The sequence below is a fragment of the Paenarthrobacter sp. NPDC089307 genome (assembly GCF_040685055.1).
Lineage (GTDB): Bacteria > Actinomycetota > Actinomycetes > Actinomycetales > Micrococcaceae > Arthrobacter.
In genome coordinates this window covers 1-230686 of the sequence record NZ_JBFBHE010000002.1, presented here as the reverse complement: position 1 = coordinate 230686, position 230686 = coordinate 1, and the positions used below count along the sequence as shown (strand labels likewise).

At 63.8% G+C, this 230686-nt stretch carries 210 protein-coding genes, 3 tRNA genes, 1 pseudogene and 1 riboswitch (1 of these 215 cut by a window edge); of the genes and pseudogenes, 153 read left to right on the top strand and 61 right to left on the bottom strand.

Features of this window, described 5'->3' with window-relative positions:
- The 10 genes and pseudogenes from AB0N72_RS05030 to AB0N72_RS04985 form a co-directional block, all read left to right on the top strand.
- On the top strand, positions 1–1621 hold the 3' portion of the coding sequence (locus AB0N72_RS05030; protein WP_363929868.1) for a transglutaminase-like domain-containing protein. Its footprint begins 890 nt before the window's first position; the window shows 1621 of its 2511 coding nt (coding positions 891–2511); its start codon lies off the left edge, out of view; the stop codon is at positions 1619–1621.
- Positions 1611–3218 (top strand): RDD family protein, encoded by a 1608-nt coding sequence (locus AB0N72_RS05025; protein ID WP_363929867.1) that lies wholly within the window; start codon positions 1611–1613, stop codon positions 3216–3218. The genes AB0N72_RS05030 and AB0N72_RS05025 overlap by 11 nt, the downstream gene beginning before the upstream one ends.
- Positions 3215–4123 (top strand): protein phosphatase 2C domain-containing protein, encoded by a 909-nt coding sequence (locus AB0N72_RS05020; RefSeq protein WP_363929866.1) that lies wholly within the window; start codon positions 3215–3217, stop codon positions 4121–4123. Before AB0N72_RS05025 ends, AB0N72_RS05020 begins: the two co-directional genes overlap by 4 nt.
- Complete coding sequence (locus AB0N72_RS05015; RefSeq protein WP_363929865.1) at positions 4110–6056, top strand: hypothetical protein; 1947 nt, start codon at positions 4110–4112, stop codon at positions 6054–6056. Before AB0N72_RS05020 ends, AB0N72_RS05015 begins: the two co-directional genes overlap by 14 nt.
- Positions 6053–7759 (top strand): serine/threonine-protein kinase, encoded by a 1707-nt coding sequence (locus AB0N72_RS05010; RefSeq protein WP_363929864.1) that lies wholly within the window; start codon positions 6053–6055, stop codon positions 7757–7759. Before AB0N72_RS05015 ends, AB0N72_RS05010 begins: the two co-directional genes overlap by 4 nt.
- Before the next feature lie 45 nt (positions 7760–7804).
- Positions 7805–8509: a hypothetical protein gene (locus AB0N72_RS05005; RefSeq protein ID WP_363929863.1), complete on the top strand. Its 705-nt coding sequence runs from the start codon at positions 7805–7807 to the stop codon at positions 8507–8509.
- Positions 8506–12954 carry an FtsK/SpoIIIE domain-containing protein gene (locus AB0N72_RS05000; RefSeq protein ID WP_363929862.1) on the top strand — a complete coding sequence of 1483 codons (4449 nt, stop codon included), beginning with the start codon at positions 8506–8508 and terminating at the stop codon, positions 12952–12954. Before AB0N72_RS05005 ends, AB0N72_RS05000 begins: the two co-directional genes overlap by 4 nt.
- A 46-nt stretch (positions 12955–13000) precedes the next feature.
- Positions 13001–15223, top strand: a pseudogene (ligA, locus tag AB0N72_RS04995) (NAD-dependent DNA ligase LigA); the annotation flags it as partial.
- A gap of 68 nt (positions 15224–15291) precedes the next feature.
- Entirely contained in the window at positions 15292–16116 is an 825-nt protein-coding gene (locus AB0N72_RS04990; RefSeq protein ID WP_363929861.1) for an inositol monophosphatase family protein, read from the top strand.
- Between the two features lie 10 nt (positions 16117–16126).
- Entirely contained in the window at positions 16127–17335 is a 1209-nt protein-coding gene (locus tag AB0N72_RS04985; protein ID WP_363929860.1) for an AAA family ATPase, read from the top strand.
- Positions 17336–17368: 33 nt separating this feature from the next.
- On the opposite strand, the gene AB0N72_RS04980 is transcribed toward AB0N72_RS04985, so the two are convergent.
- Positions 17369–18736 (bottom strand): LLM class flavin-dependent oxidoreductase, encoded by a 1368-nt coding sequence (locus tag AB0N72_RS04980; RefSeq protein ID WP_363929859.1) that lies wholly within the window; start codon positions 18734–18736, stop codon positions 17369–17371.
- Between the two features lie 299 nt (positions 18737–19035).
- Between AB0N72_RS04980 and AB0N72_RS04975 the strand changes: the two genes are divergently transcribed.
- Together AB0N72_RS04975 and AB0N72_RS04970 are read left to right on the top strand one after the other, a co-directional pair.
- Positions 19036–19548 carry a GNAT family N-acetyltransferase gene (locus AB0N72_RS04975; protein WP_363929858.1) on the top strand — a complete coding sequence of 171 codons (513 nt, stop codon included), beginning with the start codon at positions 19036–19038 and terminating at the stop codon, positions 19546–19548.
- Between the two features lie 55 nt (positions 19549–19603).
- Positions 19604–19996, top strand: a complete 393-nt coding sequence (locus AB0N72_RS04970; RefSeq protein WP_363929857.1) for a RidA family protein — start codon at positions 19604–19606, stop codon at positions 19994–19996.
- 73 nt (positions 19997–20069) lie between these two features.
- Here the strand turns inward: AB0N72_RS04970 and AB0N72_RS04965 are convergent, their stop codons facing one another.
- Together AB0N72_RS04965 and AB0N72_RS04960 are read right to left on the bottom strand one after the other, a co-directional pair.
- Positions 20070–20729 (bottom strand): response regulator, encoded by a 660-nt coding sequence (locus AB0N72_RS04965; RefSeq protein WP_363929856.1) that lies wholly within the window; start codon positions 20727–20729, stop codon positions 20070–20072.
- Entirely contained in the window at positions 20726–22438 is a 1713-nt protein-coding gene (locus AB0N72_RS04960; RefSeq protein ID WP_363929855.1) for an ATP-binding protein, read from the bottom strand. The genes AB0N72_RS04965 and AB0N72_RS04960 overlap by 4 nt, the downstream gene beginning before the upstream one ends.
- Before the next feature lie 156 nt (positions 22439–22594).
- Here AB0N72_RS04960 and AB0N72_RS04955 point away from each other — a divergent pair, with 156 nt between their 5' ends.
- Positions 22595–24097, top strand: coding sequence for an SLC13 family permease (locus tag AB0N72_RS04955; RefSeq protein WP_363929854.1), 1503 nt, complete (start codon positions 22595–22597; stop codon positions 24095–24097).
- A gap of 51 nt (positions 24098–24148) precedes the next feature.
- On the opposite strand, the gene AB0N72_RS04950 is transcribed toward AB0N72_RS04955, so the two are convergent.
- Positions 24149–25663 (bottom strand): LCP family protein, encoded by a 1515-nt coding sequence (locus AB0N72_RS04950; protein WP_363929853.1) that lies wholly within the window; start codon positions 25661–25663, stop codon positions 24149–24151.
- A gap of 104 nt (positions 25664–25767) precedes the next feature.
- On the opposite strand from AB0N72_RS04950, the gene AB0N72_RS04945 reads away from it, so the two are divergent.
- From AB0N72_RS04945 to AB0N72_RS04900, 10 genes are all read left to right on the top strand, one after another.
- Positions 25768–26646: a cytochrome c oxidase assembly protein gene (locus tag AB0N72_RS04945; RefSeq protein WP_363929851.1), complete on the top strand. Its 879-nt coding sequence runs from the start codon at positions 25768–25770 to the stop codon at positions 26644–26646.
- Between the two features lie 61 nt (positions 26647–26707).
- A complete protein-coding gene (gatC, locus tag AB0N72_RS04940) occupies positions 26708–27004 on the top strand; it encodes an Asp-tRNA(Asn)/Glu-tRNA(Gln) amidotransferase subunit GatC (RefSeq protein WP_144662020.1) in 297 nt (98 codons plus the stop codon).
- A gap of 5 nt (positions 27005–27009) precedes the next feature.
- A complete protein-coding gene (gatA, locus tag AB0N72_RS04935; protein ID WP_363929850.1) occupies positions 27010–28563 on the top strand; it encodes an Asp-tRNA(Asn)/Glu-tRNA(Gln) amidotransferase subunit GatA in 1554 nt (517 codons plus the stop codon).
- The gene (gene gatB / locus AB0N72_RS04930; RefSeq protein ID WP_363929849.1) at positions 28563–30071 is read left to right on the top strand and encodes an Asp-tRNA(Asn)/Glu-tRNA(Gln) amidotransferase subunit GatB; all 1509 of its coding nucleotides are present in this window, start codon (positions 28563–28565) and stop codon (positions 30069–30071) included. Before gatA ends, gatB begins: the two co-directional genes overlap by 1 nt.
- A 76-nt stretch (positions 30072–30147) precedes the next feature.
- Positions 30148–30714 (top strand): DUF5666 domain-containing protein, encoded by a 567-nt coding sequence (locus tag AB0N72_RS04925; RefSeq protein ID WP_363929848.1) that lies wholly within the window; start codon positions 30148–30150, stop codon positions 30712–30714.
- A 230-nt stretch (positions 30715–30944) separates the two neighbouring features.
- Positions 30945–31973 carry an ABC transporter permease subunit gene (locus AB0N72_RS04920; protein WP_363929847.1) on the top strand — a complete coding sequence of 343 codons (1029 nt, stop codon included), beginning with the start codon at positions 30945–30947 and terminating at the stop codon, positions 31971–31973.
- 46 nt (positions 31974–32019) lie between these two features.
- Positions 32020–32943, top strand: a complete 924-nt coding sequence (locus tag AB0N72_RS04915) for a carbohydrate ABC transporter permease (RefSeq protein WP_363929846.1) — start codon at positions 32020–32022, stop codon at positions 32941–32943.
- A 50-nt stretch (positions 32944–32993) separates the two neighbouring features.
- The gene (locus AB0N72_RS04910; protein WP_363929845.1) at positions 32994–34652 is read left to right on the top strand and encodes a sugar ABC transporter substrate-binding protein; all 1659 of its coding nucleotides are present in this window, start codon (positions 32994–32996) and stop codon (positions 34650–34652) included.
- Positions 34653–34712: 60 nt separating this feature from the next.
- Complete coding sequence (locus AB0N72_RS04905) at positions 34713–35747, top strand: LacI family DNA-binding transcriptional regulator (protein WP_363929844.1); 1035 nt, start codon at positions 34713–34715, stop codon at positions 35745–35747.
- A gap of 27 nt (positions 35748–35774) precedes the next feature.
- Complete coding sequence (locus tag AB0N72_RS04900; RefSeq protein WP_363929843.1) at positions 35775–36959, top strand: Gfo/Idh/MocA family oxidoreductase; 1185 nt, start codon at positions 35775–35777, stop codon at positions 36957–36959.
- Here the strand turns inward: AB0N72_RS04900 and AB0N72_RS04895 are convergent.
- Complete coding sequence (locus AB0N72_RS04895) at positions 36956–37894, bottom strand: LysR family transcriptional regulator (protein ID WP_363929842.1); 939 nt, start codon at positions 37892–37894, stop codon at positions 36956–36958. The genes AB0N72_RS04900 and AB0N72_RS04895 overlap by 4 nt on opposite strands.
- 109 nt (positions 37895–38003) lie before the next feature.
- Between AB0N72_RS04895 and tdh the strand changes: the two genes are divergently transcribed.
- From tdh to AB0N72_RS04850, 9 genes are all read left to right on the top strand, one after another.
- Positions 38004–39050: an L-threonine 3-dehydrogenase gene (gene tdh / locus AB0N72_RS04890; RefSeq protein ID WP_363929841.1), complete on the top strand. Its 1047-nt coding sequence runs from the start codon at positions 38004–38006 to the stop codon at positions 39048–39050.
- A gap of 46 nt (positions 39051–39096) precedes the next feature.
- Positions 39097–40290: a glycine C-acetyltransferase gene (locus AB0N72_RS04885; protein WP_363929840.1), complete on the top strand. Its 1194-nt coding sequence runs from the start codon at positions 39097–39099 to the stop codon at positions 40288–40290.
- Positions 40291–40521: 231 nt separating this feature from the next.
- Positions 40522–41619: an FAD-dependent oxidoreductase gene (locus AB0N72_RS04880; RefSeq protein WP_363929839.1), complete on the top strand. Its 1098-nt coding sequence runs from the start codon at positions 40522–40524 to the stop codon at positions 41617–41619.
- Positions 41620–41630: 11 nt separating this feature from the next.
- Positions 41631–42860, top strand: a complete 1230-nt coding sequence (hutI, locus tag AB0N72_RS04875; protein ID WP_363929838.1) for an imidazolonepropionase — start codon at positions 41631–41633, stop codon at positions 42858–42860.
- Positions 42861–43062: 202 nt separating this feature from the next.
- The gene (locus AB0N72_RS04870) at positions 43063–43971 is read left to right on the top strand and encodes an SIS domain-containing protein (RefSeq protein WP_363929837.1); all 909 of its coding nucleotides are present in this window, start codon (positions 43063–43065) and stop codon (positions 43969–43971) included.
- Positions 43972–43980: 9 nt separating this feature from the next.
- A complete protein-coding gene (locus AB0N72_RS04865) occupies positions 43981–44916 on the top strand; it encodes an ROK family protein (protein ID WP_363929836.1) in 936 nt (311 codons plus the stop codon).
- Positions 44913–45881, top strand: coding sequence for a hexose kinase (locus tag AB0N72_RS04860; RefSeq protein WP_363929835.1), 969 nt, complete (start codon positions 44913–44915; stop codon positions 45879–45881). Before AB0N72_RS04865 ends, AB0N72_RS04860 begins: the two co-directional genes overlap by 4 nt.
- The gene (locus AB0N72_RS04855; RefSeq protein WP_363929834.1) at positions 45863–46717 is read left to right on the top strand and encodes a class II fructose-bisphosphate aldolase; all 855 of its coding nucleotides are present in this window, start codon (positions 45863–45865) and stop codon (positions 46715–46717) included. The genes AB0N72_RS04860 and AB0N72_RS04855 overlap by 19 nt, the downstream gene beginning before the upstream one ends.
- 24 nt (positions 46718–46741) lie before the next feature.
- Complete coding sequence (locus tag AB0N72_RS04850) at positions 46742–47533, top strand: DeoR/GlpR family DNA-binding transcription regulator (protein WP_363929833.1); 792 nt, start codon at positions 46742–46744, stop codon at positions 47531–47533.
- Positions 47534–47545: 12 nt separating this feature from the next.
- On the opposite strand, the gene AB0N72_RS04845 is transcribed toward AB0N72_RS04850, so the two are convergent.
- Entirely contained in the window at positions 47546–48202 is a 657-nt protein-coding gene (locus tag AB0N72_RS04845) for a histidine phosphatase family protein (protein ID WP_363929832.1), read from the bottom strand.
- 86 nt (positions 48203–48288) lie between these two features.
- On the opposite strand from AB0N72_RS04845, the gene AB0N72_RS04840 reads away from it, so the two are divergent.
- Positions 48289–49062, top strand: coding sequence for a CPBP family intramembrane glutamic endopeptidase (locus AB0N72_RS04840; RefSeq protein ID WP_363929831.1), 774 nt, complete (start codon positions 48289–48291; stop codon positions 49060–49062).
- Between the two features lie 159 nt (positions 49063–49221).
- Here the strand turns inward: AB0N72_RS04840 and AB0N72_RS04835 are convergent, their stop codons facing one another.
- On the bottom strand, positions 49222–49860 hold the full coding sequence (locus AB0N72_RS04835) for a VOC family protein (RefSeq protein ID WP_363929830.1): 639 nt from the start codon (positions 49858–49860) through the stop codon (positions 49222–49224).
- Positions 49861–50051: 191 nt separating this feature from the next.
- Here AB0N72_RS04835 and AB0N72_RS04830 point away from each other — a divergent pair, with 191 nt between their 5' ends.
- A complete protein-coding gene (locus tag AB0N72_RS04830; RefSeq protein WP_363929829.1) occupies positions 50052–51392 on the top strand; it encodes a bifunctional o-acetylhomoserine/o-acetylserine sulfhydrylase in 1341 nt (446 codons plus the stop codon).
- A gap of 172 nt (positions 51393–51564) precedes the next feature.
- Positions 51565–51682, top strand: a riboswitch (SAM riboswitch).
- A 14-nt stretch (positions 51683–51696) separates the two neighbouring features.
- Positions 51697–52818: a homoserine O-acetyltransferase gene (locus AB0N72_RS04825; protein ID WP_363929828.1), complete on the top strand. Its 1122-nt coding sequence runs from the start codon at positions 51697–51699 to the stop codon at positions 52816–52818.
- Between the two features lie 27 nt (positions 52819–52845).
- On the opposite strand, the gene AB0N72_RS04820 is transcribed toward AB0N72_RS04825, so the two are convergent.
- Genes AB0N72_RS04820 through AB0N72_RS04810 form a run of 3 tightly spaced genes read right to left on the bottom strand, consistent with a single transcriptional unit; the run spans position 52846 to position 55399 of the window.
- Positions 52846–53331: a hypothetical protein gene (locus AB0N72_RS04820; protein WP_363929827.1), complete on the bottom strand. Its 486-nt coding sequence runs from the start codon at positions 53329–53331 to the stop codon at positions 52846–52848.
- 43 nt (positions 53332–53374) lie between these two features.
- The gene (locus AB0N72_RS04815) at positions 53375–54526 is read right to left on the bottom strand and encodes a winged helix DNA-binding domain-containing protein (protein ID WP_363929826.1); all 1152 of its coding nucleotides are present in this window, start codon (positions 54524–54526) and stop codon (positions 53375–53377) included.
- Between the two features lie 30 nt (positions 54527–54556).
- Positions 54557–55399, bottom strand: coding sequence for an SGNH/GDSL hydrolase family protein (locus AB0N72_RS04810; protein WP_363929825.1), 843 nt, complete (start codon positions 55397–55399; stop codon positions 54557–54559).
- Positions 55400–55469: 70 nt separating this feature from the next.
- On the opposite strand from AB0N72_RS04810, the gene AB0N72_RS04805 reads away from it, so the two are divergent.
- Complete coding sequence (locus AB0N72_RS04805) at positions 55470–56120, top strand: phospholipase (protein WP_363929824.1); 651 nt, start codon at positions 55470–55472, stop codon at positions 56118–56120.
- Positions 56121–56143: 23 nt separating this feature from the next.
- Here the strand turns inward: AB0N72_RS04805 and AB0N72_RS04800 are convergent, their stop codons facing one another.
- The gene (locus AB0N72_RS04800) at positions 56144–56371 is read right to left on the bottom strand and encodes an RNA-binding S4 domain-containing protein (RefSeq protein WP_363929823.1); all 228 of its coding nucleotides are present in this window, start codon (positions 56369–56371) and stop codon (positions 56144–56146) included.
- 23 nt (positions 56372–56394) lie between these two features.
- Here AB0N72_RS04800 and AB0N72_RS04795 point away from each other — a divergent pair, with 23 nt between their 5' ends.
- The 14 genes from AB0N72_RS04795 to AB0N72_RS04730 all read left to right on the top strand — a co-directional run bounded on the left by AB0N72_RS04795 (position 56395) and on the right by AB0N72_RS04730 (position 71348).
- The gene (locus AB0N72_RS04795) at positions 56395–57399 is read left to right on the top strand and encodes a DMT family transporter (protein WP_363929822.1); all 1005 of its coding nucleotides are present in this window, start codon (positions 56395–56397) and stop codon (positions 57397–57399) included.
- A gap of 112 nt (positions 57400–57511) precedes the next feature.
- Complete coding sequence (locus AB0N72_RS04790; protein WP_363929821.1) at positions 57512–58897, top strand: glycine--tRNA ligase; 1386 nt, start codon at positions 57512–57514, stop codon at positions 58895–58897.
- Between the two features lie 2 nt (positions 58898–58899).
- On the top strand, positions 58900–59862 hold the full coding sequence (locus AB0N72_RS04785) for a GNAT family N-acetyltransferase (RefSeq protein WP_363929820.1): 963 nt from the start codon (positions 58900–58902) through the stop codon (positions 59860–59862).
- 210 nt (positions 59863–60072) lie between these two features.
- The gene (locus tag AB0N72_RS04780; RefSeq protein ID WP_363929818.1) at positions 60073–61446 is read left to right on the top strand and encodes an FAD-binding oxidoreductase; all 1374 of its coding nucleotides are present in this window, start codon (positions 60073–60075) and stop codon (positions 61444–61446) included.
- Positions 61447–61499: 53 nt separating this feature from the next.
- Complete coding sequence (locus AB0N72_RS04775) at positions 61500–62954, top strand: YibE/F family protein (protein ID WP_363929817.1); 1455 nt, start codon at positions 61500–61502, stop codon at positions 62952–62954.
- 100 nt (positions 62955–63054) lie between these two features.
- A complete protein-coding gene (locus tag AB0N72_RS04770) occupies positions 63055–64008 on the top strand; it encodes an ABC transporter ATP-binding protein (RefSeq protein WP_363929816.1) in 954 nt (317 codons plus the stop codon).
- Positions 64005–64781, top strand: a complete 777-nt coding sequence (locus tag AB0N72_RS04765) for an ABC transporter permease (RefSeq protein ID WP_363929815.1) — start codon at positions 64005–64007, stop codon at positions 64779–64781. The genes AB0N72_RS04770 and AB0N72_RS04765 overlap by 4 nt, the downstream gene beginning before the upstream one ends.
- Before the next feature lie 30 nt (positions 64782–64811).
- Positions 64812–65921 (top strand): histidine kinase, encoded by a 1110-nt coding sequence (locus AB0N72_RS04760; protein ID WP_363929814.1) that lies wholly within the window; start codon positions 64812–64814, stop codon positions 65919–65921.
- A complete protein-coding gene (locus AB0N72_RS04755) occupies positions 65918–66529 on the top strand; it encodes a response regulator transcription factor (RefSeq protein ID WP_363929812.1) in 612 nt (203 codons plus the stop codon). Before AB0N72_RS04760 ends, AB0N72_RS04755 begins: the two co-directional genes overlap by 4 nt.
- A 43-nt stretch (positions 66530–66572) precedes the next feature.
- Entirely contained in the window at positions 66573–67754 is a 1182-nt protein-coding gene (gene dusB / locus AB0N72_RS04750; RefSeq protein ID WP_363929811.1) for a tRNA dihydrouridine synthase DusB, read from the top strand.
- A 62-nt stretch (positions 67755–67816) separates the two neighbouring features.
- Positions 67817–69133 carry a deoxyguanosinetriphosphate triphosphohydrolase gene (locus AB0N72_RS04745; protein WP_363929810.1) on the top strand — a complete coding sequence of 439 codons (1317 nt, stop codon included), beginning with the start codon at positions 67817–67819 and terminating at the stop codon, positions 69131–69133.
- A gap of 17 nt (positions 69134–69150) precedes the next feature.
- The gene (gene dnaG, locus AB0N72_RS04740; RefSeq protein WP_363929809.1) at positions 69151–71034 is read left to right on the top strand and encodes a DNA primase; all 1884 of its coding nucleotides are present in this window, start codon (positions 69151–69153) and stop codon (positions 71032–71034) included.
- Positions 71035–71087: 53 nt separating this feature from the next.
- A tRNA-Asn gene (locus tag AB0N72_RS04735) sits at positions 71088–71160 on the top strand.
- Positions 71161–71275: 115 nt separating this feature from the next.
- A tRNA-Asn gene (locus tag AB0N72_RS04730) sits at positions 71276–71348 on the top strand.
- A gap of 46 nt (positions 71349–71394) precedes the next feature.
- Here the strand turns inward: AB0N72_RS04730 and AB0N72_RS04725 are convergent.
- From AB0N72_RS04725 to AB0N72_RS04705, 5 genes are all read right to left on the bottom strand, one after another.
- Complete coding sequence (locus tag AB0N72_RS04725; protein WP_363929808.1) at positions 71395–71802, bottom strand: hypothetical protein; 408 nt, start codon at positions 71800–71802, stop codon at positions 71395–71397.
- Positions 71803–71846: 44 nt separating this feature from the next.
- Entirely contained in the window at positions 71847–73130 is a 1284-nt protein-coding gene (locus AB0N72_RS04720) for an alpha/beta hydrolase-fold protein (protein WP_363929807.1), read from the bottom strand.
- 22 nt (positions 73131–73152) lie between these two features.
- Positions 73153–75651 (bottom strand): DUF2156 domain-containing protein, encoded by a 2499-nt coding sequence (locus tag AB0N72_RS04715; RefSeq protein ID WP_363929806.1) that lies wholly within the window; start codon positions 75649–75651, stop codon positions 73153–73155.
- A 121-nt stretch (positions 75652–75772) separates the two neighbouring features.
- Entirely contained in the window at positions 75773–75952 is a 180-nt protein-coding gene (locus AB0N72_RS04710) for a glycine zipper domain-containing protein (RefSeq protein WP_363929805.1), read from the bottom strand.
- Positions 75953–75991: 39 nt separating this feature from the next.
- Positions 75992–77221, bottom strand: coding sequence for a multidrug effflux MFS transporter (locus AB0N72_RS04705; protein WP_363929804.1), 1230 nt, complete (start codon positions 77219–77221; stop codon positions 75992–75994).
- Between the two features lie 172 nt (positions 77222–77393).
- On the opposite strand from AB0N72_RS04705, the gene AB0N72_RS04700 reads away from it, so the two are divergent.
- The 6 genes from AB0N72_RS04700 (at position 77394) to AB0N72_RS04675 (ending at position 82713) form a co-directional block, all read left to right on the top strand.
- A complete protein-coding gene (locus tag AB0N72_RS04700; RefSeq protein WP_363929803.1) occupies positions 77394–78242 on the top strand; it encodes a phage holin family protein in 849 nt (282 codons plus the stop codon).
- A gap of 45 nt (positions 78243–78287) precedes the next feature.
- Positions 78288–78911 carry a CDP-alcohol phosphatidyltransferase family protein gene (locus AB0N72_RS04695; protein WP_363929802.1) on the top strand — a complete coding sequence of 208 codons (624 nt, stop codon included), beginning with the start codon at positions 78288–78290 and terminating at the stop codon, positions 78909–78911.
- A complete protein-coding gene (locus AB0N72_RS04690) occupies positions 78911–79816 on the top strand; it encodes a DMT family transporter (RefSeq protein ID WP_363929801.1) in 906 nt (301 codons plus the stop codon). The genes AB0N72_RS04695 and AB0N72_RS04690 overlap by 1 nt, the downstream gene beginning before the upstream one ends.
- Before the next feature lie 108 nt (positions 79817–79924).
- The gene (locus AB0N72_RS04685; RefSeq protein WP_363929800.1) at positions 79925–81121 is read left to right on the top strand and encodes a glycosyltransferase; all 1197 of its coding nucleotides are present in this window, start codon (positions 79925–79927) and stop codon (positions 81119–81121) included.
- Positions 81122–81204: 83 nt separating this feature from the next.
- A tRNA-Ile gene (locus AB0N72_RS04680) sits at positions 81205–81278 on the top strand.
- Between the two features lie 244 nt (positions 81279–81522).
- Positions 81523–82713 carry an acyl-CoA dehydrogenase family protein gene (locus AB0N72_RS04675; protein ID WP_363929799.1) on the top strand — a complete coding sequence of 397 codons (1191 nt, stop codon included), beginning with the start codon at positions 81523–81525 and terminating at the stop codon, positions 82711–82713.
- On the opposite strand, the gene AB0N72_RS04670 is transcribed toward AB0N72_RS04675, so the two are convergent.
- On the bottom strand, positions 82710–83210 hold the full coding sequence (locus tag AB0N72_RS04670) for a M23 family metallopeptidase (RefSeq protein ID WP_363929798.1): 501 nt from the start codon (positions 83208–83210) through the stop codon (positions 82710–82712). The two genes, AB0N72_RS04675 and AB0N72_RS04670, sit on opposite strands and share 4 nt — an antisense overlap.
- Before the next feature lie 408 nt (positions 83211–83618).
- On the opposite strand from AB0N72_RS04670, the gene rpsB reads away from it, so the two are divergent.
- The 6 genes from rpsB (at position 83619) to AB0N72_RS04640 (ending at position 88501) form a co-directional block, all read left to right on the top strand.
- Positions 83619–84485: a 30S ribosomal protein S2 gene (gene rpsB / locus AB0N72_RS04665; protein ID WP_363929797.1), complete on the top strand. Its 867-nt coding sequence runs from the start codon at positions 83619–83621 to the stop codon at positions 84483–84485.
- 121 nt (positions 84486–84606) lie between these two features.
- On the top strand, positions 84607–85443 hold the full coding sequence (gene tsf, locus AB0N72_RS04660; protein WP_363929796.1) for a translation elongation factor Ts: 837 nt from the start codon (positions 84607–84609) through the stop codon (positions 85441–85443).
- A gap of 121 nt (positions 85444–85564) precedes the next feature.
- Positions 85565–86302, top strand: coding sequence for a UMP kinase (gene pyrH / locus AB0N72_RS04655; RefSeq protein WP_363929795.1), 738 nt, complete (start codon positions 85565–85567; stop codon positions 86300–86302).
- Positions 86303–86403: 101 nt separating this feature from the next.
- Complete coding sequence (frr, locus tag AB0N72_RS04650) at positions 86404–86961, top strand: ribosome recycling factor (RefSeq protein WP_018777486.1); 558 nt, start codon at positions 86404–86406, stop codon at positions 86959–86961.
- Positions 86961–87896, top strand: a complete 936-nt coding sequence (locus tag AB0N72_RS04645) for a phosphatidate cytidylyltransferase (protein WP_363929794.1) — start codon at positions 86961–86963, stop codon at positions 87894–87896. Before frr ends, AB0N72_RS04645 begins: the two co-directional genes overlap by 1 nt.
- A gap of 20 nt (positions 87897–87916) precedes the next feature.
- Entirely contained in the window at positions 87917–88501 is a 585-nt protein-coding gene (locus AB0N72_RS04640; RefSeq protein WP_363929793.1) for a DivIVA domain-containing protein, read from the top strand.
- Positions 88502–88513: 12 nt separating this feature from the next.
- On the opposite strand, the gene AB0N72_RS04635 is transcribed toward AB0N72_RS04640, so the two are convergent.
- From AB0N72_RS04635 to AB0N72_RS04615, 5 genes are read right to left on the bottom strand one after another with little or no spacing between them, the layout of a single operon-like run.
- A complete protein-coding gene (locus tag AB0N72_RS04635) occupies positions 88514–89206 on the bottom strand; it encodes a hypothetical protein (protein ID WP_363929792.1) in 693 nt (230 codons plus the stop codon).
- A 42-nt stretch (positions 89207–89248) separates the two neighbouring features.
- Positions 89249–90715, bottom strand: coding sequence for a cation acetate symporter (locus AB0N72_RS04630; protein ID WP_363929791.1), 1467 nt, complete (start codon positions 90713–90715; stop codon positions 89249–89251).
- On the bottom strand, positions 90712–91074 hold the full coding sequence (locus tag AB0N72_RS04625; RefSeq protein ID WP_363929790.1) for a hypothetical protein: 363 nt from the start codon (positions 91072–91074) through the stop codon (positions 90712–90714). Before AB0N72_RS04625 ends, AB0N72_RS04630 begins: the two co-directional genes overlap by 4 nt.
- The gene (locus AB0N72_RS04620) at positions 91071–91790 is read right to left on the bottom strand and encodes a LytTR family DNA-binding domain-containing protein (protein ID WP_363929789.1); all 720 of its coding nucleotides are present in this window, start codon (positions 91788–91790) and stop codon (positions 91071–91073) included. Before AB0N72_RS04620 ends, AB0N72_RS04625 begins: the two co-directional genes overlap by 4 nt.
- 21 nt (positions 91791–91811) lie before the next feature.
- On the bottom strand, positions 91812–93002 hold the full coding sequence (locus tag AB0N72_RS04615; RefSeq protein ID WP_363929788.1) for a histidine kinase: 1191 nt from the start codon (positions 93000–93002) through the stop codon (positions 91812–91814).
- 206 nt (positions 93003–93208) lie between these two features.
- Between AB0N72_RS04615 and AB0N72_RS04610 the strand changes: the two genes are divergently transcribed.
- Together AB0N72_RS04610 and AB0N72_RS04605 are read left to right on the top strand one after the other, a co-directional pair.
- Positions 93209–93589, top strand: coding sequence for a DUF485 domain-containing protein (locus AB0N72_RS04610; protein WP_363929787.1), 381 nt, complete (start codon positions 93209–93211; stop codon positions 93587–93589).
- Positions 93586–95205, top strand: a complete 1620-nt coding sequence (locus AB0N72_RS04605; protein ID WP_363929786.1) for a sodium/solute symporter — start codon at positions 93586–93588, stop codon at positions 95203–95205. The genes AB0N72_RS04610 and AB0N72_RS04605 overlap by 4 nt, the downstream gene beginning before the upstream one ends.
- Before the next feature lie 61 nt (positions 95206–95266).
- Here the strand turns inward: AB0N72_RS04605 and AB0N72_RS04600 are convergent, their stop codons facing one another.
- The 5 genes from AB0N72_RS04600 to AB0N72_RS04580 all read right to left on the bottom strand — a co-directional run bounded on the left by AB0N72_RS04600 (position 95267) and on the right by AB0N72_RS04580 (position 98937).
- Entirely contained in the window at positions 95267–96286 is a 1020-nt protein-coding gene (locus tag AB0N72_RS04600; protein ID WP_363929785.1) for a PHP domain-containing protein, read from the bottom strand.
- 95 nt (positions 96287–96381) lie between these two features.
- A complete protein-coding gene (locus AB0N72_RS04595) occupies positions 96382–96987 on the bottom strand; it encodes a hypothetical protein (protein WP_363929784.1) in 606 nt (201 codons plus the stop codon).
- Positions 96988–97022: 35 nt separating this feature from the next.
- Positions 97023–97430: a DUF4383 domain-containing protein gene (locus tag AB0N72_RS04590; RefSeq protein ID WP_363929783.1), complete on the bottom strand. Its 408-nt coding sequence runs from the start codon at positions 97428–97430 to the stop codon at positions 97023–97025.
- 128 nt (positions 97431–97558) lie between these two features.
- Positions 97559–98320 carry a hypothetical protein gene (locus AB0N72_RS04585; protein WP_363929782.1) on the bottom strand — a complete coding sequence of 254 codons (762 nt, stop codon included), beginning with the start codon at positions 98318–98320 and terminating at the stop codon, positions 97559–97561.
- Between the two features lie 146 nt (positions 98321–98466).
- Entirely contained in the window at positions 98467–98937 is a 471-nt protein-coding gene (locus AB0N72_RS04580; RefSeq protein WP_363930328.1) for an Lrp/AsnC family transcriptional regulator, read from the bottom strand.
- A 195-nt stretch (positions 98938–99132) separates the two neighbouring features.
- Here AB0N72_RS04580 and pdhA point away from each other — a divergent pair, with 195 nt between their 5' ends.
- The 3 genes from pdhA to AB0N72_RS04565 are packed head-to-tail and all read left to right on the top strand — an operon-like array spanning position 99133 to position 102667.
- Positions 99133–100302 (top strand): pyruvate dehydrogenase (acetyl-transferring) E1 component subunit alpha, encoded by a 1170-nt coding sequence (pdhA, locus tag AB0N72_RS04575; RefSeq protein WP_363929781.1) that lies wholly within the window; start codon positions 99133–99135, stop codon positions 100300–100302.
- Positions 100302–101312 carry an alpha-ketoacid dehydrogenase subunit beta gene (locus tag AB0N72_RS04570; protein WP_363929780.1) on the top strand — a complete coding sequence of 337 codons (1011 nt, stop codon included), beginning with the start codon at positions 100302–100304 and terminating at the stop codon, positions 101310–101312. Before pdhA ends, AB0N72_RS04570 begins: the two co-directional genes overlap by 1 nt.
- Positions 101309–102667, top strand: coding sequence for a dihydrolipoamide acetyltransferase family protein (locus tag AB0N72_RS04565; protein ID WP_363929779.1), 1359 nt, complete (start codon positions 101309–101311; stop codon positions 102665–102667). The genes AB0N72_RS04570 and AB0N72_RS04565 overlap by 4 nt, the downstream gene beginning before the upstream one ends.
- A gap of 105 nt (positions 102668–102772) precedes the next feature.
- Here AB0N72_RS04565 and AB0N72_RS04560 read toward each other — a convergent pair whose 3' ends face one another.
- From AB0N72_RS04560 to AB0N72_RS04550, 3 genes are all read right to left on the bottom strand, one after another.
- The gene (locus tag AB0N72_RS04560; RefSeq protein WP_363929777.1) at positions 102773–103645 is read right to left on the bottom strand and encodes an NAD(P)-dependent oxidoreductase; all 873 of its coding nucleotides are present in this window, start codon (positions 103643–103645) and stop codon (positions 102773–102775) included.
- A gap of 219 nt (positions 103646–103864) precedes the next feature.
- Positions 103865–105592, bottom strand: coding sequence for a DUF222 domain-containing protein (locus AB0N72_RS04555; protein WP_364081195.1), 1728 nt, complete (start codon positions 105590–105592; stop codon positions 103865–103867).
- A 361-nt stretch (positions 105593–105953) separates the two neighbouring features.
- Complete coding sequence (locus AB0N72_RS04550) at positions 105954–106586, bottom strand: TetR/AcrR family transcriptional regulator (RefSeq protein ID WP_363934635.1); 633 nt, start codon at positions 106584–106586, stop codon at positions 105954–105956.
- Between the two features lie 139 nt (positions 106587–106725).
- Here AB0N72_RS04550 and AB0N72_RS04545 point away from each other — a divergent pair, with 139 nt between their 5' ends.
- Genes AB0N72_RS04545 through AB0N72_RS04515 form a run of 7 tightly spaced genes read left to right on the top strand, consistent with a single transcriptional unit; the run spans position 106726 to position 114652 of the window.
- Complete coding sequence (locus AB0N72_RS04545) at positions 106726–108336, top strand: carboxyl transferase domain-containing protein (RefSeq protein WP_363934456.1); 1611 nt, start codon at positions 106726–106728, stop codon at positions 108334–108336.
- Positions 108337–108338: 2 nt separating this feature from the next.
- A complete protein-coding gene (locus AB0N72_RS04540) occupies positions 108339–110507 on the top strand; it encodes a biotin carboxylase N-terminal domain-containing protein (RefSeq protein ID WP_363934458.1) in 2169 nt (722 codons plus the stop codon).
- Positions 110504–111667 carry an acyl-CoA dehydrogenase family protein gene (locus tag AB0N72_RS04535; protein ID WP_363934459.1) on the top strand — a complete coding sequence of 388 codons (1164 nt, stop codon included), beginning with the start codon at positions 110504–110506 and terminating at the stop codon, positions 111665–111667. Before AB0N72_RS04540 ends, AB0N72_RS04535 begins: the two co-directional genes overlap by 4 nt.
- 38 nt (positions 111668–111705) lie before the next feature.
- Positions 111706–112494 (top strand): CoA transferase subunit A, encoded by a 789-nt coding sequence (locus AB0N72_RS04530; RefSeq protein WP_363934460.1) that lies wholly within the window; start codon positions 111706–111708, stop codon positions 112492–112494.
- Between the two features lie 2 nt (positions 112495–112496).
- Positions 112497–113249: a CoA transferase subunit B gene (locus AB0N72_RS04525; RefSeq protein WP_363934462.1), complete on the top strand. Its 753-nt coding sequence runs from the start codon at positions 112497–112499 to the stop codon at positions 113247–113249.
- Positions 113246–113740, top strand: a complete 495-nt coding sequence (locus AB0N72_RS04520) for a MaoC family dehydratase (RefSeq protein WP_363934464.1) — start codon at positions 113246–113248, stop codon at positions 113738–113740. The genes AB0N72_RS04525 and AB0N72_RS04520 overlap by 4 nt, the downstream gene beginning before the upstream one ends.
- 57 nt (positions 113741–113797) lie before the next feature.
- Positions 113798–114652, top strand: coding sequence for a CoA ester lyase (locus AB0N72_RS04515; RefSeq protein WP_363934466.1), 855 nt, complete (start codon positions 113798–113800; stop codon positions 114650–114652).
- 85 nt (positions 114653–114737) lie between these two features.
- Here the strand turns inward: AB0N72_RS04515 and AB0N72_RS04510 are convergent, their stop codons facing one another.
- From AB0N72_RS04510 to AB0N72_RS04480, 7 genes are read right to left on the bottom strand one after another with little or no spacing between them, the layout of a single operon-like run.
- Positions 114738–115859 carry a Gfo/Idh/MocA family oxidoreductase gene (locus AB0N72_RS04510; RefSeq protein ID WP_363934468.1) on the bottom strand — a complete coding sequence of 374 codons (1122 nt, stop codon included), beginning with the start codon at positions 115857–115859 and terminating at the stop codon, positions 114738–114740.
- Positions 115844–116545, bottom strand: coding sequence for a ThuA domain-containing protein (locus tag AB0N72_RS04505; protein ID WP_363934469.1), 702 nt, complete (start codon positions 116543–116545; stop codon positions 115844–115846). The genes AB0N72_RS04510 and AB0N72_RS04505 overlap by 16 nt, the downstream gene beginning before the upstream one ends.
- Positions 116546–116584: 39 nt before the next feature.
- Positions 116585–117598 (bottom strand): sugar phosphate isomerase/epimerase family protein, encoded by a 1014-nt coding sequence (locus tag AB0N72_RS04500; RefSeq protein ID WP_363934471.1) that lies wholly within the window; start codon positions 117596–117598, stop codon positions 116585–116587.
- Between the two features lie 11 nt (positions 117599–117609).
- Complete coding sequence (locus AB0N72_RS04495) at positions 117610–118839, bottom strand: Gfo/Idh/MocA family oxidoreductase (protein ID WP_363934473.1); 1230 nt, start codon at positions 118837–118839, stop codon at positions 117610–117612.
- Between the two features lie 29 nt (positions 118840–118868).
- A complete protein-coding gene (locus AB0N72_RS04490) occupies positions 118869–119774 on the bottom strand; it encodes a carbohydrate ABC transporter permease (protein ID WP_363934474.1) in 906 nt (301 codons plus the stop codon).
- Position 119775: 1 nt separating this feature from the next.
- Entirely contained in the window at positions 119776–120705 is a 930-nt protein-coding gene (locus AB0N72_RS04485; protein ID WP_363934475.1) for a sugar ABC transporter permease, read from the bottom strand.
- Positions 120702–122027, bottom strand: coding sequence for an extracellular solute-binding protein (locus AB0N72_RS04480; RefSeq protein WP_363934477.1), 1326 nt, complete (start codon positions 122025–122027; stop codon positions 120702–120704). Before AB0N72_RS04480 ends, AB0N72_RS04485 begins: the two co-directional genes overlap by 4 nt.
- A gap of 236 nt (positions 122028–122263) precedes the next feature.
- Between AB0N72_RS04480 and AB0N72_RS04475 the strand changes: the two genes are divergently transcribed.
- The gene (locus tag AB0N72_RS04475) at positions 122264–123322 is read left to right on the top strand and encodes a substrate-binding domain-containing protein (RefSeq protein WP_363934479.1); all 1059 of its coding nucleotides are present in this window, start codon (positions 122264–122266) and stop codon (positions 123320–123322) included.
- Here AB0N72_RS04475 and AB0N72_RS04470 read toward each other — a convergent pair.
- The gene (locus AB0N72_RS04470; RefSeq protein ID WP_363934481.1) at positions 123319–124779 is read right to left on the bottom strand and encodes a lipase maturation factor family protein; all 1461 of its coding nucleotides are present in this window, start codon (positions 124777–124779) and stop codon (positions 123319–123321) included. The genes AB0N72_RS04475 and AB0N72_RS04470 overlap by 4 nt on opposite strands.
- A 76-nt stretch (positions 124780–124855) precedes the next feature.
- Between AB0N72_RS04470 and dxr the strand changes: the two genes are divergently transcribed.
- From dxr to AB0N72_RS04445, 5 genes are all read left to right on the top strand, one after another.
- Positions 124856–126049: a 1-deoxy-D-xylulose-5-phosphate reductoisomerase gene (gene dxr / locus AB0N72_RS04465; protein ID WP_363934482.1), complete on the top strand. Its 1194-nt coding sequence runs from the start codon at positions 124856–124858 to the stop codon at positions 126047–126049.
- A 45-nt stretch (positions 126050–126094) separates the two neighbouring features.
- The gene (locus AB0N72_RS04460) at positions 126095–127426 is read left to right on the top strand and encodes a site-2 protease family protein (protein WP_363934484.1); all 1332 of its coding nucleotides are present in this window, start codon (positions 126095–126097) and stop codon (positions 127424–127426) included.
- Positions 127427–127509: 83 nt separating this feature from the next.
- Positions 127510–127803 (top strand): YciI family protein, encoded by a 294-nt coding sequence (locus AB0N72_RS04455; RefSeq protein ID WP_363934486.1) that lies wholly within the window; start codon positions 127510–127512, stop codon positions 127801–127803.
- Positions 127804–127850: 47 nt separating this feature from the next.
- Complete coding sequence (gene ispG, locus AB0N72_RS04450) at positions 127851–129017, top strand: flavodoxin-dependent (E)-4-hydroxy-3-methylbut-2-enyl-diphosphate synthase (RefSeq protein WP_363934487.1); 1167 nt, start codon at positions 127851–127853, stop codon at positions 129015–129017.
- Positions 128980–129858, top strand: a complete 879-nt coding sequence (locus AB0N72_RS04445) for a GNAT family N-acetyltransferase (protein ID WP_363934636.1) — start codon at positions 128980–128982, stop codon at positions 129856–129858. The genes ispG and AB0N72_RS04445 overlap by 38 nt, the downstream gene beginning before the upstream one ends.
- A 65-nt stretch (positions 129859–129923) precedes the next feature.
- On the opposite strand, the gene AB0N72_RS04440 is transcribed toward AB0N72_RS04445, so the two are convergent.
- Genes AB0N72_RS04440 through AB0N72_RS04430 form a run of 3 tightly spaced genes read right to left on the bottom strand, consistent with a single transcriptional unit; the run spans position 129924 to position 132054 of the window.
- Complete coding sequence (locus AB0N72_RS04440; protein ID WP_363934489.1) at positions 129924–130532, bottom strand: TetR family transcriptional regulator; 609 nt, start codon at positions 130530–130532, stop codon at positions 129924–129926.
- Positions 130529–131272: an ABC transporter permease gene (locus AB0N72_RS04435; RefSeq protein WP_363934637.1), complete on the bottom strand. Its 744-nt coding sequence runs from the start codon at positions 131270–131272 to the stop codon at positions 130529–130531. The genes AB0N72_RS04440 and AB0N72_RS04435 overlap by 4 nt, the downstream gene beginning before the upstream one ends.
- Positions 131273–131280: 8 nt before the next feature.
- Positions 131281–132054 carry an ABC transporter ATP-binding protein gene (locus AB0N72_RS04430; protein WP_363934491.1) on the bottom strand — a complete coding sequence of 258 codons (774 nt, stop codon included), beginning with the start codon at positions 132052–132054 and terminating at the stop codon, positions 131281–131283.
- A 182-nt stretch (positions 132055–132236) separates the two neighbouring features.
- Between AB0N72_RS04430 and AB0N72_RS04425 the strand changes: the two genes are divergently transcribed.
- The 3 genes from AB0N72_RS04425 (at position 132237) to AB0N72_RS04415 (ending at position 135284) form a co-directional block, all read left to right on the top strand.
- Positions 132237–132467, top strand: coding sequence for a hypothetical protein (locus AB0N72_RS04425; protein ID WP_200888235.1), 231 nt, complete (start codon positions 132237–132239; stop codon positions 132465–132467).
- 214 nt (positions 132468–132681) lie between these two features.
- The gene (locus AB0N72_RS04420; protein ID WP_363934492.1) at positions 132682–134493 is read left to right on the top strand and encodes a proline--tRNA ligase; all 1812 of its coding nucleotides are present in this window, start codon (positions 132682–132684) and stop codon (positions 134491–134493) included.
- Positions 134490–135284, top strand: a complete 795-nt coding sequence (locus AB0N72_RS04415) for a TSUP family transporter (RefSeq protein WP_363934494.1) — start codon at positions 134490–134492, stop codon at positions 135282–135284. The genes AB0N72_RS04420 and AB0N72_RS04415 overlap by 4 nt, the downstream gene beginning before the upstream one ends.
- Here the strand turns inward: AB0N72_RS04415 and AB0N72_RS04410 are convergent.
- Genes AB0N72_RS04410 through AB0N72_RS04400 form a run of 3 tightly spaced genes read right to left on the bottom strand, consistent with a single transcriptional unit; the run spans position 135281 to position 138284 of the window.
- Positions 135281–136315, bottom strand: a complete 1035-nt coding sequence (locus AB0N72_RS04410) for an aminoglycoside phosphotransferase family protein (RefSeq protein WP_363934496.1) — start codon at positions 136313–136315, stop codon at positions 135281–135283. The two genes, AB0N72_RS04415 and AB0N72_RS04410, sit on opposite strands and share 4 nt — an antisense overlap.
- Positions 136316–136349: 34 nt before the next feature.
- Positions 136350–137078 (bottom strand): VIT family protein, encoded by a 729-nt coding sequence (locus AB0N72_RS04405; RefSeq protein ID WP_363934497.1) that lies wholly within the window; start codon positions 137076–137078, stop codon positions 136350–136352.
- A gap of 51 nt (positions 137079–137129) precedes the next feature.
- Positions 137130–138284, bottom strand: a complete 1155-nt coding sequence (locus AB0N72_RS04400) for a DUF4439 domain-containing protein (protein ID WP_363934499.1) — start codon at positions 138282–138284, stop codon at positions 137130–137132.
- 105 nt (positions 138285–138389) lie between these two features.
- Between AB0N72_RS04400 and rimP the strand changes: the two genes are divergently transcribed.
- From rimP to AB0N72_RS04370, 6 genes are all read left to right on the top strand, one after another.
- The gene (gene rimP / locus AB0N72_RS04395; protein ID WP_363934501.1) at positions 138390–139001 is read left to right on the top strand and encodes a ribosome maturation factor RimP; all 612 of its coding nucleotides are present in this window, start codon (positions 138390–138392) and stop codon (positions 138999–139001) included.
- Positions 139001–139981: a transcription termination factor NusA gene (nusA, locus tag AB0N72_RS04390; RefSeq protein WP_363934502.1), complete on the top strand. Its 981-nt coding sequence runs from the start codon at positions 139001–139003 to the stop codon at positions 139979–139981. The genes rimP and nusA overlap by 1 nt, the downstream gene beginning before the upstream one ends.
- A gap of 195 nt (positions 139982–140176) precedes the next feature.
- On the top strand, positions 140177–140518 hold the full coding sequence (locus tag AB0N72_RS04385) for a YlxR family protein (RefSeq protein ID WP_363934503.1): 342 nt from the start codon (positions 140177–140179) through the stop codon (positions 140516–140518).
- Positions 140519–140670: 152 nt separating this feature from the next.
- The gene (infB, locus tag AB0N72_RS04380; protein ID WP_363934505.1) at positions 140671–143532 is read left to right on the top strand and encodes a translation initiation factor IF-2; all 2862 of its coding nucleotides are present in this window, start codon (positions 140671–140673) and stop codon (positions 143530–143532) included.
- Positions 143533–143609: 77 nt separating this feature from the next.
- Positions 143610–144113 carry a 30S ribosome-binding factor RbfA gene (gene rbfA / locus AB0N72_RS04375; protein ID WP_363934507.1) on the top strand — a complete coding sequence of 168 codons (504 nt, stop codon included), beginning with the start codon at positions 143610–143612 and terminating at the stop codon, positions 144111–144113.
- 83 nt (positions 144114–144196) lie between these two features.
- Positions 144197–144679, top strand: a complete 483-nt coding sequence (locus AB0N72_RS04370) for a nucleoside deaminase (protein WP_363934509.1) — start codon at positions 144197–144199, stop codon at positions 144677–144679.
- Positions 144680–144708: 29 nt separating this feature from the next.
- Here AB0N72_RS04370 and AB0N72_RS04365 read toward each other — a convergent pair whose 3' ends face one another.
- The gene (locus AB0N72_RS04365) at positions 144709–145863 is read right to left on the bottom strand and encodes a pyridoxal phosphate-dependent aminotransferase (RefSeq protein ID WP_363934510.1); all 1155 of its coding nucleotides are present in this window, start codon (positions 145861–145863) and stop codon (positions 144709–144711) included.
- A 34-nt stretch (positions 145864–145897) separates the two neighbouring features.
- Between AB0N72_RS04365 and truB the strand changes: the two genes are divergently transcribed.
- The 8 genes from truB to AB0N72_RS04325 all read left to right on the top strand — a co-directional run bounded on the left by truB (position 145898) and on the right by AB0N72_RS04325 (position 153657).
- On the top strand, positions 145898–146845 hold the full coding sequence (gene truB, locus AB0N72_RS04360; RefSeq protein ID WP_363934512.1) for a tRNA pseudouridine(55) synthase TruB: 948 nt from the start codon (positions 145898–145900) through the stop codon (positions 146843–146845).
- Between the two features lie 2 nt (positions 146846–146847).
- Positions 146848–147201: a hypothetical protein gene (locus AB0N72_RS04355; protein ID WP_363934513.1), complete on the top strand. Its 354-nt coding sequence runs from the start codon at positions 146848–146850 to the stop codon at positions 147199–147201.
- Positions 147202–147221: 20 nt separating this feature from the next.
- Entirely contained in the window at positions 147222–147656 is a 435-nt protein-coding gene (locus AB0N72_RS04350) for a hypothetical protein (protein WP_363934515.1), read from the top strand.
- An 88-nt stretch (positions 147657–147744) separates the two neighbouring features.
- Positions 147745–148728, top strand: coding sequence for a bifunctional riboflavin kinase/FAD synthetase (locus tag AB0N72_RS04345; protein WP_363934517.1), 984 nt, complete (start codon positions 147745–147747; stop codon positions 148726–148728).
- 160 nt (positions 148729–148888) lie between these two features.
- Positions 148889–149158, top strand: coding sequence for a 30S ribosomal protein S15 (gene rpsO / locus AB0N72_RS04340; RefSeq protein WP_144652206.1), 270 nt, complete (start codon positions 148889–148891; stop codon positions 149156–149158).
- Positions 149159–149399: 241 nt separating this feature from the next.
- A complete protein-coding gene (locus AB0N72_RS04335) occupies positions 149400–151652 on the top strand; it encodes a polyribonucleotide nucleotidyltransferase (protein ID WP_363934518.1) in 2253 nt (750 codons plus the stop codon).
- 81 nt (positions 151653–151733) lie between these two features.
- Positions 151734–153077 carry a pitrilysin family protein gene (locus AB0N72_RS04330; protein WP_363934520.1) on the top strand — a complete coding sequence of 448 codons (1344 nt, stop codon included), beginning with the start codon at positions 151734–151736 and terminating at the stop codon, positions 153075–153077.
- Positions 153078–153177: 100 nt separating this feature from the next.
- Positions 153178–153657, top strand: a complete 480-nt coding sequence (locus AB0N72_RS04325; RefSeq protein WP_363934522.1) for a DUF1579 family protein — start codon at positions 153178–153180, stop codon at positions 153655–153657.
- Here AB0N72_RS04325 and AB0N72_RS04320 read toward each other — a convergent pair.
- The gene (locus AB0N72_RS04320; protein WP_363934524.1) at positions 153654–153920 is read right to left on the bottom strand and encodes a MoaD/ThiS family protein; all 267 of its coding nucleotides are present in this window, start codon (positions 153918–153920) and stop codon (positions 153654–153656) included. The two genes, AB0N72_RS04325 and AB0N72_RS04320, sit on opposite strands and share 4 nt — an antisense overlap.
- 6 nt (positions 153921–153926) lie before the next feature.
- A complete protein-coding gene (moaA, locus tag AB0N72_RS04315; protein WP_363934526.1) occupies positions 153927–155066 on the bottom strand; it encodes a GTP 3',8-cyclase MoaA in 1140 nt (379 codons plus the stop codon).
- Positions 155067–155200: 134 nt separating this feature from the next.
- Between moaA and AB0N72_RS04310 the strand changes: the two genes are divergently transcribed.
- From AB0N72_RS04310 to AB0N72_RS04270, 9 genes are read left to right on the top strand one after another with little or no spacing between them, the layout of a single operon-like run.
- Complete coding sequence (locus AB0N72_RS04310) at positions 155201–155947, top strand: response regulator transcription factor (protein ID WP_363934528.1); 747 nt, start codon at positions 155201–155203, stop codon at positions 155945–155947.
- Entirely contained in the window at positions 155937–157166 is a 1230-nt protein-coding gene (locus AB0N72_RS04305) for a HAMP domain-containing sensor histidine kinase (RefSeq protein ID WP_363934530.1), read from the top strand. Before AB0N72_RS04310 ends, AB0N72_RS04305 begins: the two co-directional genes overlap by 11 nt.
- A complete protein-coding gene (locus AB0N72_RS04300) occupies positions 157163–158752 on the top strand; it encodes a molybdopterin-dependent oxidoreductase (RefSeq protein WP_363934532.1) in 1590 nt (529 codons plus the stop codon). The genes AB0N72_RS04305 and AB0N72_RS04300 overlap by 4 nt, the downstream gene beginning before the upstream one ends.
- Positions 158753–158808: 56 nt before the next feature.
- The gene (gene glp, locus AB0N72_RS04295; RefSeq protein ID WP_363934533.1) at positions 158809–160038 is read left to right on the top strand and encodes a gephyrin-like molybdotransferase Glp; all 1230 of its coding nucleotides are present in this window, start codon (positions 158809–158811) and stop codon (positions 160036–160038) included.
- Positions 160026–160565 (top strand): cyclic pyranopterin monophosphate synthase MoaC, encoded by a 540-nt coding sequence (moaC, locus tag AB0N72_RS04290; protein ID WP_363934534.1) that lies wholly within the window; start codon positions 160026–160028, stop codon positions 160563–160565. The genes glp and moaC overlap by 13 nt, the downstream gene beginning before the upstream one ends.
- A complete protein-coding gene (locus tag AB0N72_RS04285; protein WP_363934535.1) occupies positions 160562–161065 on the top strand; it encodes a MogA/MoaB family molybdenum cofactor biosynthesis protein in 504 nt (167 codons plus the stop codon). The genes moaC and AB0N72_RS04285 overlap by 4 nt, the downstream gene beginning before the upstream one ends.
- Positions 161055–161510 (top strand): molybdenum cofactor biosynthesis protein MoaE, encoded by a 456-nt coding sequence (locus AB0N72_RS04280; RefSeq protein WP_363934537.1) that lies wholly within the window; start codon positions 161055–161057, stop codon positions 161508–161510. Before AB0N72_RS04285 ends, AB0N72_RS04280 begins: the two co-directional genes overlap by 11 nt.
- Before the next feature lie 51 nt (positions 161511–161561).
- A complete protein-coding gene (dapB, locus tag AB0N72_RS04275) occupies positions 161562–162320 on the top strand; it encodes a 4-hydroxy-tetrahydrodipicolinate reductase (protein WP_363934538.1) in 759 nt (252 codons plus the stop codon).
- Between the two features lie 3 nt (positions 162321–162323).
- On the top strand, positions 162324–162812 hold the full coding sequence (locus AB0N72_RS04270; protein WP_363934540.1) for a hypothetical protein: 489 nt from the start codon (positions 162324–162326) through the stop codon (positions 162810–162812).
- Here AB0N72_RS04270 and AB0N72_RS04265 read toward each other — a convergent pair.
- Positions 162788–164023, bottom strand: coding sequence for a heparan-alpha-glucosaminide N-acetyltransferase domain-containing protein (locus tag AB0N72_RS04265; protein WP_363934542.1), 1236 nt, complete (start codon positions 164021–164023; stop codon positions 162788–162790). The genes AB0N72_RS04270 and AB0N72_RS04265 overlap by 25 nt on opposite strands.
- Before the next feature lie 106 nt (positions 164024–164129).
- On the opposite strand from AB0N72_RS04265, the gene AB0N72_RS04260 reads away from it, so the two are divergent.
- From AB0N72_RS04260 to AB0N72_RS04230, 7 genes are all read left to right on the top strand, one after another.
- Entirely contained in the window at positions 164130–164465 is a 336-nt protein-coding gene (locus tag AB0N72_RS04260; RefSeq protein WP_363934544.1) for a hypothetical protein, read from the top strand.
- A 51-nt stretch (positions 164466–164516) separates the two neighbouring features.
- Positions 164517–165449 (top strand): 4-hydroxy-tetrahydrodipicolinate synthase, encoded by a 933-nt coding sequence (gene dapA / locus AB0N72_RS04255; RefSeq protein WP_363934545.1) that lies wholly within the window; start codon positions 164517–164519, stop codon positions 165447–165449.
- 6 nt (positions 165450–165455) lie between these two features.
- Positions 165456–167147, top strand: a complete 1692-nt coding sequence (locus AB0N72_RS04250; RefSeq protein WP_363934547.1) for a ribonuclease J — start codon at positions 165456–165458, stop codon at positions 167145–167147.
- Between the two features lie 75 nt (positions 167148–167222).
- Entirely contained in the window at positions 167223–170087 is a 2865-nt protein-coding gene (locus AB0N72_RS04245) for a DNA translocase FtsK (protein WP_363934549.1), read from the top strand.
- Between the two features lie 54 nt (positions 170088–170141).
- Positions 170142–170744, top strand: a complete 603-nt coding sequence (gene pgsA / locus AB0N72_RS04240) for a CDP-diacylglycerol--glycerol-3-phosphate 3-phosphatidyltransferase (RefSeq protein WP_363934551.1) — start codon at positions 170142–170144, stop codon at positions 170742–170744.
- Positions 170744–171244, top strand: a complete 501-nt coding sequence (locus AB0N72_RS04235) for a nicotinamide-nucleotide amidohydrolase family protein (RefSeq protein WP_363934553.1) — start codon at positions 170744–170746, stop codon at positions 171242–171244. Before pgsA ends, AB0N72_RS04235 begins: the two co-directional genes overlap by 1 nt.
- A 137-nt stretch (positions 171245–171381) precedes the next feature.
- Positions 171382–171816, top strand: a complete 435-nt coding sequence (locus tag AB0N72_RS04230) for a helix-turn-helix transcriptional regulator (protein ID WP_024820363.1) — start codon at positions 171382–171384, stop codon at positions 171814–171816.
- A gap of 85 nt (positions 171817–171901) precedes the next feature.
- Here AB0N72_RS04230 and AB0N72_RS04225 read toward each other — a convergent pair whose 3' ends face one another.
- The gene (locus tag AB0N72_RS04225; protein WP_363934638.1) at positions 171902–172459 is read right to left on the bottom strand and encodes a MarR family transcriptional regulator; all 558 of its coding nucleotides are present in this window, start codon (positions 172457–172459) and stop codon (positions 171902–171904) included.
- 59 nt (positions 172460–172518) lie between these two features.
- Here AB0N72_RS04225 and AB0N72_RS04220 point away from each other — a divergent pair, with 59 nt between their 5' ends.
- From AB0N72_RS04220 to dapF, 6 genes are all read left to right on the top strand, one after another.
- A complete protein-coding gene (locus tag AB0N72_RS04220; RefSeq protein WP_363934639.1) occupies positions 172519–172716 on the top strand; it encodes a DUF3046 domain-containing protein in 198 nt (65 codons plus the stop codon).
- A gap of 258 nt (positions 172717–172974) precedes the next feature.
- Complete coding sequence (gene recA / locus AB0N72_RS04215; RefSeq protein ID WP_018779075.1) at positions 172975–174015, top strand: recombinase RecA; 1041 nt, start codon at positions 172975–172977, stop codon at positions 174013–174015.
- Positions 174005–174547, top strand: coding sequence for a regulatory protein RecX (locus AB0N72_RS04210; RefSeq protein WP_363934555.1), 543 nt, complete (start codon positions 174005–174007; stop codon positions 174545–174547). Before recA ends, AB0N72_RS04210 begins: the two co-directional genes overlap by 11 nt.
- A complete protein-coding gene (miaB, locus tag AB0N72_RS04205) occupies positions 174547–176076 on the top strand; it encodes a tRNA (N6-isopentenyl adenosine(37)-C2)-methylthiotransferase MiaB (protein ID WP_363934557.1) in 1530 nt (509 codons plus the stop codon). Before AB0N72_RS04210 ends, miaB begins: the two co-directional genes overlap by 1 nt.
- A 16-nt stretch (positions 176077–176092) precedes the next feature.
- Entirely contained in the window at positions 176093–177046 is a 954-nt protein-coding gene (gene miaA / locus AB0N72_RS04200; RefSeq protein WP_363934559.1) for a tRNA (adenosine(37)-N6)-dimethylallyltransferase MiaA, read from the top strand.
- Between the two features lie 10 nt (positions 177047–177056).
- The gene (gene dapF / locus AB0N72_RS04195) at positions 177057–178025 is read left to right on the top strand and encodes a diaminopimelate epimerase (RefSeq protein ID WP_363934561.1); all 969 of its coding nucleotides are present in this window, start codon (positions 177057–177059) and stop codon (positions 178023–178025) included.
- Here dapF and AB0N72_RS04190 read toward each other — a convergent pair.
- Positions 178006–178620, bottom strand: coding sequence for a methyltransferase (locus AB0N72_RS04190; RefSeq protein ID WP_363934563.1), 615 nt, complete (start codon positions 178618–178620; stop codon positions 178006–178008). The genes dapF and AB0N72_RS04190 overlap by 20 nt on opposite strands.
- Positions 178621–179136: 516 nt before the next feature.
- Between AB0N72_RS04190 and hflX the strand changes: the two genes are divergently transcribed.
- Both hflX and AB0N72_RS04180 read left to right on the top strand, forming a co-directional pair.
- Complete coding sequence (gene hflX, locus AB0N72_RS04185) at positions 179137–180699, top strand: GTPase HflX (RefSeq protein WP_363934565.1); 1563 nt, start codon at positions 179137–179139, stop codon at positions 180697–180699.
- Positions 180692–182752 (top strand): ATP-dependent DNA helicase, encoded by a 2061-nt coding sequence (locus AB0N72_RS04180; protein ID WP_363934567.1) that lies wholly within the window; start codon positions 180692–180694, stop codon positions 182750–182752. The genes hflX and AB0N72_RS04180 overlap by 8 nt, the downstream gene beginning before the upstream one ends.
- A 52-nt stretch (positions 182753–182804) precedes the next feature.
- Here the strand turns inward: AB0N72_RS04180 and lexA are convergent, their stop codons facing one another.
- Positions 182805–183548 (bottom strand): transcriptional repressor LexA, encoded by a 744-nt coding sequence (gene lexA / locus AB0N72_RS04175; protein ID WP_363934569.1) that lies wholly within the window; start codon positions 183546–183548, stop codon positions 182805–182807.
- 342 nt (positions 183549–183890) lie between these two features.
- Between lexA and AB0N72_RS04170 the strand changes: the two genes are divergently transcribed.
- The 8 genes from AB0N72_RS04170 to AB0N72_RS04135 all read left to right on the top strand — a co-directional run bounded on the left by AB0N72_RS04170 (position 183891) and on the right by AB0N72_RS04135 (position 190075).
- On the top strand, positions 183891–184250 hold the full coding sequence (locus AB0N72_RS04170; RefSeq protein ID WP_363934570.1) for a LysM peptidoglycan-binding domain-containing protein: 360 nt from the start codon (positions 183891–183893) through the stop codon (positions 184248–184250).
- A gap of 92 nt (positions 184251–184342) precedes the next feature.
- Positions 184343–185461: a histidinol-phosphate transaminase gene (locus AB0N72_RS04165; RefSeq protein ID WP_363934571.1), complete on the top strand. Its 1119-nt coding sequence runs from the start codon at positions 184343–184345 to the stop codon at positions 185459–185461.
- A 47-nt stretch (positions 185462–185508) separates the two neighbouring features.
- Positions 185509–186135 carry an imidazoleglycerol-phosphate dehydratase HisB gene (hisB, locus tag AB0N72_RS04160; protein WP_363934572.1) on the top strand — a complete coding sequence of 209 codons (627 nt, stop codon included), beginning with the start codon at positions 185509–185511 and terminating at the stop codon, positions 186133–186135.
- Positions 186132–186875, top strand: a complete 744-nt coding sequence (hisH, locus tag AB0N72_RS04155) for an imidazole glycerol phosphate synthase subunit HisH (protein ID WP_363934574.1) — start codon at positions 186132–186134, stop codon at positions 186873–186875. Before hisB ends, hisH begins: the two co-directional genes overlap by 4 nt.
- Complete coding sequence (locus AB0N72_RS04150) at positions 186876–187034, top strand: hypothetical protein (protein WP_363934576.1); 159 nt, start codon at positions 186876–186878, stop codon at positions 187032–187034. It begins immediately after the preceding gene.
- A gap of 47 nt (positions 187035–187081) precedes the next feature.
- Positions 187082–187825, top strand: a complete 744-nt coding sequence (gene priA, locus AB0N72_RS04145; protein ID WP_363934578.1) for a bifunctional 1-(5-phosphoribosyl)-5-((5-phosphoribosylamino)methylideneamino)imidazole-4-carboxamide isomerase/phosphoribosylanthranilate isomerase PriA — start codon at positions 187082–187084, stop codon at positions 187823–187825.
- Positions 187825–188721 carry an SseB family protein gene (locus tag AB0N72_RS04140; RefSeq protein ID WP_363934580.1) on the top strand — a complete coding sequence of 299 codons (897 nt, stop codon included), beginning with the start codon at positions 187825–187827 and terminating at the stop codon, positions 188719–188721. The genes priA and AB0N72_RS04140 overlap by 1 nt, the downstream gene beginning before the upstream one ends.
- Before the next feature lie 49 nt (positions 188722–188770).
- Positions 188771–190075: an MFS transporter gene (locus tag AB0N72_RS04135; RefSeq protein ID WP_363934581.1), complete on the top strand. Its 1305-nt coding sequence runs from the start codon at positions 188771–188773 to the stop codon at positions 190073–190075.
- An 83-nt stretch (positions 190076–190158) separates the two neighbouring features.
- Here AB0N72_RS04135 and AB0N72_RS04130 read toward each other — a convergent pair whose 3' ends face one another.
- Positions 190159–190551 (bottom strand): DUF1844 domain-containing protein, encoded by a 393-nt coding sequence (locus AB0N72_RS04130; protein WP_363934582.1) that lies wholly within the window; start codon positions 190549–190551, stop codon positions 190159–190161.
- Positions 190552–190924: 373 nt separating this feature from the next.
- Here AB0N72_RS04130 and infC point away from each other — a divergent pair, with 373 nt between their 5' ends.
- From infC to AB0N72_RS04105, 5 genes are all read left to right on the top strand, one after another.
- On the top strand, positions 190925–191953 hold the full coding sequence (gene infC / locus AB0N72_RS04125) for a translation initiation factor IF-3 (protein ID WP_364081221.1): 1029 nt from the start codon (positions 190925–190927) through the stop codon (positions 191951–191953).
- A 118-nt stretch (positions 191954–192071) separates the two neighbouring features.
- A complete protein-coding gene (gene rpmI, locus AB0N72_RS04120) occupies positions 192072–192266 on the top strand; it encodes a 50S ribosomal protein L35 (RefSeq protein ID WP_363934584.1) in 195 nt (64 codons plus the stop codon).
- Positions 192267–192385: 119 nt separating this feature from the next.
- A complete protein-coding gene (gene rplT / locus AB0N72_RS04115; RefSeq protein WP_018779094.1) occupies positions 192386–193051 on the top strand; it encodes a 50S ribosomal protein L20 in 666 nt (221 codons plus the stop codon).
- 26 nt (positions 193052–193077) lie between these two features.
- Positions 193078–193989 (top strand): RNA methyltransferase, encoded by a 912-nt coding sequence (locus AB0N72_RS04110; protein WP_363934586.1) that lies wholly within the window; start codon positions 193078–193080, stop codon positions 193987–193989.
- Between the two features lie 101 nt (positions 193990–194090).
- A complete protein-coding gene (locus AB0N72_RS04105) occupies positions 194091–195014 on the top strand; it encodes a cation diffusion facilitator family transporter (protein WP_363934587.1) in 924 nt (307 codons plus the stop codon).
- 133 nt (positions 195015–195147) lie between these two features.
- Here AB0N72_RS04105 and AB0N72_RS04100 read toward each other — a convergent pair whose 3' ends face one another.
- Positions 195148–196356: an MFS transporter gene (locus AB0N72_RS04100; protein WP_363934589.1), complete on the bottom strand. Its 1209-nt coding sequence runs from the start codon at positions 196354–196356 to the stop codon at positions 195148–195150.
- Between the two features lie 132 nt (positions 196357–196488).
- Between AB0N72_RS04100 and AB0N72_RS04095 the strand changes: the two genes are divergently transcribed.
- Positions 196489–196923: a (deoxy)nucleoside triphosphate pyrophosphohydrolase gene (locus tag AB0N72_RS04095; RefSeq protein WP_363934591.1), complete on the top strand. Its 435-nt coding sequence runs from the start codon at positions 196489–196491 to the stop codon at positions 196921–196923.
- 81 nt (positions 196924–197004) lie between these two features.
- Here the strand turns inward: AB0N72_RS04095 and AB0N72_RS04090 are convergent, their stop codons facing one another.
- Positions 197005–198099, bottom strand: coding sequence for an Rv2578c family radical SAM protein (locus tag AB0N72_RS04090; protein ID WP_363934593.1), 1095 nt, complete (start codon positions 198097–198099; stop codon positions 197005–197007).
- A 90-nt stretch (positions 198100–198189) separates the two neighbouring features.
- Between AB0N72_RS04090 and pcp the strand changes: the two genes are divergently transcribed.
- On the top strand, positions 198190–198831 hold the full coding sequence (pcp, locus tag AB0N72_RS04085) for a pyroglutamyl-peptidase I (protein ID WP_363934595.1): 642 nt from the start codon (positions 198190–198192) through the stop codon (positions 198829–198831).
- Here pcp and AB0N72_RS04080 read toward each other — a convergent pair.
- Positions 198828–199457: an SIMPL domain-containing protein gene (locus AB0N72_RS04080; RefSeq protein WP_363934597.1), complete on the bottom strand. Its 630-nt coding sequence runs from the start codon at positions 199455–199457 to the stop codon at positions 198828–198830. The two genes, pcp and AB0N72_RS04080, sit on opposite strands and share 4 nt — an antisense overlap.
- A gap of 2 nt (positions 199458–199459) precedes the next feature.
- Complete coding sequence (locus tag AB0N72_RS04075; protein WP_363934599.1) at positions 199460–199906, bottom strand: hypothetical protein; 447 nt, start codon at positions 199904–199906, stop codon at positions 199460–199462.
- A 95-nt stretch (positions 199907–200001) separates the two neighbouring features.
- Between AB0N72_RS04075 and AB0N72_RS04070 the strand changes: the two genes are divergently transcribed.
- From AB0N72_RS04070 to AB0N72_RS04050, 5 genes are all read left to right on the top strand, one after another.
- Positions 200002–200976 carry a hypothetical protein gene (locus AB0N72_RS04070; RefSeq protein ID WP_363934601.1) on the top strand — a complete coding sequence of 325 codons (975 nt, stop codon included), beginning with the start codon at positions 200002–200004 and terminating at the stop codon, positions 200974–200976.
- 225 nt (positions 200977–201201) lie between these two features.
- Positions 201202–202263 (top strand): phenylalanine--tRNA ligase subunit alpha, encoded by a 1062-nt coding sequence (pheS, locus tag AB0N72_RS04065; RefSeq protein ID WP_363934602.1) that lies wholly within the window; start codon positions 201202–201204, stop codon positions 202261–202263.
- Between the two features lie 2 nt (positions 202264–202265).
- A complete protein-coding gene (gene pheT, locus AB0N72_RS04060) occupies positions 202266–204809 on the top strand; it encodes a phenylalanine--tRNA ligase subunit beta (RefSeq protein ID WP_363934604.1) in 2544 nt (847 codons plus the stop codon).
- Between the two features lie 180 nt (positions 204810–204989).
- Positions 204990–205856 (top strand): serine protease, encoded by an 867-nt coding sequence (locus tag AB0N72_RS04055; RefSeq protein WP_363934606.1) that lies wholly within the window; start codon positions 204990–204992, stop codon positions 205854–205856.
- 133 nt (positions 205857–205989) lie between these two features.
- Positions 205990–206637: a 4'-phosphopantetheinyl transferase superfamily protein gene (locus AB0N72_RS04050; protein WP_363934607.1), complete on the top strand. Its 648-nt coding sequence runs from the start codon at positions 205990–205992 to the stop codon at positions 206635–206637.
- Here AB0N72_RS04050 and AB0N72_RS04045 read toward each other — a convergent pair.
- The 4 genes from AB0N72_RS04045 to AB0N72_RS04030 form a co-directional block, all read right to left on the bottom strand.
- The gene (locus AB0N72_RS04045; protein WP_363934609.1) at positions 206634–207977 is read right to left on the bottom strand and encodes a M1 family metallopeptidase; all 1344 of its coding nucleotides are present in this window, start codon (positions 207975–207977) and stop codon (positions 206634–206636) included. The genes AB0N72_RS04050 and AB0N72_RS04045 overlap by 4 nt on opposite strands.
- A 12-nt stretch (positions 207978–207989) precedes the next feature.
- Positions 207990–211913: a Pls/PosA family non-ribosomal peptide synthetase gene (locus AB0N72_RS04040; protein WP_363934643.1), complete on the bottom strand. Its 3924-nt coding sequence runs from the start codon at positions 211911–211913 to the stop codon at positions 207990–207992.
- A gap of 152 nt (positions 211914–212065) precedes the next feature.
- Entirely contained in the window at positions 212066–213031 is a 966-nt protein-coding gene (locus AB0N72_RS04035) for a quinone oxidoreductase (RefSeq protein ID WP_363934611.1), read from the bottom strand.
- Between the two features lie 85 nt (positions 213032–213116).
- On the bottom strand, positions 213117–214205 hold the full coding sequence (locus AB0N72_RS04030; protein ID WP_363934612.1) for an acyl-CoA desaturase: 1089 nt from the start codon (positions 214203–214205) through the stop codon (positions 213117–213119).
- 168 nt (positions 214206–214373) lie between these two features.
- Between AB0N72_RS04030 and argC the strand changes: the two genes are divergently transcribed.
- The 9 genes from argC (at position 214374) to AB0N72_RS03985 (ending at position 223854) form a co-directional block, all read left to right on the top strand.
- The gene (argC, locus tag AB0N72_RS04025; protein WP_363934614.1) at positions 214374–215405 is read left to right on the top strand and encodes an N-acetyl-gamma-glutamyl-phosphate reductase; all 1032 of its coding nucleotides are present in this window, start codon (positions 214374–214376) and stop codon (positions 215403–215405) included.
- Positions 215402–216568 (top strand): bifunctional glutamate N-acetyltransferase/amino-acid acetyltransferase ArgJ, encoded by a 1167-nt coding sequence (gene argJ / locus AB0N72_RS04020; protein WP_363934615.1) that lies wholly within the window; start codon positions 215402–215404, stop codon positions 216566–216568. The genes argC and argJ overlap by 4 nt, the downstream gene beginning before the upstream one ends.
- 11 nt (positions 216569–216579) lie before the next feature.
- Complete coding sequence (gene argB / locus AB0N72_RS04015) at positions 216580–217542, top strand: acetylglutamate kinase (RefSeq protein WP_363934617.1); 963 nt, start codon at positions 216580–216582, stop codon at positions 217540–217542.
- On the top strand, positions 217539–218807 hold the full coding sequence (locus tag AB0N72_RS04010) for an acetylornithine transaminase (RefSeq protein WP_363934619.1): 1269 nt from the start codon (positions 217539–217541) through the stop codon (positions 218805–218807). The genes argB and AB0N72_RS04010 overlap by 4 nt, the downstream gene beginning before the upstream one ends.
- The gene (gene argF / locus AB0N72_RS04005; protein ID WP_363934621.1) at positions 218804–219805 is read left to right on the top strand and encodes an ornithine carbamoyltransferase; all 1002 of its coding nucleotides are present in this window, start codon (positions 218804–218806) and stop codon (positions 219803–219805) included. The genes AB0N72_RS04010 and argF overlap by 4 nt, the downstream gene beginning before the upstream one ends.
- Positions 219805–220341: an arginine repressor gene (locus AB0N72_RS04000; RefSeq protein WP_363934623.1), complete on the top strand. Its 537-nt coding sequence runs from the start codon at positions 219805–219807 to the stop codon at positions 220339–220341. Before argF ends, AB0N72_RS04000 begins: the two co-directional genes overlap by 1 nt.
- A 72-nt stretch (positions 220342–220413) precedes the next feature.
- Positions 220414–221619, top strand: coding sequence for an argininosuccinate synthase (locus tag AB0N72_RS03995; protein ID WP_363934625.1), 1206 nt, complete (start codon positions 220414–220416; stop codon positions 221617–221619).
- Positions 221616–223031 carry an argininosuccinate lyase gene (gene argH, locus AB0N72_RS03990; protein WP_363934627.1) on the top strand — a complete coding sequence of 472 codons (1416 nt, stop codon included), beginning with the start codon at positions 221616–221618 and terminating at the stop codon, positions 223029–223031. The genes AB0N72_RS03995 and argH overlap by 4 nt, the downstream gene beginning before the upstream one ends.
- Before the next feature lie 76 nt (positions 223032–223107).
- Positions 223108–223854 (top strand): maleylpyruvate isomerase family mycothiol-dependent enzyme, encoded by a 747-nt coding sequence (locus AB0N72_RS03985; RefSeq protein WP_363934629.1) that lies wholly within the window; start codon positions 223108–223110, stop codon positions 223852–223854.
- Between the two features lie 110 nt (positions 223855–223964).
- Here AB0N72_RS03985 and AB0N72_RS03980 read toward each other — a convergent pair whose 3' ends face one another.
- Positions 223965–225539 (bottom strand): AlkA N-terminal domain-containing protein, encoded by a 1575-nt coding sequence (locus AB0N72_RS03980; RefSeq protein ID WP_363934630.1) that lies wholly within the window; start codon positions 225537–225539, stop codon positions 223965–223967.
- Between the two features lie 82 nt (positions 225540–225621).
- On the opposite strand from AB0N72_RS03980, the gene AB0N72_RS03975 reads away from it, so the two are divergent.
- The 3 genes from AB0N72_RS03975 to tyrS all read left to right on the top strand — a co-directional run bounded on the left by AB0N72_RS03975 (position 225622) and on the right by tyrS (position 229987).
- Positions 225622–226290, top strand: a complete 669-nt coding sequence (locus AB0N72_RS03975) for a DNA-3-methyladenine glycosylase (protein WP_363934631.1) — start codon at positions 225622–225624, stop codon at positions 226288–226290.
- Positions 226291–226410: 120 nt separating this feature from the next.
- A complete protein-coding gene (locus AB0N72_RS03970; protein WP_363934633.1) occupies positions 226411–228639 on the top strand; it encodes an ATP-binding domain-containing protein in 2229 nt (742 codons plus the stop codon).
- Between the two features lie 37 nt (positions 228640–228676).
- Entirely contained in the window at positions 228677–229987 is a 1311-nt protein-coding gene (gene tyrS / locus AB0N72_RS03965) for a tyrosine--tRNA ligase (protein ID WP_363934634.1), read from the top strand.
- The last annotated feature ends 699 nt before the right edge of the window (positions 229988–230686 follow it).

Here is a 230686-nt window from a genome sequence, read left to right as displayed (position 1 = left end):
CCGCGATTACATCACCCCGCTGGCGAGCTTCCGCAATTTCGTCAAGGACGAGAAAGACGCCACGCTGTTCACGGTGAAGGGCCTGCCAAAGGACGCCCGTGTCCGGCTCGCGGCGCTGGATGCGTTCAATGGCCTGAACTACACCATGGATCCGAACAGCTCCGGCAACTTCAGCAAGGTGGGCGACGCCAAGTCGCTCAATACCCTGGCTGATTCCGGAAGCCCTGTGGAGGGCACCAACTACACGCTGGACATCACCGTGGAGGACTACCAGGGGTACTTCGTTCCCGGCGGCCGCCACACCACTGGGATGAGCTTCGCGGATACTTCCGGCGCGGCGTCCGGCCTCTACTTCAATGCCGGTACCGACACTGCAGTGACCACGAAGGGACTGGGCAAGGGCGAGAACTACACGGTCCAGGTCTCCGATCCTGGCACTTTGGAGCACGGTCAGCTCACCCAGTACGACTTCGCCAAACTCACGCTGCCCGACGCCGAGGAAGTGCCGCCGATCGTGGCCTCGCAGGCCAACGAGTTGTCCGCCGACGCCCCCACCGCGATCGACCGTGTCCGGCAGATCGAGGCCCACTTCCAAAAGAGCGGCGCCTTCAGCAACGGCCTGGTGGCGGACGGGCAGCTTCCCAGCCTCCCTGGCCACAGCGCAGCCCGTATCCGCAACATGCTCTCGGCCAAGCAGATGCTGGGCGATGATGAGCAGTACGCCGTGGCCATGTCGCTCATGCTCCGCCATCTGGGCATTCCCTCGCGCGTGGTCATGGGGTTCTACCCGGACCCCAAGAGCCCGGAAAACGGGGCAGGCGACGTCAAGATCACGGGCAAGGACGTCCACGCCTGGGTAGAGGTGGCATTTGACCGCGTGGGTTGGGTCTCCTTCGACCCCACCCCGCCCAAGGACAACATCCCCATTCCGCCGGACCCGCAGAACAAGTCCAAGCCCAAGCCGCAGGTCCTTCAACCGCCGCCCCCGCCGCAGGAGCCCGCGGATCTCCCGCCGGACTCCACACCGGACGCGCTGGATGCGGACGAGAAAAAGAACAACCCGTGGCTTTTCTGGGGACCGCTGCTGGCCGCCATCGGTGTCGCCTTGATTCCCTTGGGGATCCTCGCCGTGCCGTTGCTATTGATCCTCCTGTTGAAGTCACGACGCCGGAAGGCCCGTTTCCGTGATGGCCACCCGGCCCAGCGGGTCGGAGCAGGGTGGAGCGAGGTCTTGAGCCTTGTCACCGATATGGGGGCGTCGATCGACACCAGGTCCACGCGGCGGGAATCCGCTTCGGTGATCGCCGATGCCTTCCCCACCGCGGGGAACACCACCACCATGCTGGCCCACCGTGCCGACGCTGCCGTGTTCGGCGCGGGGCAGCCAAGTGAGTCGGAGGTCAAGGAATACTGGGAAATCGTGGACTCGTCGCTTACCGACATCACCGGAAGCGTTGGTTTCTGGAAGCGGCAGCAGGCACGGTTCTCCCCGCGTTCGTTGTTGTCGGACGGCAGGGCAGCGCTCCGCCGTCGGAAACAAGGCCCCACCGCACCGGGCGCGCGGCGCTTGGCGCTGCCCTTCACCAAGAACACCACGAAGGACACCACGGATGAACAGTGACGCGGAACTTTGCCCGGCATGCCGGCACGCCGTCCGTCCCGGGGCGGCGTTCTGCAACCAATGTGGATCGCCGTTGAACAACCGCGGTGCCCGCAAGGAAGGCAACATCAACCACGCCCAAAGGGCTGCGCTGGAGTTCGCCAACCGGCAGGGCCTGCCCGATCCCGGTAGTATCTCCGTAGTATCGGCGCCAGCAGCGCCGATGCATCCGGGAACAAGTACCGTTCCGGACAGCATGCCGGGGCCAGGGGGAGGGACCAACATGACCACCAAGCTCGAACTGGTGCCCGCCTCCGCGGGCAAGCGTCTTGGCGCTGCCGTCCTGGACTGGTTGGGGCCAGTGGCTGTCCTGGCAACGACATTCGCCATCGGCATCGCGGGCATCACGCAGACGCGCCGCAACGGTTTCATCGTCTATGACACCGGTTTGCTGGTCCTCCTTGGCAGCATCGGCCTGGGCGTCACGGTGGTCTACACCTTTGTCCTCCTCGGGCTCGAAGCCAAGTCCGGAAATACCATTGGAAACCAGCTCATGGGCATCCGCAGTGCCGATGCCGACGGCTACGCTCCCGGCGCGGGTGCGGTCTTCGTCCGGGGGATCCTCACCGGGGGCTTCCTTATTGTGGGCTCCCTGGCCGCCGTCATCCTCTCGGCGCTGGGTTTGTTGGGCCTTGTTGTGTGGATCGCCTTGCCGCTCATGGTGCTGGGCGTTGTGTGGGCCGTCCTGGTGGTCATTTCCAATGCCTGGGACAAGGATGGCAAACTGCGGGGCTGGCACGACAAAGCGGCCAAGTCCTTGGTGTTCGATGTCAACGCAGGCCGCAACCCTGTAACTTCCGGAGGCATCCAGGGTCCATACAGCTTTGCACCCATGGACCTGCCGCCTGTCCAACCGGTCGCCTCTCCAGTGCCGACCAGTCGCCCGGCTGCCGCCGCACAATCCGCCTCTGCGCACGCAGCGCCAACCCATACAGCGCCAGCAGCACCCACACAGCTTGCCTCGGCAGGGTCTGTTGCACCGGCGTCGCCGGTTGCGTCGCCCCTTGCTTCGCCGGTGCAGCCGTCGCATGATCCCAACCAGTGGCGTCCTCCGACGCCGCCGCGCCAGGTTTCGCCAACACCTGGCGTGCAGCCTGCACCCCAGCATTCTGTGCCGCCCCAGGCCGCGGCCGGGTTTCAGCCCCCGGCAGTGCCGCAGCCGGCTGCAGCCCATCCGGACGACGACGTCGAACGCACCCAGATGCGTCCCGGAACCGCCCGTGCGCAGGCAGTGCTGCGGATTCGGATTGACGACGGCCAGGATGTCCAGCTTGGGGGGAGCGTCCTGCTTGGCCGCAACCCTGCTCCGCAGCCGGGGGAGACTGTGGAGCAGCTCTTGCCTGTATCGGATCCCGGCCGGTCCATTTCCAAAACCCACCTTCATCTCCGGGTTGATGGCGATGGCGTGTGGGTGACGGACCGCAATTCCACCAATGGCAGTGCTGTTACCGCTTCCGACGGCATACAGACCAGGCTCCAACCGGGCGAAGCAGTCTTCGTCCGGCCCGGTTCCACAGTTCACTTCGGGGACCGTTCCTTCCACCTAGGACAAGCATGAATTTCCAGCCGGCCACCCCCGCCAATGCCGACGCCGGCCCGTCCGCAGGCGGGACCGCCTTTCGCCTGAGTTATGGCTACGGAACCGACCGCGGCCTTCGTCGCGAGCTGAATGAGGATTCGTTCATCGCGGCCGACCCGGTTTTCGCCGTGGCCGACGGCATGGGCGGACATGAGGCAGGCGAGATCGCCAGCGGCATGTGCGTCCGCACCCTGGGCAGCGCCCCTGAGTTGGCGTCCGGTGTGCGAACGGCTTCTGCGGCGGACCTCCAGGCGTGCCTCCTGAAGGCCGACGCCGCCATCCGCGAAGCAACGGGGGCCCGCGCCGGAACCACGCTGTCCGGCGTGGTGGTGGTGGAACAGATGGGCTTGCCGTACTGGCTGGTCATGAACATCGGAGATTCGCGCACCTACAGGCTCAGCCAGGGTGAATTCGCCCAGATCAGTGTTGACCACTCGGAGGTCCAGGAACTCGTGGACTCGGGCGACATCACCTCCGAACAGGCCGCGGTCCATCCGCGCCGGCACGTTGTCACCCGCGCACTGGGCACCGGGGACGAGACCGAAGCGGACTTCTGGTTGCTGCCTATCCAGGAAGGCGACCGGATCATGGTCTGCTCCGACGGCCTCAATGGCGAACTCGGTGATGACCACATGTTCCGGATCCTGAGCACAGTTGCCCATCCGCAGGACGCCGTGGACGCGCTCATCCAGGCCGCGCTGCGGAGCGGCGGACGGGACAACGTAACCGTCATTGTGGTTGACGCCAAAAACGTACTGAACGACGCCGGTATCGCCATTACGGCCCCCCGCCCGGAAGTCGGGTCCGACGTTGAGGAGGACACCCTCCCCAAGGCCTGGGTGAACGGAACCGACCAGGAGGAAGGCAGTGATGGCGAGCAGTAATCTCCTGGCCCTTACCCGTTACCGGCAGGGGGAGTGGTTTGGCGTTGTCCGTAACGGCACCATGGTGCTTCTTGGCCCTGAGACACCGCACGCCTTGATCGATACCGTCTGGGAGTTACTGGACTCCGCTCCGGAGGCCCACGAAGTCCTGCACGAGGTCACCGAAGCCTTCGGTGTTTCCCTCAGCCGGATCCCGCCCTTTGGGATCATAGATTCGAAGGACGCGCTCCGGGTGTTCCTCCGGGGCGACCTTGAACTGTTGGTGCAGTTGGGCGGCGGTCGCGAACACCTCACGGGCCGGGACGTCACCACCTGGACCGAACGCCGCATCGTTGGAGCCACCTCGTTCAGCCTTCATATCGGTGCGTCGCCGAGCGACGGCACGGACGGGCCACTCCTGGATACCCTTCCGTTGAAGGACGGTGTGGTGTTGTTGGCTTCGTTGGAGGCTGCCGGCCAGGATGCAGTGGCTGGTGCGCCAGCCAGGGCGGGGGAGAAGCCACAGGCTGGGGACGAGCCCGCTACGGCGAATGCGCTATCAACGCCCACACAGCCCCCGGCGCCACCCAAGCCTGAGGCCGTATCCGATGTAGCCGTATCCGATGAAACGATGATCGGCTACACCGATGCCGATCTCGGGCTGACCATCGCACCAGGACAGGCACACGCTTCCGCAGAGTCCACTTCTGTCGAGTCCACTTCTGTCGATCCCACTTCCGCGGAGCCCACTTCCGCGGAGCCTTCTGCAGGGCCGGATTCCAGTGCGGACGCTCCCTTTGAGGAGCCTGCCGCGGTCGGGCACGTTGCCGTGGTTGAAGCGGAGGGGGAGGATCCGGTTTCCCAGGCAGAGCCCGAGGCGGCGGAGGGAACCGGGACGGACGTCGAAACGGCGTCACCGGATCCTGCGCCCGATGAAGAAGCCGACGCTCCTGGCGATCAAGATGCTGTGGATGTCCCGGTCCACACCAGTACGACGGATCCCGTAAGCCCGTCGCTTGAAAACACCACCAATTACGACCATTTGTGGGACAAGACTGTGATGCGCACGATCGAAGACGCCGCAGTCCGCCTGCACAGCGACTCCGACGACCACGACGCTCCCGTCAGCCAGTCGCCCGGCCCGCAACCGCCGTCGGCTCCTGAAACACCATCCGGGACGGAGCAGACTGCTGCTGAACCGCTGAACGTACCACTGAACGTTCCACCCGCGCCCACGTCGGCACCTGCAGCCGGGCAAAGCGATTCGCCCGGCGGCGGACTGATTGATTCGGTGCCGTGGCTGCGCGGTGGGCCGTCCTCGCCCCCGCCGGCTGATCCGGCACCCCAGGTACCTGCAGCGTGGACGCCTGCCCCCGCCGGCGTCCCCATGGACGAAGACTCGGACCACGACGGCCAGACCATCATGAAAAGCAGCCTGGCCCGGGTTGATGACGCCGGGCTTGGCGGGACGGCCGGGGATGCTGCGTCTCTCAATGGTCCCAGCGTGTTGGCCAGGGTCTGTTCGAAAGGCCATGCCAACCCGCCCACGTACCCTCTGTGTTCGGTGTGCGGAGTGCCCATCAGCGGGGATGCAGTTCACGTCCCGCGCCCCCGCCTGGGCCGCATGCGGCTTTCCACAGGGGAGCTGATTGATCTTGACCAGTCCCTCATCATCGGACGCCAACCGTCGGTTTCCCGGGTCCAAGGTGGAACCATGCCCCGGCTGGTCCAGGTGGAGAGCCCCGGCGGGGACATCTCCCGTTCCCACGTGGAGGTCCGGCTTGAAGGGTGGCACGTCATGCTGTGCGACCTGAAGGCGACCAACGGCACCGTACTGATCCGCGAGGGCCAAGCACCCCGCAGGCTTGCCCAAAACGAGATGGCCATATTGCTGGACGGCGATATCGCTGAGCTCGGCGACGACATTTCATTGCGTTTCGAGGAGATTCTTTGAGTTCCAAGAGGCCCCCGGCCCCGCCTCCACCCATCCCGGGATTCAAGTACATCAGCCTGCTTGGCTCCGGCGGCTTCTCCGATGTGTACCTTTACGAGCAAGACCGGCCGCGCCGGAAAGTAGCGGTCAAGGTGCTGCTGTCCGACCTCAAGACCGAAGGGGCCCGCCGCCGCTTCGAGTCCGAGGCCAACCTCATGGCGCAGTTGTCCTCGCACCCCTACATCGTCACGATCTTCGAAGCCGAAATTACCGAAAGCGGACACTCCTACCTGGCCATGGAGTACTGCTCGCGGCCCAGCCTTGACGTCCGTTACAGGCGCCAGCGCTTCAGCGTGGACGAAGTCCTGGCCGTCGGCATCCAGGTGGCGTCCGCCGTCGAGACCGCGCACCGGGCCGGAATCGTGCACCGGGACATCAAGCCCGCCAACATCCTGGTGACCGACTACAACCGTCCGGCGCTGACGGACTTCGGCATCTCGGGCACCATTGGCGCCGACACCGAAGACGACGCCGGCATGTCCATCCCGTGGTCGCCGCCCGAACAGTTCCGTGGTGGCGCCGTGGAGGGTGTTCCCGTGGACATCTGGGCCTTGGGAGCGACCCTCTACACCCTGCTGGCTGGGCGTTCGCCTTTTGTCCTCCCGGGACAGGACAATTCGCAGCGCGAATTGATCTCCCGCATCACCAACGCGCCCCTGCCAAGGCTCGGCCGCGCGGACGTTCCGGAGTCCCTGGAACTCGTCCTCGCAACGGCCATGGCGAAGTCTCCAGGGTCGCGCTACTCGTCCGCCCACGCCTTCGCATTGGCGCTGCAGCGCATCCAGACCGAGCTGAACCTGTCCGTCACGCCGTTCGAGGTGCTGGAGGAACCGGGCCACGCGGAGGAACAGCACCCGGATGACAACGTCGAGGAAACCCGCGTCCGCAGCATCGCCTCGATTGATCCTGACGCTTCCGGAACGGCTACCACCGGTTCTGCGCCTACCTTCCCGGCGCGGACATTCCCGTCCACCGTTCCAGGCAGCGCTCCGCAAGTACCTAAAGCGCTGACAACCCGGCCAAACCCGCCACAGCAAGTACCAACCCAACAGCCCGTCCCGCACTTCCAAGCGCCGCAGCCTGCCGTGCACGAACACGATTCCGCGGAGTCCACCGTGCTTCGCGGCTGGCAGCCATCGGGCAGGCAGGACCACGTTGACGACACCGTCAGCCGCTCGGCGTCGCAGGCGGCCCCGGACATCGAGGAAGAGGCGCCGGCTGTTGACCACAGCAAGCGCAACCTGTGGCTGGCGGCCACCGGCGCCGCGGTCCTGGTTGTGGCCATTGTGGTGGGAGTTGTGCTGGGGGGCCAGGCCCAGCCGAAGGTTGCACCCACGGAGTCGGTGAGCAAGAAGCCCGCGGATGCGGTCAGTGATGGCGGCGTACCGGAAGTAACGGACATAACCTACGAAGTCCAGGGTGGGGGTACAGGCGTGCCCTTGGTTGTCTTTCGTTGGAACAGCCCGGACTGGAAGGTCACCGATACCTTCAAGTGGCGCCTGAAATCAGCAAAATCCGAGGGCGAGTACGAGTCGACATCCGATCTTTACGCCATCGTCACCGGACATACCGAACGGCCACTTTGTATCCAGGTCATCATGGTTCGCGCCGATGGCGCGGCCTCACCTGGCGGCCCTGACTCCATTGCCTGTGTGGAGAAATAGCGGGCCCATGAACCAAACACGTTGTCCAGCAAGGAGGCACAGATCATGGGGGATCTAGCAATAGATTTCTGTGGCGAATGGTACGAACCGTCCGACGAAGACGTCTTTGACATCGGCCGCGAAGGCGACCTGGAAGTTGACGACAATCCGTACCTGCACCGCCGCTTCCTGCAGATTGCCCGTTACGACGGCATCTGGTGGCTGAGCAACGTCGGCAGCATGCTGTCCGCCACCATCGCGGACGGTTCCGGTGGCATGCAGGCCTGGCTGGCACCCGGCGCCAGGATCCCGCTGGTGTTCAGCCACACGAACGTCATCTTTACCGCCGGTCCCACCACCTACGAATTTGCCGTGCACCTGAAGACTCCGTCCTTCAGGCATGAGGCGCGTGACGACGACCAGGCCGGTGACACCACCATTGGCCCGGTGGTCTTCACCGATTCGCAAAAGGCCCTCATCGTGGCCTTGGCGGAGCCCATGTTGCGGCGGGAGGGAACAGGCTTCAGCGCCATCCCATCCTCTGCCGAGGCCGCAAAACGCCTTGGCTGGGCCTTGACCCGGTTCAACCGCAAGCTGGATAACGTGTGCGACAAACTGGACCGCGTAGGCGTCGTGGGCCTGCGCGGCGGAGTTGGAAAACTCGCCACCAACCGCCGGGCACGCCTGGTGGAGCATGCCGTGACGTCCCACCTTGTGACGCCGGCAGACCTGCATCTTCTTGAAAAAATGAGTGGAGTCGACGAAGGATGAAGTTCCGCCTGACATTGCGGCGTGACCCGGCGGAAGCAAAGGACCTCGCCGTAACGGTCGATGGCCGTGCCACCGTGGCCGATATTGCCACCGAGCTTTGGGCAGCCGACCCCGCACGCAAGGGGACCGAACCGCCGTCGAACCTGTCCATCAGCGTGGACGAAGCGTTTGTTGGCGGTGGCTTGTCCGGGCACATCCTCAGGCCCACGGACAACCTGCTGGAGTCCGGGCTCCGCCCCGGTTCCAAGGTCTCTCTGGCCCAGGTCAGTGAGCAGTTCGCGTCTACGGGCCACGGAACCAACCGGGGACCAGCGGCGGCGACCTTGCGCGTGATGTCAGGGCCCGACGTCGGCCGCGAATTTTCGCTGCCGTTCGGCACCAGCTACATCGGCCGGGACCGGGACGCTGATATCCGTCTCTCCGACCCCCTGACCTCCAAGGGGCACGCCCGCATCACGGTGGGGGAGACGGTGGAGATCGTGGACACGAACTCCGCCAACGGCCTGCTCATGGACGGCTTGCCGGTCACCAGGGCCACGCTTGCATCATCGGACACAGTGACGCTCGGCGATACGACGGTGGGCGTGGTTTCCCTTTCCAGGAACCATGGTGGCGGCCCTTCCTCGCCGCTGGTTGACTTCAACCGGTCCCCGCGCGTGCTTCCGCGCTTTGAATCGCCCAAGCGTGTTCCGCCCGCGGGTCCGAAGCGGCCTGAGCACCAACCGTTCCCCTACATCATGCTGGTTGCTCCGCTGCTGATGGGTGGCGTGCTTTTCGCGGTCACCCAGAACCTGCTCTCGGTGCTCTTCATGGCCATGATGCCGCTGTTCATCGTGGGCCACTACGTCGATCACAAGATGCAGGGCAAACGGCAGGCAAAAGAGGGCCACAAGCAATTCAAGGCCGCCATGCTGGCGTTCCGCGAGGACATTGACAGGCAGCAGAACATAGAGCGTGCCGTCCGCCTCCAGGAAGCACCGTCCGTGAGCGATACCGTGGACGCGATCTACAAGCTCGGTCCTTTGCTCTGGACCAACCGTCCCGAGCACCAGCACTTCCTGGGCGTCCGTTTTGGTTTGGGTTCGGCTCCGTCGCGGATCCCCTTCGATGAACCTGCCGCCAATGAGACAGAGCCGCAGTACATGCGCGAAATCCAGGAGTGCCTGCAACAGGTCCGTGTGATCGAGGGCGTGCCGATCGTGTCGCAGCTGCGCACTTCGGGTTCCTTTGGTGTCGCGGGCGACCGCAGCGTGGTGGATGACGTGGCCCGTGGCATGGTGCTCCAGCTGGTGGCGCTCCATTCGCCGGCAGAGGTGGTCCTGACCGCGCTGACCTCGCCGCGTTCACGTGAACGTTGGGACTGGTTGCAGTGGCTTCCGCATGTGGGTTCGGGCCACAGCCCCCTGTCCGGCGACCACCTTGCTGCCGGCCCGGGTGCGGGTGCTGCCTTGTTGTCACGACTGGAAAACCTCGTGGAAGAACGCGAGTCGCTGTCCAAGGAACCCGGTCCGCAGCCGCGTCCGGGCCTTAAAGACGAGCATGAAGAGCTTCCGTCGCCGGTGGTTCCGGCTGTGTTGGTGATCGTGGAGGATGACGCTCCCGTGGACCGCGGCCGCCTCACCCGCCTGGTGGAGCGTGGTCCCGATTATGGGATTCACGTCATGTGGGTGGCCGCCAACGTGCAGTCGCTTCCGGCCGCGTGCCGTGATTTCCTGTCCGTCGACGGCGACCACGGCACCACTACCGGCCAGGTCCGGTTGGGCCGCCACACCTACCCGGTGAGCTGCGAAAGCCTCGACGCCGAACTCGCCACGCAGCTGGCACGCATGATGTCGCCGCTGGTGGATGTCGGGAACCCGCTCGACGACGACTCCGACCTCCCGCGGGCCGTCTCCTACGCCACGTTGATCGGCAAGGAGCTGATGGACAACCCGCAGGCTGTGGCCGAACGCTGGCAGGAGAACAACTCCGTGCACGCCACGGCGGTTCCCAACCGCAAGGACAACGGGAGCCTCCGTGCCCTGGTTGGATCCAAGGGCGTGGAGCCGTTCTACCTGGACCTGAAGAACGAGGGACCCCACGCGCTGGTCGGTGGAACCACCGGTGCCGGCAAGTCCGAGTTCCTTCAGTCCTGGGTGATGGGAATGGCCGCCGCCTACAGCCCGGACCGCGTCAGCTTCCTCTTCGTGGACTACAAGGGCGGCGCAGCCTTCGCGGACTGCCTGCACCTGCCCCACACGGTGGGCCTGGTCACGGACTTGTCCCAGCACTTGGTCCGCCGGGCACTGACGTCCTTGCGCGCCGAACTGCACTACCGCGAGCGGTTGCTGAACCGCAAGAAAGCCAAGGACCTCCTGGCCTTGCAGCGCGAAGCAGATCCCGAGGCTCCGCCGTACCTGATCATCATCGTGGACGAGTTCGCGGCCCTCGCCACGGAAGTTCCCGAATTTGTTGACGGCGTTGTCGACGTGGCGGCCCGTGGACGTTCCCTGGGCCTGCACCTTATTCTTGCTACCCAGCGGCCGGCCGGCGTTATCAAGGACAACCTGCGGGCCAACACCAACCTCCGCGTCGCCCTGCGCATGGCTGACGAAGTGGACGCCGTGGACATTCTTGGCGTCCCCACGGCAGCGTATTTCGATCCTTCCATTCCCGGTCGCGGTGCCGCCAAGACCGGACCGGGGCGCATCCAGGGATTCCAGACCGGATATGCCGGTGGCTGGACCACCGAGAAGCCGCAGCGCCCCCGGATCGACATTGTGGAGATGGCCTTCGGCTCCGGCCCTGTGTGGGAACCCCCGCTGGTGACCCAGGCGGAGGAAGAACCTGCCGGACCGAACGACATCGCACGCATGACAAACAACATCATCCGCGCAGCCGATGTCCTGTCCATTGCGCCGCCGCGGAAACCGTGGCTCAACGAGCTCGCCACTACCTATGATTTCTCCAAGCTCCCCAACCCGCGTACCGACGAACGGCTGCTGCTGGGCGTGGCTGACGATCCCGCGCACCAGGACCAGCCGACGGTGTTCTACGAACCGGACAAGGACGGCAACATGGCCGTCTACGGCACGGGTGGGTCCGGCAAGTCGGCAGCGTTGCGGGGCATCGCCATCGCCGCGGCCGTGACTCCGCGGGGTGGCCCTGTGCACGTCTACGGTATCGACTGCGGCTCGTCCGGCCTGAAGATGCTGGACGGCCTTCCGCACGTTGGCGAGATCATCAACGGTGACGACGTTGAGCGTGTGGGCCGTCTCCTGCGCTGGCTCAAGGAAGTGGCCGATGACCGGGCCTCGCGTTTTGCCGAAGTGCGGGCCTCGACCATTGTCGAGTACCGGCAACTGGCCAACCGGCCGGACGAGAAACGCATCTTCATCCTGGTGGACGGCATGTCTGCATTCCGGGAAGGCTACGAGTACAGCAATCTGTCAGCCCTGTGGGACATCTTCCTGACCCTGGCCACGGACGGCCGTCCCCTCGGCATCCACCTCGTTGTGAGCGGTGACCGCACCAACTCCGTTCCGGCGTCGCTCCTTGCCTCCATCCAGAAGCGGCTGGTGCTGCGGCTCAGTTCCGAGGACGACTACATGACACTGGACGTCCCCAAGGATGTCCTCAACGCTGCTTCGCCTCCGGGCAGGGGACTGCTGGACGGCCTGGAAGTCCAGCTCGCGGTGCTTGGCGGCAACTCGAACCTGGCGCTGCAGGCCCGTGAAGTGGCCAAGCTGAGCCAGGCGATGGTTCGCCAGGGACTGGAGCAGGCGCCGCAGATCCAGCGCCTCCCGGAATTGGTGGACCTGGATATCCTGCCCACCGGCGGCCCGGACAACCCGGTCATTGGTGTCGACGACGAGACGCTGGGTTCGGCGGCCATCACCGCCAAGGGTTCGCTCCTGTTGGCTGGTCCTCCGGGCTCGGGCCGCACGGTTGCGCTGGTCACGCTCGCGTACGCGCTGCGGCGTTCGAACCCAAGAACGGACCTCATCTACATTGGGTCCCGCCGCTCGGCGGTGGCGTCGCTGAACATTTGGAGCAGGTCCTTGGTGGGACCGGACGAAGTCTCCGATGTCATTGACGACCTCATCGACAAAGCCTCGGACAACCCGGGAAGCATGGCCATCTTCATCGAAGGCCTCACCGAGTTCACGGACACCCTGGCGGAATCGGGAGTGGGCCGTTTGGTCACCGCGGCCATCAAGGCGGACCAATGGGTTGTGGGCGAGTCCGAAACGTCCACCTGGTCCCAGGCCTGGTCCCTGGCCCAGCCGTTCAAGTCCGGGCGCCGTGGCCTCCTGCTCAACCCTGGAGACGTGGAAGGCGACACCCTGCTCAATACTTCGCTGGGCCGGATCAGCAAGGACTTCATCCCGGGCCGCGGCTACATCGTGGGCCGCGGCAAGGTCCGCAAGCTGCAGATCGCCATGCCGCCGGAAAACCGCAGCTAGGAGGCTGTTGGGCCGGAATGTCGGTGCCTTGCGGCAAGATAGAACTGTGAGCACACCAGAAACTGCGAATCCGGTAGAAACCACAGGTGAGAACTCCGCGGCTGTCGTCGTGGAGGGGGAGGGAACGCCGCCCGCGGAATCCTTGCGGGACGAGTATGAGCGCTTGGCTGACCTCGTCCGCAAGTACCGGTATGCCTATTACCAGGAAGACTCGCCCACGGTCTCGGATGCCGAATTCGACGAACTGTACCGGCGGCTCGAGGAACTGGAGGCCCTCCACCCGGAGCTCGTTTCCAATGATTCCCCCACCCAGGAAGTAGGCGGGGAGGTCTCCTCGGCTTTCGCCGCGGTGGAACACCTGCAGCGGATGTACAGCCTGGACGACGTCTTCTCGTTGGAGGAGCTCGAGGCCTGGGTCCGGAAGGCTGAGGCTTCCGTGGCCAAACTGGGGGACTCCGTTCCGCCGATCGCGTGGCTGACCGAATTGAAGATCGATGGCCTGGCCGTCAACCTCCTGTACCGGGATGGCAAGCTGGTCCGCGCCGCAACCCGTGGAGATGGCACCACGGGCGAGGACATCACGCACAACGTGCTCACCATCAAGGAGATCCCGCGTGAGCTCAGTGGCTCGGGATACCCCTCGGAGGTGGAAATCCGTGGGGAGGTGTTCATTCCTTCCAAGGCCTTCCTCGAGTTCAATGAGACACTCGTGGCCGCCGGCAAGGCCCCCCTTGCCAATCCACGGAACGCTGCTGCCGGCTCACTGCGCCAAAAGGACCCGGCCGAGACAGCCAAACGGCCCTTGAGCATGTATGTGCATGGCATCGGAGCGCGTGAAGGACTCGAAGCGAAAAGCCAGTCCGAAACCTACAAGCTGCTGGAACAATGGGGGCTTCCGGTCAGCCCGTACCTCAAGGTGCTGGGCTCCTTCGAGGAGGTCCTTGATTTCATTGCCTACTACGGTAAACACCGGCATGGGCTGCAGCATGAAATCGACGGCATCGTGGTCAAGATCGATGACTTTGCCACCCAACGCGCGCTCGGATACACCTCCCGCGTGCCCCGATGGGCGGCCGCGTACAAGTACCCGCCGGAAGAGGTCCACACCAAGCTCCTGGACATTGCGGTCAACGTTGGTCGCACGGGAAGGGTAACTCCCTTCGGACTGATGGAACCGGTGAAGGTGGCGGGCTCCACAGTGGGCATGGCCACCCTGCACAACCAGGATGTGGTCAAGGCCAAGGGAGTGATGATTGGCGACATCGTGATCCTCCGCAAGGCCGGGGATGTCATTCCGGAAATCGTTGGGCCGGTGCTGGCCCTGCGCGACAAGCAGGATCCTCCCGTGCGCGAATTCGTGATGCCCACCGAATGCCCGTCATGTGGAACTCCGCTGGCACCGGCCAAGGAAAGCGACGTGGATATCCGTTGCCCCAACGCCAAGTCCTGCCCTTCCCAGCTCCGGGAGCGCGTCTTCCACCTGGCCGGCCGTGGTGCCTTCGATATTGAAGCCTTGGGCTGGGAAGCTGCTATTGCCTTGACCCAGCCCGCCGAGCCGGAGACTCCGCCCCTCACCAGCGAAGCCGGGCTGTTCAGCCTGACCCGCGAAGTCCTGGCGGACGTCAAGATCCGCCGGGAGAAGCGGTCCAAGGGCGTAGCTACCGGCGAATACGAGCTCGTTCCGTACTTCTACACCAAGGGAACTGCCAAGTCGCCGTCCAAGCCCACGGCCACCACGGAGAAGCTCTTCGTTGAGCTGGAGAAGGCCAAAAAGCAGCCCCTGTGGCGTGTGCTGGTGGCCCTGTCCATCCGCCACGTTGGACCCACGGCGTCGCGGGCACTTGCCACCGCCTTCGGCAGCATGGACGCGATCCGCAGCGCCAGTGAAGAGCAGATCGCCCACGTTGACGGCGTGGGACCCACCATCGCCGCAGCGCTGAAGGAATGGTTCGCCGTGGACTGGCACAACGAGATCGTCGACAGCTGGGCTGCGGCGGGCGTGCGCATGGAGGACGAACGCGACACCTCCGTTCCGCGGACCCTTGAAGGCCTCACGGTGGTCGTCACCGGAACGCTCCCCAACTTCAGCCGGGACGAAGCGAAGGAAGCCATCATCATCCGTGGCGGCAAGGCCTCGGGATCCGTTTCCAAGAACACCAGCTACCTGGTGGCCGGCGAGAGCGCAGGAACCAAACTGGACAAAGCCGAGCAACTCGGTGTTCCGGTGCTGGACGAGGACGGCTTCCGCGAGCTCCTCGCCAACGGGCCGGTGCAGCAGGGCGCGGACGGCGAATCGGAAGAGCCGCAGCTTGAGGCAGCGGCGGAAGCGGAAGCCGAATGACTGACGCCACCGAGCTGCTGGCCGTTGCCAGGCGTGCTGCAGCTGCCGGAGCTGCCGTGCTGGCCCAACGCTCCGTCAGCGGCACTGCCGGCGACGGCCTGGACACCACGAACAAAGGCGAGGCCGGAGATTGGGTAACCGCTTTCGACGTCGCTGCGGAGAACGCGGTCCGTGAAGCGATCCTGTCCGAACGGCCTGGCGACACCATCACCGGTGAGGAGCACGGGACCACGCGTCCGGCCAACCCTTCCGGCTACCGCTGGTCCATCGACCCCCTGGACGGGACCACCAATTTCATCCGGAACATCGTCTACTACGCCACCTCTGTTGCTGTGGCGGATTCCGACGGCGTATGGCTGGCGGGCGTCGTTCACGCCCCTGCCCTTGGGCGTGTGTACTCGGCAGCCCGGGGCCAGGGAGCCCAGCTGGAAACGGCCGGGGAAACCACCGCATTGGCTGGTCCGGTTCCCGGGCGGACGGGGCTGATCCTGGCTACCGGCTTCAGCTACGATCCCCTCACCAGGGCCGATCAGTCGGCGGGACTGGCTGAGCTCATGGAGGGGTTCGCCGACGTCCGCCGGCTGGGTTCGGCAGCATTGGACCTGTGCCTGGTGGCGGACGGCACCTTTGACGCTTACGGTGAACGTGGCCTGAACGAACACGACTTCGCCGCCGGCGCGTTGATCGCCGAGGAAGCCGGCTGCTGGGTGCGGAGGCCACGGCTGACCAGCCCGCTCGACGGCGGGCCGAGTACTGAGGATCGCCTCGCGGCGTGGATGTGTGCAGGCGCCCTGGAACTGTCCGGCAAATTCCCGTTGTGACCTCCCGCCCGTGATCAAGACGCTGGCCATCGCCAATTACCGCTCCATCCGGGATCTCGCCATCGAACTGCACGGCCTGGACGTCGTCACCGGGGCCAACGGCAGCGGAAAGTCCTCGCTGTACCGCGCCCTGCGCCTCCTTGCTGAATGCGCCGGCGGGGATTCCGGAAATGTGGTGGGCGCCCTGGCCCGGGACGGTGGTTTGTCATCCACCCTCTGGGCAGGACCCGAGACCATCAGCGACGCCATGCGAAGGGGAGAAGTCCCGGTCCAGGGCACAGTACGCAAGGAGTCCGTGAACCTGAAACTCGGCTACTCCGGGGACGATTTCGGCTACTTGGTGGACCTTGGCATGCCCGTGCCAGGGGGAGTGGGGTTTGACCAGGAGACCGGCCGCCCCCGCCCCTCCGCATTTGGGCTCGACCCGGAAATCAAGCGGGAACAAATCTTCTCGGGGCCCGTAGCCAGGCCAGGTTCTTTGTTGGTGGACAGGAAAGGCGGCCTGGCGCGACTCCGTGGTGCCGGCGGCGAGTGGACCGAGCTGTCACGTCGCCTGGATACTTTCCAAAGCATGCTCACAGAGGTCTCGGACCAGGACCGGGCACCTGAAGTCCTGCGGGTGCGGGACTCCGTGCGTTCCTGGCGTTTCTATGACCATTTCCGCACCGATCCTGATGCTCCCGCGCGCCAGGCACAGATCGGGACCCGTACTCCTGTGCTGCACCACAGCGGAAGGGACCTCGCGGCCGCCCTCCAGACACTGCGGGAGGTGGGGTTCGAGCAGAAGCTGGATGCCGCCGTCGGCCATGCCTTTCCCGGAAGCCGGCTGGAGATTGCCGTCAACGACGGCAGGTTCAGCGTGGAGCTGAAACAGCCCGGCATGCTCCGGCCCATGAAGGCCGCCGAACTTTCCGACGGGACCCTGCGTTTCCTCCTGCTGACAGCTGCCTTGTTGACGCCGAGGCCGCCCGAACTCATGGTTCTCAACGAACCGGAGACCAGCCTCCACATTGACCTGATGCCGGCGCTGGCCGGACTGATCGTCCAGGCCAGCGCCTACAGCCAGCTGATCGTGGTGACACATTCCGAAGCCCTGCTGGCGGCGCTTCGGGAGACAGGAGCCGCACACGAGCACGAGCTCTACAAGGAACTGGGTGAAACCAGGATCAAGGGCCTGGGAGCGTTCGAGGGCCCGTTGTGGAGCTGGCCCAAGCGGTAATCAACGCACCAGCTGGGCTGAACACACCTGGTCCTAGAAAGCAGAACCAATCGACGTCAGTTCCTGGGCAGCACTTCCGGCGTAGCGGTTGGCGGGCCGTTCCAGCCCGTAGTGTCCGCGCAGCGTGGTGGCCGTGTACTCGGTGCGGAAGAGGCCACGCTGCTGCAGGATCGGCACCACCTGGTCAACGAAGGTTTCCAGTCCGGAGGGAAGAACCGGCGGCATGATGTTGAAACCGTCCGCTGCTCCGGCGAGGAACCACTCCTGGATCGCATCGGCCACCTGTTCCGGTGTGCCGGAGAAGGTGCGGTGTCCGCGTCCGCCGCCCAGCCGCCCAATCAACTGCCTGACAGTCAGTTGCTCGCGGCGGGCAAGCTCCACAATCAGCGTGTACCGGCTCTTGGCTCCCTCGATGTCGTCCTCGGAAGGCAGGTCCGCGGGCAGTTGCCGGTCCAAGGGAAGGTCCTCGGGTGCCAACCGCAGGGTCCTGGCAAGCTGTTCACGGGCGTACTCGGGCTTGATCAATTCATCAAGTTCCCGTTCGAGCTTGAGGGCTTCGGCTTCGGTGGAGCCGATCACCGGTACGATGCCGGGGAGGATCTTGATACCTTCGGGGTCCCTTCCCGCAGCCGCCGTGCGTGATTTCAAATCAGAGTAGAAATCCTGAGCATCTGCCAGTGTCTGGTGGGCGGTGAAGACGGCTTCGGCGTACTGGGCGGCCAGGTTCTTTCCGTTTTTCGAGGAACCTGCCTGGACGATCAACGGGTGGCCTTGCGGCGAGCGGGGAACGTTGAGGGGACCTCGGACACGGAAGTGCTTTCCTTCGTGGTCGATGACGCGGATCTTCGTGTCGTCGCCCCAGACGCCGTCGGCCTTGTCCGCAAGGATGGCGTCATCATCCCAGCTGTCCCATAGCTTTTGGGCGACCTCGATGAACTCAGCTGCGCGCTCGTAGCGGACAGCGTGTGCCGGCTGGTCGTCCACGCCGAAGTTCCGGGCGGCGTCGGGGCCGGCCGTGGTCACCACGTTCCACCCCGCGCGTCCACCACTGACCCAGTCCACGGAGGCGAAGCGCCGTGCGAGGTTGAAGGGATCGTTGTAGGTGGTGGAGGCGGTGGCGATCAGGCCGATCCTTTGCGTGGCCGTGGCGATGGCCGTCAGCAACACTGTTGGTTCCAGCTTTCCGGCGGGCCGGCGCCCCACCTCGCCAAAGAGTACGGGCGAGTCGGCGAAGAAGATGGAGTCCAGCTTTCCCCGTTCCGCTGTGCGGGCCAGGTGCTGGTAGTGCTCGATTTTCGTGGAGGCGAAGGGATCGCTTTCCGGGAGGCGCCACGAGGCCTCGTGGTGTCCGGTGCTCATCAGGAAGGCGTTCAGGTGCAGTTGGCGCTTTGGCGGGGTCATGGTTTCTCCTCGGGGTCAAGACGGTTGGGGGCGGCTGTGTGGCAACATAAGCACGAGCTTGAAGACCACCGCCAGCACCCCGACATGTCCCCGCAACAGCGCGAAACCGGGCTTCACCGAGCGCAACGGAACGGCATTCAACGCCACAAGAGGCAACAGAAAAGCAGCCTGCCGGAGCCTCCCGAGGCACCATCCGTCGTCGGGCCAGTCCTGTGGCCCGCCCCGGCAGAGGTGATAGTTCCATCACGGAAGGGGGCATTTGGCGCCGCGGGCGCGCCAGGCGCGACTACCATTGGTAGGTGCTTTCCCCGATTACCGTCCGTCCCGCCCTGCCTGAAGACTACGACGCCGTTGCCCGCATCACGCAGGACTCCTACGTCACTGCGGGGTACTACGGCGACGCCGACCACCCGTACCTGCAGAAGCTGCAAGACGTGGCAGGCCGCGCGGAACACGCAGATATTCTGGTGGCAGAACGCAATGGCGAAGTGATCGGATCCGTCACCGCAGCCCCGGCAGGCGGCGGCTTCTCGGACATCGGCCTTGAGGACGAATTGGAACTGCGCACACTCGTGGTGGATCCGGCAGTCCAGCGCTCAGGCGCGGGCCGTGCCCTGGTGCAGGCCGTCGTCGACCAGGCGAAGGCCATGGACGGCATCAACGCGGTTTCTTTGACCACCGGGGCCACCTGGGAGAGGGCGAACGCGCTGTACGCCCGGACAGGGTTCGACCGCGCCCCGCACCGTGATTGGTTCGTTCCCGGTACCGACATAAAACTGTTCGTTTACAGGCTCGAGCTCGGGCAGTCATAAAGTTTCCTTCGAAGCGCCGGCCACCGGGCCGGGCGCAACGACAGGAAGGCGCGGCATGCGCAAGACATTCGGCACGGGTTCGGTCTGGGAGCAGACCCTTGGCTACTCCCGCGCAGTCCAGGTGGACAACACCCTTTTCATCTCTGCCACGGCCGCTTCCGGCGTTGTCGATGGTAAAGACGGAATTATCGGCGATGACTTCTACTCGCAGACCAAGTACATCCTCGAAAAGCTCGGCACCGTACTTGAGGACGCCGGTTTCTCCTACGAGGACGTGGTGCAGTCCAAGCTGTACCTGACGGACATCAGCAAGTGGGAAGACGCCGGGCGGGCACACGGCGAGGTCTTCGGCGAGATCCGGCCTACGCTCTCCCTGGTGCACGTCCTGCCGTTCCTGGATCCGCAGATGCTCGTGGAAATCGAGCTCGTGGCGCAGAAGTCCGCGTAGCAGCGCACCCACCTGGGTCGCAGATCAGGTCGTTCCCAGCGCTGGGAACGACCTGATCTGCGACCTACTTGGGTCAGCCCGGGACGCCGTAGCGGTGTTCCGGGCGGCCCGTGCTTCCGTAACGCAGTTGGATCTCGACGGCGCCGTCATCGGCGAGCGAGGACAGGTACCTTTGCGCCGTGGCCCGGGAGACGCCGACCCGCTCAGCCACTTCGGCCGCGGAATACTGTTCACCGGGGACCAGCGACTCCAGGACCGCGGCTTCGGTGGCGGACCGTGGCTTCGCCGCGGGGGCAACATCGCCCGGAATCAGGGAGCGCTTGGCCCGCTCAATGGTGGTCTGGTCGACGGCGGCCTGCTGTCCCAGGATCCGGCGGTAGCGCGCATATGACCGCAGCTGTTGGGACAAGGATTCGGCAGTAAAGGGCTTGAGCAGGTACCCCAAGGCACCCCTGCGCAATGCCACCTTGATGGACTGGGCATCGGAGGCGGCCGTGAGCATTACTGCATCCACGTCCAGCTGGCCCAGGAGGTCCAGCCCGGATCCGTCCGGCAGGTAGACGTCCAGCAGCACAAGGTCGGGGCGCAGGCTGTGGATCGCCTGCAGCGCCTGGGACACGGATCCTGCGGGGGCAAGCGCCATGAAACCCGCCACGGAGTCCACATACGCTGCATGGAGTCGTGCCACGTGGAAGTCGTCATCGACGATCAGCACCCTCAAATCCTCAGTCACTGTTGTCCTCCCTCATCGCCGTGGTCGTCCTGCCCACCGTCGTCCTGCCCACCGTCGTCCTGCCCGCTGTCCATCACTCCGGGGATGGTGGCCATGAACACCGCGCCCGGCCCGCCGACTGTGCCCGGTTCCAGGACGCGCACATCGCCGCCGCGTCGCCGCGCCAGTTGCCGCACCAGCGCCAACCCCAGGCCCTGTCCCGCCCCCGGACGAACCGGCTGGTCCGACGTCGTAAATCCTTCAGCGAAAACCTCTTCGGGATCCAGACTCCCGAGCCCGTCACCTGAGTCCGCCACCACGATGTGGAGGGCGCCGCCGTCGCGGCTTTGCTCGTCCAGCAGTTCGATGTCCACCCAGCGTTCCGGGGCAGAACCGGCGACGGCGGCACTGACCGCGTTGTCGATCAGGTTGCCCAGGACTGTGGTGACGTCTTGGGGATCCGCCACGTGTCCACGCACTAGCGTTTCCGGACCGATGCGCAGGGCCACACCCCGCTCCGATGCTTCCACGCCCTTGGCGCCGACGAATGCCTGGAGGTAGGGATCCTGCAGGAGTTCGGCTTGTTCAACGGGGAATTTCAGGGGCCCAGTGGCGGAGATCCTGGCCAGGTATTCCTTGGCGGAGTCGTGTTGGCCGATGCTCATGAACCCGGCAATGGTGTGCAACTGGTTGGCGAATTCGTGACGCTGTGCACGGAGCGCCGTGGACATGGTGCCCACGGCGTCCAGTTGCCTGGTCAGTTGTTGCAATTCGGTGCGGTCGCGCAGCATGACAACCCAGCCAAGGTCTTCCTTCCGGTGCCAGGCCTTGCGCGCACTTGCCACCAGGACCCGTCCACCGGCCACCACTTCGACGGCTTCGGCGTCCTGTTCCGCTGGCTGCGTGAGCCGCTTGAGTTGTTCGGGAACGTTGGCCGATCTCCAGTCCTGTCCTGTGGCATCGGGCATGTCCAGGAGTCTTGCGGCAGCGGCGTTGAACACGGAGATGCGTCCGTCGGCGGCGATGCCGATCACTCCCTCGTCCACGCCTTGGAGCACCGCTACCTGGTCGTGGACCAGGGTGCTGATCTCCTCGGGTTCCAATCCGAGCGTGAGCCGCTGGAGTCGTCGGCGCAGCAGGAACGAGGCAAGGATGCCGGCCAGCAGCGCACCGCCGGCGGTGAGGGCAATGGGTGCGATGTCCCGCCCGAGGCTCTTGGTCAGCGATTCCACGGAGTAGCCCACGCTGACTTCGCCGACGATCACGCCGGCGGCGTCAGGAGAGTAGACGGGTACCTTGGCACCGGCAGAAGGCCCCAGCGTGCCCGTGTTCCGTGTGGTGATTTCCTCCCCGGAAAGGGCCACCGAGGGATCCGTGCTGACCCGCTCGCCGAGCCGTGCGAGGTCAGGGTGGGCCAGCCGGAGGCCTGTTTCGTCCGTGATGACGACGAACAGTGCCCCGGTCCGCACCCGGGCTGCCTCGGCCGCCGCCTGAAGGGGCCCGGCGGCGAGAACGTCCGGCGGGGGTGTGCCTTCCTCTTTGCTGATGGCCTGGACATCCGTACGGACGTCGGGATCTGCGGCCACCGTCCGTGCCAGGGTCAGGGCCTGGTTTTCGGCTTCGTCACCGATCCGTTCGTAGACCAGCCATGCGTGGACTGCGCCGCTCAACAGCACCACCAGCAGTACCACTCCGAGTTGGAGAAGGAGGGTCTGGGTGGAAAAGCGCATGCTCCATTGAAGCACTGAGCACAATGCGCAAAACGTTCGCAACGAGCAGTATTCCCAACAATTCCCGGAAACCCCTCCCAGTGACGGAGGCCACCATATTGTCTGTAGTGCGCATCACACCGACGTGGCGCCATTCACAGTAGTAAGGAGCCGGCCGTGCTGGTTTTGCTTGGATTCGCAATGATTGCGGTATTCATGGTCCTGATCATGACCAAAAAGTTGACGCCCGTCCTGGCGCTGATCATCGTCCCCACCATCTTCGGCCTCTTCGCCGGAGCAGGCCTCGGAATCGGGCCCATGGTCATGGATTCCATGAAGTCCATGACATCCACGGCGGCGCTCCTGATGTTCGCCATCATCTACTTTGGCCTCATGATCGACGTCGGACTCTTCGATCCGCTGGTCAAGTTCATCCTCCGCAAGCTGGGCAACGACCCCGCCAAGGTCGTCCTTGGCACCGCGATCCTGGCCGCCGCAGTGTCCCTCGATGGGGACGGCTCAACCACCTTCATCCTCACCACCGCCGCAATGCTCCCGGTGTACCTTCGCCTGAAGATGAGCCCAGTTGTCCTCACCTGCGTTGCGGGCCTGGCCAACGGCACCATGAACATCCTCCCGTGGGGCGGTCCCACGGCCCGCGCAGCAACTGCACTGAAGCTCGACGTCAACGACGTTTTCGTCCCGATGGTTCCGTCCCTCATCGTTGGCCTGATCGTCGTTCTGGTCTTCTCCTGGCTCCTGGGCCTGCAGGAACGCAACCGCCTCCGCACCGTAGCCCCCGAAATCTGGGGCGACGTCGCAGATCCTTCTGACGCGTTCGACGGCGGCACTGGCCGCGGTGGTTCGGTCGCCGCCGGTTCGGGCTCAGGTTCGGGCTCGGGCAGGGGCCGCTTCGGTTTCGGCCGCACCAGCTCAACCGCTGGAAAGCCGGGCACCGGCGGAGGCTCCGGCGTCGTGGTCCTGGAACGTCCCGAAACCCTGGTGGACGACAACGACACCGCCATGGCGGACACCGCCTTGGACCCCAACCGCACCACGCTGCGTCCCAAGCTGTTCTGGTTCAACCTGGGCCTTACAGTTGCCGTCATGGTGACGCTGGTGGCCAACATCGTTCCGCTGCCGTTCGTCTTCATGGTCGGCTCCGCTATCGCATTGCTGGTCAACTTCCCCAAGGTCAAGGACCAGGGCGCCCAGCTGATCGCCCACGCACCGTCGATCGTCGCCGTCGTCAGCATGGTCATGGCCGCTGCAGTGCTCACCGGTGTCCTCAACGGCACGGGCATGGTCAAGGCAATGTCTGAATGGCTGGTCCAGATCATTCCTGCGGACATGGGCCCGTTCATGGCGGTCATCACCGGCGTGCTGAGCATCCCGATGACGTTCTTCATGAGCAACGACGCCTTCTACTTCGGAGTCCTGCCGGTCCTGAGCGAAACGGCGGCCCACTACGGCGTCGGAGCGGCGGACATGGCCCGCGCATCGATCACCGGCCAGCCGTTCCACCTGCAGAGCCCCTTGGTGCCTGCCATCCTCCTGCTGGTCTCCCTGGCCAAGGTGGACCTGGGCGACCACCACAAGAAGGTCCTCTGGCGAACCGCTGTCATCTCGATCGTGATGCTGGGCGTCGGCGTCCTGACCGGAGCAATCGGCATCGGCTGACCCCTGAACCACGGGGTGAAACAGGGTGGCCCCAGCCGCACACAGTAATGATCAGCCTGCCGGGTTTGTTGCCTGGCAGGTCTGGTCATTTGCTGTTTGGCTGGGAATGCTTCCCTGGGCCGGAGCCTGGACCGGCTTGTCGCCGGACGCGAAATCCTCGCCGGCGTACAACTGTACGCCCTCGATGCCCGTAACTTCCTGGATGCTGCCGGCGGGGAGCCCGAACATGGCTGCGATATCTGCAGCGACATCGTCGAAACCGGCTTGGTAGTACACCATGGTCTGTGGTCGGGGCTGTGCCTGCAGGCGTGTTGTCTTGGTGTAGCCGGCGGCCGCCAGCGTCGCTGCGATCGCGTTGCTTCGACCTGTCACGGACGTGCCATTGGCAACGGATACCGGCTGGAGTGCTTTGTCGAACGAGGGCTTGGCCGGTGGAGTCGTTGCATCAGCCGGGGGAGTTGTGCCCTGGCTCAGGTCCGCGCTCTGCTGGAGGGCGGAGAAGAGTTGGGAGGCTGCCGGTTCCGCCAGGGTCAACCTGTTGGGGTCGGAGGGCGCGGGAACCGTCGGCACCGTGACGAAGTTGACCTTCGCGGGGTCGATGTTTTTCAGGCGGTCAGCGATGGTCAGCAGCGCAGGAACCGAAGACAGGCCGGTGTCCACGGTGAGGTTGCTGGTCATGGTGTCGGCAATGTCCAGTACCTTCTGCGGGTTTGTCAGGGTGCCTTCGGATTTCAGCTTTCGGACCAGGGAGCCAAGGAACGCCTGCTGGGCCTGGATCCGGCCCAGGTCCCCGCCATCGGCGAAAGCGTGGCGCGTGCGCAGGAACGCCAGCGCCTGGTTGCCTTCCACTTGGGATGTTCCCTGCGGAAGCTTGAGCCCGGAGTCGGGATCGTAGACGGCGGAGTTCACGCACACGTCCACTCCTCCCACTTTGGTGGAGAGTTCTTTGACGGCATTGAAATCGGCCATCATGAAGTGGTCGATTTCCAGGCCGGTGAGCTTATTTACGGTATCCACTGCACAGCCAATGCCGGCTTCGGCCATCGCGCTGTTGATCATCGCGTCCGCACGGGCAGCATGCTGCTGGTTGGTGGCCTGGTCCTTGCATTCAGGGACGTCCACCATGAGGTCCCTCGGAAAGCTGATGACATTGACGTTGTTGTTGTCCGCGGAGATGTCCACCAACATCATGACGTCTGACTGCCCGTAGCCCGAGGACTGGTCTGCCGTACCGTACTGGCTGTTCTTGCCGCTGCGGGTGTCACTTCCCAGGACCAGGATCTGGAGCCGGTCCTTCCTGTCATCCACGGGACCCTCCGTGCGGGCCCCACCGGCTCCCAGCGCACTCGTGGAGATATTCGACTGCAACCGCCACAGCCAATACCCGCCGAAGCACAGCACTCCAAGCAAAACCGCGGCCAGCGCAATGACGCCGAGCCGTAACCAGCGGCGACGCCTGGGAGGCGGCGAAACGGCGCTTTCGTCAACCAGTTTCCCCTGCCCGGGGTAGGCAGCAGGAGGTGCATCGGAGCGGTGGGGGTCGGGACTTTCGTGACGACCTTGCACAGGGCCGGCCTTTCCTAGGGGTCAGAAGCGGCCCATGTTACTGAGCGATTCTGGGAACTTCCCCTATCTGCAGGCGGGTCGGTTCGCGGGCCTATCATGGGCTGGTGCCACCTCTTGAAATACTCGGCAGTGCCTGGCGGATCGACTGGGCAGCCCTTGCAATGGTCAGCGCATTTGGCGTGCTCTACGGCCTGGGGATCAGGGCCGCCACCAGGAAGGGACACAGATGGCCCGTGTGGCGGGCAGTTGCTTTCTACCTCCTTGGACTTGGCTCCATGGCCGCTCTTACGTGTGGATTCACGGGGGTCTACAGCGCTGATCTTCGGTGGGCTTTCACCCTGAAGGTCTCCTTGTTGCTGTTTGTTGTCCCCCTCCTGATGGGCCTGGGCCGGCCCATCACGCTGGCCCGTGCAGCCCTGTCAGCGGGTGGTATTGATGTGCTCAATGCAGTGCTGGCCCACCGGATCGTGCGGTTCTTCAGCAACTCGCTGGTCGCCCCGCTGCTGGGATTGGCCCTCTTCTCCACCTTCCTCACACCGGCGTTCTACACGCTGCGCGCCGATCCGTTGGCTGAAACGCTGTTGACCCTCGGCATACCCCTGCTTGGCCTCCTGATGGCCCTGCCCATCATTGAAGAAGCGGACTTCCAACGCTCCAGTGCCTACATCACCTTGGAGTTCGTGTTTGTCTTCATCGAACTCCTGGTCGATGCCGTGCCGGGGATCCTGCTGCGGCTCAATGGCCAGGTCCTGGACCATGTCCTGACCACCCAGGCCATGGCGGGCTGGTTCCCGGACCCTCTTCGTGACCAGCAGCTGGCAGGGGATGCGCTGTGGTTCATCTGCGAAATCGTCGACTTGCCGCTCATTATCCTTATGTTCATCCGGTTTTCCCGGAGCGATAAACGTGAGGCGCGCGGATTCGATGAGCTGACTGATGCGCAACTGGACGAACTGAACGCACAGCACCTGCACCGGCGCTGAAGCCGGTGCCCGGCCAAGTAGACTGGTCCGGAAAACCAATTGAACTTTGCAGGGGAGATCCATGGCTGCGATCAACCGTGACGACGTCGCGCATCTTGCGCGTCTGGCTCACATTGAAATGAGTGCCGAAGAACTGGACAGGATGGCTGTTGAGCTTGCTGTCATCGTGGATTCGGTGAAAAGCGTGTCCGAGGCTGCCGGGGACGATGTCCCGGCCACATCGCACCCGATTCCGTTGACCAACGTGTTCCGTGAGGACGTCGTGGGACACACTTTCACGGCCGAGCAGGCATTGTCCGGCGCCCCGGATGCCTACGAGAACCGCTTCAAGGTCCCGGCAATCCTGGATGAGGACTAATCACCATGACTGAGCTGAAGAACGAACTCATCCGCCACTCCGCTGCCGACCTCGCAGCCAAGCTGGCCGCCCGCGAAGTGTCCGCCGTCGAGGTAACGCAGGCGCACCTCGACCGCATCGCCGACGTAGATGGCCAGGTTAACGCCTTCCTCCACGTCAACAGCGAAGAGGCCTTGGCAGTTGCTGCCGACGTTGACGCTGCCCGCGCCGCCGGCGGTGCCGCTGCAGAGGAACTGCATGCCCTTGCCGGTGTGCCGATCGCGGTGAAGGACCTTATTGTCACCATCGGCCAGCCCACCACCGCTGGTTCGAAGATCCTCGAGGGCTGGCACAGCCCCTACGACGCCACAGTCGTGAAGAAGCTGCGCGCTGCCAAGATGCCCATCCTGGGCAAGACAAACCTTGACGAGTTCGCCATGGGCTCTTCCACGGAACACTCGGCGTTCGGACCAACGCGCAACCCCTGGGACCTGGACCGGATCCCTGGCGGTTCCGGCGGTGGCTCCGCTGCCGCCGTCGCCGCTTTCGAAGCGCCGCTGGCGCTCGGCACCGACACCGGTGGCTCGATCCGCCAGCCTGGTGCCGTCACCGGAACGGTGGGCGTGAAGCCGACGTACGGTGCTGTTTCCCGTTATGGTGCCATTGCCATGGCGTCGTCATTGGACCAGATCGGCCCGGTTTCCCGCACGGTGCTGGACTCGGCACTGCTCCAGGAAGTCATCGGCGGCCACGATCCCTTCGACTCCACGTCACTGACCGACCCGTTCAACGATCTCGTTGCGGCCGCCCGCGTTGGCAACGTTGCCGGAATGAAGATCGGCATCGTCAAGGAACTTCACGGCGAGGGCTACCAGGCCGGCGTCGAGAACCGTTTCAACGAGTCCCTTCAGTTGCTGAAGGACGCCGGTGCTGAGATCGTCGAGGTTTCCTGCCCCAACCTGAAGTACGCCCTGGGTGCCTACTACCTGATCATGCCGTCCGAGGCTTCCAGCAACCTCGCCAAGTTCGACGGCGTCCGCTTCGGCTTGCGTGAGCTGCCCAAGGACGGTCCCATGACCATCGAGCGTGTCATGGGTGCTACCCGTGCCGCCGGGTTCGGTGACGAAGTCAAGCGTCGCATCATCCTCGGCACCTACGCCTTGAGCGCCGGCTACTACGACGCCTACTACGGCTCGGCACAGAAGGTCCGTACGCTGATCCAGCGTGACTTTGATGCCGCTTTCGCGAAGGCCGACGTCCTGGTTTCGCCCACCGCCCCCACCACGGCATTCAAGCTGGGGGAGAAGCTCGAGGATCCGCTGGCGATGTATCTGAACGACGTCGCGACAATCCCGGCCAACCTTGCCGGTATCCCGGGCCTGTCCCTGCCCGGTGGCCTCGCGGACGAAGACGGCCTTCCGGTGGGTATCCAGCTGCTGGCTCCCGCCCGCCAGGATGCACGCCTGTACCGTGTTGGCGCCGTCCTCGAATCCGCACTCGAAGAGAAGTGGGGCGGCCCGATCCTTGCGAAGGCGCCTGTCCTTGGTTCTGCCGCAACAACCGCCGGAGGTTCCAACTAATGTCCGTCGACGCAACCCTGAGCTTCGAAGAGGCCATGGAGAAGTACGATCCCGTCCTGGGGTTCGAGGTCCACGTGGAACTCAACACCAAGACCAAGATGTTCTCCTCGGCGCCCAACGTCTTCGGTGACGAGCCGAACACCAACGTCAACGAAGTCGACCTGGGCATGCCCGGCGTCCTGCCGGTGGTGAACAAGGCCGCCGTGGAGTCTTCCATCAAGATCGGCCTTGCGCTGAACTGCAAGATCGCGGAATCCTGCCGCTTCGCCCGGAAGAACTACTTCTACCCGGACACCCCCAAGAACTTCCAGACCTCGCAGTACGACGAGCCGATCGCCTATGACGGCTACCTCGATATCGAGCTCGAAGACGGCACGGTTTTCCGTGTGGAAATCGAACGCGCCCACATGGAAGAGGACGCCGGCAAGCTGACCCACATGGGTGGCGCCGCAGGCCGCATCCAGGGCGCGGACTACTCGCTGGTGGACTACAACCGCTCCGGTGTCCCGTTGGTGGAAATTGTCACCAAGCCGATCGAGGGTGCCGGAAGCCGTGCGCCTGAGCTGGCCAAGGCTTACGTCGCGGCAGTGCGCGAAATCGTGAAGAACCTCGGTGTTTCCGACGCCAGGATGGAACGCGGCAACGTTCGTTGCGATGCCAACGTTTCGCTGCGCCCGCACGGCCGTGAACGTTTTGGCATCCGTTCGGAGACCAAGAACGTGAACTCGCTGCGCGCCGTGGAGCACGCTGTCCGTTACGAAATCCAGCGGCACGCCGCCGTCCTGGAGTCCGGCGAACCGGTCATCCAGGAGACGCGCCACTGGCACGAGGACACGCGTTCGACGACGTCGGGCCGGCCCAAGTCCGACGCTGACGATTACCGCTACTTCCCCGAGCCGGACCTGGTTCCCGTCGTGGCCTCACGCGAGTGGGTGGAGGAACTTCGCGCCACTCTTCCCGAGCCGCCCGCCGAGCGCCGCAAGCGCCTCAAGGAGGCCTGGGGATACTCGGACCTGGAGTTCCGCGACGTCGTGAATGCCGGCGTCATGGACTCGATCGAGGAAACCATCGCAGCCGGCGCTTCCGCCGATGTTGCCCGCAAGTGGTGGATGGGTGAGATCGTGGGCCGCGCCAAGGTGGCCGACGTCGATCCTTCCGAACTCGGTGTCACCCCGCAGGTCATTGTCGAGCTCAACAAGTTGGTTGAAGGCGGCAAGATCAACAACAAGATGGCCACGCAGGTCCTGGACGGCGTGCTCGCCGGAGAAGGTACCCCGGAGGAAATCGTCGAAAAGCGCGGCCTCGCGGTGGTGTCCGACGACGGCCCTCTCCTGGAAGCCATCGACGCAGCCCTGGCGGCACAGCCAGATGTTGCGGAGAAGATCCGCGGCGGCAAGGTCCAGGCCATCGGCGCGATTGTTGGCGGTGTCATGAAGGCAACCCGCGGGCAGGCAGATGCCGGCCGCGTGCGTGAGCTCATCCTGGAGAAGCTTGGCGTAGAGGGCTAAGCACCCGTTTTTCTGCCATCAAAGCAGGCCGCAGTTTTTGCTGCGGCCTGCTTTGTTTTGGGCGCACAATGGATGCATGGCCACTCTCACGCCGGGCCTTCGGAAGGCCCTTCTTGCAGGCGGAATCGCCGTCGCCTTGACCGGCGCCGGGGGTGCGGCAGTGTGGGCCGGCACCCAACCCAGCCCATCGCCGTCGAACTCATCAGCAAGTACCCCCACGCCGGGTCCCACTGCGTCCGCCAAAGCCGGATCCAACCAGGGCCGCGCCCAGTCCATACATGGCGAGCACGTCGTCAAGCAACAGGACGGGAGCTACCGCACCGTTATCACGCAGGCCGGCACCATTGATTCGGTGAGTGGCTCCGACATTACCGTCAAGAGCGAGGACGGCTTCACCCAGCGGTATGCGATCAATGGGGACACTCGGATCGCCAAAATTCCCGCCGATGCCTCCCAGCTGCACAAGGGCAAGGGCAAGCCGTCGTTGCCGTCGGCCGCAGCTGCTGACCTGAAGGCCGGCGACAAGGTCCACGTCAGCGGCACGAAAGCCGGCGACACAGTGACCGCCACCAGGATCGTGTCGGGGGAACTGCCGGCGGGGATGCCTGCTCACCCGATGAAACGCGGCCACGGCCTCCTGTAGTCCCCACACGCCGCACCCCTCCGGTTCCTGCGTCGCGCCCTTTTGCGCCCTGCGCTCCGGCTTTTCCTGAGGCAATCCACTGCGGCCGCGAGTGACGAAATCTGATCTTTGGATGCAGTTTCAATCATGTTCTTGCAAAAGGTGCTTGTGTCACTTATGGTTTGTTAAACGGTTAACAGGCGTGGCGCGAATCACATCGAGGTGGTTCGCCTGGCACTTGAGGAGACAGCATGAACTCGACGACGGAACAAGCTCCGGCGTTGCCCGAAGCCCGCCGGGTCCCCGCAGGTGGGCTGGCCGCCGGAGTCGGTGCGAAGAAGGCGCGGAGGAGCAAGGTCCCGCAGCAAAGCTTCCGATCCCGTCTTCGGCGGGACAAGCAGATGCTCCTGATGATGCTCCCGGGCATCGCGTTCCTGCTGCTCTTCTTCTACATCCCCATCCTTGGCAACGTCATCGCCTTCCAGGACTACCAGCCCTACCTGGGCATCGGGGACAGCCTGTGGGTGGGATGGCAGAACTTCGTGGAGCTGTTCGGCAACCCCGATTTCATCCATGCTTTTTGGAACACCCTGTACTTGGCCGCTTGGCAGCTGGTCTTCCTCTTCCCAGTGCCGCTGATCCTGGCATTGATCGTGGACTCGCTGGTCAGCACGCGGGTCCGGAAGGTTTTCCAGAGCATCGCCTACCTGCCGCACTTCCTTTCCTGGGTCCTGGTCATCGCGTTCTTCCAGCAGATGCTGGGCGGGGCAGGCTTCATCAACAACCTGCTCCGCGACTGGGGCATGGAGCCAATCCCTTTCATGACCAACCCGGAAACCTTCCCCGTGATGGTGGTGGTCCAGATGATCTGGAAGGACGCCGGATGGGCCATGATCATCTTCCTGGCGGCGCTGGCCAGCATCGACGCATCGCTTTATGAAGCCGCAGCCGCTGACGGTGCCGGCCGGTGGCGCAGGATGTGGCACATCACCCTCCCCGGCCTCCGGCCCGTGATCGTGCTGCTCCTCATCCTGCGCATCGGAGACATCCTCTCGGTCGGCTTTGAGCAGTTCATCCTGCAACGGGACGCAGTCGGGGCCGGGGCTGCCGAAGTGCTGGACACCTTCACTTACTACACCGGCGTAGTGGGAGGCGGGTGGAGCTCAGGCGCGGCGGCCGGCCTGGCCAAGGGCGTCGTGAGTGCCCTGCTGATCTACGGCGCCAACAAACTTGCCCACCGCTTTGGCGAAGACGGAATTTTTGCAAAGCAAGCACGCTGAAGGCCGCATTGGCCGGACCCGTTAGCTGCCGCACAAGGAGAACCCCATGGCAACAACACTTTTTACCAGAAAGCCCCGGGAGCTGAGCTACAACCCCAAGCGCCCGGTGTGGAAGGAAAAGCCTTCCGCCCTGTACCAAACGGTCAAAGCAGTGGTCTTGATCGTGTTCAGCCTTTCCATCCTCACACCCATCCTGCTGGTCGTTTCGACTTCGCTGGCTGACACGGAACAACTGGTCAAGGCCGGCGGATTCGTGCTCTGGCCCGAGCGCCCCACGTTGGAGGCCTATGCCACCATCTTCAAGGGCCCCATGGTCCTGCAATCCCTCGGCGTGAGCATCCTGATCACGGTGGCCGGCACCATTCTTGCGCTCTTCGTCACCATCACCATGGCCTATGCCACCAGCCGCACGGTCCTCTTTGGCAGGCCTGTCATCCTGGCGGTGCTCTTCACCCTCCTGTTCGCGCCGGGCCTGATTCCATCGTTCCTGATGATCCGTCAGCTGGGGCTGCTGGACTCGCTGTGGTCGCTGATCCTTCCGGGCATCTTTGGAGCCTTCAACTTCGTGGTGATGCGCTCGTTCTTCCTGAACATCCCGGGCGAGCTGATTGAAAGCGCCAGGATCGACGGCGCCAACGACTGGCAGATCCTGTGGCGCATCGTGATGCCGTTGTCCAAAGCCGTGATCGCCGTCGTAGGCCTGTTCTATGCGGTGGGCTTCTGGAACTCGTTCTTCAACGCCCTGCTCTATATCAATGACCACAGCAAATGGCCTATCCAACTGTTGCTCCGGAACTTCGTGGTCCAGGGGAGCGGGGCGGCAGACCAGCTTGGAATCACTACATCGCCTCCGCCCCAGTCCATCCAGATGGCGGTCGTCGTAGTGGCGCTCGTTCCCATCCTGATGGTCTACCCCTTCCTCCAAAAGCACTTTGCCAAGGGCGTCATCACCGGCGCCGTCAAGGGCTAGTCGAACATCCACAACACACACCAATGCACGTAACCAGAAAGGGTTATGCCATGACGAGCACTACCTCACAGGCTGGATTCAGCCGCCGCGGTTTCCTGGGACTGGCAGGATTGGCCGTGACCGCCGCCGGCCTGTCCGCCTGCGGTGGCGGCGGAGCCGCAAGCAGCGGAGGCGCCGCTGCCTCCGCTTCGGTCAAATTGCCTACCTACAAGGAATTCACCGGCGTCACCCCGGATATCGCGGGCAACGCAAAGGGCCTCCAAGCCGGCTATTTCAAGCTGCCCACCGCTGTGCAGTCCGTGAAGACGCCGCCGCTCAAGGGCAAAGTCACGGGCCTGACAGAAACTTTCGACACCATGAGCCCGGGCCTGAAGGACAACCCCTTCTGGCAACGGCTCAACGCCAAGCTTGGCGGCGACCTGGAACTGCAGATCGCCGAAGACATCGGCGACGGCTACCCGGCCAAGTTCGCCACCGTCCTGGCCAGTAACGACCTCCCGGACATGATGTGGGTTCCGCCAAACCAGGGCATTCCCAACGTAGGGCCCATGCTTGAGGCCAAGTTCCAGGACCTCACGCCCTACCTTTCCGGTGACGCGGTTCTTGAGTACCCCAACCTGGCCGCATTGAAGCCGGATTCCTGGAAGACCGCCGTCGTGAACGGCAAGATCTGGGGAGCGCCCATTCCAAGTACCCCGTTCGGGCAGGTGTACCTTGGCAACCACGATCTGTGGGCCAAAGTGGGCGGCTTTGAAGCAGCCAACGCTGACGAGTTCCTGGACAAGGCCAAGGAGCTGACGCGCCCCGGGGACCAGCAGTACGCGCTGGAGCCCGCCTACATCAACGCCCTGCACATGGTCACCGAGTGGTTTGGCGCCCCGAACAGCTGGGCAGTCAACAAGGACCGCACCCTCACCCACCTGTATGAGACCGACGAGTACATGGCCGGAGTGGAGTTCACCGCCAGGATGTTCGCGGCGGGAGTGTTCTATCCCGACTCCAAGGCCACGGACATCAGGGCGCGCGTCGCCAACGGCAGCGTGGCCGCCCAGGTGGTTGTGGGCCCCCACGACCTCCGCAGCTACCGGGCACTGAAGAAGGACGCCCGGTTCGACATCCTGGTTCCATTCAGCGCCGACGGAAAGGTCAAGCCCGTGTACGACATGGGCTACGGAACCGTGGGCTTCACGCCGTTCAAGAAGGCCGAAGAGGGCAAGATCCGCGAACTGCTGGCCCTCATCAACTACCTCTCGGCCCCGTTTGGCACCGTGGAATACCTGCAGAAGAACTTCGGTGAACTGGGGCAGGACTACACCATCGACGCCTCCGGCAACCCAGCGCGGACGGACACCGGAAACACCAACGCACCCGGCCTTGTGTCGGCGCTGAACATCATGTCCAGCCCCGAAAACGTCCTTTTCAACCCCGGATTCGACGACGACACGCGCTACATAAGCCAGCAGGAAGAAAAGCTGCTGGAGTTTGCTTGGCGCAACCCCACCAACGGTTCCTACTCGGACACCAACGCCAAAGTCGGTGCCAAAATCACCAAGCAGCTGCGCGACAAAGTGGTGGACATCATCACGGGCAGGGCCAAGATCGACGAACTCAAGGATGCGGTCAAGCGCTGGAAGAGCGAAGGCGGCGACAAGATGCGGGACGAGTACCAGGCCGCCTTGGATCCCAACGCGCCTGTCTTCCGGAGCTAGGCCGCTTCACGGGCTAGCCTCGACACACAAGACGCTACACATCCACACGCAGGGGGAACCATGGCAAAAACGGGCAACACCGGAGTCCGGCCCACCATCCGAATGGTGGCAGAGCTGGCCGGCGTCTCCACGGCCACGGTTTCCTACGTGCTCTCAGGGCGCCGGGGTGATGGCGGGCCGGGCGTTTCGGATCCGACGGCGGAGAAGGTCAAGGCCGCTGCGGAGCGGCTCGGCTACCGCCCCAACCAAGCAGCCCGGGCCATCCGGACGGGCCGGACCAACACGGTGATCCTGTCGTTGACCATGCTCTCGGATCCGTGGTCGCTGTCCGTTATCGAAGCCGTGCAGAAAGCCGCGGTCCCACTGGGCATCACCCCGATGATCCTGGGCGATGCGGACTGGGTCAAAGTGCTCGGTACGCACAACGCCGATGCCGTGTTCGTCGATGCTGTCCGCGAGGATCAGCGGGCCGACCTGCGGAAGCTTGCGGAACGCGGGACTACCCTTGTGGTTTTCGACGAGGCCGTGGAGCCCGACGGTTTCGACGTCGTCCGTTCCATTGCCGGACCCGGCTGCCGCATGGCCGTGGAGCATTTGCTGCACGGCCATGCCAGGGTGGCTTGCCTGACCCCCGCCACGGCCGGGGGAACCTCCGGTGGCCCGCGGTACAGGGCCTATGCCGAGGCACTGGCTGATGCCGGTATCCCGGAGCGGCAGGATTACGTGGGACTGTTCGATGGAACCACCGCCGGTGCATATGCCGCCGCCACGCGACTGCTCAGCATGCCGGACAGGCCTACCGCCATCTACGCCACCACCGATTACGCCGCAGTCAGTGCCATCAACGCCGCCCAGCGCCTGGGGCTCGCAGTTGGCGCGGACGTGGACATCATCGGTGTGGGCAACACGGTGGAAGGCGAGCGGATGTCGCCCTCACTTAGCACGGTCGGCCCCGTGGACTTCTTCGACAAACTGGCCCGCCGGCTCCTGAAGCGGGCCACCGCTCACGTTGAGCCTGCCGTCCTCGACTTCCCCTGGCACCTGTTCGTGCGCGAATCGGCGCCGCACCGCAGCGCCGCCACCAGACTCACTTAAGAATCAGCAAGAAGGAATGTGCACACCATGGAAAAGGATTTGAAGGTCGGCATCGTAGGATTCGGCCTCCGCTCGGGGTTGTGGAAGCACGCCCATAAACCCGGCCAAGGCTCGGAGGTCACCATTGTGTGTGACCTCAGCGAGCGCGGACGTGCCGATGCTGCCGTGCGGATCCCGACCGCCCGCATCACAGCGGACCTGGAGGAACTGTTGGCCAGCGGCTTGGACGCAGTGCTGGTCCTGACCCCCGACAACCAGCACGCCGCCGTCGTCGTCCGTACGCTCACGGCGGGCATTGCCACCTTCTGCGAGAAGCCCCTGGACATCACCGTTGAGGCAGCGGACCTGATCCTGAAGACCGCCTACGAAACAGGGACGCGGCTATACGTCGGGCACAACATGCGCCACATGCCCGTTGTAGTACAGATGCGCCAACTCATCGAGGACGGCAGGATCGGCGACGTCAAGGCAGTCTGGTGCCGCCACTTCGTCGGTCACGGTGGCGACTACTACTTCAAGGATTGGCACGCCCAGCGGGCGAACGTCACGTCCCTGCTGCTTCAAAAAGGCGCCCACGACATCGATGTGATCCACTGGCTTGCCGGCGGGTACACCAAGCGCGTTGCCGCCGTCGGCGATCTTGCCGTCTACGGCGATGTCGCAAACCGCGGCGACAACGCCGGCAAGCGCATGGGGGACTGGTTCTCCTTGGACAACTGGCCGCCGACCGAGCAAAAGGACCTGGCGGAGGTGATCGACGTCGAGGACATCTCCATGATGAACATGGTTCTGGACAACGGTGTGCTTGCCTCCTACCAGCAGTGCCATTTCACCCCGGATTATTGGCGCAACTATACGGTCATCGGCACCAAGGGCAGGATCGAAAACTTCGGCGACGGGCCCGGGGAGACCATCAATGTGTGGACTTCCCGGACGTCCGGCCGTGGCGAACCGGACGAGGTCATCACCATCGAGGATGGCGACGGCGGCCACGGTGGCGCCGATCCGCACCTGATCGAGGAGTTCCTCCGTTTCGCGTCCTCCGGTGGCCGGACCCGGACCAGTCCCATCGCTGCGCGCCAAGCTGTGGCAGCTGGAGTCCTGGCGGCCGAATCGTTGCGCAGCGACGGTTCAGCCCGGGAGGTTCCGGAGCTCCCGGCCGCCCTGGTGGAATACTTCGACGCCGGCCAGCCCGCCTTGGTCCGCGACTAGCGGGGGCTGGACAGCTCGACAAGCTCGGTCATGACGGTTTGAAGTGACTCGCAAACCGTCATGACCGATTTCCTTTTCAGCGTCTCCGGACGCGCGAGGATGTCGATCTTCCGCACGGAATTCACGCCCGCCAGCGGCCGCAGCACCACGCCTGCGTCCAGCACCCTCCGGGCGGTAAACCGGGGCAGCAGGCCGATCGCCCCGCCGGCTGATACCAGTGCGGCCACAGTGGAGTAGTCGTTGATGCGGTGGAGGACTTCCGCCGGCCTGCCACTGACGGCGACGACGGCGGCGAGCACGTCCGCGGGGGAGTAGCCATCGCGGCTGGTTACCCAGGGTTCGTCCACGACGTCGGCCGGCTGCAGCTCCGCCCGGGCTGACAAGGGGTGGTGCGCGGGGAGCGCGATATCCAGTGGCTCGTCGGCGAGCGGGATCACCGCTACCTTGTCCCCGGGCCATTGCGGGCTGTTGTCCATCCGGTGTGCCAGCACGAGGTCATACCGTGCGGCCAACCCGGGGAAATCCTCCTGGGCGACGTCCTCATCGGAGAGCCGCAGGCGCGGCGACTTCCCGCCGTCGGACGCCTGCTTGGAAGCCAGTAAAGCAGCCAGCGGCGCGAACAGCGCCTGCCCTGCGCTGTGGAAGGCGCTCACACTTACCGGCGCATCCGCGGCATCGTGATAGGCGCCGATTGCTGCACGCGCGTCCGCCATGGCGTTCACGACGGCGGCGCCCGCCTCAGCGAGGACGCGGCCGGCATCGGTCAGCACCAGGGCGCGGCCCTCCTTGCGCGTGAGCGGGACGTCCACCGACCGTTGGAGCAGGGCAAGCTGCTGTGAAACCGCCGAGGGAGTGACCATCAGCGTCTCCGCTACCGCCTTCACGCTCCCGAGGTCGCCAAGTTCGCGAAGCATTTGGAGCTGGTGGATTTCCATTAGCAAATCCTAAATCGTTGATTGAGAAGAATCTAGTTGTGCTAAATCGTTGCCGGGGATTCAATGGAGGCAGCAGCAGTGAAGCAGCCCCCAGCAGTGAGGAATCCCCATGAAGGCTCTCTACAAATCCGGTCCGCACGCCGGGTTCGAACTCGTTGAACGCCCGGAGCCCGAAGCAGGTCCGTCCGACGTCAAGATCCGAGTGATGACAACCGGCATCTGCGGGACCGACCTCCACATCCAGAGCTGGGACGCCTGGGCGCAAAGCATCATCGAAACACCCCTCATTGCCGGCCACGAGTTCTACGGCGAAGTGGTGGAAATCGGCGAGGACGTCCGCGACGTCAAGGTGGGGGACCGGGTCTCCGGCGAGGGCCACGTGGTCTGCGGGATCTGCCGCAACTGCCGTGCCGGTCGCCGCCAGATGTGCATCCACACGGTCTCAGTCGGCGTGCAGCGCGATGGTGCGTTTGCCGAATACGTCGTGATCCCGGAGACGAATGTCTGGGTCCACCACGATGAATCCGTCACCCCGGAACTTGGTGCCATCTTCGATCCCTTCGGAAACGCAGTCCACACGGCGCTGAGCTTCCCGTTGGTCGGTGAGGACGTGCTCATCACCGGCGCCGGACCCATCGGCCTCATGGCAATCGCCGTCGCCCGCCACGCAGGTGCCCGAAAGATCGCCATCACCGACGTTTCCGCACCGCGCCTGGAACTGGCCCGGCAGATGGGCGTGGACCTCGCCGTCGACGTGTCCAAAATGCGCGTCCGTGAGGCGCAGCAGGAACTGGGCATGCGCGAAGGCTTTGATATCGGACTGGAAATGTCCGGACACCCGACGGCGCTGCCTGAGATGATCGACAACATGAACCACGGCGGCCGCATCGCCATGCTGGGCCTTCCCAGCCAGTCCATCGACATCGACTGGGGCAAGGTGGTCACCCACATGCTCACGCTCAAGGGCATCTACGGCCGTGAGATGTTCGAGACCTGGTACGCCATGAGCGCCATGCTCTCGTCCAACCCCGTGCTGCACCGCAGCATCTCCGCCGTCGTCACCGACAAGCTGTCCGCAGCCGACTGGGAAAAGGGCTTCGAGATCGCCCGCAACGGCACCGGCGGCAAAGTGGTCCTCGACTGGACCCAACTGTAAGCCTGGACCCGAACCGGCACCGGACCCCCACACCTTAGGAGCACCCATGTACTCAGCCATCAAAGACCAACTGCAGGGCGAACTCGACGACATCCGCAGCGCCGGACTCTTCAAGACCGAACGCCACATCGATTCCCCCCAGGCAAGCCACATCGCCGCAGGACAGCTCGGCCGCCCGGCCAACAAGGTCCTGAACTTCTGCGCCAACAACTACTTGGGACTGGCCGACCATCCGGACATCATCGCCGCGGCCAAGTCAGCCATGGACGAGCGCGGCTTCGGCATGGCCTCCGTGCGCTTCATTTGCGGTACCCAGGACCTCCACCTGGAGCTGGAAGCGCGTGTTTCGCAGTTCCTGGGCACCGAAGACACCATCCTGTTCTCCAGCTGCTTCGATGCCAACGGCGGCGTCTTCGAGTCCCTGTTCGGCCCGGACGATGCCATCATCTCCGACTCCCTCAATCACGCCTCCATCATCGACGGCATCCGCCTGAGCAAGGCCAAGCGTTTCCGCTACGCCAACCAGGACATGGCCGACCTTGAAGCCAAGCTCGTGGAAGCGTCCGGTTCGCGCCGCAAGATCATCGTCACCGATGGTGTCTTCTCCATGGACGGCTACCTCGCACCGCTGGAAGCCATCTGCGATCTCGCCGAGAAGCACGACGCCCTGGTCATGGTGGACGACTCCCACGCCGTCGGCTTCATGGGACCCACGGGCGCGGGTACTCCTGAGCACGCTGGTGTTTCCGATCGCGTGGACATCTACACGGGAACTTTTGGCAAGGCCCTGGGCGGCGCTTCGGGTGGATACGTGTCCGGCCGTGGCGAGATCGTCGCCATGCTTCGCCAGAAGGCCCGCCCGTACCTGTTCTCCAACTCCCTGGCGCCGGCCATCGTTGCCGCCACCATCAAGGCGATCGAGCTGGTCCAGGAGTCCGGCGAACTCCGGACGCGCCTCTTTGAGAACGCAGCGCTGTTCCGCCGGCGCATGAGCGAGGAAGGCTTCGAGCTCCTCGACGGCGAGCACGCCATCATTCCCGTGATGTTCGGCGACGCCGTGGTGGCGGCCAAGGTTGCCGACGAAATGCTCAACAACGGCGTCTTCGTCACGGCCTTCAGCTTCCCGGTGGTGCCGAAGGGCGTGGCCCGGATCCGCGTGCAGCTTTCAGCCGCGCACAGCACGGACGACGTCGAGGCCTGCGTTCAGGCGTTCGTGAAGAGCCGCGCTGCGGTCGCCTGACGCTCGCTCACTTTCTGGGTGCTTGAGCCGCACGCTCGTTCACGTTCTGGGTGCTTGAGCCGCACGCTCGTTCACGTTCTTTAAGGAGGTGAGCGAGCGTGTGGGTTTAAGGGCTGGTAGGTGAGCGAGCGTGTGGGTTTAAGGGCTGGTACGTGAGCGAGCGTGTGTATGTGTGGGGGGGCAGGGCGGAAGCCTGTCGTCGGGCACGCGGGCTTCTGACAGGATGGATCCATGGCTTCGAATTATGACGTGGTAATCGTTGGCGGCGGCATTGGCGGGTTGTCACTGGCTGCAGCCCTGGCCGGCAAGTGCACCGTGGCCTTGGTCGAGGCTGAGCAATCGCTGGCCTTCCACACCTCGTCACGGTCGGCCCGGCAGTTGATCCCCAGCTACGGACCGCCGGTGGTGCAGGAGTTGACCGTCCGGACTTTGGAATTGTTGGCGGCCCGAGATGCCCACGCGGCGGAGCCGATCCTCACTCCACGGGGCTTCCTGCTGGTCGGTGACGAGGAGACCGTGCGGGCCGGGGCCAGCGGCAACATGCACCGTATCACCCACGCCGAGGCCATGGAGCTCTGCCCGGCACTGAACCCGGATTCGTTCACGGCAGCCGGCCTGGATGACGGCTCGTTCGGCTGCAACGCGCCCTTGCTCCTGGAAGAACACCGCCAGGTAGCCGTAGCGGCCGGAGTCGACATCATTACGGGAGCGAAGGTCCATTCGGCCCAGCGGCTGGGGAGCGGCTGGCAGGTGGGCGCGGGCAACGAAGGCTTCCAGTCCGGCGTCGTGGTTAATGCCGCTGGCGCGTGGGCGGATGAACTGGCCGTCATCAGTGGAGTGGAAAAGCTTGGACTGCAACCATTCCGACGGACCGCGGCCATCGTGAACGTTGAGAACCCGCTTGCGCCGAAGACGCCCATGGTGTGCGCGGCGGACGATTCCTTCTACTTCAGGCCCGAAGGTGCCCAGGTCCTGATCTCGCCGTCGGAGCATGTGCCCAGTGGGCCCGAGGACGCAAAACCGCGCCCAGGGGATGTCGGGAAGCTGATTGCCAATCTCAACAGTCTCACCACCTTGGGCATCCGCTCCGTTGACCGCGCCTGGACCGGGCTGCGGACCGAGGCGGCAGATGGGATCCCGGTGGTGGGATTCGACGCCGAAGCGGCAGGCTTCTTCTGGCTGGCCGGACAGGGCGGCTACGGTTTCCAGACGTCCTCTGCGATTGCGGAGCTGGCTGCGGGCCTCATCCTGGGGACAGTGGAGGCCGAGAGTCCGGAATCCCGGACAGCGGAGCAACTTGCAGCCGTCCGCTGGTCCATCCGGCGCTGAACAATAGCTTTATGAGCGGAATCACGGCACCCAGCACAGTCATCACCAACATCGGCGAGCTGATGACCCAGGACCTGGAGCACCGGGTCCTGAAAGACGCGGCGATTGTCCTTGAGGGCGAGCGCGTTTCCTGGATCGGTTCCAGTACGGACGCGCCCGCAGCGGACACCAGGATCGACGCCGAAGGCCGCGCCGTCCTGCCTGGCTGGGTTGATTCGCATTCGCACCTGGTCTTCGCCGGCGACCGGACGGCGGAATTTGAAGCACGCATGGCAGGACAGAGCTACAGTGCCGGCGGCATTGCTGTCACGACGGGAGCCACGCGCAGCGTCAGCGACGACGAACTCACGGGCCTCGTCCGGGACCGCGTAAAAGAGGCCGTTTCGCAGGGAACTACCTACCTTGAGAGCAAGACCGGCTACGGCCTGGACGTTGAGAACGAAGCCCGCAGCGCCCGGATTGCCGCAGCTGAAGTGGACGAGGTCACCTACCTTGGCGCGCATCTGGTCCCTGCCGGATCGGACCCTGAGGAGTACACGGACCTGGTCTGCGGCGCCATGCTCGACGCCGTCCTTCCGCACGTGCGTTGGGCAGACGTATTTTGCGAGCGGGGCGCGTTCACCGAGGACCAGTCCCGCCGTGTCCTGTCAGCGGCCCGTCATGCCGGTTTGGGGCTGCGGGTGCACGGGAACCAGCTTGGCGAAGGGCCCGGGGTTGCCCTCGCCGTCGAGTTCGGGGCGGCGAGCGTCGACCACGTGAACTACCTATCGGACAAGGACATCGCTGCGCTCGCGGAAACGTGGGCCGGCTGGGATCCCGCAAGCGGCAGCGGCACGCGTGGCACGGTGGCTACGTGCCTGCCTGCCTGTGACCTTTCGACCCGCCAGCCTCTGGCGCCCGGCCGTGGGCTGATCGATGCCGGTGTGCAGATTGCGCTGGCAGCCAACTGCAACCCGGGAACCTCCTATACCTCGTCAATGGCTTTCTGCGTCACCACTGCGGTTCTCCAGATGCACCTGAGCGTGCACGAGGCCGTGCGCGCCGCGACGTACGGCGGCGCCCTGGCATTGGGCAGGGAGTCAGGGAACGACGTCGACGGCGAACGCGCGGTGGGTTCGCTCGCCGTCGGTCACCGGGCTGACCTGCACATGCTCAAGGCACCGTCGGCCACCCACCTGGCGTACCGTCCCGGGATCCCGCTGACGCATTCGGTGTGGCGGGCGGGGAGGCGCGCCGTCTAGGCAAGTACGGGCAAACACCGCAATGCGGGGTTGCTTATGGCCGGTTGTCCCTTGGGGGATGGGCCATGGGTGACCCCGCATTGCTTTAACCGCCGTAAGTACCTGTCTTCTCCAGTAGATGATCCTTGTGAGATCGAAAATGATCGTTTAGTGTTTCTATAGATCAAAAAACGTCATTACATGAGCGGGAGCGAAACACACGATGAGCGAGAACACACTGGGTGCCTTCATGGAGGAAGAGCTGGTTTCCCAGCCCGTCGTTTGGCAGCGCGCCGTGGATCAGGCCCGCAGCGAGCACCTGCTCCCGGCCGACGGAAAGCGCATCGCCGTCATCGGCTGCGGCACGTCCTGGTTCATGGCGCAGAGCTACGCCGCTGCCCGCGAATCCGCCGGCAAGGGCGTCACGGACGCGTTCGCCGCTTCCGAAGCTTTCCTCAACGCTGATCGCCAGTACGACGCCGTTGTAGCCATCACGCGCTCAGGAACCACCACTGAGGTACTTGAGGTCCTGGCTGGCTTGAAGGGCATCGTTCCCACTGTCGCGATCATCGGCGACACAACCTCGCCCATCATCGAACTTGCAGACACTGTGATCGGCCTTCAGTATGCCGATGAGCGCTCCGTGGTGCAGACACGCTTCGCCACCACGGCTTTGGTCTACCTGCTCGCCAGCCTGGGCGTGGACGTGAGCGGAGCCATTGACGACGCCCGTGAAGCCGTGTCCGCTCCGGTAGTGCAGGAACTTCTGGATGCCGAGCAATTCACTTTCCTGGGCACCGGGTGGACCGTTGGCCTGGCTCACGAAGCCGGCCTGAAAATGCGTGAGGCAGTCCAGGGCTGGACCGAGTCCTACCCGGCCATGGAATACCGGCACGGTCCTATCTCCATCGCCGCTCCGGGCCGCGTTACCTGGTTGTTCGGTGCCCAGCCCGAAGGCCTGGACCAGGACATGGCAGCCACCGGCGCCCTTTACCTCCACACGGACAAGCACCCCTTGGCCGAGCTTGCCCGGGTCCATAAGGTGACCCTGGAACGCGCACGGGTCCGTGGCTTGAATCCGGATCTGCCGCGCAACCTGACCCGCTCTGTCATTCTCGACGCATCCGCCTAGGTACCTGCCATGGTTCTCGGAGCCGCAGAATCACCCGTCCTCTCGTTCGACGTTGGCGGGACGGACATCAAGGCCGGTTTGGTGGATGCCAAGGGAGTGGTTCTGGGGATGCGCCGGGTTCCCACGCCCTTGGACCCGGAACGTCCCGGCGAAGTCGTCGTTGAGCGGCTGGCTGAGCTTGCCAGGGAGCTGGCCGCCGAGTTCCCCGGCGCCCCCGCCAAAGCCGCCGGCATCATTGTCCCGGGCATCGTCGACTCAGTCGCAGGAGTGGGCGTTTACTCCGCCAACCTCGGATGGCGGGACTACCCGTTCACGGCAGAAGCGCAGAAGCGGCTGGGTATCCCGGTTGCCTTCGACCACGATGTCCGTTCCGCTGCGGCCGTTGAGCATGCCCTGGGTGGTTCAAAAGACTTCAGTGAAGTAGTGGTCATGGTGGTGGGAACCGGAATCGCGGCCGCGGTCTTCTCCGGTGGCAAGGCCGTTACTGCCGGCGGTTTCGCCGGTGAACTCGGCCACGCCCAGGTCCCCGACCCCGACGCCGGTCCCGGCACCACCGGCTCCACCATCCTCGAAGCCGTGGGATCGGCCGGCGCCATCGCCAGGCGCTACCACCTGAAATCCGGAAACAAGGTCAACGGCGCCCGCAGCGTGCTGCTCAGGGCAAAATCCGGAGACGCACTGGCCGAACGCGTATGGGCGGAAGCGGTGGACGCCCTTGCCTTCACCATCTGCCAATGCGTCAACATCATTGGCACCGAAGCTGTGGTGATCGGAGGTGGCCTCGCCGAAGCCGGCGACGAACTCCTTGCGCCCCTCCGCGCCCGGGTGGACCAGATCCTCGATTTCCAACGCCGTCCACGGCTGATCCGGGCCCAGCTGGGCCAGGATGCCGGCTTGCTCGGCGCTGCCCTCAATGCGCGGGTGCTGTTGGGAGCCGGACAATGAAACGAGCCAACGTGAACCGCATCATCACCGTCACACCCAACCCGGCCATCGACATGACCTACACCGTCCACGGGATAACGGCGGGCGCGAGCCACCGCGTTCCCACGCCCATCAGCCGGGCAGGCGGCAAGGGGATCAACGTTGCCCGCGTCACGCACCAACTCGGCTACCCCGTCCTGGCCATAGCACCCACCGGCGGTGCTGCGGGCCAGACGCTGGCCGCGGAACTCTGGACCAGCGGTGTCCCCCACATCCTGGTGGGGGTTGCGGCGGAGACCCGCCGCAGCATCGCCCTGGTGGACACCCTGGGCGGCGAGACCTCCATCTTCAACGAGGAAGGCCAAGCGCTCCTGCCTGACGAATGGCGCTCGCTCAGGACCGCCATCACCGAGGCCGTCACAGGAAACCGCAACCTGCCAGCCTCCGTGCTGGTGGGCTCAGGCAGCCTGCCGTCCGGCGCCCCCGTGGATTTCTACCCGGAGCTCGTGCGGTTGGCCCACGACGCCGGCGTCCCCGCCATCATCGATACCTCCGGCCCCGGGATCATCGCCGCTGCGAAAGCCGGCGCCGACGTCCTCAAACCGAACCATCATGAACTGGCTGAAGCAACGGGGGAGTCCAGCGTTGAAGCGGCAGCGCTCTCGCTGATCGACATGGGTGCCCGTACGGTGCTGGTCAGCGCCGGCGCTGAGGGCATGCTCGCCTTCGACCACGCCGCCCCGGGCGGCTTCTGGAGCGCGCGCCTGCCGGAATCGCTCAGCGGCAACCCCACAGGGGCGGGCGACGCCGGTGTGGCCGCTGCCGCCGTCGCACTCGCCGAAGGCATCACCGAACCCCGCGAGATTCTTCGCCGGGCCACCGCCTGGTCCGCCGCTGCCGTGCTCATGCCCGCAGCGGGCGAGATCTCGCCGCGGTACCGGGAGCTCCAGGACCAACTGATCGTGACATGGAAGGAGACCCGGTGACCCTGGTCGACACTCGGGAACTGATGGACAAGGCCGCCGCTGCCGGTACGGGGCAAGGCGCGTTCAACGTCATCCATATCGAAACCGCCGAAGGCCTGGTGGCCGGTGCCGAGGCTGCCGGGGTGCCGTTGATCCTGCAGATTTCCGAAAACTGCGCGAAGTACCACGGCGGCCTGGAGCCGATTGCGTCGGCGGCCCTGGCGATCGCCCGCGCCGCCTCGGTCCCTGTCGCGCTGCACCTTGACCATGCAGAGTCCGAGGACCTGGCGATCGCCGCCGTGGACCTGGGCTTTGGTTCAGTGATGTACGACGGCGCGCACCTGCCCTATGAGTGGAACGTCGAAGTCACCCGACGCGTGGCCACCTACGCCCATGAGCGCGGAGTGTACGTGGAGGCCGAACTCGGGAAGGTCGGTGGCAAGGACGGAGCCCACGCCCCGGGCGTCAGGACCGATCCGGCCGAGGCCCAGGCGTTCGTCGAGGCCACGGGCGTGGACGCACTCGCGGTGGCCGTCGGTTCCTCCCACGCCATGACCGAACGCAGCGCCGCACTGGACCTGCACCTGATCGCCCGGCTGAAGTCCGCCGTCGTCAAACCGCTTGTCCTCCATGGCTCCTCCGGTGTCACAGACGACGTGCTCGTAGCCGCTATCGGCGCTGGTATGACTAAGATCAACGTATCCACACATTTGAACGGGTTCTTTACCCGCGCCGTCCGTGAGTACCTCGATGCCAACCCTGCAGTGGTGGATTCCCGGAAGTACATCAAGGCCGGCCGGGAGGCCCTGGTGCTGGAGTCGGCACGTATGCTGACGCTGTTCGCCAAAGCGAAATAGCGTCGAAACCGCGAAAGGCTTGTCATGACCCGCACCGATCGGCTGACCGCCATCCTCGATCTCCTGGCCGAGTCCGGCCACGTGGAAGTCGAGGACATCGTGACGCGCTTAGGCGTGTCACCTGCCACGGCCCGCAGGGATCTGGACAGCCTCGCCAAACAGCGGCTCCTTAGCCGTACCCGCGGCGGCGCCACTACAGGGTCGGTGGCCTACGACCTTCCCGGCCGGTACAACCGCGACGATCACGCCGAAGCCAAGCAGGACATAGCACTGGCTGCGTCCGCGCTGATCCGTCCCGGTGCGGTCATCGGGCTGAGCGGCGGAACCACCAACACGGCGCTGGCACAGCTCCTGTCCACCCGCGAAGACCTCAACGCCCCATCCAACAGGCCCACGCTGACGGTGGTGACCAATGCAATCAACATCGCTTCCCAGTTGGCGGTCCGCCCCAACATCAAGATCATGGTCACCGGCGGGATCCTGAATCCGCGATCCTACGAGTTGGTGGGCCCGTACACCGATGTCATCATGCAGAAAGTCGCGTTGGACATCGCGTTCATAGGCGTCAACGGCGTGGACCCGGACCTCGGCCCCACCATCACCGACGAAGGCGAAGCCATGGTCAACACGGTGATGGCGCGACGGGCAACGGAGTCCTATGTCGTAGCCGACTCCTCGAAGGTGCGCAGGCGGTCCTTTGCGGCCATGGCCGGCTACGACTTCAGGCACCTCATCACCGATTCCGGGATCAGCGCGGAGGACAAAGCCGCGTTTGAAGCCAAGGGGACCGAGGTCATCGTCGCGCCCGCCGGTTAGGGCTGCCCTAGCCTAGAACCGCAACCGCGGCGCGTGGAGGACCGAATCGTCTACGTCCCTGGGCACCCACTGGGTAAACGGCAGGTCCAGAGTGTACTGGTCCTCATCGTTCTTGATCAGGGTGCGCAATTCCGCGTTGTCCGGGTTGTTCAAGGACTCGAAGTACTCCACCGTCCAGTGGAACCAGCGCATGCAGAACAGCCGCATGGTCAGCCCATGCGTCACCAGCAAGGTGTTGGGCGCGTACGTGGGCTTCTGCCAATGCCGGTAGAGCGTCTCCATGAACGATGACACCCGGTCGTAGACGTCCGAGCCCGACTCGCCCTCGCGGAACCGGTAGAAGAAGTGTCCGTACAGGTTCCGCAGTTCCTTCTGGTCCTCGATGTCCCCGGCGATCTGGAAGTTGGCCCAGTCCTGTTCGCGCAGCCGCGGCTCCTCGATCACGCGCTCGATCAAAGGCCCAAGGTTGAGGGCCTCAAGGGTCTGGTACGCACGCAGGTACGGGGAGACGTACACGCACACTTGCTGTCCATCGAGCTTTCGGCGCAGGTTCTCACCGGCCACCCTTGCCTGCTCCAGGCCTTGTTCGGTCAGTGGAATCCGGTAATCCGGGACACGGTTGTAAATGGACGTGTCGGCGTTGGCTGCCGACTGTCCGTGCCGGATCATGAATATTCTCTCTGGGGTACCCATCCCACCAAGCATAGGGCGGCGGTTCCCGGCAAAGAGGCAGGAACTGCGGGCAAGATAGGTACATGTTCCTTGCTTCCCGTCGGCGGCTGCGCGCCGAAGTGCTCATCGTCCTGGGCCTTTCCCTGGGCCAGTCGGCCGTCTACTCCGTGGTGCAACTGCTGGACAAGATGACGCGGGCCCCACTGGCTGATGCAACGTCCACCCTGAACAGGTCGCAGAGCACGCGGGAATATTTCGATCTCACGTACCAACTCCTGGACATCATCTTCGCCCTGGTGCCTGTGGCCCTGGTGTTCTACTTCCTGTCAACGCATGTCCAGGCCAACAGGGACGGTGAAGGAGGTTCGGCGTTCTCCCGGCTCGGTTTCAACTTCGCCCGTCCCGGCAAGGACCTTCTTCAGGGCCTCGGCCTGGCGGCGCTCATTGGCATTCCATCCCTGGGCCTCTATGCGGCAGGCCGGGCCCTGGGAATCACCACAGCCATTGTGCCCAGCGGCCTGGACGCCTACTGGTGGACGGTCCCGGTGCTCATACTCTCTGCCGTGCGCCACGCAATCGTGGAAGAAGTGATCGTGGTGGGCTACCTGCTGGACCGCTTCGGCAGGTTTGGCTGGAGCGTGCCCGTGGGGATCGTTGTCAGCGCGGTCCTGCGCGGCAGCTACCACCTGTACCAGGGCTTTGGGCCGTTCATCGGCAATGTGGTGATGGGGCTCGTCTTTGGCTGGATCTACACCAGGACCAAGCGGGTGATGCCGTTGGTCATCGCCCACGCCCTGCTGGACATTGTGGCGTTCGTCGGATTCAGCCTGTTTGGGAAAGCGGTTGGCCTGGGCTGAGCAGCCGATAAAGCTGTCGCAGCCCCTAAAGCCGTTGCAGCCCTTAAAAGTATCCGGCCGCCATCGGTGGGTGACGTCATTGGCACCCGCTGATGGCGGCCGAAGCTTTGTTTGGACCCAGGCGTCCAGGGCCAGGGTGGGCCCGGATGAAGGGAACGGTCAGATGGTGACTGCTCCGGAGGCGGTTTCGAACGTGACGGCCAGGATGCCGGGCGTGCCGTGGGGGGCCATCCACTGGACTGCGACGTCCTCGAGCGGCTTCTCCACCGGCTCACCCAACCATTCGGTGACGCGCTCGGCCGAGCCTGCGATGGTGAGGCTGGACATCTTCACGTCGCTCTCGTAGACCTTGGACGGGTGCAGTGAGGGGTCGCCCTCCCACTTGAGCATGTACGGCACCTGCGGATCGGCGATCAGGCCGAGGATGCCGATTTGCTGCCACACGAGTTCGCGGCCGTCAGGGAACTTGCGGTTGCCCGGTACTGCGGCCCGGCCGAGGCGCTCCTCGAAAGGTGCGAGGTCCTCAACTGCCACGCACCAGCCCATCCAACCGCCGCCGGCCGCTGAGCGTGCACGGACTGCCTGGCCGAAGGGTGCTTTGTCGGAAGCGGGGTGGTCCAGGACCTCGACGACCTCCAGGTACTTGTTGTCCGCGAGGGGAATGATCATGTTCCGGGTGCCGAAGCGCGGGTGCACTCCACCCCGGACTGCGTCCACTCCCAGAGCCGCGGAAATTCGTTCGGTAGTGGCCAGAAGGCCATCTCGTTCACAGGCGTAAGAGACGTGATCCATGCGCATGGCTTCATCTTGGCACTTTGTGATCGGTGTCTCAGCTAAGTCAAGCCTAACCATGATGGGATCTCATCCCGGGCGTCATGGAAAGCCGCAAAAGACCTCAAAAATTCCAAGGACGTCACAAAGCTGTCCAAGGGCCCGGACACTTCCTAGACTGGCCGCAGCTTCCTTCCCACTGCCCATCAGCCGATCACATGCGTTACGAACAGGAGAACTCCATGTCCCAAGGATGGTCTTTCGAAACCCGCCAGATCCACGCAGGCCAGGAACCGGACGCGGCAACGGGAGCGCGTTCGCTGCCGATCTACCAAACTACGTCCTTCGTGTTCCCCAGCGCCGAAAGTGCTGCCAACCGCTTCGCCCTGGCCGAGCTCGCTCCGATCTACACCAGGATTGGAAACCCGACGCAGGACGCCGTGGAGCAGCGGGTGGCCAGCCTTGAAGGTGGCCTGGGCGCACTGCTGCTGAGCTCCGGACAGGCAGCCGAGACATTTGCCATCCTGAACATTGCCGAGGCCGGCGACCACATCGTGGCCAGCCCCAGCCTCTACGGCGGCACCTACAACCTCCTGGCGCACACCCTGAAGAAGTTCGGAATCTCCGTGACTTTCGTCGAAGATCCGGACAACCTGGAGCAGTGGCGCGACGCCGTCCAGCCGAACACCAAGCTGTTCTTTGGCGAAGTCGTCTCCAATCCACGCCAGGATGTGCTGGATATTGAGGGCGTTGCCGGCGTGGCACACGAAGCAGGCGTGCCCCTGATCGTGGACAACACGCTCTCCACCCCTTACCTGATCCGTCCCATCGAATGGGGCGCCGACATTGTGGTCCACTCCGCCACCAAGTACCTGGGCGGACACGGTTCGGCCATTGCCGGCGTGATCGTTGATTCCGGCAACTTCGACTTCGGCAAGGACCCTGAGCGCTTCCCGGGTTTCAACACCCCGGACCCCAGCTACAACGGGCTGGTATATGCCCGCGATCTCGGCAAGGACGGTGCCCTTGGCGCCAACCTCTCCTACATCCTGAAGGCCCGCGTCCAGCTTCTTCGCGACCTCGGCTCCGCAGTGGCCCCCTTCAACGCCTTCCTCATCGCCCAGGGCCTGGAGACGCTGAGCCTGCGTGTGGAACGCCATGTGGCCAACGCCACCAAGGTGGCTCAATGGCTTGAGGACCATGACGACGTCGAATCGGTCGCCTACGCGGGCTTGCCGTCCAGCCCCTGGTACGAGCGCGGCCGGAAGTACGGTCCCCAAGGCACGGGCGCCATCGTCGCTTTCAACATCAAGGGTGGCGTGGAAGCCGGAAAACGTTTCGTGGACGGGCTCGAACTGCACTCCCACGTGGCCAACATCGGCGACGTCCGCTCCCTGGTCATCCACCCGGCGTCGACCACCCACAGCCAGCTGACTGCGGAGCAGCAGCTCGTCGCCGGCGTCAACCCGGGCCTGGTCCGCCTGTCCGTTGGCATTGAGCACATCGACGACATCATTGCCGACCTTGAAGCCGGCTTCCGCGCTGCCAAGGGTGCCTGAGCAGGCGGTTCACGCACACAGCTGATACATTCAGGCCTGCCGCCCGGATCGACGATTATTCGCCGGGCGGCAGTCCAGGGTGCTCTTTGGTGAATCAAAAGAGCCCTGAACGTCACACTGGTGTCACATTCTTCGCCAGAACCATGGTGTTTTTCCTAGACTCTACGTATTAGGTCATGAGTGCCAGCAGATAGCCCCGGCTTGCTGGCCGGCAACCCTCCTTCCGCGGCGGGGTGCCCCGGGTGAGGACCTGGCCTGTTCGCACGCAAGGCGACAGGCAAGCGCGAGGTTAGGTATCAAAGGAATGACCATCACTGCTACAGCCCTTCCCAAATCCGGTGAAGAAGACGGAACAGTCAAATACGCGGGCATAGGTCCGCTGGCGCTCGAAGCCGGCGGTTACCTCCCCGACGTCGTACTGGCCTACGAAACATGGGGACAACTCAACGCAGATTGCTCCAATGCTGTCCTTATCCAACATGCCCTGACGGGAAGCACCCATGTTGCCCGCGGTGCCACGGACGAGGAAGGCTGGTGGGAGCAGCTCGTGGGGCCCGGTGCCACCATCGACACCAACCGTTTCTTCGTCATATCCATCAACATTGTGGGCGGCTGTTACGGAAGCACCGGGCCTTCCTCCAAAGCGCCCGACGGCAAGCCCTGGGGGTCGCGGTTCCCGCTGGTGACTCTTCGTGACAGCACCGTCGCCGAAGCCCGCTTGGCGGACCTGCTGGGGATTGAAGCCTGGCATGCTGTCCTGGGCGGCTCGATGGGCGGGGCCAGGGCGCTCGAATGGGCCGTTACGTACCCGGAAAGGGTCAAGCGCTGCGCCGTCATTTCGGTGGGCGCCTACAGTACTGCCGAACAAATTGCCTTCGCCCAGGCACAAACCCTCGCCATCCGGCAGGACCCGCATTTCAACAACGGGGACTACTATGGCGGCGCGGCCCCGGAACACGGCCTTGCGCTGGCCCGCCGGATCGCCCACATCACCTACCGCTCAGCCATTGAGTTGGACCTGAGGTTCGGCAGGGAAGCCCAGCACCAGGAGTCACCACTGGCTGCGGCAGTGCTGGGCGAGCGCGGACGCTACCAGGTGGAAAGCTACCTTGATCACCAAGGGACGAAGCTAGTCCGCCGATTCGATGCCAACAGCTATATCGCTATCACCGAAGCACTCATGTCCCACGACATCACGCGTGGACGCGGCACGCTGGAGGAGGCCCTTTCGCGTACGACAGCTGAATTCTTCGTAGCTGCGGTGGACACGGACAGGCTGTATTTCCCAGCCCAGTCCAGGGAACTGGCAGCGGCACTTCCGGGCGTTGTTCCGGTGCACACCATCGCGGCCCCGATCGGCCACGATGGCTTCCTCACGGAAATCGGCCAGTTGTCGGAGCAGCTTCGCGGCGCGTTCTTCGCCTGAGCCACCGGATTCCTGCGGTACCGGTGCTCAGCCGTTCATGATCTCCGCACGCTGCTTCATGTAGTCCTCCATGGCAATCTGGCCGTTGGTGAACTTCGCATCCAGCTCTGCCAGTTTCCTGGCGCGGTACCCCTGTGGTTCGGGGGCTGAACCTGGATACGGTGACGGTGCTGGCGGGCTTGCCTGGTAGCTGCCGCCGGGTTGGTATGTGCCGCCCGGCTGGTAGGAAGCGCCCGACGGCGGAGCCGCCTGCGGTGCCTCGTCCGCGGGCCGGATGACGGGCGGCTCGGTTGGAAAGCCCGGATAGTTCTGCGGAGGGTAGTTCTGGCCCGGGTAGTTTTGCGGAGGGTAGTTCTGGCCCGGGTAGTTCTGCGGAGGGTATCCCGGCCCGGGGTAATCCGGGCCGCGGAAGTTCCCGTTCTGCAGGCGGCGTGCCCTGGACCGGTTGTACATGCGGATCCCCATCGGAATCAGCCACGAGCAGACGATGATCCAGAAGATCAGATTGTTCACAGTGCAGGCCTCCTAGGTCTTATCCCAGCTTAGCCCCGCGTGCTCACACCAGCTTTGTTTCCATACCCAGGAAGCGCCCGTAGCGCGCTGCTTCGGTTTCCAGCGCGCTCTGCTCATCCCTGGTTGCAGGCCTGTTCATGCGGACGTCGAGCTCGCAGACACCACCATTGAAGCCGTGCCGCCACCATCCTGCCAAGCTGCCGTCCAGGAGGACCACATGCATGGGGCCGTTGTCTTCAGGAAGGTAGGGCGCCGTGCCGCCCAGATAGTGGCGGGACTGGGAATAGCCCATTACGTACTCGTCGAAGCATTGGATGAGGTCCACCCGGGGGAGTGCGGAACCGTCGGCGGCTTCGTGTGGAGCATCCAGGCTCGCCACCTCGGACGCAGCCACATGGAAGTCCATCCCATCAAAGGAAGCCGAGGCCAAAGCGCCCGGTGATATTTCATCAGCGACGGTGAGGCCCAGCTTCACGTCCTTCATGGTCAGCCCGGACCACGCCGCACAGTCCTTCACGGTGGCAGGTCCCCGGCTGCTGAAGTACCGCAGTGCAAGCTGCCCCAGCGCCTGCTCACGGTCCGCCCCGGTGAGGGTCCCGGTAAACGGACCGGTGACGCGTTCCTCGAACAACGCATACGTCTGTTTCAGTGCACCACCGTCGGACCGGACAGGAGGGCCGCTGACGAGGATGCCGCTGATTTCCGCGTGCATGAGGTGGTAGATGAATCCCAACCCCTTGCTGGGGAAGCCGGCCTGCCCCATTGCCTCGGCCAGTTCTTCCCGGGTTTTGTGCGCGCCGCCGGCTACAGCTGCCGCCAGGATCCGGCCACTGCGGGCGGCCGTCTCCTGGTCCACGCCGGTCTGCCGGTACATTCCTTTGTTGCCCTGGTGCAGCCGGTCGGCGGACAACCCCATCAGCCAGCCGAGGTCGTCTTTGTGGACAAAGTGCCATGTGGGGCGGAGGATGTGGGTGCGCAGGATCGTTCCATCAGAAACGGCTTGTTCCACGTCGGCGGCAGTGCCGCACGGCGTCCGTTGCGCCACGGTCCAGCGGGCATAGGCAAATTCCTGGGACTGGACGGCCAGGAGGTTGCGGACCACATCACCGGGTCCGGCGCCCAAGGGTGGCCGTAACTGCTGCCGCCTCAGGCGCAACTGCCGGACACCGGCTGTGCGGGAGGACTCCTCAGCCATGACCTTGGTACACCGCGCCCATCATTGCGCTCAGCTGCGCGGCAGCAAGGTGCCGCCGCCACCAAAGACGGGTCCCGGCGTCGGGCGCTTTGGCGTGATGCCGTCGCCGGAGGACTGGTGCCTGAGCCGCCGGATGACCCAGGGGACAAAGTATTCGCGGGCCCACACCAGGTCGGAGGACCGGGCTTCGCGCCACGTCCGGGGAGGCAGGGGTTTGGGGAGCAGGGGCTCCAGGGTGTGCTGGACGTTCAACGCGTCCAGGACCATCATCGCGATGGTGTGGTGACCCAGGGGCGAGAAGTGCAGGCGGTCCACATCCCACATTTGGGGGTCGGCCAGCTGCCGCAAGGACCACATGTCAGCAATGATGGCGTCGTGGCGGGCCGCCACCGTCCGCAGATTCTCGTTGTAGATGGCAACCTTGCCCCGGATGCGGCCCAGCACGGAAGACGCCGTATCCGGGCCGTTGAACAGGACCACGGTGGCACCGCCGGAACCAAGCTCGCCGACGGCGGCGTCCAGCTTCTCGGCCAGAAGGTCAGGATCGCCGCCCGGCCGGATGAGGTCGTTGCCGCCTGCCGAGATGGACACGAGATCCGGTTGCAGTTCCAGGCAGGGCCCCACTTGCTCGTCGATGATCTGCTGCAGCAGCCGGCCACGGATGGCGAGGTTGGCATAGGCGAAATCTTCGTGGCCGCGTCCAAGCTCTTCGGCTACCCGGTCCGCCCAGCCACGGTTGCCTCCGGGATTTGCGGGCTCGGGGTCGCCGATGCCTTCGGTGAACGAATCACCCAGCGCCACATATCGGCTCCAAGGGTGCTTTTGAAGGGGTTCGCCCGATTGCAACAAATGATTGTTCTCACTCACGTTCATATCCTGCCTCCTGACGCCCGACCTACGCCACCGTAGGTTGTTACCAGCGGGTAACTGCAAGAATGGAGGCATGACTGAAGCCCCCGCTTTCCCTGCACCTGTTGTCCTGTGGTCCCACAACGAAGCTGAGCGCGCCGGCAAGCCCCTGCTGGTCCTGCTGCATGGCTACGGGTCCAATGAGGAGGACCTCTTCAGCCTGGCCGGGCTCCTCCCGGAGGGTTTCGTGGTGGCCGCCCTCCGCGCCCCGATGCCCACGGGTCCGGGCTATACGTGGTTCCCACTGACTGCCTCCATCGACTACTCCCTGGACGCCGTGAAGCTTGCCGCCGAATACGCCCTCGAGTGGCTGGATACGGTCAAAGCCAACCATTCCTCGGTAACGCTGCTGGGTTTCTCCATGGGCATGGCCATGGCCACCACCATGCTCCGGTACCGTCCAGCGGACTTCGCTGCCGTCGTCGGGCTTTCAGGCTTTGTGATCGACGCCGGTGCTGACGCCGCCTTCCGCGACGACGAACTGGACGGTTCAGTTCCGATGTTCTGGGGCCGCGACCAGCAGGATCCTGTGATCACCCAGGACAAGATCGAGTACACCATGGGCTGGGTACGCCAGCACGTGGACCTCACCAAGGTGCTCTACGCCGGGATGTGGCACGGGATCAACCAGCAGGAAATCGGACACGTAGGGGAGTTCCTCACCCACAAGGTCCTCGCGCCCTAGGGGGCGTTGCTCAGGAGCGTTGCTCAGGCGGTGGTGATCCGGACGGTCTGTCCGTTGACCGTTACGGTATCGCCGGCATGGAGCTGGCGGCCGCGTCGCTCGTCGATCTCGCCGTTGACCTTGACCAGGCCGTTCTTGATGAGCTCCGCAGCTTCCACGCCGTCTTCGACCAAGCTGGCGAGCTTGAGCAGCTGGCCAAGGCGGATCATGTCGTCGCGGATGGGGATTTCTTCGATTTCGGGGTTGCTCATACAGCAATGATGCCTGAAGTAGTGTGGTGACGGTGCCGCAGCCTTCCTCCCGTCCCGCCCTTCCATTGGCCATTGGCCTCATCCTGGCCCTGGTGACCGGCCTGGTGCTCCCGCTCCAAGGACGCATCAACGGGGCCCTGGGTGCCACCCTGAATGACGGGATCGCAGCTGCTGTGGTGAGCTTCACCACAGGCTTGGTGGTCATTGGCGCGATTTCGGTCGCGACGCCCAAAGGCAGGGCCGGTCTGCAGCGCATTGTCCCGGCAGTCCGCACCGGTAGTTTCCCCCGCTTTTACGTCATGGCCGGCGGCATCGGCGCGTTTTTCGTCATCGCCCAAACGTTCACGGTGGGCCTGCTGGGCGTAGCCCTGTTCACGGTGGCGACGGTGACGGGCCAAACCCTGAGCGGCCTGCTCGTAGACCGCCTCGGAATTGCCCCCGGCGGCAAACGCTCCATCACGGGCCTCCGGGTGGTGGGAAGCGTCCTCACCGTGGCGGCTGTCGCTTGGGCCGTGTCGCCGCACTTTGCCGGCTCATCCGACGTCGGCACGCTGGTTCTTCCGGTCCTGCTGCCTCTTTTGGCGGGTTTCCTGATGAGCTTCCAGCAAGCCATGAACGGCACCGCTACTGTGCACTACGGCACTCCCATAGCGGCCACGTTGGTCAATTTCCTGGCCGGGTCCGTAGTGCTGTGGATCGCCTGGCTGGTCAAGATCGCGGTGCTTGGAACCGGAAATCCCTTGCCCACCGACTGGTGGTACTACGTTGGGGGGCCGCTGGGCTGCGTGGCCATTGGCCTTGCGGCGCTGCTGGTGCGCACCCTTGGCGTCCTGATCACCGGCTTGGGCATGATTGCCGGCCAACTGGTGGGGTCGTTGGTGCTCGACGTCGTGATCCCCAGTCCCGGCACGGTGGTCGCCTTGCCCACGGTGCTGGGTACCGTCCTGACGCTGGCCGCGATCATCGTTGCCACCTTGCCGTGGCCGAAGGGAGCCTTCGCACGAAGGGGTGCGGCGAAAGGCCGGTAGGGTAGGAGTCAGCAAATTTCCCCATCACCCCGCCGGGCAACCACGTCCGGAATCCGGGGGCCAACCACCGCGGACCGCACCCAGCGGCCCTGTAGAACAAATGGAGTCACCCATGGCAGCAAAATCCGTCCTTGACCAGGTCATTTCCCTCTCCAAGCGGAGGGGCTTTGTCTTTCAGGCCGGTGAAATCTATGGTGGCTCCCGTTCTGCCTGGGACTACGGTCCCCTTGGCGCAGAGTTGAAGGAAAACATCAAGCGCCAGTGGTGGCAGAGCATGGTCCGCGGCCGCGAGGACGTTGTAGGCCTTGATTCCTCCGTCATCCTTCCCCGCCAGGTGTGGGAAGCCTCCGGCCACGTGGAGGTCTTCTCGGATCCCCTGGTGGAGTGCCTTTCCTGCCACAAGCGCTACCGCGCGGACCACCTCGAAGAAGAGTACGAGGAGAAGAAGGGCCGCCCGGCAGAAAACGGCCTGGCGGACATTGTCTGCGCCAACTGCGGCACCCGCGGCCAGTGGACCGAACCCCAGGAATTCTCCGGCCTGCTGAAGACCTTCCTCGGACCGGTAGCCAGCGACGAAGGCATGCACTACCTGCGCCCGGAGACCGCCCAAGGCATCTTCGTGAACTTCAACAATGTGCTCACCACGTCCCGGAAGAAGCCGCCGTTCGGCATCGGCCAGATCGGCAAGTCCTTCCGCAACGAAATCACCCCGGGCAACTTCATCTTCCGCACCCGTGAATTTGAGCAGATGGAGATGGAGTTCTTCGTCGAGCCCGGCACGGATGAGGAGTGGCACCAGTACTGGATGAAGGAGCGCATGTCCTGGTACACGGACTTGGGCATCCGCGAAGACAACCTGCGCTTCTTCGAGCACCCGCTTGAAAAGCTCAGCCACTACTCCAAGGGCACCACGGACATCGAGTACCGTTTTGGTTTCCAGGGCTCCGAGTGGGGCGAGCTCGAAGGCATCGCGAACCGTACGGACTTCGATCTCTCCACGCACGCCAAGGCTTCCGGCACGGACCTGAGCTACTTCAACCAGGCCACCAACGAGCGCTACACGCCGTACGTGATCGAACCCGCCGCCGGCTTGACCCGCTCCTTCATGGCGTTCCTGATCGATGCGTACACCGAAGACGAGGCACCCAACGCCAAGGGCGGCGTCGACGTCCGTACGGTATTGAAGCTGGATCCGCGGCTGGCCCCGGTCAAGGCAGCGGTCCTGCCGCTGAGCCGCAACGAGGACCTCTCGCCCAAGGCCAAGGCGCTGGGCGCCCAGCTGCGCAAGAACTGGAACATCGACTTCGACGACGCCGGTGCCATCGGCCGCCGCTACCGTCGCCAGGACGAAATCGGTACTCCGTTCTGCATCACCGTGGACTTCGACACGCTCGAAGACCAGGCAGTGACCATCCGTGAGCGCGACACCATGAGCCAGGAGCGCGTTTCCCTGGACAAGGTTGAGGGCTACCTCGCCGCACGCCTGATCGGCGCTTAATCATGGCGTTGGAATACCGCGAATGGAAGGAGGGCGACGACCTCGCCCTCCTGGAAATCTGGGGTGGTCCGGAGACCCTCCCGGCTGAGCAGTTCCGTGCTGCGCTCGCACCGTCGAGCAACCAGCCGTGGCGCCGGTGCATCGTGGCCGAGGACGTGGTGGACGGCGTGCGGATCCCCGTTGCCGCCGCCGTGGTCCATGAAGCCTCGCTGCACCCGGAACGCCTCTGGGCCTACATCGAGGTTGCCAAGGACCACCGCCGTGAAGGCGTCGGGGCAACGTTGCTGACCATGCTCCGTGCCGAAGCCGGGAACTCGCCGTCGGGCGTTTCCAGGCTGCGCAGCAAAGTGGAGCCGGACACCGCCGGCGCTGCGTTCGCAGCCGCGGCCGGTCTTGCTCCCATCCAGCGTTCCCAGCTGGTGGTGGTGGAGCCGGAACCGCTTTCGCTTCCGCGGTTCGGCGATGGTTCTGAAGAAGCTGCGTCCGAGCGCGTGGAGGACCTGGCTACAGGTTCCGTCGAGCTGAGCGAGGTCGTGGGCAAGTACTACACCCACGTCCACCACTGGGACAGCCCAGGGGAGCTCAGCATTGCCACCGTCCAACGCCTGTTCCTTCACGACCTCACGGGCGCCCACGGTGCCATCGTGCTCCGCGCGCCCAAGGCCAGCGCTTTTGGCCAGGGTGTTCCCGCCAGTCGCAAGGGCAAGATCCAGGCATTCGCCATCAGCTACGCACAGGGCAACGCGGACGAGCCCTCCGATGTCTTCCTGGGCCATGACCCCAGCCTGTCCGCCGAGGAAGCTGCCTTCGCGGTTCGTGACTTGCTGGCGCTCATTGCCTACCAGCACCCTGTGCTGCTGGAAGTCGATGAGTCCATGACCGCGCTGCGGACGGTCCTGGAACCTCTGCTGGAATCCGGCAAGGCCCACGTCCGGGGCGCGGACACTTTGATCGTCAGCGACTGACGAACTCCGCCGAAACCACTGGCAAATCCTGCCTGGCCCCTGTCTCCGGGGCCAGGCAGGATTTGCTGTTTCCGGGGTCCTTTGCCAAAGGTTCTTGACGATGCAAAGGCTCAGGAGTAGTCCTGACGACGTAAGCCCCCACGCCATCACATCCGGGGGGGAGAAGCGTGTGGAAAGTCCGGTCTCACGTCTGAATCGATGGTATGCAGAATGAACCAGATTGCCCTCGACGGGCTCCGGGAACAGTTGCGCGGGCAACTCGTCACTCCCGAAGATCCTGATTACGACACGGCACGGGCCGTCTTCAACGCCATGGTGGACAAACGTCCCGCCGGCGTCATCCGTGTAGCGCAGGTCTCCGACGTCATAGCCGGGGTGAACTTCGCCCGCGAACACTCCATGCCACTTGCCATCAGGGGAGGTGGCCACAGCGCTCCCGGATTTGGCACGTGGGATGACGCACTGGTTCTGGACTTCGTGAACCGCACCGGAGTGCGGGTGGATCCTGCAAGTTCGAGGGCCCGTGCCGAAGCCGGTACTACCTGGGCCGACTTCAACCACGCCACCCATGCGTTCGGGCTCGCGACTACCGGCGGCATCGTGGGATCCACGGGCGTGGCGGGACTGACGTTGGGCGGAGGCATCGGCTATCTCGCCAGAAAGTACGGGCTCTCCTGCGACAACCTTGTGTCCGCGGATGTCGTGACCGCTGATGGCAACTTCCTGGTTGCCAGCGAAAACCAGAACGAAGACCTCTTTTGGGCGATCCGCGGAGGTGGCGGAAATTTCGGCGTCGTGACCTCCCTGGAATTCCAGCTTCATCCAGTGGATATGGTCCATGCGGGGATCATTATCTATGGCGCGGAGAACATCCCTGCGGTGGCCCGGTTCTACCGTGAGTACATAGCCTCCGCACCGGAAGAGTTCGGGGCTTTCCTGGGCTTCCACCAAGGACCACCGGTGCCTTTCCTTCCAGAGGAATGGCACGGAAAATCCGTGTGCGTGGTGGTAGGAATGTGGACAGGCGATCCGGCAGAAGGCGAAGCACGCTGGAAGCCGTTCCTGGACGCCGCCCCCGTGGCAGGCTCCATGGTGGCGCCCATGCCTTATCCGGCCCTGAATGTGGCGTTTGATGGTCTCAACCAAAAAGGCATGCAGGGCTATTGGAAGGCCAACTTCCTCCGGGAGCTCAATGACGGAGCCATTGCGGCGCATGCCCAGTTCGGCGCAACCGTGACCAGCGTCAACACTGCGGTCCACGTCTACCCCATCGACGGTGCCGTATCCCGCGTGGGGGTCCAGGACACTGCCTTTGCCCACCGCGACATGAAGTTCTCGCCGGTTATCGCCACGCAATGGCCGGACCCTGCAGACAACGAAGCAAACATCGCATGGGCCCGCGCATACGCCGCTGCCTTGGCCCCGCATTCGGAAGCCGGGGGATACATCAATTTCATGGACTCCGAGGACCAGAACCGGATCGCGGACAACTACGGACCCAACTGGGAGAAGCTGGTGGCGATTAAAGCCAAATATGACCCCGGAAACCTCTTCCGCGTCAACCAGAACATCGCGCCAGCCTGAGCCAGGAGTCCCCGCCGTCCCACGTAGGCTTAACCCATGAGGTTTTGCAGCTGATGGGCCACAGTCACTCCCACGGTCATCCAGAGGGGCCGGAGCCAACCCCGCAGGCGATCGCTTCCCGGAAACGGGCCAATTGGCTGTTGGCGGCGGTCCTGGTTCCCTTGGGTGTCCTGACGCTCGTGGCGATGTTGCTGATGTGGCCATCGGGCAGCCGGGAAGGGATCAATTTCTCCAGTCCCTACCAGGCTGCCCCCGGCGTCACGTTCGATACCGGCCGGATCCAAAGCGTGGTGGTGGAAAGCTGCACGCAGACCGGTCAATCCAGCACAGGACAAAACCAGTCCAGCCAGAACCAATCCGGCGGCTCCCAGTGCACTTTCGCCTTCACCGTGCCGGACAAGGGTGGAGAAGCGGTCAAAGTGGTCATCAACCCCGACGTGGCGATGTCCCATGGTGTTGATGTCGGCGATTCCATCAGGTACCTGAACCTCTCGGGCGTCCAGGGCAACAACGCCGGCAGTGGTGCGCCGGCATATGTCTTCGTGGACTTCGTCCGCAACATCCCCATCGCCGCGTTGGCGGTGTTGTATGCGGTGGTGGTGATTGCCGTGGCCCGCTGGCGTGGCTTCCGGGCACTTGTGGGCCTGGTGGGCGCCTACTTCGTCCTGGTCAGCTTCATCCTGCCCGGGCTGGTGGAGGGCAAGCCGCCCCTGTTGCTGGCGTTGGTGGGCTCCACCGTGATCATGATCGGGGTCCTCTACTTTGCCCACGGATTCTCGGCGCGAACGTCGACGGCGTTGCTTGGCACAATTTTCGGGCTCGGGATCACTGCGTTGCTGGCCGCCTGGGCCACCGACGCCGCCAACCTGGCCGGGGTGGGCAACCACGACGCCTCAACGCTGGTCAACATGTCACCCCGGATCTCGATCTCAGGGATCATCCTTTGCGGGCTGATTATTTCCGGCCTGGGTGTCCTTAATGACGTCACCATCACCCAGTCCTCAGCAGTGTGGGAACTCTACGAGCTGGCGCCGAACACCAGCGCCCGCAAACTCTTCTCCTCGGCCATGCGGATTGGCCGGGACCACATCGCCTCAACTGTCTACACCATCGCCTTCGCCTACGCGGGTGCGGCCCTTCCCATCCTCATCATCGTGATGCTGTACGACCGCCCCCTGGCCGAAGCCCTGACCAGCGCAGAACTCTCGGAGGAAGTCATCCGGACCTTGGTGGGCTCCATCGGGTTGGTCCTCGCCATTCCGGTCACCACCCTGATCGCAGTCCTGGTGGTCAAGGCCACTGGCCTGAAACGCCTCGCCGCCGGGGGACCGACCGTACGTGCCGACGACCTTGAGGATACCGGCGCGCTGGCCGCGGCCGCCGTCGTCGTGGGTTCGGAGCAGGACGAAAGGAACGACGCCGGCGCTCGGCCGGGCGCGGACAGCGGGCCGGCGCGGCCTGGAAGCCGCAGGGCGCAGCGCGAAGCCGAGCGTCGGGGCAACGGCTAGCCGGATGACATTTGTCATGTCGAACGGGTGACACCCGCTACGGGCGCGCGGACCTTCCTCCGGCTTGAATGGGTGGACAAGACCTATTCCAGGGGGAGCAATGACAACACCGGGAGTGCCGGCCGTTCGCGCAGCCGGACTATACAAGAGCTTCGGAACGGTCCAGGCTGTGCGCGGCCTGGACCTGACGGTGCAGCAGGGGGAAGTCGTGGCTTTCCTGGGGCCCAACGGAGCCGGTAAAACCACCACCATCGACATGATCCTGGGCCTGAGCAGTCCGGACCAGGGCGAGGTCTCCATCTTCGGCCACACACCCCGGGGTGCCATCGCCCGCGGACAGGTGGCGGCCGTGATGCAGACCGGCGGCTTGCTGCGCGACATCAGTGTGCGGGAAACCGTGCAATTGACGGCCGCGATGTTCGATTCGGCCCGGCCCGTGGATGAAGTCCTGACCCGTGCGGGAATTCTGGACATTGCCGATCGCCGGGTGGAGAAGTGCTCGGGCGGACAGCAGCAGCGCCTGCGCTTTGCCATGGCACTGGTCCCGGACCCTGGCCTGCTGATCCTGGATGAGCCGACCACCGGCATGGATGTTGCCGGGCGCCGGGACTTCTGGTCCGCCATCCGCGATGACGCCTCGAAGGGGCGGACCGTCATTTTCGCCACCCATTACCTTGAAGAAGCCGACGCCTACGCCGACAGAATAGTGCTGGTGCGCCAAGGGACAGTGGTTGCTGATGGCACTGCGGCCCAGATCAAGAACCTGGCCTCCGGGAGGACGGTCCGGGCCTCGCTGCCGCCTGATGACCGCGCGCTGCTGGCAGGACTGGCAGGTGCCGATCAGGTGGAGTTCGACGGCGGCCGCGTCACCGTCCGCACCGCCGACTCGGATTCGGTGGTCCGGTACCTGCTCAACAACACCGGCGCCCACGATCTTGAGGTCGTCGCGAACAATCTCGAGGAGGCCTTTGTGGCGCTGACGGCAGACCAAGTCCCTACAGCCACAGCCCCGGCGGCCACATCCCCTACGATTCTGGAAGGGGACCGCGCGTGAGCCAGTCGACAGCAATGCAGGACCGCAAGCCCTCCGCGGGAGGCGTCAACGCGACGTTCCTCTGGATTGAGATCAAGCGGATGCTCCGCAACCGGCGGACCATCATGTTCACGGTGCTCATGCCGGCCATCTTCTTCTTCATTTTCGGCCTGTCCAACAAGAACCAGCAGTTGCCCAACGGCCACAGCTACGGCCAGTACATCCTGATCAGCCTCACCGTGTATGCGGCCATGACGGCAGCTACGGGTGCGGGCAGCCAGGTTGCCGTTGAACGTGCGCAGGGCTGGAGCAGGCAGTTGCGCCTGACGCCCATGCTGCCCGGTGCCTATATTGCGGTCAAGGCAGCCGCCGCCCTGACCCTCTCACTGCTTGCAGTCATCGCCCAGTTCGTGATTGGTGCGATTGCCGGGGTGACCATGGACGCGCAGACCTGGCTGACCGCCGGGCTCGTGGCCTGGGTGGGTTCCCTGGTATTCGCCGCGCTGGGCCTCTTTGTGGGGTACCTCATGCCAAGCCAGAACGTCATGCAGATCCTGGGGCCGGCCCTTGCGATTCTGGCCATGCTCGGCGGGCTCTTCATGCCGATCGAGATCATGGGCGACACCTTTGGCGCAATCGCCAAATTTACGCCGGCTTACGGGATCGGACAGCTGGCGCGCAGTCCAATCACAGGGGAGTTTGACGCCCTGTGGATTGTCAACGTGCTGGTGTGGCTGGCCATCTTCGTGGGCGGAGCCGCCATGGCCTTCCGCCGGGATACCAGCCGTGTTTGAGCCCTGCCTCCCTTGACTAAGGTGGGATCCATGAGCAGCCCATCCCTGAGGGAATCCTTGCGTGGCCCCGGACCCCGCAGGTGGTTCATAGGCGCAGGCTTCTCCATCGTCCTCTGGGCCTGGCCCACCTGGAACCTGGTGTGGTCGGTGGACGAGCCGGCTGGCTGGAAGGTGCTGGCGTCGGCGTCCCTGGTGGCCTTCTTCGCAGCGTATGCCATATTGCCCATGTTCAGCCGACGCCGTGGCAACCGCACCGGCCTGTTGTGCGTCGCGATACTCCTGGCACTTAATGGCGTCGTCATTGGATTGGTCGGCAAGGAGGCCCTTTGGACGTGGCCGTTCCTGGCCTGCGCCATCGCGATGACTCCCTTGCCGCCACGCGTGGACTTTGCCTTGATCATGGGGTTGTCCGGGATTTCGCTGGCGTCCGAACTGGCCGACGGGAACCCGGAGCAAGCGTTCTTCCAGCCGGCGCTCATTTTGTCGCTGGGTTTCATGATGTCTTCGTTTGCCCGGCTCATCCGCCAGACAGCTGAGCTCCGCGCAGCCCAGACTGAACTCGCCGATGCCGCCGTGGCAGCGGAACGGAGCCGGGTGGCCAGGGATATGCACGACATCCTGGGCCATTCCCTCACCGTGATCGCCGTCAAGGCCGAACTGGCCGGGCGGCTGTTGGAGGATACGCCCGATGGCGCGGCGAAGGACAGGGCCGTGGCCGAGATCGGGGAGGTCCAGGAGTTGGCCCGCGGTGCGCTCGCCGATGTCCGCGCCACCGTGGCCGGCTACCGGGGCGTCAACGTCTTGGCCGAGCTTGCAGCTGCGCGGACGGCGCTGGAGTCGGCCGGCATCGACGCCGATCTTCCGCGCACCGTGGAGCAGGTTCCTGCCAAATACCGCGAGCTGTTCGGCTGGGTCCTCCGGGAGGGCGTCACCAACGTGGTGCGGCACTCAGGGGCCGTTCGCTGCAGGGTCCGGTTGACGGCGTCGGCGGTTCTGGTGGAGGACGACGGCGTGGGGCCGGGCCCGACAGCGGCAGGTACGGGCCTGGCGGGGATCCGGGAACGAGTGGAGACTGCGGGCGGAACGCTCAGCATTGGAGCGAGCGACCTGGGAGGGTTCAGATTGGCTGTTGACGTATGACGATCCGGTTGGTGATTGCCGACGACCAAGCCTTGGTCAGGGGTGCCCTCGCCGCCCTCCTGGGCCTTGAACCCGACATCGAAGTGGTCGCGGAGCTGGGCGACGGCACCGGCGTCGTGTCCGCCGTCGTGGAACATTCCGCGGACGTGGCGATGCTCGACGTCGAAATGCCGGGCTTGGATGGCATCGCCGCGGCGGCGGCTGTTCGCCGTGCGGCGCCCTCATGCCGTGTCCTTATGGTCACAACGTTCGGCAGACCCGGTTACCTCAGAAGGGCCATGCAGGCCGGCGCTTCCGGCTTCGTGGTCAAGGACACCCCCGCACGGCAGCTGGCCGAGGCCGTGCGCCGTGTTCACAGCGGCCTCCGCGTGGTCGACCCTACGCTTGCAGCGGAGTCGCTGATGTCCGGGGACAGTCCGCTGACCGACCGTGAGGCGGAGGTGCTGAAAGCTGCCTCCGACGGCGGGACGGTGGCAGATATTGCCAAGGCGGCAATGCTTTCGGAGGGCACGGTACGGAACTACCTTTCGGCGGCCATGGCCAAAACGGGTGGCCGCACGCGGGCTGAGGCCGTACGGCTGGCCCACGAGAATGGTTGGCTGCTGTAGGGCGTTCAATGCCCGATTTGCCCACCTTTGCAACAATGGATAAGTGACTGTAGTAGCGACGCCCCCCGCACCAAAGCTCGAGCTCCCGCCCCTTAAGCTCGGCGGGATCACCGTGGACACCCCGGTAATCCTTGCGCCGATGGCCGGGATCACCAACTCGGCCTTCCGCAGGCTTTGCCGTGAATACGGTGGCGGCCTGTACGTGGCAGAGATGGTGACCTCGCGCGCCTTGGTGGAGCGGACGCCCGAATCGCTGCGCATCATCTCCCATGACGAAGACGAGAAAGTGCGTTCCGTCCAGCTCTACGGCGTGGACCCAGTAACAGTGGGCGCTGCGGTCCGGATGCTCGTTGAAGAGGACCGCGCCGATCATATCGACCTCAACTTTGGCTGCCCGGTACCCAAAGTCACGCGTCGCGGCGGGGGCTCCGCACTGCCCTGGAAGATCGACCTCTTCACCTCAATCGTGCAGACCGCGGTCAAGGAAGCATCCAAGGGTGGCATCCCGCTGACCATCAAGATGCGCAAGGGCATCGACGACGACCACCTGACCTACCTCGACGCCGGCCGCATCGCCCGGGACTCCGGCGTAGCTGCGGTGGCGCTCCACGGGCGGACGGCGGCGCAGTTCTATTCGGGCCAGGCCGACTGGTCCGCGATCGCACGGTTGCGCGAGGCACTCCCGGACATCCCGGTGCTGGGCAATGGCGATATCTGGTCGGCCGAGGACGCCGTGCGGATGGTGCGGGAAACCGGCGTCGACGGCGTTGTTGTGGGCCGTGGCTGCCAGGGTCGGCCCTGGCTGTTTGGGGACCTGCAGGCAGCTTTCGAAGGCAGCGACCAGCGGCACCGGCCCGGGCTGCGCGAGGTTGCCGAGGGTGTGTATCGCCATGCGGAACTGATGGTGGAGACCTTCGGGAACGACGAATACAAGGCGCTCCGTGAGATCCGCAAGCACATGGCCTGGTACTTCAAGGGCTACGTGGTGGGCGGGGAGTTGCGGGCCAAGCTGGCCACGGTGCCAACCCTGGAAGTGCTGCGAGAACTTCTTGACGAGCTGGATATGGATCTTCCATACCCTGGCGTTGACTCGGAGGGTCCACGCGGCCGTGCGGGTTCTCCCAAGAAGCCGGCGCTGCCGAAGGATTGGCTGGAGAGCCGCCAGCTGAACGCTGAACAAAGCGCAGATATCTCGGCGGCGGAACTGGACGTTTCGGGCGGCTAGCCTCACACGTGTAAGACTGGCTCAAGAAGCTCCACACCCCGGCGCTTGAAGGAGGCAGACCCATGGGAACCGAAGCAATGCTTGGCCACGATGCAGCAAGCCACGATTTCGTGCTGGCCATCCCCGGATACTCCGAGGCAGACACTGCCCGGTGGGTTGAGGAACCACGCAAGAGCAATTACCGCTCCGACTTTGAACGGGACCGTGCAAGGGTCCTGCACTCCTCTGCGCTGCGACGGCTGGGAGCCAAAACACAGGTTGTTGCTCCGGATACCGACGACTTTGTCCGCACCCGGCTCACGCACAGCCTGGAGGTAGCCCAGGTGGGCCGCGAACTGGGACGGTCCTTGGGCTGCGACCCCGACGTCGTGGACACCGCGTGCCTGAGCCACGATCTGGGCCACCCTCCCTTTGGGCACAACGGCGAATCAGCCTTGAACGAGGTGGCACACACCATCGGCGGCTTCGAAGGCAACGCCCAAACACTCCGCCTGCTGACCCGGCTTGAACCCAAGGTGTTGACCGCGGACGGCAGGCCGGCAGGGCTGAACCTGACCCGCGCCAGCCTGGACGCTGCGTCCAAATACCCATGGTCCGCCGTCGACGCCCCTGTCATCCATGGCCACCGCACCAGCAAATTCGGGGCGTATGAAGACGACCTTCCCGTATTCGAGTGGTTGCGCGAAGGGGCACCCGGAAACCGTTCCTGCATCGAGGCCCAGGTGATGGACCTGGCCGATGACATCTCCTACTCGGTCCATGATGTCGAGGACGCGATCGTGGCCGGACATTTCCAGCTGAAATGGATGGAGAATCCGGACCACCGTGCCCGCGTGGTGGGCTACACCAAGCAGTGGTACCTCCCGCACAACGATCCCGCGGAAATCGATGCCGCGCTGGCCCGGCTCGAGGCCACCAAGGTCTGGGTGCGCGAGGCCGATGGCAGCCGTAAGTCCATGGCTGCACTGAAGGACATGACCAGCCAGCTGATCGGCCGCTTCTGCCAGAGCGCCATGGAAACGACCCGGGACCATTTCGGCCCGGCCAACCTCACCCGCTACGATGCCGAACTCATGGTGCCTGAGGAAACAGTCACCGAGATTGCGGTGCTCAAGGGCCTTGCCACCACCTTCGTCATCTCCACGGACCACCGCCAGCCCGTCTACGAGCGCCAGCGAGAGGTGCTGCACGCTCTCGTGGGCGTCCTGAACGCCACAGGCGACCGCCACCTGGAGCCGATGTTCGCCGCTGACTGGCGGGACGCCGTCGACGACGGTGCCCGCCTGCGCGTAGTGATCGACCAGGTGGCATCGCTGACGGACGTTTCTGCCTTGGCCATGTACGAGCGACTGGTGGGCAGCCTGCCGTCGCTGTGGTGACCCACTAGGATGGACACGTGGCTGGCCTGATCAAACGTGAAGATATCGACGAAGTACGCCAGCGCACGGATATCAAGGAAGTCGTTGACGGTTACGTCACGCTCAAGGGTGCCGGGCTGGGAAGTTTCAAAGGCCTGTGTCCCTTCCACGACGAACGTTCACCCTCGTTCACCGTCAGGCCGCAGGTTGGCCGTTACCACTGCTTTGGCTGCGGCGAGGACGGCGACGCCATCTCCTTCATCCAGAAGATGGACCACAGCTCATTCCATGAAGCCGTGGAAAAGCTCGCTGCCAGGATCGGGTACGAGCTGCGTTACGAGGACGGTGGCACAGGCCCCAGCCGCGAGGAAGTGGGCAAGCGCCAGCGCCTTCTTGACGCCCACAAAATCGCCGATGAGTTCTTCCGCGCCCAACTGCTGACGCCCGGAGCCGCAGAGGGCCGGAACTTCCTCGATGGCCGTGGCTTCGACCGCGCCGCTGCCGAACACTTCGGCGTCGGGTATGCCCCCCAGGGCTGGGATGCCCTCCTGAAGCACCTGCGGGGCCGTGGGTTCACCGATGCCGAATTAAAGCTCACAGGCATGTTTTCCGAAGGTAACCGGGGCATCTATGACCGCTTCCGCGGCAGGCTCATCTGGCCCATCCGCGACATCGCCGGCGACACCATCGGCTTCGGTGCCCGCAAGCTCTTTGAGGACGACCAAGGGCCCAAGTACCTGAATACCCCGGAAACCACGCTCTACAAGAAGTCCCAGGTCCTCTACGGCATCGACCTCGCAAAGCGCAACATCGCCAAGGACCGCCAACTCGTAGTGGTTGAGGGGTACACGGACGTCATGGCGTGCCACCTCGCAGGAGTCACGACGGCGGTAGCCACCTGTGGTACGGCGTTCGGCACAGAACACATCAAGGTGGCCCGGCGGCTGCTCTCGGACGACGGCAGCGGGGGAGAGGTCATCTTTACCTTCGACGGTGACGCAGCAGGCCAAAAGGCGGCCCTGCGTGCTTTCGAGGAGGACCAGCGCTTCACTGCCCAAACATATGTGGCCGTAGAGCCCACCGGTGCCGATCCCTGCGACCTTCGCCAGCTCAAGGGTGATGCGGCCGTGCGGGAACTCATTGGCACGCGCAAGCCCCTTTTTGAATTCGCCATCAGGGCTACCCTGAGGCGGCACAACCTGGACACCGTGGAAGGCCGCGTGGCAGCGCTGCGGGAGGCCGCGCCGGTAGTGGCGCAGATCAGGGACTCGGCCACCAGGCCCGAATACACGCGGAACCTTGCCGGCTGGCTGGGTATGCCCATCGAGGAAGTCAGCCGATACGTCGGTGCCGCAGCCAAGCGCGGGAGCACCGCCGGCAATGCTTCCGGTCCGGGGGATCCTGCTGCAGCCGCGGCAGCACCGCCGTCGGCCGGTCCGGTCTTCCAGCGCCCCAACCCGCGCGATCCCGTTGCCGGAATGGAGCGCCAGGCACTTGAGGTGGTGCTTCAGGACCCTGCCGTACTGGCGGGAGTGGCTTGGGACCGCTTTGCGGCCTCGCTGTTTGCCACGCCTGCCTACTCGGCCATACACGCTGCGATTCGTGCCACGGGACTGGCCTATGCGGCGGATCCGGTGTCCTGGGTGGAGCAGATCCGGCAGGAAGTACCCGAACCCCTGCGCAACCTGGTGTCCGAGCTCGCAGTGACGCCGTTGCCCGCCAGCACTCCCGAAGCGATGCAGCGGTACTGCCGCGACATCCTGGCCCGCCTCTTTGAACTGCAGATCACGCGCATCAAGGCAGAGAAGATGGGGCAGCTCCAGCGGCTCGATGCCGCTGCCCAGCCAGAGGAGTTCCAGCGCCTGAACCGCGAGTTGATGCAGCTGGAAATGGAGCGCCGGGCCCTGCGATCGGACGGCTGAGAGCCTCGATTTCGTTTTCCGGCAGGCCCCTGTTAAGCTAGTAACCGCTTCATTCCTCCGTAGCTCAATTGGCAGAGCATTCGACTGTTAATCGAAGGGTTACTGGTTCAAGTCCAGTCGGAGGAGCGCACAAAATCCCCGTTTCGGTTAGCCGGAACGGGGATTTTTTTATACCCCGGAGGGGTATCAACTGCCGATTTCGCATCCGGTAAAACCTTTGCTAAAGTCATAACCGCTTCATTCCTCCGTAGCTCAATTGGCAGAGCATTCGACTGTTAATCGAAGGGTTACTGGTTCAAGTCCAGTCGGAGGAGCACAAGGACCCCGTACCGGCTTCGCTGCTGGTGCGGGGTCCGCTGTTTAAACGAAATCCATCTCCACCTGCAGGAAGCGTGCGGCTTCAGCCACGGCCGCCATGAACGAATCCTGCTCGGTGGGAGGAGTCCTGGGTTCGCGGGGATGCCACTCATGCGGAGCCGAGTAGACCCTGGTGAATCCTCCGCCGGGAGGGGCATAGAAAATCCCGAACCGCTGCACGGGCCACTCGGGTGAAGTCTCCGGGGCCACCAACAACGCGGCATCCGTTTCAGGGTTGTACCACTGGGCTATGGGCCTGCGCCGGTCGTCCGTGAACAGTCCGCCTGCGTACAAAGCGGCCGACGGCGGACTGGTCACCGAGCACAGGCGGTCCCACCACAGCGGGAGGATGCGGTCATCCCTGCGCTGCCACGGTGCCGGAAACGGGTTCAGCTCTTGCCAATGTGGCACATCTCAACTTTATCGCCGGTGGGTGGCCGCGAAAAGGGGAGCCGCTAGCGGGACAGGCCCAGCCGCGGGTAGAGCACCTCGAAGCCCTTATCCAGGCCTGCCTTCAACGCCAGGCCGACGTGTCCGCCGTTGGGTACCTCGTAGTACGTCACCGCCATTCCGGCCGCTTGTGCCGCCGCTGACACCGTCTTGGCGGCGGCCACGTACGTGGCGTCGTCGGAGCCGGCAGTAAACACGGCGGTGGTATCGGGGAAGTGCTTGCCCTTCATGATGTTGACAGGCTTCGCGGCATCGTAGGCCGCCTGGTTGCCGCCGAAGATTTCTGCCAGATTGCCTTCAGGGTCCTCAGCCCCGGGGAATTCCTCGCCGGAGATATCAAGCACATTGCCCCACATATCGGGGTACTTAATGGCGAATGAGATGGCGCACTGGCCGCCGTTGGAATAGCCCGCGATGGTCCAGTGGTCCCTGTCGGGCAGGATATTCAAGTTGTCCTTGGCCCAGTTCACCACGTCCTGGTTGATGTACTTTTCCACGTTGCCGTACTTGGCGGTGTCCAGGCACAGGGTGTCATCCTCATCGGGGCCGATCTGGTCAGCGACGATGGCGATGGGGGCCAGCCCGTTGTTCCGGGCCGCGAAGTCATCAAGGGCGGCAGCGACATACTGCGGGTCAGGAACCCCGGGTTGGCCCATCATCAGGACAAACAGGGGCAAACGCGGGGGATTTGCCGTCAAGGCCGCTGGAGGCAGGTAGATCCCCGCCGGCCGCGCGTCGAATCCCGAGGCTGTCGCCGGGATGACCTGCGTGCCCACCTTTCCCTTGGCAGGCATGGAAGCCGGCGGGGTCCAGTGCTGCCACAGCGGTCCGGCGGGAATGGAGGCGTCCGGGTTCGGCTTGTTCAGTTCGATGACGTCCCCGGTGGAGATCCCCAGGGCCGAGCCCAGGGTGTTGTTCAGCCCGAACTCGGCATTGATGCCCAAAGCCGCCACGATGACGAAAACAGGCACCGATACGCCGGCAACCACCTTCCTCCAGAGCGGGCTGTGGAAGAAGCTGACCGCAGCCAGTCCGAGGGCGGCGAAACAGCTGATGGACCAGAACCACACCCGCGGCGTCAGGCCCACGTGGAAAACGTCCATGACGTCCTCCACCATCCAGACGGTGACCCACCCCAGCAGCCCGGCCAGCACAATGGCAGTCACGGCTGTGCCTACCCAACGGGCGGACGGCCGCAGGAACAGGACCAGGAAAAGCCCGGCGCCGGCGATCCCGGCAATGGCCAGGACGAGGGGGCTGCTGATCTCGAGTTTCAGGACCTCATTCATTGGCCGGGAGTCATTTCACGGTTCATGAGGCAGGCTCCCGGGCCACCATCTGCCGCAGCAAGGCGGCGCTTTGCGTGGGGGACAGGCCCGGCAGGTAGGCAGAACCCACCGCCAGCCCGATGGAAGGCAATGCCAGGGGATCCTGGTAGTACATGTACAGGGTCCGGTGCTCAGGCTGGAACCGTGATTTGAAGGCGGCCAGTGATTTGAAGCCGTACATGGGTTCCAGGGCATTTCCGAGCAGCGCCAGGACGCGGTCCAGGGAGCTTCGGTCGCCGTCGGCATTTGCCGCCCCTGCGTTGGCAAGCGGGGAGCCGGAAAGGGATATCCGCGGAACTTGTTCCTTGAAGTGCGTCACTGCGGAGGCGATGAGGAACTCCATGACGCCTTTGAAGCCCGTGGTCCGGCGCCTCATGAAGTCCAGGGTCCAAGCGGAGACCGAACCGTTGCTGAAAACGGGAAGCCAGCTTGTCACGCCGTGGACCAACCCGTCGTCGTCCACTGCCACGCAGCACAGGACTTCGGGGTCCTTCAATTCATTCAGGCCGCCCAAGGTGAACCCCATTTCGGGAAGTGCTTTGTCCGCCACCCACTCCTCCGAGATCTCGGCGAGCTGTGCCCTGATCCCCGGCGGCATGGATCCATAGTGGTACCAGTGATCCTTGATGGAGAGCTTCTCTGCGCGGTTCAGCGCGGTGCGGACGTTTTGCCACTCCTTGCCCTTGAAGGTCATGGCCTGGACGTTGAGCAGCGTTTCCTCGGCGACTTCGAGTTTCCGGAATCCCTGCGCGAGCAGCGGAACGTCCAAGGAGGAATCCGCCGAATAGAAGCAGGGGACAAGCCCCAGGGCCGAACAGTGGGCCACGAAACCGAACGCGGCCTCGTCATGCTGCACTGCAGCACCGTATGGGCCGGCCACCGTCAGGGCTACGCCGTTATGGACCTGGTAGGCAACACCGGCCTTCCTGTCGGGGGTGAACCAGTACTGGTTGTTGTCCCACAGGGCCATCCACGACAAAGTGCCGCCTCCAAGGTGCAGCAGCTCGCGCGTGTGCCCGAGGTCGGCTTCAGGATCGGTGGCGATCATCCTGAAACGGCGGAAGTTCTTCAGGACCAACACCAGGATGACCAGCCAGATGATGTCTCCGCCCAGTCCGTACAGCACCGTGCTTAACAGCCCTTGTGGCAGGGCGACTACGAACGGAACGGGGAAGGGCACCAGGATGTGCGTCAGCTGGCCGGCAAGGTCCCACAGGGTCGATTGGCCCGCATTGCCCTCCAGGAACCAAAAGGCCACGTAGAGAGCCACTGCGGTCACTGCCAGAACCAGGGCGGTTCGGCCAAGGGCGCGGTAACCGGCGTCGCTGGACTCCACCCTGAACCTGTGCCGGTTGGCCAGGAGCAGTGCCACGATGATGATCGGCGCCAGGAGCGCGGGGACCACGTACAGCAACAGGTAGCCGAAGTCGTCATCGCCCATGGTGACTTCGGGGTCGGTGACGTACTGGACAATCGCCAGGACCGTTACCGCTGCCAGATAGACCTGGATGATCAGGGTCAGCCGGTAGGCAAGGCGGCGTCCGCGGCGCAGGCCTTCGGCGCAGACCAGCAGCAGGAGGACAGGAATCATCGTCAGAATGGCCGCACCAAAGCTGCGGACACCCACGATGTTCTGCAGGGCCACGCAGTTCGCCTCGTTTTTGCAGGCCTCCTGGACCTCATCAACGTCCGGGCTGGCTTGGAGCATCACCTCGGAGACCACCGAGAGCGGGCCGACTTCCCAGGTGCCCGTGAGCTGGGTGAGCAGGGGCCCCAGAGCGAAAACGCCCACCACCGTCCCCACCAGGAAGCGCGTTTCACGAAGACTGGAGGAGTGGAAGGAGCCTCCGCTCTTGTGGAGCACAACAGACTGTGCGGCCCAACCGGCAACGATGCCAATGACCGCGCCGGCAAGCGCCTGCAAGGTCTGGGCCACCCCAACGAACAGTGCGAACATCAGCGCAGCGGCAAGCAACCACGTTCGCAGGCGCCGACGCCATAGCGGGTCAAGTGCCGCCGTCGAACATCCCAGGGCGGCCGCAGCGCCGCCATAAGCGCCCACCGCATATTCGCCGCCAAGGAAGCTCAGCCATTGGTCGCTGTTGTCGGTGCCGAAAGCAACAAGCGCCACCAGTACCAGGGCGCTGAGTGCTGAGCCCGCCAGGAAGGCGAGCAGGGCCAGCCACGGGCCCATGACCCGTTCGGCGATGCCCACTCCGACCAGGATCGCTGCGGTGCAGGCAACATAGTCCAGGAGCGAGGAAGCGAAAAACGTGGACGTGAAGACGGACCACCACGGTCCCGGTTCCACCGCCAGGCCGAGGCCCACTTGGTCGAGCAGGGCTTCGGCGGGGCCGTTGAGGACGCTGCCTGTTGCCACTCCGACAGCCCAAAGGACCACCACCAGGGCCAGTGTGAGCGGCAGGTTCCGCACGGTCGCCAGGCTGCGTGTGGCGCCTCGAAATCCGACGACCGTGCTCATGTGATGTCCCCTTCACCGGTTGGCGCCGGTTACACCGGCTGGCCACCATTCTGCCCTGCGGCAGGGCGTTACGGGAGGGTTTGGATCGTACGACGCCGGAGCGGGGCCCGAGCGGGCCTGCTCAGTCGCGGTTCCACGGCCCGGGGTTGACGCGGTACAACACCGCTGCCCCGATGACAGCACCGATCATGGCGCCGAAAAGCGCACTGCCTGCGGCGCGGCCGATCAGGGCGCCTGCCGCCGCGCCGAGCATCGCGCCGAGAAAGAGGCCCCTGCCGTTGCGGTGCGGTTTCCTGTTCATGCTGACAGCCTACGGCCGGTTGGATGAATGGGTGGCACGCTAGTGGATCGATGGCACGGTCCGTGGCCGCACGACCAGCCAGAGGGCCGTCATCGAGCCTGCGATGCAGACCGCCATCACTGCGCCCATCGGAACGGCGGAATTGACCCCGAGCCACCCCACCACCGGTGGGACGATGCCGGCCATCATGAACTGCGATGCACCAAGGAGGGACGCAGCCGTCCCTGCCTGCGCGCCGTGGTTTGCAAGTGACAAAACCTGGACGCACGGGAACATGAAGCCTGTGGCGCAAATGTAGAACCACAACGGAACCAGGGTTCCCCACAGCCCCACATGGAACAGGTCCAGCACGATGATCACAACGGACATGCACAACATGAACAGCGTTGCCCCTGCCACGATCCATTGCGGAGCTACACGCCTGATCAAGCGCGAACTGATCTGGACCCCGGCAACAATGCCCAGGGAATTGATGCCGAACAGGATGCCGTACTCCTGCGGCGAGAAGCCGTAGACCTTTTGGAAGAGGAAAGTGGAGGCGGAGAGATAGGCGAAAAGGCCACCGAAATTCAGGCTTCCCACCAGGACCATGCCGACGAAAATCCGGTCCGTGAGGACCTTCTTGTACCGCTGCCCGACTGTCACCGTGGACTTGCCGCGCTGATCGGCTGGAAGGGTCTCCCGGATGAAGAAAATGGAGGCGATGATGACCAGCAGGCCGTAGCTGGCCAGGAAGTAGAAGATGCCGGGCCAGGGGAACGCAAGGAGCAATTGCGAGCCGATCACCGGGGCCAGGATGGGAGCGAGCCCGTTGACCAGGGACATCCGGGAAAACATGCGGACCATGGAGTAGCCGTGGAACAGGTCCCGGACCATTGCCATGGCCACCACGCCACCGCCGGCAGCGCCAATTCCCATGAGCACCCTGAACAATGAGAGCATCCCGATGTCGGTAGCCAGTGCGGCGCCCAGCGAAGAGCCGATGTGGACGGCTGTAGCCAGGATGAGCGGCAGCCGACGGCCTACCTTGTCACTGAACGGCCCCACCACCAATTGGCCGACCCCGAAACCGACAGTCGTTCCAGTCAAGGTGAGCTGGATTGCGGCTTCCGAGACCTTGAAACTCGACTCCAGGGCGGGGAAAGCCGGGAGGTACAGGTCGATGGTGAATGGTCCCAGTGCCGTCAAGGCGCCCAGGAGGAGAATGTAGACAAGTTTTTCGCGTCGGCTCAGGGAATCGCCCGGGGCAATGGGAGGGGTCACGATCATCTATCCTATGGCCCAGATCATATTTATTGGTGGCATGACGGGCGCGCCGCAGCGTGGCCCCGAAAGTTCCGCAGGAACCTGAATGATAGCTTTGAGGACAGGTGTCCGCGGTGATCGTTTTTGCGCTGCGTTCGCCCGACACGATGCCCAGAGGAAGCAGTTAGGCGGAACCATGAGTGGACGTCACACCGGCCGGACCAGCCAAGGACCAGCCATTCGTACTTTGCCGAAGACCCTCAAGCTCGTAGCACGCTTGGCCCCACGGCAAATCAATGACGAGATCGCCCTTGCCAAGGTTGAACTCAAACGCAAGGCAACACAGCTCGGCGTGGCCGGCGCCTTCTTCGGCGTTGCCCTCGTTTTCCTCGCGCTGCTGGTGATCGCCTTGGTGGTGGCAGCAATTCTCGGATTGGCAACGATCATGCCAGGTTGGCTTGCAGCCCTGGTCGTTTCGGCGTTTTTCCTGGTGATTGTCGCCATTGCATCGCTGATCGGCATTGCCAAGTTCAAGAAGGCCATGCCGCTTGTCCCTGAGGACACCATCCGGGGCATCAAGCATGATCTTGGCATTGCCAAGGAGGGCTCGGCTTTCGACGAGTCGATCCTTGATCCCAATTCCCCGGCTGCCAAGGCCGCCAAGGCCGAGAAGGAAGCAGCAGCGGAGAAGGCAAAGGCTGAAAAGGCCGCCAAGGATGCTGCCAAGGAAGCCGATGCCGTCAAGGCGCCCACCGAAGCCGAGCTTCGCTCCCGCCTGAGGAAGCGTCGCGAGCACCTCACTGGGGTTCGAGACGAACTTGGCGAGCAACTGGACGTCAAGAAGCAGGGCCAGGCGCTGCTGGCCAGTGCCGGCAGCAAGTTCCAGGAGGGCAAGGAATTTGCGTCGGCAAAGTTTGCCGACCTCGGCGATTCCGTACCCGAGAGCCTCACTGAGCGGATGGCTGCCCGCTGGAAGGACCTCGCAGCGTTCGCCACCGCTGCGGTCGTCTTCGTCGTTGCACTGCGGAAGCTGCTGAAGAAGTAGCAACTGCCTGCGGCGCTGGATACTGAGGACGAGGAAGGGGGACACATGAGGCTGATTGGTGCTGGATCGCACCCTGACCGCCCACAGGTCGACCACGACCTCATTTTCACCGTCCCCAATGTCCTCACGGTCCTGCGCTTCATGGGCGTGCCCCTGTTCGTGTGGCTTGTGTTGTCGGAACAGGAGTACGGCTTCGCGGTCCTTGTCCTGGTCATCATGGGCAGCACGGACTGGGTGGATGGCTACATCGCAAGGCGGTTCAACCAGACCTCCAAGCTGGGCAGGATCCTGGATCCGATGGCTGACCGGGCCGCCCTCCTGGCAGTAGCGTTCACCTTGGCGATTGCCGGCGTCGTGCAGTGGTGGTACCTGGCCGCCTTGCTGGTGCCGGACGCCATCCTGGCCATTGCATCATTGATCTATTTCCGCAGCCATCCTGATCTGCCCGTGAGCATTATCGGGAAGATCCGTACTGGCCTGCTGCTGCTCGGAACGCCCCTCCTGGTCCTGTCCAAACTGCCCATTCCCCTCACCGAGGTGTATTTCGTGGCAGCATGGACTTTCCTGGGCTTGGGCCTGGTGGGCCACTGGATCGCGGCCTACAACTACTACTGGGCCATCCTGCGTAAAGGAAAAGAATTGAAAACCGACGACGGCGGACGCGGCTGATGGTCTGGCTGGCAGTTTTCCTCGCGGTGCTTGGTGCTTTCTTCCTCGCCATCGGTGCCCAGCGGCAGGGCAGCGCAGTGAAAGCTGACACGGGCGGGCTCGCGCTGAGCTCAAACGGTTTTTTGCGGTTGCTGCGCAATCCGCGCTGGATGCTCGGACTCTTGTTCCTTGCCCTGGGAATGGTGATGAATGCCATCGCCCTGGTGTCCGCGCCGCTGACGGTGGTGCAACCGATCGGCGCCATCGCGCTGGTCATCACCACAGTGGTCAATGCCAAGGACCAAGGGTTGAGCATCAACCGGGCAACCGTCGTTGCCATCAGCGCCTGTGTCACCGGTTCCGCGCTGTTTGTGTTGCTGGCCGTCTTCGTCACCCAGGAAAACCACCACGTCAGCGGGGACGACGAACTGACGATCGTCCTGCTCCTGGCTTTGGCGGTGGGTATCTTCGGGACCTTGGCTGTCTTGTTCAAGCACCGCATGAACGCCTTCATCTACATTCTTGGCGCCGGTGTGCTGTTTGGTTTTGTCGCAGTACTCACGCGCATCATCGGCAAGCACCTGCTCGATCCCAACGGCCTGTTCCTGCTCAACGTGCAGTGGTACACGCTGATTGCGATCGTGGCCGCAGGAGGACTCGGTTCGTGGTTCGTGCAGAGCGCCTATTCGAGCGGTCCGCCGGATCTTGTGATCGCCGGCCTGACCGTGATTGACCCCATGGTGGGAATCGCCATTGGCATTGTGATCCTTGGTGAGCTTCGTCCCGATGTCCACGCCGTCATGGCGATAGCCATGGCAGCGGCCGCTACGCTTGCTATCGTGGGGGTTATTGCCCTGAGCCGGCACCATCCGGAAGTCACCAAGCGCAAGAAGGACGCGAAGGCGACTGCCAGCCGGAAGGCCTAGGGCAGATCTTTACCTCGCGCCACCGCTTTTTGCCGGCGGCCACCCGGCGACACCGCAGTATTGCCACAAGCAACGCTGTCCGCACCGTGACCATCAGGAGTTCTCCACGTGACCATTCCCGACACCAACAAGCCCCTCACCATCCTGATTGCCGCGGACACCTACCCGCCGCACGTCAACGGAGCTGCCCAGTTCGGCTACCGCCTGGCCAAGGGGATGACGGCGCGCGGACACAATGTCCACGTGTTGGCCTGCCGTCCGGACTCGGGCAAGAGCTACACGGAGTTCCGCGATGAAGCCACCGTTCACCGGCTGCGCTCCCACGGCGTCTTCACCCACGAGTACTTCCGCATCTGCTTTCCGTGGGAAATCAAGAAGGAAATCAGCCTGCTGTTCGACAAAGTGCAGCCTGACGTCGTGCATATCCAGAGCCACTACATGATCGGTGAGCACGTCCTGTACGAGGCCGTGAAGCGCGGCATCAGGATCATCGCCACCAACCACTTCATGCCCGAAAACCTGAACCCGTTCCTTCCATTCCCGCAGTGGTTCAAGGACATCGTTGGCCGCATCTCCTGGAAGGACATGGGCAAGGTCATGGGGCAGGCCGACGTCGTCACCACCCCCACGCCGCTGGCGGCCAAGGCGATGCACCAGCACGCTTTCCTTCGCAAAGTCCTGCCGCTGTCCAACGGCATCGATTCATCGGCCTACGAACTGCACCCCGGTGAAGTCATTGAACCGCACAGCAACCCCACGGTCCTTTTCGTGGGCCGCCTTGCCGAAGAGAAGCACATCAATGTGCTGATCGACGCCGTGGCGAAAACGCCCCGGGACTTGAACGTCCACCTGGAAATTGTTGGCGGCGGAGAAGTGCGCCCGGCGTTGGAAGCCCAAGTCGCCAGGCTTGGCCTGGGGGACCGTGTGAAGTTCCTTGGGCTCGCCAGCGACGAAGACCTGCGCGAGGCCTACATCAAGGCCGATATCTTCTGCATGCCAGGCACCGCCGAACTCCAGTCACTGGTGACGCTGGAAGCCATGTCTGCGTCCACCCCCGTGCTGCTGGCCGACGCCATGGCCCTTCCGCACCTGGTTCGTGACGGCGAAAACGGGTACCTCTTCACGCCCAACAACAGCTCGGAGCTCGCAGCAAAAATCACCAAACTGGTGCAACTTCCCAAGGACGAACTCGAAGCCATGGGAAAGATGAGCCGCGAGATGGTTGAGCCGCACAGCATCAATGGCACACTCCAGACCTTCGAGGACCTTTACCGGGGTGCCTCCTACGAGGACATGGTGGTGTGACCGAAGCACTGCTCTTTAGCTATTAGTATTGCTAGAGTGCTTTGCCCGGGACGGCTGCTTGAGAGCAGTTGTCCGGGCATCTCGGGGCTATAGCTCAGCTGGTTAGAGCGCGGGACTCATAATCCTAAGGTCCTCGGTTCAAGTCCGAGTAGCCCTACATTCCACGCAGGAGCCGTGGCCGACGATCATTTCGTCGGCCACGGCTTTTTGTGTTTCAGGGCCCGTTTGGAAAACGCGAAACCCTCTCCAGCCATTGCGGGGTGGGGCGGGACTGCGGTAAGTTACTGAGCAGTAACTTATTACCCGCCGGTAACTTGGCTGCCCTGCTGACTCAAGGGTTGCAGCGCAGTCCTTCCGGGACCTTGATGTGGTCACAGGTGACCACCCTTGAAGGAGCGAACATGTCCAACACTGCATTCGACGCCAGCAACCTTCCCTACGCCGACGGCGACTTCTACGCGTTTGAGCAGATGCTGACCGGCAAAGAGCAGGATCGACTGGCCGAAGTCCGGGAGTTCCTCGCCCGTGAGGTCAAGCCGATCGCGGTGGACTGCTGGAACCGCGGCGAGTTTCCCATGGACCTCATTCCCAAGCTCGGCGAGCTGGACCTCGTCAGTCCGGTGCGGCGCCAGGGGTACTCAAACCTGTTCGCGGGCATGCTCCACGCCGAGGTGACCCGCGCGGACGCCTCCATCGCCACGTTCATGGGTGTCCACGACGGCCTCTTTACGGGCTCCATTGAGGCCCTCGCCTCCCAGGAGCAAAAGGACGCGTGGCTGCCCGAGATCTACTCCCTGAAGAAGATCGGCGCTTTTGGGTTGACCGAACCCTTGGGTGGATCCGATGTGGCCGGCGGAACCCGCACCACGGCCCGGCGTGACGGTGACACGTGGATCCTCAACGGCGCCAAGCGCTGGATCGGCAACGCCACTTTCTCGGACTGGGTGGTCATCTACGCCAAGGACGTGGCCGACAACCAGGTCAAGGCGTTCCTGGTGGACACCACGTTGCCCGGCTACTCCGCCAGCAAGATCGAGAACAAGATTTCCCTCCGCACTGTTCAGAACGCGGACATCACCCTGGACAACGTAGTGGTGCCTGACTTCTTCAAGCTGGCCAACGGCAACAGCTTCAGGGACACCAACAAGGTCCTCAAGGTGACGCGCCTGGCTGTCGCCTGGCAGGCGGTCGGGCTTCAGATGGCCGCCTTTGATGTCGCCCGCAGCTACGCTGTGGAGCGCCAGCAGTTCGGACGGCCGCTGGCCGCATTCCAGCTCGTGCAGAACCAGCTGGTCCAGATCCTGGGGAACACTGTCGCTTCGATGGGCATGATGGTGCGGCTGGCCCAGCTCGAGGATGCCGGCGTCGCCAAGGACGAGCAGTCAGCTTTGGCGAAGGCCTTCACGACGGCCCGGATGCGCGAGAGCGTTGCCCTGGGGCGAAGCATCCTGGGCGGCAATGGCATCGTGACGGACTATGGCATGGCCAAGATCTTCTCCGATGCAGAGGCGATCTACTCCTACGAGGGCACGCACGAGATCAACACCCTGGTGACCGGCCGCGCCATCACGGGCGTTTCTGCGATCGTCTAGCTTCCCTCCAGCGGCAGCAGCACCGAGGGCCGCAGGTCGGCAACGAACCCCAGTGGATTGACGTACTCCTCGCCGCGTCGCACACCCCAGTGCAGGCAAGTAGTACTCCCGCAGTCGCCCGGCTGCACAGCGCCGACGACTTGTCCCTTGACCACATGGTCACCCTGCTTGAGGTCGGTGGTGACGGGTTCAAAACTGCTTTTGAGTCCGTCACCCTGATCGATGGTCAGGACAGGGCGGTCAACCACGACGCCGGCAAAGCTCACCACGCCATCGGACGGCGCGGTGACCTGCCCGCCGTCGGGCGTGGGACCCAGGTCAACGCCGCGATGTCCGCTCAACCACGGTTTATCCGGAGGGTCGAACGTCCGCAGGACGCCCGGTTTGGGGGAGAGCGGCCAACTCCAGGGCGCCAGGGGAGCGGGCGTGGCGCCAACCGCCCCGGACAGAACGGTGAGCGCAATAATCGAGGACGTGGAGAGCTTCAGGAAGGACATGGGTCCAGCCTTCCGTTAGCGTGCTCCGAGGGCCATCCCGGAAAGTCCGTATGTGGACAAGTTGCAGGGAGGGCGCGGTCGGCCGGCCGGGATCGCTGTAGTACACTTGGTGGAGCAGTTTGCTGTGCCCTCAAGCTTGTTCAGGAACATGTCTCATTCAGATATGTGGGGGTCCCAGGCTGACTACGCGTATCCAGCCCTCCATCAGCGAAGCCCATGGCTTCAGGCTGCGGAGGATTGTGCCTCTTGCGGTCCGGTGGAGCCTTTGGTCCCATGCCGGATGAGAAGCGCAATGGATGCCAGGAGCCGCGCCCGTCCGGGCAAAGGCTAAACAACCGTCAACTATTGGCAGGGTAAGAGCAGCCCCATGGGCTCTCTCATGAATGACCTGCCGGAAGGAGCGTCGGCATGCCCGTCGTAACCATGCGCCAGCTGCTTGACAGCGGCGTCCACTTTGGACACCAGACCCGTCGTTGGAACCCGAAGATGAAGCGCTTCATCTTCACGGAGCGCAACGGCATCTACATCATTGACCTCCAGCAGTCGCTGTCCTACATCGACCGCGCCTACGAGTTCGTCAAGGCTACTGTCGCCCACGGCGGCACCGTGCTGTTCGTCGGCACCAAGAAGCAGGCTCAGGAAGCAATTGCCGAGCAGGCTACCCGTGTTGGCCAGCCGTACGTCAACCAGCGTTGGTTGGGCGGTATGCTCACCAACTTCCAGACCGTCGCCAAGCGTATCCAGCGCATGAAGGAACTCGAAGAGATCAACTTCGACGACGTCGCCGGCTCCGCTTACACCAAGAAGGAGCTCCTGCTCCTCAAGCGCGAACTCACCAAGCTTGAGTCCAACCTCGGCGGTATCCGCAACCTGACCAAGGCTCCCTCGGTCCTCTGGGTTGTTGACACCAAGAAGGAACACCTTGCTGTTGACGAAGCCAAGAAGCTGAACATCCCGGTTGTTGCCATCCTGGACACCAACTGCGACCCCGACGAAGTTGACTTCCCGATCCCGGGTAACGACGACGCCATCCGCTCCGTCAACCTGCTTACCCGCGTTGTTGCCGACGCCGTAGCTGAGGGCCTCATCGCCCGCAACCAGCGCGCAACGGGCACCACCGAAGCTCCGGAAGAGCCCCTGGCCGAGTGGGAGCGCGAGCTCCTCGAAGGCAGCAAGGCTGAAGAAGCAGCAGCTGAGGCCCCGGCCGCAGAAGCTCCGGCAGCCGAGGCTCCCGTCGCTACTGAAGCTGCAGCAGGCGAAGCCGAAGCCAAGTAAATCTGGACCTTTCCCGGCACCGGAAACGGCGTTGGGGACAACTGACAGGATGGCGGCTCACACGGTGGGCTGCCGTCCTTCAGTTACGTAAACACATAAATTTCTAGACAGAGGGGTTCCCATGGCGAACTACACTGCTGCTGACATCAAGGCCCTGCGCGAGCGCACCGGCGCCGGCATGATGGACGTCAAGAAGGCTCTTGACGAAGCCAACGGTGACGCTGAGAAGGCCATCGAGATCATCCGCATCAAGGGCCTGAAGGGCGCTACCAAGCGTGAAGGCCGTTCCACCGCTGAAGGCCTGGTTGCTGCCAAGGTCAACGGTGGCGTTGGCGTAATGATCGAAGTCAACTGCGAGACCGACTTCGTTGCCAAGGCTGACAAGTTCATCCAGCTGGCTGACAAGGTCCTCAACGTTGCAGTCGAGTCCGGCGCTGCCGACCTCGAGACCCTGCTGGCCACCGAGGTAGACGGCAAGCCGTTGTCCGAGGTTGTCGTCGAAGAGGGCGCTGTCCTGGGCGAAAAGGTTGTTGTCCGTCGCATTTCCCGCGTTGAGGGCACCACGGTTGACGCTTACCTGCACAAGACGTCCAAGGACCTTCCGGCCCAGGTTGGCGTTCTGTTCGCTGTTGACGGTGAAGGCGAAGCCGCTGCCACCGCCGCACACGACATTGCTGTCCACGTTGCCGCAATGGCTCCGAACTACCTGACCCGCGAAGACGTCCCGGCCGAACTGGTCGAGTCCGAGCGCCGCATCGCCGAAGAGACGGCCAAGGCTGAAGGCAAGCCGGAAGCTGCTCTTTCGAAGATCGTCGAAGGCCGCGTTACCGGCTTCTACAAGGGCGAAGTTCTGCTTGACCAGGCATTCGCCAAGGATTCCAAGAAGACTGTTGCACAGGTCCTCGAAGAAGCCGGCGTCAAGGCAACCGCAGTAACCCGTTTCCGCGTCGGAAACTAGTAATTCATGAAAAGGGGTGGTCACTTCGGTGGCCGCCCCTTTTTCATGCACGCGTCCGGGTAGTACCTGCGCGGACCCACAGCACGATAATCTAGCCAGAGTCCACCAACGGGAAGGCACCATGGAAACCGTCAACACTGCAATCCAGCCCGAGAAGACCCGCCGACGTGTACTTCTGAAACTTTCCGGTGAGGTCATCGGCGGAGGCAAGCTCGGCGTCGATCCCGAAACCGTCCGGGCCATCGCCAAGCAGATCGCAGCCGGCGTCGCAGACGTGGAAGTAGCGATCGTTGTTGGCGGGGGCAACTTCTTCCGTGGCGCCGAACTGTCCCAGAGCGGCATGGACCGCTCCCGCGCCGACTACATGGGCATGCTGGGCACTGTGATGAACTGCCTGGCGCTGCAGGACTTCCTGGAGCAGGCCGGAGTGGAAACCCGCGTCCAGAGTGCCATCACCATGGGCCAGGTAGCCGAGGCCTACATTCCGCGCCGCGCCATCCGCCACATGGAAAAGGGCCGGGTGGTCATTTTCGGCGCCGGCGCAGGTCTCCCGTACTTCTCCACCGACACGGTTGCTGCCCAGCGTGCGCTGGAAGTTCACGCCGACGTCGTCCTGATGGCCAAGAGCGGTGTGGACGGCGTCTACACGGCCGACCCCAAGAAGGACCCCACGGCCGAAAAGCTTGATGTCCTCAGCTACGACGACGCCCTGCGCCGCGACATCCGCGTGATGGACCAGACCGCCATGACCATGTGCAAGGACAATGACCTCTCCATGGTGGTGTTCGGTATGGAGGGCGAAGGCAATGTAACCCGGGCCATCCTCGGCGAAACGCTGGGAACCCTGGTAACTCCCTAGCAAGGGCTAGGATATTTCTAGGACCGTCCGCCCTTGGTGGCGGATCTTTACTGTGCATTGCCGCCTGCAGTTGGGCAGCAACTATTTCTGAGGAGAAACCCGTGATCGAAGAGACCTTACTCGAAGCCGGCGAGAAGATGGACAAAGCCGTCGAAGTAGCCAAGGACGATTTCGCCACGATCCGTACGGGCCGGGCCAACCCCGGGCTCTACAACAAGGTCATCGTCGAGTACTACGGAACGCCCACCCCGCTCCAGCAGCTGGCGTCGTTCGGTGTACCCGATGCGCGTACCATCCTGATCACCCCTTACGACAAGACCGCCCTGCGCGACATCGAAAAGGCCCTGAGCGACTCTGAAGTTGGAGCCAACCCCTCCAACGACGGCAATGTCATCCGTGTCACCATTCCGGAGCTCACCAAGGAGCGCCGCAAGGAATACGTGAAGATCGTCAAGGGCAAGGGTGAGGACGCCAAGGTTTCCATCCGCAGCATCCGCCGCAAGGCAAAGGACACCCTGGACAAGCTCGTCAAGGACGGCGAAGCCGGTGAAGACGAGGGTTCGCGCGCCGAGAAGGAGCTCGATGCCCTGACCAAGCAGCACGTCGACAGCATTGACGAGCTGCTCAAGCGCAAGGAAGCCGAGCTGCTCGAGGTCTGATGAGCCAGGCTGAGCCGGCGCCCGCTGAACGGGTCCCGACACGCGACACTCACAAGCGCGCCCGGCGCGAGCGGGCGAACCCCACACCCAAGGCCGGCCGTAACCTGCCGGCGGCGATCGGCGTCGGCCTTGCCATGCTGTTGGCTGTTTTGGGAGGGCTGCTGTTCCTCCCGCTGGGATTCGTCCTGCTCACCACGGCCTTCGCGGTCCTGGGTGTCTGGGAGGTTTTCCGCGCCCTCGAAGCCCAAGGCACCAGGATGCCGATTGTTCCAGTGATGGTCGGCAGCCTGGTGATGCCGGTTTCGGCCTACTTCGGCGGGCTGGAAGGCCTGCTCTTCACCATGACGGCCAGCTCCGTGGCGGTGCTTCTCTGGCGTTCCATTGAGAGCGCAGCAGGAGCGCCGCGCAGTGTCTTCGCCGGTGTTTTCACGCTGGCATGGATACCGTTCCTGATCAGCTTTGCTGCGCTTCCGCTCCATGCCACTGGCGGAGCCACGCCCGTGGGATTCTGGCCACACGGAATCCCGGACGGCGCGTGGCAGATCGCTTCCATGCTGCTGTTGGTGGTGTCGAATGATACTTTCGGCTACATCGTGGGAGCTTCGTTCGGCAAGCATCCGATGGCACCCAAGATCAGTCCCAAAAAGTCCTGGGAGGGCTTCGCAGGGTCCGTGGGTGGTGCCATGGTGATTGGCGTCCTGGCATGCATCTTTTTGCTTGACAGGCCGTGGTGGGTGGGCCTCATCCTGGCTGTTGGAATGGTTGCCGCTGCAACGGCAGGAGACCTTGCCGAATCCATGGTCAAGAGGGAACTTGGCGTCAAGGACATGAGCAGTATCCTGCCTGGCCATGGTGGTGTGATGGACCGTCTGGACTCCATCGTGTTCGCGGCCCCTGTGGCTTATGTTTTGTTCGCGCTGCTGAGCGGCGTTTGACAACCGATGAAGGAAAAATAGTGGCCTTGGATATTCGACGCCAGATCCCCGCAACGTTCGATCGCGTGGAACGCAGCAAGTACGGCTATAACGCCAAGCAGGTTGACGAGTTCCTGCAGCGCGCAAGGACGTCGTTTGAGAACCCTGTCGGCACTGCGGACCAGGTTGCCAGCGTGGATGTCCGGGAGGTGGCTTTCGACCCCGTTAAGGGCGGCTACGACGCTCACAGCGTGGACGCGGCACTGGACCGCCTTGAGGACGCGTTCGCCCGCCGGGAGCGCGATGACCTCATCAGCCAACAGGGCGAAGAGGCCTGGTTGCGACAGATCGGGAAACTCTCCGGAATCCTGCGCGGCAGGCTGCACAGGCCTGACGGGGAACGTTTCCGCCGCCCTGCCCGCAAGCGCGCCCGCAGCTACAACGTCCAGGACGTGGATGCCCTGTGCGTTGAACTGATCGGCTACCTGGAAAACGATCAGCCGCTGAGCGTCGACACCGTTCGACGCGCCGTGTTCCGTGCCGCCAAAGGCGACGAGGGCTACGAAGAAGCGCAAGTGGATGCTTTCCTTGCCCGCGTCGTTGAGCTCATGGCGGCCATCGACTGACAGTCACCTGGTTTAAGGGGTGGGGGAGATCGGCAGGTTGTTCTTCCATACGTCCAGGTAGCGGCGTCTTCCGCGGACCAAGGATGTGGCAAAGAACGCCAGCGCGGAAACCACAGCCATGCTTAGGGCCAAGGGCGCTGGGACTGCAAAAGTCAACAGCGCCGACCCCACCAGCAGGGCGATCAAGGCCGCATTGACGGTGCCCATGAACACCATGCTGCTTCCGGCTACCTGGTTGAAGTCCTTTCGGCCTCCCAGGAAGTAATACGTCCTCTTCGCGCCTTCCTCATCATCGGTGTAGCCCGCCATCAGATAGGGGGCGATCCCTGGATCCAGGTCCACATAAGCCGCCCTCAGCCGGTTCATGGCGATGACATACATCAGGTCTTCCATGCCAACGCTCATGACGCGGATATGGGTGAGCAGGCCAACGACGAGGTCGATACTAAGAATGGTCAGCGCAAAGGCCCGGAAGGCATCCGAAAACTGGGTTGCGTTGCCCACCAAGGCCACACTGAGCAGGCTGGCTGAGGTAAACGTCAGGAACATGCTGATCCGGGTGAGGACTTCACCTTGGGTGGTGCTCCGCGAAGCGAGCAGGCTCCAGTGTTCGGTGGCCAGCAATTGGGCCCGGACGCCCGGTGCGGCCTCGGCGGGACTGGCCGTGGACGGCTTTGGTATTGCCGCGTTCGGTTCCTCGGACATGGCGACATTGTCCTCCCGGGCCATGGCGCGAACAACTGCTTGCTACCGTTCGGTGGCTACCGGCCGTTCCGGTACATGCAACCGGGACATCACGCGGTTAACCGACGCCGGCACCCGGTTCCGCGTCGCCATGGAGGCGACCACTGTCACGGCGAACGCTGCAGGCACGCTCCAGGCCGCCGGTTGGGCCAGCCATGCGGGGGCATTCCCTGCGCCTGCCAGCGTGCCCACCACCATGGCACCGCCACACAGCACGGCGCCGGTGACCATCCCTGCGATCGCGCCAAAATCCGTCAGGCCCCGCCACCAGATACCCAGCAACAGCACAGGGCAGATAGTGGAAGCGGTGAAGGCGAAGACCAATCCCACGCTCCCGGCCAGGGCGAGTGAGTCTGTCATGAAGGCAAAACCCAGAGGGACGACGGCGGCCATCACCGCAGCGAGGCGGAACCCCCTGACGCTTCCCCCGAAAAGGTCCTGGCTGATGACGCCGGACAGTGACACCACCAGCCCGGAGGTGGTGGACAGGAAGGCAGCGAAGGCTCCGGCGACGACGAGCGCGGACAACATGTCCCCTCCCATCCCGCCGACCAGCTTCCCTGGAAGCAACAGGACCAGCGCATCGGCCTGGCCGGAGTGGGCGAGCTCGGGTGCGAACATCCGGCCCACGGCCCCGGAGAGGGTAGGGAAGAGGTAGAAGACGGAGAGCAGCCCCAGCACGATCAGCGTGGTTCGTCGGGCAGACTTTCCATCCGGGTTGGTGTAGAACCTCACCAGGACGTGCGGCAGGCCCAGCGTTCCGAACAGCAAGGCCACCAAGAGGGAAATGTGCTGGTACGCACTTGCGGCGGGCTGGCTGGTGGGATTGACGGGCAGGGGCGCTTGCGGCGGTGTGCCGTTACCTCCGAGCACCAGCAGGATGAACACCACGGGCACCGCAAGGGCGGTCAGTTTCAGCCAATATTGGAAGGCTTGGACGAAGGTGATGGACCGCATGCCACCTGCCACCACCGTGAGGCACACAACTGCCACGACCGCCGTCGAGCCTACCCACGACGGCAAGCCGGTGGTGATGCGGATGGTGAGCGCTGCGCCGTGGAGTTGGGGAACAATATAGAGCCAGCCCACGGCCACCACTACCAGGCTGGTGACGCGGCGCACCAAGACGGAGTCCAGGCGTGCTTCGGTGAAATCCGGGATGGTGTAGGCGCCCGAACGCCGCAACGGCGCAGCTACGAAGAGCAACAGCATCAGATACCCCGCCGTGTAGCCGACAGGGAACCAGAGGGCATCGGTGCCGGAAAGCAGAATCAGCCCGGCTACTCCCAGGAAGCTCGCGGCGGAGAGGTACTCGCCGCCAATCGCGGACGCGTTCCACCACGGCGGGACCGTGCGTGAGGCAACATAGAAGTCGCTGGTGGTCCGTGAGACGCGAAGCCCGTAGAAGCCGATGACCGCCGTCGCAAGTGAAACGGCGAGGAAGGCGAACAAGCCGACGGCAGGGTTCACTTGTCCTCCACCAAGTCCCGGTAACGGGCCTCATTGCGTGCGGCTGCCCGGTTGTAAAGCCAGGCGCTCAAACCGATGACGGGGTAGATGCCCACACCCAGGGTCAGCCAATCCAGGGGAATGCCGAAGACGCGGGTCTCCGAGACTCCCGGGCCGTAGACGAGGATCGTCGCATACACGGCCAGGATGACCAGGAATCCGCACGCCACCACCAAGGCAAGGCGCAGTTGCGAACGGATCAGGGAGCGGACAAAAATCCGGCCGGCATCCGAGTCCTCGGCTGCCTCGTGGGAGTGCAGCACCCGGCCCGAGGCGGGTGCTGCCGACTGGCGGGGTGCGGTAACGCGGACCCGGGTCATGCCTGTGGCCGGATGCGGGTGGACTGCAGCTTGTCCCTGACGGAGGGCAGGTGCCGCCTGCTGATCGGCAGCTCGGCTCCCGAAACGGCAACGCTCGGGCCGGTGGTGGACAGCTTCAGGTGTTGGACGTGGTTCAGCGCGATCAGGTACGAACGGTGGATGCGAATGAACCCGGCATCGCCCCATTTTTGTTCAAGGTCGGCGAGCGGAACCCGGATGAGGTAGCTGGCCTCGGCAGTATGCAAGCGGGCGTAATCGCCTTGTGCCTGGACGTAAGTGACATCGTCCCGACGAATCATCCGGGTGGTGCTGCCAAGGTCGACGGTGATCATTTCCGGGGCGGGAGTGCCGTCCTTGATGAGCTCACTGATCCGGTCCACGGAGCGCGCCAGCCGTTCCGCCCGGAGCGGCTTGAGCAAGTAATCGACGGCGGCGAGGTCGAAGGCCTCCAGTGCGCAGTCCTCGTCCGCGGTGACGAAGACGACGGCGGGTGGGTTGCTGCTGCGGGAAATGGCGCGGGCGATGTCCAAGCCTGAAAGGGCCGGCATATGGATGTCCAGGAAAACGGCGTCCACGGACTCGGTTTCCAGCTTCCGCAGCGCCTCGGTCCCTGAGGATGCGCGGTGGATGGCGCCAATCCGCCCATCCCGTCCGAGGAGGAAAGCCAGTTCTTCCACGGCGGGTAGTTCGTCATCAGCGACGAGCACGTTGATCATGATTAAAGACTAACCGTCACCTCACGCGTCATGTCCGGGTTGGGACTTGGGAACACGCAGGGTGATCAGGGTGCCTTCGCCGGGAGCCGTGTCGATCACCAGCCCGTGCTCATCTCCGTAGACCTGCCGTAGCCGGGCGTCCACGTTGCGCAGCCCCACATGGTCTCCGTCGGTGTGCCCGGCGAGGACCGACCGCAGGTGCTCCGGATCCATGCCGACGCCGTCGTCCTCGATAGTGACTTCCGCGAACGCTCCGGAATCATTGGCACAAATGGTGATGTGACCCGGGCCCTCCTTCGCTTCCAAACCGTGCCGTACCGCGTTTTCCACCAACGGTTGAAGGCTGAGGAAAGGAATGACCGTGCTCAACACTTCCGGCGCGATCCGAAGACTGACCTGGACGCGCTCGCCGAAGCGTGCCCGCTCCAACAGCAGATAGCGGTCGATGCAGCGCAGTTCCTCCGCCACAGTGGTGAAGTCCCCGTGCCTGCGGAAGGAGTACCTGGTGAAGTCCGCGAATTCCACCACGAGTTCCCGCGCCCTGGCTGGGTCCGTGTTGATGAAGGAAGCAATGGCGTTCAAGGAGTTGTAGATGAAGTGGGGGCTGATCTGAGCCCGCAAGGCCCTTACCTCGGCTTCCATCAACAGGGTCCTTGAGGCTTCCAGCTCCGCCAGTTCCAGCTGGGCCGCGATCCAATCCGCTACCTCGCTGGTAGCCCGCACCAGCCCGGCCCCCGCTGCAGGCGCCAACGCGGCCACGGACCCGACAACCCGTGATCCGGCCCTGATTGGCGCGATCACAGCACTGAAATCGTGACTGGTGTCGGTGCCGTTGTGCCCAACGTGGGGCACTACGGCGGTTCGCCCTGTGGCAAGGACCTCGGCTGCGAGCCCCATCAGCGCTCCACGCAGCTCCTCCGCAGCGCCGTCCCACGCCAACACGGAGTCAGTGTCCGTCATGGCAAGGGCGTCGCAGCCCAGCAGGACGCGCAGCTGCCTGCTGGCTTTGGCCGCCCCTGCGGGCTGGAGGCCGCCGCGAAGATGCTGCCCCGCCCGCGATGCCGCGTGAAGGGTGTTGTAGGTGGCGCGTTCGGCATCCGTGCCAAGTTCCCGGAAGGAGCGGATCACCTTCAGGCCAACGCCCACGACGACGGCGACAGCCAGCACGATCACGGCGATGGCGGCTGCGGTGAAGAGCGGGGAGTCGGGCATAAGGCCAGCGTAGCCAATGCACCGGGATGTGGGTGAGCGTGGGGCTGCATGCCACGCACATCCACCGTTTGGCGCAGTGGCACAGCCGCTGGGCGACGGCCATGAGCGAATCTCTGGAAGGAAGCCAGGACCACATTCGATAGTGATTGCAGTCACATCAGCCGCGTGTGGGAGCTGGCGTGGACTCATCACAACCAGGAGGAACCATGGGTAATGAGGCCCAACCCCAGGACGCAACGGCGTCCGTGGACTTTCAGGAAGTCCAACAGACGGAACGGTTCAAAACGCTGCGCAAGCGGCACCGCAGCTTTGTCTTTCCCATGGCAGTCGTTTTTCTGCTGTGGTACTTCGCCTACGTCCTCTTAGCCGACTACGCCGTCGCCTTCATGTCCACAAAAGTGTGGGGCAATATCAACGTCGGCCTGATCCTTGGCTTGCTTCAGTTCGTCACTACTTTTGGAATCACGGCATGGTACGTGAGCTACTCCAACAAGAAGCTGGATCCCATCGCGGCAGAAATCCGCAACGGGATCGAGGGCCACCAATTCGATAAGGACGGCAACGTAATTCGCGGAGGAGCCAAATGACCGCCATCATGGTCCCGGCAGTCGAGGTTGCTGCCCTGAAGGACACCACACTCCTGAACATGGGCATCTTCGCCCTGTTCGTCGCCGTCACCATGGTGATCGTCTTCAGGGCCAGCCGGAACAACAAGACCGCAGCCGACTACTACGCGGCAGGACGCTCCTTTACGGGCTCCCAGAACGGTACCGCCATCGCCGGCGACTACCTTTCGGCGGCGTCGTTCCTGGGCATCACAGGCGCGATCGCCATCAACGGCTACGACGGGTTCCTGTATTCCATCGGCTTCCTGGTCGCTTGGCTGGTAGCCCTGCTCCTGGTGGCTGAACTGCTCCGTAACACCGGCAAGTTCACCATGGCAGACGTCCTTTCCTTCCGCTTGCGGCAACGTCCTGTACGTATTGCGGCAGCACTGTCCACCCTCGCAGTCTGCTTCTTCTACCTCCTCGCCCAAATGGCCGGCGCGGGAAGCCTGATATCGCTCCTGCTGGGCATCAGCGACTGGGGCGGACAAGCATTGGTGATCATCGTCGTCGGCGCCTTGATGATCATGTACGTGCTCATCGGCGGCATGAAGGGCACAACCTGGGTCCAGATCATCAAAGCCATCCTGCTGATCGCAGGTGCCGCGGTCATGACGGCCATGGTGCTCGCGATTTACGGTTTCAACCTCTCCAGCCTGCTGGGGTCCGCTGCGGAGGCAGCCAACAACCCCAACGTCCTCAATCCGGGACTGCAGTATGGCAAGACAGAAACGTCAAAGCTGGACTTCATGTCACTGGGCCTGGCGCTGGTCCTTGGAACAGCGGCCCTGCCCCACGTCCTCATGCGCTTCTACACCGTCCCAACGGCCAAGGAAGCCCGGAAATCCGTGGTGTGGGCGATCTGGCTGATCGGCCTGTTCTACCTGTTCACCCTGGTGCTGGGCTACGGTGCCGCAGCCTTGGTGGGTGCCGAAACCATCAAGTCCGCCCCCGGCGGCGTGAACTCTGCCGCTCCACTTCTGGCATTCCACCTTGGTGGCCCGTTGCTGCTGGGGTTCATCTCCGCGGTGGCATTCGCGACCATTTTGGCGGTGGTGGCCGGTTTGACCATCACTGCGGCGGCATCCTTCGCCCATGACATCTACGCGAACGTCATTTCCAAGGGCAAGGCGGACGCAACCACCGAAGTGAAGGTGGCCCGGCGGACCGTTGTGGTGATCGGAATCCTCGCCATCCTCGGCGGCATCTTCGCCAACGGCCAGAACGTGGCCTTCCTGGTGGCGCTGGCCTTCGCAGTTGCGGCATCAGCCAACCTGCCCACCATTGTCTACTCCCTCTTCTGGAAGAAGTTCACCACCCAAGGCGCGGTGTGGAGCATGTACGGGGGCCTGGCCGCGGCCATCCTGCTGATCACGTTCTCACCTGTGGTCTCCGGTGCCAAAACATCCATGATCCCCGGAGCCAACTTCGCCTTCTTCCCCCTGAGCAACCCGGGCATCGTCTCCATCCCGCTGGCGTTCTTCCTGGGCTGGCTCGGAACCGTGCTGGACAAGCGGCGCGAGGATCCGGCCAAGCAGGCCGAGATGGAAGTGCGCTCGCTGACCGGTATCGGTGCCGAGAAGGCGGTGAACCACTAAAGCCCAAAACAAAGAGGCTCTCCCGGAACTGCCAAGTACCGGGAGGGCCTTTTTGGCGCGGTTATTTCTTCAGGCTGAGCCACTCCTTGAGCTGGTCCAAAGGCCACGTAGTCACGATGCGCTCCGCGGGCACCCCCAAGGCCTCAGCGCGTTGGGCGCCGTACTGCAGGAAGTCGAGTTGGCCGGGGGCGTGAGCGTCGCTGTCAATGCTGAACAAGCAGCCGGTATCGAGGGCCAGCTTGATGAGGTCATCCGGCGGGTCCTGCCTTTCGGGCCGGGAGTTGATCTCGACGGCGACGCCCCACTCGGCGCACTCCTTGAAGACTTTGGGGGCGTCGAATTCGGACTGTGGACGGGTGCCACGGGATCCCTGGACCAGCCGGCCCGTGCAATGCCCCAGGACGTTGGTGTGGGGATCGCTGATTCCGCCCAGCATCCTCTCGGTCATGGTCTTTTTGTCGGCGCGGAGCTTGGAGTGAACGCTGGCCACCACGACATCAAGCTTGTCCAGCATGTCCCGGGTCTGGTCCAACGTGCCGTCCTCGAGGATGTCCACCTCGATGCCCTTGAGCAGTCGAAAACCGTCGTGGGTCGAATTGATCCCGTCCACAATGCCCAGCTGTTCTTCCAACCGCTCAACGCTGAGTCCGTTGGCGATGGTGAGGTTGGGGGAGTGGTCGGTCAAAGCAAGGTATTCCCGGCCCAGGGTTCGGGCCGCCGCCACCATGGCTTCAATGGGTGAGCCGCCGTCGGACCAATTGCTGTGGCTGTGGAGGTCGCCGCGCAATGCGGCCCGAAGGGTGTCGCCGCCGGAGGCCAGCGCTTCAGCTCCTTTGGCGCGGAGATCGGCCAGGTAGTCGGGCACACGGTCTTCCAGGGCCTGCGTGATGACCTCCGCACTCCGGTTACCGACGCCCTTAAGGCTGGTGATCCTTCCGCTGCCGACCAGTCGGGCGAGCTCCTCGGGCGGAAGTTTCCTGACGACGTCGGCCGCTTTGCGGAAGGCCTGGACTTTGAAGGTGGGGGCGAGGCTGCGTTCCAGCCAGAAGGCAATTTCATCCAGCGACTCGATGGGGTCCATGGATCCATGATCCACGAACCGGGCTGATCCACGAACCAGGCGCACCATCAACAGTGGGCACTGTGTCGATGATGCGCCGGTCCGGCGGCCGCCCCCTAGTGGTGGTGGCCGGGGTCCAGGGCGGGATTGGTGCCCTGGCCGTTTTCTCCGCTGGGGGCCCGGCCGTGTTCCCCATGAGGTACTGCGTGCTGTCCGGCCATCGATGCGGCCAGGCCCGGTGTGGCGACTGTTGCAACAACGACGGCGGCTCCGAACGCGGCTGCCAGAAGCCGCCCGGTCCTTGGCTGGCCGTGGGCGCCGCCGTCGTTGGTCTTGTGCTGCCGCCTGAGCCAGCCCGCTCCGGCAAGTGCCATGAGGGTCAGGCCCAGGGCGGCAAAGTGGCTCACGTCGAGGGAGCGCTGCGCGGTGACCCCGGCCGCCATGACTGCAACATGCGCAGCAGCGGCCACCGCGAGGACCGGAACTGCATATCGGGCAAAGACGAGCGAGTTGCGGTGCAACCCCCACAGCGACCAAGCCAGGAAGGCCAGGCCGGCTGCGAGCGTCGCAACGCCGGCGGCAACGATACCGGGGGCGGCGGAACCAGCTCCTGCGAGGTATCCGGCGGCCAGGGAAAGTTCAACCATCCCGGCTGCCATCGCAGCGAAGTACACGTACAGCACAACGGCTGCCTTCAACGTGGGGTGGTTTGCGCGATCCATGGTTGCTTCCGTCCTCGTCGTCTTTGGGCCGGTGATCAGGCGCGGGCGGAAGCTACGGCGGCCTTGTCCTGCGACAAAGCGACGCCCAGCAGGACCACGGCGCTGGCGAGGTGTAGGACGTTGTCGGCGCCATTGAGGGCGATGATGTTCAGGGAGCTTCCCACGAGGAAGAGACCGAGGATACCGACCAGCAGGTAGACGCCGCCGACCGCGGTATTGATGGACTTGGACAACGTGACGCTGTTCAGGCCGGCGTAGAGGAGGGCTGCGCCAATGGCCAGGTGGATGATGTTGTGAAGCGGGTTCACAGCGAAAATGATCAAGTTGGCACCCTCGGTGGCAAAGAAGCCAATTCCCGAGGTGACGAAGAATCCAAGCACGCCTACCAGGAGGTAGACGGCTCCGAAGATGGTGGCGATCAAGCGATTGGGCGAAGTACGCATTGGTCCGAGCCTTCCGGTGATGGCCGGAGATTTCCGGCCGACCTGCTGAGTCCCGGGTGGGACTCTCAAGCAGTGATTCGGACCATGCGTTCCAGTGGATGGGTGGGTCTTCGGATTATTTTTCCTGGCTAGGGGCGGAGGCGGATGCTGCTCATCTTCAGTTCGTTGGTGCCTTCAAAGACGTACTGAAGGTCGATGGTCTTGCCGTCGCATTGCAAAGTACCGGCGAGGTCGGCCTTGTTGTTGCCGTTGTTCGAGTTCACGCTCACCGAGTTGTAGTTGGGCTTGCAGGAGCTGTCCAGCTCCAGGCTGGCGATGCCGTCCATGAAGGACTGCTTGTCGAGTTCATCCTTGAGCGGCTGGCTGAGGTAGTTGTCGTAGGCCTGTCCGCTTTGACCGGATACCACCAGATTGGTGAATTCGTCAGCCAGCGACCGGGCCTTCGACGTCGCGTTGCCCACCACGTTGACCAGGATGACGACGCCCACCACCGCCAACACGATGACTCCCGCCACGATGCCCAGGACGATCCACAGGACTTTACGGTTCTTGCGGGGAGGCTGCTGGCCGTACTGGCCGGGTTGGTATTGGCCCTGCGGGTAGGGGTTCTGTTGGTACGGGCCCGGTGCCGGATACTGGGCGCCGCCCTGGGCAGAAGCGGACGACGGCGGCTGTTGCCACTGCGGCGGGGTCCCGTTTTCCGGGGCGTACCCGGGTGGTGGCGAGTACCCGGGCTGTGGCTGGTAGCCGGGTGGTGGCGAGTACCCGGGCTGTGGCTGGTAGCCGGGTTGTGGCGTGTTGCCCGGTTGCGGCAGGTAGCCGGGGCTCGGCGGAACCGGTGGCGGATTGTGGCCGGGCTGGTTGTGGGTGGGTTCCTGCGGATTGCTCACGGTAGTGCCCCTTTCGGCAGCCTTCGCCAGCGCCACCCCCTGGCCGGGTTCCTCTGCGCGGCCCCCGGTGCGTCCACTTGAATCAAAGCGCATCTCGGCTTCCGTGGGCAAGAGGCATGGCTGAACAGCCCCCGGTTCGTCGGCGCTTAGGACCCGGACCGGCGTCCGAGCAGCGGCTGCACACGGTAAGGAATCATCTCGCGCATGGCCAGAGCTGTATCTGTCCTGTCCACTCCGTCGCAGCCGAGGATCTTGCCGTTGATGCGATACAGGTCCTCTGCGTCCAGGGCAACAACCCGAAGCAACAGGTCGGCGGAGCCCGTCAGGCCGAAGCCTTCAAGGATCTCCGGGATGTCGGCAAGGTCCTGCGCCAGGGAAGCCAGCTTCTGCTGCTGGACGTGGACGGTGATGAACGCGGTCAAGGGGTAGCCCAGGGCTACGGGGTTGATCCTTCGTTCAAAGGAAAGGAACGCGTGCTTCTTCTCAAGCTGTGCCATGCGCGCCTGCACCGTATTCCGGGACAAGCCGAGCTTCTGGGCAAGGGCGACCACAGTGCCCCGGGGGTCCTTTGCCATCGCGGAAAGGAGCCGGGTGTCTGTGCCATCCAAGGGTTGCATAATGCGCAAGATTAGCACGTCCTGGCATGCCAAAGTAGGGCATAATGCTCAACTTTTTTGGAGGTAGTTGTACCCGATGCATCCTGTGAGTAGGGTCACAATTAACTCCGGCGAAGGTGCCGGAGGGCCGGCCTGCGGCAGGATCACAAGTCTTGCGGGCGCCGACGAAAACGAGCCGGAAGGTTGCGATCAACTGTGTTGACGGATCAGGCGGGCAAGGGAGCGCGTAATGATGCTCCGGGCCCTGAACTAAGTGCACAAATTTCCTTGCGGACTGGTGGCGATCTGCTCCAGTTGGTGTCCCCGGACGGCGAGCGCATCAGCCATCCTGAATTCGATGTCTGGGTCAAGGACGTCGGTGACGAACAACTGTGCTCCCTGTATGAGGACATGACCGTCATCCGCCGCATCGACGCTGAAGCCACCGCCCTGCAGCGCCAAGGGGAACTAGCGCTGTGGCCGCCGCTCCTCGGCCAGGAAGCAGCGCAGATAGGCTCCAGCCGTTCGTTGCGCGACGATGACTTCGTCTTTCCCAGCTACCGGGAAAGCGGCGTGGCCTACGTGCGCGGCGCCCACCTTTCGGAGATCGCGCGTGTGTGGCGAGGCAACGCTTCCTACGGTTGGGACCCCCAGCGCATCAACCTGGCGACGCCGCAAATCATCATCGGTTCCCAGAGCCTGCATGCCACGGGCTACGCCATGGGCGTGCAGCTGGATGGCGCGAACACAGCGGTCCTTGCGTACTTCGGCGATGGCGCAACCAGTGAAGGCGACGTGAACGAGGCAATGGTGTTCGCAGCCAGCTACCAGGCGCCGGTGGTGTTCTTCTGCCAGAACAATCATTGGGCAATTTCGGAGCCGGTCCGTATCCAGTCGCATGTGCAACTGGCTGACCGGCCCACCGGATTCGGCATCCCCAGCATGCGCGTGGACGGCAATGACGTCCTGGCCGTGATGGCAGCCACCAGGGTGGCGCTGGACCGGGCACGGAAGGGCGGAGGACCAACCTTCATCGAGGCCGTCACCTACCGCATGGGTCCGCACACCACTGCTGATGACCCCACCCGTTACCGCGATCCAATCGAGCTGGAAGATTGGGCTGCCAAAGATCCCATTCTCAGGCTCAGGAAGCTCCTGGAAGCGAAGGGCCTGCTTACGGACGACGTGGAAGCCCGCGTCAAGGCCAAAGCCGACGCCGTTGCCGCAGACCTCCGCTCCAGCTGCATTGGCATGCCTGATCCGCAGCCGCTGGACGTCTTCAACCACGTCTACAGCACGCCCAATTCCTGGATCGAGCGGCAGAAGGACCACTATTCCCGCTACCTGAACAGTTTCAACCAGCCAGTCGAGGAAGGTGCACTCTGATGTCCAAGCTCACGTTTGCCCGGGCCATCAACGCCGGCCTCCGGAAGTCGCTCGAAAATGATCCCAAAGTGGTCCTTATGGGAGAGGATATTGGTTGCCTGGGTGGCGTCTTCCGGGTCACGGACGGCCTGCAGAAGGATTTTGGAAAGCACCGTGTGATCGATACGCCCTTGGCGGAGTCCGGCATCATCGGTACCGCTGTTGGCTTGGCGTACCGGGGGTACCGTCCCGTGTGTGAGATCCAGTTCGATGGCTTCATCTACCCGGCCTTCGACCAGATCGTCAGCCAGGTAGCCAAGATGCATTACCGCACCCAGGGCCGCGTCAAGATGCCAATTACCATCCGGGTTCCGTTCGGCGGTGGCATCGGATCGCCCGAGCACCACTCCGAATCACCCGAGGCCTACTTCACGCACACCTCAGGCCTGCGGGTGGTTGCGGTTTCCAACCCCCAGGATGCATACACGATGATCCAGCAGGCGATCGCCTCGGACGATCCCGTCCTCTATTTCGAGCCCAAGCGGCGTTATCACGACAAGGGCGATGTGGATGAGTCGATCGACCTCTCCAACGCACTGCCGCTGGATAAGGCCGCGGTGGTGAACCCGGGCTCTGACGTCACCTTGGTTGCCTACGGTCCGCTGGTCAAAACCGCCAAGGACGCTGCCATGGCTGCCGCTGATGAAGGTATCTCCGTGGAAGTGATCGACCTCCGTTCCCTGGCCCCCGTGGACTACCCGGTTGTGGAAGCCTCCGTCCGCAAGACGGGGCGGCTCGTGATCACCCACGAGGCCGGGCAATCCGGCGGCCTTGGCGCAGAAATCGCTGCGAGCATCACGGAGCGCTGCTTCAACTATCTCGAGTCCGCACCTGTGCGTATTACCGGCTTTGACGTGCCCTATCCGTACTCGAAGCTTGAAATGCACCACCTGCCGGATCTGGACAGGATTCTCGACGGCGTGGATCGCGCCCTCGGCCGCCCCAACTCCCTGAGTGGACTGGAAGGATGACCGCCACCATGATCAAGGAATTCAGGCTCCCGGACCTCGGTGAGGGACTGACTGAATCGGAAATCCTGAGCTGGAAGGTCGCGGTGGGGGACACCGTCACACTGAACCAGGTTATTGCCGAGGTCGAGACCGCCAAGGCCGTGGTGGAGTTGCCATCTCCGTTCGCCGGAACCGTCGCAGCCCTTCACGAGCAGCCCGGAACCGTGGTGGAGGTGGGCAAGAGGATCGTCTCCTTCGAAGTGGACGACGCCGGAACCTCCAACGGGGGCGGCGCGCCGCTCGCTGATTCCCCCTCCGCCGGAGGCGGGTCAGCTGAGGCCGAACAAGCTACGGACGGTCCCGCAAAACGTGAGCCCAACCTGGTTGGCTACGGCGCCGTCGTCGAACATTCCGGCCGTCCGGCGCGACGCGCCCGCGGCCGCCAGCAGGCCGAAACCCAAGATGTTCCTGAGCCAGTAGCCGAAGCCGTCACGCCCAGCGAGAGGACCGCCGAGCGTCCGCGCTCCACGCCTCCGGTGCGCAAACTGGCGCGCGACCTCGGGATCGACCTGGAACTGGTTCCCGGAACCGGTCCCGGAGGGCTCATCACCCGCGAGGACGTGCAGGGCTTCACCGGTGAAGCCGCAGCACCTGCGGCCTCCGTTGCGCAGGAGGGGCGTGAAACGCGCACGCCCATCAAGGGTGTTCGGAAGTTCACGGCGGCGGCCATGGTGGAGAGCGCCTTCACCGCCCCCCACGTGACGGAGTTCCTGACCATCGATGTCACGGCCACCATGGAGCTGCTCGCCAGGCTGAAAGGCAACAAGGCCTTCGAAGGCTACAAGCTGACACCGCTGACCATTGCGGCCAAGGCGGTCCTCGTCGCGCTGCACGGTAATCCCACGCTGAACTCGCGCTGGGACGAGGCAAACCAGGAGATCATCCAGTACAACTATGTCAACCTCGGTATTGCTGCCGCGACCCCGCGAGGCCTGACTGTTCCGAACATCAAGGACGCCGATCGGATGACGCTTCGGGAGCTCTCCACTGCACTGACGGAACTGACCGAAACAGCCCGCGCGGGGAAGACCTCGCCTTCGGATCTTTCGGGCGGGACCATCTCTATCACCAACATCGGCGTTTTCGGGATCGATGCAGGTACGCCCATCCTCAATCCTGGCGAAGCCGCGATTGTGGCTCTGGGTGCTGTCCGGAAGGCAGCATGGGTGGTAAATGACGAAGTGGCGGTACGGCAGGTCATGTCCCTCAGCCTGTCGTTCGATCACCGCCTGGTGGACGGCGAACAAGGCTCGCGGTTCCTCGCGGACCTCGGCGCCATTCTTTCCGACCCCGCCATGGTGATGACCATGGTCTAGCCCTATAAGCTGCGCCGGCCCATCCCTTTACGAGTGCTTGCAGGAAACTGCAGCCAAGGGGTGGGCCGTCGCGCTTTCGTGTCCCGTGTTGTGCCTGCCGAAGGCTCAGTCCTCTGTGGGCGTGGTCTTGTTGGAGTGGACAGTGCGCCACGTATGCTTAGGCTCGAAGCCCAGCAGCCTGCGCGCCTTATCGATCGAGAGCATGGTTTCGTGCTCGCCCAGTTCCTTCAGGACCTCGACGCCGGGAAACACTTCCGCGGCCAGTTCTGCACTGCTGCGGCTCATGACGGTATCGGCTGCCGCGATGATGAAGGTTTCGAACCCGGGTTCCCCGTATTCCAGTGCGCGGACGACTGCCAGGGCGCCATCACGGGCGTCGATGTAGCCCCAGAGGTTCCATTTACGGAGGGTGGCGTCCGAGTCAAAGGAAGGGAATGCGTCGTAGTCCTGTGGGTCCATGACGTTGGAGAAGCGAAGTGCCGTGATGCTCAATTCCGGATCCCAGCGGGTCAACTGGATGGCCATTTGTTCCTCAAGGTGCTTAACCAATGAGTAGGTGCTCTCCGGACGTGCTGCGTACTCTTCATCGACCGGTATATAGGGAGGGGCGATGTCGAAGGGGAGGCCCAGGACTGTCTCGCTGGATGCGTACACCACCTTTTTGATTCCGGCGCGCCGTGCTGCCTGGAAGACGTTGTAGGTGGAGACCATGTTGTTTTCGAAGATCGCCGCGTCCGGGGCAAGTCCCGGCGCCGGGATGGCAGCCAGATGAACGATGGCGTCCAAACCATTGTGTCGGTCATCCAAGCCAAGGATGACATCCAGCACCTGCCCGTAATTTCGGAGGTCCACGTTGACGTAGCCGGGGCCACGGGCGCCCTCCCGGTCGATGTTGAGCACCTCATGGCCGTCCTGCGTCAGCCGCCGGACCACGCTCCGGCCCAGTTTCCCGCTTCCGCCCGTGACGGCAATCTTCATTGTGTGCTCCTCGTGTGGTTGGCTCGGGGTCCTGGAAGGACGCGTGTTCCCAGCGTAGGCGTGCCGTGGATGGCAGCCCACCCCTCTGACTGGCCCTGCGAATCCTAGGTATGGCGATCCCAGCCAAGCATGCAGCGAGCTGTCGTCCGGGAATCACCCGGACCACAACTGACGTCGCCCGTGGGAAGGGGCACGTGCGACTCTCTGATCACCCCACGCTTATGTTCTGAGTGGTGTGTGGTGGTGGTTGCGTCGTGGTGTTTGGTGGGGGTCGATGTGGGGTGGGGGTGTGAACCATGGGACGCCGGTTTGGACGCGGATTTTCCATTGTTCTTTGTGGATGAGGTGGTGGTGGTGTGAGCAGAGGAGGACGCCGTTGTTGGTTCCTGTGGTGCCGCCGTGTGTCCAGTAGGTGATGTGGTGGGTTTCGCACCAGGGTGCGGGCATGGTGCAGTCGGGGAAGGCGCAGCCGCCGTCGCGGGCGGTGAGGGCTTTGCGGATGTGGGGTGGGAAGATCCGGGTGCTGCGGCCGATGTCGAGTATTTGGGAATCGGTGCCGAGCAGGACGGGCAGGATCTCGGCGTCGCAGGCTATTTTGCGGATGGTGTTCGGGTGCATGGGCCCGGTGAAGGTCGCTGTCCCGGTGCTGGTACCCGCGCCGGTGCTGGTGCTGGGGGTCTTGCGGGGGCTCGGCTGGTTCGTGGTGTTGGTTTCTGTGGCGCTGGTGTGGGTGAGTTGTTGGAAGAGTTCGTGGTGGGCGATGGTGATGGTGAGTTGGGGTCGGAGTCCGCCGTTGGTGGGTAGTTTCCCGGTGGTCATGGCCAGGGTGCAGGCGCCGACGAGTCCGTCGAGGAGTTTCTGGGCCCGGCAGCGTCGGTCCAGCTCCGGCCCCGGGGTGCTGTTGGTGTCGGCGGTGCTGGTGCCTGGGGTGGTGGTGAGGCGGGGGTTGGTGGCGACGTTCATGGCGGTGGCGAGGATTTCGTATTGTTCACCGGTGGCGAAGATTTCGAGGTGGTGCAGTCCGTGGCGGCGTCGGCGGCGGAGGAACGCGCCTTGGACGTGGCGGAGGGCTTCTTCGGTGGGTTCGGGGCCGTCGTGGTCGATGTAGTCGGTCCAGCGTCGGGCCATGGTGGTGAGGAAGTCGGGGTCGGACTGTGCGGCGGTGGTGGTTAGGGCGTGTTCCATGCCGGTGAGGGTGTCCTGGTCGGTGAGGTGTTGGGCTTTGTCCAGGGCAGTGCTGATGATCGTCGCGGAGCGGGACGAGACCTGCCCGGTGTGGACTGCGGTGGCGAGTTCTTCGCGTCGTGCGGGGATGTCCTGCCCGGTGGGTCCAGTGCTGGTGAGCAGGACGGGGGCGAGGGCGAGCCTGCGCCGGGCTTCACCGATACCGATCCGCAACCGGGCCCGAAGGAACTCCGCCGCGTTCCGGTACCCATCATCCAAGACACTGCCAGGGGCGTCTTCCGTCTGGACTGCATCCGTGTAGGCCTGCTCCGTCCTGGCGGGGTCTGTTGAGGCTGCGGCTTCCGCAGCAGCCTGGGTTCCAGCGGGCTCGGTCCACCCTGTTCGCCATTCCTGCGCGCCTGAGGGCCTTGGCTGACGGGTTTGTTCTTCGGTCCGGGTCCGATCCACAGCTTGGGCCGCGACGATCTGGACGTATTCCACGCACCGGGAAAGGTCCTCAACCCTGCCGGCGAAGTCCGCGGCCTCCGCGAACCCGAACAACCGGGCATCGTCCGTAGCCGAATCCCGTAGCCCGGCCAAGGCTTCATAAGCATCATCAAGGAAAGAACCCACCTCAGATACGGCGCCCACCTCAAAGACGGCGCCCTCACTGAGTGTTGGCGTCAGGCCCGGGACAGCACCACCGGAACCAGACCCGGAGCCGGTGCCACGGCCAGCCCCGGAACCAGGCACAGAACCAGTTCCGGAACCGGAACCAGGCACAGAACCAGTCCTGGAACTGGAACCAGGCACAGAACCAGTCCTGGAACTGGAACCAGGCACAGAACCAGTCCTGGAACTGGAACCAGGCACAGAACCAGTCCCGGAGCCGGTTCCATTGCCAGGGCGGGGCTGGCTGTCCTGCCCGGACAAGAACGCCGTAGCAGGTGTTCCAGCGGGCCGGAACTGGCCCGCCGGAGGTTCAGACCGGGCGGACGCGTCAGAGAAACCAGCCTGCCGCGTGAGTACCGGCCCCTTCGTTTCCATACAAAAAGCCTGTCACCACCAACCCACACCCGTTAGCCCCACATCGAGCTATGTGGAAAAGTCGGCCAATCGTGGAATAGTCAGCGAAACCAGACTGTCACACCGACGTCAGCGCGGCATACGCCATCTGCTCCAAAACGGGCCTGGCTGATTTGACGGCGATTTTTCTGCCATGCTGCCGCACCGAATGCGGGGTGGAGTTGATCAGGCCAAAAGCTGCGTGGGCCCGGACGCGCAGCACGGACGGATCTTCGCCATCATGGATCCGGGCCAGGACGTTAACCCATGTCTCAACGTAACTGCGCTGCAACGATCTGACTTCTGCTTGGTCGGGCCCGCTGAGGCTGCCGAAGTCCCTGTCCTGTACGCGGATGACATCAGGATTGCTCAGGGCAAAGTCCACATGGAACTGGATCAGCCCCCTGAGCGCGGACAGGGGCGTCCCGGCTTCCGACACAACGCGCAACCCGCCCTCCAGCAAGTCGCGGCTGACGCTGAGGAGCAGCTCACCAAGCACCGCCTGCTTGCCCGGAAAGTGACGGTACACGGCCGGTCCGCTGACGCCCGCGGCAGCTCCGAGATCCTCCAGGGATACCCGGCTGAATCCGTTGTCGGCGAAGAGGCCTGCTGCTGCCGATAAGAGAGCCAGCCTGCGAAGCTCTTTTGCCTGGCTTCGTTGTGTCGTGGTGGCGCGGGGGCCTTCGGTGTTTGCTTCCGGGCCTGCTGTCACATTGTCCTCCTCAGTGCCGATGCCCGCGCACCTGGCCGGGTGCGTTGTGCTGGACATCACAGTTAATAAAGACTAACCTAAATTTCAGTTACATGGCACTAACCGAAATGGCCTGTGGCCGGGAATGGAACAGGGGTCGATGGAGACAATTGCCAGCCTGAAGGGCGCCGCTGGCGGCACTTTCGAGGCCAACGAACGGGCGCAACTGGCACTCGTGGAGGAGCTGAGGGAACGGCTTGCGACGGCGGCCCTCGGCGGTCCGGCCAAGTCCCGGGAGCGGCACATTGCCCGTGGGAAACTCTTGCCGCGGGAGCGTATTGATTACCTCCTGGACGAAGGCAGTCCCTTCCTGGAAATCGCACCGCTCGCAGCCAACGGTATGTACGACGACGATTCTCCCGGTGCCGGAGTGATCGCGGGAATCGGCCTGGTCCATGGCCGCCATGTCCTGGTGATCTCCAACGACGCCACGGTCAAAGGCGGAACGTACTATCCCGTGACCGTGAAGAAGCACCTCCGGGCCCAGGAGATCGCCCTGGAGAACAAGCTCCCGTGCATCTATCTGGTGGATTCCGGGGGAGCGTTCCTGCCCAAGCAGGATGAGGTTTTCCCTGACAAGGAGCACTTCGGCCGGATCTTTTACAACCAGGCCAGGATGTCCGCGGCCAGGATTCCGCAGATCGCTTCCGTGATGGGGTCGTGCACGGCCGGCGGTGCCTATGTACCCGCCATGAGCGACGAAACCGTGATTGTCCGCAACCAGGGCACCATCTTCCTGGGCGGTCCCCCGCTGGTCAAAGCAGCGATCGGCGAGATCGTCACCGCGGAGGAACTGGGCGGCGGCGACGTACATTCCAGGATTTCGGGCGTCACCGACCACCTGGCGGAGAATGATCAACACGCGCTGGAAATCGTCCGGGACATCGTAGCGACGTTGCCGAAACCGGCGCAGCCGGCATGGGACGTGCTCGACGTCGTCCTGCCGCCCGTCGTCGACCCTTCAGAGATGTACGGCGTGGTTCCGGTGGACGTCAACGCCCAATATGACGTCCGCGAAGTGATCGCGCGGCTTGTAGACGGCTCGGAGTTCCATGAGTTCAAGAAGAACTACGGCACCACCCTCGTGACCGGATTCGCGCATCTCCACGGCCATCCCGTGGGCATCGTAGCCAACAATGGCGTTCTGTTCAGCGAATCGTCGCTGAAGGGAGCCCACTTCATTGAACTCTGCGATCAGAGAGGTATTCCCCTGGTTTTCCTGCAGAACCTCTCCGGATTCATGGTCGGCAAAGACTACGAACAGGGCGGTATCGCCAAAAACGGCGCGAAGATGGTCACCGCAGTGGCCACCGCGAGGGTGCCCAAACTGACCGTCGTTATTGGCGGCTCCTTCGGTGCCGGTAACTACTCCATGTGCGGACGGGCGTACTCGCCGCGCTTCCTGTGGATGTGGCCCGCGGCGCGCATCTCCGTCATGGGCGGAAACCAAGCCTCCAGCGTCCTGGCCACCGTCAAACGGGACCAGTACGAAGCAGCAGGCCAGGAGTGGTCGGCCGAGGACGAGGAAGCCTTCAAAGCCCCCATCAAACAGCAATACGAAGACCAGGGAAGCCCCTACTACTCGACGGCCCGATTGTGGGATGACGGCATCATCGATCCCGCTGACACCCGGAGGGTCCTGGGAATGGCGTTGGACGTCGTCTCCCGCCAGGAGCTGCCCGGGACCTCCTTCGGCCTTTTCAGGATGTGACCATGACCCTGCCAACAACCAGCACAATGCCACGCGCGGCGACCAAACCCTTCAGTGCCGTCCTCGTCGCCAACCGCGGCGAGATCGCCTGCCGGGTCATCCGCACCCTCAAGAACATGGGCATCCGTTCCGTTGCGGTCTACTCGGACGCCGACAAGGACGCCAAACATGTAACTCTCGCTGATACCGCCGTCGCTATCGGCGGCACCTCGCCGTCGGAAAGCTACCTGAAGATCGACGCCATCATTGATGCCTGCCGCCGCAGCGGAGCCCAGGCGGTCCACCCCGGCTACGGCTTCCTGTCCGAAAACGTGGAGTTCGCCAAAGCCCTGGACGCGGCAGGAATCACTTTCATCGGCCCAGGAATCGGTGCCATCGAGGTCATGGGCGACAAAATCCGCTCCAAGAATCACGTCATGGCCTACGACGTGCCTTGCGTGCCCGGAATCGCCAAGCCCGGCCTCACGGACCAGGACCTGATCGACGCAGCACCTGGAGTCGGTTTCCCGCTGCTCATCAAGCCATCAGCAGGTGGCGGTGGCAAAGGCATGCACGTGGTTGACCGGCTCGAGGACATGGCCGCAATCCTGCAGACAGCCCGGCGTGTGGCTGCTTCGGCCTTTGGGGACGACACCCTCTTCCTGGAGCGCCTTATCCGTTCTCCCCGCCACATTGAAGTGCAAGTGCTGGCCGATAACCATGGCAACGTCATCCACTTGGGCGAGCGCGAGTGCTCCCTTCAGCGCCGGCACCAAAAGGTGATTGAGGAAGCTCCCTCGGCGCTCTTTGAGTCATTGCCCGACGGCGCCATCCACCGGGCGCGCATCGGCGAGGCTGCCTGCAACGCGGCGCGCTCGGTCAACTACAGCGGTGCAGGAACCGTCGAATTCCTGGTGTCCGATGAACACCCGGACGAGTTCTTCTTCATGGAGATGAACACGCGCCTGCAGGTGGAGCACCCGGTCACGGAGATGGTCACGGGCATCGACCTCGTGGAATGGCAGGTCAGGATCGCCGCCGGCGAGGTGCTCACCTTGGCGCAGTCCGACGTCGAACTCAAGGGCCACGCCGTCGAGGCGCGAATCTATGCGGAGGTGCCCGAGCGTAACTTCATGCCGTCCATGGGCCGCATTGTGGCGCTCGCCGAGCACGGCGCCCCGGATCATGGCGTTTCCGGGCAACAAATGGCGGCCGGCAACGTGCGGATCGACTCAGCCATGCGGGACGGCCTGCAGATCACGGGCGATTACGATCCAATGCTTGCCAAGGTGATCGCATGGAGTGAGGACCGGGCCGGGGCGCTCGACACCCTCGATGCCGCGCTGGGCCGCTACACGCTGCTGGGCGTCGACACCAACGTGGAGTACCTCCGGCTGCTCATCAACGACCCGGAGGTGCGTGAAGGACACCTGGATACCGGCCTTATCGAGCGCAAGCTGGCCTCCATGGAGTTCAGGCGTGTCCGCCCTGTTGAGCTGATCACCGCAGCACTCACACTGTGGCTGGAACGCAGCGGCTCCGAGCTCGCAGGCAACGCCTGGAAGTCCCCGGATTCGTGGCGGATAGGTACCCATGGTGCCTGGACGGCGTCATTCGGAGTTCCGGGCGGGGAATCGGCCACGGTGGCCATCGCCGACTCGCCCGACTCGCCTGGCTTGCTCACGGCCAACGTCGACGGCGGACCCGACTACCCCGTTCGGGTGGTGGAGCGCAGCCGGGACAGCATTGTGCTGGAGTTCGACGGCGGACAGGTCACTTACGCGGTCGGCGTGGTTTCCGGTGTGCACGGCGGGACAGGGGAGCTCTATCTGGGCAACGACGGCTGGTCCTGCCGCTTGGAGGTCCTGAACCGTGCAGAGCGCCTGCGTCGAATGCTCGCCGGCATCCAGCGCGTTGAAGGCGCGGCCGATCCCGAAGTGCGCTCGCCGATGCCAGGGACGGTGGTGTCCGTGTCCGTTGCAAACGGTGACGTGGTCGAGGAGGGCCAGGTCCTCCTGGCCGTCGAAGCCATGAAGATGGAGCACCAGTTGGTGGCCTCCGTTGCAGGACGGGTCCACCTCACCAGTAAGCCCGGGGACCTGGTCAAGGCCGACCAGGTGCTCGCCACCATTCACGTAGCCGGACCCGCTGATGAAGCGTCGGCAGAGACAGACAAGGAAGTCCAAGCATGAGCACTTTTGACCTGAATGAGGAATACCAGGACCTCAGCGACTCCGTGCGCGAGTTTGCCGACGAAGTGGTTGCTCCCGTGTCCGCCAAGCATGATGAAGAGCACAGCTTCCCCTACGAAGTCGTGAAGCAGATGGGGGAGATGGGCTTGTTCGGATTGCCTTTCCCCGAGGAGTACGGCGGCATGGGCGGAGACTACTTCGCGCTGGCGCTGGCGTTGGAACAACTCGGCCGCGTGGACCAATCGGTGGCGATCACGTTGGAGGCGGGCGTCTCCCTTGGAGCGATGCCGGTGTACCGCTTCGGAACCCAGGCACAGCGGGAACAGTGGCTGCCGCAACTGGCATCGGGCAGGTCCCTGGCCGGATTCGGCCTGACCGAGCGCGAGGCCGGTTCCGATGCCGGCGGCACCAAGACCAACGCCCGCCTGGACAACGGCGAGTGGGTCATCAACGGCAACAAGGAGTTCATCACCAACTCCGGCACGGACATCACCACCTTGGTCACGGTCACGGCTGTCACCGGGACCAGGGAAAACCCGGACGGCAGTACCAGGAAGGAAATCTCCACCATCCTGGTTCCCACGGACACGCCCGGTTTCACCGCCGAAAAGCCATACAACAAGGTCGGCTGGAACGCCTCCGATACCCACCCGCTCACCTTGGATGATGTGCATGTTCCCGAAGCAAACTTGCTGGGCGAGCGCGGCCGTGGTTATGCCAACTTCCTCTCCATCCTGGACGAGGGCCGCATCGCGATCGCCGCCCTGGCAACGGGTGCGGCCCAAGGGTGCGTGGATCTTTCGGTGAAGTACGCCAAGGAACGCAGCGCCTTTGGCCAGAACATCGGTAAGTACCAGGCCATCCAGTTCAAGATTGCCCGGATGCAGGCGCGGGCCCACACAGCCCGCCTGGCCTACTACGATGCCGCTTCCAGGATGCTGGCAGGCAAGCCGTTCAAGACCGAGGCGGCCATCGCTAAGATGGTCGCAGGCGAGGCAGCCATGGACAACGCGCGGGACGCCACCCAGGTGTTCGGCGGCTATGGCTTCATCAACGAATTCGCCGTGGCACGCCACTACCGCGATTCCAAGATCCTTGAAATCGGGGAGGGGACCACGGAGGTCCAGTTGATGCTCATCGCCCGCGAGCTGGGTCTGTAACCGTACGGTGGGTCGGCAGTGGCAGGGAAGGATCAAGGATGATTGACAAGGTTGTTGCCAGCGCCGCGGAAGCGGTGAAGGACATCCCGGACGGGGCTTCGTTGGCCGTGGGAGGATTCGGCCTCTGCGGAATCCCGGTCTCCTTGATCGAAGCCCTCCACAGCCAGGGCACCTCTGACCTTGAGACGGTCAGCAACAACTGCGGTGTGGACGATTGGGGCCTAGGCATCCTTCTCAAGGATGGACGCATCCGGCGCACCGTGAGCTCATATGTGGGCGAGAACAAGGAATTTGCCCGGCAATACCTGGCCGGGGAGCTTGAACTCGTTCTCACACCGCAAGGCACGCTGGCCGAAAAGCTGCGCGCCGGTGGCGCCGGCATACCGGCCTTCTACACAAAGGCCGGTGTGGGAACCCAGGTGTCGGAGGGCGGCCTTCCACAAAAGTACGACGCCGATGGCCACGTTGCGATTGCTTCGGAACCCAAGGAGGTGAGGACCTTCAATGACGCCGACTACGTGCTGGAGGAGTCCCTGACGCCCGATTTCGGCCTGGTCCATGCCTGGAAGGGCGACCGCCACGGCAATCTTGTTTTCCATGCAACCGCCATGAACTTCAACCCCCTCTGCGCCATGGCCGCCCGGGTGACCATCGCCGAGGTCGAGGAACTCGTGGAACCCGGCGAACTGGACCCTGAGCACATCCACACTCCCGGAATTTTCGTACAACGGGTAGTGGTGGCCGGCGCGGGCGAAAAACGGATCGAAAAGCGCACCGTAGCGTTGACGAGCACAGCAGCAACGGCATCCAGCGAGGCAGGAGCGTAGCCATGGCAGAGAACACGTACCAGGACATCCCGCCCCGTCCCGAAGCCGTCCGGCACGAATACCGGCGGGCCGACGTCGAGCATCATGAAGCAAAAGGCTGGACCCGCAACGAACTGGCCGCCCGTGTTGCGCGGGAACTTACCAACGGGCAGTACGTGAACCTCGGCATCGGGATGCCAACATTGATCCCCAATTACATTCCGGACGGCGTGGAGGTGATCCTTCACTCCGAGAACGGGATCTTGGGCGTTGGCCCCTACCCGGCGAAGGACAAGATCGATCCCGACCTCATCAATGCCGGCAAGGAAACGGTCACCGTCAATCCCGGGGCCGCGTTCTTTGATTCGGCGTCCTCTTTCGGCATGATCCGTGGGGGCCATGTGGACGTCGCCGTCCTGGGTGCAATGGAGGTGGCGGCCAATGGCGATCTCGCCAACTGGATGATCCCGGGGAAGATGGTCAAAGGCATGGGCGGGGCCATGGACCTGGTGTTCGGAGCCAAAAAGGTCATTGTCATGATGGAGCACGTGGACCGCAACGGCAGGCCAAAAATTGTCCAGGACTGCACCCTTCCGCTCACCGGCAAGGGGTGCGTGGACCGGATCATCACGGACCTGGCGGTGATCGATGTCGTCAAGGACGAAGGTGACCCGCGACTCGTGTTGCGCGAGCTCGCCCCCAACGTCACCCTTGAGGACGTCCTGGCCGCCACGGGAGCCGAACTGTTCGAAGAGGACCAGGAGCTGACTGTATGACGCGGGTTGTGGAACAGCGCGGACTCTACTTCGACGAACTCGAAGAAGGCGTGATCTACGCACACAAGCCGGGTCGAACCGTTACCGAGACCGACAACGTACTTTTCACCACCATGACCATGAATACCCAGGCGCTGCACCTTGACGCGGCATGGAGTTCAACCCAGCCGTTCGGCCAGCGGCTCATGAACTCGATGTTCACGTTGTCCACTGTGGTGGGGCAGTCCGTAGCCCAGCTGACGCAGGGGACCATCATTGCCCAGTTGGGGCTGACGGACGTGACCTTCCCGCACCCGCTGTATCACGGGGATACGCTGTACACGGAAACGGTGATCACTGGAAAACGGTTGTCCTCGTCCCGCCCCGGACAGGGTGTGGTGACCATGCAGCACACCGGCCGCAACCAGGACGGGACAGTGGTGGCACTGGCCACCCGAACCTGCCTGATGTGGACCAAGGAAGCGCACGCCGCGGCCATTTCCGGCCATTAACCACTTCCTGCCACTAGCCGTTTCCGACCATTAGCACGCCCAGCAGCAAGGAACTTCATGCACTCGCAGCACACCGCCCGGTTCACCATGGGGCCGGCGCTCCTCTTTTGCCCTGCCGATCGGCCGGAGCGTTTCGGGAAGGCCGCAGACCGCTCGGACGCGGTCATCCTGGACCTTGAGGACGCAGTGGCTCCTGCGGACAAGGCCCGGGCCCGCGAGGCGATCCTGGAGCAAACGGATGTGGCGCATTCAGGTACGGGTGGGCTGGACCCGGACCGCACCATTGTCCGGGTGAATCCGGTGGGAACACCGGAGTTCGAGCTCGACCTCCAGGCTCTGGAAAAAACGCCGTACCGCACTTTCATGCTGGCCAAGGCGGAGAGCGCCGAGCAACTGCGGGCCTTGGCGGGCTTTAGTGTCATCGCACTCTGCGAAACAGCAGCGGGCATCGTCAACGCCTCAGCCATCGCTGCCGAGCCGAACGTCGTAGGCCTGATGTGGGGTGCGGAGGACCTGCTGGCTTCCCTGGGCGGACTCTCCAGCAGGAACGACGACGGCGGGTACCGTGCTGTCGCGCTGCACGCACGATCTGCGGTGCTGCTGGCCGCTAAAGCCGCGGGCAAGGAAGCCATCGACTCGGTCTATGTGAATATCCCCGACCTCGACGGCTTGTCAGAAGAGTCGCTGGACGCAGTAGCCAGCGGTTTCGGAGCGAAGGCCTGCATCCACCCGAACCAGGTTGCCGTGGTCCGGGAGGCCTACGCGCCGGCCCCCGAAGCTGTTGCGCATGCGTCCGAACTCCTGGAAGCGGCGGCATCGGCGGGCGCCGGCGTGTTCCAGTTCAAGGGCAAGATGATCGATGGGCCCATCCTCAAACATGCCGAAGCCACGCTGCGCCGGGCTGGGCGTTAAAAGGATTCGGCCCCTGCTCGTCCAGGCCCGCCGGTGGCGGGCGGGACGGACAAACAGGGACCGGATCCGTGGGGCGTTGCGCGCCTTAGGCGTGGACCGCCGTCGCAAGTTCCGTGAGTTCCACGGAAGCCGGCCTGGCGGCGGTGCTCTTGATGGCGACGGCCTGGCCGCTCTTGGCCGAGGCCAGCACGGACTCCATGACCTCAAGGGCGTGGAAGGCCAACTGGCCGCCGGCACGGGGTTCTTCCCCAACCGGCGTGGCAGCGAGGTCGGCGATGCCGAAGCCCCGGCCAGAATCCTTGTATCCAGCTGACACCGGGAGCGTTTCCCAGTCCTCGGCACCAAGGGCGAAGAGCTCAACGTCCCCGTCGAAGTGGTTCGGATCCGGGACGATCAGCGAGCCCTTTTCGCCGTGGATCTCGATGTTGGGGCTCTTGGTCTTGACAGCGTCGAAACTCATGAACAGCGTCGAAAGCGCCCCAGAGGCGTGAACCAGGACTCCGGTGACGTGCGAGTCGATGTCCACCGGCACTTTCTGCCCCTCACGCGGGCCCGAACCAATGGTGCGTTCAGTGCGTGTATGGCTCGCGGCACCTACGACCGACACTACGGGTCCCAGCAACGTCACCAAGGCCGAGACGTAGTAGGGGCCCATGTCCAGCAGGGGTCCACCACCGGGCTGGTAATAGAAGTCCGGATTGGGGTGCCAGCGCTCGTGGCCCGGGGTTGCCATGGTGGCCGTGGCCGAAACCGGGGCCCCAATCAATCCGTCGTCGATCGCTTTCCTGGCAGTTTGGGTGCCTGTTCCGAGGACGGTGTCCGGTGCGCAGCCAACCATGACTCCGGCCGCAGCCGCCGCTTCAAGGACCTCCTTGGCCTCTGCGGTGGTAGCCGCGAGGGGCTTTTCGCCGTACACGGACTTGCCTGCTGCGATGGCCTTGAGTGCGATGTCCGCGTGGGCAGCGGGGATGGTCAGGTTCAGGACCAGCTCAACGTCCTCTGCTGCCAGCAGCCCATCCACACTAAGGGCCCTGACACCCTCGTAGGAGTCCGCCACAGCCTGGGCCCTCGCGGGATCGAGGTCTGCCACGGCCACCAAATTCACGGAATCCAACCGGCGGAAATTGGCCAGGTACTGCGAAATGATGGCGCCGCAGCCGATGATGCCGACATTCAGCGGCTTGGCCTGGGTTAGCGGGATGCCCACAGCATGCCCCTTTCAATGATGGTGCGAACGTTGTTGTCCTGAAGGATTTCCACTCGGTGGCCCGGGGTGCAGACAAAGATCCTGCCCTTGCCCCATTGTCTGGTCCAGATTGCCGGCGAGGTCACTTCCCGGTTCCACGGATCCCACTCACGTACCTTTTGGGTGGTGGTGGCCAGGACATCGATGTAGTCGTCGCTCAACACCCAGTATTGCTCTGTCACAAGATCAAAGTCCCCAATACCTTGGGTAATGGGGTGTTCGGCCGCGGCGGGCAACATGTTCACGCTGTAGGGAACGTAGTTGTCCGACTGCTCGCCGATCTGCTCGTCCACATGCTTGCCAGGGTGGCAGGCGAACTGGCCGCCGATGAGGTGGAGGTAGTCGGAGTTGTTGCGGTAGGAATCGGCGATCCCACCGTGCCAGCCCGCCAGGCCGGTGCCGTTTTCGACGGCGGTCCGCAGCCCTTGGAACTCGTCTTTTTCGATGGTGGACATCGTCATGCACTGCACGATCAGGTCCACTCCGGCCATGTATTCGGTGTCGGCGTAGATCTTTGGCGACTCTTCCACGCGGACGTCGTAGCCGTTGTCCCTGAGGTAGGGGAGGAAAAGCTCCGTGGCCTCAACTGGCTGGTGTCCGTCCCAGCCGCCACGGACCACCAGCGCGGTCTTGTTATTGCTTGTCATGGTTTCCTTCGTATCGGGGCATATTCGTTGGAGTCAGGGTCAGGGCGTTGCGCGTGTTGCGAAGGCCGCATCAAAGGCTGCCGCCGGTGGCCGGATGGCGGCCAGATCACGGACCATCCGGAGCGCCTGGGGAGCACCCACCAGCCGATCCATGCCGGCGTCTTCCCACTCGATGCTGGTTGGGCCTTCATAACCCACAGCGTTCAACGTGCGGAAGATCGGCTCCCAGTTGACGTCACCATGGCCTGCAGTAACGAAGTCCCACCCGCGGCGGGGGTCCGCCCACGGCAGATGCGAGCCGAGGCGTCCGTTGCGTCCGTTGAGTTGCCGGACGGATTCCTTGACGTGGACATGGAAGATCTTGTCCGCAAAGTCCTGGAGGAACATCACGGGGTCCAGGTCCTGCCAGATGAAATGGGAAGGATCGAAGTTCAGGCCAAAGCTCTCCCGGGGGCCGATCGCTTCCAGGGTGCGCTTGGCCGTCCAGTAGTCGTAGGCGATTTCCGAAGGGTGGACTTCCAGGGCAAACCGGACGCCCACCTCGTCAAAGACATCCAGGATGGGGTTCCATCGATCGGCGAAGTCCTGGTAACCGCGCTCGATCATGGCGTCGGAGGCCGGCGGGAACATGGCGACACATTTCCAGATGGAGGAGCCTGTGAAGCCCGTGACCGTCTTGACGCCAAGCCTCGCCGCAGCGCGCGCCGTGGTTTTCATTGCCTCCGCAGCCCGTTGGCGTACGCCTTCGGGCTCGCCATCGCCCCACACCTCCGGAGCAAGGATGTCGCGGTGGCGTTCGTCGATGGGGTCATCGCACACCGCCTGGCCGGTGAGGTGGTTGGCAATGGCATGGACCGATAGTTGGTGCTTTTCCAGGATGTCCAGCTTGCCCTGAAGGTAGGCGTCGTCCTCAACCACCCGCAGGGGGTCAAGGTGGTCGCCCCAACAGGCGATCTCCAAGCCGTCAAAGCCCCATTCGCCTGCGAGCCTGGCCACTTCTTCGAACGGCAGGTCGGCCCACTGGCCGGTGAAGAGGGTGATGGGTCGGGTCATGATGGTTCCTTTCACACGTACTGCCAGCGGCTTGCATTGTCCGCGCTGGCCTCGACCGCGGCCAGCACCTTTTGTACCTGTAAAGCATCAGCGAACGACGGCGAGGGCTGCTCGCCGGCGCCGATGGCAGTCACCAGGTCCACCACCTGATGGGTGAAGCCGTGTTCATAGCCGAGGCCATGTCCGGTGGGCCACCAGTTGGCCGTGTAGGGGTGGGAGGGTTCGGTGACAATGATCTTGCGGAAGCCGGCGTCCGGTTCCAGCGCGGAATCGTAGAACTGCAGCGAGTTCATGTCTTCGAAATCGAACGCCAGGGAACCCTTGGTGCCGTTGAGCTCCAGGCGCATGGCGTTCTTGCGGCCCAGGGCAAAACGGGTGGCTTCGAAGATACCGACGGGGCCGGATGAGCCCACGTTCCGGGACCCGTCAGCGGCTGGTTCCAAGCCGGCGTCGTGCGCTGCCTCAAAACGCGCCGTAAACAGCGCGGCATCGTCAACGGTCACCGGTCCACGCGGACCATCAGACCCGCCGTGGCCGCCCAAGCCGACCAGATCTCCGCCCACCGGGCGTTCCTTCACGAAGGTTTCCAGCAGTGCCGATACCCCGGTGATGTTGAGTCCGGTGATCCACTGCGCGGCGTCAATGCTGTGCGCACCAATGTCGCCGAGCGAACCGGAGCCGGACTTGGATTTGTCCAGTCGCCATGTCAGCGGAGCATTCGCATCGCTGAGCCAGTCCTGGAGGTACTGGGCACGGACATGGCGGATGTCGCCCAGCCGGCCTTCCTCCACCATTCGTTTTGCCAGGGCCAAGGCGGGGGTGCGGCGGTAGCTGAAGCCGCACATGGAAAGGACTCCGCGTTCGGCTGCTGCCTCTGCAACGGCCGTCATCTTTGCAGCCTCTTCCACCGAGTTGGCCAACGGCTTTTCGCACAGGACGTGCTTGCCAGCCTCCAGGGCGGCGATGGCAATCTCGGCGTGGGTGTTGCCGGGTGTGCAGATGTCGATCAGGTCGATGTCGTCACGCTCGATCAAGCGCCGCCAGTCGGTTTCAGTGGATGCCCAGCCATATTTTTCAGCCGCGGCCTTTACCCCGTCCGGATTCCGGCCGGCTACGGCCGTGAGTTCAGGTGTTCGTGGCAAGTCAAAGAAACGTGGTGCTGTACGCCACGCATGGGAGTGCGCGGCGCCCATGAACGCGTAGCCCACCATGCCGACGCGAAGTGGTTTTGCTGGTGTCACAGGGGAGTCCTTTCTACTGGGAGAACCAGTTACTTGCTGAAGCCCGCAGTCAGGCCGCTGACCAGTTGGCGCCGTCCAAGGACGTAGATCACCAGGATGGGCAACGTGCTCAGCACGACGGAGGCTAGTACGGCTGGAATATTGACGCTGAATTCACCCTGGAAGGTCCACAGTCCCAAGGGAAGGACGCGCAGTTCCGGGCTTTGGGTGAGCACCAGCGGGAGCAGGAAGCCGTTCCACACGTGCAGGCCGTTGTAGATTGCCACGGTAACGATCGCGGGCTTGGTCAACGGAAGAGCCAGACGCCACATGGTCTGCCACTCGCTGCAACCGTCCAGGCGCATCGATTCGAACAGTTCGTTCGGGACGTCGCGGATGAAGTTGGACAGGATCAGGACCGTCAGCGGTATGGCGAACGCTATGGATGGCAGCATGATGGCCAAAAGGCTGTCGTAGAGATTCAGGCGGATGATCATCAGGTAGATGGGGATGATCGTGGCCTGCAGGGGAATCGCCAGGCCCATGAGGAACATGCCGTTGACGAACTTCAAGTACCTGCCGTGTCCGCGGACAATGGCGAAGGCTGCCATGAAGGCAATCAGGACCGTGGGAACCACGGACCCCAGCGTGACGATGACGCTGTTCATGAAATACGTGGAGAAGTTGGCTTCGAGAACCAACTGGTAGTTCTCCAGCGTCGGGGCGGTGGGAAGAGCCATCGGATTCTGGCCGAAGTAACCTTCGGAAGTCTTCAGGCTGGTGATGACGATGTAGTAGATCGGGATGATGATGACGGCGAGCCAGATCCAGCCGCCGAGGCCGCCGGGGATGTTGAGCCGCTTGATCCGTGTACCAAGGCTTTGTTTTGCCTTGACGGACGACGCCGCAGGAGCCGGTGTCCCTGGCTTCGAATCGCTCTCGAGGACAGTACTCACGTTACATACCTTCCAATTGGCTGCCCTGTTTGTCCTTGCCCCCGAGGCGTTGGAGGAACAAAGCCAGTGCAAGGCCTATGACGACGAGGATGACCGCGATGACGCTTGCAGGTCCCATGAGGTTGGCCCGGAAGCCGCGCAAGTACATGTCGAGCGCCAGGATGCGGGTGGAGTTGCCCGGTCCGCCACCCGTGAGGACGAAGATGAGGTCGAAGTAGGTCAGCGATCCAACCACCATCAGCGTCGACGAGGTGATGATGGTGTATTTCAACTGCGGGAGGGTGATGTGGAAGAACTGCTTGATGGTTCCCGCGCCGTCGATCTGGGCAGCTTCGTAGAGCGACTTGGGAATCTGCCGCACACCACCTTGGTAGATCAGGGTGTGGAAGGGCACGAACTGCCAGGCGATCACGAAGATGATCAATCCAAGGGCAAGCTGAGGCACGCCCAACCAGTCCTGGGCAAGGAACGGAAGTCCCAGGCCCATGGCCATGCCAAAGTTCGGGTCCAACAGAGCTTTGTAGGCGATCGCGACTGCAGCTGAAGAGAGCAGCAAGGGGAGGAAGTAGAGCACCGCCAGGGCTGCCCTGTAGCGCTGCGTCCCGGCAGTGAAGACGCCCAGCAAAAGACTGATGGGGGTCTGGACGAGCCAGGAAACGATCATGATCATAAAGGTCAGGCCCAAGGAGTTATAGAGCTCCGGGTCGGACAGGACAGACGTCCAGTTCTCCATACCGGCTGCTCCGATGGCGCCGATGCCGTCCCAATTGGCAAAGCTCAGGACCAGTACCCCCGCCAAAGGTACGACGGCGAAGACCACAAAGAAGAACAAAGCCGGAATGGTCAGCCACGGAAGAGCCGATTTCTGCTGTACGGATTCCCGGATCTTTTGAGGGCCCGGGACTGCCCTGTGCGAGGTGGCCGAACTCATTTGCCCAGGGTGGCATTCATGTTCTCAGCAAATTGCTGCGGGGTGATCGACTTGAGGAAGAGCTGGTCAATGTTGCTCAGCAGGGCTTCGGCGGCCGTCGGGCTGAGGGCCTGGTCCCAGGACTGCTGGAAGTTGGGGGCGTCCTTGCCCAGGGCGTAGACGAAGTTCAGGAAGTCCTTGTCAGGGGAGGAAGAAAGCTTGTCTTCAATGCCGGTGACAATGGGCACCGAACCGGAGTTGATATAGGCGTCAATGACCGTGTCCGTCATGATGCCATCCTTGAAGAACTTCTTGGCGGTCTCCTTTTCCTTGTCCGTTGCCTTGGATGAGATCGACATGTACTGGGCCGGGTTGCCCACGCCGTTCTTCGGGTCGCCCTTGCCTCCGGGGATGGTGGGGAAGTTGACGAAACCAAGTTTCCCGTTCTGGACGAAGTTCTGTCCGTCCTTCTTCATGGCTCCGTAGGTCCACGAGCCCTGGAGCATCATGGCTGCCTTGCCCGTGAACAAAAGGGCCTGGTCTGCTTTCGAGTCGGCCGTGATGGAGGAGAAGCCCTTGATGAAGCCGTCTGCGGAGACAAGTTCCTGGACCTTGGTGCCCGTTTCGATCACGGCGGGATCCATCCACGCATTCGGCTTGCCCTCGAAAATCGCCTTGAATACTTCGGGCCCGCCAATGCGGTCCAGAAGGTACTCCAGCCACATCATGGAGGTCCACCGGGACTGGCCGCCCAGGGACAAGGGGGCTACGCCCATGTCGTTGAAGGTCTTGACCAGAGACATCAGATCGTCCCAGGTCTTGGGCGGCTGGGCTCCGGCTTTGTCGAAGAGTTCCTTGTTGTAGAACAGGACGATCGGTGCCACGTACTGGTTGGGAAGGGCGTAGATCTTGCCGTTGACCGTAGCGGCTCCAAACGACGACGGGAAGAACTTCTTCTTGAGGTCCGGGTTGGAATCGAACCAGCTGGTCAGGTCTTCCACCTGGTTGGCCTCGGCGTAGGTCTTCAGGCCACCGCCACCCCAGCCATAGATGATGGTGGGGGCCTGGCCGGCACCGATGGCGGTCTTGATCTTGGTCTTGTATGCGTCGTTCTGGAAGTACGTGACGGCGATCTTGTTATCGGGATTCGCTGATCCGAAAGCGTCTACTGCCTTCTGCATGGTGGTTTGGTTGGGCTCACCGGTAAGGAACCACATGCTTGCTCCTCCTCCGCTCGCACCGCCTGGACCGGACGTGCCGCAGGCGCTCGTTGCCATGACGGCGAAAGGAGTTACGGCCGCAAGGGCCAGGAAGGAACGCCGGGTTGATTGGAAGTGCTTCATCGCTTCTCCAGGGGTAGTCGCATCAGTGAGCAAGCCTCGGTGCTTACTGCCGGAAAGAGTGCCTGGCTCCGAAAGTTGTCGAAATCTTTCGGCGCCATGATTTAGGTCACGGTCTAAACTAAAGCCTGCGTCACACTCCGTCAAGAGCTCCAATGCTGCGAATATTTAGCAATTGATTTCGTCCGGAGTGTCACGCATACTGAAAATCAGTCGAAATATTTCGAAAGTTGGGGACCATGGTTCGAGAAGTACGCCCGCCCAAGTTGACCTTGGCCGCAGTCGCCAAGGAGGTAGGCGTTTCGGCGCCAACGGTGTCCAAGGTGGTCAACGGTCGGCAGGACGTAGCCGAGGAGACCCGGAACCGCGTTCTCGCCGCCCTGCAAAGGACCGGCTACCGATCTCCCCTGCAGCGCAAGAGCCCTCCTGCGCAGCAGGCTGTGGAGGTGGTCTTTGACTCCCTGAACTCCGCCTACTCCGTTGAGGTGCTCAACGGAATCATGGAACAGGCAGCGGCCTCGGACATGGAAGTCATCCTTTCGGTCACCAGCAGGCAGGCAGCCTCGCCCCTGGGTCCGGAAGAGCGGGCGCAGCGCATGCTTGAGGAGGGCCGCAACGGCATGATCGTCGTGACCTCCGCTTTTGGATCCGGGCAACTGGAAGCATTCCAGCGCCGCCGGATTCCCGTCGTCGTGGTGGATCCACTAAACCCGCCGCCCGGTGACGTTTTCAGCGTCGGGGCAAGCAACTGGGCCGGGGGCAAAGCCGCCGCCACGCACCTGCTTGACCTTGGCCACCGCCGAATCGCCTACATCGGCGGCCCGGCAGCAGCGGAGTGCAGCCAGGCCCGGTTGCATGGCTATATGGCCGCACTGATGGCAGCGGGTGTTCCGGTAGTAGAGGAGTATGTTTCAGCCGGGCCGTTCCGTTCGGCCAATGGCGTTGCGGCCATGAAATCTCTCTTGGCGCTGGATGACCCACCCACCGCGGTTTTCGCCGCCAGCGACAGCATCGCCCTCGGGGTCCTTGCCGAAGCCCGGCGTCAGAACGTCCGGATCCCGGAGGACATGAGCCTGGTGGGATTCGACGGCACCTCGCAGGCTGAAGAGTCACTCCCGCCCCTGACCTCGGTTTCGCAGCCCCTGCAGGACATGGGGCGTTCAGCACTGAGCTTCATCCTCCGCCAGAAGAGCGGCGAGGAAATCGACTCGCGCCGGGTCGAACTGGCCACGCACTTGGTGGTACGCGAATCCACGGCCCCTCCCCGGGCCCAGGCCAAGCCTGGAGGAAGCCGCTAGGCTAAGTGGCGCCGTCCGGGCCGGAGGCCTAGTGGCGGTACGGCTTCGTACAGCAGCACCCGCACCCACCGTTCGCCCGTTTCGCGGAACTCCGCCCGGCTGGCGAAACGGTAAAGGTAGCTGCGGGCACGCACCCAACGGGGGCGGGCGCCGTCGAACGGGTCCTGGCGAAGCAGTCCAAGCGTTGGCTTGTCGGCCTCAAGAAGTTTGTCCAGGAACGTGTAGAACCAGTCCTCGTGGACAGTCCGAAGCGGCAGGAACCACATCAGCCAATCCAGCCGCAGATGATACGGCGCCCACTGCCTGGGCAGCCGATGAACCTCACCCGGCTTGCCCTTGAAGCCGTACTCCAGCCAGCGGGCGTCCGGCGCATCCGGATCCTCGTCCAGCGTCCCCTCGACAACGATTTCGATCCTCTGCTTGGTGACCGTCCCGAACGCGCCATAGGCATTGACCAGCCGCCAGCGGTTGAAGCTGGCATTCATGAGCTGGTGCCGGGAGAACAGGTTCACCAAGGGTCGGTAGCTCAGCACCAGCAACAGCACAGTTACCAGGACGACGACGGCGAACCACCACGCCGGGGTATCGCCGCCCGGGTGCCACTGAAGCGGGATGAACGGAAAGACAGCGTGTGCCACGGGGTCGCTCACGGCGGCGAAGGCCAGGATTATTGCTGCCCAGTTCAGCCATGCGAAGTTACCCGAGCCCACCAGCCATAGCTGCGTGAGGATGATAATGCCGGCGGCGACGCTGGCAAGGGGCTGCGGTGCGAAGAGGAAGAAGGGCACCACCAGCTGCGCGAAGTGATTGCCCAGCACCTCGATCTTGTGAAGAGGGCGGGGGAGCAGGTGCGCCTGCCGGCTCAGGGGGCCGGGCATGGGCTGGGTCTCGTGGTGGTAGAACATTGCCGTCATATCCCGCCACTCACGGCCGCCACGGATTTTGATCATGCCCGCGCCGAACTCGAGCCGGAAGAGCAACCACACGGTCAGGATGAGGATGGTGGCAGGCGGAGGTGTCTGGTCCGAGCCAAGGAAAGCCACCGTGAACCCCGCCTCGAGGAGGAGGATCTCCCAACCGAACCCATAAAACGTCTGGCCAACATTGACGATCGACATGTAGAGGAACCACATCGCCAGGAAGGCCAGCATCGGCAGCCACGGAGGACCGGCTTGGGGCAGGCCGGCCACCACAAGAGCGGCCAGAATGATGCCCACCAAGCACACAGCCTTCAGTAGGGCATCGGAGTAGCGCCACCTGAAAAGCGTTGGCCGGGCAAGTCGCCGGGCTAAATCGAGGAATGCCGGCACCGGAAGCAGTCCGCGCTCGCCCAAAAGGGCAGGAAACTGGTTCAGCGTGGAGAGAAAGGCAATCAGGTACAGCGCGGCCGTGCCGCGCTGTAGAACCTGCCGCGCGAACTCGTAGTCCCGCGCGTCGAACCAGGACAGCCATTCCACAGTTCCACGGTACGCCCGCGCTGATGTGTGCGGCAGGGTGTTCACCGCCTTGCGCACTGGCTGGGATACTTAAGCAATGCAGCCGCGCAAGATCGTCATCCTCGGGTCCACTGGTTCCATCGGCACGCAGGCGATCGAGGTCGTCGACGCCGCCCCGCACCGCTTCGAGGTGGTGGCACTGAGTGCCGGTGGCGGAAACCTGGAGCTCATCGCGCAGCAGGCAGTCCACACCAGGGCCCGGGCCGTAGGCATCGCGCAGGGCGACCCAGCGGCCCTGCGACACCTCATCGACGCTTCGGCTGCAGCAGCCGGCGTGAAGAACTTCAGCCCGGAAATCTTTGCCGGTCCCGATGCCTCCACGGAGATCGCTGCCATCGAATGCGATGTGGTGCTGAACGGAATCACCGGTTCCATCGGATTGGCGCCCACGCTTGCTGCACTGGGAACCGGCGCCACGCTGGCCCTGGCCAACAAAGAATCACTGATCGTTGGCGGTGCCCTGGTCAAGGCGGCGGCCCGCCCCGGCCAAATCGTTCCCGTGGACTCCGAACACTCCGCGATCGCCCAGTGCCTCCGGTCCGGGACCGATCAGGAAGTGGAGAAGCTGATCCTGACGGCTTCGGGAGGCCCCTTCCGTGGGCGTTCCCGTGAAGAACTGCATCATGTTACGCCGAAGGAGGCGCTGGCCCACCCCACCTGGGATATGGGGCTCATGGTCACCACCAACTCTGCCAGCCTGGTCAACAAGGGCCTGGAAGTTATCGAAGCACACTTGCTGTTCGACGTTCCCCTGGACCGGATCGAGGTAGTGGTCCACCCCCAATCCGTCGTCCACTCAATGGTCCAGTTCGTGGACGGATCCATCATCGCCCAAGCCTCACCGCCGGACATGAGGCTTCCCATCGCCCTTGGACTGGGTTGGCCGGACAGGGTCCCCCGTGCTGCCCGGGCGTGTGATTGGACGCAAGCCACAAGCTGGACTTTCGAACCGCTGGACAGTGTGGCCTTTCCCGCCGTCGACCTCGCCAAGGACGCAGCCAAGCAGGGAAGCACCTTCCCGGCGGTGTTCAACGCGGCCAACGAGGAAGCAGTTGAAGCCTTCCACTCAGGCCGTATCCGCTTCACGGACATCGTAGATACGGTCGAATCCGTCCTCAGCGAACATTCAGGCTCCTCCGAGCTAACAGTGGACTCGGTACTGGATGCTGAGAAGTGGGCACGAGCCCGAACCCACGATCGTTTAGCTTCACGCAGCACCCTCCAGCCCTAATAGCCACAAATAGACCAGAACGTTTACGGAAGCAGTCCCACCGGCATGAGTCCCGTCCTTCTCTTCATTCTTGGAGTCGTCTTCGTCGCGATCGGCGTAGCTGTCTCCATTGCGCTGCACGAGGTAGGCCACCTGGTGCCGGCGAAACTCTTCAAGGTGCGCGTCACCAAGTACATGATCGGTTTCGGGCCCACGCTCTGGTCCAAAAAGAAGGGCGAGACGGAGTATGGCTTCAAGGCCTTGCCACTGGGTGGCTACGTCTCCATGATCGGCATGTACCCGCCCAACAAGGAAGACGGCGGAGTCCGCCCTTCTAGCACCGGAATGTTCCAGACCCTTGCCTCCGAGGCGCGGTCGGTGGCCCATGAAGAAGTGGGACCCGGAGACGAAGGACGGGTGTTCTACAAACTTCCCGTCTGGAAGAAAATCATCATCATGCTCGGTGGGCCGGCCATGAACATGGTCATTGGCTTGGTTCTCCTGGCTGTGCTGCTCATGGGCTTCGGCGTCGCCAAAGCGACCACCACCATTTCGGACGTTTCCAAATGCCAGGTTGCTGCCGGGCAAACCGTGGACCCCGATTCGGCGGACTGCAAGCTCACACCCGCCGCAGCGGCAGGGCTCCAGCCCAACGACACCATCACGTCCTTTGACGGCAAGCCCGTCACCAACTGGGATGAGCTGACCGGCTGGATCCGTTCCTCCGCGGGCAAGGAAGTGCCCATCACGGTGCAACGCAACGGCTCCTCTGTTGAGACCACCGTGACACCCGTGCTCTCCTCGCGTCCCGTAGTGGGCTCCGATGGCCGGCAGGAACAGGACGCCAACGGCGTGCTCAAGTACCAGGAGGTCGGCTTCCTCGGTGTCGGCGCCCAAAGCGCCCTGGTACCCCAGCCGGCGTCGGCGGTTCTTCCCATGGCGGGCGAGAACATCAAGCAGATTTCCGGTGTGATCTTCAACCTGCCCGCCAGGGTGGTGGGGGTGGCCAAGGCCGCCTTCAGCGAGGAGCCCCGGGACCCCAACGGCCCCATCAGCGTGGTGGGTGTCGGCCGGGTTGCCGGTGAGGTGGCAGCCATGGAGCAGGTGCCGCTCGAAGCGCGGATCGGCACCTTGATCGGACTGCTGGCCGGGCTCAACTTCGCCTTGGCCATCTTCAACCTCATACCGCTTTTGCCGCTCGACGGCGGCCATGTGGCCGGTGCCTTGTACGAAGGAGCACGACGCCGGGTGGCCGCGTTGCGTGGCAAGCCGGATCCCGGCGCCTTCGACATCGCGAAACTGCTGCCGGTGACTTATGTGGTTGCCGCGCTGCTGCTGGGCATGAGTGTCCTCCTGATTTACGCGGACATCGTCAAGCCCGTGAACATCTTCGGCTGACCCCTGGGTATCCGGTTAAGCTGTGGACGTTTCGGGCAGGAGCCGTGGACATTTCCGGCAGGGCAGGGGGATAGGCTAGCTCCATGACTGTTTTCGCTGTTGAGTATGTATACGTCGCCGATTCCGACGCCCTCCGCGACGAAGCCCGCCCAGCACACCGTGCCTGGCTCGCTGAATTGGCCGAGGACAACACGTTGCTTGCCAGTGGCCCGTACGGTGACGGCGCCGGCGCTTTGCTGATCTTCAAGGCCGCGGAAGAAGCCGAACTCAATAACCTCCTCAAGCAGGACCCATTCGCCGAGGCCGGGGTCATCGCCGGTATCCGCACCACCGAATGGTCCCCCATCATCGGCGTCCTGGCAGCCCACGCTTCCTAGCCCCGGCGTCTCCACCACAACGATCCACCCCAACCCAAGGAGTCCACGTGACCTCGGTCAGCCTGGGAATGCCAGCAGCCCCACCCCCCGTCCTTGCCCCACGCCGCAAGACGCGCCAAATCAAGGTCGGATCCGTTGGCGTTGGCTCTGACTCACCCATCAGTGTTCAGTCCATGACCACTACCCCTACAACGGACATCAACGCCACCCTCCAGCAGATTGCCGAGCTCACGGCGTCCGGCTGCGACATTGTGCGCGTTGCCTGCCCATCGGCCGATGATGCCGAGGCCCTGCCCATCATCGCCCGGAAGTCCCAGATCCCCGTGATCGCCGACATCCACTTCCAGCCCAAGTACGTATTCGCGGCCATCGAAGCAGGCTGTGCAGCAGTTCGCGTGAACCCCGGCAACATCCGCAAGTTCGATGACCAGGTCAAGGAAATCGCGGCTGCCGCCCGTGACCACGGAACGTCCATCCGCATTGGTGTGAACGCCGGCTCCCTGGAACCCGGCATCCTGAAGAAGTACGGCAAGGCCACTCCGGAGGCGCTGGTTGAGTCTGCTGTTTGGGAGGCCTCGCTGTTCGAAGAGCACGGCTTCCACGACTTCAAGATCTCCGTCAAGCACAACGACCCCGTCATCATGGTGGCCGCCTACGAGATGTTGGCTGAGAAGGGCGACTGGCCCCTGCACCTGGGCGTGACGGAAGCCGGACCTGCCTTCCAGGGCACCATCAAGTCGGCTACAGCCTTCGGCGCGCTGCTTTCCCGGGGTATCGGCGACACCATCAGGGTTTCCCTCTCCGCACCGCCGGTGGAGGAGATCAAGGTGGGGAACCAGATCCTGCAGTCCCTCAATCTCCGTCCCCGCAAGCTTGAGATCGTCTCCTGCCCGTCCTGCGGCCGGGCCCAGGTGGATGTGTACACTCTCGCGGAGCAGGTCACGGCCGGCCTGGAGGGCATGGAGATCCCGCTGCGCGTTGCGGTGATGGGTTGTGTGGTCAACGGACCGGGCGAAGCACGTGAAGCGGACCTTGGTGTGGCCTCCGGAAACGGCAAAGGCCAGATTTTCGTGAAGGGCGAAGTCATTAAGACTGTGCCGGAGAGCGAAATTGTTGAGACACTGATCCAAGAGGCCATGCGTATCGCTGAAGAGATGGGGGAGGCCGATGGCGAAGATGCTGTCAAGGGTAGCCCCGTGGTTAGCGTCTCGTAACGAGAACGGCCTGGGGGTCAGGGTGCTCGGCGGTGCCGACACCCTGGCTCTTCGCGCGCTTGCAAACGAGGACGTCGTAGCCAACGTCTTCATCCTTGCCCATCTGGAAAGCACAGGAACAGCGGCGCCTACCAGCGGCGGGGCCAGCGTATTCGGCGTTTTCGACGGCGACACCCTGTTGGGTGCCTGCTGGGCCGGAGCCAACCTGGTTCCTGTCCAGCTGGAACCCGGGCTCGCCGGATACGTGGCCAATGCCGCCCACCAGGCCGGACGCCGGTACGCTTCCATCTTCGGCCCGGCCGAGACAGTGCTGGCGCTCTACTCCCGCTTCGAGCAACTGGGCCACGTCGCCCACGAGGTCCGCGCAGATCAGCCGCTTCTTTCCATTTCGGGAGGACCGGTCATCAGCGCCAATCCCGCCCTGACCTTTGGCTCCATGGCGGATTTCGACCGCATTCTTCCCGCGTGCGCCGCCATGTTTGAAGAAGAGGTGGGCTACTCGCCCTTCCTGGGCGGCCAGGAGTTCTACAGCAAGAGGGTAGCCGGGCTTATCCGGCAAGGCCATTCCCTGGTCCACATCGATCCCGAAGGCACGGTGGTCTTCAAGGCCGAGCTCGGTGCCGTTACCCAGGACGTAACCCAGGTGCAGGGTGTGTGGATGAACCCGGAGCTGCGAGGCCGCGGCCAGAGCGCCGGCTACATGGCCGCCGTCGTCAATCTTTCCAGGACGTTCGCGCCGGTGACGAGCCTGTACGTCAACGACTACAACACCAAGGCCCGTGCCACGTACGAGCGCGTGGGTTTCGAACAGGTAGGCACGTTCGCCACGGTCCTGTTCTAGGTGTACTGCCCAGGCAAGTTAGCTAAACGGCTAATGGCCAGGGCCGTACAGCCCGTTTGCGGGCCCTAGTTGGGGGAGTCCAGGTCCCCTGTCAGGTAGCGCTGGATGTTCGGTGCCACCGAGCGCACCACGTCCTCCCGGTCGGCGGACGCGAGGGGCTGTACCCGGATCACGTACCGCACCAGCATGAGTCCCACCACTTGTGTTGCCACCAGGCCGCCGCGCATGCGCACTTCCTCGGCAGACCCCGGCAAGCCGGCCATGATCCGCGGCAGGACAGCCCTGTTGACCATTTCCCGCAGGAGTGCCGTCTTGGCCTTCGAGCCAATGGTGCCGCGGGCGAAAGCCACCAAGGAGTGCTGCGCAGGGCCTTCCCAGAGCTCCATGACCGCCCGGACGATGACTTCCGCCCTCACGGCTGGGTCCACGTTTTCGACGCCGGCCAGGACCGCGTCGGGATCGGCCGGCAGCTCGACGCTTGCTGTGAACAACTCGTCTTTGCCCTTGAAGAAGTGGTGCACCATGGCCGGATCCACTGACGCTTCCCGCGCCACCTGCCGCAGGCTGGTCCCGTCGAAGCCCTGTTCGGCGAAGAGTACCCGCGCCGCAGCCACGATGGCATCCCTGGAGTGGTCGCCGGGGCTGCGTCGGCCGCGCCGCAGCGGAAGGCTCATCGTGTCTGTCGCCTCAGGGTCAGCGAGGCCAGGACCAGGACGCCTACCACTATCGCGCCCATTACCAATGTGTCCTGCCACATCGCCGGCGTCGCCTCGGTGTTAGTCGCAATTTCCTTCAAGGCATCCACTGAGAATGTCAGGGGAAGGACGCCCGAGATACCGTCCAGCACTTGGTTCATGTGCTCCCGCGCCACGAAAAGTCCGCACAGCAGGATTTGAGGGACCACCACCACGGGCATGAACTGGACGGCTTGGAACTCGGTCCGGGCAAAAGCCGAACACAGCAAGCCCAAGGCGACACCCAGGACGGCATTGATCACGGCGACCAGGACCACCAAACCCGGGCTTCCTTTGATGTCCAGATTGAAGATCCAGTAGGCCACCGCCGTGGCAACCAGGGATTGCAGGGCAGCCATGATGGAGAACGCCAGCGCGTAGCCAAACAACAGGTCGGCCTTGTGGATGGGCGTGGTGAGCAACCGTTCCAGTGTCCCGGACGTGCGCTCCCGGAGCATCGTAATGGAGGTCACCAGGAACATCACCACGAAAGGAAAGATAGCCAGCATCATCAGTCCCACGCGGTCGAACGTCCGCGGTACTCCGGGCGGGAGGCTTTCGTTCTCGTAGAGGAAGTAGACGGCCGTCAGGAGCAGGGCAGGCACCACGAGGATCAGTGCCACGCTTCGGTGATCGTGCCGCAGTTGTCCCAGGACGCGGGTGGTGGTGGCCAGCGTCATTCTCAGGTTCATGATGCCACCTGGCTTTCCTGTTCGCCGCGGTCAGCGGCTTTGATAATGGTCAGGAAGGCCCGTTCGAGGTCGTCGCTGCGTCCGCGTTCGGCCAGCTCGGCGGGCGTGAGCTGGGCGAGCAGCAAGCCGTCCCGCAGCAGCAACAGGGTGGAGCAATGGGATGCTTCCTCCATGACGTGGCTGGAGACCAGCAGGGTTGTTCCAGCCGCCGCCATCGCAGCAAACCTTTCCCACAGTTCGGCCCGAAGCACGGGGTCCAAACCCACAGTGGGCTCGTCCAATACGAGCAATTTCGGGTGGGACACCAGCGCGCAGGCCAGGGACACCCGGCTGAACTGGCCGCCGGAGAGGTCAGCTGCTTTCTGCCGCGAAAAGTCCTGGAGTCCGACGGCGGCAATCGCCTCGGCAGCGTCCGCCGCCGTCGCGCCGTGCATGGCGCCGAAGTAGCGGACGTTGGCCTCGACGCTGAGGTCTCCATACACGCTGGCACCTTGGGTGACGTACCCGACGTCGTGCCTCAGCGCCGCGCTGCCGGCCGGCAGTCCAAGGACAGTCACGGATCCCTGGGTGATCCGCTGGACTCCCACTATGGCGCGCATGAGTGTTGTTTTGCCGCTTCCCGAAGGCCCCAGCAGTCCGGCGATGCGGCCGGGTTCCACCGTGAAATCCAGACCACGGAGCACCTTGGTCCGACCCAAGGCAACGTGAAGCCCCGTTGCAACTATGGCAGCGGCGGCGGGGGGAGCGGCATGGCGGGCGATGTGCGACATGTTGGCCTCACGAAGATCCAGTAATTCACCAAGTGATGAATTAAACCTAGAACCGCCCCGGTCGCTGGTCAAGGCCTTCTTTGTCCAACGAAGGCATAAATGGCCCTTGAAAACGTGTCTGCAATCACATAGGTTCATCCCTAACCGTGTCGTTGGGGCGCGGGTGATCATTGAGGGGAATCGTGACAATGGCAGTTGGCGTTGATCTTTCCAAGGCACTTGACAAGGCGTACGAGGACAAGACCCTGAAGGAAATTCTGGATGCATCACCGGCCGCGTTGGCAGGGGTTACGGATGCCACGGCAAAGGCCTTGAAGGACTCCCTGGGTATCGACACCATCCGCGAGCTCGGCAGCAATAAGTTCTTCGCAGTCGCAGGCGTACTCGTCGCGCTGGAGGGCAAGACGAAGTAGTCCACGGATAAAGCCTGCGGCCGGCCGGCCGTTGAGCCACGCCATCGCAGGATGACCAGCCCGCAGCGGCCAGGGGCTTCCGTTCGCGAAGGCGTGGCTCTTCCGTGTACGGGGCAAGGTGGCACAGGACGCCCATTCAAGGCGCAGCGCCGTCAGCCGGTAGATTAGTACGCAGTTGTTCTGCCACATCTGCCAAAGAAACGGATACGTACCCGTGGTCCTTCGCCTTTCCCAGTTATTCCTGCGCACCCTGCGTGAAGATCCCGTCGACGCCGAGGTCGCCAGCCACAAGCTCCTGGTCCGCGCCGGCTACATCCGCCGTGCAGCCCCAGGTATCTACACCTGGCTCCCGCTGGGCCTGAGTGTGCTGCGCAAGGTTGAGGACATCATCCGCCAGGAAATGTCCGCCATCGGGGCCCAGGAAGTCCATTTCCCGGCGTTGCTTCCGCGCGAACCCTATGAGGCCACCAACCGTTGGACCGAGTACGGCGAAGGCCTCTTCCGCCTCCAGGACCGCAAGGGTGCCGACTATCTGTTGGCCCCCACCCACGAGGAAATGTTCACCCTCCTGGTCAAGGACCTGTACTCGTCCTACAAAGACCTGCCGTTGAGCCTCTACCAGATCCAGAACAAATACCGCGATGAAGCCCGTCCCCGCGCGGGCCTCCTCCGCGGTCGCGAATTCATCATGAAGGATTCCTACTCGTTCGACGTCGACGACGCCGGCTTGGACGCCAGCTACGCCGCCCACCGTGCCGCGTACCTGAAGATCTTCGAACGCCTCGGCCTCGAAGTGATCCCTGTTGCCGCCACGGCCGGTGCCATGGGTGGCTCCAAGAGCGAGGAATTCCTGTTCCCCACGGAGATCGGCGAGGACACGTTCGTCCGCTCCGCAGGCGGTTACTACGCCAACGTCGAGGCCGTCACCACCGTCGTCCCGGCTGAGATCGACTTCAGCAACGCCCCTGCGGCGGAGGTCCTGGACACCCCGAACACCCCCACCATCGAAACACTGGTGAACGCAGCGAACCAGCTGGCTCCCCGCAGCGAGGCCGACGGCGGCGCCTGGACTGCCGCCGACACGCTCAAGAACGTCGTCCTCGCCGTGACGCTGCCCACCGGCGAGCGCCAGATCGTGGTCATCGGCGTGCCGGGGGACCGGGCAGTGGACCTCAAGCGCGTGGAAGCCAACATCGGATCCCACTTGCCCATCGCAGGTGAGATCGGGCTCGAGGCCGCCAACGAGGAAGACCTCAAGAAGTTGCCGTGGCTGGTCAAGGGCTACATCGGCCCCGGGTTGTCGCTGAACCAGCCCGTATTGGGACTTGAAGGCTCCTCCAAGGTGCTGTTCCTGGTCGACCCCCGCGTTGTCTCCGGCACCAGCTGGGTCACGGGCGCCAACTCCGAGGGCAAGCACGTCTTTGGCCTGGTGGCCGGCCGCGACTTCACCTGGGACGGCGTCATCGAGAGCACCGAAGTCCGTGAAGGCGATCCCGCCCCGGACGGCTCGGGCCCCCTCGAGACCGCACGCGGCATCGAAATGGGACACATTTTCCAGCTCGGGCGGAAGTACGCCGAAGCCCTTGACCTCAAGGTCCTGGACCAGAACGGCAAGCAGGTCGTCGTGACCATGGGCTCCTATGGGGTGGGCGTAACGCGCGCAGTGGCAGCCCTTGCCGAAGCCAACCATGACGAGCGCGGCATCGTGTGGCCACGCTCGGTTGCCCCGGCGGATGTCCACGTCGTGGCCGTCGGCCGTGGCGATGAGATTTTCGAAACTGCCGAGAGGCTTTCCGCCGAGCTGGAGGCCGCCGGGCTGGATGTCATCTTCGATGACCGCCCGAAGGTCTCGCCCGGCGTCAAGTTCGGCGACGCGGAACTCGTCGGCGTGCCCACCATCCTGGCCGTCGGGCGTGGCCTCGCTGACGGCGTGGTGGAAATCAAGGACCGTCGCAGCGGCGACGCCGAGAATGTTGCCGTGGACAAGGCCGTGGATTACGTGGTCAACGCCGTACGTTCCCGGTGATCTCCGGCTTCGAATCGATCCAGCTCACCACACTCATCCTGATTGTGGTGGCTGGGTTCGCTGCCGGATGGATTGACGCAGTGGTTGGGGGCGGGGGACTGATCCAGCTCCCCGCCCTCCTGCTGGTACCGGGCATCACCCCGGTCCAGGCGTTGGCGACCAACAAAATGGGGTCCATTTTCGGGACAACCACCAGCGCTGTCACGTACTACCGGCGGGTGGGGCCCGACCTCAAGACAGCAATTCCGATGGCTGTGATTGCGTTGGCGGGCAGCTTTGGCGGCGCCATCCTTGCTGCATCATTGCCGGCGAGTGTTTTTAAGCCCATCATCGTGCTGGCGTTGATCGCCGTCGCGATTTTTACGGCGTTGCGTCCCAGTGCGGGTGAGCTGACGGCATTGCGCCACGACGGCCACAAACATTACGTCGTTGCCTGCTTGATCGGTGGCGTCATCGGCTTTTACGACGGCCTGATCGGTCCAGGCACGGGTTCGTTCCTCGTCATCGCGCTGGTTTCGGCCATGGGTTACGCGTTCCTTGAAGCCAGTGCCAAGGCGAAGATCGTCAACATGGCCACCAACGCCGGAGCGCTGATCTTCTTCCTTCCGCACGGTTCCCTGCTGTGGGGAGTGGGCCTGGTCCTGGGGCTTGCGAACATGGCTGGAGGCTATCTGGGCGCCAGGACGGCAGTGGCGAGGGGAAGCAAGTTCGTGCGGCTGGTCTTCCTCATCGTGGTGGCGGCGCTGATCGTCAAACTGGGTGTGGATGTCTGGAACGAGAACTTCGCTTAAGGTTCCCGTCCCCAGCTGATTACCGCGCCCGGATCCGGGAGTTCGTGGGCCCGCGGGAGGTTCTCCAGCGTACGTCCGGCCATGGTGCTCGCGACCCATAGGGAGCGTGCGAGGTCGCCGGCATGCCCTGGCTTTGCCGCGTACCACAAAGCGTTCTCCACTTCCCGGGCTATGCTCCACTGCTGCGCAATCCCGGGGTCGAGGCCAGCGGCCAGGCTGAAGTCCACGCACCGCTCGCGCAACGCGGCTTCGGGGTCTGTCCGCGACAGGTCACCCAGGCGGTTCCAAAGAATCGGGGCCACGGCGAACTCGGCCTCGCCGATCTGTGGTTGTGGATCGATGGCGAGGTAGCTTCCGCGCCCTTGCTGGTCCTCGCGCGTGGCCAGGATGTTCATGAAGTGCAGATCCGTGTGGACCAGAACGTCCTTGCTTGACCGGCGACCCACAGCTCCGCGCGTCTGGCATACCTCAAGGGCTGCCTCCAGCAGCCACCTCGGGAAGGGGCGGTCGAGCCGCTCCCATTCTGCAGGCAGCTCGTCGCTCCAGCGCTCCGCGGTCGCGGCAATATGGTCGAATACCCGACACTCGTGACCTTCCCCGGGCTGTATCGAGAGCTCCCTGACAATGCCGCCCCATGTCTCGATGGCCCGGTGCATCGGCGCGTCCTGAAGCCAGCGCGAGGCGTCCAGGCGTTCCAACACCATGGAGCAACTGCCTGCATCCGAGGCCAGGAGCCGGACTGCGCCGCGGCCCTCCCACAGCGCCAAGGCATGCCGCTCCACCACAGCTTCGTCGTGGGGGAAGGCAATCTTCAGAGCAGCGGACATTCCCTCCATCAGCACGGGTACCACCAAGGCGCCGTGGCCATTCCAAGGCTCGGCGCCAGGTGCCAGGTCCACGGAGAGCTGCCAGCGCTCCAGGGCCCCGGAGATGAGACCCGGGAGGCTGGCCAACCAGTCCCTGCCCGCGGAGTCGCGGTTATAGCGGGCGTGAAGGTCGCCCGGAATGGGAATCATCGCGTGAAGGGTCACGCGAACAGCCTAACTCCGCGGAAAGGCGAGGCCCCTAGAAAACGCCGCTGGCGCCCAAGAGCGTTCCGATCGAGAATGTGGCAGCCAGGGCCAGGGCTCCGCCAAGCACCACCCGGACGGCGGCACGGAAGCGGGAAGCCCCACCAATCCAGGCCCCGATGGCTCCTGTAATGGCCAAGGCGAGAAGCACCGCAACGAACGTCAGGGGTACGCGCATTTCCGGTGGAGGAAGAAGAATCGCGAGCATCGGGAGCACTGCCCCGAGCGTGAACGCCACGGCGGAGGCCAAGGCGGCGTTCCAAGGGCTCACGATGTCGTCCTCATGAATGTTCAGTTCCGCCGACAGGTGGGCCGCCAAAGCATCGTGCTCGGTCAGTTCTTCTGCTACCGTCCTGGCCGTCTTGGGGCTCAGGCCCTTGGATTCGTAGATTGCGGCGAGCTCATTGAGCTCGTCCTCGGGTTGCTCGGCGAGTTCGCGGCGCTCTTTTTCAATCAACGCTTTCTGGGTATCGCTCTGGCTGCTGACCGAAACATACTCTCCCAAGGCCATGGAGATCGCTCCGCCCACCAGGCCTGCTGTTCCGGCAGCCAGGATGCTGCCGGTGTTGGTGGTTGCCCCCGCTACGCCCACCACAATCGCAGCTACCGACACAATTCCGTCATTGGCGCCCAGCACTCCGGCCCTGAGCCAGTTCAGCCGGTGGGCGAGATCGTCCCGGTGCGGCTCATTCCCATGCATGGTGGCAGTTTCTGTTGAAGCCATGTTCCCAGCCAAGCACCCCATCGCGGCCTTGGCCAGCATGGCTAGGCTCGCCTATCCAGCGTTCGACGACGCGGCCGGGGCAGGAGCGGGACCGGACGTCGGCAGCGAAGGCAGCTCCCCGGCGTCGAGCTTGAGTCCGGGCAGGGCCGGAAGGGCAGCACCCCGGGCAATGCTCCTGCGGGCCGCGGCCATGAGGCCGTCCACGGCCCAGTCCCGGGTTTCGCCCGTGGACAACGCCACAAGGTCCCCATATACCGGCAGAGACGACGCTTCCAAGGCGCCCAAGGCGGCGGCAGGATCCTGGGTGAACAGCTGCGGAAGCTGGTAGCCCGCCGTTGTGGCGGGCACATCGCCGCAGTTGGCACGGGTCAGTGCCTCGGCCTGCCGCAGCAGGAGCATGTGGACCTGCAGGTCCTTGGTGGCGGCGGTGGCTGCACTGTCGGCCAGCCTCTTCAGGGCCACTTGGTAGGCATACACCGCCTCCTGCTGTGCGTGGACGGCCGCAGCGAGTGCCGAGTCAGTAGTGGCTGAGGAAGGGGCCGGTGTGGGGCTGACGGAGGGACAAGGTGCAGCCGTTGGTGTGGCTGCCGGAACTGTGGTTGCCGGAACTGTGGCTGCCGGAACTGTGGTTGCGGCGGGCGCCTTGTTGTCAGGTGACTGTTTCCCGGTCGCTGGCACGGGCGCGCGCACGGGTAGCTGCCACGCTGCGGCGAGCCTTTCGGCGTGCAGCAGCTGGGATGTCCCGACGGCGGCAAGCAGGCGGGCAATTCCGCCGTCGGCTTCGCGCGCAGCGGCCAGGCGTTTCGACGCGCTTGCGGACAACTGCTCCACCAAGGAAGCCCGGGTTGCCGGCGCAGCGGGTGCGGTGCCCGTTGCAGCGGTGGTGGAGGGGCCTCCTGTCGTCGTTTCGGGGGCCATCAACGCCCGCGCGTGGGTTGTCAGCAATGTCACAAGAACGTCGAGCCCGGCGTTTTTGGCGTCCGGACCCTCAGCGGCGGACAAGGCTTGAGCCGATTCGATCAACGTGGCGGCATCGTTGGAAGCATCTACGCGAGCGGTTTCGGAGAAGGAAACAGCCGGGGGAGTCCCGGAATCGCGGGGAATCAGCACCATTCCAGTGCCCGCTACAAGGAGGGCTACTACGACGACCAGCAGAACCCGGCCCCAGGCCGGTGTCCGACGTTTTTCGCTTGTTTGCCCGTTCACAACACACCATGGTGTCACGTGGGCGGGTAACTCCGTGCACCATGTTCCCGGGATAATCGTTAGGCTAGTAGTCACAACAACATCTATCGGGAGGCGGCGGGCAACGTGAGTGACTCGGAAGCCACGACTTCAACAGACCGTTCTGATTCGAACTCAACGGCCACCATCCACAACCCGGAAGAGAGCAGGCTCAAGGCGCTGCTCGAACCGGCTGTCCTTGCCAGCAGGCTTTACCTCGAGGATGTTTCAATCCACGTTGCAGGTTCGCACCGCACGGTCCACGTCGTCGTGGACCTTCCGCAGGAGGAGACCGGCGGCGTCAGCCTGGACGCCATCGCTGATGTCTCGCGGGGATTGTCGGATATTCTGGATAACGACCCCCACGACGACGGCCGCCCATACGACCTCGAGGTTTCCTCCCCGGGCGTTGGCCGTCCGCTGACCGAACCCCGCCACTGGCACCGGGCCCGCGGCCGCATGGTCCGGGTCAATGTCATCCAGGGCGACAACCTTCTGGGCCGCATTTCTTCAGTCGGCGACAACGACGTCACGCTCATCCCCGAGCACGAAGTCAAGAAGGGCATGAAGCCCAAGCAGGGCGACCCCATCACTATTCCTTTCGACAGGATCCGCCAAGGAAAAGTCGAAATTGAATTCAGCCACCTCCATGAGGCTGCGCTGGAAGACGAGCACAACGGACCTTCCGAGGAGGCCTAATGGATATTGACATGAGCGCACTGAGACTCCTGGAGCGTGAGCGTGAAATCCCGCTGGATCTCCTGATTCCCACCATCGAGCAAGCGCTGTTGGTGGCTTACCACAAGACGCCCGGCGCCTTTGAAAAGGCCCGCGCCGAACTGGACCGCAAGAGCGGACACGTGACCATCTGGGCCACCGAGATCGACGACGACGGCGAGGCAATCGGCGAATTCGAAGACACCCCGGCCGGTTTCGGCCGGATCGCGGCAAGCACCGCACGCCAGATCATCCTCCAGCGTCTGCGTGACGTGGAGGACGACAACGTGCTGGGCGAGTTCAAGGGCCGCGAAGGCGAACTTGTGGCCGGAATGATCCAGCAGGGCAACAACCCGCACATGATCCAGGTCAACCTCGGAGCCGTAGAAGCCCTGCTTCCGCCGCCCGAGCAGGTTCCCGGCGAGAAGTACCTGCACGGAAGCCGCCTGCGTGCTTTCGTGGTGGACGTCCACCGCGGGGCCAAGGGTCCGTCCATCACGCTTTCGAGGTCGCACCCCGGCCTGGTTCGCAAGCTCTTCGAAATGGAAGTTCCGGAGATCGCGGACCGTTCCGTGGAGATCGTCGCACTGGCCCGCGAAGCCGGCCACCGGACCAAGATTGCAGTGAAGGCGAACATCCCCGGCGTCAATGCCAAGGGTGCCTGCATTGGTGAAATGGGTTCCCGCGTCCGCGCTGTGATGACTGAGCTGAACGACGAAAAGATCGACATCGTGGACTTCAGCGATGATCCGGCAACCTTCATCGCCAATTCGCTGTCACCGTCGCGAGTGAATTCGGTCACAATCACGGACGAGGCCACCCGCTCGGCCCGCGTAGTGGTGCCGGACTACCAGCTGTCGCTTGCCATCGGCAAAGAGGGCCAGAACGCTCGGCTCGCAGCCAAGCTGACGGGGTGGCGGATCGATATTGTCTCCGACGCCGCCCCCGCCAAGTCCGAATAGCAGCACAACCGGCGGCTCCGGCCGCCGGTTCCGGGCCTCCCTCTTCGCGGCACCTGGTTTCAGGAGTCAGGGGCCGGGGGGCTAGACTGGATGGAACCGGGCTTACGTCCGGTATCCGCGCGCTTTGGTGTGCCTCGGCCGCAATTGCAGGCCGGAACACCGGGCGAAAGTAGCGTAAGGCAGGTTGGACACATCGTGGCTGAACTGCTTGAGCATGGCCAGGGGCCTGTTCGCACCTGCATCGGATGCCGGAAGCAAGGCTCCCGGTCCGAGCTTGTCCGGCTGGTCGCCCAAGGCGGCGGTTCATCTGCTGTTGTGGTGGATGTACGACGCCGGATGGCCGGCAGGGGCGCGTGGCTGCACCCCAACGAAAAGTGCCTGGCATTGGCGATCAAGCGGCGCGCTTTCGGAAGGGCCCTTGCGGGCGCTGCCGAGACGACCGCCGTCGAACGCTACCTGATGCCGGGTACGCCACTTGTGGATGCCCAGGCAACCACAGGAAAACCGTCCAAACCTGAAAGCGGGTCAGAAAACTGATGGAAACCCGATGAGTTCCCAGCGATGAGTGCGTAACGATGACAACTTTGTTGCGCTCTGCAATGGGCCTTTCAATCGCGCAAGCGGCGAAGGCCCGCAGTAAGAAGTAGACGGTTCGTGCCTGGCTCGGTGCGGACCGAGACAGGAGAAATGTGGCCAAGGTCCGCGTACATGAGCTCGCCAAAGAGCTCGGTATTACTTCCAAAGATGCAGTAACAAAACTGCAGGAATTGGGCGAATTCGTTCGCTCAGCCTCATCCACCATTGAGGCCCCCGTCGTGAAGAAGCTTCGCGACGCCTACCCGGGTGCCGGCGCTGCCAAGTCAGCCGCACCCGCAGCCGCTCCGGCGGCAAACCGTCCCGCAGCATCCCGCCCGGCTGCCCCGGCTCCGGGTCCTGCAACGCCCAAGGCTCCGGCCCCGGCGCCTGCAGCTCCCGCCCCGGCAGCTCCGGCTCCCTCGGCACCGGCACCGGCAGCACCTGCTGCTCCCGCGGCATCCACTCCGGTTTCCGCGAAGCCCGGTGCACGTCCCGCTCCCAAGGCAGAGACTCCCGCTCCGGCACCACGCCAAGGCGGCCAGGCCCCCCGTCCGGGTGGCCCCCGTCCCGGTAACAACCCGTTCGCACCGTCGCAGGGCATGCCCCGTGGCCGTGGCGGCGACGGCGATCGTCCGCCGCGTCCGGGCAACAACCCGTTCGCACCGTCGCAGGGCATGCCCCGTGGCGAACGCCGCAATGACGGCGAACGTCCCGGTGGTCCGCGCCCCGCAGCCGGTACCGGTGGTCCCCGTCCCGCAGCAGGAACCGGTGGTCCCCGTCCGGGTGCTCCGCGTCCTGGCGCACCCCGTCCGGGCGCTCCGCGTCCTGCCGGTGGTCCTGGTGGCGGAAACCGTCCTACTCCGGGCATGATGCCCAACCGCACTGAGCGTCCGGCTCCCGGTGGCGCAGGCCGTCCCGGTGGCGCTGGCCGTCCGGGTGGCGGACCGGGTCGTCCCGGTGGCGCTCCCGGCACAGGCACTGGTGGCGGAGCTCCCGCCGGCGGTGGCTTCGGCAAGGGTGGCCGCGGTCGCGGTGGTACCCAGGGTGCCTTCGGCAAGGGCGGCGCCGGTCGTGGCAAGCAGCGCAAGTCGAAGCGTGCAAAGCGCCAGGAACTGGAGCAGATGAGTGCTCCGTCGCTGGGCGGCGTATCAGTACCCCGCGGCGATGGCGAGACCATCATCCGCTTGCGTCGCGGCTCGTCCATCACGGACTTTGCCGAGAAGATCGATGCGAACCCCGCATCGCTGGTAACCGTACTGTTCCACCTTGGTGAGATGGCTACGGCTACGCAGTCCCTCGACGAGGACACCTTTGGCCTGCTTGGTGCCGAACTTGGCTACAAGCTCCAGGTTGTTTCGCCGGAAGACGAAGAGCGCGAGCTTCTTGACCAGTTCGACATCAACATCCAGGACGAACTCGACGCCGAAGGCGACGACGTCCTTGAGCCCCGCGCACCGGTTGTCACGGTCATGGGTCACGTCGACCACGGTAAGACCCGTCTTTTGGACGCCATCCGCAACTCCAACGTTGTGGCCGGCGAGCACGGTGGCATCACCCAGCACATCGGTGCCTACCAGATCAGCCACGTCCACGAGGGCACTGCCCGCGACATCACCTTCATTGACACCCCCGGTCACGAGGCCTTCACGGCCATGCGTGCACGTGGTGCCAAGGTTACGGACATCGCGATCCTGGTTGTCGCAGCCGACGACGGCGTTATGCCCCAGACGGTGGAAGCACTCAACCACGCACAGGCAGCAAACGTGCCGATCGTCGTCGCGGTGAACAAGATCGACAAGGAAGGCGCCAACCCTGACAAGGTCAAGGGCCAGCTGACCGAGTACGGCCTGGTTCCCGAAGAATACGGTGGCGACACCATGTTCGTCGAGGTCTCTGCACGCCAGAACCTCAACATCGATGAACTGATCGATGCCGTTCTGCTGACGGCCGACGCCGCCCTGGACCTGCGCGCCAACCCGGACAAGGACGCTCGAGGCATTGCCATCGAAGCGAACCTCGACAAGGGCCGCGGTGCCGTTGCTACCGTCCTGGTGCAGTCCGGTACCTTGGCTGTCGGTGACACGATCGTGGCCGGTACGGCCCACGGCCGCGTCCGTGCCATGTTCGACGAGAACGGTGAGGCGCTCGATGTTGCCCTGCCGTCCCGTCCGGTTCAGGTCCTTGGCCTGTCCAACGTGCCGCGTGCAGGTGACACCTTCCTGGTGACCCCGGACGAGCGTACGGCCCGCCAGATCGCTGAGAAGCGTGAAGCTGCCGACCGCAACGCCGCACTGGCCAAGCGTCGCAAGCGCATCAGCCTGGAAGACTTCGACCAGGCCGTCGCCGAAGGCAAGATCGACACCCTCAACCTCATCCTCAAGGGTGACGTATCCGGTGCCGTGGAAGCCCTTGAAGACGCCTTGCTCAAGATCGACGTCGGAGACGACGACGTTCAGCTCCGTGTCATCCACCGCGGTGTGGGTGCCATCACGCAGAACGACGTCAACCTGGCAACGGTGGACAACGCCATCATCATCGGCTTCAACGTCAAGCCGGCCGAGCGTGTGGCTGAACTGGCTGACCGTGAAGGCGTGGACATGCGCTTCTACTCGGTCATCTACGCAGCAATCGATGACATCGAGATGGCTCTCAAGGGCATGCTCAAGCCGGAATACGAGGAAGTCCAGCTCGGTACCGCCGAGGTCCGCGAAGTCTTCCGTTCTTCCAAGTTCGGCAACATCGCAGGCTCGATCGTCCGCTCGGGCATCATCCGCCGTAACACCAAGGCGCGTGTCAGCCGCGATGGCAAGGTCATCGGTGACAACCTCACCGTTGAGACGCTCAAGCGCTTCAAGGATGACGCCACCGAAGTCCGTACCGACTTCGAGTGTGGTATTGGTCTTGGCTCCTTCAACGACATCAGCGAAGGCGACATCATCGAGACCTTCGAGATGCGCGAGAAGCCGCGCGTCTAGGTTCCGCATGGAACGGGTCCGTCGGGTAGCCCCGGCGGACCCGTTCCGTCCCCGTTTCTACTTTCCAGGAGGAAGTCATGGCTGATCCCGCACGCGCTGCCAAGCTGGCACAGCGGATTAAGGTCGTCGTCGCCGAGGCCCTCGGGCGCCGGGTCAAGGATCCGCGCGTTGAGTCCATCACGGTTACCGACGCCCGCGTCACCAACGACCTTCAGCACGCCACCATCTACTACACCGTCTTCGGCGATGAAGTGGCCCACACTGACGCCGCACGGGCATTGGAAAAGGCCAAAGGCGTACTGCGCCAGGAAGTTGGCCGCAACATCACGGTCCGGCTCACTCCGACGCTCGAATTCGTGGCAGACCAGATTCCCGTCAACGCCTCGAACCTTGAGGAACTGTTGCGTGAGGCCAAACGCCGCGACGCCGAGGTAGCCGCATTGGCTGCAGGGGCAAAGCCGGCAGGCGATGCTGATCCGTACAAGAGCGATTCCCCGGCGGACATCGACGAGGACGACTTCGACGAAGAGGACACCGACCTCTCCGGCGACAACGAACTCGACGAAGACGCCAACCGCTGAATCCTCGGATTTTTGTCCAGATAATGCCCCTAAGAGCTGCTCTTGGGGGCATTATCTGTACGCAAAATGGTTAGGATCGGAACATGTCGGCGCACAGCACCCACGAGCGTGATGATTACCTGAACCGGGCCATACAACTGGCCGTGCAGAATGTTGCCGACGGCGGCGGACCTTTCGGCGCTGTCGTGGTCACCCCGGACGGAACGGCCCATGAGGGAGTCAACAGGGTGACCAGGGACCACGATCCCACGGCCCACGCCGAGGTAGTGGCGATCCGCCGGGCCGCGGCAGCAGTCAGGAAATTCGACTTGTCGGGTTCGGTGCTCTACGCCAGTTGCGAGCCGTGCCCCCTATGCCTTTCGGCGACGCTCTGGGCCAGGATCGGCCGGGTCTACTTTGCCGCTGACAGGCATGGAGCCGCCCGGGCAGGCTTCGACGACGCCCTGTTCTACGAGTATTTCAGCGGATCCAGGCCAGAACTCCTGCCCGTGGAACACGCCGAGCTGCCAGCGTCCGAGCAGCCCTTCGAAGCCTGGCGGAACCATGTCCGGCGGGCAGCCTACTAGGACGCGCAGCCCACTGGAACACGACGCAATCAGGCCCGGGCTGGAAGGCGGCTGACGCCGTCGAGAAGTTCCTCCTGGTTGCCGCAGAGCGCAATCCGGATCCAACCCTCACCGATCGACCCAAACGCCGTCCCGGGTGCGAACGACACACCGGAATCTGCCAGGAACTTTCGCACCCACGTCCGGACGTCCCCGTCGCTGGCATGCGACACGTCGGCCCACAAGTAGAAGGCTCCCTGCGCTCCCAGGAAGGGAATATTCTTGGCCGCCATCACGGCCGATGCCGCATCACGGTTGCTCCGGTAGTGGCTGTGGGCAGTGGAAACGTAATCCTGCGGGCCTGTCAGTGCTGCCAGTGCCGCGTACTGCGACGGTGAGGCAACACAGGACACGATCGATTCCATGACGTTGTTCATCTTTTGTTCCAGGCCTGGCGGGCAGATCAGTGCGCCGATGCGCAGGCCGGTCAAGCCGTATGTCTTGGAAAGCGTCAGGGACGTGAACACCCGGGCCTCGCCGGGAACGTCGCTGTCGAAGCGGGCCGGGCTGACATGCGGGACGTCGAAGGTGAAGGCCTCATAACACTCGTCCGAGATGATCCACAGGTCGTGCTTGCGCGCCAAGGCAACAAGTTCACGGGTGGTTTCCTCGCTGATGACGGCACCGAGCGGATTCGATGGCGAGTTCAGCATCAACACCCTGGTCCGCGGAGTAATAAGGGCCTCGATGTCCTCGATATGCGGCTGGAAGTCATTGTGCGGGTAAAGGGGGTATTGCAACGGCACGGCGTGCAGGAGGCGGCTCGTCATGGCAAACGTGGGATAGCCGGGGTTGGGGATCAGGATTTCGTCGCCGGGGGAGAGCAGCAGGCTCATGGCGAAATGCAGGCCCTGCTGGGCGCCGTCCACCACATACACCCGGTCCGCGCCGATATCCACGCCTTGCTGCTCCCGGAAACGCGCGGCAAAAGCTTCCCGGAGCGCAGGAATCCCCGCATTGGGTGTGTAGTTGGTCTCATCCCTGTCCAAGCACGCAATGCCCGCATCCAGCACGTGGCGCGGCAGGGCGAAGCCCGGCTCACCAATGCTGAGGACGATCGCTCCGGGGGTGGCCCAGGCGGCTTCTGTGATCTCGCGGATCTGGTTCACGGGGACATCGCGTACGTGCGCAGCAAGCTCAGGCATGGGAGCCATCCTAGCCACCCATATACTGGTAAGCGTGCTTTCTGGACTGGTAATCGTTGACAAACCGCAGGGATGGACCAGCCACGATGTGGTTGGCCGGATGCGGCGGCTGGCCGGCACCCGGAAAGTGGGGCATGCGGGGACCCTTGATCCCATGGCCACCGGGGTGCTGGTGCTCGGCATCAACAAGGCAACCCGGCTCCTGACCTACATCGTTGGGACCTCCAAGACCTACACCGCCACCATCAGGCTGGGCGAAACCACCATCACTGACGACGCCGAGGGCGAAGTCACTGAGGCGCGCAGTGTCGCCGAGGTCACCGGCGACGCGATCGCCGCCGGCGTCGCCGCTTTGACCGGGCCCATCCAGCAGGTGCCCAGCAGCGTCAGTGCCATCAAAGTCAACGGTGAGCGCTCCTATGCCCGCGTCCGCTCGGGAGAAGAAGTGAAACTCGCCGCCCGCCCGGTCACCATCCACCGCTTCGACGTCCACTCCGTCAACAGGGTCGACGGCGGCAGGGTAGTCGACGTCGACGTCACCGTGGAATGCTCGTCCGGCACGTACATCCGGGCCCTGGCCCGCGACCTCGGTAATGCGTTGGGCGTAGGTGGACACCTCACGGCCCTGCGTCGCACCCAGGTGGGACCCTACTCGATCGACCAGGCCCGGACGTTGGAGGAGCTGGCCGAGGAGCTTGAGGTCCTTGAGATGTCTTTGGCCGCGCGTGCTCTCATGCCCAACCGGGAGCTGAGTGAGGACGAAACCACGGAGATCTCCTTCGGCCGCCGCATAGCAGCCGGCCCGGGAGCAGGCACCGCGGAAGCCGCGACGGCGGACAAGCCCGCCGCAGCGTTCGCGCCGTCGGGGGAGTTGGTAGCGTTGCTGGCCGACTCCGGAACCTTCGCCAAACCCGTGCTGGTTTTTGCGCCGGGCACTGGTCCGGGTACTGGAACCGATGCGGACGCGGGGCAGGCCAAGTAGGCATGGACGGTTACTTTTACGCACTCCTGATTGTCGGCTTGGTCTCCACCATCATGTGCCTGGTTGCGGGGCTGATGAAGAAGGCCCCGAACGACCCCACGATCTACTCCGTGCTGGCCGTCGAAGTGGTGCTGTTGGTCTACCTGGTGGGATCGATCGTCCGCGTGGCCTTGGGTGAGCAGATTGCCGGCGAGCCCTGGGAGTTCTGGGGCTACATGCTCACAGCGCTGATCATCCCCTTGGGCGCCGTGTACTGGGCCATCCTCGAACGAACCCGCTGGAGCAACTTTGTCCTTGCGGCCGTGGGCGTGACGGTGCTTGTGATGGGTGCCCGCATGAACCAGATCTGGTACTGACCTTGAAGGAAGAAAACAAAGTGACTGGAATCGAGACCAACTCCGCAGGCCAAGAGCCGAAGCAGAAGGACACCCGGAACACGGGTCCGGGGCGCCTCCTGATTGCGGTGTACGCGGTTTTCGCCCTGTCGGCAACGGCGCGGGCCGGCTACCAGATCGCCACCAAGTTCGCCGAAGCTCCGTTGGCGCACATCCTTTCGGCGTTCGCCGCCGTCGTCTATATTGTGGCGACCGTTTCGCTGGCCAAGCCGGGCCGCACCTGGTTCAAGGTGTCGCTGGCTGCCGTGCTCACGGAACTGGTCGGTGTGCTGGTAGTGGGAGCCATCAGCCTCTTTGACCCTGTCGCTTTCCCGCATGACACCGTGTGGTCCCTGTTTGGTCGCGGATACGGCTTCGTGCCGTTGCTGCTGCCGATCCTTGGGCTCCTGTGGCTCAACAAGCGCCGCCCGTCCTGAGCCGACTGCCCGTGCGGGTAACCTTAGAATGTTCCGGCGCCGGGAGGTTGCCGGACGGAACGAACATCTGCAGTAAAAGGCGAGGTTGATGGTCCACATCTGGAACGATCCCACTGAGGTCCCCAAGGACTTCGGACCTACCGTTGTCACCATCGGAAATTTCGACGGCGTGCATCGGGGCCACCAGCATGTCCTCTCGCAGCTGACGGACACTGCAAAGCGGTACGGCATTCCGTCGGTCGCTGTCACTTTCGATCCCCACCCGGCCCAGGTCCACCGGCCGGATGCAGCGCCGGAATTGATCATGGGCCTCCAGGACAAGCTGGACGCGCTCGGCGATACCGGCGTCGATGCCGTCCTGGTCATGAAGTACACGCTGGACCTTGCGGCAATGTCGCCCATCGAATTCGTTCGTGACGTCCTGCTCGACGGTCTTCATGCCGCGCACCTCGTTGTGGGTCACGATCTCCGTTTCGGCGCCGGAAACGTCGGTGACGTCACCACCATGCAGGAACTGGGCGAACAGCTTGGCTTCGGCGTGCAGGTGGTCAACGAGTACGGCGCAGGCGGCTCCCCGCTCCATCACGACGGCGATGCCGACCGCCGCTGTTCCTCCACCTGGGTGAGGGAAGCCTTGTCCGAAGGCGATGTGGTCACCGCCGCAGCCGTGCTGGGCAGGCCGCACCGGATGCGCGGGGAAGTTGTCCATGGCGCTGCCCGCGGACGCGACCTCGGATTCCCTACAGCGAACCTTTCCCATGATTCAACCGGCTACATCCCGGCTGATGGCATCTACGCGGGCTGGCTGATCGACCAGTCGGGAACCCGGTGGCCTGCCGCGATTTCCGTGGGTTCGAACCCCACCTTTGATGGCGTCAGCCGCCAAGTGGAAGCGCACGTCATCGACCGCCCGGAGGAGAACGTGGAGGACTTCAACCTGTACGGCCAAACCGTTGCGGTCGAATTCACCCGGCGCCTGCGCGGTATGGTGGCCTACCGCGGGCCCGAAGCCTTGGTGGAACAGATGTGCCTGGACGTGGCCCAGGCGCGGGAGTTGCTCGCCCCGCAGTAGGGGTGTTTCGACAACACCGCCGGCCTGCCGGTAAACTGATGAGTGGATCCGGCCGCAGTCCGTGGCAGCTGGACCTGTTTTTGTGTGTGGCAACGCATCCAAGGGCAACCCGTCAGCGAGGCGCTGCATCGGGACGCACGGCACAACTCTAGGAGTTCACGTGGCACTTGACGCCGCTGTAAAGCAGTCCATCATCAAGGAATACGCAACCAGCGAAGGCGACACCGGTTCGCCCGAGGTCCAGGTTGCAGTCCTGACCCAGCGGATCAAGGATCTGACTGAGCACATGAAGGAGCACAAGCACGACTTCCACACCCAGCGCGGTCTGCTGGCCATGGTTGGTCGTCGTAAGCGCATGCTTTCCTACCTGAAGAACACTGACATCGCCCGCTACCGTTCGCTCATCGAGCGTCTCGGCCTGCGCCGCTAGTCTGCCTTTAGGGGCGGCCCGCTCGTTCGCGGGACGGGCCGCCTTCTTCACCAATAACTAAAAACAGGAATCAACCGCATCGCGCATTCGCGGTCCTCGGTAGTGATTCCCGGGAAGGCCTTCCCTGACGATGGCGCCCGTGGATCTCGATCGATGACCGGGTGTAGTACAGGCCAGGAAAAAAGAAGAGGCCTGGGTTGATGCGGTGGACTTCCGCTAACAGAAACGGAGGTGACTCTCTATGGAGGGTCCCGAAATCCAGTTCTCCGAAGCCATCATCGACAACGGCCGGTTCGGCAAGCGCGTCATTCGCTTCGAAACCGGTCGCCTTGCCAAGCAGGCAGCCGGCGCTTCGATGGTTTACATCGACGAAGACACCGCGTTGCTCTCCGCAACCACCGCAGGCAAGCAGCCGCGCGAAGGTTTCGACTTCTTCCCGTTGACGGTCGACGTCGAAGAGCGCATGTACGCCGCCGGACGCATCCCGGGTTCGTTCTTCCGCCGTGAAGGCCGCCCGTCCACCGAGGCCATCCTGGCTTGCCGACTCATGGACCGCCCGCTGCGCCCCGCCTTCGTCAAGGGCCTGCGCAACGAAGTCCAGATCGTCGTCACGGTTCTGGCCATCAACCCCGATGAGCTCTACGACGTCGTCGCCATCAACGCGTCCTCGATGTCCACGCAGCTTTCCGGCCTCCCGTTCTCCGGCCCGATCGGTGGCGTCCGCGTTGCCCTCATCGCCGATGAGCAGGGTTCGCAGTGGGTTGCTTTCCCCAAGCACTCCCAGCTTGAGAACGCCGTGTTCAACATGGTTGTTGCCGGCCGCATCGCAGGTGACGACGTCGCCATCATGATGGTTGAAGCCGAAGCCACGGACAACTCCTGGAACCTCATCAAGGAACAGGGCGCAACTGCTCCCACCGAAGAAGTTGTTTCCGAGGGCCTCGAGGCCGCAAAGCCGTTCATCAAGGCTCTGTGCGAAGCCCAGGCAGACCTTGCTGCCCGTGCTGCCAAGCCCACGGTCGAGTTCCCCGTGTTCCTGGACTACCAGGACGACGTTTACGCAGCGGTCGAGGCCGCAGCCGCCGACAAGCTGGCTGCCGTCTTCCAGATCGCCGACAAGCAGGAGCGCGACAACGCCAGCGACGAACTCAAGGACGAAGTCCTGGGTGCCCTCGCCGGCGAATTCGAAGGCCGCGAGAAGGAACTGTCCGCAGCTTTCCGCTCGGTCACCAAGCATGTCGTGCGCCAGCGCATCCTCAAGGACCAGGTCCGCATCGACGGACGTGGCCTGACGGACATCCGCCAGCTGACCGCCGAGGTTGAGGTTCTGCCCCGCGTTCACGGTTCGGCCATCTTCGAACGCGGCGAGACCCAGATCATGGGTGTCACCACGCTGAACATGCTCAAGATGGAGCAGCAGATCGACTCGTTGTCGCCGGTAACGCGCAAGCGCTACATGCACAACTACAACTTCCCGCCGTACTCCACCGGTGAGACCGGCCGCGTTGGTTCCCCCAAGCGCCGCGAAATCGGCCACGGTGCCCTCGCCGAGCGCGCCCTGGTTCCGGTGCTTCCCACCCGTGAAGAGTTCCCGTACGCCATCCGCCAGGTATCCGAAGCCCTCGGTTCCAACGGTTCGACGTCCATGGGTTCGGTGTGTGCCTCGACGCTCTCCATGCTCAACGCCGGCGTGCCCCTGAAGGCAGCTGTTGCCGGTATCGCCATGGGCCTGGTTTCCGACCAGGTCGACGGCCAGACCCGCTACGCAGCCCTGACCGACATCCTCGGTGCCGAAGACGCTTTCGGCGACATGGACTTCAAGGTTGCCGGTACGTCCGAGTTCGTCACGGCTATCCAGCTGGACACCAAGCTCGACGGCATCCCCGCATCCGTGCTGGCAGCAGCACTGAAGCAGGCCCGCGAAGCCCGCCTCCACATCCTCGAGGTCATCAACGCAGCAATCGACACCCCGGACGAGCTCTCCGAGTTCGCCCCGCGCGTCATCGCTGTCAAGATCCCCGTTGACAAGATCGGCGAGGTCATCGGCCCCAAGGGCAAGATGATCAACCAGATCCAGGAAGACACGGGCGCGGACATCTCCATCGAAGATGACGGCACGGTCTACATTGGCGCCACGAATGGCCCGTCTGCAGACGCAGCACGTTCGGCCATCAACGCCATCGCCAACCCGCAGGTACCGGAAATCGGCGAGCGTTACCTGGGTACGGTCGTCAAGACCACCACCTTCGGCGCCTTCGTTTCCCTCACCCCGGGCAAGGACGGCCTGCTGCACATCTCCGAGCTCCGCAAGCTGGCCAATGGCAAGCGCGTGGACAACGTCGAAGATGTCGTCTCCGTGGGCCAGAAGGTCCAGGTCGAGATCACCAAGATCGATGACCGCGGAAAGCTCTCCCTCTCGCCGGTTGTTGCCGAAGAAGAAGGCGCAACCGCAGAGGAAGCTCCGGCCGAGGCCGCTGAAGCTTCCGCAGAGTAGTCTGTAAGCAGTACACCCGGCGGGGCCGGTGGGCTTGAAAAAGCTCCACCGGCCCTTCCGGCCTTAACCCGAAAGGCTTTAATGACTGTCGTACCCTTGCCGTTGGAGCAAACCCTTCCTGGCGGCGAATTGATCCATGGTGCCGAGGGCGGTTCCGTCGTGCGGCGTTCGGTCCTTCCCGGCGGCGTGCGCGTCCTGACCGAGGCGATGCCGGGCCAGCGTTCGGCCACCATTGGGTTTTGGGTGGCAGTTGGTTCGCGAGACGAGGCAGAGGGCCAGCACGGATCCACGCACTTCCTTGAGCACCTGCTGTTCAAGGGCACGAAGCGCCGTACGGCCCTGGAAATCGCATCAGCCTTCGATGAGGTAGGCGGCGAGTCCAATGCGGCAACGGCAAAGGAAAGCACCTGCTACTTCGCCCGCGTGCTGGACACCGATCTGCCGATGGCCATCGATGTCATCGCGGACATGATCACCGGTGCGGTCCTGGACCCCGCCGAACTTGAGCAGGAACGCGACGTCATCCTTGAGGAAATCGCCATGGACAGCGATGACCCGACCGATGTGGCGCATGAGAAGTTCGTGGCCGCGGTGCTGGGAGACCACCCGTTGGCCCGTCCCATCGGAGGGACGCCGGATGCCATCAAAGCCGTGGCACGCGACTCCGTATGGGAGCACTACCAGCGCTATTACCGGCCGGAAGAGTTGGTCATCACCGCTGCGGGCGGATTGGACCACGACGTCGTCTGCGGGCTTGTCCTCGATGCCCTGACCGCCGCCGGTTGGCAGCTTGACCCCAATGCCGCTCCGGTGGAACGGCGGGGCACGGACAGGGCTGTCATCACCGGAACATCCGGTCTTCACGTGGTCAAGCGCCCCGTGGAACAAGCAAACATCATCATGGGTTGCCCCACGATCGTCGCCACGGATGACCGCCGCTTCGTTATGAGCGTCCTCAATGCGGTCCTGGGTGGAGGAATGTCCTCGCGGCTGTTCCAGGAAATCCGCGAGAAGCGGGGCTTGGTGTACTCGACGTACTCCTTCACCGCAGCCTACGCAGACGCCGGATACTTCGGAATGTACGCCGGCTGCACGCCGTCGAAGGTCCGCCAGGTACTGGAACTCCTGGGCGTGGAGCTGGACAAGCTCGCCAAGGATGGGATCACCGCGGAAGAGCTCAGGAAGGCCGTGGGCCAACTCAGCGGCGGCATTGTGCTGGCCCTTGAGGATACCGGTTCCCGGATGTCACGTCTGGGCAGGGCAGAGCTGGTATCCGGTGAATTCCAGGACATCGACGAGACCCTTGCCCGAATCCAGGCGGTCACCGTGGAGGAGGTCCAGGAACTCGCCCGCGAACTCGCCGAGGCTCCCCGTACCATCACGGTGGTAGGGCCCTTCGAGGAATCCGAGACCTTCGGGCTCTGAACCCGTTCGGATTCGGCTGCGCAGTCTCTGGACTCACGTACGGTCAACAGGGCAGCATGATCACACATGGTGATGCCGCCCCGTTGACTTTGGAGACCTGATGGACCTGCCCGCAACCGGTCATGCCGCGGACATTCTGCGGGATTTCATCGGCCATTGGAGGGGCATCACCGAGATCGCGTCTTCCCCCTGGGGAACTGCCCGTACAGCCGAGGCTGACGTGGTGTTCACCAAGACTGCCGGTGGCCACGCCGTCGTCCAGAGCTACAGGCACCGGGAACCGGACGGCACACATTTTGAGGGACATGGCATGTTCACCGTTGACCGGGACCATGGAGACACCCTGTGGTACTACGTGGACAGTATGGGAAAGCCTCCGGCGGCCCCTGTCAGGGGAACATGGAGTGCGGGCGTCCTCACGCTGGACCGGCGCACCCCCGACGGCGTCGCCAGGCACACCTTCCGCGTTGAAGACGGCGTGCTGGTGCACACCGCCGAGCTCAGGTTGGAAGGCCACCCAGGCTTCAGCCCCCTCCTGAAGAGCGTCTTCAGGAGAACGACGGTTCCGACGCGCCCCTAGCCTCCGGCGAACGGCGGGAGGACATCGATGACGTCGTCGGCACCGAGCGGGGCCGAATGATCCCGAACGGCCACTTCGTTGCGGAGGAAGCTGCTGCGTGCCACTATCCTGGCCAGCGGGGGCGTGCCTTCCGGGGGCGTGGGACGTTCGACGGCGAGGGCGGCTTCCAGGAGGCCCTCAAGGCTGGTGCCTTCCGGAAGTGCGTGGAGTTCTTCTTCGACTCCCGCGGCCGCGCGCGCGGCAGCGAAGTAACGGACCAGCAAGTTCTTTCAGCCTCCGATTGCGCTCATACTGCGGTCCGGCTGGACGAAGTCCGCTGCGCCGAGACCTGTGTGGTCCATGCCATGGGCCTTGGGTTTGATCCACATGGCGTCCTGCCAGCGTCCGGCGAGTTCGGCATCGCTGGCTCCTTGACGAAGAAGCCCCAGGAGGTCGAACTCTTCCCGGGAGAACAGGCAGCTCATGATCTTGCCTTCCGCGGTGATACGCGTCCGGCGGCAGTCCGAACAGAATGGTTCCGTGACCGAGGCGATGATGCCTACCGTGCCGAGGACCGGGCCTGACGCTTCACCGCTGCCGGTGTCCCGGCGTCGTACCTCAAAGCGCTCGGCAGGGGCGCCGTCGCGTTCGCGGGGGTCGCTGGACAGCACGAAGTCCCGGGACAACAACTCCCTGATTTCGGCCGCTGTGATCATGTTGCGGCGCGTCCAGCCGTGGTCCGCGTCCAGGGGCATCTGCTCGATGAAGCGAAGTTCGTAGCCGCGGTCCAAAGCCCAGGCCAGGAGATCCGGGGACTCGGTGTCGTTGATGCCGCGCATGAGCACGGCGTTGAGCTTGACCGGCCCCAAGCCGGCTGCCCATGCGGCGTCCACGCCGGCGAGGACCCGGTCCAGGAAGGGTCGGCGGGTGAGCTTGGTGAAGGTTTCCTCATGCAGCGAATCGAGGGAGACGTTGATCCGGGTCAGGCCGGACGCCTTCAGCAATGCGGCTTTCTTGTCCAGGCCCACGCCATTGGTGGTCATGGAGATGGGAAGATCCGGATGTTCGCTTCGGATCCCGGAGATGATCTCCGCCAGATCGGCGCGCACCAGCGGTTCGCCGCCGGTGAGGCGGAGTTCCCGGACTCCCAGCGCATTGACTCCGATGCGGACGATCCGGACGATTTCGTCCCGGGTCATGACGGCCTGCTTGGAGAGCCATTCGAGGCCTTCGGCAGGCATGCAGTAAGTACACCGGAGATTGCATTTATCGGTCAGGGAAAGGCGCATGTCAGTGGCGCGACGACCATACCGGTCCCACAAACCTGCAGGCGTGCCTGCAGGACGGGCCGGCGGAGTTGCCGCGCCGCTCTCCGTGCTGCCTTCGCCACTGCTGGAAGGGGGCAGCGGCATGCCCAACTGAACACTCATAAATTCAGGCTACGCCACCGGGGCCGGATCAGTGACACCGGTTACAGTCATTGAGTTCTTACGGAATCCGTACGGTCCGCGCCGGACGTGCATAATCGCGTGCCGGGTGCCGCAGGCAAATCTATGCTGGGAGCGTGACCACAAATACGGCGTCCCCAGCGGAGCCTGGAAACCGGCGTGTCCTCCTGGTCGAGGATGAACAGACCATCGCCGACGTCGTCCGTGACTACCTCCTGCAGGCCGGGTTCCAAGTGGACACCGCGGGGGATGGATTCACGGCCCTGACACTCGCCGCAACACGCCGGCCGGACCTCGTGATCCTGGACCGGATGCTCCCTGGCCTGGACGGGGTTGAAGTGTGCCGGCGGCTCCGGCAATCCATGACCGTACCGGTCATCATGGTGACGGCCCTGGGAACGGAAGATGACCGGATCCTTGGCCTGGAGATGGGGGCGGACGACTACGTCACCAAGCCGTTCTCTCCCCGGGAATTGGTTCTGCGCGTCAAGTCGGTGCTGCGACGAAGCATCAAGGACTACACCCCCGAACCCCGGGTCCAGTCCGCCGGCCTGGATCTTGATCCCGCCTCCCGGACCGTGACATTGCTCGGAGAGCCGCTGGCCCTGACCGCCCGTGAGTTCGACCTTCTCGCTTTCCTGATGCGCCGGCCCAACCAGGTGTTCAGCCGTGAGGAACTCATCAAGGCTGTATGGGGATGGGACTTCGGAGACCTCTCAACAGTCACCGTCCATGTCCGCCGGCTGCGCGAGAAGATCGAGGCTAATCCCACCAAGCCACAGCTCATCAAGACAGTCTGGGGTGTCGGCTACCGCTTTGACGTCCCACCCGGGGACGACCACGGGGCTTCCCATGGAGGGTAGCGAGCTCTGGACCATCCTTGCATGGGTCCTTTTCTGGGCCGTCCTGATCGGTGCCACCACACTGGCTCTCCTGCGGTTGCTGCGCCGGACCTCTGTACTGGCTCAAATTTGCTTAGTGGTTGTCGCCACCGTCGCAGTGCTCGTGGCGGGCATGGTCAGCGCCTTCAACGCGATGTTCATCTCCGCCAGGGACCTCGAAGTGATGTGGTACATCCTGGCGGTGGCATCGGCCGTGGCGGTTGCGCTATCCCTTGTGCTCGGCGCTGGAGTGTCCAGGAACGCAGCGCGGCTGGTGGATGCAGCGCGCCGGATTGGTCGTGGCGAAACGCTCGAGCACTCCGTGACGGAGGACAGGGGAGCATCTCCGGCCATGACCTCGGAGCTCGCCGAACTGGCCCAGGAACTTGAAGCCAGCAGCCGGAGCCTCGCCGAATCGCGGGAGCGCGAAGCTGCCATCGAGAAAGCACGGCGGGAACTGGTGTCCTGGATTTCGCATGACCTCCGCACCCCGCTTGCCAGCATGCGTGCCATGACGGAAGCCCTTGAGGACGGCATGGCCGCGGATGTGCAGGGCTACTACCGGAAGATCATCGGGCAGACCGAGCAGATGACCGCCATGGTCAATGACCTTCTGGAGCTCTCCAAGATCCAGGCCGGGACCCTGCGCCTGAGCGCTGAAGCGCTGGATCTGTACGACCTCGTCAGCGATGCCCTTTCGGACCTGGCGCCCCTGGCAGCGAAGCGGGGCATCAGGCTCGACGGCGGCGGTGATCGGGAGTGCATGGCGGTGGCCGATGGACCCAGCCTGGCCCGGGCAGTACGGAACATCCTTCTCAACGCCATCATCTACAGCCGGCCCGGGACCGATGTCCACGTCAGCGTGGGGCGGGACAACGGAAACGCGGTGATCGCGGTCCAGGACCAATGCGGAGGAATTCCGGACGAGGACCTCCCGCACCTTTTCGAAACAGGGTGGCAGAAGGACCCCTCCCGAGGTGCCACTGAGGCCCTGCAGGGAAGCTACAGCGGTGCGGGCATCGGACTCAGCATGGTGGCGGGCATCGTCAAGGCGCACGGGGGATCAGTGACGGTCGGCAACGTCGACGGCGGCTGCCGCTTCGCCGTGAAGCTCCCGGCGGGATCGCTCCCGCCGGTTCCGGTGATGAAGGAAACCGCGGGAACAACCGGAACAGACAACGGCCCTGGAGGCAGATCATGAGCACGCCCGTAAGGAACCCCACGAAGACCGGGAGCCCTGCCGGCGGACCGCGGTTGTGGGCACCGGCTGCTGGGCTTGCTGCCGGAGCGGCCGGGATAGCGGCAGGGGAGCTTACCGCAGGGCTCCTCAGTCCGCTGGTATCCCCGGTGACGGCCCTCGGCGGGGCAGTGATCGACGCCGTTCCACCCGGCGTGAAGGACCTGGCCGTGCAACTCTTTGGCACGGCGGACAAGATCGTCCTGGTGGCATCCATCGTGGTGGTCGCCGGGTTCCTGGCCGCGCTCGCAGGAATCCTTGAACGCCGGAGGGCAGGACTCGGGCTGGCACTTGCGGGACTCGCAGGCGTAGCGGGACTGACCGCCGTCGTAACCCGGGCACAAGCCAGCCCGCAGGCGGCCCTGGCGCCGATCGTTGCCGCGGTAGTCACCATGCTGCTGTTAAGGATGCTCATTCGCAGGCTCGAGACCTGGGTTCCGCGGGGAAGCACTGCGGCAGAGGGCGGAGGCGGGCAGGCACCCCTGGCCAGGCGGAGCTTCATCAATGCCCTGTCCGGAACTGCCTTGGCTGCGGTGGTCGGGGGTACCGTGACCACCATTCTTACCCGGGCCACTGCTGTGGCTGCCGGGTTCCGCAGCTCGCTGACGCTGCCCGCACCGGCCACGCCGGCGCAAACCGTACCAGCAGGTGCCTCGTTGGCCTTGGCGGGGATCAGTGCCTTGGTAACCCCGAACGCCGACTTCTACAGGATCGACACCGCCCTGACGGTTCCGGCCATCGACCCGCCCTCCTGGAAACTGAAAGTCACCGGCATGGTGGAACGGGAGATCGAACTGGACTTCGCAGAACTCCTGGCCAAGCCCATGGTGGAACGCCACATCACCATCGCCTGCGTGTCCAACAATGTTGGCGGCGACCTCATCGGCAACGCCCTGTGGTTGGGCTGGCCGGTGCGCGAACTGCTCGCCATGGCGGGGCCGAAAGCCGGGGCAGACATGGTGCTGTCCACCAGCAACGACGGCTGGACTGCCGGCACGCCCCTTGAAGCGCTCACCGACGACCGCGACGCGCTGTTGGTGGTCGGCATGAACGGAGAGCCGCTGCCCTTGGAACACGGATTCCCCGTCCGCATGATCGTGCCCGGGCTCTATGGCTACGTGTCCGCCACAAAATGGTTGACTGAACTCAAAGTGACCCGCTTCGCCGACGATACCGGGTACTGGACACCCCGGGGCTGGAGCGACCACGGACCCATCAAAACGCAATCCCGCATCGACGTGCCACGCAGCGGGCGGACTGTCCAAACAGGAAAAGTACAGTTTGGCGGCGTTGCCTGGGCGCAGCATCGTGGGATCGAACGCGTTGAGCTGCGCGTCAACCGCGGCGCCTGGCAGAGGGCACAACTGGCGAGCGCCATTTCCACTGACACGTGGTGCCAGTGGCAGGTCGGCATCGACCTGACCCCTGGCGACTACGAAGTGCAGGTCCGGGCCACCGACGCAACCGGCCAGCCGCAAACCGAAGACAAAGCTCCCGTAGCCCCGGACGGCGCCACGGGTTACCACACCATCAGTGTCAAAGTGGCCTGAGCATCTACTCTGGGAACGTCCGGATGTTTTCCGGATGCCACCATGCCCCCAGGAGGATGTCCGTGCCCAGATCTGTTGCAGACCATCGCCAGGCCGTGGCGGAACTGCTGGCAGCGGTGACCGCGAGGAAAGGCACGCTGCGGCTCCCGCTGTTGGACGCACTCGGGATGGTGCTCGCCGGTGACCTCCACGCACCGTTGTCCCTGCCTCCGTTCGCCAACTCCCAAATGGACGGTTATGCCGTCCGTTCCGCTGACATTCCCGACGGCGGTGCGAAGCTCCGGATATCCGCGCCCGTTCCGGCAGGTGCGGCGCCGGTGGCACTGAAGGCCGGCCATGCTGCACCCATCATGACCGGGGCCATGATGCCTGAGGGCGCCGACGCCGTCGTGCCGATTGAAAAGGCAACACCTGGTACGTTCCCTGATCCCGGAGCCCTGGACGCCGAGGTGCATCTGCCGGAGGTGGAGCCCGGGACGTACGTGCGCAACCGCGGCAGCGACATTGAAGAGGGTGCGCTCGCATTGGCCGCCGGCACCGTGCTTGGCCCTGGCCAGCTGGGGCTGCTGGCAGCGCTGGGCTTTGTCGACGTCGAGATCCGCCAGCCCCTGCGTGTCCTCCTGCTCACCACCGGAGACGAGGTCCAGGAGCCAGGCACCGAACTGACGCCCGGCAGGATCTATGACTCCAATGGAACGCTCCTGGAAGCCTCCATGAAGCAAGCGGGACTCGAGGTGGTCCGCACTGGCATCTCGGACGACCAACCGGCGGGCCTGCTGGCGGTCCTGCACCATCACCTCGCGGACCGCGACGGCGAGGCGCCGGTGGATGTGATCGTCAGTACCGGGGGAGTGAGCAAAGGGGCGTACGAGGTCGTGCGTCAAGCGATGGCCGGGCAGCCGGTGGACTTCCTGCACGTTGCCATGCAACCGGGCGGGCCACAGGGACTGGGTACTTTCAACGGGGTCCCCTTCATCGGTTTCCCGGGGAATCCTGTCAGTTGCCTCGTTTCCTTTGAGATGTTCCTCCGCCCCGCCCTTTCGCACGTGGCCGGGACGCCCGCCCCGCGGCCCGCGCTGAGAGCACGCCTGGCTGAGTCCCTGACCTCGCCCTATGGCAAGCACCAGGTGCGCCGGGGCACCGTCGTGGACGGAGTGGTCCGCATGGAGGGCGGTGCCGGCTCCCACCTGGTCCATGCCCTTGCCCGTGCCAACGCCCTGGTACAGATCCCCGAGGACGTCACGGAACTCGCAGAAGGGGACGAAGTGGAAGTATGGATGCTGTGAACCACACTTCCGAAAACCCCCAAGGCCCCGGGGGCCTGACCCATCTCAGGCAGGACGGCACTGCCCAAATGGTGGACGTCTCCGAAAAGGACGTCACAACCCGCGAAGCCACGGCCACGGCCACGGTCCGCTCCACCGCAGAAGTCCTTGCCTTGTTGGGCGCTGGCGAGTTGCCCAAGGGCGACGCGCTCGCGGTCGCGCGGGTGGCCGGCATCATGGCTGCGAAGAAGACTCCCGAGCTCATCCCGTTGTGCCATCCGTTGCCCATCTCCAAGGTCACCGTGGACTTTGAACTGGCGACGGACTCGGTGGGGATACTGGCCACCGTCAAGACCCGTGGCGTCACCGGCGTCGAAATGGAAGCGCTGACTGCAGCCTCCGTGGCCGCGCTGAGTGTCTACGACATGATCAAGGCCGTGGACAAGCACGCCGTCCTGAGCGACATCCGTGTTCTGTCCAAGAGTGGCGGCAAGAGCGGAAGCTGGGACGTCTCCGGCGATTCCCTGCATGGGGAGGCGGACGCATGAGTGCGTGCGAGCCCAACGCGCACGGGCCCCGGAAGGCCGGCGTCGTGATTGCCTCCACCCGGGCGGCAGCCGGAATCTACAGCGACGAAACCGGCCCGATCATCCTCGACTGGCTCAACGAGCACGGTTTCGACACTTTTCCCACGATGGTGGTGCCCGACGGCGAACCCGTGGGCGCCGCGCTCAGGGCCCTTCTGACCCAGGAACCGGCCGTCGTCATCACCAGCGGGGGAACGGGCCTTAGCCCTGATGACCAAACACCGGAAATGACGCTCCCCCTGCTGGAACGCGAGATTCCGGGCATCATGGAAGGCATCCGGCGCGCAGGCGCGGCAAAGACCCCCATGGCCATGCTGAGCCGTGGCCATGCGGGCGCAGCTGGCAGGACATTCATCATCAATCTGCCGGGATCGCCCAAGGGGGTCATGGACGGGCTGGCCGTCCTCGACCCCGTCATCGGGCATCTCTGCGAGCAACTGGAAGGAAGCCATGGGCACTGAAACGGACTTCGAAGTAGTCAGCGCTGTCCTGAGTTCCGAGCCGATCTCGGTGGACCAGGCCATCAGGGCCGTGGAATCGGACACTGCCGGCGCGGTGGTCAGCTTCAGCGGCGTGGTGCGCAACCACGACGACGGCAAGGCAGTGGACCGGCTGAGCTACAGCGCCCACCCCACTGCGCATAAGGTCATGACCGACGTCGTCGCGCAGCTTGTTGCCGAGCATTCGGGCGAAGCTGACCAGCCGGTGCGCATTTGGGCCGCCCACAGGATCGGCCTCCTTGAGATCGGTGATCCCGCACTGGTGTGTGCCGTGGCAGCTGCGCACCGCGGCCAGGCCTTTGCCGTCTGCTCGGAACTGGTGGACCGGGTCAAGGAGCAAGTCCCCATCTGGAAGGAACAGTTCTTTTCCGACGGCACCGTTGAATGGGTTGGAGCAGGGGAGTAGGGCGGAGTCACGGTTCCTCCCCGGGTACGGCCCGGCGGTAGGGTTAACGCCATGACCGAACAACTTGCTGTTGCAGTGCTGGGCGCCAACGGGCGCATGGGAATCGAAGCCGTGAAGGCCGTTGAAGCAGCTGGGGACATGACGCTGGTCGCGGCTCTTGGCCGTGGTGATTCCCTGGAAAAACTGCTCGACGCCGGTGCACAGTATGTTGTTGACCTCACCGTTCCGGATGTCACCGAAACCAATGTCCGGTTTGCCGTTGAGCACGGAATCCACGCTGTTGTGGGTACCACCGGTTGGGATGCGCACCGGCTGGACGCCCTGCGGACCCTCCTGGAGCAGAAGCCGGGCACCGGTGTCCTGATCGCCCCGAACTTTGCCCTTGGATCGGTGCTGGCCAGCGCGTTCGCGGCGAAGGCATCGCAGTACTTCGAGTCCGTGGAAATCATCGAACTTCACCACCCCAACAAGGTGGATGCGCCGTCAGGCACCGCAGTGCGTACCGCGCAGCTGATCGCCGAAGCGCGCCAGGAGGCCGGCGTCCCGGCCAGCCCGGATGCCACCGAAACGTCCCTGGATGGTGCAAGGGGCTGCGATGTGGACGGCATCCGCGTGCACAGCGTCCGCCTCCGCGGGCTCGTGGCCCACCAGGAAGTGCTCTTCGGCGGTCCGGGCGAGCAGTTGACGCTGCGCCACGACTCCTTCGACCGTGCCTCCTTCATGCCCGGTGTCCTGTTGGGGCTGCGGAAAGTGGCAGCAAACCCCGGCCTGACGGTGGGCCTGGACGGCTACCTGGACTTGGGGTTGTAAATCGTGGCACATTTCCTGACAACCCTGAAGAAGAACCGCACCAAGATCTGGGTAGGTGCCATCACACTGCTTTTGGTGCTGTACCTGGTGGTTTCAGTGCAGCGCTCGTTCCTTCTGCTCGGAGACCCCAACCTGGTGGCAAAGGGAATCGGCGCGGCCTACTTGGTGCTTCCGGTCATTGGGGCCTGGGCCTTGATACGTGAATTGCTCTTCGGTGCACGTACCGAACAGATGGCCAAGGTCCTGGAAGCCGAAGGTGGCCTGCCGGAGGACACCCTGCCCCGGACGCCGGGCGGGCGGATTGTGCGCGCCGCTGCCGATGCCGAGTTCGAGAAGTACCGCGCTGAAGCCGAGGCCGCCCCGGAGGATTGGCGTTCCTGGTTCAGGCTCAGCTGTGCCTATGACGCCTCAGGTGACCGTAAACGCGCCCGGGCGTCCATGCGCGACGCCGTGAAGCTGTTCCGCTCTCAGCCCACTGCCGCCGGGCGGTAACTGCCCAACCTCGATGCCGTGTGGGCCGCCCACTCAAGCGGTCCCCGCCGCCTGAGCAAGGCAAAACAAACGCCGATGCCAATGGCGCACAGCGCCTGTGCCCAGTACATGCCTTCGTTCGTCCACGCTGCAGGCAGGGGCTGGTTGGTAAAGCCCGAAACCACCCACACATGTGCCGAATACAGGCTTAGCGTCATGGCGCCGGGCCCGCTGAGCACCATCAGGAAATTGACCCTGATGCGTTCGGCAAGCCTGCCAAGAACCAGGAAGAAACCCACGACTCCGGCAGCTACGCCGCTGGTGTGCAACAAATCCAGCGTGGTACCAGCATGTGGCGCCGCCGTGGCCAGCCACCACCACGAATCCACCTGCTGCAGCCCCGTGAGATTGACCTGCAGCATGCTCTCCAAGGGATAGCCCCTGGTGCCGGGCAGCACCGACAGGGCAGCCCGGCCACCCCACGCTTCCATGGCCAAGACCCCAACGACTTTCGCTACGCTGGCAACGACGATTCCAACGCTAAGCAGCATCAGCTGGACCTTCGCCTTCGTCAGCGCCAGGCGCCCGATCACCAGGCCGACCAAGAGGTACGAAATCCACTGGCACACAGGGTAGTAGCCGGTGAAGAACAGGTCAGCCAGCAATCGGGTGGGGGTTCCCAGATCCTCCCAGCCGGGGTTGTGTCCCAACTGCAATGGCGGGTTCTCGTCCAACAGCAAGGGGCGGGTCAGGTACGCGAGGACTGGCGAGGCCACCAGCCATCCCACCGCCCAGAAGATCAGCGTCTTCAGTTGCAAACCCAGGAAGGGCAGGATGCACAGGAACAGGAGAGCGTAATGCACCAGGATCACTGCGACGTTGACTTCCAGGCCGCCCAGGGCAAGGCCGACGACGGCGATCACCAGGGCGCGCATGGCCACGCCGCCCCTGGCGGACCAGAGCTCAGCTCCGCTGCGCGGCTCCTGCTTGCCTGTCGCCAATGCCAAGCCGATTCCGGCCAGTACAGCGAAGAGTGCTGCAGACCTGCCGGAGAACACCAGCCCCACCATGGTTGGCTCCCAATGGGGCGCCGGGCCAAAGGTAGGCAGCAGGTGTGTGGCCATCATGCCAAGAAGAGCCGCTCCTCTGGCTGCATCGATGCCGGTCAGCCGTGAAGGGCCCGTGCGGTGGCCTGGTGCCTTCCGCGGGGGCGCCATCTCTTGCGAAGTCATGGTGCGATCGTCTCATGTCCGGGGTGCCATGCCTGGGACAGGCCAGCTGCCGGACTCCTGGCCCCACAGCCTTGTATTCGAATATGTGTTCGAATAACATGGCCGCATGAGCGATGTTCCAAAACAGCCGGCCGGTCCGTGCGGACCCATGAGAGCGATGAGTCCGGGAGTGGTCGACTTCCTTTTCAGGCAACTCGTGGCTGGCGAACCTCCCGAGGACACACACTGGAACAGTGAGGGCACAGTGCTCGCGGAGCAGGCTCCGGGCGCTGAATTGGCCCGCAGGTTGTCGGAAACCGATGTGGAATCCCTGACGCCGCTGGAACTGTTCGAGTACGTCCGGGCTTCCCAGCGCCTGGTCACTTGGGCGGAGCAGCTCAAAGAGCGCGCGGTAAGCCGGTACTGTTCGGAGGAGCCCGCGCGGACACGCAAGCCCGCGTGATAACTGTGCCCCATTCTTGTAACGGGGCTGTGACAGGGTAACGTTTTTCCTATGTCTGACGTTCGCGCGCCCATTCCCGCCCTTGGTACCCTGCTGACCGCCATGGTCACCCCCTTTACTGAGGACGGCAAGGTCGACTACGACCAAGCCGCAGCGCTGGCAGAAAAGCTTGTCCAGGACGGTTGCGATGGACTCGTAGTTACCGGCACCACCGGAGAGACCTCCACCCTGACGGACGACGAGAACCTCGGTATGTTCCGGGCCGTCAAGGAAGCCGTGGGCGGCAAGGCTGCCATCATCGCCGGCACGGGCACCAACGACACCGCGCACTCGGTGCACCTCTCGCAACGGGCCGCTGAACTGGGTGTCGATGGTCTCCTGATCGTCACCCCGTACTACAACAAGCCCAGCCAGGCCGGCGTGCGTGCCCACTTCGAAACCGTCGCCTCCTCCACTGACCTGCCGGTCATGCTCTATGACATTCCAGGCCGTTCCTCCATCGCCATCGCGCCGGAGACCATGATCGAACTGGCCAAGCACCGCAACATCGTTGCGGTCAAGGATGCGAAGGCTGATTTCGCTGCCGCCACGCGTGTCATGGCCGAGACCGACCTCGTTTTCTACTCCGGCGACGACGGCCTGACCCTGCAGTGGATGGCGCTGGGTGCTGTTGGCCTGGTGGGCGTCACCACCCATGTGGCCACGCGACGGTTCCGCGAGCTGATCGACGCCGTCAACAACAACGACCTCGCTACGGCGCGGTCCATCAACTTTGAACTGGAGCCCGTGGTTCGTGCAACCATGACCCGGGTCCAGGGCGCAGTAGCCGCCAAGCAGATTCTCAAGTGGCAGGGAGTCCTGCCCAACTCGGTTGTCCGTTTGCCCCTCGTGGAGCCGGACGCGGCCGAGATCGACATCATCCGCGGGGATTTGGCGGAAGCCGGAATGGACTTCAACGTCCAGGACGGTTCCGCCGGAAAGTAGCACAATATGACCCAAACCGCCCTTCCCGGACTGGTTACGCCGCCGAAACTGCCCAAAGGCACGCTGCGGATCGTTCCGCTCGGTGGACTGGGAGAGATCGGCCGCAACATGGCGGTCTTCGAAATCGACGGCAAGTTGCTCATTGTTGACTGCGGGGTGCTCTTCCCCGAGGAAACGCAACCTGGTGTGGACCTGATCCTGCCCGATTTCTCCTACATCGAGAACCGGCTGGACGACGTCGTCGGAGTGGTCCTCACCCACGGCCACGAGGACCACATCGGCGCGGTTCCCTACCTGCTGCGCCTCAAGGCCGACATTCCGCTGATCGGTTCGCAGTTGACCCTCGCGCTGGTGGAAGCCAAGCTGCAGGAGCACCGGATCAAGCCGTACACCCTCACCGTCACTGAGGGACAGGTGGAGCAGTTCGGTCCGTTCGAGTGTGAGTTCGTTGCAGTCAACCACTCCATCCCGGATGCGCTGGCGGTCTTCATCCGCACCGAGGGCGGCAACGTCCTGCACACCGGCGACTTCAAGATGGACCAGCTGCCCCTGGACGGCCGCATCACGGACCTCCGGCACTTTGCCCGGCTCGGCGAAGAGGGCGTGGACCTCTTCATGGCGGACTCGACCAACGCAGATGTCCCCGGGTTCACCACGGCCGAGAAGGAAATCGGACCCACGCTGGACCGCTTGTTCGGACAGGCAAAGAAGCGCATCATCGTGGCCTCTTTCTCCTCCCACGTGCACCGCGTCCAGCAGGTCCTCGACGCTGCAGCCAAGCACGGACGCAAGGTCGCCTTCGTGGGCCGTTCGATGGTCCGCAACATGGCCATTGCCGCCAAGCTGGGTTACCTGGAGGTGCCGGACGGCATCCTGGTGGACATCAAGAACATCGACAACATGCCCGATGACCGTGTGGTCCTCATGTCCACCGGCTCCCAGGGTGAGCCGATGGCGGCACTCTCGCGCATGGCGAACGGCGACCACCGCGTGATCGTCGGCAAGGGGGACACCGTCATCCTGGCGTCCAGCCTGATCCCCGGCAACGAGAACGCCGTTTTCCGCATCATCAACGGCCTCCTCAAGCTAGGTGCCGACGTCATTCACAAGGGCACGGCCAAGGTCCACGTCTCAGGCCACGCAGCGGCCGGGGAATTGCTCTACTGCTACAACATCCTTGAGCCGCTCAACGCCATGCCTGTGCACGGTGAAACCCGGCACTTGATCGCCAACGGAAACATCGCCCTGGAGTCGGGTGTGCCGTCCGAAGGCATCATCCTCAGCGACAACGGCACGGTCATCGACCTCAAGGACCACGTGGCGAACATCGTGGGCCAGGTGGAAGTTGGATTTGTCTACGTGGATGGTTCCAGCGTGGGCGAAATCACCGACGCCGACCTGAAGGACCGCCGCGTGCTGGGCGATGAGGGCTTCATTTCCGTCATCACCGTGATCAGCCGCGCTACCGGCAAGATCGTCTCTGGCCCGGAAATCCACGCCCGTGGCGTGGCCGAGGACGACTCGGTATTCGACGAGATCGTTCCCAAGATCAACGCGGCACTCGAAGAGGCCGTGCTTAACCACACGGACCACACGAACCACCAACTGCAGCAGGTGGTCCGCAGGATCATCGGTACCTGGGTCAACCGGAAGCTGCGCCGCCGTCCAATGATCATTCCGGTGGTCCTGGAGGCGTAGCCCGTCAGCAACATGAATACCCAAGGGGGTCTGAAATCCGCGGATTTCAGACCCCCTTGGGGTACCGTGGCACGTATGGCGACCCGTACTACCTCCGCGCCACGAGGCAGCTCAAGCAATAAATCCGGCGGCACAGGCCGGAGCGGAGCCGCATCCAAAACCAGCGCCGCAAGCAAAAGCGGGCGGGGCAGTACTGCCCGCACCAAGCAAGCGGCCGCCGTCGAACCCCAAACACCGCTTCCACTGCGCATGTTGTCAGGTGCCTGGCAGGGGATCGGACATGTGGTGGGCGCCGGCGTTCGGCGCATTGGCCATGATGTCAGCGACCTCGACCCCGCGGACCGCAGGGATGGGGCAGCCCTGTTCAACCTCGTCCTGGGCATCGCGATAGCCACCTTCGCCTGGTGGGGCCTCACGGGTTGGCTCCCGGACATCGTTTACAGCGTGGTCAACGGGACGTTCGGATGGATGTCCCTGATCCTGCCCTTCATGCTTTTTGTCTGCGCCTTCCGCTTGTTCCGCAAGCCCCAGGACGGCCGCGGTAACAACCGCGTGGGCATTGGCTTCATGATCATGACGTTGGCCGGGTCCGGGCTGGCCCAGGTCATTGGGGGCCAACCGACCGTTGCCGATGGTTTTGACGGACTCCGCCGGGCAGGGGGCATGCTGGGATTCCTAGCCGCGGCGCCGCTTGCGGCAATCCACGTCGCTGTCCCGGTCATTGTCTACAGCCTGCTGGCTTTTGTTTCCGTGTTGATCGTCACGGCCACCCCATTCGGTGCGATTCCCGCCCGGATCCGGGGTGCCTATGAACACCTCATGGGCGTTGACCTCATGGATGGGACCGACAAGGACGGCCACGACCGGAGCTACCTTTACGGCAACAGCCCCGCTGCCACGCCGAAAAAGAAGAAGCGCATGCGCCTCTTCGGCAAGGACGAAGAATCCGACGCCGGCCTGGAAGGTTACGTCGGTGATGAGGCCTTCGAGCACGCCATAGTCGACGACGACGACGAAACCCCCGCTGCGTCCGCCCCCCGCGTCCCCCCGGGCGTCCGGCGCCCCACGCAAGCCGAAATCGCCGTGGAGAAGATCAAGGCGGCCCAAGGCCTCGCCGGAGCAAACCCCGGCATCGACAACCCCACGGAAGCCATTCCGGTCCTGCCCCCTGAAATGACCGCCCCGGTAGCAGCCCAGGTGCCGGCGCGGCCCGCGACGCCCCCGCCTCCGCCCACGCCGATCCCGCAGCGCACGGAGCAGCTTTCACTTGCCGGCGATGTCACGTACACGCTGCCTGCCTCGGATTTCCTGACGCCGGGCTCCATCCCGAAGGAGCGCACGGAAGCCAACGACGCCGTCGTCGCCGCCCTGACTGACACCCTCACCCAGTTCAACGTCGACGCCGCGGTCACTGGCTTCAGCCGTGGTCCCACCGTTACCCGCTACGAGATCGAGCTCTCGCCCGGCACAAAGGTCGAACGCGTGACGGCGCTTTCCAAGAACATTTCGTATGCCGTGGCGTCAAGCGACGTACGTATCCTGAGCCCCATCCCGGGTAAGTCAGCCATCGGTATCGAAATCCCGAACACTGACCGTGAGACGGTGTCCCTGGGTGATGTGCTGCGAAGCCAGAACGCGCGGCGCACCGACCACCCCATGGTCATGGGTGTGGGCAAGGATGTTGAGGGCGGCTATGTCGTGGCCAACCTCGCCAAGATGCCCCACCTCCTGGTTGCAGGTGCCACCGGTGCAGGTAAGTCGAGCTTCGTGAACTCCATGATCACCTCGATCCTCATGCGGGCAACCCCGGATGAGGTCCGCATGGTCATGGTCGACCCCAAGCGCGTGGAACTCACCGCCTACGAAGGCGTCCCGCACCTCATCACCCCGATCATCACCAACCCGAAGAAGGCCGCGGAGGCCCTCCAATGGGTGGTCCGGGAAATGGACGCCCGCTATGACGACCTCGCCAATTACGGTTACAAGCACATCGATGACTTCAACAAGGCAGTCCGGGCAGGCAAGGTAACGCCTCCCGTCGATTCCAAGCGCGTCATCAAGCCCTACCCCTACCTGCTGGTGATCGTGGACGAACTCGCCGACCTCATGATGGTTGCGCCGCGCGATGTTGAAGACTCGATTGTCCGCATCACGCAGCTGGCCCGCGCCGCTGGCATCCACCTGGTGTTGGCCACGCAGCGGCCTTCCGTGGACGTCGTTACGGGCCTCATCAAGGCCAACGTGCCCTCCCGCATGGCGTTCGCCACCTCATCCGTCACTGACTCCCGCGTTGTCCTGGACCAGCCGGGCGCTGAGAAACTCATTGGCCAAGGTGACGCCTTGTTCCTGCCCATGGGTGCTTCCAAGGCCATGCGCGTCCAGGGTGCGTGGGTTACCGAATCAGAGATCCACAAGGTCGTCGAGCACGTCAAGGGACAGCTGCAGGCGGTCTACCGCGACGACGTCGCAGCCGAGGCACCCAAGAAGCAGATCGACGACGACATTGGAGACGACCTCGAGGTCCTGCTCCAGGCGACCGAGCTGGTGGTCACCACGCAATTCGGTTCCACCTCGATGCTCCAGCGCAAGCTGCGCGTTGGCTTTGCCAAGGCCGGACGCCTGATGGACCTCCTGGAATCCCGCGGTGTCGTGGGCCCCTCCGAGGGTTCCAAAGCCCGCGACGTCCTGGTGAAGCCGGATGACCTCGCTGCCGTTCTTGCCGCCATGAAGGGGCAGGAATCGCCAGCCACGCCGGACGCCCACACAGCGGCCTTGAGCGAGAACGCGAACTCCAACATCGCCGTCGGCGGCTATGCCGAAGACTTGGTGCAGGCGGACCTGGACAACCGGACGCAAGCCATGGAGTACTACGACGGCGCCGACGGTTCAGGTGACGACGACGAGGGCGGCGAGGACGCCTGGTCACTGACGGGCCGGTAGCCGCCAAGGCCGCAGCGCCAAGGACTGTAGCTCCAGAGACGGTAGCCTAGAGGAGTGACTACAGCCGAGGGCGATAACGCGACTTCCAGCAGTTCCGACGTCTGGAACCTGCCCAACATCCTCACGATGCTCCGCATCGTCCTGGTGCCCTTCTTCGTCTGGTTCCTGCTGGCCGATGACGGCCTTTACGGGCTCTGGCGCTGGGCGGCCGTTGTGGCTTTCGCCGTGGCAATCTATACGGACAAGCTCGACGGCGACATCGCACGTGCGCGTGGCCTCATCACCAACTTCGGCAAGATTGCCGATCCGATTGCCGACAAGCTTCTCATTGGGTCGGCGCTGGTACTGCTGTCCGCCCTGGGGGAGTTGCCGTGGTGGGTCACCATCCTCATCCTGGTCCGTGAGTGGGGCATCACCGCGCTGCGCTTCGTCGTGATCCGTTACGGCGTCATGCCTGCTTCGCGTGGCGGCAAACTCAAGACGGTAGTTCAAACGGTGGCCATCTTCCTTTACATCCTTCCGCTCAAGGCGATCGCCCCGTGGCTGGGAGATCTCGCTTTCTGGGTCATGATGGCAGCCCTCGGCATCACGCTCTGGACCGGCGTCGAATACGTCATCCAGGCCACGAAGCTGCGCGCCGCTGGACGTCGCCGGTGATGTCCGGTGGCAATGCGTCGGAGACAGCGACGACGGTCGTCGGGACTGCCATCCGCCAGAACCTCACTGTGGCAACAGCCGAGTCCTTGACCGCGGGGCTGGTGGCGGCGACGCTGGCCAACACTCCCGGGGCCTCCGGCATGCTGCAGGGCGGCGTCGTTGCCTACCAGAACTCCGTCAAGACCCATGTGCTGGGTGTCCCGGAGGACCTGCTTGCCGTGGTGGGTTCCGTTGATGGTGGCGTCGCCGAAGCAATGGCCGACGGCGCACGGCGGGCTTGCGCTGCCGACGTCGGAATTTCCACTACGGGAGTTGCCGGGCCCGACCCGCATGATGGCAAGGATGTTGGCACCGTGTTCATCGGGGTGGCTTCTGCCCAAGGTGTTGCTTCCTTCGAGTACAGCTTCGCCGGCGACCGGCAATCCATCCGCGAGCAAGCCTGCGAGGCCGCGTTGGCGCGTCTGCTTGCCGCGTTGGGTGAGGTTGGTTACCGTTCGTAAAGTAGTCGGGAACAAAAACTCATTCCCAATAGTTGTGTCATTGTGTCGCCTCGGAAGAGCCGGGGCGCCTAGGATGTAAAAACATACCCGGTCCGCCAGCCAGCGAACCGGACCAACGAGGGAGCATGGCGATACAGATGGTAAAGCAGCCCGTATCCGTAAACGGCGTTGTCCGCTGGAAGGATGTGGGCTTGGCTGATCAGACACAGAGCGAACAGAAGGAGCGCAAAATGGTTGTACTACGCCACGAGATCGGTGATGTACTGCGCGATGTCCGCCAGCGTCAGGGCCGTACCCTCCGCGAGGTTTCGCACAGCGCCCGCGTGTCACTTGGCTATTTGAGCGAAGTGGAACGTGGCCAGAAGGAGGCTTCTTCAGAGCTCCTGTCCTCTATCTGCACAGCCTTGGATGTTCCGTTGTCCCACATGCTTCGCGAAGTCAGCGACCGCGTGGCCGTCGCAGAAGGTGTTGCTGTCCCGGACACCGTGCCGCAGGAATTTTCACAGCGCTACGGCCGCGACCTGGACCTCACGGACGACTTCCCCCAGGGAATGCTCTCCGGAGCCCGGTAAACGGCCTACACGTCTCATGAAGAAGGTCCCCAGCCTCAGGCTGGGGACCTCCTTGCTTTCTGCTGCGGACCCGTTCGACCCGGCGTCACGCGCCGGCTGGACTGTCCGTGGTGTCGATTCCCGGCTCCTTGGGGCCCAGGTCCTTGAGCGCGCCGTCTCCGTAGATGGCGTTCAGGCGTCCCATGTAGTCAGCCAATGTCTGGACATCCTTCAGGGGCCACTCGCCGAGCCGTTCGCGAAAAACCTGGCGGCGGGCATCCTGGACCAAGTGCATCTTTTCCTCGCCCTTTTCCGTCAGGCGGATGGACTGGGCCCGGCCGTCCTGGGGATCCGCTTCCTTGTAAACGAGGCCAATGCTCTCCAGGAACGCGATCTGCCGGCTCACGGAGGGCTTGCCCACGCCAATGCAGGTCGCCAGGTCCGTCAACCGGATGGGGCCTTCCCTGCGGATGACAGTGAGAAGCCCGTAGGCTGCGGGCTCCATGTCCGGATGAACCTGCCGGGACAACTGGTGGGAGATCGAACGGGCGCGGCGCCAGAGCAGGCTCAGCTGGTGTTCCACCTGCTGGAGGGCGTCGTCGACGTCGTCGCCCGGCGCGGCCGGCTCCGGCGTGCTCTGGAGAGGATTGCTCATGGCAACCATTCTAGAGTCCACTGCCATGAGAGACTCTATCCGTGAGGGCAAGTGACTTTTGGCGATTGATGGACGACGAATTCGGGGCAGGGTACTCCCGCGTCCTGGCCACGTCCCTGGTGTTGGCCGGCGTGGGTGGACGGACGGCCGTTGAGGCCTTGGCCGCCGGGTACCACCCCCGCGAGGTCTGGTTGGCTGTGTGCGAGGTCCAGGATGTGCCTCTCGAACGCCGGCTGGGCAGGGACATCAAGCCTGCTTCGAACTGAGTTTGCCGCGGGTCCGCATCTTGGGGGGAGCGGCGGGACACGCCGCACTGTTGTTCGAATATCTGTTCGGATAGGGATATGCTCCTGTGAGAGGAAAATTGATTCCGTAGGACGCATTCCACAGCTTCCGGCACCTGGGTTATCCACATAGCCGGGTTCGGCACCTAAAAATGTCAGGCCGCCGTAATAGCGTCTTGGATGACAGGAAAGCGGCCTAACGGGCCACTCCACAGCGAGAAAGCATCAGAGGTGTGAACCATGGCGGCAACCCCGGATCGTGAGAAGGCGCTCGAAGCAGCGCTTGCCCAGATCGACAAGCAATTCGGCAAAGGCTCAATCATGCGCTTGGGTGATGACACCCGCGCACCTATCGAGGTCATTCCCACCGGTTCCATTGCGCTGGACGTGGCCCTTGGCATTGGCGGCCTGCCCCGTGGCCGAGTCGTGGAAATCTATGGACCGGAATCATCGGGTAAGACCACCGTTGCGCTGCACGCCGTAGCCAACGCCCAACGCGCTGGCGGCATCGCCGCCTTCATTGACGCCGAGCACGCGCTTGACCCGGACTATGCGGCCAAGCTGGGCGTGGACACCGATGCCCTCCTCGTTTCCCAGCCGGACACGGGTGAGCAGGCCTTGGAGATCATGGACATGCTGGTGGGTTCCGGTTCGCTGGACATCATCGTCATCGACTCCGTGGCCGCACTGGTTCCCCGCGCCGAAATTGAAGGTGAGATGGGCGACTCCCACGTTGGCCTTCAGGCCCGCCTCATGAGCCAGGCCTTGCGTAAGATCACGGGTCGATTGAGCCAGACCAAGACCACTGCGATCTTCATCAACCAGCTGCGTGAGAAGATCGGCGTCTTCTTTGGCTCGCCGGAAACCACCACTGGTGGCAAGGCGCTGAAGTTCTACGCATCGGTTCGCATCGACGTTCGTCGCATCCAGACCTTGAAAGAGGGCGCGGATTCCGTTGGTAACCGCACGAAGGCCAAGATCGTCAAGAACAAGATGGCGCCGCCGTTCAAGATCGCCGAGTTCGACATCATCTACGGTCAAGGCATCTCCCGTGAGGGCGGCATCATCGACATGGGCGTTGAGCACGGCATCATCAAGAAGTCGGGTTCGTGGTTCACCTATGACGGCGATCAACTCGGCCAGGGCATGGAAAACTCCCGGCGGTTCCTGCGCGACAACCCTGAGCTGGCACAGGAACTGGAGCGTTTGATCAAGGAGAAGCTTGGCGTCGGCGTCAAGCCGGAGGAAGACTCCCCGAAGCTGAAGGCCGTTGACGGCTAGGACCGGGCCGGACCCGGACTCTGCGGTAGCTGCAGATTCCGAGCCCGACCCCGAATCCGTGGCGCGCGCCATCGTCCTTCGGCAATTGACGATGGCGCCACGGAGCCGGCTGCAGCTGTCGCGCAAACTGGCGGAGCGCAACGTTCCCGAGGACGTTGCGGAGGCGGTCCTGGACCGCTTCGAGGAGGTCCAGCTGATTGACGATGCTGAATTCGCCAGGATGTGGGTGCGCAGCCGTTCGCAAAGCAAGAAGCTTGCCAAGGGGGCGATTCGTCGCGAACTGGCGGACAAGGGCATCGTGCTCGAAGCTGCTGAGGACGCACTGTCGCAGCTCAGCGACCAGGATGAAGAAGCCGCCGCCAGGGAGCTTGTGCAGCGCAAGCTTCGTCCGGGTATGGATCTCTCGGATCGTTCCGAGCGCGACAAGTACACCCGCAGGCTGGCCTCCATGCTGGCGCGCAAGGGCTACGCCCCCTCTTTGGCGTTCAGGATCGTCGGTGAGGTGTTGGCAGAAGCCGGTACCCTTGAGTAGTGAGTTTGACCATTCCTTCCCCAACACCCGCCACCAGTCCTTCGGCTGAGCCCAGGACCTACCAGGTCCGGACCTTTGGCTGCCAGATGAACGTCCACGATTCCGAGCGCATGGCGGGCCTGCTTGAGGACGCTGGCTATGTGCCTGCTGAGGGCGACGTTGCCGACGTCGTTGTGTTCAACACGTGCGCCGTGCGGGAGAATGCGGATAACAAGCTCTACGGCAACCTTGGCCAACTGCGCCAGGTCAAAGAGGCCAATCCCGGCATGCAGATTGCTGTTGGTGGGTGCCTGGCCCAAAAGGACCGTGAAACCATCGTCCGAAAGGCGCCGTGGGTTGACGCCGTCTTTGGCACCCACAACGTAGGAGCCCTGCCGGCCCTCCTTAACCGCGCCCGGCACAACAATGAGGCCCAACTCGAGATCCTGGAGTCCTTGGACGTCTTCCCGTCCACCCTTCCCACCAAGCGGGAGTCCGTGTACTCGGGATGGGTTTCAATTTCCGTGGGGTGCAACAACACCTGCACGTTCTGCATTGTGCCTTCGCTGCGTGGCAAGGAGAAGGACCGGCGACCCGGCGAGATTCTGGCCGAGATCCAGGCCCTCGTTGATGACGGAGTGGTGGAAGTCACCTTGCTTGGGCAAAATGTGAACTCCTATGGGGTGGAATTCGGAGATCGCCAGGCCTTCTCCAAACTGCTGCGTGCATGCGGGGACATCGAGGGACTCGAGCGCGTACGCTTCACCAGCCCCCATCCCGCCGCGTTCACGGATGATGTCATTGACGCCATGGCGGAAACCCCCAATGTGATGCCACAGCTGCATATGCCGCTGCAATCGGGATCGGACAAAGTCCTCAAGGACATGCGTCGGTCGTACCGTTCCAGCCGCTTCCTGGGCATCCTGGACAAGGTGCGGGAAAGGATTCCGCACGCTGCCATCACCACTGACATCATCGTGGGCTTCCCGGGTGAAACCGAGGAAGATTTCCAGGCGACGTTGGACGTCGTGGAAAAGTCGCGGTTTTCCTCGGCTTTCACCTTCCAGTACTCCAAGCGTCCGGGGACACCGGCCGCCGACTTGCCGGAGCAATTGCCCAAAGCGGTGGTCCAGGAACGCTTCGAACGGCTCACGGCGCTGCAGGATCGCATTGCCGCCGAGGAAAACGCTGCACAGCTGGGCCGGAAGGTCGAGGTCCTGGTGACAGCCCAGGCAGGCCGGAAGGCCGGGGAGACACACCGGTTGTCCGGGCGCACGCAAGACCAGAGGCTGGTGCACTTCTCCGTCCCTGCCGGGGCTGTTACTCCACGCCCCGGCGATTTCGTCACTGTGACCATCACCGAGGCTGCGGCGTTCCACCTGGTGGCGGATCCCGCGTCAGCCAGTGACTACGTCGTGCGGCGTTCACGGGCAGGAGATGCTTGGGACCGGTCGCAGGCCGATTCCTGCGGCGTTCCCGGACCGGGGACATCAAACGGCAAGACTGGCGTGTCTTTGGGCATGCCGGCGCTGCCGGTCCGCCGCGCGTAGCAGCGTCGTCCGAACGATGCTGCATTCCCAGCAAGCCCAACCGGTTATTGCCATCGTCGGCCCAACGGGCTCGGGCAAGTCGGATCTGGGCGTCAACCTTGCCTTGGCCCTTGGCGGAGAAGTCATCAATGCCGATGCGCTCCAGTTCTATCGGGGCATGGACATCGGCACAGCCAAGATCAGCGTTGAAGAGCGCAAAGGCGTTCCGCACCACCTCCTGGACACCCTGGACGTCACGCAGGAAGCAAACGTGGCTGACTTCCAGCTCGAATGCCGCGCAACCATTGACGACATCCACGCGAGGGGAAAGCGGGCCATTCTGGTCGGTGGCTCCGGACTTTACGTCCGCGCAGCCCTGGACGTCCTGGAGTTTCCGGGTACGGATCCAGCTGTGCGCAGGCGCCTGGAGGACGAATGCGAAACCAAGGGGCTGGCCCCACTCAGGGCCCGCCTTGAGGAAGTGGACCCCGTGTCGGCAGCACGTCTCGGCGATGCCCGTCGCATTATCCGCGCACTGGAGGTCTACGAACTGACAGCTCGCCCTTTCAGCTCCTTCATGCCTACGCGGGAGTACCACCAACCGGCTGTGCAGATCGGTCTGTCAGTGGACCGTGACGAACTCAGGGAGCGCCTGGGACACCGGGTGCATCGAATGGTCGACGCCGGCCTTGAGCATGAGGTCGGGCTGCTCGAAGCCCAAGGGCTCCGTCGCGGGAAAACGGCGTCACGGGCTTTGGGATACGCACAGTTCCTCAAGGTCCTGGACGGTGAAATGGACGTGCCCACTGCAGTTGAGGAAACCATCGTTGCCACGAGGCAGTTCGCACGCCGGCAACTCACCTGGTTCCGCGCCGACCCGCGGATCTCCTGGCTGGGTTGGAAAGACCCGGATGCGGTGTCCAAGGCCGTCTCCGTAGTCCGCAGCCAGGATCACCTGGGCAATTTCGGGCCGAACACACGTGGAAGGTAGCCTTGGTTCCATGGATGAAACCGCCTCAGTTCCCACCCGTCAGCCTTCGGCTGCCGACGCCTCCGATGCCACGTCAAGCCTTGCCGGATTGGCGTTTTCCAAGGGGCACGGAACCGGCAATGACTTCGTCCTGATCGCTGATCCAGGCGACGCCCACGAGATCACTCCGGGGCAGGTAGCGCAACTGTGCGACCGCCATACGGGCATCGGGGGCGATGGCCTCATCCGTGCCGTTCCTTCCCGGTTCCTCCCGGAGGGGCGCGCATTGCTGGAGGTGGATCCTGCCGCGGAGTGGTTCATGGACTACCGCAATGGAGACGGCTCGTTATCGGAGATGTGCGGCAATGGCGTTCGCGTCTTCGTCCACTTCCTCAACGAGCAGGGCCTGGTGGACCTCGGGCCGGGCGAAACGCTCACCATCGGCACCCGCGGCGGCATCAAGAAAGTAGTGCGCACCGCTAACGGATACGCCGTTGACATGGGCCCGTGGGAGTTCATTTTCCCCGAGGAGGCCACCAGCAAGGCCATGGACGCCTTGGTCAGCGCTGACGGCCTGGAAGTGGCCCGGCCGGGCCTTTCGGTAAGTATGGGCAACCCGCACACCGTGGTCGCCTTGGCAGAACTCAGCGAGCTTTCAGCCACCCAACTGTTCAAGGCTCCCGTTGTTGATCCCAAGCCGGCCAACGGCACCAACGTTGAATTCGTCGTTCCCGCTGAACCGTTGGTCGAAAACGGGGTGGGAACCATCACCATGCGCGTGCATGAGCGTGGAGTGGGGGAGACCCAGTCCTGTGGGACAGGAGCCTGCGCAGCTGCAGTAGCAATACGTCACTGGGCCGGCAGTTCCGCGCCCAACGACTGGCACGTAAAGGTTCCGGGCGGGGTCGTGGGTGTTAAGTTCTTCCCCGGGGCAGGTGGCCGTGAACACGTTGAGTTGAGCGGCCCTGCCGTCATTGTGGCTAGCGGGACGCTTTCCTGACGCGGATGATCCTGAAGGACTTGGACGTGCTTTCGCGGGAAACAGTGAAGGATGCATCCAGTTCCGCGGCCAGCCAGCGCTGCAGGGAGTCCGAGCCCAGGTTCTTCTGAACCACCAGCCAGGCGTTCCCGCCTGGCGCCAGCCGGGGCAACCACGTCAGCAGCAGTGAGTGCAGTTCGTCTTTGCCAATCCGGATAGGCGGATTGGACCAAATGGTGTCGAACTCGACGGCGGGGTCCACCTCGTGTGGGAGGCTGGCGGTGACGTTGTCCAACCCAAGCGCCGCTGCGTTCTCGTTGGTCAGGGCGACGCAGCGTTCGTTGACGTCGACGGCGAACACGCGGGCATGCGGGGCTTTCAGGCCAAGGGTCAGGGCTATCGGACCCCAACCGCAGCCGATGTCCAGCAGGTTCCCGTTGGGAGAGGGCGGCGGAACGTCCGACAGGAGAATCGCAGTGCCTTTGTCCACGCCGTCGGGGCTGAAGATCCCCGAGGACGTCTGCAGGTGGCGCGTTGCCCCCGCGAGCTCCACTGTCAGAGGCTTGCGGGTGAACGGTCCGGCCGGCTGGGCGGTGAAATAGTGTGCAGACTCCATAATTTGCCAGATTAGTTGGCTATCGGCGCCTTGGGAAACCGTCATCGACCAAGGCCTGGTTTGACACTGCTGGTAGTATTGAAGTCATGTTCTTGATCTTTGAGTAATCAGCCGAATCCGCCTGAATTGTCAGGCGTTCAACGGCACCGCCCGCGATGCAGGCCCGGCTTGGCATATACGCCCAGCCCGCGGCCTTTCCGCCCGGCAGGTCCCACCGGCATTCGTCCAGCATCCATTTCCACGGTGCCGGACACTCAGAAGATCAAGCCCCACCCAATTCATACCCAGGATTGCGCGATCATGCGATTCCTGACGGGGCAGTTCGACGACTTCCGACAGGCCGGGGCCTCCCTGCGGATACACCTGCCAGATCACCTTCGCCACGGCCCCAACAAGCCAGTGGCGTTCAGCACACAGGAGGCCACTTTGGCCCAAGCCCGTCAGCCCAGCGCGAAGAGCGCCCCATCAAGCAACAAACAGCACTATTCTGGAATTGCCGAACAGTCTAAGGAGACCATGACCACCCAGAAGCACTCCGGATCCGATTCCGACGCCCAGGACATGAGTCCTGAACAAATCCAGGCCGTCATTGACCGGATTCTTTCCAAGGATGTCCCTGCGCAGGCAACCGATGACAACGACGCCAACGGCGTGTTCGGCAAGGCACAGGCGATTTCCACCCTGGACCAAGAGCACAGCATCTACGACGGCGACCAGGAAGACCTCGCTGAGCGCCGCGCCTTGCGCCGCACCGCCGGATTGTCCACCGAACTCGAAGACGTCACAGAGGTTGAATACCGGCAGTTGCGCCTCGAAAGGGTCGTATTGGCCGGCTTGTGGACAGAAGGAACCTTGGCCGACGCTGAGAACTCCTTGCGCGAACTGGCAGCCCTCGCCGAAACCGCAGGTTCAGAGGTACTCGACGGTTTGGTTCAACGGCGTACCAAGCCGGACCCCGGGACGTTCCTTGGATCGGGCAAGGCACAGGAACTCAAGGACATTGTTGCAGCCACCGGCGCGGATACCGTGGTGGTTGACACCGAACTGGCGCCCTCACAGCGACGCGGACTTGAGGACATCGTTAAGGTCAAGGTCGTTGACCGGACCACCCTGATCCTGGACATCTTCGCCCAGCACGCCAAGAGCCGTGAAGGCAAGGCGCAAGTTGAGCTCGCACAGTTGGAATACCTGCTTCCGCGCCTGCGCGGTTGGGGTGATTCCATGTCCCGCCAGGCCGGTGGCCAGGTAGGTGGAGCCGGCGCAGGCATGGGATCGCGCGGTCCCGGTGAAACCAAGATCGAACTGGACCGTCGTCGCATCCGCACGCGCATGGCTAAACTGCGCCGTGAAATCGCCGCGATGAAGCCGGCCCGGGAGACCAAGCGCGCCAACCGCCGTCGTAATGCTGTTCCGTCGGTGGCGATTGCCGGGTACACCAACGCCGGTAAGTCGTCGCTGTTGAACCGCCTTACTGACGCAGGCGTCCTGGTGGAGAACGCCCTGTTCGCCACCTTGGATCCCACTGTCCGTAAAGCGCAGACCCCTGATGGCATTGGCTACACGTTGGCCGACACCGTGGGATTCGTGCGCTCCCTGCCCACCCAGCTGGTGGAAGCCTTCCGGTCAACGCTGGAAGAGGTGGCTGATGCGGACCTCATCCTTCACGTCGTCGATGCTTCCCATCCGGACCCCGAAGGGCAGATCGCCGCAGTCCGCGCTGTCTTTACCGAGGTTGATGCGCGCAAGGTTCCCGAGATCATCGTCCTGAACAAGGTTGATGTGGCTGATCCCTTCGTGGTGGAACGCCTCAAGCAGAAGGAAGCGCGGCACGCTGTGGTTTCCACCCGTACGGGCCAGGGAATCGCCGAACTGCTCGAGGACATCAGCCGCTCCATCCCGCGCCCGGGCGTGCGGCTTGAGCTGCTTATTCCTTACGATCGCGGCGAATTGATCAGTAAGTTGCACAGCTCCGATTCGGAAATCCTCAGCATCGAGCACGAGGAAAACGGTACGCGCGTCGTTGTCATGGTCCGCGAAGGATTGGCAGCCGAGCTGGAGTCATTCGTCAGCAATGGTTGAGAAGGTGGCGGCGGACGCCGTCGAGTCGGTGGGGGAGAAGACCACCCTCGAGTTGTTGGACCGGGCTGTAGCGGGCATGGGCGGCCAAAGCCGTGCCGGCCAGCACGAAATGGCCAAGCATGTCACCCGGGCCATCGAGACCGGGGAGCATCTGCTGGTCCAGGCGGGAACGGGAACAGGCAAGTCTTTGGCTTACCTGATTCCGTTGATCGCCCATTCCATGGACAGCGATAAACCGACACTCGTGTCCACCGCCACCCTGGCGCTCCAGACCCAGATTGTTGGCCGGGATCTTCCCCGGCTGCTGGAGACCATCAATCCTGCCCTGGAGCGTCCGGTCAACGTAGCGCTCGTCAAGGGACGGGCCAACTACGTCTGCCTTCAGAAACTTGAAGGCGGCTTTCCCAGCGAAGAACCTTCCGAAGGACAGCTCTTCTCCTTGGGCGAGGACACCAGCGTTCCGCACTTCGCGGCGTCCATGGGTGGGCCGCAATCGCAGCTTGGCAAGGAAGTGGTCCGGCTCCGTGAATGGGCTGAAAAGACCTCCACCGGAGACCGCGACGAACTGATGCCCGGTGTCACCGACCGTGCTTGGCGGCAGGTGTCCGTGACCTCGATGGAATGCCTCGGTGCACAAAAGTGCCCCGTCGCCGAGGAGTGCTTCAGCGAGCTTGCCCGGTCCCGCGCTGCTGAAGCCGATGTCGTGGTCACCAACCACGCCATGCTGGCTGTCAGCGCTTTTGAAGGCTTGGCAGTCCTGCCTGAATACGATGTTGTGGTGGTGGACGAAGCCCACGAACTGCAGGACCGGGTTACAGGTGCGGTGTCGGGGCAGTTGTCGGTGGCCATGGTCCACGCAGCTGCATCGAGTGCCCGGAAACACACGGCCATCACAGTCGATGCCCTCAATGCTGCCGCGGACCGCTTGGCTATGGCCATCGCCGGTGTCCCCAACGGGCTCTTGCCGAACGGGCTCAACGACGAACAGCTCGATTGCCTCGACCAGTTGCGCGATGCCACGCGGGCTGCCCTGTCCGATTCGAAGACAGATCCCTCAAACGCCGCCGACGGCGGCAGGCAGCTGGCCAGGTCACGGCTCATGCTGATCCTCGAGCTGTGCGAGCGGATGCTCGCCGCCAAGGAGAACCGGGAGGTCGTGTGGTTCTCGCGCAACAGCACTTTTGATCCCCAGCAGGGATACTCACAACCGGACGAGACGGCGCCGGCGCTCATCAACATCGCACCGCTGAGCGTTGCGGGCCGTTTGCGTGAGGGATTGTTCGCCGGACACACTGTGGTGCTGACCTCCGCCACGCTGGCGATTGGCTCGGCTTTTGAACCTGCAGCCGGAGGGCTTGGCCTGATTGGCGACGGCGCTCCCAGCTGGACAGGCATCGACGTCGGATCGCCTTTCGACTACCCCAAGCAGGGGGTGCTGTATGTGGCGAAGCACCTTCCCAAACCCGGCCGCGGCACCTCCCCGGAGGCCTTGGACGAGCTGGAAGACCTGATCCGGGCATCTGGCGGGGGAGCGCTGTGTCTCTTCTCCTCGCGGCGGGCAGCCGAAGAGGCGGCCGACGCAATGCGCCTACGACTGGATGTGGACATCCTTTGCCAAGGCGAGTCCACCATGGCGGCCCTGGTTAAGCAGTTCGCCGACGAGCCCGATACCTGCCTCTTCGGAACGATGTCGCTGTGGCAGGGTGTGGATGTCCCGGGTGGTTCATGCCGCCTCGTGGTCATTGACCGTATTCCGTTTCCGCGTCCCGACGATCCTTTGATGACGGCACGGTCCCGCGCGGTGGCGCAGTCAGGCGGGAATGGATTCATGGCAGTCTCGGCCACTCACGCAGCTATCCGTCTTGCCCAGGGTGCCGGGCGCCTGATCCGCTCCACCGGGGACAAAGGCGTGGTGGCGGTACTCGATCCCCGCCTCTCCACGGAGAGGTACGGCGGATTCCTGCGGGCCGCCCTGCCGCCGTTCTGGGCGACTACGGACCGTTCGGTGGTACGTGGTGTCCTGGAGCGGTTGGGATCCTCCAGGAAGGCCTGACGGGCCCCCTGCCGCGCCCTGGAGGCGCTGCCCCGGAGGCCAACGAGGGAAGCTAGAGGGACCGAAGTACGGAGACGACCTTGCCCATGATGGTTGCCTGGTCGCCGAGGATGGGTTCGTACTGGGTGTTCTGGGGCAGCAGCCAGGTATGGCCATCCCGCTGGCGGAATGTTTTCACAGTGGCTTCATCATCCAGCAGCGCAGCCACGATGTCCCCGTTGATGGCATCGTTCTGGCGGCGGACAACTACCCAGTCCCCGTCGCAGATGGCGGCATCGATCATGGAGTCTCCGGCGACCTTCAGCATGAAGAGCTCGCCGTGTCCCACGAGCTGCCTGGGCAGGGGGAGTACGTCCTCCACAGTCTGGTCGGCGAGGATGGGGCCACCTGCCGCGATGCGGCCTACCAGGGGAACCATGGCGGTATCGCTTGCGCTGGCAAGCTCCGTGACGGCCAGGCCGCCGGTGCTCCTGAGGCTTGCCGGTGCTTCGACACCCGGGATCGGACCGCCATCAAGTGTCAGCGGCATCAGCACTTCCATGGCCCGGGGCCGCTTGGGATCCCTGCGGAGGTAGCCAAGCTTTTCGAGCTGCGAGAGCTGGTGCGTGACGCTGGACAGGCTGGCCAGTCCTACGGTGTCGCCGATTTCACGCATGCTGGGTGGATAGCCGTTGTCGTTGACGGAACGCTGAATCGTCTCCAGGATCTTCTTCTGGCGCACGGTAAGGCTCTTGGGAGACTTTTGAGGCTGTTGGCTCCGCAGGGGTGCCCCGCCGCCTGTGGCTTTCGCTGCCATGTTCGCCAATGCCTTTCGTTCCGCCCCGAAGTGAGCCGGGGATGCAGGGCCTGAAAAAATGTCAGACCCTCCTGTTCCACTGAAACAGTGCTGTTTCTTCACTCAAACGTAGGGCAGCCACAGGCGTTTATCAAACATTTGTTCTAGCGAGTCTCGACACCGTTCGTTGATAAGTGCTAAAAATGTCATAGCAAGGTTCGAATATGTGTTCTATAAACACCGTCCCAAGGCTTGATGTTCGAACAGGACGTTCGAACACCGGGCAAGGCCGGGAACACAAAGAATTGGCAGCCCTGCTCCGGAAGCCCCGGAGCAAGGCAATAGCTCAGAAGGGCTCAGCTCATGTCCGCAATCACTTCGTTCGCTGATTTCCGCACCACCCAGGCACCCGCCCGCCTGCGCCTCACCCGCCGGGGCCGCATGGTCTTCTTTGGTATCCCGGCAATGCTCCTGGTGGCCGCCCTGCTTAGCCTGGCCGGTTTCATCACTTCCCCTGCCAAGGCTTCCGACTCCCAGGCGCAGCTGCAGCCGCCGGTTGCTGTGTCTGTGACCGTTCAGCCGGGCCAGTCCCTGTGGGGCATCGCCGGCGCTGCGGCTCCGGAACGGGATCCCCGTGATGTCATCGCCGAAATCATCCAGCTCAATGACCTCCGTGGCGGACGCATTCTTCCCGGGCAGCAGCTGTTCGTACCGGCCCACTGAAACGGCCGATGCACGGTGCCGATCGTGCGCCCGGATCTCTGCCCGGACGTCACAGTTACTCGGCAGTCCCAGTGGCCCCTTAAACTGTTCTAGTGAGTGAGCAGCTTGAGCGACTTGACCGACTTCCCCTCCGGACCAACCTGCGTGGACTGAGCCCCTATGGCGCACCGCAGCTCGATGTCCCCGTCCTGCTCAACGTCAACGAGAACACCCATGGCGTGCCAGCCGATGTCCAAGCTGCCATTACAGAGGCTGTGGCAGCAGCTGCAACTGGACTGAACCGCTATCCGGACCGCGAGTTCACTGACCTCCGCGAGGCCCTAGCCCAGTACCTTGGCCACGGCCTCTCTGCAGAGAACATCTGGGCCGCCAACGGATCAAACGAGGTCCTTCAGCAGATTCTCCAGGCGTTCGGCGGCCCGGGACGCAGGGCCCTTGGCTTCCCTCCCACGTACTCGATGTACCCGCTGCTGGCGAGCGGCACTGATACCGAGTACATCCGCGGAGTCCGCGCCGACGACTACGGTTTGGACGCGGAGTCTGCAGCTGCCCAGGTTCGGGAAACCGGGGCCAACATCGTCTTTCTGTGCTCCCCGAACAACCCCACGGGTACGGGCTTGGGCCTGGATGTGGTTGAGGCTGTGTATCGCGCCGGCGAAGCAAGCCAGGCCATTGTGATCGTGGATGAGGCGTACCACGAGTTCGCGCACGACAACACCCCGAGCGCCTTGACCTTGCTGCCCGGCCGTGAGCGGTTGATCGTTTCGCGCACCATGAGCAAGGCCTTCGCCCTGGCGGGCGCCCGTCTTGGCTACATGGCCGCCGCCCCCGAAGTTACGGACGCCATCAGGTTGGTCCGCCTGCCCTACCACCTGTCAGCCGTCACGCAGGCCACCGCCCTTGCAGCGTTGACCCACCGCGAAGCCCTCATGGCCGACGTCGAAGACATCAAGGTCCAGCGGGACCGCATCGTCACCGAACTTCTGCGCATGGGGCTCAAGCCGGCCGCGTCGGACTCCAACTATGTGTTCTTCGGCGGTCTTGAAAACCCCCACGAGATCTGGCAGGGCCTGCTCGATGCCGGCGTGCTCATCCGCGATGTCGGGATCCCGGGACACTTGCGGGTCACCGCGGGCACCGAGCCTGAAACCACTGCTTTCCTTGAGGCCCTGGAGGCACTCCTGGACGGCGAGGCATCCCGGCCCGCCTAGACTTGTCCATAGACCCAAACCAATCCTCCGTGTATAAGGACGTCCCAATGAGCGAAACCGGCGCTACGCCGTCCGCTGCCCGCACTGCGCGCATGGAGCGCACCACCAGCGAATCTTCCGTGCTGGTGGAGATCAACCTGGACGGCTCCGGCATTTCAGACATCAGCACCTCGGTACCGTTCTACGACCACATGCTGACGGCCCTGTGCAAGCACTCGCTGATTGACATGACCGTCAAGGCAACCGGGGACACCCACATCGATGCGCACCACACGGTGGAAGACGTTGCCATCACTTTCGGGGAGGTCCTCCGGACGGCCCTCGGCGACAAGGCCGGCATCCGCCGCTTCGGCGAAGCCACCGTGCCGTTGGATGAGGCCCTCGCGCACGCAGTCGTGGATGTTTCCGGCCGTCCCTACCTGGTGCACGACGGTGAACCCGCAGGCCAGGAGTACCACCTGATCGGCGGTCACTTCACAGGTTCGTTGACCCGCCACGTGTTTGAGGCGATTACCTTGCACGCCGGCATCTGCCTGCACATGAACGTTCTCGCTGGCCGGGATCCCCACCACATCGTGGAGGCACAGTTCAAGGCTTTTGCCCGTGCCCTTCGCGCCGCAGTTGAGTCCGACCCCCGCGTTGAAGGAATCCCCTCCACCAAGGGGGCACTGTGAGCGGCCAGATCCTGAAAAACGGTGCAGTTGCTGACGCGGCTGCCTCTGTGAAGCCGGAGTCCCCTGAAGGCAAGCCGACGGTAACTGTGCTGGACTATGGATCCGGCAACGTCCGGTCGGCCGTCCGTGCCCTGGAACGGGCAGGTGCCCACGTGGTGCTTAGCTCCAAGCCTGAGGACGTGCTCAACGCCGACGGCCTGGTCGTTCCCGGTGTCGGCGCGTACGAGACCGTGATGAAGGAACTCAAAGCTGTTGACGCCATCCGGATGATTGGACGCCGGGTTGCCGGCAGCCGCCCGGTGCTGGCCATCTGTGTGGGCCTGCAGGTTCTCTTCGAGGCTGGCGTGGAGCACGGTACCGAGTCCGAGGGCATGGCTGAATGGCCGGGAAAGGTGGAGCTTCTGCCTGCTCCCGTAGTGCCGCACATGGGATGGAACACTGTTGATGTACCGGAGGGTTCCAAGCTCTTCGCCGGCGTCGAGCAGGAGCGTTTCTACTTTGTGCACTCCTACGGTGTGCAGGAGTGGAACTTCGACGTCGTCCAGCCGCGCATGGCGCCGCCCATGGTCACATGGTCAGAGCATGGCGCCCGGTTTATTGCCGCCGTGGAAAACGGCCCGCTGTGCGCTACCCAGTTCCACCCTGAGAAATCAGGCGATGCCGGGGCCCGGCTCCTGCGCAACTGGGTCGACAGCCTGCGCAAGCCCTCGCCGGAAGCATCCGGAAGCGGTGCTGCCTGAATGTGGTCGGTAGTCCTCATGGGCCTGGCCGGGGTGTTGGTTGGCGGAGGAATTTCCTTCCATCAGCAAAAGAAGCCCCGCTGGGTCTCCGTTTCCTTCTATGCGCTGGCGGGGATGTCCCTGCTGGCTGCCTATCTCCTGACACTTCCCGGTAACTGAACCGCCGGTCCCTCACCAGCGGCCCCCCAAAAAAACCAAGGACACTCATGACCACCTCCACCCAGTCCATTCTGGAACTCCTGCCTGCCGTCGACATCGTGGACGGCCAGGCGGTTCGCCTCCTGCAAGGAGAAGCGGGCTCGGAAACCAGCTACGGAACGCCCCTTGAGGCAGCCTTGAACTGGCAGAACGACGGTGCGGAATGGGTTCATATGGTTGACCTGGACGCCGCCTTCGGCCGAGGCAACAACGCCGCGCTGATCAGTGAGGTCGTGTCGCAGCTCAACGTCAAGGTTGAGCTGTCCGGCGGCCTGCGGGACGACGAATCCCTTGAAAGGGCCCTTGAGTTGGGTGTTGCCCGGGTAAACCTTGGTACGGCGGCCTTGGAGAACCCCGAGTGGACGCGGCGGGCCATCGATCGTTTCGGTGACAAGATCGCCGTCGGGCTTGATGTTCGAGGTACCACCCTTGCCGGTCGCGGATGGACCAAGGAGGGCGGCGATCTTTGGGAGGTTTTGGCCCGGCTTGAGGACGCCGGGTGCGCCCGCTATGTGGTCACCGACGTGACCAAGGACGGTACGCTGCAAGGTCCTAACGTGGAACTGCTGCGCCAGATGGTCGAGAAAACCGGCAAGCCCGTGGTGGCTTCGGGCGGTATCTCCAGCCTGGAAGATCTCCGGGTCCTGCGCGAACTCGTTCCGCTCGGGGTTGAGGGCGCGATTGTGGGCAAGGCCCTGTATTCAGGCGCCTTCACCCTGCCCGAAGCCCTGGACGTTGCCGGCCGCCGCTGATGGGCCGCCACTCAGCCCACCAGCCGGAGAAGCGTGAACTGCCCGGCCACATCGCCGCAGCATTGGCCGGCGCAGGGGGAGCAACGGATTCTGCGGGCCAACCATGGGCCGGCAGGAGCCTCGCCGGAGACGATGCCAGCATCCACAACTTCGAGGACGACGACGGAACTGCCGACGCCGGTTATCTCGCCGCCATTGCGGCGCTGATCGACGGAACCGGCGGCGAGGCCGGTGTGGTAGCTTCCTTGGCTACGGCACGGGTTTTTGTACCGGTTGTTGCCCAGCTGGCCGAGGAAGCCGAGGGCGTCGACGGCCTGAATGCCGACAAGCAGGCCGATATGGCCTTGGTCACACTCAAGGCCCCCGATGGCCGCACGGCAATGCCGGTATTCACGTCGGCGGCCGCCCTGGAAGCATGGCACCCCCAGGCCCGTCCGGTAGCTGTTTATGCGGCCAGGGCGGCGCTTTCGGCAGTCTCGGAAGGTGCCCAACTCCTGGTTTTGGATCCCGGTTCCGACTTCGCCTTCGTTGTCCGGCGCCCAGCCATGTGGGCCTTGGCGCAGCAGAAGGACTGGACGCCGTCATACCTTGATGATCAACTGGAGACTGCTCTCGTTTCGACAGTTTCAGCCATCAGCGCGGTACGCCGCCTTGAGACGCAGGCCGGCGGCGGCGTTGCATCGCTCACCGCTGACGGCCGCCAGGTGTCCGGCGGTGGTCCGGGTCCGGAACTGCGGGTGGTGCTCTACCTTGAGGACGGGCTCGACGCCGCGGCGGTTCAAACGCTTGTGGCCCAACTGAACGATGCGTGGGCAAGCATGGATTCCTTTGCCGAAGGCGTCGATTCGATGGAAGTAAAACTGCAGCGCGCAGCGCAGGAGCCCGCGCCGCACTAATGGCAGGTCCGGTTCCCCGGGGTTGCCCGGGGAAATGAGGATTGAGCCAGTGAACTTCGCTCTCTACAAAGAGATGCTGTCAATACGCCCTGTCCGGCGGCTGCTGGTTGTCGGGATGATTGCCCGTATCCCGCATTCGGCCGCCGGGGTGCTCCTGACCCTCCACATTGTCCTGACGCTTGGCCAAGGCTACGCCGCTGCGGGTGCAGCGGCTGCGGTCATGACCATTGGCATCGCTTTGGGAGCCCCGTGGCGGGGGCGCAGGGTGGACATGGTGGGGCTGCGGAAGGCGTTGATCCCCTCGGTCGTCTCGGAGACGGTCATCTGGTCGATCGTGCCGCATGTTTCTTACCAGTGGCTGCTGCCGCTGGTCTTTATTGGCGGTCTTTTCACGTTGCCGATCTTCAGTGTTGTCCGCCAGTCGCTGGGCGTCATGGTGGACGGGGAACAGCGGCGTTCGGCATTTGCCTTGGACTCCATTGCCACCGAGCTTGTCTTCATGATTGGTCCTGCGGTCGGCGCCGTGGTCGCAACCAGCGGCTACTCGGCCCTTGGCCTCACCGCAGTAGGTATCTCCGTTTCCGTGGCCGGTCTTTTCCTCATGTGGTTCAACCCGCCCACCCGCAGCGACGCCGCCTGCACGCCGGAGGAATCGGCGGATCGCCAGACGGATGATCTTGCTGCTGCTGAGGCGGCCATGGTGGCTTCGGCTCCCGCGCATGTCCAGGAAGCGGCCTCGGAAATGGCGTCGGCAACCTCGCGCACAGCGTCCCTCCGGAATCGTGTGGCCAGGAACTTCACCTGGTTTACGGTCTCTGTTGCGGCGCTCTTCGCAGTGGCCGCCGGCTCCGGCATGGTGCTCAGCGGGTCCGATGTCAGCATCGTCGGGCTGCTGGAACGTGGCGGCCATCAAAATGAGATCGGAATCGTCTTCTTTTTCTGGTGCGCTGCCTCAGTCATCGGAGGCCTCATCTACGGGTCCATGAAGCGGCCCATCTCGCCCATGCTCCTGCTGCTCGGCATGGCGGCCTTGACCATTCCGATGGGTTTTGCCCGGGACACGTGGACGCTGGCCTTCCTCTCGCTCCTGCCCGGATTGCTGTGCGCGCCGGTCTTGTCGGCGTCCTCCGAGAAGGTGGCCGATCTTGTGGAAGAGGATCGGCGAGGCGAGGCAATGGGTTGGTACGGGTCCGCACTGACTGCGGGTGTGGCGTTGGGCGCACCGCTGGCAGGTGTGTTCATCGACACCGTGGGCCCGTCGGGCGGTTTCGCCGCCGTCGGCATAGCCGGCGTGGCGCTGTGCGCCACTGGCCTGGTTCTGATGTCCATCCGCCGGAGGGCCGCGCGGGTCTGACCCCTGCCAAGCCGGCAGACGACGACGGCGGGCCGACCACTGAAGGTCGACCCGCCGTCGCTGTTTGTCCAGGCAGTTGGGGACTAGTTCACCGGTCCGGTGAACTTTTCGCCCGGGCCCTTGCCCGGGGCGTCCGGAATTATGGAGGCCTCGCGGAACGCCAGCTGGAGGGAGCGCAGTCCATCGCGCAACGGGCCGGCGTGCTGTGAGCCGATTTCGGGGGCGGCTGCGGAGACCAGGCCGGCCAGCGCGGTGATCAGCTTGCGGGCTTCGTCAAGGTCCTTGAGGTCCTCGGCGTTGGGGTCGTCGGCGAGCCCAACCTTGACGGCTGCGGCACTCATGAGGTGCACGGCGCCTGTAGTGATGACTTCCACGGCCGGAACCTCGGCGATGTCGCGGATCTGCTGGGAGACCCCGGCATCAGCGGGGGCGTCTCCGCCGTAGGAGTTGCGGGAATTGCTGTCTTCAGTGCTCATACTGGTAAGCTTGTCACAGACCGACTGGAAGTCGATATTCACCGGGAAGATCCACGTATTCACGGAGAAGATCCACAGTCAACAGTCCCGCCGCCCGCAATGTGCGCTTGGCGGGTTGTTTCTGTAGAATTGACTTTCAGTTTGCAAGCGGAGTTCTCTCCCACCCGCGTCAGCCGTTTCCCTTCGGGGACAGGATCCCCTTTACGGGGCAAGAGGTTGCCGGGTACCTGGTCGGACACTCCGGGGTTGACCCCCGGAAGTGCGTGCTTTCCATTGAGGAAGTGCAGCCGATCTTCGAGGCCTTCGATTGCGCCAGCAATTGGGGGCCTTCTCTTTTTGCCGGTGACACCACCACAACCACAGGAGCTTTAACATTAGCGAGCCAAGAATCAATGAGCGTATCCGCGTCCCCGAGGTGCGGCTGGTCGGCCCTGCCGGCGAACAGGTAGGAATTGTCCGCATCGAGGACGCTCTGCGTCTTGCTGCCGAATCCGATCTCGATCTCGTTGAAGTTGCGCCGCAGGCTAAGCCTCCTGTTTGCAAGTTGATGGACTTCGGCAAGTACAAGTACGAAGCCGCCGTCAAGGCACGCGAAGCCCGCAAGAACCAGACCAACACGGTTCTGAAGGAAATCCGCTTCCGCCTCAAGATCGACAAGCACGACTACGAAACCAAGCGCGGGCATGCCCTTCGCTTCCTCGGAGCCGGTGACAAGGTCAAGGCCATGATCCAGTTCCGCGGCCGTGAGCAGCAGCGTCCCGAAATGGGTATCCGCTTGCTGCAGCGTTTCGCCGAAGATGTGGCCGAGGTTGGCGTCATTGAGTCCAGCCCGCGCATCGATGGCCGCAACATGGTCATGGTGATCGGACCGTTGAAGAACAAGGCAGAGGCCAAGGCTGAAGCCCGTCGTGCCACCCAGCGTGCAGAAGCCAAGGCGCAGAATGAGGCCAAGGCCGCAGGACGCGTTGACACAACGGGGGAGCAGGCACCGCTGACGCAGAGCCTCGCTGACCTTCTGCCCGAAGGCTTCACGGTCTCGGAAGAGGAAACCACCCAGGAAGCTCCGGCAGCTCCTGAGGCAGCCGCAACTGAGGAAGCTGCGGTTGTCGAAGAAGCAGCAGCCGATGCTCCGGTTGCAGAAGAAGCACCCGCTGTGGCCCAGGAAGCACCGGTTGCTGAGGAAGCTCCGGCTCCCCAGGAAGCTCCCGCTCCCAAGGCTGCCCCGGCTCCGAAGGCGGCAACGGTGGAGGCAGTTCCCAAGCCTGCGGTTCCGGCGGCAGCTCCGAAGCCTGCGGTCCCTTCGGCCCCCAAGCCTGTGGCCAAGCCGGCGGCTCCCAAGCCGGCAGCCCGGCCCACGGCCCCCAAGGCCGCGCCGAAGCCTGCAACACGCAAGACCAATTAGTTCAACGCCGCGGAGGCCCTGGCCTCCGGCGGCACGTAACCAGCACGTCGGCCCCTGTTGGCCGGCTGCGCGATAGAATCGCGGACTTGTCCGTGGATACGTAAGGAGATCGGTTCCCATGCCGAAGATGAAGACCCACAGCGGTGCTAAGAAGCGCTTCAAGCTGACCGGTAGCGGCAAGCTGAAGCGCCAGCAGGCCAACCGCCGTCACTACCTGGAGCACAAGTCCTCCAGGCTGACCCGTCGCCTCGCCGGCGACAAGCTCGTCTTCAAGGGCGATGCCAAGGTCATCAAGAAGATGCTCGGCGTCTAAGTTCCAAGTTCTTTGGTAACTGCCATCCGGCAGGAACCGACTACACCAAAAGCCTTCTCAGGCCGGCCGGATTTCCGGCAGTAGCAGCTTGGGATAAAGATTTCTGAAGGAGTACGCACGTGGCACGTGTGAAGCGGGCGGTAAACGCCCACAAGAAGCGCCGGGTTGTCCTCGAACGCGCCAAGGGTTACCGCGGTCAGCGTTCGCGCTTGTACCGCAAGGCCAAAGAGCAGCTGCTGCACTCGTTTGTGTACAGCTACGGCGACCGCCGCAAGAAGAAGGGCGACTTCCGTCGCCTCTGGATCCAGCGCATCAACGCTGCATCCCGCGCCAACGGCCTCACCTACAACCGTCTCATCCAGGGCCTCAAGGCCGCTGAGGTTGAGGTTGACCGCCGCATGCTGGCCGAACTGGCTGTTTCCGACGCCAACGCTTTCGCCGCTCTGGTGAACGTTGCGAAGGCTGCCCTGCCGGCCGACACGTCCGCTCCGGCTGCCAAGGCTGCTCCGAAGGCCAAGGTTGCTCCGGCTGTCGCTACGGCTCCGGCTGTCAAGGCTGTTGTCTCCGAAAAGCCGGCCATCGACGGCGCTGTCGCTGCCGACGGTGACGAGGCTCCGGAAGGCTACGCCATCAAGGGCAACGCCGAGTCCAAGAAGTACCACGTACCGGGTTCCACCTGGTACAACACCACCGCTGCTGAATACTGGTTCTCCACGGTTGAAGCTGCAAAGGCTGCCGGTTTCGAGCCGGCCGGCGGCGAAGCCCGCCAGCAGATCAAGAACTAGTCGCAACTGCCACTAAAGTTCTTTATATGAACGAAACCGGGCGCCCGCAAGACTTTCCGATGACCAACCCCAGAGCAGATCGGGTGAGGGACGTCGCCAAGCTTGCCGGGCGCCCGGCGCGTTTAAAGCGTGGACGCTTCCTTGCAGAAGGCCCGCAGGCGGTGCGTGAGGCGTTGACCCTGCACCGTGAGCGCACAGCGGCCGGCGGGTCCGCCGTCGTGCATGAAGTCTTTGCCAGCGAGGCGTGCCTTGACCGCCTCCCGGAGCTGGCCGACCTGGCGCAGGGCACTTTGCTTCGGCTGGCCAGCGACGAAGTCCTGTCCGCGATGGCGGACACCGTGAATCCGCAGGGGATCGTGGCCGTCTGCAGCTTTGTGGACGTCAGCCTGGATTCAGTGCTCGACGCCGGTCCGCAGCTTCTCGCGGTCATGTGCCAGGTGCGTGACCCCGGCAATGCGGGAACCGTGCTTCGCGCCGCCGATGCCGCGGGTGCGGACGCAGTGGTTCTGACAGGTTCCAGCGTGGACATATATAACCCCAAGGCTGTCCGTTCTACCGCCGGTTCCCTTTTCCACCTGCCCGTGGTCCTTGGGGCTGACGTCGAGGAACTGGTGGCGCAGTGCCGGGAGCGCGGGATAGGCATCCTGGCCGCTGACGGTTACGGCACCCTCAATTTGGACAAGCTCCAGGATGAGAATGCTGCGCGAAGGCTCGGCAACGGTTCCGTGACGTCGGACTACGCCCTTGAGGCGCCCACGGCCTGGCTTTTTGGCAACGAGGCACAGGGTTTGTCGGACGATGAACTTGCATTGGCGGATCACCGTGTTGCCGTGCCCGTGTACGGGGCGGCCGAGAGTTTGAACCTGGGCACTGCCGCCACTGTCTGCCTGTACGCCAGTGCGCGTTCGCAGCAGGGCGCCAGGATGGAACATGCGTAAATAACGCGCAGCCGGGTACGGTATTGCTTGCAGGAACAGACGATGACGACTCTTCTTGGCCATTTTCCATTCTTTCCCAAACCCGAAGAGGTGAAGCTTTCGTGGCTGCAGGTGGCGGTACCAAAGCGATTGTTGCGGCTCTTGCCGCAAACCTGACCATCGCTGTTCTGAAGTTCATTGCATTTTTCCTGACAGCGTCATCGTCCATGCTCGCCGAGGCCATTCACTCCGTTGCTGATTCCGGCAACCAGGTCCTGCTGCTGGTCGGCGGCAAGCGTTCCAAGCGGGCGGCCAGCCCGGAGCACCCCTTCGGTTACGGCCGTGAGCGGTACATCTACGCCTTCATTGTCTCGATTGTGTTGTTCAGCGTCGGTGGCCTGTTTGCGCTCTATGAGGCCTATGAGAAGTTCCAGCACCCGCATGGCATCGAGGGCGGCTTCTGGTGGGTTCCGTTGGCTGTCTTGCTCGGGGCCATCGTTGCCGAAGGTTTCTCCTTCCGCACGGCGATCATCGAATCGAACCATATCCGGGGCAAGCAGAGCTGGGTCAAGTTTGTCCGCAACGCCAAGCAGCCCGAGCTCCCCGTCATTTTGCTGGAGGACTTTGGAGCCCTGCTGGGCCTGGTTTTCGCCCTGTTCGGCGTCAGCATGACCTTGGTGACCGGTGACGGCGTCTGGGATGCCTTCGGAACGGCAATGATTGGCTTGCTGCTGGTGGCCATCGCAGTGGTCCTTGCCATGGAAACCAAATCCCTGTTGCTGGGGGAGTCTGCCACCAAGGAAGACGTCCAGCGCATTTCCGAAGCCCTGGAAGCGGACGGAACCCGGATTATCCACCTCAAGACCATGCACCTCGGACCGGAAGAACTCCTGGTGGCTGCCAAGATTTCCATGGAAGCTTCCGAAACGGGCGAGGAGATCGCCAAGGGAATCGACGACGCCGAGCAGCGGATCCGCGCAGCGGTTCCCATCGCGAGGGTCATTTATCTCGAGCCTGACATTGAGCGCGTGCAGGCCCAGGCATAGTCCCGCCATCTTTAAGACACGAATGGCTCCTTAAAACACGAATGGCTCCTTAAAACACGAATGGCTCCTTAAAACGGGAATGGCTCCGCCCAAGCGGAGCCATTCCTGTTTAACAAACGTGTTGCGGGGCCGTTCAGCTTGCCAAGGCTTTTCGGCGCTCCACGGCACCGCTGATGATGGCTACCACCAGGCCGAGAACGGCCAGCACCGCTCCAACGAGCGCCGGGGCGACGTAGCCCCAGCCCCATGCGATGACCGTGCCGCCCAGGAAGGCGCCCAAGGCGTTGGCGATGTTGAGGGCTGAGTGGTTCAGCGAGGAGGCCAGCGATGCGGCGCCGGGAGCTGCGTCCAGGAGCCGGGTCTGCAAAGCCGGAGTCAGCATTGAGCCGATGCCGCCGACGACGAATGCCATGAGGAATGCCGACCACGCCCAGTGCGCGGCGATGGCGTAGACCACCAGCGCGGCGGCGATTCCGGGCATGACCCAGTAGATGGTGCCCATCACTGACTTGTCGGCCAGACGGCCACCGATGATGTTGCCGACAACCATGCCGACACCGTAGAGGGCGACGACGGCCGGAATGAGGTTCTCGGGGATGCCGGCCACAGAAGTCATCGTGTGCGCGATGTACGTGTACACGGCGAAAAAGCCGCCGAAGCCGATAATGCCGATAAGCAGTGCCAACCACACTTGAAGCCGTTTGAGGGCCCCGAGCTCACGACGAATGCTGGCATCCGGGTGCGCTGCTTCGAACGGAACGAACCTCCAGACCATAGCAACCGTGAGCAGGCCGATGACGCCGACGATCACGAACAGAAGACGCCATCCGAACGTCTGGCCCACCCAGGTGGCCAACGGGACACCAATGACATTGGAGACCGTGAGCCCGGCCATGACCATGGAGATGGCCCAGCCGCGTTTGGTAGGGGCCACAAGACCGGCCGCGATGACTGCCGCTACCCCGAAGAAGGCTCCGTGGGGGAGGCCGGAGGCAAACCGTGAGAGCAGCATCAGTCCGTAATCAGGGGCGATGAAGGACGTCAGGTTCGCCAGTGCCAGGAACAGCATGAGGCCCAGTGCCAGATTCTTCCGGGGCAGTTTGGCTCCCAAGGCAGCGAATACCGGCGCTCCAATGACCACGCCCAGGGCGTAGGCGGAGATGAGGTTGCCGGCCTCAGGGGTACTGATGCCGAGTCCCTCTTCGACTTCCTTGAGCAGGCCCATCATGGCGAACTCGGTGGTTCCAATGGCGAATCCCCCCATGGCCAAGGAGAGGATGGCCATGCCAAGGTTGCGTCGGGACTTTTTGACGGCGATGGGCTGGGACGCGGTGGTAGTCATAGACCTGCTTCGGGGGCTTTTTACTGAATGGGAAGAAATGGAAGAAATCCGATAACAACTTTAGTTCGGTGGAGGCGTCCGAAGGGATTTATGTGACCATGCCCATGGTCCGCGGCGCCATAGACTGATCTTGTGACTGCATTGATAAACGTCGTGGGTGCCGCCATTGTGGACTCCTTGGAAGCACCTGGCAGCCTGTTGGCTGCCCGCCGCACCGCCCCTCCCCAGTTCGCGGGTATGTGGGAGTTCCCGGGCGGCAAAGTGGAAGCCAACGAGGCCCCGGAATCAGCGTTGCATCGTGAGCTCGCTGAGGAGCTGGGTGTTGAGGTTCAGCTTGGTCCGGAGCTGGAGTCCGACACAACGGCCGGGTGGCCCCTCAGCGAACGTGCCTCCATGCGGGTTTGGTTCGCTGAAGTGACCGCCGGTGAACCTGCGCCACTTGAAGACCATGACGAACTGCGGTGGGTATCGCTAAACAACGCCGAAGAAACGCTCGGTCTTGGCTGGATACCCGCCGATCTTCCCATCGTCCAGGCACTCCTGCAGCGCGTTTCCACGCCCGCCTAGGAATCGCGCTGCCCGGAATCGCGTTGCCCTGACTATCAGCTGCATGGGCTCTCAGCTCTCTGAACTTCCAGCTGCATGGACTCAGAAGAGGGATTGTTGCCCGGGGAGTGGAGCCGTGGCGCCCGGGGCGGGATTCGCCGCCACGGTTGCTGAGGGCTTGGCGTTCCGATGGCTGAATCCCGAACTGCCGCTGTAGCCATATTTCGACTTGAAGTGGCTGATGCGTCCGGTCAGCCACGCCCGGTATTCCTTGGAGGCGTACCAGCCATTGCCGTAAAGGCGCCGATACTTCCCCACCAATTCCGGGTGCTGTTCGGCAAGCCATTTCATGTACCACTCCCGGGTGCCGGGCTTGAGATACAGCGCTCCGGCGGTAACGCCTGTGGCGCCGGCCTCTGCCAGGCCCGCGAACAGGGAGTCCAGAGCTTCGTCGGAATCCGTGAGCCAAGGCAGGATGGGCATCGCCATGACGCCGCAGCCCAAGCCGGCGTCCCGCAGGCGGGCAATGAGTTTCAAGCGTGCCCTGGGGGAGGGCGTTCCGGGCTCGATGAGGGCGGCGAGGTCTTCGTTGGTCATCGCCAGTGAAATGCCCAGATCCACGGGTACTTGGGTGGCTGCATGCTTGAGGAGCGGAATGTCCCTGGCCAGCAGGGTGCCTTTGGTCAAGATGGAGAAGGGCGTGCCGGAGTCCGCAAGTGCCCGGATGATTCCGGGCATGAGGGCATAGCGGCCTTCAGCCCGTTGGTAGGGATCCGTATTGGTGCCGAGGGCGACCTGGTGATGCCCCCATGATGGCTTGGCCAGTTCCTTGCGGAGTACCTCGGCGGCATTGATCTTGACCACCACCTGGGAATCGAAGTCGCGGCCGGCGTCGAATTCCAAATACGTGTGGCTTTTGCGTGCGAAGCAGTAGACGCAGGCGTGGCTGCACCCGCGGTAAGGGTTCACTGTCCATTCGAAGGGCATGTTTGAACCGGAAGGCACCTTGTTGAGCACTGACTTTGCGGTGACCTCATGGAAGGTGACTCCGGAGAATTCGGGTGTAGAGACGGAACGCACAAGCCCGGCCAAGGGCAGCAAGGCATCCATCGCCGGGGCAGGGCTCGGAGCCTTACTGCCATCCCCTTCCAAGGCCGGTTCACGCGTCGGTGAAAGTGCTTGTGCGTCCCATCTCATGGAGTCCATTCGAATATATGTTCGAAGCAATGTCAAGGGCCCTGAACGGAGGTTCCCGCGGCACGAGCTCCGCATTGCTATGGTTGCCCCATGATTCTGCTGACGGGCTTCGAACCATTCGGCCAGGAAACCATCAATCCCTCGTGGCTGGCCGTCCAACTCGCCAAGGAGGCCCTCCAAGCCGAAGGGCTGCGCGTGGAAGCCATCGAGTTGCCGTGCGTTTTTGGCGAGTCGCTGGCCGTTCTCGACCAAGCCATTTCGCGCCTCGCCCCGGAGATCGTGGTGTGCGCCGGTTTGGCGGGCGGCCGGGACCGGTTGTCCCTGGAACGCGTCGCCATCAACTGTGATGACGCAAGGATTCCGGACAACAAAGGCCAGCGGCCCATCGATGAAGAGGTGGTTCCTGGCGGCCCCGCAGCGTACTTCTCAAGCCTGCCCATCAAGGCCGCGCTCAGGAATCTCCAGATCGCCGGGATCAAGGCCGAAGTCTCGCAGTCGGCCGGCACCTATGTTTGCAACCACGTCTTTTACGGCTTGATGCATACACTGGCCTCCTTGCCCGGAATCCGCGGCGGTTTCGTTCACGTCCCGTATCTTCCGGAGCAGGTGACCCCAGCTGGGGGCGCCCCTTCAATGCCGCTGGAACTCACCGTCCAAGGGATCGCCGTGGTGGCCCGGACTGCCCTCCGCACCCCGATGGATTCCAAAGTCTCCGCGGGAGCCATCCACTAAATAAGTTCCCACTCCACAGTGACGCTGGCAGATACCGTCGATTCCCCAGCTTCCACCGGGAGTGCCTCGGCGGCGTAGGACGCGCGGACCATTCCACCCAGCGGAATGGGGCCGCCCTGCACTGGTTGCTGGGAAATGGAGACCACAGACCCAAGCCGGGCCGAAGCCAGCGCTGCGTACTGTTCGGCCCGGGCCAGGGCATCCCGCCATGCGGCTTCCTGCGCCTGTCCTGTGACCGCTGAAGGGTCGGCCATGCCCTGCTCCAGCCCATTGATACGGATGTCGTCGCCCCCGGCGGCGACGGCGGCGGCGATGGCCGCCGGCGCTTCCGTGTGGGAACGAATCCCAATGTGGAGGGTCGTGGTTGCCACGTAAGCAGTCACCTTCTGCCCCTGGCCCTCAACCCACACAAGATCGGCCCGCAGGTTCAGGCCGCTCGTCCGAAGGTCCGCATCCCCAACGCCTGCAGCCCGCAAACTGGCTGCGACGGCGGCCGCCGACTTGCCGGCGTCGTCATATGCTTTCGCGGCAGTCTCCCGACGGGTCTCGACGCCGAGAGTCAACGTCACCAGGTCCGGCACGGCCGTTGCGCTCCCGTTGCCTGTCACTGTGATGGTTCGCTTCATTCTTAAGCCTCGATTCGGTCTTGGGAACGGTTCTTTTGCCGACGGTTGAGGTGTTCAATGTAGCCGCCCGCCTCCAGGCCCGCCTGTCGTTCGAAGAAGTTCCCTGATCCGGTATTCCCCGTTCGAATCATTGACCAGCAGGCCGCAGCGCCATAGAGGGCCAGGAAAGGCAGACCCAGGCAGTACGCATACTGCGTGCTGTGCCGCTCTTCATGGCCCAGCAACACGGCGCTGGCTCCGGCGGCCCCAACCGGCGCACGATACAAAATCACGTTGCCAACCGTAAATGCCCCCGCATGGGGGAGTTTCCAGTTATAACCTGCCGCTATGAGGAGGCCGCGGGGCCCGCGCGAGAGCGTGCACTTGGACGCGACGGCCACGGCAAGCCCCAACGGCGTGGACAAATTCAGGACGTTTGCCAGCTGCCGTAAGCGTTGCGCGGGAGTCATGAAGCCATGCTAGACCCGCAGCGGATGGCACGGCATCGGCTGCAGGGTTACGCTGTTCCAGCACTCACTCGTGCAGGGGATGAATTGGGGAAACAATGAGAATAAAACGCGCCGTAGGCGTGATCGGTGTACTGATAGCCGTCATGGTGGCATTGACCGGATGCGTCAAGCTCAATATGTCAGTGAAGGTCAACAACGAAAAAAGCGTCGATTACGAGGTCGTCTACGCGATCCAAAAGTCGGTGCTGGGGGACAAATCTTTCGACGAGTTCATGAAGTCCAACGGCAGCGGAACCGGCAGCCAGGAAATGAACATTCCCGAGGGCGCCACCGTGGTGGACTACGAGGACGAGAAGTACAAGGGCAAGCGCATTACCGCCGTGAACATCGACCCGGCCAAGCTCGCTGAGTCATCGAGCTCGGAGAACCCTTTTGACCTGAAAAGGGATGGCGACTTCTACGTCATGTCCATGGGAAGCGTTACCGGGGCTGATGCCAGTGATCCGCAGGCATCCAGCATGGCCAAATCGATGTTCGACGAAGCCTCCGTCAAGTTCACGTTCCCGGGAAAGATCGTCGAAGCCAACGGCGCAACGGTTGATGGCAACACGGCAACGTTCGACATGCTGTCCGTCAACGGGGCGTCTGTCCAGGTGAAGGCCGAAGCCAACGCCGGTATCCCGATGTGGATCATCTGGACCCTGGTGGCCGTGCTCGTGGTGGCTGCGGCACTGGTGCTGCTGTTCGTGCTGTTGAGGCGGAAATCGGCACGGCAGTCACCGGCGCTCGCAGGCGCCGCGCCCTATGGCCAAAACTGGAACGGCCAGGCTCAGCAGGGTTACCCGGCAGCGCAGCAGGGCTACGCCGCACCGCAGCAAGGTTACCCGGCACCGCAGCAGGGCTACGCCGCCCCACAGCCACCAGCGGGTCAGCCTGCCCACCCGCCCCAGCAGGACTGGGCCGGGCAGGGCTATCGGCCGGGAACAGAGGCCGCACCCCGCCGACCAGACGCGCACGACGACGGCCAGGTACCTCCGCCGCCTACCGCACCACCCGCTTCGGGCGCCTAAGCGCGCCCCTACGTAGGCGAACAGGCGCGTGCCGCCGTCGTAATGACGCGGCCTCCCTGTTTCGTATGGAGGTTCATACAGCGGGAGCCGTGCAGGCGGGTTAAATCCCGCAAGTGTGCTTCAACTAGACTGAAGGGTAGTGTCCGCCGTTTGTGGTGGACGCTACCCTTTCGTTTTGCAGGCCTGCCTTGCCGGCCGCTCCCAACTCGTAGCTAAGAACAGTAGATGACTGACACTTTGCCAGGCGCCGCCATCCCGAATCCGCTGGATGAAGCCGCCATCAACGCCGCCGTCGAGGACGCCATTGCCGCAATTGCGGCAGCGTCTTCCCTTGATGAACTCAAGGCTGTCCGCCTCGCCCACACTGGTGAGAAGTCGCCCCTGAGCCTGGCCAACCGCGAAATCGGTGGCTTGGCCAAGGAACACAAGGCAGCCGCCGGCAAGCTCATGGGCTCCTCCCGCGGCCGGGTTAATCAAGCGTTGGCAGCCCGGACCCAGGTCCTTGAAGCTGAGAATGACGCACGCATCCTGATCGAGGAAACCGTTGATGTCACGGCCGCCCCGCGTCGTCGTCGTGCAGGTGCCCGCCATCCGCTCTCCACCCTGCAGGACAGGGTCTCGGACATCTTCGTCGGCATGGGCTGGGAAATCGCCGAAGGCCCCGAGGTCGAGTCCGAGTGGTTCAACTTCGATGCCCTGAACTTCAAGCCGGACCACCCTGCCCGCGAAATGCAGGACACGTTCTTCGTGGAGCCCCCCGAAGCACACTTGCTCATGCGCACCCACACCTCTCCGGTTCAGGTCCGGTCCATGCTGGAACGCGAAGTTCCCATCTACGTCCTGTGCCCGGGCAAGGTGTTCCGTACCGATGAACTCGACGCCACGCACACCCCGGTATTCCACCAGTTCGAGGGCCTGGCCATCGACAAGGACCTCAACATGGCGGACCTGCGTGGAACGCTGGAGCACTTCGCCCGCCAGATGTTCGGCGACGAAGCATCCATCCGGTTGCGCCCCAACTACTTCCCGTTCACGGAGCCGTCCGCGGAGCTGGACATCTGGCACCCGGGCGCCAAGGGCGGTCCGCGCTGGATCGAATGGGGTGGCTGCGGCATGGTCAATCCCAATGTCCTCCGGGCGGCTGGCATTGATCCGGATGTCTATTCAGGTTTTGCCTTCGGCATGGGCATCGAGCGGACGCTCATGTTCCGCAACGAGGTTGGCGACATGCGCGACATGATCGAAGGCGATGTACGTTTCAGCGAGCACTTCGGGATGGAGATCTAACAGTGCGTATCCCACTTTCCTGGCTGCGTGAATTCGCGCAGGTTCCGGCCGATGCTACGGCCGAAGATGTCATGGCGGATCTGGTCAAGGTCGGCTTTGAAGAAGAAGACGTGCACCGTCCCACGGACGAACTGTCCGGCCCTGTTGTGGTGGGCCAGGTGTTGAGCCTGGTCAAGGAACCGCAGACCAACGGCAAGACCATCAACTGGTGCCAGGTCCGGGTTGTTCCCGAGGGCCAGGAACAGACCCTCGCCGGCAAGGGTATCGATCCTTCCGGTGTGCAGGGGATCATCTGTGGCGCCCACAACTTTGTTGAAGGCGACAAAGTAGTTGTCACCTTGCCAGGTGCTGTCCTGCCCGGAAACTTCCAGATCTCTGCGCGCAAGACCTACGGCCACCTCTCCGCAGGCATGATCGCTTCGGTCCGCGAGCTGGGCATTGGCGAGGACCACGACGGCATCCTGGTCCTCTCCCGCATTGGCCTGGACCCGGAAATCGGCACGGACGCGATGGAATTGCTTGGACTGTATGACCAGGCAGCTGAAATAAACGTCACTCCGGACCGCGGCTACGCCTTCTCCATCCGTGGTGTTGCCCGTGAGTACGCCCATGCCACCGGAACCTCGTTCGTGGATCCGGCGTCGAAGGTTAACGCACCGGCCTCCCTCCAGGGCGGCTACGGCGTGAAGCTCAATGACGACGCACCCATCTATGGCAAGCCGGGCTGCGACCGCTTCGTTGCACGCACCGTCCGGGGCGTGGATGCTACCCGCCCTACCCCGCCGTGGATGTCGTCGCGCCTTCGCCTTGCCGGAGTGCGTTCGATTTCCCTCCCCGTGGACATCTCCAACTACGTCATGTTGGAACTCGGCCAGCCGAACCACTGCTACGACCTCGACAAGCTCGCTGGCGACATCGTAGTCCGCCGTGCCGTCGCGGGGGAGAAGATCACCACCCTCGACGACAAAGAGCGCACGCTCGACGTCGAGGACCTCCTGATCACGGATGACTCCGGTGCCATCGGCATCGCCGGCGTGATGGGCGGGGCCCACACCGAGGTCTCGGATTCCACCACGAACATCCTGGTGGAAGCGGCGCACTTCGATGAAGTGTCCATTGCCCGCTCGCGCCGCCGTCACAAGCTGCCGTCGGAAGCATCCAAGCGCTTCGAACGTGGAGTGGACTGGCACGTGGCGAACATCGCTGCCCAACGGGTCGTGGACCTCCTGGTGGAACTTGCCGGCGGAACCGCGGACCAGACCGGTACCGACGTCGGAACCGCACCGGACGCCGTCGTCATTGACCTTCCGGCTGGCTTTGCCTCCGCCCGGATCGGCATCGACTTCACCGAAGAGCAGATCACCACCTCCTTGGAGGACCTGGGGGCCGTGGTGGAGAAGACCGCCACTGGATACCGCGTGACTGCTCCGAGCTGGCGCAACGACCTCGAAACCAAGGAAGACCTCTCCGAGGAAATTGCCCGCCTCGTGGGCTATGACAACATTCCGGCCACCCTGCCGGTGGCGCCTCCAGGGCGTGGCTTGAGCCGGACACAGCAGCAGAAGCGCCGGGTGGTGCAGGCACTGGCCGACGCCGGGCTGACGGAAGTGTTGTCGTACCCGTTCGTTACGAAGGCTGCCAACGACACCTTCGGCGTGGCGGAAGAAGGGGCTGCCCGTCCGGCGCTGAAGCTCGCCAACCCGATCAGCGAGGAACACGGGTACCTCCGTACGTCCATCCTGCCGGGCTTGATCGAGGTTGCCCGCCGCAACCACTCGCGCGGTTTCCGCGACCTCGCGCTCTACGAGGCCGGTTCGGTTTTCCTGCCCGGTGACAAGCTCGGTACTGACTCCATCCCGCCGTTGGGCATCAAGCCTTCGGATGAGGTACTGGATGCACTGTACGACGGCGTCCCGCACCAGCCGCTGCACATCGCCGCAGTCCTCACCGGCCATGACTCGCCGGCTGCCGCTACGCACTCACCGCGTGCCTGGGACTGGGCGGACGCACTGGACGTGGCCCGGCTGATTGCCGACGTCCTTGGCGTCGAGCTGGTTGTCGGCCAAGGCAACCACCAGGCGTTCCACCCCGGACGCGCGGCGCAGCTCGCACTGCGCAACGGCGACGTCGTTGGTTACGCCGGTGAACTGCACCCCAAGCTCCTGGCCGCATACGATATGCCTGCGCGCTCGGTGGCTCTTGAGGTCAATGTGGATGCGCTGTTTGATGCCGCTGCCGACGTGATCGTTGCCAAGCACATCTCCGGCTTTCCCGTGGCTACGCAGGACGTTGCCCTGGTGGTTCCGCAGGACGTGCCGGCCGATCAGGTCCTGTCCGCACTCCGTGAGGGTGCCGGCGAGCTCCTTGAGGACGTTTCGCTGTTCGACGTCTATGTTGGTCCGGGCATCGATGAGGGTAAGAAGTCGCTTGCGTTCGGCCTGCGGTTCCGTGCGAATGACCGCACGCTGACGGCCGACGAGGCTTCTGAGGCCCGCGCTGCAGCCGTTGCCGTTGCGGCCGAGCGCTTCGGTGCAGTCCAGCGCTAGCAGTTCGATTTCAGGGAAACCCCGGGACATTTGTCCCGGGGTTTTTTCTTTTGTGAGATTTGACTCCCAACATCTTGACAAGGCATTCACGCTTGTATGACAGTTTTGTCATACACATGTGAAACATGTGTATCACATCCCTCGCACGGTTCCACTGGAACTGTCCTTTGAAAGGTACCCATGAAGAAGCAGAACGTTGCTTTGCTTGTCGGGGCTGCAGTAATGGCTTTGACGTCCTCGTTGGGAGGAGCCGCGGTCGCGTCAGAGTCGACGCCACAGGTCTCCACCTCCGAATTCCAACCCGTAGCGCACACAGTGGACAAGGGGCAGACGTCCGGTTCTGCCGCATCCCCGCTGGCCGACAAGTACACGCTGTCCATGCCCTCCAAGAAAGGTGGGGCTTCCACCGACTCGGTCATCGGCGCTGATGGCAGGGTGAGGATCACTGACACCACAGCCGCGCCCAACCGTTCGATCGTGCAGATCGAATTCAACGGCGGCTACATTTGCTCCGGCGCCCTCATCTCGGATGACACTGTCTTGACGGCGGGCCACTGCGTGCATGAGGGTGGCACGGGCTCAACTGCGGATTACTCCTGGGGCGTGAAAGTGGCGCCTGGCCGCAACGGATCCACTGATCCTTACGGCAGTTGCGGCGCCACCCAGCTCCTGACTGACCAGCGCTGGATCGATTCCGCCAACACCAACGCCGACTGGGGAGTCATCAAGCTCGATTGCACCATCGGCAACACCACCGGCTGGTTGAACTACACGGGCACCACCACCAGCCTGAACGGGACCACTGCGACAGTCAGGGGCTACCCCGGCGACAAGGCCTTCGGCACCATGTGGTCCATGACGGGATCCATCGACACCACACAGGCCGAGAAAGTCTTCTACAAGATGGACACCTACGGCGGCCAGAGCGGCGCACCGGTCTACAACAGCTCCAACAGCATCGTGGCCATCCACACCAACGGTGGCAGCTCCAACTCCGGCACCCGTATCACGCCGACCTTGGCGAACTACCTGACATCGGTGAAGTAGCGAACCGTAGCCAAGCCCTCCAGCAGTGTTCCCCGCAGTGTGTTCCTGGCTGCGGGGAACACTGCTGTCTGGGCGTGAGCAGTGAGCCTCAGGCTAAAGTTTGCTGGGGGAGAAGGCTGTAAGAGGGGTCGTGATGGACAAGCCGGTGCTTGAGCTACGCAGGGTCGATGACGTCTCCATTCCGCACGATCTCCTCGGCGTACTCGGCAAGCCTGCCAGTCAGCGCGCTCTCCGTTTCGCCAAACCCGTGGACCGCAGCGGGTTCGTGGCCGGGCGGGTTGCGCTCCAGCATTTTGCCGCGTCACTTCTCGACGTCGCGCCCAGCAGGCTCATGCCCGATTACAGCTGCCCGCAATGCGGTCCCGGCCAGGACCACGGCAGGCCCGGATTCCTGCTCGACGGCGGCCCGTCACCCCTGGCGCTCAGCGCCTCCAGGGCGTCGGGCTGGGTGCTGCTGGCCGGCGTCGTGCATCCCTTGGCGGGGCTCCGGCTGGGAGTGGACCTTGAGGCCGCGGACAGGGCCAGCTTCGATGGCTTCGACGATGTCGCGTTGACAGCAAAGGAGAAGCAGCAGCTGTTGTCCCTCCCTGCATCCGAGCGGGACGCCACCCGAATCCGGCTGTGGGCGCGCAAGGAAGCATGGCTGAAGATGACAGGGGAGGGCTTGCGGCGCAACCCTGCAGAGTTGGACGTGCTGGACCGTCCGGGTGTGCGGGATGTGAACAGTACCAGTGGCGGTGCGCTGCCGGACGGGCTGGTGGCAGCCCTTGCCCTGGGCTAACGTGATGAAGGCAGTACAGGCAGCGCGGCCTCGTAGAGCCAGGGGCGGAGGATCCCAGCTACGTTGAGTCCTGGAATGATAGCGTCGGCAGCTGCAATGAACGATTCCGTTGACACTGATCCATGCCGGTTCCCGGCCGTCCAATGCTGCAGGAATCCGAAGAAGGCCTCATCGCCGGCTGCCAGGCGCAGTGCGTGGACAGCCAGGGCCCCGCGCTTGTAGACGCGGTCATCGAACATGAGCTCCGGCCCGGGGTCACCCACCAGCAGGTCCTGCGGACCGGCGTCGAGCTTCTTCCACGCGGCCGTTGCCCGCGCTGCGACAGTCATGGTCCCTGATTCCTCTGACCACAACCATTCCGCGTAGCAGGCAAATCCTTCGTGCAGCCAGATGTCTTTCCAGTTGCTGGCCGTCAAGGAGTTCCCGAACCACTGATGGGAGAGCTCATGGGCGATCAGCCGCTGGGAATCCCAGGCGTCTTTCATGTGGTTGCGACCGAAAATGGAGACCGTCTGCGCTTCCAGCGGTATTTCCAGTTCGTCCTCAGTGACCACGGAGGTGTAGTCAGCGAAGGGGTAAGGGCCGAAGCAATCCTCGAAAGTCCTCATCATGTCCGGCTGGCGTCGGAGGCCCTGCAGGGCCTCCGCGGTCATTTCGGGCGTCACGGCGACGAACTGCGGGACTCTGTGGTGGGTATCGTCCACCTGCAGCGGAACCCTGGCGTACCTGCCGATCTGGACCGTGGCAAGGTACGTGGCCATGGGATCGGCTTGCTCGTACACCCAGGTCTCACGGCTGGACTTGCGGGAGTGGGATACGAGCTTGCCGTTGCAGACCGGCCGGTAGTTGTCGTCCGTGGTCACGGAGATGCGGAAGCTTGATTTGTAGCGGGGGTGGTCATTGCAGGGGAACCAGGACGCTGCACCATTTGGCTGGCCCGCCACCAGCACGCCGTCGTTCAGTTCTTCCCATCCCACGTCTCCCCAGAGTCCACGGCGCGGTTGTGGATTGCCGTCATAGCGGATGTCCAGCGTGAACTGTTGTCCCGGCTCGAGCGCAGAGGCGGTGTTGAGAACCAGGTGCTCGGCCCGGTGGCTGAATTTCTGCAGCTTCCTGCCGTCCAACTGGATCTTGGATGCCCGCAATCCAACAAGGTCCAGGACGATCTGCGCGGTGGCCTCAAGGGCTATGCACTGCAGAACCGCCCTGCCGATCAGCTTGTTGCTGCCCAGCCTGACATCCAGGTCCAGTTCGTACCTGTCCACACGGTAGCGTGTGCTGCCGTGGTCAAGGGTGTAGGGGTCGGCTGTGGTCGTGGGGGCGCTGGTGGGGACCGTCATGATCAGCCCAATCTACTTGAGACGGGCCGCTTGTGCAGACGGACCTGCCCACGGGCTCACGGGGTTGCCCATCCAGTACGTCCCGGCCGGGACGGTTTCGCCGCGCATGACCAACGACGCCGGGCCAACAGTTCCGCCGTTGCCGATGCTGGCTGCGGGGAGGATGACGCCGTGCGGGCCCATGGTGGCGCCGTTGCCCAGCGTGACGGTATCCAGGCTCATGACGCGATCGTGGAACAGATGCGTTTGGACCACGCAGCCCCGGTTGACGGTGGAGTTTTCGCCCAGCGTGACGAGGTCGGCTTCAGGGAGCCAATAGCTTTCGCACCACGTTCCGCGGCCAATGGTGGCCCCCAGTCCCCGCAGCCACCACACCAGGGCGGGAGTGCCTGCGGCCGAGCGGGCAAACCACGGCGCACTCACCATTTCGATGAAGGTGTCAACCACCTCATTGCGCCAAATGAAGGAGCTCCACAAGGGGTGTTCACCGGACCGGATGGTTCCTACCAAAACCCATTTGGCCACCACTGAACTGAGCGCTGCCACTGCCCCTGCCGCCAGCATCACCACTCCGCAAAGGACTGCCGCGATCCAGTAGCCCCATCCGCTGGCGAGCCAATCCAAAACCAGCATGACGCTGACGGCGATGCCCACCGTGAGGATGACCGGTACCAGCCGGCAGAGTTCCCACAACGCGCGTGCCACCTTCAGCTTGACCGGCGGCTGGAACGTGCGGCTCTGGTCGGCGTCGACGGCGGTGCGGCGCAACCTGACCGGAGGGCTGCCAAGCCATGAGGTTCCCGACTTGGCCTTCGCGGGCGTGGCTGAGAGGACAGCCACGAGGGAGTTCTTGGGTACGTTGCGCCCTGCCGCGGTCATCCCGGAGTTGCCCAGGAAGGACCGCTTTCCGATCTTGGCTGGGGCGATCTTCATCCACCCGCCGCCAAGTTCGTAGGATGCCACCATGGTGTCGTCGGCAAGGAACGCGCCATCGCCGATCGTCGTCATCCTGGGGACCAGCAGGACCGTGGAAGCTTCCACGTTTTTGCCTACCTTGGCGCCGAGCAAACGCAACCAAACGGGGGTAAAGAGGCTGGCGTAAATGGGGAACAGGAGGTCACGGGCCATGTCGAGCAGCCGTTCGGTGGCCCACACCTGCCATCCGACCCTGCTGCGCACCCGGTAATACCCTTCCTTAAGGCCCAGGCCCAGCAGGCGTGCCACGATGAGGATCAGCAGGAGGTTCCCGAAGAACCACACCAGGGCTGCCAGAGGCACGGCCAGGGCGATCTGCGGGATGGCAGTTTCCAGGGATTCATGTCCGCGGATGAAGGCCAGGATCACCAGGGCGCCGGCGAAGGCGGAGACGTAGGGAATGAGGGACAGCAGGGCTGAGGCGGCGGCAAAGGCAACGAGCCACAAGCGATCAACCGCAGAACGACGGATTAGTGCCTCCGGCCAGTCGTGCTTTGCCTTTCCGCGCCGTTCAGCAGGCGACCCTGCCACCAAGTGCCCGGCTTTGACCTTGCCCGATACTGCCGAGCCGGGCTCCACGTGGGCGCCGGCACCGATGGTGGCGCCTGGCATGATCGTGCTTCGGGAGCCCACCACGGCCCCGGCTCCGACGTGGATTTGCCCTATGTGGACTGAATCGCCATCCACCCACCAGCCGGAAAGGTCTACCTCGGGCTCAATGTTGGCCCCGCTGCCCAGGGACAGGAGCCCTGTGACCGGGGGCAGCGAGTGCAGGTGCACGTCCCTGCCGATCCTGGCGCCGAGGGCACGCGCGTAATAGGGGACGAACGGGGCGCTGGCCAAACCGATGGCCCCCGAAAGGTCCTGGATCTGTTCGGCCAGCCAAAGCCGCAGATGCGTCTTTCCGGATCTCGGGTATGTCCCTGGCTCGATTCTGCCGAGCAGGACACGCGCTGCCAGAACCGAGATCGCCATCCGGCCCAACGGGCTGACGAAGACCAGCCAGGACAACCCGATCCACCACCACGACACCGTGGGTGCGGCAGAAAACCCGGCCAAGTCCGCCAGCAACTTGTTGGCACCCATGACGTAGGTGAGCCACCGCATTCCCACGAGGATATGCAGCGGCACACCCATGAGGACCTGGAAGACCTGCGACTTAAAGGCCGTGGGGCGGACGGTGCGTTCCGAAGCGGGACCCGGCAGGCCGCCGTCGGGCAGCGACTGCCTGGCTGCATCAATCAAAGCCCCGATGCGGGGCGTTGCGTAGATGTCCGCCACAGTGATGGTGGGGTAACGGAGACGAAGGGCCGAGACGAGCTGCGCAGCTGCCAAGGAGCCGCCGCCGTAGGCGAAGAAATCGGCGTCGAGCGACCCAACAGCGCTTCCCAGCACAGACTCCCACTGGTCAACAACCCAGCGGGCGTCATCGGGCAGGTTCAGCGGAGCTTTGCCGGTATCGGCGGCCGCGGCACCGGCCAGCGGCCAGGGGAGGGCATGGCGGTCCACCTTGCCACTGGTCTTGGTGGGCAGTGAGTCCACCACCGTCAGCAAGGGAATCAAAGCTGCGGGGAGGCTGTCAGTGAGCGCAGTACGTGCGTCGTCCAGGTTCAGGTCGACGCCCTCCGCGGGGGCAAGGTAGCCAACAAGGATCTGGTTGCCGGCAGCGGTTGTTTGAACGGCGGCGGCAGCGCCCGCTACGCCCGGCAATGACTGCAGCGCGGCATCGACCTCGCCCAATTCAATCCGGCGACCCCCGAGCTTGACCTGTTCGTCGGCGCGGCCCATGAAGACAAGGCCGGCTGCTTCAAACCGCACCAGGTCTCCCGAGCGGTACGCCCGTTCCCAACCCAGCGTTGGCATGGGTGCATATTTTTCGGCATCCTTGGCCGGATCCAGGTAGCGGGCAAGTCCCACGCCGCCAATGATCAATTCTCCGATCTCACCTTCGCCCACCGGGACGCCGTTGGAATCGACGACGGCCAGGTCCCAGCCATCGAGCGGCAGGCCGATCCGCACGGGCCCGGGTCCGCCGAGGGGAGCGGCACAGGCAACCACCGTCGCTTCCGTGGGGCCGTAGGTGTTCCAGACTTCGCGGCCGTCCACAGCGAGTCGCTCGGCAAGTTCGGGCGGGCAGGCTTCTCCACCGAAGATAAGGAGACGGACGTTTTCCAGTGCCTCGGCCGGCCACAGGGCGGCTAGGGTGGGCACTGTGGAGACCACCGTGATGCCGTGGTTGATCAGCCAAGGGCCCAGGTCCATTCCGGTGCGGACCAAGGCGCGGGGTGCAGGGACCAGGCATGCGCCGTGGCGCCATGCCAGCCACATCTCTTCGCAGGAGGCATCAAAGGCCACCGAGAGTCCGGCCAGTACCCTGTCCTGGGGTCCAATGGGTTCGCCCTGGAGGAAGATCCGGGCTTCGGCGTCAACAAACGCGGCGGAAGAACGGTGTTTGACCGCGACTCCCTTGGGCGTCCCGGTGGAACCCGAGGTGAAAATAACCCACGAGTCGTCATCCAGGCCTGGCTTGTGGCCCCCGGAGACAGGTCCCCGCACAGCACCGGAAAGCTGGATGTCGAGTCCTGCCCCGATGGTCGCTGCCACGTTGGCCTCCCCGAAGACCAGGCGTGCCCGCTCGTCGGGATCATCGGCATCAACGGGCACGTAGGCAGCCCCTGCCGTCAGGATGCCCAGGATGGAGACATACAGCTCGTTGGTTCCGGACGGTATGCGGACGCCAATCTTGTCTCCGCGGCCAAGTCCTGCAGCGTTCAGGGTCTGCGCGAAGGACCTGACCGAGGCCAGGAGCTCGGTGTAGCTGAGCGACTTGTGCCCGTCGTCCAAGGCGGAGGACTCCGGAAACGCTGCTGCGGTGGCCTCCAGAATGTCCACGAGCGTGCGCTCGGCCGGTGCTGCGGTTCCGCCGGGCAGCTGGGGGCGGTAGGTGGTCAGGGCAGGCATCTGCCCGGCCCCCTCGCGATGTTCTGTGCTCACAGGGTCAGCTTGTCGCAGGAAGGTGAACAAAAGGTGTCGATTGTTTCCTGCCCTTAATGCACTGTTGCACTGTGATTGGCTTTCACTTCACCTAAGGTTGGGGAGCCGGGCGCGGCCAATCAGGGCACCAACAGGACTTTGCCCGTGGTGCGTCGTCCCTCCAGGTCGCGGTGGGCCTGGGCTGCTTCAGCCAAGGGGTACGTGGCCCCGACCCTGACGGAAAGTGTGCCATTGGCGGCGGCGTCGAAGATTTCGGCCGAGCGCCACCGGCGCTCCTGGGCGTTCTGCACGAAGTGCGCCATGGTGGGCCTGGTCAGCGTCAAGGAACCGGCCGCGTTCAACCGCTGTGGATCAAACGGTGGCACCGGCCCCGAGGCGGCGCCGAAAAGCACCATGGCCCCCCGGATGCGCAGGCTCTTGAGGGAGTCATCGAACGTGTCCTTGCCGACGCCGTCGTAAACCACATTGACGCCCTCACCGTCGGTGAGTTCGCGGACTTTGTCGGCGAAGCCCTCGTAGCGAAGGACCTCATCGGCACCGGCCAAGGCAGAGAGATCCGCCTTCTCGTCAGAGGAAACAGTAGTGATCACCCGCGCACCGCGGGCCTTCAGCAACTGGGTCAGCAGCAGGCCAACGCCACCCGCCCCGGCGTGGAGGAGGACTGTGTGGCCGGGTTCAACCCGGAAGGATGAGTTCATCAGGTAGTGGGCCGTGATTCCCTGCAGGGGGAGGGCGGCGGCCGTGTGGTCGTCGACGCCGGCAGGAACCGGAAGCGCTTTGGCGGCCTCTACGAGGGCGTACTCCGCGTAGGTCCTGGTTCCTTCGGCCGTGGCGATGCGGTCACCGACGGCGAATTCTTCAACGCCTTCGCCGAGGGCCTCAACGACACCTGCCGCTTCGGCTCCAGGAGTGAACGGGTAGTCCACCTTGTAGGTGCCATTGCGTTGGTAGGTCTCGATGAAGTTGACCCCGGTAGCTGCGACCTTGACCAGCAGCTGTCCGGGGCCGGGCGCGGGAACTTCGACGGAAGCGTACTCGAGGACCTCGGGTCCTCCGGCTTGCTGTGCAACGATGGCGTGCGTCATGGTGGCTCCTTAATCCGGGGCGGTCCTTCCGGTGCCCGGTTTCAGAATCCATCCTAGGGAGGTTGGGGCCTCCGGCGTCGAACGCCTAGAAGCGTCCGTGCGTCGACGCGACCGGGCAGTCGAAGCCACGGCCCGCTGCCAGTCCTACCTCGTTGAGGTAGCGGACCACGATCCCATAGGACTGCACCAGGGAGGTTTCGGTGTACGGGATGGAGTGCTTGGCGCAGAACTCGCGCACGATCGCAGCGGCTTTGTGAAGCTGGGGCCGGGCCATATCCGGGAAGAGGTGGTGTTCGACCTGCCGGTTCAATCCGCCAAGGAGGAAGTCCATGAAGCGGCCGCCGGAAATGTTGCGCGAGGTCAGGATCTGGCGGTTGAGGAAGTCAACGCGGCTGTCCTTCGGCAGGACCGGCATGCCCTTGTGGTTTGGCGCGAAGGAAGCTCCCATGTAGAAGCCGTAAACCATGATCTGGACCCCGAGGAAGGCAAAGGCCATTCCAATGGGCAGGAAGGTGAAGGCCAGGACCGGAAGCGCGGTGAGGCGCGCCACGAGGATCGGCGTTTCGACCCAGCGGTGGCGCACGCTCTGCTTGCCGAACACAAAACGGAGGGAGTCGAACTGCAGGCTCAGGCCCAGCAGTGTCAGGAGGGGGAAGAAGAACCAGCCCTGCTTCTTTGTCAGGAAGGCCAGCCGGCCCTTGCGCTCTGCCGCGGCGTCTTCGTGGAAGACCAAGGCGTTGTTCCGGATATCGGGATCCTTGGAGATCACGTTGGGATGGTTGTGGTGTGCGCCGTGCTTTTGTTCCCACCAGGAGTAGCTGATGCCGGCAACTCCGGTGGCGAGAAGGCGGGCTGACCAATCATTGGCCCGGCGGGAGGCGAAGATCTGCTTGTGCCCGGCCTCGTGGGCCAGGAAGCTCAGTTGCGTACACAGGATGCCTACTGCTGCGGCGATGAGGAGTTGGTACCAGGACTCGCCGATCAGGGCGAAGCCAAGCCAGGTGCCGGCCATGAGGAGTACCAGGGCCACGAAGACCCAGATGTAAAAGCCGCTGCGGCGCTCGAGGAGGCCTGCGGACTTGACGCTCTTGAGGAGCTCTGAGTAGCTCTGAACGACGGGATTTGGCTGAATAGCGCGTGTTTTGGGGCGCTCAGCGGTGGACGTGGGTGCCATGAATGTGCCCCGTATCGCTAACGGGCAACGCTGCAGCCGACGTTCGGACTGCACGGTCTGGATCACCCTCCAATAAGCATACGCGCAAGGTCATAACGAATGTGACAGCTCACATTTTCCATGCATAAATATCGGACAGCATGAATATTCTTGCTGTATAGTGAAGCCATGACTATTTCTGTTGCCGTCTCCGGTGCCAGCGGCTACGCCGGTGGAGAAGTGTTGCGGCTGCTCGCCGGCCATCCGAACGTCACCATTGGTGCGATCACAGCGCACAGCAACGCCGGTTCCAGACTAGGGGAGTTGCAGCCACATCTCCATGGTTTGGCCAGCAGGATCCTCGAAGACACCACTGTGGAGAACCTGTCGGGTCACGATGTCGTGTTCCTGGCCCTCCCGCACGGTACTTCCGCTGAGATCGCCGCCCAGTTGCCGGAAGGCACAGTAGTTATCGACGCCGGTGCCGACCACCGCCTGCAGGATGCCGCCGCGTGGGAGAAGTTCTATGGCTCCGCCCATGCGGGCACGTGGCCCTATGGGCTGCCCGAACTGCCCGGGCAGCGCGAAGCGCTGAAGGGTGCAACCCGGATCGCCGTACCCGGCTGCTACCCGACGTCGGCCCTGCTCGCCTTGACGCCCGGGTTCGCCAACAATCTCCTCCTGACGGACGACGTCGTGATTGTTGCCGCCTCAGGCACCTCAGGCGCGGGCAAAGCTGCCAAGGTCAACCTGATCGGCTCGGAGGTCATGGGTTCCATGAGTCCGTACGGCGTGGGTGGCGGTCATCGCCACACGCCCGAAATCGAACAGGGACTGTCCAACGCGGCGGGGGAGCCCGTCCGGGTTTCCTTCACGCCCACGTTGGCGCCGATGAGCCGGGGCATCCTGACCACCGCTACTGCGAAGGTCGGGCATGGCGTCACGGCCGCAGAGCTTCGCCAGGCCTGGGCCGATGCCTACGACGACGAGCCATTCGTGCACCTGCTGCCCGAAGGCCAGTGGCCCACCACCAAGTCGGTGCAGGGATCCAACCACGCCGTCATGCAGTTGGCCTTCGACGAGCACACCGGCCGCGTGATCGTCACGTGCGCCATCGACAACCTCACCAAAGGAACCGCCGGCGGAGCCGTGCAGTCCATGAACATTGCCCTCGGCCTGGATGAAACCGCCGGCCTGAACCTGCAGGGAGTTGCACCGTGACCATTACCGCCCCCAAGGGATTCCGCGCCGCCGGCATCAAAGCCGGGATCAAGGCCTCAGGCAACCCGGATCTGGCCCTCGTGGTCAACGACGGCCCGTCCAAGGCAGCTGCTGCGGTGTTCACGTCCAACCGGGTGGCAGCTGCACCCGTGCACTGGTCCCGCCAAGTGGTCAGCGACGGACGCGTGGACGCCGTGGTCCTGAACTCCGGCGGCGCTAATGCCTGCACCGGCCCGCAGGGTTTCCAGAACACCCACGCCACCGCCGAGAAAGTGGCGGAGGTGCTGGGAGTCTCAGCTTCGGACGTCGTGGTCTGTTCCACCGGCCTGATCGGTGAGCAACTGCCCATGGACAAGATCCTGCCGGGCGTCGAAGCTGCCTCCAAGGAACTGTCCGAGGACGGCGGTGCGGCAGCGGCAACAGCCATCATGACCACCGACAGCGTCTCCAAGGAGGCTGTCTTCTCGGGCAAGGATGCTGAAGGCAAGCCGTTCACCGTGGGTGGCATCGCCAAGGGCGCCGGCATGCTGGCTCCCGGGCTGGCAACCATGCTGGTTGTTCTGACCACCGATGCCGAAGTTCCCGCCAACGAACTCGACGTGGTCCTGCGGGACGCCACCCGCGTCACCTTCGACCGCGCCGACTCCGACGGTTGCATGTCCACGAACGACACCGTGGTGCTGCTGGCATCAGGGGCCTCCGAAGCGCTTCCGTCCGCAGAACAGCTCAGTGAAGCCGTGACTGCGGTGTGCGCCGAACTGGCCCGCAAGCTGATTGGCGACGCCGAAGGAGCCAGCCACGACATCGCCATCCGGACCTTCAACGCTGCCAGCGAGCGGGACGCGGAAATTGTGGGCCGCTCAGTGGCCCGTTCAAACCTCTTCAAGGCCGCCATCTTCGGCAAGGACCCTAACTGGGGCCGTGTGCTCTCGGCAGTGGGAACAACTGACGCCGTCTTCGAGGCGGACCAGCTGAATGTGTCCATGAATGGCGTCCAGATCTGCCGCAACGGTGCGATCGGCGACGACCGCAACCTGGTGGACCTGGACCCGCGCGAAGTGCTGGTCGAAATTGACCTGCAGGCCGGCGACGCCGAGGCGACCATCTGGACCAACGACCTCACGCACGATTACGTGCATGAGAACAGCGCCTACTCGAGCTGAGCGGAATGACGATGACAGCGCATACCCGCGAAACCACCTCCACGAGCCACGTCTCGGCCGAAACAGCCCAGGACAAAGCCGGCACGCTGATCGAGGCCCTGCCCTGGATCCAGCGTTTCGCTGGCACCACCATGGTGATCAAATATGGTGGCAACGCCATGGTGAACGACGACCTTCGTCGCGCGTTCGCCGAGGACATTGTGTTCCTTCACCACGTCGGCATCCATCCCGTGGTGGTCCACGGCGGTGGCCCGCAGATCAACTCCATGCTTGGCCGGCTCGGCATTGAGTCAGAGTTCAAGGGCGGACTGCGGGTCACAACGCCGGAAGCCATGGACGTTGTGCGCATGGTGCTTACCGGCCAGGTCGGCCGTGAACTCGTGGGCCTCATCAACTCCCACGGACCGTACGCTGTTGGAATGTCGGGAGAGGACGGCGGCCTGTTGCGGGCCGTCCGCACCGGCACGGTGGTGGACGGGGAGGAAGTCGACCTCGGCCTGGTGGGCGAAGTGGTAGGCGTGGACCCCGCTGGCATCAAGGACATTCTTGACGCCGGCCGCATCCCCGTGATTTCGACTGTTGCCCCGGAAATTGTTGACTCAGCAGAAGGCAACGGATTCCAGACCACCGGCCAGGTCCTCAACGTCAACGCGGACACCGCAGCAGCTGCGGTGGCCTCGGCACTCGGTGCCTCCAAGCTGGTAATCCTCACCGACGTCGAAGGCCTTTACGCCAACTGGCCGGACAAGTCCTCATTGATTTCCTCCCTGACGGCCTCGGAGCTTCGCGAAATGCTGCCCCGCCTCGAATCCGGCATGATCCCGAAAATGGCGGCCTGCCTCAAAGCCATTGACGAAGGCGTGGAACGGGCACACATCGTGGACGGCCGCCTGCCGCACTCCATGCTGTTGGAGACATTTACGACGGCGGGCATCGGCACCCAGGTAGTACCCGACGAGGAAGTGAACGCATGAGCACCGAACTGAGCGCTACCGCCGAGTCCGCAGCAACGACGCTCGTAACCCAGAGCTCAGGTGCCGACTGGCTGGCCCGGTATAACTCGTCGCTGATGGGAGTCTTTGGCACCCCGCAGCGGGTCCTGGTCCGTGGCGCCGGGTGCCTGGTATGGGATGCCGACGGCAAGGAATACCTCGACCTCCTCGGAGGCATCGCGGTGAATGCGCTGGGGCACGCGCACCCGTTTGTCACCTCCGTGATCTCCAGCCAACTTGCCACTTTGGGGCACGTTTCCAACTTCTTCACCAGCCCTACGCAGATTGCCCTGGCTGAAAAGCTGCTGGCACTGGCCGTCGCTCCTGCCGGTTCCAAGGTCTTCTTCGCCAATTCGGGCACGGAAGCCAACGAAGCCGCTTTCAAGCTTGCCCGCAGGAACAACTCCGACGGCACGCGCACCAAGATCATCGCCCTCGAAGGGGCGTTCCACGGCCGGACCATGGGTGCCTTGGCGCTCACGGCAAAAGAGGCTTACCGCGCGCCGTTCGAGCCACTGCCCGGTGGCGTGGTCCACATCCCGTTCGGCGATATCGAAGCGCTGCGTGCCGCCGTCGACGATTCCACAGCGGCTGTCTTCCTCGAGCCCATCCAGGGCGAAGCGGGCGTCCGGCCGTTGAGCGCTGAATACCTCCGGGCGGCCCGCGAGATGACCACGGAGGCCGGCGCGCTGCTGATCGTGGACGAAGTACAGACAGGCATCGGCCGCACCGGCAAGTGGCTCGCAAGCGAAGAAGCAGGCATCATTCCCGACGCCGTCACCCTCGCCAAGGGCCTTGGGGGCGGCTTCCCGGTGGGTGCGTTGATCACTTTCGGAAGTACGACGTCGGCCCTGCTCACGGCCGGGCAGCACGGCACCACTTTCGGTGGAAACCCGGTGGCTACGGCCGCCGCACTGGCCACGCTGCACGCGATCGAGAGCCAGGGTGTCCTTCAGAACGTGCTCGACGTCGGAGCGCACCTCCGCAACGGCCTCGCAGCGTTGGAAGCGGTGACAGAGGTCCGGGGTGAAGGCCTCCTGATCGGCTTTGACGTGGACGCGGACGTCGCGCCCGCCATGGTGACCGCGGCCCTGGATGCCGGGTTCATCATCAACAGCCCGGGGCCGCGGACTATCCGCCTGGCGCCCCCGCTGATCCTGACCATCGAACAGGCAGACCGGTTCCTGTCCGCCCTGCCATCCCTGATCTCCACGGCCAAGGCCACGACTTCCAAGGACGCCCAGTGAGCATTACTACCCGTCACTTCCTCAAGGACACGGACCTCAGCCCGGCTGAGCAGGCAGAGGTCCTTGAACTCGCCGCCCGGATGAAGGCAGCGCCCTACAGCGTGCAGCCCTTCGCCGCAGACGGCAACGGCCGCAAAACCGTGGCCGTGATCTTCGACAAGACCTCCACCCGTACCAGGGTCTCCTTCGCCACCGGCATCGCCGACATGGGTGGCAACGCCCTCATCATCAACCCGGGTGAGGCCCAGATCGGCCACAAGGAATCCGTGGAGGACACTGCAAAGGTCCTTGAACGGATGGTCTCCACCATTGTGTGGCGGACCGGTGCCCACGCCGGCCTGGTGGCGATGGCGGAAAACTCCAAGGTCCCGGTCATCAACGCCTTGTGCGACGACTACCACCCATGCCAGCTCCTCGCCGACCTCCTGGCTGTCAAGGAGCACAAAGGTGAACTGGCCGGATTGACCATGGCCTACCTGGGGGACGCGGCCAACAACATGGCCAACTCCTACCTCCTTGCCGGCGTTACGGCAGGCATGCACGTGCGCATCTCGGGTCCGGAAGGCTACCTTCCGGCAACGGACATCGTCGCTGCCGCACAGGAGCGTGCCGCTGAGACCGGTGGCTCGGTCCTGATCACCAGCGACGCCGCGGAAGCACTCAAGGGTGCTGACGTCGTGGCCACGGACACGTGGGTGTCCATGGGGCAGGAAGCGGAGAAGGAAGCCCGCTTGCAACTGTTCCGGGACTACTCCGTGGACGAGGCCGCCATGGCGCAGGCAGCGCCGGACGCCGTCGTCCTCCATTGCCTTCCGGCCTACCGCGGCTACGAAATTTCGGCAGGCGTCATCGACGGCCCGCAGTCGATTGTCTGGGACGAGGCCGAGAACCGCCTCCACGCCCAAAAGGCACTCATGGCGTGGCTGATGCACCAGTCCGGGCTGGCGTTCGTGGAGGGGCTTTCCCCCGTCGAGGGCACCGGAGAGAGCACGTTCTAGTGTCCACCAATCCGTCCGTGCCGGGCGCAAGCCCGGCCACCAAGACTGCCCGGCAGGCGCGTATCACCGCAATCCTGACCGGTGAGTCCGTGCGTTCCCAGGCAGAGCTTGCTGCCCTGCTGGCGGACGACGGCGTCCAGGTAACCCAGGCCACCCTGTCCCGCGACCTCGTGGAACTGGGAGCGGTGCGGGTTCGGGGCAAGGACGGAGCATTGGTCTACGCCGTGCCGGGGGAGGGCGGGGACCGCAACGCCAAGAGCGGCGTCACCCAGGAAATTCTCGACGCGCGGCTGACACGGCTTTGCGGGGAACTCCTGGTAACGGCTGAGGCCTCGGGCAACATCGTGGTGCTGCGCACCCCGCCGGGAGCAGCCAACTTCCTGGCACTGGCCGTGGACCACTCCGTGATGCCGTCGGTATTGGGTACGATCGCAGGCGACGACACTTTGCTGCTGGTCGCGCGGGATCCCGATGGCGGGGCAGAGCTCGCGGCCAGGTTCCTCCGGATGGCCGAGGAAGCCGGCCCCGGCAACTAACGGCTTTACACAGCACTGATTCACACAGCATTTGATTCGAAATGAACCAAGCAACAACAAAGGAGCACTCTCGTGACTGAGCGCATTGTTCTGGCCTACTCCGGTGGCCTTGATACGTCCGTAGCTATCGGCTGGATCGGTGAAGCCACCGGCGCCGAGGTCATCGCTGTGGCGGTCGACGTCGGACAGGGCGGCGAGTCCCTGGAGACCATCCGCCAGCGCGCCCTGGGCTGCGGCGCCGTCGAGGCTTACGTGGCCGACGCCCGTGACGAGTTCGCCAATGAGTACGCCATGCCCACCCTGAAGGCCAACGCGCTCTACCAGGGCCACTACCCGCTGGTTTCGGCCATCTCCCGCCCGGTGATCGTCAAGCACCTGGTCAAGGCTGCGCGCGAATTCGGCGCAACCACCGTTGCCCACGGCTGCACCGGCAAGGGCAACGACCAGGTCCGCTTCGAAGTTGGCATCCAGACCCTTGGCCCGGACCTGAAGTGCATCGCACCGGTCCGCGACCTCGCCCTCACCCGCGACAAGGCCATCGCCTTCGCCGAGGAAAAGGGACTGCCGATCGAGACCACCAAGAAGAACCCGTACTCGATCGACCAGAACGTCTGGGGACGCGCCGTCGAGACCGGCTACCTTGAGGACATCTGGAACGCTCCCACCAAGGACATCTACGACTACACCGCCACCCCGGAATTCCCGCCGGCACCGGATGAGGTCACCATTACCTTCCAGGCCGGCGTGCCGGTGGCGATCGACGGCGTCAAGGTCACCCCGCTGCAGGCCATCCAGGAACTGAACCGCCGTGCAGGCGCCCAGGGCGTTGGCCGCATCGACGTCGTTGAAGACCGCCTTGTGGGCATCAAGTCCCGCGAAATTTACGAAGCCCCGGGTGCTATGGCGCTGATCACCGCGCACAAGCACCTCGAGGACATCACCATCGAGCGCGAGCAGGCCCGCTTCAAGGCCACCGTTGGCCAGCGCTGGGCCGAACTCGTGTACGACGGACAGTGGTTCTCCCCGCTGAAGCGCTCCCTGGATGCGTTCATCGAGGACACCCAGAAGTACGTTTCCGGCGACATCCGCATGGTCCTCCACGGCGGCCAGGCAATCGTCAACGGACGCCGCTCCGAGACCTCGCTGTACGACTTCGACCTCGCCACCTACGACACCGGCGATACCTTCGACCAGTCGATGGCTCGCGGCTTCATCGAGCTGTGGGGCATGTCCTCCAAGGTTGCCTCGGGCCGCGACCTCCGGGTTGCAGGCGAATGACAAGCGGTACAAACGAAGGTGCATTGTGGGGCGGCCGGTTCGCCGGCGGCCCTGCGGATGCCCTGGCCGCACTGAGCAAGTCCACCCACTTCGACTGGCGGCTGGCCCGTTACGACATCGCCGGTTCCAAGGCTCACGCCCGCGTGCTGGCCAAAGCCGGTCTGTTGGATGATGCCGAACTCGAAGGAATGCTCGCCGCGCTTTCGCAATTGGACCAGGACGTGGCCAGTGGGGCGTACCTTCCTGCAGAGAGCGACGAGGACGTCCACGGTTCACTTGAGCGTGGCCTGATCGAGCGCGCCGGAACCCAGTTGGGCGGCAAACTTCGTGCCGGGCGGTCCCGCAACGATCAGGTTGCCACCCTGGGACGCATGTTCCTGCGCGACCACGCCCGGATCATCGCCCGGGGCGTCCTTGCCACGGTTGATGCCCTGGTTGAGCAGGCAAAGGCCCATCACGGTGTGGCCATGCCTGGGCGCACCCACCTGCAGCACGCCCAGCCGGTTCTCCTGAGCCACCACTTGCTGGCACACGCCTGGGCACTGCTCCGGGATGTGCAGAGGCTCCAGGACTGGGACAAGCGTGCGGGTGTTTCCCCGTATGGTTCCGGTGCCTTGGCTGGTTCTTCCCTTGGCCTGGACCCCGAAGCCGTTGCTGCGGATTTGGGCTTCTACTCGGCTGTCCACAACTCGATCGACGGCACTGCTTCCCGCGATGTCTTCGCCGAGTTCGCCTGGGTCTGCTCCATGATTGGCGTTGACTTGTCCCGGATCTCCGAAGAGGTCATCTTCTGGGCCACCAAGGAGTTTTCCTTCGTCACCCTGCATGACTCCTACTCCACGGGGTCCTCGATCATGCCGCAGAAGAAGAACCCGGACGTTGCCGAGCTCGCGCGCGGCAAGGCAGGACGCCTCATCGGCAACCTGACGGGACTCCTGGCAACGCTCAAGGGCCTGCCGCTCGCGTACAACCGCGACCTGCAGGAGGACAAGGAGCCGGTCTTCGACGCCGCCGACACCCTGGAGTTGTTGCTTCCGGCCGTGTCCGGGATGATCGCGACTCTGAAGTTCAACACCGAGCGGATGGAATCCCTGGCTCCCCAGGGCTTTGCGCTGGCCACGGACATCGCAGAATGGCTTGTTCGCCAAGGCGTTCCCTTCCGTGAAGCACATGAGCTCTCCGGTGCTGCCGTCAAGCAAGCCGAAAGCCGTGGCGTGGAACTGTGGGACCTCACGGACGAAGAATACGCAGCGATTTCCGGGCACCTGACCCCCGAAGTCCGCTCGGTGCTGAGCACCGAAGGTTCGCTCAACAGCCGCAACTCGCAGGGCGGGACGGCACCAGCCGCCATCGAACGCCAGCTGGCAGCCCTTGAAGCGGAACTGGACGCTGCGCGCTCCTTCGCATCGTAGGTTGCTCGCCGGGAGCGGGATGGTGCCTGAAGGTGCCGTCCCGCTCTCTGTTTAACTCTGCGTTAGCATGGGCGCTATGACCGAGATCACCCCCGCGACGCTGCCCGCAGAGCTTCACAAAGCCGCCGACACCGTCACCCGCATCCTTGCCAAGCTGGACGACGCCTCAGTGGCCGAACCCTCGGAACTTCCCAGCTGGACACGCGGCCACGTCCTTGCGCATCTCAAGGGAATCGCCAACGCGATGGCGAGGCAGCTGGAGTACGCGCGTCGCGGAGAGACGATTGAACTGTACGACGGCGGCATGGAAGGACGGACCAAGGCGATCGAACTGGCCGCGGGCCACAGCCTCGCCCAGCATAGGGAGGCCCTCACCGCTGCGCTCGGGTCCGCCATCGCCGCGTTCGACGCCTTGGGCCCGGACGACTGGCAGGCCCGTATCGCCTATCGCGACGGGACAGTCTTCGACGGCGGGCTGGCGCTGTGGCGCGAACTCACCATCCATGCGTCCGACCTTCGTTTGGGGTACGGGCCGGAGACGTGGAGCCGTCCGTTCTGCGAGCACCTGATTTCGTTCCTGGAGGCACGGGTCCCGGAGACCTTCAAGTTCGTCCTGCAGCCCACGGGCCTGCCCCAGCTCAGCATCGGCAGTGGTGGCACGTCCATTGCGATCACCGGCATGCTGACCGACATCGCAGCCTGGTTGGCGGGTCGCGAACCCAGCCTGGGCTCGCTCCGTGCCACGGCAGCGGCGGACGGCGTGGAACTGCCCGAACTGCTCCCGTGGCCCGCCGCCCAACCCGCGTCACCGCCAGCCCGCTAACCCCGGTCGCTCTCTCACGTCCCGGGTGCTTGGGCCGGTCGCTCGCTCACGTCCCGCGTGTTTGGGCCGGACGCTCAATCACGTCCCGCGTGTTTGGGCCGGTCCCTCTCTCACGTCCCGCGTGTTTGGGCTGGACGCTCAATCACGTCCCGCGTGTTTGGGCTGGACGCTCGCTCACGACGTCGATGCTCGAGCTGGGTGCCGACCACAGCAGGCTTGGCTGCTGCCCGCCACAGATGCATGGTCGCGTACGACCGCCACGGACTGACTTCCCGGAAGTCGGCACTGAGCCCGGCGCCGGCCGGCAGCGCTTTCAACCCGTTCCGCACGGCGGCGTCATTGGCCAGGAAGACATCGGGGGCGCCCAGTACGCGCATGGCCACGTACCCAACGGTCCACGGGCCCACCCCGGGTAACGGCAGCAGTTTGTGTGCGAGGCTTTCCAGGTCATCGCCGTACCCGAAGTCGAGAGCTCCTGAGGCCATCGCTTCGGCCGCGGCAATAATGGAATCAATACGGCGCTGGGGTCCCCGAAGGAGGGCGCGGCCTTTCCCGGCGAGTTCTTCCGCCGTCGGAAACAACCGGTCCAGACCGGACGCCGCGCCATCGGCCTGCGAGCCCGCAGCTGACAATTGGGTAAGCGCCGTCCGGGCGGCAGCCACGGTGATCTGTTGCCCGATCATTGCCCTGATCAGCAACTCCTGAGGATCCACTGCGCCCGGCACCCTGATACCTGGGACTGCCGTGATCCTGCCTGCGAGCCGGGGATCCGTTGCCAGGGCGTCGTCGATTGCCTGCGGATCCGCATCAAGATCAAAGAGTCGTCGCACCCGGCTCAACAGTGCCGGCAGGTCGTGAAGATCCACGGCGGTGGCCGTCAACCGCAGTGGTCTGCCCGGCAGCGACGGGCTGTAGGCCACGGTGAAAGAAGCGGTGCCGCGGGGGAGCCGCAGGGTGCGGCCGTAGCTCCGCGTGCCGTCCGTGCCCGTGTCCGCCGATTCAATCCCAGGTATCGCGCGCACTGCCAGGAAATCGAAGATTCCGGGATCGAACGGTTCCCTGTAGGGCAGGTTGAGCGTCAGGACGGCAGGCGCCGTCCCATGGGCAGCAGCCCGGCCGGAACCAGCCTTCGCACCCGTGGCGCGCACCGCCGTCGGGGTCATTGCGAACACCTCACCGATGGTGTCGTTGAATTGCCGAACACTGTTGAACCCCGAGGCGAAGGCCACATCGGCCAGACGCATTTCCGTGGAGACCAGCAAGGTCCTGGCGGTTTGGGCCCTGCTGGCCCGGGCAAGGGACAGCGGACCTGCGCCCAGTTCGTGGATGAGGATCCGGTTGAGCTGCCGTGGGGAGTAGCCCAAGCGTCGCGCCAACCCATCAACGCCTTCGCGCGTAATGACGCCGTCATTGATCAATCGCATCGCCCGCCCCGCGAGGTCCGAACGAAGGTTCCACGCGGGGGTACCCGGCACAGCTTCGGGCAGGCAACGCTTGCAGGCGCGGTAGCCGGCCTCATGCGCGGCGGCCGAGGTCTCGTAGAAGGTGACGTTCTCCGCTTTCGGTGTCCGGGCCGGGCACGACGGCCGGCAATAGATGCCCGTGGAACTGACCGCAGTGAAGAACTGACCGTCAAACCGGGTGTCTCGGGCGTCGATCGCCCTGTAGCGCTGCCAGAAGTCCATGACTTCATCCTTCCAGCCCCGACGGGGCTCGGCTAGCGGAAATCGGACATAGCCGTCAAGGTCCTTTTGCTATGGTCTGGGCATGGGCTGGTCAATCGAAAGCATGACAAGCGACCCCAAGGCAGTACGCACCTTCCTTGAGGGTGACGCACGGGTGATCGCGCCGTTGATCCTGGGGGCCGTGCTGACACATCACTCGGAAGCGGGCCCGGTCTCTGTGCGGCTCACCGAAGTCGAGGCCTACATGGGTCCTCGGGACTCCGAACATCCCGATCCCGGTTCCCACACTTTCGGCGGCCCTACGGCACGCAACGCCCCGATGTTCGGGCCTCCTGGCTTCCTGTACGTCTACTTCACCTACGGCATGCACTACTGCGCAAATATCGTCTGTGGCCCGGCCGGGAATGCCTCCGCCCTCCTCCTGCGTGCAGGGGAGATCGTCGACGGCGAAGGCCTCGCCACCGTCCGGAGGCCGGCGTCCAAGGCGCCCAAGGACCTGGCCAGCGGCCCGGCAAGGCTCGCTTCGGCCTTGGGGCTCACGACGGCGGACACCGGGCGCGACGCGCTCGCGGAACCCTTCAGCCTGTGGTTGCCGGAGTTTCCGGCGGCTGCCGTGGCCAGCGGCCCTCGCGTCGGAGTGGCGGGGCCGGGAGGAACCACCGATTATCCGTGGCGCTTCTGGATCGAGGACGACCCTACTGTCTCCAGGTACAAAGCAGCCCGGCCGCGAAACCGCAGCATCGTCACCTGATATCCGGCCTTGACGGCGGCTGGTGCGGGGTTCGGTGAGTTATATGACCCGTACCCCACACGTTTACCAAAATCGCTGTAGAATGGTAGGTCTGTCTTTTGCGATAGGGGTTACGGTTCGATGCACGACGCTGATTTGGTCCACGAGCAGGAATACGTTGCCGGGCTGTACGCCCGGCTCGATGAGCTGCGCGCTGAAAAGCGTGCCCAGCTGGCGCAGGTGCGCAAGGCAGGCGCGGTGGGAACCATGCAGAACGTCTCCGAACGCGATGCGTTTGCCGCTCTGTACGAGGACCGCCTGGCCCAGCTCGACGCCGTCGATGACCGCTTGGTTTTTGGCCGCCTCGACCTCGACTCGGGAGAGGCGCAGTACATCGGCCGTATCGGGTTGTCCACGGCTGACCTCCAGCGGCTGATGGTCGACTGGCGTGCCCCGGAAGCCGGCCACTTCTATCAGGCGACTGCCTTTGACCGCCAGGGTGTGCGCCGTCGTCGCCACCTGATCCTGCAGGGACGCGACGTCAAGGCCATTGAGGACGACGTCCTGGATGCCGGCATGCTCGCCGACGGCGACTCGCTCCAGGGTGAAGGCGCGCTGCTGGCGGCGTTGAACTCCAAGCGCACCGGACGCATGTCTGACATTGTTGGCACTATCCAGTCCGAGCAGGACCGGATCATCCGGTCGTCCATTTCCGGAGCCCTCGTCGTCCAGGGCGGTCCGGGTACTGGTAAGACGGCCGTGGCCCTGCACCGTGCTGCCTACCTGTTGTACACGCACCGGGAGCGGCTGAAGAGCGCCGGTGTCCTTCTGGTGGGGCCGTCGTCGTCCTTCATGCATTACATCGAACGGGTGCTGCCGTCCCTGGGTGAGACGGGCGTCGTCATGGCCAGCCTGGGACGCCTGATGCCCGGAATCCACGCCGTTCCCGAGGATGATGCCGACGTCGCTGCCCTTAAGGGCAAGCTGGACATGGCGAAGGTTGTGGCCAACGCCGTGGCCAACCGTCAAAGGACGCCCGCGGAAGACCGCGTTCTGGAAGTCGATTCGCGCAAGCTGACGCTCACCGTCCGCCAGGTCCGCCGCGCCAGGGAAAAGGCGCGCGCTACTGGCAAGCCCCACAACGAGGCACGCCTGACTTTCGTGAAGATCCTCCTTCGCGAGCTCACCGAGCAACTGACCGACCTCGTTGAGGAAGCGAATATCGGCAACAACGCCGATCGCGCATACCTCGCCGAGGACGTCCGTTCTGCCCGGGATGTCCGCATTGCGCTGAACCTGTGCTGGATGCCGATGACGCCGGAGAAGCTCATCTCCGAACTCTTCAGCAAGCCCGCGATCCTTGAAGCATGCACTCCGCATCTGACACCGGAACAACGCGCGCTCCTTCAGCGTCCCGTGGATGCGCCGTGGACCGAAGCGGATGTTCCCCTGCTGGATGAGGCTGCGGAACTGTTGGGCGAACTCGACCCGGCAGCGGGCAGGGGACTGGCCCAGCAGGAGGCCGACCGTGCGCGTGACATCGCCAATGCCAAGCAGACCCTTGCCAACATGGAATCGATGGGCGTGGACGTCCTGATGACAGCCGAGGAGTTGGCTGACCAAAACCAGGAACGTGAGAGCCGGTTGTCGGCGGCCGAGCGCGCCACCAGCGACAGGTCGTGGGCATTCGGCCACATCGTTGTTGACGAGGCCCAGGAGCTTTCGCCCATGCAGTGGCGCCTGCTGGTGCGGCGGTGTCCTCTGAAGTCCTTCACCATCGTGGGCGACATTGCTCAAACGAGTGCAGCAGCCGGTGCCAATTCATGGCAGAGCGCGCTGGCGCCGTCGTTCGGTGACCGTTGGACCCTTGAAGAGCTGACCGTCAACTACCGCACGCCGTCCCAGATCGCGGAGGCCGCAGTTCGTATGGCAAACCGGGCGGGGCTTGTGGTCTCGGCCCCCAAGGCGGTGCGCGAAGGCAAATGGTCGCCCATCGTGGACCGCGTGGAAGAAGGCGGCATGGTGCAGCGCCTGGTTGACGTCCTGCCGGAGGAATTGGAAGCGATCGACGGCGGCCTGCTGGCTGTCATTGCCGACGGCCCCCTGCTGCCGCAGGCAACCGCTGCGCTCAAGGAGGTCTACGGACGCCGTGTTGGTTCGGGCGCAGGCAGCTACGAGCAGGACATTGTGGTGATCAGTCCCAAGGAAGCAAAGGGGCTGGAATTCGACGGCGTCGTGGTCCTTGAACCGGCAGCCATGCTCAACCACGAGCACGGCAAGGTGGGGGACTTGTACGTTGCCATGACACGTGCCACGCAGCGGCTCCGCCTTATCGCGGCTGCACCGGTACCTGCCGGCATCGAGCGCTAGGCAAAACGGAACCCGCAACCCTGCTAACTTAGATCTCGTGTCACACGTAAACAACCTCGAGTCCCAGCACAACGATCCCGCCTTTGCCAACATCTGGCAGGAGCTCACTTGGCGCGGCCTGGTCCACGTTTCCACTGATGAAACGGAACTGGAAAAACTCCTCGCCGGGGACCCGATCACGTATTACTGTGGCTTCGATCCCACTGCGCCTTCGCTGCACTTGGGCAACCTTGTGCAGTTGCTGCTCATGCGTCGCCTTCAGCTGGCCGGCCACAAGCCCCTCGGTTTGGTGGGCGGCTCCACGGGCCTGATCGGTGACCCGCGTCCGACGGCGGAGCGCACCTTGAACACCAAGGACACCGTCGCGGAGTGGGTGGGTTACCTGCAGGGCCAGGTCCGCAGGTTCCTCAGCTTCGAGGGGGACAACGCCGCCCGCATGGTCAACAACCTTGACTGGACTGCGCCCCTGAGTGCCATCGACTTCCTCCGCGAAATCGGCAAGCACTTCCGCGTGGGCACCATGCTTCGCAAGGACGCCGTGGCGTCGCGCCTGAACTCCGATGAGGGCATCAGCTACACCGAGTTCAGCTACCAGATCCTGCAGGGCATGGACTACCTGCAGCTCTTCCGCGATTACGGCTGTGCCTTGCAGACCGGTGGTTCGGACCAATGGGGCAACCTCACCAGCGGTACCGAGCTCATCCGGAAGGTGGAGGGCAAGAGCGTCCATGCCCTGGGTACCCCGCTGATCACCAATTCCGACGGCACCAAGTTCGGCAAGAGCGAGGGCAACGCCATCTGGCTGGACCCGGAAATGTGCAGCCCGTACGCGTTCTACCAGTTCTGGCTGAACACGGCGGATGCTGATGTGATGGACCGCCTGAAGGTGTTCACATTCCTCACGCGCGCCGAGATCGAAGCCCTTGGTGAAGCCGTGGCGGAACGTCCGTTTGCCCGTGAAGGCCAGAAGAGGCTTGCGTACGAAGTGACCTCGCTGGTTCACGGCGTCGAAGCCACGGAGAAGGTCATTGCCGCATCGGCTGCACTTTTCGGCAACGGTGACCTCACGGTCCTGGACGAGCAGACCCTGGAAGCTGCCACAGCGGAACTTCCTTCTGCGACGATCACTGCCGAAGGTCTGGGGATCATCGACCTCCTGGTTGCCACCGGACTCTCCGACAGCAAGTCCGCTGCCCGGCGCACCGTTGGGGAGGGTGGTGCCTACGTGAACAACGCCAAGGTTTCCGACCCCGACGCCGTCATTGCCCGCGCCGAACTGCTCCACGGCCGGTACCTGCTGCTCCGCCGGGGCAAGAAGAACCTGGCCACAATTGAGGTTTCCGCCTAGGATCCCTTTGACTGAGCCTCGGAGAAGGCCGGCAACCGTTATGGTTGCCGGCCTTTTTGTGTTCAAGCAACGGTTCCCGTTCGGGGTGGGCGCGTTCCGGTGCGCACGTAGGGGGCGGTTATCCTCGGCGCGCTCGGTCGTTCCTCCCTTGGGCGCGCGCTGCCGGATACCCGCCCCTTCCGACGCTCGCTCACATCCCGGGTGCTTGGCGCCAACGCTCGCTCACGTTCCGGGCGCTTGGGACCAGCGCTCGTGCATGTTCCGGGTGTTTGGGGCGGACGCTCGTGCATGTTGATGTTCGACGGCGGTGGTTGGGTTGGGTTGTTGGGTTTGGTGTGTGATGGGCTTCACGTGGCGGGTTTTGGGCGTTTTGGGGTTTTGGCCGGGTGTTTGGGGCTTGTTTTTGGTGTGTTTGCGGGGTTTTTGGGTGGTGTTGGGGTGGATTTGGTGCGGGGGTGTGGCGCGTGTAAAGTTATTCGAGTCGCCGCCGCTGATGCGGATTGATGGCGACCGACTCCCTTCAAATTACCGGTTCTGGTAGCGCTTTTGTGTGCTTCTGGTTGGTGGGGGAGGCCCGGGGTTTGGTTTGCTTTGAGCGGCCGGTTCGGGTAAGTTTGAAAAGTTGCTCCGGAGCGATCCAGTGGCCCTGTGGGGGTTGGTGGTGGTGCCGGTTAGTGACCTGTTGTTTGAGAACTCAAT

What these genes read in the sequence shown, in the direction of transcription:
- AB0N72_RS04435 (WP_363934637.1), bottom strand. Translation starts at nt 131,272, where the DNA reads ATGACGCTGGCCACCACCACCCGCGTCCTGGGACAACTGCGGCACGAT.
- AB0N72_RS04235 (WP_363934553.1), top strand. Translation starts at nt 170,744, where the DNA reads ATGTCCGGTGGCAATGCGTCGGAGACAGCGACGACGGTCGTCGGGACT.
- AB0N72_RS04815 (WP_363929826.1), bottom strand. Translation starts at nt 54,526, where the DNA reads ATGGCTGAGGAGTCCTCCCGCACAGCCGGTGTCCGGCAGTTGCGCCTG.
- AB0N72_RS04810 (WP_363929825.1), bottom strand. Translation starts at nt 55,399, where the DNA reads ATGAACGTGAGTGAGAACAATCATTTGTTGCAATCGGGCGAACCCCTT.
- miaA (WP_363934559.1), top strand. Translation starts at nt 176,093, where the DNA reads ATGCTGCATTCCCAGCAAGCCCAACCGGTTATTGCCATCGTCGGCCCA.
- AB0N72_RS04050 (WP_363934607.1), top strand. Translation starts at nt 205,990, where the DNA reads ATGGACAAGCCGGTGCTTGAGCTACGCAGGGTCGATGACGTCTCCATT.
- AB0N72_RS04040 (WP_363934643.1), bottom strand. Translation starts at nt 211,913, where the DNA reads ATGCCTGCCCTGACCACCTACCGCCCCCAGCTGCCCGGCGGAACCGCA.
- AB0N72_RS04870 (WP_363929837.1), top strand. Translation starts at nt 43,063, where the DNA reads ATGAGCGAGAACACACTGGGTGCCTTCATGGAGGAAGAGCTGGTTTCC.
- AB0N72_RS04835 (WP_363929830.1), bottom strand. Translation starts at nt 49,860, where the DNA reads ATGCGCATGGATCACGTCTCTTACGCCTGTGAACGAGATGGCCTTCTG.
- AB0N72_RS04770 (WP_363929816.1), top strand. Translation starts at nt 63,055, where the DNA reads ATGACAACACCGGGAGTGCCGGCCGTTCGCGCAGCCGGACTATACAAG.
- AB0N72_RS04790 (WP_363929821.1), top strand. Translation starts at nt 57,512, where the DNA reads ATGGCAGCAAAATCCGTCCTTGACCAGGTCATTTCCCTCTCCAAGCGG.
- glp (WP_363934533.1), top strand. Translation starts at nt 158,809, where the DNA reads ATGTCCGTGCCCAGATCTGTTGCAGACCATCGCCAGGCCGTGGCGGAA.
- AB0N72_RS04355 (WP_363934513.1), top strand. Translation starts at nt 146,848, where the DNA reads ATGGACGGTTACTTTTACGCACTCCTGATTGTCGGCTTGGTCTCCACC.
- AB0N72_RS04905 (WP_363929844.1), top strand. Translation starts at nt 34,713, where the DNA reads ATGGCAAAAACGGGCAACACCGGAGTCCGGCCCACCATCCGAATGGTG.
- AB0N72_RS04860 (WP_363929835.1), top strand. Translation starts at nt 44,913, where the DNA reads ATGAAACGAGCCAACGTGAACCGCATCATCACCGTCACACCCAACCCG.
- AB0N72_RS03985 (WP_363934629.1), top strand. Translation starts at nt 223,108, where the DNA reads ATGACCGAGATCACCCCCGCGACGCTGCCCGCAGAGCTTCACAAAGCC.
- AB0N72_RS04345 (WP_363934517.1), top strand. Translation starts at nt 147,745, where the DNA reads ATGGTCCACATCTGGAACGATCCCACTGAGGTCCCCAAGGACTTCGGA.
- AB0N72_RS04455 (WP_363934486.1), top strand. Translation starts at nt 127,510, where the DNA reads ATGACTGTTTTCGCTGTTGAGTATGTATACGTCGCCGATTCCGACGCC.
- AB0N72_RS04480 (WP_363934477.1), bottom strand. Translation starts at nt 122,027, where the DNA reads ATGAAGCACTTCCAATCAACCCGGCGTTCCTTCCTGGCCCTTGCGGCC.
- AB0N72_RS04070 (WP_363934601.1), top strand. Translation starts at nt 200,002, where the DNA reads ATGAGAATAAAACGCGCCGTAGGCGTGATCGGTGTACTGATAGCCGTC.
- hisB (WP_363934572.1), top strand. Translation starts at nt 185,509, where the DNA reads ATGAGCGAAACCGGCGCTACGCCGTCCGCTGCCCGCACTGCGCGCATG.
- AB0N72_RS04830 (WP_363929829.1), top strand. Translation starts at nt 50,052, where the DNA reads ATGCGTTACGAACAGGAGAACTCCATGTCCCAAGGATGGTCTTTCGAA.
- AB0N72_RS04880 (WP_363929839.1), top strand. Translation starts at nt 40,522, where the DNA reads ATGGCTTCGAATTATGACGTGGTAATCGTTGGCGGCGGCATTGGCGGG.
- tsf (WP_363929796.1), top strand. Translation starts at nt 84,607, where the DNA reads ATGGCGAACTACACTGCTGCTGACATCAAGGCCCTGCGCGAGCGCACC.
- AB0N72_RS04265 (WP_363934542.1), bottom strand. Translation starts at nt 164,023, where the DNA reads ATGACTTCGCAAGAGATGGCGCCCCCGCGGAAGGCACCAGGCCACCGC.
- AB0N72_RS04825 (WP_363929828.1), top strand. Translation starts at nt 51,697, where the DNA reads ATGACCATCACTGCTACAGCCCTTCCCAAATCCGGTGAAGAAGACGGA.
- pheS (WP_363934602.1), top strand. Translation starts at nt 201,202, where the DNA reads ATGACTGACACTTTGCCAGGCGCCGCCATCCCGAATCCGCTGGATGAA.
- AB0N72_RS04405 (WP_363934497.1), bottom strand. Translation starts at nt 137,078, where the DNA reads ATGGCTTCAACAGAAACTGCCACCATGCATGGGAATGAGCCGCACCGG.
- AB0N72_RS04530 (WP_363934460.1), top strand. Translation starts at nt 111,706, where the DNA reads ATGATTGACAAGGTTGTTGCCAGCGCCGCGGAAGCGGTGAAGGACATC.
- AB0N72_RS04605 (WP_363929786.1), top strand. Translation starts at nt 93,586, where the DNA reads ATGACCGCCATCATGGTCCCGGCAGTCGAGGTTGCTGCCCTGAAGGAC.
- AB0N72_RS04720 (WP_363929807.1), bottom strand. Translation starts at nt 73,130, where the DNA reads ATGAATGAGGTCCTGAAACTCGAGATCAGCAGCCCCCTCGTCCTGGCC.
- AB0N72_RS04245 (WP_363934549.1), top strand. Translation starts at nt 167,223, where the DNA reads ATGGCGACCCGTACTACCTCCGCGCCACGAGGCAGCTCAAGCAATAAA.
- AB0N72_RS04055 (WP_363934606.1), top strand. Translation starts at nt 204,990, where the DNA reads ATGAAGAAGCAGAACGTTGCTTTGCTTGTCGGGGCTGCAGTAATGGCT.
- AB0N72_RS04900 (WP_363929843.1), top strand. Translation starts at nt 35,775, where the DNA reads ATGGAAAAGGATTTGAAGGTCGGCATCGTAGGATTCGGCCTCCGCTCG.
- AB0N72_RS04760 (WP_363929814.1), top strand. Translation starts at nt 64,812, where the DNA reads ATGAGCAGCCCATCCCTGAGGGAATCCTTGCGTGGCCCCGGACCCCGC.
- AB0N72_RS04915 (WP_363929846.1), top strand. Translation starts at nt 32,020, where the DNA reads ATGGCAACAACACTTTTTACCAGAAAGCCCCGGGAGCTGAGCTACAAC.
- AB0N72_RS04970 (WP_363929857.1), top strand. Translation starts at nt 19,604, where the DNA reads ATGCGCAAGACATTCGGCACGGGTTCGGTCTGGGAGCAGACCCTTGGC.
- AB0N72_RS04535 (WP_363934459.1), top strand. Translation starts at nt 110,504, where the DNA reads ATGAGCACTTTTGACCTGAATGAGGAATACCAGGACCTCAGCGACTCC.
- priA (WP_363934578.1), top strand. Translation starts at nt 187,082, where the DNA reads ATGACCACCTCCACCCAGTCCATTCTGGAACTCCTGCCTGCCGTCGAC.
- AB0N72_RS04710 (WP_363929805.1), bottom strand. Translation starts at nt 75,952, where the DNA reads ATGAACAGGAAACCGCACCGCAACGGCAGGGGCCTCTTTCTCGGCGCG.
- argC (WP_363934614.1), top strand. Translation starts at nt 214,374, where the DNA reads ATGACTATTTCTGTTGCCGTCTCCGGTGCCAGCGGCTACGCCGGTGGA.
- AB0N72_RS04755 (WP_363929812.1), top strand. Translation starts at nt 65,918, where the DNA reads ATGACGATCCGGTTGGTGATTGCCGACGACCAAGCCTTGGTCAGGGGT.
- AB0N72_RS04225 (WP_363934638.1), bottom strand. Translation starts at nt 172,459, where the DNA reads ATGGTTGCCATGAGCAATCCTCTCCAGAGCACGCCGGAGCCGGCCGCG.
- AB0N72_RS04865 (WP_363929836.1), top strand. Translation starts at nt 43,981, where the DNA reads ATGGTTCTCGGAGCCGCAGAATCACCCGTCCTCTCGTTCGACGTTGGC.
- AB0N72_RS04590 (WP_363929783.1), bottom strand. Translation starts at nt 97,430, where the DNA reads ATGCGTACTTCGCCCAATCGCTTGATCGCCACCATCTTCGGAGCCGTC.
- AB0N72_RS04325 (WP_363934522.1), top strand. Translation starts at nt 153,178, where the DNA reads ATGGACCTGCCCGCAACCGGTCATGCCGCGGACATTCTGCGGGATTTC.
- AB0N72_RS04560 (WP_363929777.1), bottom strand. Translation starts at nt 103,645, where the DNA reads ATGAAGATTGCCGTCACGGGCGGAAGCGGGAAACTGGGCCGGAGCGTG.
- AB0N72_RS04805 (WP_363929824.1), top strand. Translation starts at nt 55,470, where the DNA reads ATGACTGAAGCCCCCGCTTTCCCTGCACCTGTTGTCCTGTGGTCCCAC.
- AB0N72_RS04925 (WP_363929848.1), top strand. Translation starts at nt 30,148, where the DNA reads ATGGCCACTCTCACGCCGGGCCTTCGGAAGGCCCTTCTTGCAGGCGGA.
- AB0N72_RS04140 (WP_363934580.1), top strand. Translation starts at nt 187,825, where the DNA reads ATGGGCCGCCACTCAGCCCACCAGCCGGAGAAGCGTGAACTGCCCGGC.
- AB0N72_RS04565 (WP_363929779.1), top strand. Translation starts at nt 101,309, where the DNA reads ATGACCGCCACCATGATCAAGGAATTCAGGCTCCCGGACCTCGGTGAG.
- AB0N72_RS05005 (WP_363929863.1), top strand. Translation starts at nt 7,805, where the DNA reads ATGGGGGATCTAGCAATAGATTTCTGTGGCGAATGGTACGAACCGTCC.
- AB0N72_RS04035 (WP_363934611.1), bottom strand. Translation starts at nt 213,031, where the DNA reads ATGACGCACGCCATCGTTGCACAGCAAGCCGGAGGACCCGAGGTCCTC.
- dapB (WP_363934538.1), top strand. Translation starts at nt 161,562, where the DNA reads ATGACCGAACAACTTGCTGTTGCAGTGCTGGGCGCCAACGGGCGCATG.
- AB0N72_RS04910 (WP_363929845.1), top strand. Translation starts at nt 32,994, where the DNA reads ATGACGAGCACTACCTCACAGGCTGGATTCAGCCGCCGCGGTTTCCTG.
- AB0N72_RS04895 (WP_363929842.1), bottom strand. Translation starts at nt 37,894, where the DNA reads ATGGAAATCCACCAGCTCCAAATGCTTCGCGAACTTGGCGACCTCGGG.
- argB (WP_363934617.1), top strand. Translation starts at nt 216,580, where the DNA reads ATGACAGCGCATACCCGCGAAACCACCTCCACGAGCCACGTCTCGGCC.
- pyrH (WP_363929795.1), top strand. Translation starts at nt 85,565, where the DNA reads ATGGAAACCGTCAACACTGCAATCCAGCCCGAGAAGACCCGCCGACGT.
- AB0N72_RS04305 (WP_363934530.1), top strand. Translation starts at nt 155,937, where the DNA reads ATGGAGGGTAGCGAGCTCTGGACCATCCTTGCATGGGTCCTTTTCTGG.
- AB0N72_RS04885 (WP_363929840.1), top strand. Translation starts at nt 39,097, where the DNA reads ATGTACTCAGCCATCAAAGACCAACTGCAGGGCGAACTCGACGACATC.
- AB0N72_RS04475 (WP_363934479.1), top strand. Translation starts at nt 122,264, where the DNA reads ATGGTTCGAGAAGTACGCCCGCCCAAGTTGACCTTGGCCGCAGTCGCC.
- AB0N72_RS03980 (WP_363934630.1), bottom strand. Translation starts at nt 225,539, where the DNA reads ATGGACTTCTGGCAGCGCTACAGGGCGATCGACGCCCGAGACACCCGG.
- AB0N72_RS04260 (WP_363934544.1), top strand. Translation starts at nt 164,130, where the DNA reads ATGAGCGATGTTCCAAAACAGCCGGCCGGTCCGTGCGGACCCATGAGA.
- AB0N72_RS04855 (WP_363929834.1), top strand. Translation starts at nt 45,863, where the DNA reads ATGGAAGGAGACCCGGTGACCCTGGTCGACACTCGGGAACTGATGGAC.
- rbfA (WP_363934507.1), top strand. Translation starts at nt 143,610, where the DNA reads ATGGCTGATCCCGCACGCGCTGCCAAGCTGGCACAGCGGATTAAGGTC.
- AB0N72_RS04840 (WP_363929831.1), top strand. Translation starts at nt 48,289, where the DNA reads ATGTTCCTTGCTTCCCGTCGGCGGCTGCGCGCCGAAGTGCTCATCGTC.
- recA (WP_018779075.1), top strand. Translation starts at nt 172,975, where the DNA reads ATGGCGGCAACCCCGGATCGTGAGAAGGCGCTCGAAGCAGCGCTTGCC.
- AB0N72_RS04280 (WP_363934537.1), top strand. Translation starts at nt 161,055, where the DNA reads ATGGGCACTGAAACGGACTTCGAAGTAGTCAGCGCTGTCCTGAGTTCC.
- AB0N72_RS04745 (WP_363929810.1), top strand. Translation starts at nt 67,817, where the DNA reads ATGGGAACCGAAGCAATGCTTGGCCACGATGCAGCAAGCCACGATTTC.
- hutI (WP_363929838.1), top strand. Translation starts at nt 41,631, where the DNA reads ATGAGCGGAATCACGGCACCCAGCACAGTCATCACCAACATCGGCGAG.
- AB0N72_RS04695 (WP_363929802.1), top strand. Translation starts at nt 78,288, where the DNA reads ATGAGGCTGATTGGTGCTGGATCGCACCCTGACCGCCCACAGGTCGAC.
- AB0N72_RS04330 (WP_363934520.1), top strand. Translation starts at nt 151,734, where the DNA reads ATGACTGTCGTACCCTTGCCGTTGGAGCAAACCCTTCCTGGCGGCGAA.
- AB0N72_RS04485 (WP_363934475.1), bottom strand. Translation starts at nt 120,705, where the DNA reads ATGAGTTCGGCCACCTCGCACAGGGCAGTCCCGGGCCCTCAAAAGATC.
- AB0N72_RS04960 (WP_363929855.1), bottom strand. Translation starts at nt 22,438, where the DNA reads ATGCGCTTTTCCACCCAGACCCTCCTTCTCCAACTCGGAGTGGTACTG.
- lexA (WP_363934569.1), bottom strand. Translation starts at nt 183,548, where the DNA reads ATGGCAGCGAAAGCCACAGGCGGCGGGGCACCCCTGCGGAGCCAACAG.
- AB0N72_RS04100 (WP_363934589.1), bottom strand. Translation starts at nt 196,356, where the DNA reads ATGACTACCACCGCGTCCCAGCCCATCGCCGTCAAAAAGTCCCGACGC.
- AB0N72_RS04920 (WP_363929847.1), top strand. Translation starts at nt 30,945, where the DNA reads ATGAACTCGACGACGGAACAAGCTCCGGCGTTGCCCGAAGCCCGCCGG.
- AB0N72_RS05000 (WP_363929862.1), top strand. Translation starts at nt 8,506, where the DNA reads ATGAAGTTCCGCCTGACATTGCGGCGTGACCCGGCGGAAGCAAAGGAC.
- AB0N72_RS04505 (WP_363934469.1), bottom strand. Translation starts at nt 116,545, where the DNA reads ATGACAAGCAATAACAAGACCGCGCTGGTGGTCCGTGGCGGCTGGGAC.
- AB0N72_RS04230 (WP_024820363.1), top strand. Translation starts at nt 171,382, where the DNA reads ATGGTAAAGCAGCCCGTATCCGTAAACGGCGTTGTCCGCTGGAAGGAT.
- AB0N72_RS04610 (WP_363929787.1), top strand. Translation starts at nt 93,209, where the DNA reads ATGGGTAATGAGGCCCAACCCCAGGACGCAACGGCGTCCGTGGACTTT.
- AB0N72_RS04580 (WP_363930328.1), bottom strand. Translation starts at nt 98,937, where the DNA reads ATGCAACCCTTGGATGGCACAGACACCCGGCTCCTTTCCGCGATGGCA.
- AB0N72_RS05015 (WP_363929865.1), top strand. Translation starts at nt 4,110, where the DNA reads ATGGCGAGCAGTAATCTCCTGGCCCTTACCCGTTACCGGCAGGGGGAG.
- AB0N72_RS04780 (WP_363929818.1), top strand. Translation starts at nt 60,073, where the DNA reads ATGAACCAGATTGCCCTCGACGGGCTCCGGGAACAGTTGCGCGGGCAA.
- AB0N72_RS04785 (WP_363929820.1), top strand. Translation starts at nt 58,900, where the DNA reads ATGGCGTTGGAATACCGCGAATGGAAGGAGGGCGACGACCTCGCCCTC.
- nusA (WP_363934502.1), top strand. Translation starts at nt 139,001, where the DNA reads ATGGATATTGACATGAGCGCACTGAGACTCCTGGAGCGTGAGCGTGAA.
- dapF (WP_363934561.1), top strand. Translation starts at nt 177,057, where the DNA reads ATGGATGAAACCGCCTCAGTTCCCACCCGTCAGCCTTCGGCTGCCGAC.
- moaC (WP_363934534.1), top strand. Translation starts at nt 160,026, where the DNA reads ATGGATGCTGTGAACCACACTTCCGAAAACCCCCAAGGCCCCGGGGGC.
- AB0N72_RS04250 (WP_363934547.1), top strand. Translation starts at nt 165,456, where the DNA reads ATGACCCAAACCGCCCTTCCCGGACTGGTTACGCCGCCGAAACTGCCC.
- AB0N72_RS04365 (WP_363934510.1), bottom strand. Translation starts at nt 145,863, where the DNA reads ATGCCTGAGCTTGCTGCGCACGTACGCGATGTCCCCGTGAACCAGATC.
- AB0N72_RS04600 (WP_363929785.1), bottom strand. Translation starts at nt 96,286, where the DNA reads ATGGACCCCATCGAGTCGCTGGATGAAATTGCCTTCTGGCTGGAACGC.
- AB0N72_RS04635 (WP_363929792.1), bottom strand. Translation starts at nt 89,206, where the DNA reads ATGTCCGAGGAACCGAACGCGGCAATACCAAAGCCGTCCACGGCCAGT.
- AB0N72_RS04980 (WP_363929859.1), bottom strand. Translation starts at nt 18,736, where the DNA reads ATGACCCCGCCAAAGCGCCAACTGCACCTGAACGCCTTCCTGATGAGC.
- AB0N72_RS04845 (WP_363929832.1), bottom strand. Translation starts at nt 48,202, where the DNA reads ATGATCCGGCACGGACAGTCGGCAGCCAACGCCGACACGTCCATTTAC.
- dapA (WP_363934545.1), top strand. Translation starts at nt 164,517, where the DNA reads ATGTCTGACGTTCGCGCGCCCATTCCCGCCCTTGGTACCCTGCTGACC.
- AB0N72_RS04620 (WP_363929789.1), bottom strand. Translation starts at nt 91,790, where the DNA reads ATGATCAACGTGCTCGTCGCTGATGACGAACTACCCGCCGTGGAAGAA.
- AB0N72_RS04190 (WP_363934563.1), bottom strand. Translation starts at nt 178,620, where the DNA reads ATGGAGTCTGCACACTATTTCACCGCCCAGCCGGCCGGACCGTTCACC.
- AB0N72_RS04430 (WP_363934491.1), bottom strand. Translation starts at nt 132,054, where the DNA reads ATGTCGCACATCGCCCGCCATGCCGCTCCCCCCGCCGCCGCTGCCATA.
- AB0N72_RS04150 (WP_363934576.1), top strand. Translation starts at nt 186,876, where the DNA reads ATGTGGTCGGTAGTCCTCATGGGCCTGGCCGGGGTGTTGGTTGGCGGA.
- AB0N72_RS04545 (WP_363934456.1), top strand. Translation starts at nt 106,726, where the DNA reads ATGGAGACAATTGCCAGCCTGAAGGGCGCCGCTGGCGGCACTTTCGAG.
- AB0N72_RS04370 (WP_363934509.1), top strand. Translation starts at nt 144,197, where the DNA reads ATGTCGGCGCACAGCACCCACGAGCGTGATGATTACCTGAACCGGGCC.
- moaA (WP_363934526.1), bottom strand. Translation starts at nt 155,066, where the DNA reads ATGAGTGTTCAGTTGGGCATGCCGCTGCCCCCTTCCAGCAGTGGCGAA.
- AB0N72_RS04045 (WP_363934609.1), bottom strand. Translation starts at nt 207,977, where the DNA reads ATGACGGTCCCCACCAGCGCCCCCACGACCACAGCCGACCCCTACACC.
- AB0N72_RS04570 (WP_363929780.1), top strand. Translation starts at nt 100,302, where the DNA reads ATGTCCAAGCTCACGTTTGCCCGGGCCATCAACGCCGGCCTCCGGAAG.
- AB0N72_RS04300 (WP_363934532.1), top strand. Translation starts at nt 157,163, where the DNA reads ATGAGCACGCCCGTAAGGAACCCCACGAAGACCGGGAGCCCTGCCGGC.
- AB0N72_RS04525 (WP_363934462.1), top strand. Translation starts at nt 112,497, where the DNA reads ATGGCAGAGAACACGTACCAGGACATCCCGCCCCGTCCCGAAGCCGTC.
- AB0N72_RS04675 (WP_363929799.1), top strand. Translation starts at nt 81,523, where the DNA reads ATGTCCAACACTGCATTCGACGCCAGCAACCTTCCCTACGCCGACGGC.
- AB0N72_RS04515 (WP_363934466.1), top strand. Translation starts at nt 113,798, where the DNA reads ATGCACTCGCAGCACACCGCCCGGTTCACCATGGGGCCGGCGCTCCTC.
- pcp (WP_363934595.1), top strand. Translation starts at nt 198,190, where the DNA reads ATGATTCTGCTGACGGGCTTCGAACCATTCGGCCAGGAAACCATCAAT.
- AB0N72_RS04180 (WP_363934567.1), top strand. Translation starts at nt 180,692, where the DNA reads ATGGTTGAGAAGGTGGCGGCGGACGCCGTCGAGTCGGTGGGGGAGAAG.
- AB0N72_RS04540 (WP_363934458.1), top strand. Translation starts at nt 108,339, where the DNA reads ATGACCCTGCCAACAACCAGCACAATGCCACGCGCGGCGACCAAACCC.
- AB0N72_RS04775 (WP_363929817.1), top strand. Translation starts at nt 61,500, where the DNA reads ATGGGCCACAGTCACTCCCACGGTCATCCAGAGGGGCCGGAGCCAACC.
- hflX (WP_363934565.1), top strand. Translation starts at nt 179,137, where the DNA reads ATGACCACCCAGAAGCACTCCGGATCCGATTCCGACGCCCAGGACATG.
- AB0N72_RS04010 (WP_363934619.1), top strand. Translation starts at nt 217,539, where the DNA reads ATGAGCACCGAACTGAGCGCTACCGCCGAGTCCGCAGCAACGACGCTC.
- AB0N72_RS04520 (WP_363934464.1), top strand. Translation starts at nt 113,246, where the DNA reads ATGACGCGGGTTGTGGAACAGCGCGGACTCTACTTCGACGAACTCGAA.
- AB0N72_RS04080 (WP_363934597.1), bottom strand. Translation starts at nt 199,457, where the DNA reads ATGAAGCGAACCATCACAGTGACAGGCAACGGGAGCGCAACGGCCGTG.
- AB0N72_RS03975 (WP_363934631.1), top strand. Translation starts at nt 225,622, where the DNA reads ATGGGCTGGTCAATCGAAAGCATGACAAGCGACCCCAAGGCAGTACGC.
- AB0N72_RS04220 (WP_363934639.1), top strand. Translation starts at nt 172,519, where the DNA reads ATGGACGACGAATTCGGGGCAGGGTACTCCCGCGTCCTGGCCACGTCC.
- AB0N72_RS04170 (WP_363934570.1), top strand. Translation starts at nt 183,891, where the DNA reads ATGTCCGCAATCACTTCGTTCGCTGATTTCCGCACCACCCAGGCACCC.
- gatC (WP_144662020.1), top strand. Translation starts at nt 26,708, where the DNA reads ATGGCTGCGATCAACCGTGACGACGTCGCGCATCTTGCGCGTCTGGCT.
- gatA (WP_363929850.1), top strand. Translation starts at nt 27,010, where the DNA reads ATGACTGAGCTGAAGAACGAACTCATCCGCCACTCCGCTGCCGACCTC.
- argH (WP_363934627.1), top strand. Translation starts at nt 221,616, where the DNA reads ATGACAAGCGGTACAAACGAAGGTGCATTGTGGGGCGGCCGGTTCGCC.
- AB0N72_RS04615 (WP_363929788.1), bottom strand. Translation starts at nt 93,002, where the DNA reads ATGCCCGACTCCCCGCTCTTCACCGCAGCCGCCATCGCCGTGATCGTG.
- AB0N72_RS05025 (WP_363929867.1), top strand. Translation starts at nt 1,611, where the DNA reads ATGAACAGTGACGCGGAACTTTGCCCGGCATGCCGGCACGCCGTCCGT.
- AB0N72_RS04645 (WP_363929794.1), top strand. Translation starts at nt 86,961, where the DNA reads ATGAGCCAGGCTGAGCCGGCGCCCGCTGAACGGGTCCCGACACGCGAC.
- tdh (WP_363929841.1), top strand. Translation starts at nt 38,004, where the DNA reads ATGAAGGCTCTCTACAAATCCGGTCCGCACGCCGGGTTCGAACTCGTT.
- rpmI (WP_363934584.1), top strand. Translation starts at nt 192,072, where the DNA reads ATGCCGAAGATGAAGACCCACAGCGGTGCTAAGAAGCGCTTCAAGCTG.
- AB0N72_RS04460 (WP_363934484.1), top strand. Translation starts at nt 126,095, where the DNA reads ATGAGTCCCGTCCTTCTCTTCATTCTTGGAGTCGTCTTCGTCGCGATC.
- AB0N72_RS04285 (WP_363934535.1), top strand. Translation starts at nt 160,562, where the DNA reads ATGAGTGCGTGCGAGCCCAACGCGCACGGGCCCCGGAAGGCCGGCGTC.
- gatB (WP_363929849.1), top strand. Translation starts at nt 28,563, where the DNA reads ATGTCCGTCGACGCAACCCTGAGCTTCGAAGAGGCCATGGAGAAGTAC.
- AB0N72_RS04030 (WP_363934612.1), bottom strand. Translation starts at nt 214,205, where the DNA reads ATGGCACCCACGTCCACCGCTGAGCGCCCCAAAACACGCGCTATTCAG.
- AB0N72_RS04445 (WP_363934636.1), top strand. Translation starts at nt 128,980, where the DNA reads ATGCTGTCAAGGGTAGCCCCGTGGTTAGCGTCTCGTAACGAGAACGGC.
- AB0N72_RS04990 (WP_363929861.1), top strand. Translation starts at nt 15,292, where the DNA reads ATGACTGACGCCACCGAGCTGCTGGCCGTTGCCAGGCGTGCTGCAGCT.
- AB0N72_RS04110 (WP_363934586.1), top strand. Translation starts at nt 193,078, where the DNA reads ATGAACGAAACCGGGCGCCCGCAAGACTTTCCGATGACCAACCCCAGA.
- AB0N72_RS04705 (WP_363929804.1), bottom strand. Translation starts at nt 77,221, where the DNA reads ATGATCGTGACCCCTCCCATTGCCCCGGGCGATTCCCTGAGCCGACGC.
- AB0N72_RS04850 (WP_363929833.1), top strand. Translation starts at nt 46,742, where the DNA reads ATGACCCGCACCGATCGGCTGACCGCCATCCTCGATCTCCTGGCCGAG.
- AB0N72_RS04595 (WP_363929784.1), bottom strand. Translation starts at nt 96,987, where the DNA reads ATGGATCGCGCAAACCACCCCACGTTGAAGGCAGCCGTTGTGCTGTAC.
- AB0N72_RS04690 (WP_363929801.1), top strand. Translation starts at nt 78,911, where the DNA reads ATGGTCTGGCTGGCAGTTTTCCTCGCGGTGCTTGGTGCTTTCTTCCTC.
- AB0N72_RS04500 (WP_363934471.1), bottom strand. Translation starts at nt 117,598, where the DNA reads ATGACCCGACCCATCACCCTCTTCACCGGCCAGTGGGCCGACCTGCCG.
- AB0N72_RS04800 (WP_363929823.1), bottom strand. Translation starts at nt 56,371, where the DNA reads ATGAGCAACCCCGAAATCGAAGAAATCCCCATCCGCGACGACATGATC.
- AB0N72_RS03970 (WP_363934633.1), top strand. Translation starts at nt 226,411, where the DNA reads ATGCACGACGCTGATTTGGTCCACGAGCAGGAATACGTTGCCGGGCTG.
- AB0N72_RS04075 (WP_363934599.1), bottom strand. Translation starts at nt 199,906, where the DNA reads ATGACTCCCGCGCAACGCTTACGGCAGCTGGCAAACGTCCTGAATTTG.
- dxr (WP_363934482.1), top strand. Translation starts at nt 124,856, where the DNA reads ATGCAGCCGCGCAAGATCGTCATCCTCGGGTCCACTGGTTCCATCGGC.
- AB0N72_RS04625 (WP_363929790.1), bottom strand. Translation starts at nt 91,074, where the DNA reads ATGACCCGGGTCCGCGTTACCGCACCCCGCCAGTCGGCAGCACCCGCC.
- AB0N72_RS04670 (WP_363929798.1), bottom strand. Translation starts at nt 83,210, where the DNA reads ATGTCCTTCCTGAAGCTCTCCACGTCCTCGATTATTGCGCTCACCGTT.
- AB0N72_RS04700 (WP_363929803.1), top strand. Translation starts at nt 77,394, where the DNA reads ATGAGTGGACGTCACACCGGCCGGACCAGCCAAGGACCAGCCATTCGT.
- AB0N72_RS04130 (WP_363934582.1), bottom strand. Translation starts at nt 190,551, where the DNA reads ATGAGCACTGAAGACAGCAATTCCCGCAACTCCTACGGCGGAGACGCC.
- AB0N72_RS04335 (WP_363934518.1), top strand. Translation starts at nt 149,400, where the DNA reads ATGGAGGGTCCCGAAATCCAGTTCTCCGAAGCCATCATCGACAACGGC.
- AB0N72_RS04090 (WP_363934593.1), bottom strand. Translation starts at nt 198,099, where the DNA reads ATGAGATGGGACGCACAAGCACTTTCACCGACGCGTGAACCGGCCTTG.
- AB0N72_RS04440 (WP_363934489.1), bottom strand. Translation starts at nt 130,532, where the DNA reads ATGAGCCTTCCGCTGCGGCGCGGCCGACGCAGCCCCGGCGACCACTCC.
- AB0N72_RS05020 (WP_363929866.1), top strand. Translation starts at nt 3,215, where the DNA reads ATGAATTTCCAGCCGGCCACCCCCGCCAATGCCGACGCCGGCCCGTCC.
- AB0N72_RS04715 (WP_363929806.1), bottom strand. Translation starts at nt 75,651, where the DNA reads ATGAGCACGGTCGTCGGATTTCGAGGCGCCACACGCAGCCTGGCGACC.
- rpsB (WP_363929797.1), top strand. Translation starts at nt 83,619, where the DNA reads ATGCCCGTCGTAACCATGCGCCAGCTGCTTGACAGCGGCGTCCACTTT.